The organism is Achromobacter sp. GD03932, from assembly GCF_029839485.1.
GTDB lineage: Bacteria > Pseudomonadota > Gammaproteobacteria > Burkholderiales > Burkholderiaceae_B > Achromobacter > Achromobacter bronchisepticus_A.
The window spans coordinates 54730-219415 of sequence record NZ_JAOCAT010000007.1 but is presented as its reverse complement, the minus strand read 5'-3'; the positions used below and the strand labels follow the sequence as shown (position 1 = coordinate 219415).

At 65.8% G+C, this 164686-nt stretch carries 155 protein-coding genes, 1 tRNA gene and 1 pseudogene (1 of these 157 cut by a window edge); 75 read left to right on the top strand and 82 right to left on the bottom strand.

From position 1 onward, the window contains the following. A partial coding sequence (locus tag N5C88_RS09330) for an HU family DNA-binding protein (RefSeq protein ID WP_280015218.1) occupies positions 1–462 on the bottom strand: 462 nt, incomplete at its 3' end. A 304-nt stretch (positions 463–766) separates the two neighbouring features. Here N5C88_RS09330 and N5C88_RS09325 point away from each other — a divergent pair. The 4 genes from N5C88_RS09325 (at position 767) to N5C88_RS09310 (ending at position 5328) form a co-directional block, all read left to right on the top strand. Next, a complete protein-coding gene (locus tag N5C88_RS09325) occupies positions 767–1927 on the top strand; it encodes a D-alanyl-D-alanine carboxypeptidase family protein (RefSeq protein ID WP_118934668.1) in 1161 nt (386 codons plus the stop codon). A gap of 12 nt (positions 1928–1939) precedes the next feature. Further along, the gene (locus N5C88_RS09320) at positions 1940–2488 is read left to right on the top strand and encodes a hemerythrin domain-containing protein (RefSeq protein ID WP_118934666.1); all 549 of its coding nucleotides are present in this window, start codon (positions 1940–1942) and stop codon (positions 2486–2488) included. Positions 2489–2569: 81 nt separating this feature from the next. Next, on the top strand, positions 2570–3442 hold the full coding sequence (locus N5C88_RS09315) for a phosphonopyruvate hydrolase (RefSeq protein WP_118934664.1): 873 nt from the start codon (positions 2570–2572) through the stop codon (positions 3440–3442). Positions 3443–3570: 128 nt separating this feature from the next. After that, a complete protein-coding gene (locus N5C88_RS09310) occupies positions 3571–5328 on the top strand; it encodes a SulP family inorganic anion transporter (RefSeq protein WP_059371751.1) in 1758 nt (585 codons plus the stop codon). A gap of 19 nt (positions 5329–5347) precedes the next feature. On the opposite strand, the gene N5C88_RS09305 is transcribed toward N5C88_RS09310, so the two are convergent. The 6 genes from N5C88_RS09305 to N5C88_RS09280 form a co-directional block, all read right to left on the bottom strand. Further along, positions 5348–6112: an ABC transporter ATP-binding protein gene (locus tag N5C88_RS09305; protein ID WP_059371752.1), complete on the bottom strand. Its 765-nt coding sequence runs from the start codon at positions 6110–6112 to the stop codon at positions 5348–5350. Further along, the gene (locus N5C88_RS09300; protein WP_280015217.1) at positions 6109–7998 is read right to left on the bottom strand and encodes an ABC transporter permease; all 1890 of its coding nucleotides are present in this window, start codon (positions 7996–7998) and stop codon (positions 6109–6111) included. The genes N5C88_RS09305 and N5C88_RS09300 overlap by 4 nt, the downstream gene beginning before the upstream one ends. Next, positions 7998–9221, bottom strand: a complete 1224-nt coding sequence (locus N5C88_RS09295; protein WP_059371754.1) for an ABC transporter substrate-binding protein — start codon at positions 9219–9221, stop codon at positions 7998–8000. Before N5C88_RS09295 ends, N5C88_RS09300 begins: the two co-directional genes overlap by 1 nt. 180 nt (positions 9222–9401) lie before the next feature. Continuing rightward, on the bottom strand, positions 9402–9569 hold the full coding sequence (gene rpmG, locus N5C88_RS09290; RefSeq protein WP_003810296.1) for a 50S ribosomal protein L33: 168 nt from the start codon (positions 9567–9569) through the stop codon (positions 9402–9404). 37 nt (positions 9570–9606) lie between these two features. Then, positions 9607–9843 carry a 50S ribosomal protein L28 gene (rpmB, locus tag N5C88_RS09285; RefSeq protein ID WP_006385639.1) on the bottom strand — a complete coding sequence of 79 codons (237 nt, stop codon included), beginning with the start codon at positions 9841–9843 and terminating at the stop codon, positions 9607–9609. Between the two features lie 368 nt (positions 9844–10211). Continuing rightward, complete coding sequence (locus tag N5C88_RS09280; protein ID WP_262480430.1) at positions 10212–11411, bottom strand: Bcr/CflA family multidrug efflux MFS transporter; 1200 nt, start codon at positions 11409–11411, stop codon at positions 10212–10214. A 155-nt stretch (positions 11412–11566) separates the two neighbouring features. Here N5C88_RS09280 and N5C88_RS09275 point away from each other — a divergent pair, with 155 nt between their 5' ends. The 5 genes from N5C88_RS09275 (at position 11567) to N5C88_RS09255 (ending at position 17191) form a co-directional block, all read left to right on the top strand. Further along, on the top strand, positions 11567–12829 hold the full coding sequence (locus tag N5C88_RS09275) for a class I SAM-dependent methyltransferase (RefSeq protein ID WP_280015216.1): 1263 nt from the start codon (positions 11567–11569) through the stop codon (positions 12827–12829). A 516-nt stretch (positions 12830–13345) separates the two neighbouring features. Beyond that, on the top strand, positions 13346–14347 hold the full coding sequence (locus N5C88_RS09270; protein WP_054451214.1) for an ABC transporter substrate-binding protein: 1002 nt from the start codon (positions 13346–13348) through the stop codon (positions 14345–14347). A 235-nt stretch (positions 14348–14582) separates the two neighbouring features. After that, the gene (locus N5C88_RS09265; protein WP_054451215.1) at positions 14583–15440 is read left to right on the top strand and encodes a proline/glycine betaine ABC transporter permease; all 858 of its coding nucleotides are present in this window, start codon (positions 14583–14585) and stop codon (positions 15438–15440) included. Next, positions 15437–16696, top strand: a complete 1260-nt coding sequence (locus N5C88_RS09260; protein ID WP_251881273.1) for a glycine betaine/L-proline ABC transporter ATP-binding protein — start codon at positions 15437–15439, stop codon at positions 16694–16696. Before N5C88_RS09265 ends, N5C88_RS09260 begins: the two co-directional genes overlap by 4 nt. Positions 16697–16816: 120 nt before the next feature. Continuing rightward, positions 16817–17191, top strand: a complete 375-nt coding sequence (locus N5C88_RS09255; protein ID WP_054451217.1) for a tautomerase family protein — start codon at positions 16817–16819, stop codon at positions 17189–17191. A 57-nt stretch (positions 17192–17248) separates the two neighbouring features. Here the strand turns inward: N5C88_RS09255 and N5C88_RS09250 are convergent, their stop codons facing one another. The 5 genes from N5C88_RS09250 to N5C88_RS09230 all read right to left on the bottom strand — a co-directional run bounded on the left by N5C88_RS09250 (position 17249) and on the right by N5C88_RS09230 (position 21062). Beyond that, positions 17249–17374, bottom strand: a complete 126-nt coding sequence (locus N5C88_RS09250; protein WP_262422097.1) for a hypothetical protein — start codon at positions 17372–17374, stop codon at positions 17249–17251. Positions 17375–17392: 18 nt separating this feature from the next. Then, positions 17393–17848, bottom strand: a complete 456-nt coding sequence (locus N5C88_RS09245) for a hypothetical protein (RefSeq protein WP_124260409.1) — start codon at positions 17846–17848, stop codon at positions 17393–17395. A gap of 440 nt (positions 17849–18288) precedes the next feature. Beyond that, positions 18289–19254, bottom strand: coding sequence for a tripartite tricarboxylate transporter substrate binding protein (locus N5C88_RS09240; protein ID WP_059371757.1), 966 nt, complete (start codon positions 19252–19254; stop codon positions 18289–18291). 87 nt (positions 19255–19341) lie between these two features. Then, positions 19342–19818 (bottom strand): MaoC family dehydratase, encoded by a 477-nt coding sequence (locus tag N5C88_RS09235; protein ID WP_192355211.1) that lies wholly within the window; start codon positions 19816–19818, stop codon positions 19342–19344. Continuing rightward, positions 19815–21062: a CoA transferase gene (locus tag N5C88_RS09230; protein WP_280015215.1), complete on the bottom strand. Its 1248-nt coding sequence runs from the start codon at positions 21060–21062 to the stop codon at positions 19815–19817. Before N5C88_RS09230 ends, N5C88_RS09235 begins: the two co-directional genes overlap by 4 nt. 71 nt (positions 21063–21133) lie before the next feature. On the opposite strand from N5C88_RS09230, the gene N5C88_RS09225 reads away from it, so the two are divergent. Then, a complete protein-coding gene (locus N5C88_RS09225) occupies positions 21134–22030 on the top strand; it encodes a LysR family transcriptional regulator (RefSeq protein ID WP_280015214.1) in 897 nt (298 codons plus the stop codon). Between the two features lie 8 nt (positions 22031–22038). Here the strand turns inward: N5C88_RS09225 and N5C88_RS09220 are convergent, their stop codons facing one another. Then, the gene (locus N5C88_RS09220) at positions 22039–23031 is read right to left on the bottom strand and encodes a tripartite tricarboxylate transporter substrate binding protein (protein WP_280015213.1); all 993 of its coding nucleotides are present in this window, start codon (positions 23029–23031) and stop codon (positions 22039–22041) included. 58 nt (positions 23032–23089) lie between these two features. After that, a complete protein-coding gene (locus tag N5C88_RS09215) occupies positions 23090–24259 on the bottom strand; it encodes a CaiB/BaiF CoA-transferase family protein (protein WP_187524035.1) in 1170 nt (389 codons plus the stop codon). A 190-nt stretch (positions 24260–24449) separates the two neighbouring features. Between N5C88_RS09215 and N5C88_RS09210 the strand changes: the two genes are divergently transcribed. The 8 genes from N5C88_RS09210 (at position 24450) to N5C88_RS09175 (ending at position 32918) form a co-directional block, all read left to right on the top strand. Next, positions 24450–25499: an AraC family transcriptional regulator gene (locus N5C88_RS09210; protein ID WP_280015212.1), complete on the top strand. Its 1050-nt coding sequence runs from the start codon at positions 24450–24452 to the stop codon at positions 25497–25499. A gap of 107 nt (positions 25500–25606) precedes the next feature. Further along, the gene (locus tag N5C88_RS09205) at positions 25607–27139 is read left to right on the top strand and encodes an AMP-binding protein (protein ID WP_280015211.1); all 1533 of its coding nucleotides are present in this window, start codon (positions 25607–25609) and stop codon (positions 27137–27139) included. Continuing rightward, a complete protein-coding gene (locus N5C88_RS09200) occupies positions 27136–28320 on the top strand; it encodes a lipid-transfer protein (protein ID WP_280015210.1) in 1185 nt (394 codons plus the stop codon). The genes N5C88_RS09205 and N5C88_RS09200 overlap by 4 nt, the downstream gene beginning before the upstream one ends. A 10-nt stretch (positions 28321–28330) precedes the next feature. Beyond that, positions 28331–28774 (top strand): MaoC family dehydratase N-terminal domain-containing protein, encoded by a 444-nt coding sequence (locus tag N5C88_RS09195; RefSeq protein ID WP_059371764.1) that lies wholly within the window; start codon positions 28331–28333, stop codon positions 28772–28774. A 9-nt stretch (positions 28775–28783) separates the two neighbouring features. Next, complete coding sequence (locus N5C88_RS09190) at positions 28784–29203, top strand: MaoC family dehydratase (RefSeq protein WP_059371765.1); 420 nt, start codon at positions 28784–28786, stop codon at positions 29201–29203. Positions 29204–29222: 19 nt separating this feature from the next. Further along, a complete protein-coding gene (locus N5C88_RS09185) occupies positions 29223–30047 on the top strand; it encodes an SDR family oxidoreductase (RefSeq protein ID WP_059372763.1) in 825 nt (274 codons plus the stop codon). Positions 30048–30061: 14 nt separating this feature from the next. Next, on the top strand, positions 30062–31216 hold the full coding sequence (locus N5C88_RS09180; protein WP_280015209.1) for an acyl-CoA dehydrogenase family protein: 1155 nt from the start codon (positions 30062–30064) through the stop codon (positions 31214–31216). Between the two features lie 40 nt (positions 31217–31256). Beyond that, positions 31257–32918 (top strand): long-chain fatty acid--CoA ligase, encoded by a 1662-nt coding sequence (locus N5C88_RS09175; RefSeq protein WP_280015208.1) that lies wholly within the window; start codon positions 31257–31259, stop codon positions 32916–32918. Here N5C88_RS09175 and N5C88_RS09170 read toward each other — a convergent pair. Together N5C88_RS09170 and N5C88_RS09165 are read right to left on the bottom strand one after the other, a co-directional pair. After that, on the bottom strand, positions 32915–33724 hold the full coding sequence (locus N5C88_RS09170) for a slipin family protein (protein ID WP_059371768.1): 810 nt from the start codon (positions 33722–33724) through the stop codon (positions 32915–32917). The two genes, N5C88_RS09175 and N5C88_RS09170, sit on opposite strands and share 4 nt — an antisense overlap. Positions 33725–33770: 46 nt before the next feature. Continuing rightward, positions 33771–35195, bottom strand: a complete 1425-nt coding sequence (locus N5C88_RS09165; RefSeq protein WP_280015207.1) for a nodulation protein NfeD — start codon at positions 35193–35195, stop codon at positions 33771–33773. Between the two features lie 198 nt (positions 35196–35393). Here N5C88_RS09165 and N5C88_RS09160 point away from each other — a divergent pair, with 198 nt between their 5' ends. From N5C88_RS09160 to N5C88_RS09140, 5 genes are all read left to right on the top strand, one after another. Continuing rightward, positions 35394–36314, top strand: a complete 921-nt coding sequence (locus N5C88_RS09160) for a LysR family transcriptional regulator (RefSeq protein ID WP_118934982.1) — start codon at positions 35394–35396, stop codon at positions 36312–36314. Positions 36315–36410: 96 nt separating this feature from the next. Then, on the top strand, positions 36411–38699 hold the full coding sequence (locus N5C88_RS09155) for an FdhF/YdeP family oxidoreductase (protein ID WP_280015206.1): 2289 nt from the start codon (positions 36411–36413) through the stop codon (positions 38697–38699). A 6-nt stretch (positions 38700–38705) separates the two neighbouring features. After that, a complete protein-coding gene (locus tag N5C88_RS09150) occupies positions 38706–39626 on the top strand; it encodes a bestrophin family protein (protein WP_280015205.1) in 921 nt (306 codons plus the stop codon). 458 nt (positions 39627–40084) lie between these two features. Next, the gene (locus N5C88_RS09145; RefSeq protein ID WP_280015204.1) at positions 40085–42568 is read left to right on the top strand and encodes a hypothetical protein; all 2484 of its coding nucleotides are present in this window, start codon (positions 40085–40087) and stop codon (positions 42566–42568) included. A gap of 119 nt (positions 42569–42687) precedes the next feature. Then, a complete protein-coding gene (locus tag N5C88_RS09140) occupies positions 42688–45459 on the top strand; it encodes an autotransporter outer membrane beta-barrel domain-containing protein (protein WP_280015203.1) in 2772 nt (923 codons plus the stop codon). A gap of 64 nt (positions 45460–45523) precedes the next feature. Here the strand turns inward: N5C88_RS09140 and N5C88_RS09135 are convergent, their stop codons facing one another. From N5C88_RS09135 to N5C88_RS09090, 10 genes are all read right to left on the bottom strand, one after another. After that, positions 45524–45937 (bottom strand): hypothetical protein, encoded by a 414-nt coding sequence (locus N5C88_RS09135; protein ID WP_124260416.1) that lies wholly within the window; start codon positions 45935–45937, stop codon positions 45524–45526. Further along, a complete protein-coding gene (locus N5C88_RS09130) occupies positions 45937–47550 on the bottom strand; it encodes a GMC family oxidoreductase N-terminal domain-containing protein (RefSeq protein ID WP_280015202.1) in 1614 nt (537 codons plus the stop codon). The genes N5C88_RS09135 and N5C88_RS09130 overlap by 1 nt, the downstream gene beginning before the upstream one ends. Further along, positions 47547–49043, bottom strand: coding sequence for an aldehyde dehydrogenase family protein (locus N5C88_RS09125; protein ID WP_280015201.1), 1497 nt, complete (start codon positions 49041–49043; stop codon positions 47547–47549). The genes N5C88_RS09130 and N5C88_RS09125 overlap by 4 nt, the downstream gene beginning before the upstream one ends. A gap of 9 nt (positions 49044–49052) precedes the next feature. Next, positions 49053–50066 carry an ABC transporter substrate-binding protein gene (locus N5C88_RS09120; RefSeq protein ID WP_059371777.1) on the bottom strand — a complete coding sequence of 338 codons (1014 nt, stop codon included), beginning with the start codon at positions 50064–50066 and terminating at the stop codon, positions 49053–49055. A gap of 23 nt (positions 50067–50089) precedes the next feature. Beyond that, complete coding sequence (locus N5C88_RS09115; RefSeq protein ID WP_280015200.1) at positions 50090–50818, bottom strand: ABC transporter permease; 729 nt, start codon at positions 50816–50818, stop codon at positions 50090–50092. Positions 50819–50910: 92 nt separating this feature from the next. Beyond that, entirely contained in the window at positions 50911–51714 is an 804-nt protein-coding gene (locus N5C88_RS09110; RefSeq protein ID WP_280015199.1) for an ABC transporter ATP-binding protein, read from the bottom strand. A 20-nt stretch (positions 51715–51734) separates the two neighbouring features. After that, positions 51735–52337 (bottom strand): glutathione S-transferase family protein, encoded by a 603-nt coding sequence (locus N5C88_RS09105; RefSeq protein WP_280015198.1) that lies wholly within the window; start codon positions 52335–52337, stop codon positions 51735–51737. Between the two features lie 39 nt (positions 52338–52376). Beyond that, positions 52377–52754 (bottom strand): RidA family protein, encoded by a 378-nt coding sequence (locus N5C88_RS09100; protein ID WP_059371780.1) that lies wholly within the window; start codon positions 52752–52754, stop codon positions 52377–52379. Between the two features lies 1 nt (position 52755). Beyond that, positions 52756–53892 (bottom strand): hypothetical protein, encoded by a 1137-nt coding sequence (locus N5C88_RS09095; protein ID WP_280015197.1) that lies wholly within the window; start codon positions 53890–53892, stop codon positions 52756–52758. Positions 53893–53903: 11 nt separating this feature from the next. Beyond that, positions 53904–55031, bottom strand: coding sequence for a cupin domain-containing protein (locus tag N5C88_RS09090; protein ID WP_280015196.1), 1128 nt, complete (start codon positions 55029–55031; stop codon positions 53904–53906). A 269-nt stretch (positions 55032–55300) separates the two neighbouring features. Here N5C88_RS09090 and N5C88_RS09085 point away from each other — a divergent pair, with 269 nt between their 5' ends. After that, complete coding sequence (locus N5C88_RS09085) at positions 55301–55996, top strand: FCD domain-containing protein (RefSeq protein WP_059371783.1); 696 nt, start codon at positions 55301–55303, stop codon at positions 55994–55996. Here the strand turns inward: N5C88_RS09085 and N5C88_RS09080 are convergent. Continuing rightward, a complete protein-coding gene (locus tag N5C88_RS09080) occupies positions 55993–56886 on the bottom strand; it encodes a LysR family transcriptional regulator (RefSeq protein WP_280015195.1) in 894 nt (297 codons plus the stop codon). The genes N5C88_RS09085 and N5C88_RS09080 overlap by 4 nt on opposite strands. A gap of 110 nt (positions 56887–56996) precedes the next feature. Here N5C88_RS09080 and N5C88_RS09075 point away from each other — a divergent pair, with 110 nt between their 5' ends. The 5 genes from N5C88_RS09075 to N5C88_RS09055 are packed head-to-tail and all read left to right on the top strand — an operon-like array spanning position 56997 to position 61744. Then, complete coding sequence (locus N5C88_RS09075; protein ID WP_118933802.1) at positions 56997–58355, top strand: acyclic terpene utilization AtuA family protein; 1359 nt, start codon at positions 56997–56999, stop codon at positions 58353–58355. 2 nt (positions 58356–58357) lie between these two features. Continuing rightward, the gene (locus N5C88_RS09070) at positions 58358–58684 is read left to right on the top strand and encodes a hypothetical protein (RefSeq protein WP_059371786.1); all 327 of its coding nucleotides are present in this window, start codon (positions 58358–58360) and stop codon (positions 58682–58684) included. An 11-nt stretch (positions 58685–58695) separates the two neighbouring features. Further along, positions 58696–59613, top strand: coding sequence for an SMP-30/gluconolactonase/LRE family protein (locus N5C88_RS09065; RefSeq protein ID WP_280015194.1), 918 nt, complete (start codon positions 58696–58698; stop codon positions 59611–59613). Between the two features lie 57 nt (positions 59614–59670). Beyond that, positions 59671–60642 (top strand): tripartite tricarboxylate transporter substrate binding protein, encoded by a 972-nt coding sequence (locus tag N5C88_RS09060; RefSeq protein WP_118933829.1) that lies wholly within the window; start codon positions 59671–59673, stop codon positions 60640–60642. Positions 60643–60649: 7 nt separating this feature from the next. Then, entirely contained in the window at positions 60650–61744 is a 1095-nt protein-coding gene (locus tag N5C88_RS09055) for an SDR family oxidoreductase (RefSeq protein ID WP_280015193.1), read from the top strand. Between the two features lie 122 nt (positions 61745–61866). On the opposite strand, the gene N5C88_RS09050 is transcribed toward N5C88_RS09055, so the two are convergent. Together N5C88_RS09050 and N5C88_RS09045 are read right to left on the bottom strand one after the other, a co-directional pair. Beyond that, positions 61867–63663, bottom strand: a complete 1797-nt coding sequence (locus N5C88_RS09050; RefSeq protein ID WP_347881389.1) for an adenosylcobalamin-dependent ribonucleoside-diphosphate reductase — start codon at positions 63661–63663, stop codon at positions 61867–61869. Between the two features lie 15 nt (positions 63664–63678). After that, positions 63679–64137 (bottom strand): universal stress protein, encoded by a 459-nt coding sequence (locus tag N5C88_RS09045; protein WP_118933806.1) that lies wholly within the window; start codon positions 64135–64137, stop codon positions 63679–63681. A gap of 293 nt (positions 64138–64430) precedes the next feature. Between N5C88_RS09045 and N5C88_RS09040 the strand changes: the two genes are divergently transcribed. The 4 genes from N5C88_RS09040 to N5C88_RS09025 all read left to right on the top strand — a co-directional run bounded on the left by N5C88_RS09040 (position 64431) and on the right by N5C88_RS09025 (position 67211). After that, complete coding sequence (locus N5C88_RS09040; protein WP_125471106.1) at positions 64431–65078, top strand: BON domain-containing protein; 648 nt, start codon at positions 64431–64433, stop codon at positions 65076–65078. 31 nt (positions 65079–65109) lie between these two features. Next, entirely contained in the window at positions 65110–66093 is a 984-nt protein-coding gene (locus tag N5C88_RS09035; protein WP_280015191.1) for a zinc-dependent alcohol dehydrogenase family protein, read from the top strand. 120 nt (positions 66094–66213) lie between these two features. Then, positions 66214–66528 carry a hypothetical protein gene (locus N5C88_RS09030; protein WP_124260386.1) on the top strand — a complete coding sequence of 105 codons (315 nt, stop codon included), beginning with the start codon at positions 66214–66216 and terminating at the stop codon, positions 66526–66528. Between the two features lie 68 nt (positions 66529–66596). Next, positions 66597–67211: a hypothetical protein gene (locus N5C88_RS09025; protein ID WP_125471108.1), complete on the top strand. Its 615-nt coding sequence runs from the start codon at positions 66597–66599 to the stop codon at positions 67209–67211. Positions 67212–67248: 37 nt separating this feature from the next. Here the strand turns inward: N5C88_RS09025 and N5C88_RS09020 are convergent, their stop codons facing one another. From N5C88_RS09020 to N5C88_RS08965, 12 genes are all read right to left on the bottom strand, one after another. After that, positions 67249–68994 (bottom strand): alpha/beta fold hydrolase, encoded by a 1746-nt coding sequence (locus N5C88_RS09020; RefSeq protein ID WP_280015190.1) that lies wholly within the window; start codon positions 68992–68994, stop codon positions 67249–67251. After that, a complete protein-coding gene (locus N5C88_RS09015; protein WP_059371795.1) occupies positions 68987–69400 on the bottom strand; it encodes a hypothetical protein in 414 nt (137 codons plus the stop codon). Before N5C88_RS09015 ends, N5C88_RS09020 begins: the two co-directional genes overlap by 8 nt. Positions 69401–69547: 147 nt before the next feature. Continuing rightward, a complete protein-coding gene (locus tag N5C88_RS09010) occupies positions 69548–70282 on the bottom strand; it encodes a helix-turn-helix domain-containing protein (RefSeq protein ID WP_223283457.1) in 735 nt (244 codons plus the stop codon). Between the two features lie 194 nt (positions 70283–70476). After that, a complete protein-coding gene (locus N5C88_RS09005) occupies positions 70477–71130 on the bottom strand; it encodes a response regulator transcription factor (RefSeq protein ID WP_059371796.1) in 654 nt (217 codons plus the stop codon). Beyond that, a complete protein-coding gene (locus N5C88_RS09000; RefSeq protein ID WP_251881314.1) occupies positions 71127–72215 on the bottom strand; it encodes a PAS domain-containing sensor histidine kinase in 1089 nt (362 codons plus the stop codon). Before N5C88_RS09000 ends, N5C88_RS09005 begins: the two co-directional genes overlap by 4 nt. A 125-nt stretch (positions 72216–72340) precedes the next feature. Beyond that, positions 72341–72859 carry a hypothetical protein gene (locus N5C88_RS08995; protein WP_280015189.1) on the bottom strand — a complete coding sequence of 173 codons (519 nt, stop codon included), beginning with the start codon at positions 72857–72859 and terminating at the stop codon, positions 72341–72343. Between the two features lie 19 nt (positions 72860–72878). Next, positions 72879–73316 carry a CBS domain-containing protein gene (locus tag N5C88_RS08990; RefSeq protein WP_240633388.1) on the bottom strand — a complete coding sequence of 146 codons (438 nt, stop codon included), beginning with the start codon at positions 73314–73316 and terminating at the stop codon, positions 72879–72881. A gap of 132 nt (positions 73317–73448) precedes the next feature. After that, on the bottom strand, positions 73449–75995 hold the full coding sequence (gene mgtA, locus N5C88_RS08985) for a magnesium-translocating P-type ATPase (protein ID WP_280015188.1): 2547 nt from the start codon (positions 75993–75995) through the stop codon (positions 73449–73451). A gap of 15 nt (positions 75996–76010) precedes the next feature. Then, positions 76011–76469, bottom strand: coding sequence for a universal stress protein (locus N5C88_RS08980; RefSeq protein ID WP_059371800.1), 459 nt, complete (start codon positions 76467–76469; stop codon positions 76011–76013). A gap of 70 nt (positions 76470–76539) precedes the next feature. Further along, a complete protein-coding gene (locus N5C88_RS08975; RefSeq protein WP_223283458.1) occupies positions 76540–77388 on the bottom strand; it encodes a L,D-transpeptidase in 849 nt (282 codons plus the stop codon). Then, entirely contained in the window at positions 77361–79826 is a 2466-nt protein-coding gene (locus tag N5C88_RS08970; RefSeq protein ID WP_280015187.1) for a cation-translocating P-type ATPase, read from the bottom strand. The genes N5C88_RS08975 and N5C88_RS08970 overlap by 28 nt, the downstream gene beginning before the upstream one ends. Positions 79827–79837: 11 nt before the next feature. Further along, positions 79838–80263 carry a universal stress protein gene (locus N5C88_RS08965; protein ID WP_166738309.1) on the bottom strand — a complete coding sequence of 142 codons (426 nt, stop codon included), beginning with the start codon at positions 80261–80263 and terminating at the stop codon, positions 79838–79840. A 261-nt stretch (positions 80264–80524) separates the two neighbouring features. Between N5C88_RS08965 and N5C88_RS08960 the strand changes: the two genes are divergently transcribed. Both N5C88_RS08960 and N5C88_RS08955 read left to right on the top strand, forming a co-directional pair. Then, a complete protein-coding gene (locus N5C88_RS08960; protein WP_059371804.1) occupies positions 80525–80950 on the top strand; it encodes an Hsp20/alpha crystallin family protein in 426 nt (141 codons plus the stop codon). Positions 80951–80996: 46 nt separating this feature from the next. Beyond that, on the top strand, positions 80997–81830 hold the full coding sequence (locus tag N5C88_RS08955; RefSeq protein ID WP_118933816.1) for a universal stress protein: 834 nt from the start codon (positions 80997–80999) through the stop codon (positions 81828–81830). 59 nt (positions 81831–81889) lie between these two features. Here the strand turns inward: N5C88_RS08955 and N5C88_RS08950 are convergent, their stop codons facing one another. Then, positions 81890–82135: a hypothetical protein gene (locus tag N5C88_RS08950; protein ID WP_059371806.1), complete on the bottom strand. Its 246-nt coding sequence runs from the start codon at positions 82133–82135 to the stop codon at positions 81890–81892. A gap of 307 nt (positions 82136–82442) precedes the next feature. On the opposite strand from N5C88_RS08950, the gene N5C88_RS08945 reads away from it, so the two are divergent. The 3 genes from N5C88_RS08945 (at position 82443) to N5C88_RS08935 (ending at position 85047) form a co-directional block, all read left to right on the top strand. Then, a complete protein-coding gene (locus N5C88_RS08945) occupies positions 82443–83543 on the top strand; it encodes an NAD(P)-dependent alcohol dehydrogenase (RefSeq protein ID WP_280015186.1) in 1101 nt (366 codons plus the stop codon). An 88-nt stretch (positions 83544–83631) separates the two neighbouring features. After that, positions 83632–84321 (top strand): phosphoribosyltransferase family protein, encoded by a 690-nt coding sequence (locus N5C88_RS08940; protein ID WP_280015185.1) that lies wholly within the window; start codon positions 83632–83634, stop codon positions 84319–84321. A gap of 213 nt (positions 84322–84534) precedes the next feature. Next, entirely contained in the window at positions 84535–85047 is a 513-nt protein-coding gene (locus N5C88_RS08935; RefSeq protein WP_059371809.1) for a hypothetical protein, read from the top strand. Between the two features lie 54 nt (positions 85048–85101). Here the strand turns inward: N5C88_RS08935 and N5C88_RS08930 are convergent, their stop codons facing one another. Continuing rightward, on the bottom strand, positions 85102–85518 hold the full coding sequence (locus N5C88_RS08930) for a hypothetical protein (protein WP_125471118.1): 417 nt from the start codon (positions 85516–85518) through the stop codon (positions 85102–85104). Positions 85519–85912: 394 nt separating this feature from the next. Here N5C88_RS08930 and N5C88_RS08925 point away from each other — a divergent pair, with 394 nt between their 5' ends. The 3 genes from N5C88_RS08925 (at position 85913) to N5C88_RS08915 (ending at position 88899) form a co-directional block, all read left to right on the top strand. Further along, on the top strand, positions 85913–87346 hold the full coding sequence (locus N5C88_RS08925; RefSeq protein WP_125471119.1) for a PLP-dependent aminotransferase family protein: 1434 nt from the start codon (positions 85913–85915) through the stop codon (positions 87344–87346). A gap of 71 nt (positions 87347–87417) precedes the next feature. Continuing rightward, on the top strand, positions 87418–88425 hold the full coding sequence (locus tag N5C88_RS08920; RefSeq protein ID WP_280015184.1) for an NADPH:quinone reductase: 1008 nt from the start codon (positions 87418–87420) through the stop codon (positions 88423–88425). Positions 88426–88746: 321 nt separating this feature from the next. Beyond that, positions 88747–88899 (top strand): hypothetical protein, encoded by a 153-nt coding sequence (locus N5C88_RS08915; protein ID WP_280015183.1) that lies wholly within the window; start codon positions 88747–88749, stop codon positions 88897–88899. Positions 88900–89064: 165 nt separating this feature from the next. On the opposite strand, the gene N5C88_RS08910 is transcribed toward N5C88_RS08915, so the two are convergent. The 7 genes from N5C88_RS08910 to N5C88_RS08880 all read right to left on the bottom strand — a co-directional run bounded on the left by N5C88_RS08910 (position 89065) and on the right by N5C88_RS08880 (position 97824). Beyond that, on the bottom strand, positions 89065–89238 hold the full coding sequence (locus N5C88_RS08910) for a hypothetical protein (RefSeq protein WP_165867916.1): 174 nt from the start codon (positions 89236–89238) through the stop codon (positions 89065–89067). Between the two features lie 1116 nt (positions 89239–90354). Further along, positions 90355–92691, bottom strand: coding sequence for a molybdopterin guanine dinucleotide-containing S/N-oxide reductase (locus tag N5C88_RS08905; protein WP_280015182.1), 2337 nt, complete (start codon positions 92689–92691; stop codon positions 90355–90357). A gap of 7 nt (positions 92692–92698) precedes the next feature. Continuing rightward, positions 92699–93562: a sulfurtransferase gene (locus N5C88_RS08900; protein WP_280015181.1), complete on the bottom strand. Its 864-nt coding sequence runs from the start codon at positions 93560–93562 to the stop codon at positions 92699–92701. Between the two features lie 13 nt (positions 93563–93575). After that, complete coding sequence (locus tag N5C88_RS08895) at positions 93576–93917, bottom strand: carboxymuconolactone decarboxylase family protein (RefSeq protein WP_006391254.1); 342 nt, start codon at positions 93915–93917, stop codon at positions 93576–93578. A gap of 37 nt (positions 93918–93954) precedes the next feature. Beyond that, complete coding sequence (locus N5C88_RS08890; protein WP_280015180.1) at positions 93955–94959, bottom strand: tripartite tricarboxylate transporter substrate binding protein; 1005 nt, start codon at positions 94957–94959, stop codon at positions 93955–93957. 39 nt (positions 94960–94998) lie between these two features. Continuing rightward, positions 94999–96363 (bottom strand): adenylosuccinate lyase, encoded by a 1365-nt coding sequence (gene purB / locus N5C88_RS08885; protein ID WP_118933826.1) that lies wholly within the window; start codon positions 96361–96363, stop codon positions 94999–95001. A gap of 18 nt (positions 96364–96381) precedes the next feature. Continuing rightward, positions 96382–97824 (bottom strand): FAD-binding oxidoreductase, encoded by a 1443-nt coding sequence (locus tag N5C88_RS08880; protein ID WP_118933827.1) that lies wholly within the window; start codon positions 97822–97824, stop codon positions 96382–96384. Positions 97825–97985: 161 nt separating this feature from the next. Here N5C88_RS08880 and N5C88_RS08875 point away from each other — a divergent pair, with 161 nt between their 5' ends. After that, positions 97986–98714, top strand: coding sequence for an IclR family transcriptional regulator (locus N5C88_RS08875; RefSeq protein WP_280015179.1), 729 nt, complete (start codon positions 97986–97988; stop codon positions 98712–98714). 30 nt (positions 98715–98744) lie between these two features. Here N5C88_RS08875 and N5C88_RS08870 read toward each other — a convergent pair whose 3' ends face one another. Together N5C88_RS08870 and N5C88_RS08865 are read right to left on the bottom strand one after the other, a co-directional pair. Continuing rightward, positions 98745–100127, bottom strand: a complete 1383-nt coding sequence (locus N5C88_RS08870) for an MmgE/PrpD family protein (RefSeq protein WP_280015178.1) — start codon at positions 100125–100127, stop codon at positions 98745–98747. Between the two features lie 328 nt (positions 100128–100455). Then, positions 100456–100737: a hypothetical protein gene (locus N5C88_RS08865; RefSeq protein ID WP_280015177.1), complete on the bottom strand. Its 282-nt coding sequence runs from the start codon at positions 100735–100737 to the stop codon at positions 100456–100458. Between N5C88_RS08865 and N5C88_RS08860 the strand changes: the two are divergent. Next, positions 100737–100871, top strand: a pseudogene (locus N5C88_RS08860) (IS5/IS1182 family transposase); the annotation flags it as partial. The gene N5C88_RS08865 and the pseudogene N5C88_RS08860 overlap by 1 nt on opposite strands. A gap of 48 nt (positions 100872–100919) precedes the next feature. Here the strand turns inward: N5C88_RS08860 and N5C88_RS08855 are convergent. Both N5C88_RS08855 and N5C88_RS08850 read right to left on the bottom strand, forming a co-directional pair. Further along, positions 100920–101666 carry a lysozyme inhibitor LprI family protein gene (locus tag N5C88_RS08855; RefSeq protein ID WP_280015176.1) on the bottom strand — a complete coding sequence of 249 codons (747 nt, stop codon included), beginning with the start codon at positions 101664–101666 and terminating at the stop codon, positions 100920–100922. 216 nt (positions 101667–101882) lie between these two features. Then, complete coding sequence (locus N5C88_RS08850) at positions 101883–102113, bottom strand: hypothetical protein (RefSeq protein ID WP_280015175.1); 231 nt, start codon at positions 102111–102113, stop codon at positions 101883–101885. Positions 102114–102255: 142 nt separating this feature from the next. Between N5C88_RS08850 and N5C88_RS08845 the strand changes: the two genes are divergently transcribed. The 6 genes from N5C88_RS08845 (at position 102256) to pdxK (ending at position 106603) form a co-directional block, all read left to right on the top strand. Then, the gene (locus N5C88_RS08845; RefSeq protein WP_118933999.1) at positions 102256–103224 is read left to right on the top strand and encodes a tripartite tricarboxylate transporter substrate binding protein; all 969 of its coding nucleotides are present in this window, start codon (positions 102256–102258) and stop codon (positions 103222–103224) included. 2 nt (positions 103225–103226) lie between these two features. Continuing rightward, a complete protein-coding gene (locus tag N5C88_RS08840) occupies positions 103227–103868 on the top strand; it encodes a glutathione S-transferase family protein (protein ID WP_251881352.1) in 642 nt (213 codons plus the stop codon). Between the two features lie 28 nt (positions 103869–103896). Continuing rightward, positions 103897–104679, top strand: a complete 783-nt coding sequence (locus tag N5C88_RS08835) for an aldolase (protein ID WP_059371823.1) — start codon at positions 103897–103899, stop codon at positions 104677–104679. A gap of 93 nt (positions 104680–104772) precedes the next feature. Next, positions 104773–105327 carry an XRE family transcriptional regulator gene (locus tag N5C88_RS08830; protein WP_059371824.1) on the top strand — a complete coding sequence of 185 codons (555 nt, stop codon included), beginning with the start codon at positions 104773–104775 and terminating at the stop codon, positions 105325–105327. Positions 105328–105371: 44 nt separating this feature from the next. Next, entirely contained in the window at positions 105372–105734 is a 363-nt protein-coding gene (locus N5C88_RS08825; RefSeq protein WP_059371825.1) for a cupin domain-containing protein, read from the top strand. A gap of 35 nt (positions 105735–105769) precedes the next feature. Further along, a complete protein-coding gene (pdxK, locus tag N5C88_RS08820; RefSeq protein ID WP_059371826.1) occupies positions 105770–106603 on the top strand; it encodes a pyridoxine/pyridoxal/pyridoxamine kinase in 834 nt (277 codons plus the stop codon). 34 nt (positions 106604–106637) lie between these two features. Here the strand turns inward: pdxK and N5C88_RS08815 are convergent, their stop codons facing one another. Together N5C88_RS08815 and N5C88_RS08810 are read right to left on the bottom strand one after the other, a co-directional pair. Then, a complete protein-coding gene (locus tag N5C88_RS08815) occupies positions 106638–107930 on the bottom strand; it encodes a phospholipase A (protein WP_059371827.1) in 1293 nt (430 codons plus the stop codon). A 137-nt stretch (positions 107931–108067) separates the two neighbouring features. Further along, positions 108068–109570: an aldehyde dehydrogenase family protein gene (locus N5C88_RS08810; protein WP_059371828.1), complete on the bottom strand. Its 1503-nt coding sequence runs from the start codon at positions 109568–109570 to the stop codon at positions 108068–108070. A 149-nt stretch (positions 109571–109719) separates the two neighbouring features. Here N5C88_RS08810 and N5C88_RS08805 point away from each other — a divergent pair, with 149 nt between their 5' ends. The 7 genes from N5C88_RS08805 (at position 109720) to N5C88_RS08775 (ending at position 114865) form a co-directional block, all read left to right on the top strand. After that, positions 109720–110469, top strand: a complete 750-nt coding sequence (locus N5C88_RS08805) for an amino acid ABC transporter ATP-binding protein (RefSeq protein ID WP_059371829.1) — start codon at positions 109720–109722, stop codon at positions 110467–110469. A 142-nt stretch (positions 110470–110611) separates the two neighbouring features. Next, positions 110612–111403 carry an ABC transporter substrate-binding protein gene (locus N5C88_RS08800; RefSeq protein ID WP_059371830.1) on the top strand — a complete coding sequence of 264 codons (792 nt, stop codon included), beginning with the start codon at positions 110612–110614 and terminating at the stop codon, positions 111401–111403. Positions 111404–111407: 4 nt separating this feature from the next. Continuing rightward, positions 111408–112100 (top strand): amino acid ABC transporter permease, encoded by a 693-nt coding sequence (locus N5C88_RS08795; RefSeq protein WP_059371831.1) that lies wholly within the window; start codon positions 111408–111410, stop codon positions 112098–112100. A gap of 2 nt (positions 112101–112102) precedes the next feature. Then, positions 112103–112792, top strand: coding sequence for an amino acid ABC transporter permease (locus N5C88_RS08790; protein ID WP_059371832.1), 690 nt, complete (start codon positions 112103–112105; stop codon positions 112790–112792). An 11-nt stretch (positions 112793–112803) separates the two neighbouring features. After that, positions 112804–114096 carry an FAD-binding oxidoreductase gene (locus N5C88_RS08785; protein WP_280015223.1) on the top strand — a complete coding sequence of 431 codons (1293 nt, stop codon included), beginning with the start codon at positions 112804–112806 and terminating at the stop codon, positions 114094–114096. 12 nt (positions 114097–114108) lie between these two features. Next, entirely contained in the window at positions 114109–114693 is a 585-nt protein-coding gene (locus N5C88_RS08780; RefSeq protein ID WP_042794587.1) for an XRE family transcriptional regulator, read from the top strand. Positions 114694–114788: 95 nt separating this feature from the next. After that, positions 114789–114865: transfer RNA gene (locus tag N5C88_RS08775), tRNA-Arg, on the top strand. A gap of 208 nt (positions 114866–115073) precedes the next feature. Here N5C88_RS08775 and N5C88_RS08770 read toward each other — a convergent pair. The 4 genes from N5C88_RS08770 to N5C88_RS08755 all read right to left on the bottom strand — a co-directional run bounded on the left by N5C88_RS08770 (position 115074) and on the right by N5C88_RS08755 (position 119988). Then, positions 115074–115649 carry an acyloxyacyl hydrolase gene (locus N5C88_RS08770; protein WP_251881358.1) on the bottom strand — a complete coding sequence of 192 codons (576 nt, stop codon included), beginning with the start codon at positions 115647–115649 and terminating at the stop codon, positions 115074–115076. A 373-nt stretch (positions 115650–116022) separates the two neighbouring features. Beyond that, complete coding sequence (locus N5C88_RS08765) at positions 116023–117549, bottom strand: FAD-binding oxidoreductase (protein WP_280015174.1); 1527 nt, start codon at positions 117547–117549, stop codon at positions 116023–116025. A gap of 7 nt (positions 117550–117556) precedes the next feature. Then, the gene (gene glcF / locus N5C88_RS08760; protein WP_280015173.1) at positions 117557–118924 is read right to left on the bottom strand and encodes a glycolate oxidase subunit GlcF; all 1368 of its coding nucleotides are present in this window, start codon (positions 118922–118924) and stop codon (positions 117557–117559) included. A gap of 107 nt (positions 118925–119031) precedes the next feature. Continuing rightward, complete coding sequence (locus N5C88_RS08755; protein ID WP_280015172.1) at positions 119032–119988, bottom strand: helix-turn-helix domain-containing protein; 957 nt, start codon at positions 119986–119988, stop codon at positions 119032–119034. Positions 119989–120135: 147 nt separating this feature from the next. Between N5C88_RS08755 and N5C88_RS08750 the strand changes: the two genes are divergently transcribed. Beyond that, on the top strand, positions 120136–121101 hold the full coding sequence (locus N5C88_RS08750) for a tripartite tricarboxylate transporter substrate binding protein (protein WP_059371836.1): 966 nt from the start codon (positions 120136–120138) through the stop codon (positions 121099–121101). 16 nt (positions 121102–121117) lie between these two features. Here the strand turns inward: N5C88_RS08750 and N5C88_RS08745 are convergent, their stop codons facing one another. Then, positions 121118–121906, bottom strand: coding sequence for an IclR family transcriptional regulator (locus N5C88_RS08745; protein ID WP_280015171.1), 789 nt, complete (start codon positions 121904–121906; stop codon positions 121118–121120). Positions 121907–122067: 161 nt separating this feature from the next. Between N5C88_RS08745 and N5C88_RS08740 the strand changes: the two genes are divergently transcribed. The 5 genes from N5C88_RS08740 (at position 122068) to N5C88_RS08720 (ending at position 127232) form a co-directional block, all read left to right on the top strand. After that, positions 122068–123006, top strand: a complete 939-nt coding sequence (locus tag N5C88_RS08740; RefSeq protein ID WP_280015222.1) for a tripartite tricarboxylate transporter substrate binding protein — start codon at positions 122068–122070, stop codon at positions 123004–123006. A 20-nt stretch (positions 123007–123026) separates the two neighbouring features. Beyond that, on the top strand, positions 123027–124247 hold the full coding sequence (locus tag N5C88_RS08735; RefSeq protein ID WP_280015170.1) for a CoA transferase: 1221 nt from the start codon (positions 123027–123029) through the stop codon (positions 124245–124247). Beyond that, entirely contained in the window at positions 124244–124996 is a 753-nt protein-coding gene (locus N5C88_RS08730) for an enoyl-CoA hydratase/isomerase family protein (RefSeq protein WP_280015169.1), read from the top strand. The genes N5C88_RS08735 and N5C88_RS08730 overlap by 4 nt, the downstream gene beginning before the upstream one ends. An 11-nt stretch (positions 124997–125007) precedes the next feature. Further along, entirely contained in the window at positions 125008–125985 is a 978-nt protein-coding gene (locus N5C88_RS08725; protein ID WP_280015168.1) for a tripartite tricarboxylate transporter substrate binding protein, read from the top strand. 323 nt (positions 125986–126308) lie between these two features. Next, on the top strand, positions 126309–127232 hold the full coding sequence (locus tag N5C88_RS08720; protein WP_280015167.1) for a class I SAM-dependent methyltransferase: 924 nt from the start codon (positions 126309–126311) through the stop codon (positions 127230–127232). Positions 127233–127529: 297 nt separating this feature from the next. On the opposite strand, the gene N5C88_RS08715 is transcribed toward N5C88_RS08720, so the two are convergent. The 4 genes from N5C88_RS08715 to N5C88_RS08700 form a co-directional block, all read right to left on the bottom strand. Continuing rightward, positions 127530–128135 (bottom strand): hypothetical protein, encoded by a 606-nt coding sequence (locus N5C88_RS08715; protein WP_118934887.1) that lies wholly within the window; start codon positions 128133–128135, stop codon positions 127530–127532. Positions 128136–128199: 64 nt separating this feature from the next. Then, on the bottom strand, positions 128200–129318 hold the full coding sequence (locus tag N5C88_RS08710) for a glycosyltransferase family 4 protein (protein WP_280015166.1): 1119 nt from the start codon (positions 129316–129318) through the stop codon (positions 128200–128202). Next, complete coding sequence (locus tag N5C88_RS08705; RefSeq protein ID WP_280015165.1) at positions 129293–130249, bottom strand: glycosyltransferase family 9 protein; 957 nt, start codon at positions 130247–130249, stop codon at positions 129293–129295. Before N5C88_RS08705 ends, N5C88_RS08710 begins: the two co-directional genes overlap by 26 nt. A 183-nt stretch (positions 130250–130432) precedes the next feature. After that, complete coding sequence (locus N5C88_RS08700; protein WP_118934893.1) at positions 130433–130783, bottom strand: hypothetical protein; 351 nt, start codon at positions 130781–130783, stop codon at positions 130433–130435. A gap of 261 nt (positions 130784–131044) precedes the next feature. Here N5C88_RS08700 and N5C88_RS08695 point away from each other — a divergent pair, with 261 nt between their 5' ends. The 5 genes from N5C88_RS08695 (at position 131045) to N5C88_RS08675 (ending at position 133804) form a co-directional block, all read left to right on the top strand. After that, a complete protein-coding gene (locus tag N5C88_RS08695) occupies positions 131045–131443 on the top strand; it encodes a PRC-barrel domain-containing protein (RefSeq protein WP_059371844.1) in 399 nt (132 codons plus the stop codon). An 80-nt stretch (positions 131444–131523) separates the two neighbouring features. Further along, positions 131524–132849, top strand: a complete 1326-nt coding sequence (locus tag N5C88_RS08690; protein ID WP_280015164.1) for a hypothetical protein — start codon at positions 131524–131526, stop codon at positions 132847–132849. Beyond that, positions 132837–133334 carry a hypothetical protein gene (locus N5C88_RS08685; protein WP_280015163.1) on the top strand — a complete coding sequence of 166 codons (498 nt, stop codon included), beginning with the start codon at positions 132837–132839 and terminating at the stop codon, positions 133332–133334. Before N5C88_RS08690 ends, N5C88_RS08685 begins: the two co-directional genes overlap by 13 nt. A 5-nt stretch (positions 133335–133339) precedes the next feature. Further along, positions 133340–133555 (top strand): hypothetical protein, encoded by a 216-nt coding sequence (locus N5C88_RS08680; RefSeq protein WP_251881400.1) that lies wholly within the window; start codon positions 133340–133342, stop codon positions 133553–133555. A gap of 42 nt (positions 133556–133597) precedes the next feature. Next, complete coding sequence (locus N5C88_RS08675) at positions 133598–133804, top strand: hypothetical protein (RefSeq protein WP_059371847.1); 207 nt, start codon at positions 133598–133600, stop codon at positions 133802–133804. A gap of 3 nt (positions 133805–133807) precedes the next feature. Here N5C88_RS08675 and N5C88_RS08670 read toward each other — a convergent pair whose 3' ends face one another. From N5C88_RS08670 to N5C88_RS08625, 10 genes are all read right to left on the bottom strand, one after another. Further along, positions 133808–134041: a hypothetical protein gene (locus tag N5C88_RS08670; protein WP_059371848.1), complete on the bottom strand. Its 234-nt coding sequence runs from the start codon at positions 134039–134041 to the stop codon at positions 133808–133810. Positions 134042–134135: 94 nt separating this feature from the next. Beyond that, a complete protein-coding gene (locus tag N5C88_RS08665; RefSeq protein ID WP_251881407.1) occupies positions 134136–134696 on the bottom strand; it encodes a DUF4142 domain-containing protein in 561 nt (186 codons plus the stop codon). Positions 134697–134782: 86 nt separating this feature from the next. Further along, a complete protein-coding gene (locus N5C88_RS08660) occupies positions 134783–134929 on the bottom strand; it encodes a hypothetical protein (RefSeq protein ID WP_280015161.1) in 147 nt (48 codons plus the stop codon). Between the two features lie 102 nt (positions 134930–135031). Continuing rightward, positions 135032–136150: an FAD-binding oxidoreductase gene (locus N5C88_RS08655; protein ID WP_280015160.1), complete on the bottom strand. Its 1119-nt coding sequence runs from the start codon at positions 136148–136150 to the stop codon at positions 135032–135034. Continuing rightward, the gene (locus N5C88_RS08650; RefSeq protein WP_280015159.1) at positions 136147–137535 is read right to left on the bottom strand and encodes an FAD/NAD(P)-binding oxidoreductase; all 1389 of its coding nucleotides are present in this window, start codon (positions 137533–137535) and stop codon (positions 136147–136149) included. Before N5C88_RS08650 ends, N5C88_RS08655 begins: the two co-directional genes overlap by 4 nt. Continuing rightward, positions 137526–137828 (bottom strand): (2Fe-2S)-binding protein, encoded by a 303-nt coding sequence (locus N5C88_RS08645; protein ID WP_059371851.1) that lies wholly within the window; start codon positions 137826–137828, stop codon positions 137526–137528. The genes N5C88_RS08650 and N5C88_RS08645 overlap by 10 nt, the downstream gene beginning before the upstream one ends. Continuing rightward, on the bottom strand, positions 137825–139510 hold the full coding sequence (locus N5C88_RS08640; RefSeq protein WP_059371852.1) for a thiamine pyrophosphate-dependent enzyme: 1686 nt from the start codon (positions 139508–139510) through the stop codon (positions 137825–137827). Before N5C88_RS08640 ends, N5C88_RS08645 begins: the two co-directional genes overlap by 4 nt. After that, positions 139507–141243, bottom strand: a complete 1737-nt coding sequence (locus tag N5C88_RS08635) for a hydantoinase B/oxoprolinase family protein (protein WP_280015158.1) — start codon at positions 141241–141243, stop codon at positions 139507–139509. Before N5C88_RS08635 ends, N5C88_RS08640 begins: the two co-directional genes overlap by 4 nt. 10 nt (positions 141244–141253) lie before the next feature. After that, positions 141254–143329: a hydantoinase/oxoprolinase family protein gene (locus N5C88_RS08630; protein WP_280015157.1), complete on the bottom strand. Its 2076-nt coding sequence runs from the start codon at positions 143327–143329 to the stop codon at positions 141254–141256. A 124-nt stretch (positions 143330–143453) separates the two neighbouring features. Continuing rightward, positions 143454–144398: a LysR family transcriptional regulator gene (locus N5C88_RS08625; RefSeq protein ID WP_251881419.1), complete on the bottom strand. Its 945-nt coding sequence runs from the start codon at positions 144396–144398 to the stop codon at positions 143454–143456. Between the two features lie 130 nt (positions 144399–144528). On the opposite strand from N5C88_RS08625, the gene N5C88_RS08620 reads away from it, so the two are divergent. Then, the gene (locus N5C88_RS08620; protein ID WP_054453494.1) at positions 144529–145500 is read left to right on the top strand and encodes a tripartite tricarboxylate transporter substrate binding protein; all 972 of its coding nucleotides are present in this window, start codon (positions 144529–144531) and stop codon (positions 145498–145500) included. Positions 145501–145539: 39 nt separating this feature from the next. On the opposite strand, the gene N5C88_RS08615 is transcribed toward N5C88_RS08620, so the two are convergent. From N5C88_RS08615 to N5C88_RS08600, 4 genes are all read right to left on the bottom strand, one after another. After that, entirely contained in the window at positions 145540–145905 is a 366-nt protein-coding gene (locus N5C88_RS08615) for a DUF4148 domain-containing protein (RefSeq protein ID WP_118933225.1), read from the bottom strand. A 71-nt stretch (positions 145906–145976) separates the two neighbouring features. Further along, a complete protein-coding gene (locus N5C88_RS08610; RefSeq protein WP_059371857.1) occupies positions 145977–147326 on the bottom strand; it encodes a heavy metal sensor histidine kinase in 1350 nt (449 codons plus the stop codon). Then, positions 147326–148015: a heavy metal response regulator transcription factor gene (locus tag N5C88_RS08605; RefSeq protein WP_054453490.1), complete on the bottom strand. Its 690-nt coding sequence runs from the start codon at positions 148013–148015 to the stop codon at positions 147326–147328. Before N5C88_RS08605 ends, N5C88_RS08610 begins: the two co-directional genes overlap by 1 nt. A gap of 153 nt (positions 148016–148168) precedes the next feature. Next, a complete protein-coding gene (locus tag N5C88_RS08600) occupies positions 148169–148510 on the bottom strand; it encodes a DUF4148 domain-containing protein (RefSeq protein WP_118933224.1) in 342 nt (113 codons plus the stop codon). A 227-nt stretch (positions 148511–148737) separates the two neighbouring features. Here N5C88_RS08600 and N5C88_RS08595 point away from each other — a divergent pair, with 227 nt between their 5' ends. Genes N5C88_RS08595 through N5C88_RS08575 form a run of 5 tightly spaced genes read left to right on the top strand, consistent with a single transcriptional unit; the run spans position 148738 to position 156911 of the window. Next, positions 148738–150000 (top strand): TolC family protein, encoded by a 1263-nt coding sequence (locus N5C88_RS08595; RefSeq protein ID WP_280015155.1) that lies wholly within the window; start codon positions 148738–148740, stop codon positions 149998–150000. Positions 150001–150014: 14 nt separating this feature from the next. Continuing rightward, entirely contained in the window at positions 150015–151199 is a 1185-nt protein-coding gene (locus N5C88_RS08590; protein WP_251881427.1) for an efflux RND transporter periplasmic adaptor subunit, read from the top strand. A 13-nt stretch (positions 151200–151212) separates the two neighbouring features. Then, positions 151213–154389, top strand: coding sequence for a CusA/CzcA family heavy metal efflux RND transporter (locus tag N5C88_RS08585; RefSeq protein WP_118933221.1), 3177 nt, complete (start codon positions 151213–151215; stop codon positions 154387–154389). Positions 154390–154404: 15 nt separating this feature from the next. Further along, positions 154405–155430 carry a glycosyltransferase family 2 protein gene (locus N5C88_RS08580; protein WP_280015154.1) on the top strand — a complete coding sequence of 342 codons (1026 nt, stop codon included), beginning with the start codon at positions 154405–154407 and terminating at the stop codon, positions 155428–155430. After that, on the top strand, positions 155421–156911 hold the full coding sequence (locus N5C88_RS08575) for a glycosyltransferase family 39 protein (protein ID WP_280015153.1): 1491 nt from the start codon (positions 155421–155423) through the stop codon (positions 156909–156911). The genes N5C88_RS08580 and N5C88_RS08575 overlap by 10 nt, the downstream gene beginning before the upstream one ends. Here N5C88_RS08575 and N5C88_RS08570 read toward each other — a convergent pair. The 3 genes from N5C88_RS08570 to N5C88_RS08560 all read right to left on the bottom strand — a co-directional run bounded on the left by N5C88_RS08570 (position 156899) and on the right by N5C88_RS08560 (position 163327). Further along, entirely contained in the window at positions 156899–160294 is a 3396-nt protein-coding gene (locus tag N5C88_RS08570; protein WP_280015152.1) for an autotransporter outer membrane beta-barrel domain-containing protein, read from the bottom strand. The two genes, N5C88_RS08575 and N5C88_RS08570, sit on opposite strands and share 13 nt — an antisense overlap. A 437-nt stretch (positions 160295–160731) precedes the next feature. Further along, positions 160732–162327 (bottom strand): gamma-glutamyltransferase, encoded by a 1596-nt coding sequence (gene ggt, locus N5C88_RS08565; protein WP_280015151.1) that lies wholly within the window; start codon positions 162325–162327, stop codon positions 160732–160734. A gap of 25 nt (positions 162328–162352) precedes the next feature. After that, positions 162353–163327, bottom strand: coding sequence for a tripartite tricarboxylate transporter substrate binding protein (locus tag N5C88_RS08560; protein WP_059371866.1), 975 nt, complete (start codon positions 163325–163327; stop codon positions 162353–162355). 176 nt (positions 163328–163503) lie between these two features. Between N5C88_RS08560 and N5C88_RS08555 the strand changes: the two genes are divergently transcribed. Beyond that, entirely contained in the window at positions 163504–164160 is a 657-nt protein-coding gene (locus N5C88_RS08555) for a GntR family transcriptional regulator (protein ID WP_059371867.1), read from the top strand. Between the two features lie 52 nt (positions 164161–164212). After that, positions 164213–164686: the 5' portion of a cupin domain-containing protein gene (locus N5C88_RS08550; RefSeq protein ID WP_118933216.1), read on the top strand. It continues 15 nt past the right edge of the window; 474 of the gene's 489 nt are visible here — the first part of the coding sequence; it begins with the start codon at positions 164213–164215; the stop codon falls past the right edge of the window.

The following is a 164686-nucleotide window of genomic DNA, read 5'->3' as shown; positions in this document are numbered from 1 at the left end:
GGCGTCCTTCAGCTTCTTGAGCGGGCGAACCTTCACCTTGACCGAAGCCGGCTTGGCGGGGAACCAGCGCTCTTCACCGGTGAACGGATCCTTGCCGAAGCGCTTGGCCTTGGCGGGAACCTTCTGCACGGCAACCTTGAACAGGCCGGGCAGCGTGAATTCGCCGGCGCCCTTCTTGTCCACGGAACCCAGCACCGAGGTTTCCAGGCTGGCCAGGACGGCCTTGACCGACTTGGCTTCAACGCCGGATTGCTCAACGATGTAGGCGATGAGCTGGGTCTTGTTCAGAGCAGCCTTGATGGCCTTGGGGGCAGCAGCGACCTTCTTGGCGGCGACGACCTTCTTGACGGCCGGCTTTGCAGCGGGCTTCACAGCGGGTTTGGCAGCAGTTGCCTTCTTTGCGGGCGCCTTGGCGGCGGGCTTGGTGACTTTCTTGGCAGGAGCTTTTGCTTTCGTGGCCATGGTCAAAATCCGTATGTTGAGGTCATGGAGCAGCGCGTGCCGGGTATCGGCGTTTGACGCTACGCGGCCGATGATAGCGGAAGAGTGGCGATTAATGCGGTTTTCTAGCGGGTTTTTGGCCCTTGTTTGTTGTTTTCGACACAGAAAGTGCTTTGTAGAAGGGCTCCAGCAAGATGTCGTGACATTCATCGCGCATCTTTTCAAATGCCTGCGGCACTGAACCAACTGCGTCGAGCGTGTTCCAATTGCGTGCCCTGCGCGAGACCCGCGCGGGAAAAACCAAGCATGGAAGCGAAGCAGTTATATGTTGATGAAGAAGTTGGCGGCGAGCCTGATCGTCGCGGCCGCGTGCATGTCGGGCGCCGTGGCGCAAACGGTGCCCGCGCCGGCCTTGTCGGCCAAGGCCTGGCTCTTGCTGGACGAGACCAGCGGACAGGTGATCGCGTCGCATGCGGCGACGACCCGCATCGAGCCAGCGTCCCTGACCAAGATCATGACGGCCTACGTGGTGTTCGAGGCGCTCAGCAAGAAAGAGCTGTCCGCGGCGCAAATGGTCACGGTGTCGACCCGCGCCTGGAAGGTGCCGGCGGGCAGCTCGAAGATGTTCCTGGAGCCTGGCTCGAAAGTGTCGGTGGACGATCTGTTGCGCGGCCTGATGATCCAATCGGGCAACGACGCGGCCATCGCGCTGGCCGAGGCCGTGTCGGGCAGCGTCGAGGCCTTCGTGGCGCGGATGAACGAAACCGCCGCCAGGCTCGGCCTGCATGCCACGCATTTCGCCAGCCCGCACGGCCTGCCGGATCCCGGGACCTACTCCACCGCCAGCGACCTGTCCGTGCTGGCCACGCGCTACATCCGCGACTTTCCCCAGCTCTACAAGACCTACGATTCGGCCAAGCATTTCACGTACAACAAGATCACGCAGCCGAACCGCAACCGCTTGCTGTGGCTGGATCCCAGCGTGGACGGCCTGAAGACCGGGCACACTGAATCGGCCGGCTTTTGCATTGTCGCCACCGCGCAGCGGCCCAACGGCGCTGACCAGCGCCGCCTCATCACGGTGGTGGTGGGCACGGCGTCGGACAAGCTGCGCACGCAGGAAAGCCGCGAGTTGCTGGAGTGGGGCTTTCAGGGGTTCAATACCATCAAGCTGTACGCGCGCGGCCAGGCGGTCGCCACGCCCGAGGTCTGGAAGGGCGAGCAGGACAGCCTGAAGGCCGGATTCGCGCGCGATGCGTACGTGACGGTACCCGCGGGCGCCAAGGTCGAACCGGTCTGGACGCCGCAAGATCCGCTGATTGCGCCGATCGCGGCCCAGTCCGCAGTCGGCGCGGTGCGTGTGCTGGTGGACGGCAAGCCCGCCATGCAGTTTCCGGTGGTGGCGCTGGAACCGGTGGCCGAGGCCGGATTCGCGGGACGCGCGTGGGATTCCATCCGCTTGTGGTGGCGTGGCCACGCCGGATAACGGAGGTGTGCGATGGCGGTGAGCTTTCCTGGAGGTCCGGCCCCGGCGCCGGGCGCGGATGATCCCTTGGCATTGCTGTCGGCCTGCCACGGCCGCATTTCCCGCCAGTGCGCGACCTTGGGACGCCTTGCCGCGCACCTGCCGGTGCATGGCAGCGACGCCGCGGCGCAAACCGCGGCGGCCAGCGTCATGCGCTACTTCGATACCGCGGCTGCGCACCACCACGAGGACGAGGAAGAGGACCTCTTCCCGGCCCTGATCGAGTCCATGGCCGGCTCCGACGCCGTCTGTCTGCACGCGCTGGTGGACGGTCTGGTGGCCGAGCACCGGCAGCTGGCACAGCGTTGGGAGCCCTTGCGCCGGGTGCTCGCCGAGATCGCGGCGGGCCGCCAGGCCGATCTGCCCCCGGGGCAGGTGCAGGACTTCACCGATGCCTACGCCGCGCATATCCAGCGTGAAGAAAGCGAACTGCTGCCGATGGCGGCGCGGCTGATCCCGGACGATGCGCTGGCAGGCATCGGGCAGGCCATGAAGGCGCGACGCGGCGGCGAGGCCGGCTGAAGTTTCGGGCAACGCGGGAATTGGCGCTACGATGGCCGCAGCCGGCGCGCGGCGCGCCGGGTTTTCGCCTACCTGCCCGCCATGAACAGAAACGCCCGTTTCCGCCAGAAATTGCAGGATCCCAGCCTGATGCACGCCATGTCGGCGCACAACCCGCTGTCCGCCAGGCTGGCGGCGGAAGCCGGGTTCGATGCCATCTGGGGCAGCGGCTTCGAGCTGTCGGCCAGCTATGCCGTGCCCGACGCCAACATACTCTCGCCCTCGCAGCATCTGGACATGATGCGGGCGATCGCCGCCGCGGTGGACGTGCCCGTCATCGCCGACATCGACACCGGATTCGGCAACGCGATCAATGTCGCGTACATGGTGCCGCAGTATGAAGCCGCGGGTGTGTCGGCGGTGGTGATGGAGGACAAGACCTTTCCCAAGGACACCAGCCTGCGCGCGGCCGGCAGGCAGGAACTGGTGCGGGTCGAGGAATTCCAGGGCAAGATCGAAGCCGCCTGCGGCGCCCGCCGCGATGCGGATTTCTGCGTGATCGCCCGGACCGAGGCCCTGATCGCGGGCGCTGGCGAGCAGGAGGCGCTGGCCCGCGCCCGCGCGTATGAGGCCGCCGGCGCGGATGCCATCCTGATCCATTCCAAGCAGAACACGCCCGACGAGATCCTGTCGTTCGTGGCCGCATGGCAAGGGCGCGCGCCGCTGGTGCTGGTGCCTACCGCCTATCCCCAATTGCGCGAAGCCGATATCCAGGCGCTGGGCAAGGTGGGCCTGGTCATCTATGGCAACCACGCCATCCGCGCCGCGGTGGGGGCGATGCGGGATGTGTTCGCCCGCATCCGCCGCGATGGCGGCATCCACCAGGTGGACGCGGCGCTGCCGGCGGTCAAGGAGATCATTGCGCTGCAGGGCGACGCCCATATGCGGGAGCTGGAACGCCGTTACCTGAAGTAAGCGGGACGCGTTGCGCGCAAGGGGCGCTAGCGATTACGCTAGGCGACCCGCCGCCAGCCCTGTGCGCCGCAGGCGGAATCAATCAGAAAGCAGATGCCGAGGGACAAGAAAGAATGATGCAGGGGGGGATGAGCGTCGCGCGCCGGTTGTTCGGCTCGTGGGTGGACGAGGTCAATGCGCGGACCTTGCGCGCGGATGCGACGGCGGGCCTGCTGGGCGCGCTGCTGGTGCTGCCGCAAGGCGTGGCGTTCGCCATGCTGGCGGGCCTGCCGCCCGAGTACGGCCTGTATTCCGCCATCGTGCCCTGTATCGTCGCGGCGCTCTTCGGGTCCAGCCGCCATGTCATGTCGGGCCCGACCAATGCCAACTCGCTGGCGCTCTATGCGGTGTTGACGCCGCTGGCGGTCGCCGGCAGCCAGGGCTACATCCAGCTGGCGCTGGCCGTGACCGTGCTGGTCGGGCTGATGCAATGGCTGGTGGGTACGCTCAGGCTGGGCTCGCTGGCGCATTTCATCTCGCCATCGGCGCTGTTCGGCTTCACCAGCGGCGCGGCCCTGCTGATCGCCGTGCATGCGCTGAAGGACGCGCTGGGCATGCCGGCGCCGGACGCGCACGGCGCGGGCGCCTTGCTGGCCAGCCTGGCCGCGAATCTGGCGCAGGTGCACTGGGGCGCCTTGCTGGTGACGCTGACCACCCTGGCCGTGGCGCTGCTGGTGCGGCGGCTGGACAAGCGCAAGCCCTACATGCTCGCGGGCCTGGCGGCGGGGGCGCTGGCGGCCGCCGCCTTCAACGCGCTGACCGATGGCGCGCCGGTGTCCGTGCTGGGCGCGCTGGCCCAGCCCTGGCCGCCTTTCCATATTCCCAGCGTCGATTGGCGCGCCTTGCCCGAATTGCTGAGCGTGGCCTTCGCGCTGACCATCGTGGCGTTGGCGCAATCCATCTCCATCGCCAAGGCCGTGGCGACGCGTTCGGGCCAGCGCATCGACGCCAACCGCGAGTTCGTGGGGCAGGGGCTGTCCAATATCGTGGGCGGATTCTTCTCCTGCTACCTGTCCTGCGGGTCGCTCAACCGGTCCATTCCCAACTACGAGGCTGGCGCCAAGACGCCGCTGGCGTCCGTGTTCTCGGCCCTGCTGCTGGTGGCGCTGGTGGCCTTGTCGGCGCCGCTTCTGGCCATGATCCCGCACGCCGCGATTTCCGGGCTGCTGCTGCTGGTGGCCTGGACCCTGTTCGATATCCCGCGCTGGCGGCAACTGATCCGGACCCAGCGCGGCGAAGCGGTCATCGCCGCCGCCACGCTGACCGCCACCATCACCATACGCATGGAAGTGGCGATCCTGCTGGGCACGGTGTTGTCGCTGATGGTCTATCTGCACCGCACTTCGCGGCCCGCAATGCGCACCATGGGCTTCGATACGCGCGGACTGGAGCGGCGCTTCGTGGTGCTGGAGCATGCGCAGGACGCCTTGCCAGAATGCCCGCAGTTGAAGCTGCTGCGCATGGAGGGCTCGGTCTATTTCGGCGCCGCCACGCACGTGGCGCAGCGCCTGCACGAGCTGCGCGCGGCCCCGGGGGCGCCGCGCCATCTGCTGGTAATGGCCAAGAGCATGAACTTCATCGACATGGCCGGCGCGCAGGTCTGGGAAGACGAGCTCGCCGCCAGGCGGGCCATGGGTGGGGACTTGTATTTCCACCGCCCGCGGCCGGAAGTGCTGGACATGTGGCGCCGCACGGGCTTTCTGCAGCGCCTGGGCGAGGACCATGTCTTTCCCGACAAGGCGACGGCGCTGCATACGATCTACGCCAAGCTGGACCGAGGCATCTGCGAGGGATGCCAGGCCAAGATCTTCTGGGAATGCCAGCCCAACGGGCTGAGGAACGACTGAGGCCGCGTGCGCGGCCGGCTCAGGCCGGCTGCGGCGCTTCCGTGCCCAGATAGGCCGCGCGGACCCGCTCGTCGGCCGCAATCTGCGCGGGCTCGCCCTCGGCCAGCAGGCTGCCGCGCACCAGCACCGCGATGCGGTCGGCATGCTTGAAGACCACGTCCAGGCTGTGCTCGGTGAACAGGACCGCAATGCGCTGGGTGTCCGCCAGCGTGCGCGTCAGCCGCATCAGCGCATGGCGTTCATTGGTGGCCATGCCCGCCGTGGGTTCGTCCATCAGCAAGAGGCGCGGCTGGTGCGCCAGGGCCATCGCCAGTTCCACCCGCTTGACGTCACCGTAGGCCAGCGTGCCGCAGTGCTCCTGCGCCTTGTCCGCCATCTGCACCTGCGACAGCAGCGTCATGGCCTCCTCGGCCGCGTGCCGGGTGGCCCGGCGCCAGGGGTTCAGCAGCAGCCGGTCGCGCGACAGCAGCGCCGTCTGCACGTTTTCGCGCACCGTCATGGAGCGGAAGGTGGCGGCGGTCTGGAAGGTGCGCCCCACGCCCAGCCGGCAGATCTTGCCCGCCGACAAGCCCACCAGTTCGCGGCCGTCCAGCAGCACCGAGCCCGAGTCGGGCCGCAGTTGCCCGCCCAGCGCGTTGAAGCAGGTGGACTTGCCGGCGCCGTTGGGGCCGATCAGGGCGAGCATCCGGCCGGCTTCCAGCGTGAATGACACGCCAGCCAACGCGTCGATGCCGCCGAACGATTTGCGCAGTTCGCGGACTTGCAGCAAGGGGGCGGTATTCATGCGCGCCCCCTGTTCCAGCGCGCGGCCAGGCGCGCGGCGGCGCCGGCCAGCCCCTCGGGAAAGGCCATGACCAGGGCCAGGATGGCCAGCCCCAGCACCGCGTGCCAGTACTCGGTGCTGCGCGCGGCGGCATCCTGCAGCCAGGTGTAGGACGCCGCGCCTACGAGCGGGCCGGCCAGCGTCTGCAACCCGCCCAGCAGCACCATGACCAGTCCGTCCACGGAGCGGCTCACGGCCAGCGTGTCGGGCGCTATGCTGCCCTTGGAAAACGCGTAGAGCGAGCCCGCGAGGCCGGCGGCAAAGGACGCGGCCACGAAGCCCGCCCATTGCACGCGCCGGGTATCCATGCCCAGCGCCTCGGCGCGCAGCGCCGAATCGCGCACGCCCCGCAGCGCATAGCCCAGCGGCGAGAACGCCAGGCGGCGCAGCCAGGCGATGCCGGCCACGCACAGCGCCAGCGTCAGGTAATAGAACCATGGGCCCTGGGCGAGCCAGGCCGACGGCCACAGCCCGATCAGGCCGTTGCTGCCGCCCGTCACGTCATCCCATTGATAGGCCAGCGCCCAGAGGATCTGCGCCACCGCCAGGGTCAGCATCGCCAGGTACACGCCGGACAGGCGCACGCAGAACCAGCCGAACAGCAGGGCGCCGAATGCGGCGGCGAAGGGGCCCAGCAGCAGCGCCGCTTCCATCGGCACGGCCGCCAGCTTCAGGAGCAGCGCGGCGCCATAGGCGCCCAGGCCGAACCAGGCAGCATGGCCGAACGAGGTCATGCCGGCCAGTCCGGTGAGGAAATGCAGGCTGGCGGCAAACAGCGCGGCGATCAGGATTTCGGTCAGCAGGATGCCCAGATAGGGGCTGTGCGCGGCCGCCACCGGCGCCAGCAGCAGGAGCGCCAGCAGCGCGCCATAGGCCAGCCGCAGCCCGCGGCCGGCCGGGGCGATCGGGCGCTCGGGCGCGGCGGCGTGCGCCGCAGGCTCGGGCGGCTTGCCCAGCAGGCCCCAGGGGCGCACGACCAGCACCACGGCCATCACGGCGAATTCCGCCAGCAGCGTGAGTTTGGACAGATTGAAGAGCCAGGGGCCGATCTGCACCTGCCCCAGGAACACGAACAATGCCTTGATCGAGCAGATCAGCAGGGCGGCGAGGAAGGCGCCGGGAATCGAACCCAGGCCGCCCACCACCACCACCACGAAGGCGCTGGCGATGATTTCCAGGTCCAGGCCCAGGGTGGCGGGCACGCGCGGCGCCGCCAGCGCCCCGCCCAGGCCGGCCAGGAACGCGCCCAGGGTGAATGCCGAGGTGAACAGCCAGGCCTGGTTCACGCCCAGCGCGGCCAGCATCTTGCGGTTCTCCGCCGCGGCCCGCAGCAGCCGGCCCCAGCGGGTGCGCATCAGCAGCAGCCACAGCAGGCCCAGCACCACGGGGCCGGCGGCGATCAGTAGCAGGTCGTACTCGGGATAGCGCCGGCCCAGGATCTGGACTGCGCAGGACAGGCCGGGGGCGCGCGCCGCGAACAGGTCTTCCGGCCCCCAGATGGCCAGCGCGGCGTCGCCGATGATGAGCACCAGCGCAAAAGTCGCCAGCAGCTGGAACAGTTCGGGCGCCTGGTACAGGCGCCGCAGCACCAGCCATTCGGCGGCCGCGCCGATGAGGCCCGTGGCCAGCGCCGCCAGCAGCAGCCCGGCCCAATAGCCCGCGCCGTCGCCGAAGTAGTTGGTGAAGGTCCACGCCAGGTAGACCCCTAGCATGTAGAAAGAGCCGTGCGCGAAGTTCACCACGCGCGTGACGCCGAAGATCAGCGACAGGCCGGCGGCGACCAGGAACAGCGCGCTGGCGTCCGCCAGCCCATTGAGCAGCTGCAGCAGCAGCCCGGACAGGCTCATCAGTGCGCCGGACGCATCTTGCGCACTTGTTCGTCAGGCGGCTGCAGGCGGGCGCCGTCGATGTAGGCGAAATCCTTCATGATGCCCTTGCCGTCTTCCACCGCGGTCACGCCCACGTACACGCCCATGGTCGACTGGTGGTCGATCTTGCGGTACTGGATGGGGCCGTAGGGCGTGTCCACCTTCAGGCCCGCAAACGCGTCGACCAGTTTTTCCGTGTCCACTTCGCCCGCCGCCTTCAGGCCCTGGGCGATCGACATGAGGGACGCGTAGCCCACGACCGAGCCGACCTTGGGCGTTTCGTTGTAGCGCTTCTTGTAGGCTTCGACGAAGGCGTTATTGGCCGGGGTGTCGATGGCGTACCAGGGGTAGCCGGTGACGATCCAGCCGGTGGGCGTGTCGGCGCCCAGCGGCTCCAGGTATTCGGGTTCGCCGGACAGCACCGACACCACGGCGCGGTTCTCGAACAGGCCGCGGGTATTGCCTTCGCGCACGAAGCGCGTCAGGTCGGCGGCGAACAGCACGTTGAAGATCGCGTCGGGCTTGGCGTCGGCCAGGGCCTGCACCACGGCGCCGGCATCGACCTTGCCCAGCGGCACGGCCTGCTCGGCGACGAATTCCACGTCGGACTGGAACGAAGTCATCATGGCCTTGAAGGTGGCCACGGCGGACTGACCATATTCATAGTTGGGATAGACGATGGCCCAGCGCTTCTTGCGCAAGGCCAGCGCCTTGGGGGCCAGCGCCGCCACGTGCATCCAGGTGGAGGGGCGCAGGCGGTAGGTGTAGCGGTTGCCGTCCTGCCAGGTGATCTTGTCGGTGAGGGGTTCGGCCGCCAGGAAGAACACCTGCTGCTGCTTGGCGAAATCCGTCAGCGCCAGGCCGGTATTTGAAAGAAAGCCGCCGAACAGCAGCTCGACCTTTTCGCGGGCCAGCAATTCCTGGGCCGCGCGCACCGAATCGCCGGGGTTGCCGTTGTCGTCGCGCGAGATCACTTCCAGCTTTCGGCCCAGCACGCCGCCGCTTGCATTGACCTCTTCCAGCGCCAGCTGCCAACCCTTCTTGTAGGGGCCGAGGAAGGCGGGGATGGCCTTGTAGCTGTTGATCTCGCCGATGCGGATGGGCGGCTCCTTGTCCTTGGCCGAGGCGGCGGAAGTCAGCGCCAGGGCCAGGAGTGCCGGCGCCACGGCGCGGCGCAACAGAGTGAGGCAGGGACGGAACATGTCAGGTATCGCGTGGAGAAGGAATCTGGCGCCAGCAGGCGCGGCGGATGACAGCGGCCCAATTGGAACATGGGCCTTCGCCCCGGGGCAATAGACAGGCGCGGCGCGCAGCGCCCGCCCGGAAACGAAAAAAGGCCCTGCGGTGCAGGGCCTTTTCGTCTTGCGGGAAAACCGGCTGAATTACTTCAGCTTGGTTTCCTTGTAGTCAACGTGCTTGCGAGCGACCGGATCAAATTTCTTGATCAGCATCTTCTCGGGCATGTTGCGCTTGTTCTTGGTGGTCGTGTAGAAATGACCCGTGCCGGCAGTCGACTCGAGCTTGATCTTTTCGCGGATACCTTTGGCCATGTCGTGCTCCTAGTATGTAGATTGGCGGGGAGGCTGATTAAGCCAGTTCGCCGCGGGCACGCATTTCGGCCAGCACGGCGTCGATGCCGTTCTTGTCGATCGTGCGGATGGCCTTGGCCGAAACACGCAGGCGGACCCAGCGGTTTTCGCTTTCAACCCAGAACCGGCGCGATTGCAGGTTGGGCAGGAAGCGACGCTTGGTCTTGTTGTTCGCGTGCGAAACATTGTTGCCCACCATCGGGCCTTTGCCGGTCACTTGGCATACGCGTGCCATGGATGCACCTCTTTAGGTCGTTCTTTTGCGCGCATCGCTTGGGGGGTAGACAGGGTTTTAGCCGCCGGGCTGTAGAGGCTTCGTACGCTGCTGCTGTACCTTGCCTAAGCCGGCCACCCAGTCTTAGTGGATGAGGGGGGATCGGAATGGCCATCAAAGCCCAGTCTGGTCCGCCCCAGTGCTTATACCCGCTGCCTGCCACCCGCTGAATTCTTGTAAGAACTTCTGGAAATCCCGGAAGGAATCGCCAGACATCGCGCGGTTGGGGTCAGAGTGCTGAACTACAAAGCATAGTAGTTCGGCACGGGAAACTTCATGTGAAGACTTAGATTCTAATATGAAAAGCCTAATTAAATCAAGCGGCGACGCTATGTGGTGTGCGATTGCGCCACGCGGCCCGAGATCCAGGACAGGCAGGCGCAGGCCGCCAGCGTGGTCGTCAGGGGCAGGGCGCTGTCGGTCTGCCAGGCGCTGACGGCAAAACCGGCCAGCGCGCCGCAGGACAATTGCAGCGTCCCCAATAGTGCGGAAGCCGCGCCCAGCCGCTTGCCCTGGTCCGCCAGCGCCAGCGCCGCCGAGTTGGGATTGACGAAGCCCTGGCTGCCCATGTAGCAGATGAGGCACAGCATCAGCAGGGGCAGGCTCATCCAGCCGGCCAGCGTCAGCGCGACCGCCGCCAGGCTGGCGCAGGCCAGCGAGGTCAGCGCGCGGCGCTGCAATTGGCGCGGCGTGTAGGCGCGCAGCAGGCGCGCGCTGATCTGCGAGCAGATGATGAGCGACAGCGCGTTGGTGCCGAACAGCAGGCCGTAGTACTGGGGCGGCACGCCGTAGAGTTCGATGAAGACGCGCGGCGAGCCGATGATGTAGGCGAACATGCCAGCCTGGCCGAAGCCGCCGGCCAGGCTGTGCGCCATGAAGCCACGGTGCGCGAACAGGTCGCGGTAGTTGCGCAGTATGGTGTGCCAGCGCAGCGGCACCACGCGTTCAGGCGCCAGCGATTCCTTCATGATCAGGATGACGGCGGCCATCAGCATCGCACCGCCGGCCAGCATGACCCAGAACAGGCTGCGCCACGAGGTGATTGCCAGCAACTGGCCGCCGGCCAAGGGCGCGAGGATGGGGGCGAGGCCCATGATGAGCATCAGCAGCGACATCGCGCGGGCGGCTTCATGGGTTTCGTAATGGTCGCGGATGACCGCACGCGGGATCACGATGCCGGCGGCGCCGCCCATGGCCTGCACCACGCGCCAGCCGGTCAACGCTTCCACCGATCCGGACAGTGCGCACCCCAGCGAACCGATCATGAACAGCGTCAGGCCGACGAGCAACGGCGGCTTGCGGCCGTAGCGGTCGGCCATGGGGCCATAGAACACTTGCACCATCGCCAGGCCGATCAGGTAGGCGGCCAGCGTGCGTTCGACGTCGCCGCGGGACACGCCCAGGTTTGCCGCGATCGTGGGGAAGGCGGGCAGGTACATGTCGATGGCGAACGGACCGATCGCGGTCAGCGCGCCCATGAGTATCAGCCAGCCAGGCAGGCTGCTGCGGAAAGACTGTGAAGGGGGCATGTCGATTGCGGGGTAGCGCAGTGGCAGGGCCCGGATGCGGTTTGTTGCACGGTTTGGGCCAAGTAAACGACTGTATCACGGGCAACCTTACAAGCAAATTGCAAGTTTTTTCCGATAAAGTCATTGCGGTCCGTACGTATTCCAGAGGAGAAGTCGTGAATCCTTTGTTGTCTGTTGTGGAACGCAAACTCCAGGCCCTGCCGGTCCCGGTCCAGCTGGTTCTGCCCGACGGCGCCGTGCTGGGGCCGCCCGAACCCCGTGTTCGTTTCGTCACGCACGACAAGACTGCCCTGGCGCATCTGGCCGAAGGCGCGGTGGGCGTGCTGGGGCAGGATTATGTGGAAGGCCGCATCGACATCGAGGGCAATATGCGCGATGTGATGGCCGCGGCTTCGGCGCTGCTGCCGGGGTCGCCGGTGGACGCGGCTCGCGGCGGCTGGCTGACCGAGCTGGTGCGCAAGGTGGTGTCGGTCTGGCGCCATTCGGTCGAGCGCGACGCCAAGCAGATCGAATTTCACTACGACCTGTCGGATGACTTCTACGCCCTCTGGCTGGACCCGCGCCGGGTCTATTCCTGCGCCTACTACCGCGAACCGGGCATGACGCTGGCCCAGGCCCAGGAGGCCAAGCTGGACCACATCTGCCGCAAGCTGCGCCTGCGTGCGGGCGAACGGTTCCTGGACGTGGGGGCGGGCTGGGGCGGCCTGCTGCTGTGGGCCGCCGAGCATTATGGCGTGGACGCCACCGGCATCACCCTGTCGCGCAATCAGCATGCCCATGTCAGCAAACTGATCCAGGAGAAGGGGCTTGCAGGCCGGGTCCGCATGGAGCTGCTGGACTACCGCAAGCAGGACGAATCCGCGCCCTACGACAAGATCGCGTCGGTCGGCATGTTCGAGCACGTGGGCCGGGCCCAGCTCGAAGGCTATTTCGCCAAGCTGCGCCGCCTGCTCAAGCCTGGCGGACTGATCATGAACCATGGCATTACCGCGGCCGGCGTCTACAACGCCGAGCTGGGCAACGGCATGGGCGAATTCATCGAGAAATACATCTTCCCGGGCGGCGAGCTGACCCATGTCAGCGTGGTGATGGAAACCCTGACCAACGGCGGCCTGGAAGAGGTGGACGTGGAAAACCTGCGGCCGCATTACGCGCGCACCCTGTGGGCCTGGAGCGATGCGCTGGAGGCGCGCCTGCCTGAAGCGGCGCGCATCCTGGGCGGCGAGCAGGGCGAGCGTTCGCTGCGCGCCTACCGGCTGTACCTGGCTGGCTGCGCCATGGCGTTCGAGCACGGCTGGATTGCGCTGCACCAGATCCTGGGACAGCACCCGGCGACAGGACGCTCCGACGAGCTGGACAATCCGCCGGACCTTGCCTACCCCTGGCGCCGGGATTACATGTACGCCAAGAACGAGTAGCGGCCGGCAGATGTCCGCAGGATGGTCGATTTCAATGGAATTGGCGACGGAAAACTGTCCGAAACGCGTCCATCCGCTGGCCGGAACCGCGATTTCCGGCCCGTTTGAAGCGGCTAAAGCGTATGGATATGAATTTATTATTTACTGAATGTATCTCTTCGTCTGAATCAAAATCCCCTAGGTAAAGTCGCTGTTTCACTCCTTGCGCTTGCGGGTAATCCCGGACCATTTTTTCGGGAAATGTATCTGATTCATTCCGGGGTGGGGTTGGGTTGAGCATCAATTTCGTTTAAGATGCTGGCTTCTTCGTTCAGTTTGTTCACTTTCTGTGGGTTTTCAAAAACTGCGTTTTTGAAGCTCCTGTCTTGCAAGATGCCGCACCCTCGCGGACCGTCTTGTTGCTAGTGTCGGTTTGTATTGGCGGTTCTGCCCGTCTTCCGCACAACCCCCTTAGCTCCATGGCACCTCCGGGCCCAAGCCTGGCGTGTGTCCCTGAACCTATGGAGGCAAAAGCCAATGCGTTTTACCCCTGTCAAGACCCTGGCCGCCGCGGCTGTGTTCTTCGCCTTCGCCGGCGCGGCCCAAGCCGCCGATGCCGTCCAGTGCGAAATCAAGCGCCCGGTCAATTTCGGCGCGATGAACTGGGAATCCAATCTGGTCCTGGTTGACGTCGAACGTTTCATCATGGAAAAGGGCTACGGTTGCAAAACCGAGACCCTGCCGACCGAAACCCTGCCCGCCCTGGCTGCGCTGGAACGCGGCGACCTGGATATCAATACCGAGATCTGGCTGAACAGCGTTGCCGATCCCTGGGACCGCGCCGAGAAGACCGGCAAGGTCAAGCGCATCGGCGATCTCTACATGGGCGCCGAGGGCTGGTACATCCCGCGTTACACGGCGGAACGCCTGCCCGAATTGAAGTCCGCGGCCGACCTGCCGAAGTTCAAGGACAAGTTCAAGGATCCGGAAGAGCCCGGCAAAGGCCGCTTCTACGGCTGCCCGGCGGGCTGGGGCTGCGAGATCACCAGCAATAACCTGTTCCACGCCCTGAAGCTGGACGACAGCTACACCCTGTATTCGCCCGGCACGGGCGCGGCGCAGAAGGCGGCCCTGATGTCGGCCTACAAGCGCAAGCAGAACGTGGTCTTCTACTACTGGTCGCCCACGCCGCTGGTGGGTTCGATGGACCTGGTCAAGCTGGACATGCCGCCCTACGACGCCGAAAAGCACAAGTGCCTGACGTCGCCCAAGTGCGCCAAGCCCGAGCCCAGCGCCTATCCCGACAACCCCGTCTTCACGGCGGTGAACACCAAGTTCTCCGAGGAAGCGCCCAAGCTCACCGAATTCCTGTCCAAGGTCTCGGTGCCGCTGCCGGTGATCAACGAAACCCTGGCCCACATGGAAGAGTCCGGCGACGAAGCCAACGCCGTGGCCAAGTGGTTCCTGAAGAACAAACCCGACGTCTGGACCAAGTGGGTCCCCGCCGACGTCGCCGGGCGCGTCCAAAGCGCGCTGTAACCCGCCATGTGCCTGGCTGCGCGCCGTCGCGGCGCGCTCCGGCCCTTCATGGGGCCGGTTTCCTTTGCCAGGATGGCCGCCGGCCGGGCGCTCGCGCCCGGACCGAGATGCGCTGGCGCTGCCGGGATGGCCGGCCGTTTTCTAGCTGGAAGCCGCAAGCTTGCGCCGCATCGCCCGATTCCTGGGCATGCGGGCGCGGTCCGGGCGGTGAGTGCGCCAGAATGGAGTAGAACGAATGTTTCCTGAAATTATTCCCGCCCGGCAGGTCCGGGGGGCGATCGACGGCTTTGTCGATCACTTGGTCACCAACTATGCCGACACGCTGGAGACCCTGTCCCAGCCCGTCCTGCATGCCTTGGTGTGGCTGGAGCAGCTGCTGCGCAATTCGCCCTGGTGGGCGGTGGTCGCGGTGACGATCGCGATCGCCTGGGGCGTCAGCCGCCGTATCGGCCTGAGCCTGGCGATGGGCGCGCTGCTGTGCGTGATCGGCGTGCTGGGCCTGTGGGACGCCGGCATGCAGACGCTGGCGCTCATGATCATGGCGGCCGGCCTGTCGGTGATCATCGGCATCCCGCTGGGCGTACTGATGGCGCGGGTCAACTGGCTGCGCTCCATCATGCTGCCGGTGCTGGACGTGATGCAGACCATGCCCAGCTTCGTGTACCTGATTCCCGTGGTCATGCTGTTCGGCCTGGGCAAGATCCCGGCCATCATCGCCACCGTGATCTACGCCGTGCCGCCGCTGATCCGCCTGACCGACCTGGGCATCCGCCTGGTCGACCGCGAAGTGCTGGAAGCCTCGCGCGCCTTCGGCGCCAATCCGCGCCAGCAGCTGTTCGGCGTGCAACTGCCGCTGGCGCTGCCCAACATCATGGCCGGCATCAACCAGACCACGATGATGGCCCTGTCGATGGTGGTGATCGCCTCGATGATCGGCGCGCGCGGCCTGGGTTATGAAGTGTTGCTCGGCATCAACCGTCTTGAAGTAGGCCGCGGCCTGCTGGCGGGCTTGGGTATCGTGGTGCTGGCCGTGCTGTTCGACCGGATCACGCAATCGTATGGACAGCGCATGCGCATGGGAGGCCAGCGATGAGCAAGATCGAGGTCAAGAACATCTACAAGGTCTTCGGCCCGCATCCGAAGAAATGGCTGGAAGCCGCCCAGGGCGGCATGAGCAAGGAACAACTGCTGGCCGAGAGCGGCCACACGCTGGGCCTGCGCGACATCAGCCTGTCGATCGAAGAAGGCAGCATCTACGTCATCATGGGCCTGTCGGGTTCCGGCAAGTCCACGCTGATCCGCCACTTCAACCGCCTGATCGAACCCAGCGCCGGCCACATCCTGGTCGATGGCGTGGATGTGGTCAGCCTGAATAAGCGCGACCTGGAGGTCTTCCGCCAAAAGAAGATGAGCATGGTGTTCCAGCGCTTTGGCCTGTTCCCGCACCGCACCGTGCTGGACAACGCCGCCTACGGCCTGACCGTGCAGGGCGTGGGCCGCGCCGAACGCGAAAAGCGCGCCCGCGAATGGCTGGACCAGGTGGGCCTGTCGGGCTTTGAAAACCAGTACCCGCACCAGTTGTCGGGCGGCATGCAACAGCGTGTCGGCCTGGCCCGGGCGCTGGCCACCGATGCCGAAATCCTGTTGATGGACGAAGCCTTCTCGGCGCTGGATCCGCTCATCCGCCGCGAGATGCAGGACCAGTTGCTGCAGCTGCAGGCCAAGCTCAACAAGACCATCGTCTTCATCACCCATGACCTGGACGAAGCCCTGCGCCTGGGCAACCGCATCGCCATCCTCAAGGACGGCGAACTGGTGCAGGAAGGCACGCCGGAGGACATCCTGCTGAACCCGGCCAACGACTACGTGCAGTCGTTCCTGCAGGACGTGAACCGCACCAAGGTGCTCAACGCCACGCACGCCGTGAACCCGGCGCGCCTGACCCTGACCATGCGTTCGCGTCCCGCCCATGCCATGGACCGCATGCGCGCCCTGAGCTACGAATATGCGCCGGTGCTGGACGGCAAGCGGCTGGCCGGCGTGCTGACCGCCGAGGCCGCCACGCGCGCCATCGAGGAAGGCGCGCGCGATATCTCGCGCTACGTCGAGGATCTGGCTTCCGTGCCGGCCACGGCCGGCCTGGGCGAAGTGCTGGCCCAGCTGGTGCACAGCGACCAGCCGGTCGCGGTGACCGGCGAAGACGATGAGTTTATCGGCATGCTGTCGCGCAAGAAGGTCGTGGAGCTGGTGACGCCGGCCCTGGCCGAAACGGCGCCCGCGGCGGAAGCCGCCGCTGCCACCGACGCGCAGGAGCAGTCCGAACCCGAGCGCCGCGACCAGGCGGCCTGACAGGGAGAAACCCTAATCCGGATTGGGGCCGCGCGGCCGTCCGCGGCGCTCCGATCCGGATATGATGGTTTGCCGGCCGCCTGGGCCGGTTTCTCCTTTTTCGGAACATCGGAATCAGTCATGCCAATTTTGAATGTCCAGATCATGGAAGGCCACACGGCCGCCCAGAAGGCTGCGTTGCTGCAGGCCGCATCCAACGCGGTGGTTGAAAGCATCGCTGCGCCGCTGCCCAGCGTGCGCATCGTGCTGCAGGAAGTGCCGGCGGCGCATGTGATCGTGGGCGGTGAAATCGGCAAGGCCATGGCGCGTGTCGACGTCGCGCTGATCTCGGGCCGCGACGAAGCCAAGAAGGCCGCGCTGATCGCGGCGCTGAACCAGGCGGTGTGCGCCAGCATCGGCATCTCCGGCCAGGACGTGCGCGTGCTGCTGCGCGACGTGCCCAATACCGACATGGGCGCGGCCAACGGCATCACGGCCAAGGCCAACGGCCGCTGAGTTTTGCTGCCAGTTCGGCAGCCCTGGAAATACAGCCTCCGACAGCAAGTCGGAGGTTCATGGCAGCCCGATCACTGACATCGCCGCTACCCAAAGAAAGCCAAACGACTCGCCGCGATTTCCTCTCGATAAATCCATTCCGTCGGCGATGAAGAGCAGGTCTTTCGCCGAGATTTCTCTCATTCTATTTTTCTGAAGAAATCAGCAACGACCATTTTTTACTTGCACCGCAAGATCTCCCGCGCTCTCTTTTTTCATAACATCCCCATGCATGACAGATACACTCGAGTTCATGGCCTGAATTTTCTCGAATGCATATCCAAAGGCTGTGCTCTTGCCTTTCTTCAAACCGCATAGCGCATAGAGTTTTGCCACCGTGCTCCGGTTGTCATCATTGATGACCGACAAGAAGAAATCATCCGCATCCGGTCTTTCGAGAATTTTCGCCATTTCCTTTTCGGCTCCGGATATGCCGCCAGCAAATCCGACCATTCCCAGACTGAATTGATCCGCATCAAGTGCAGACGCATCAAAATTCCGAGCCGTTGCGACGATCGGCGCCAACGACAAGGGCAATACCTGCATAGCCACCGTGATGCATAACGGCGCAAATCGGGATAAATGTGCGGAAGTTGGGTTGTAAAGTTTGTCCTTCATGGGTAGGTCCTTTCAATATGAATGAAAAGGATGGACCCGCGCCTCTCAATCATGGTGGCATAGCGCGCGTCGACATCTGAAAATTCACTCAACGGCCTCCAGCATATCCTGCTCTCTTCATCTCACTGCTTTCTGGCGCGGGGAGCTATTTTCCCAAATTCGTGCGAGGACAAAACTCCTCAAACTCATAGCTTGGAAATCCACGAGATGAGATATCGGTGTGAGCTCCGGGTGCAGTGCGCAAGCACAGGAGTTTTCGAAATAAAAGAAGGTCCCCCAGCGTGGAAGGCTTGACACGGGTGCTTACGCAGGCATCATCGCCCCCACTGTTCGCTCAGCCGACTGACGCCGCGTGAGTTCGTTCAAAGGTGGTTAGTGCAACTAGAAAACCTGGGGGCGGTTCAGTTCGCGAGCGTTTTTGCGTTTGTCTTCAGCAACCATTAGTCCAGCTTCACGTTGGCCGCCTTAACCACTTCTCCCCAGCGCGCGATTTCGCTCTTGATGTAGGCAGCGTATTCCTGCGGCGTGGAACCCAGCGCCTGCGCGCCTTGTGCCTTGAGCTGCCTGGTCATTTCAGGCGATTGCAGCGCGCGGCGGATTTCGGCGTTCAGTTTGTCGATGACCGGCGCTGGCGTGCCTGCCGGTACCACCACGCCTTGCCAGGCGCCCATCTCGAATCCGGGCGCCACCGTTTCCGCCACCGTCGGCACGTCGGGCAATTGCTCGCTGCGCGTGCCGCTGGTCACGGCCAGCGCGCGCAGCTTGCCTTCGCGGATGAAGCCCAGCGAATCGTTCAGCGTATTGGTCATGAGCTGCACCTGCCCGCCGACCAGATCCGTCATGGCCGGGGCGCTGCCGCGATAGGGGACGTGCACCGCGTCGATCTCGAGCGAGCGCAACAGCAGCAGGGCGCCCAGGTGCGTGACGTTGCCGGCGCCGGCCGACCCATACGACAGCTTGCCGGGATGCTCGCGCGCATACTGCACGAAGGTCCGCGTGTCCGGCGCCGGCACGGAAGGATGCACCAGCAGCACCAGCGGGATCACCGCCGTGGAGGACACCGGCGCGAAGTCCTTGACCGGGTCGAAGGCCAGCGACCGGTACAGATTGGGGCTGAGCGCGATGGAGGAGGTGTTGTACAGCACGGTGTAGCCATCGGGCTTGGCGGCAGCCGCGTACTGCATGCCGATGTTGCCGTTGGCGCCGCCCTTGTTTTCGACCACGACGGTCTGGCCCAACTGGTCGGTCAGCTGCTTGGCCAGCACCCGGGCGACCAGATCGGTCGGCCCTCCAGGCGGGAAGGGCACCACCATGGTGATGGGGCGTTCGGGCCAGGCGGCGTGGGCGCTTGCGGCGGCGCCCAGCGCGAGAATGGCGAGGCTGCCCGCCAGCAGTGCTTTCTTCATTGCTTGTCTCCTTGTGCTGTTCTTGTGACGCGGATGGCGTCCCGGCGCCAGCGCCCTCTATGGGGCGCTTGATCGCCTGATGAAAGTTCAGGGCCTGCCGGCCAGCATGCGCGTGGCCGTGTAGGCCATTACCGGCTTGCCGTGCTGGTTGCGTACTTCGATCACCGAGGCGACCACTGCCCGGTTGTGCTGCGAGGTGGGGCGTATGCTCGTGACTTCGATCTCCGCCCAGATGGTGTCGCCCGCGACCACGGGCGCCAGCATTTTCTTGTGGACTTCCAGTAGCGCCAGCCCGGTGCCTTGCACCATGCCCTGCATGATCAGCCCCTCGATCAGGCCGTAGGTCAGGCCGCCGGGGGCGGGGCGTCCCTGGATCGCGCCATGGGCATAGGTGGCGTCGATGAAGATCGTCTCCAGCATGCCGGTCACGCTGATGAAGTTGACGATGTCGGTTTCGGTCACCGTGCGGCGGAACGTCTGAAAGCGCTGGCCCACGGCCAGGTCCTGCCAGTAATAGCCCTGGCCAAGCTGCTTGATGTCGGCGGCGTTGCGGTCGGCGGTCATGCGGGGTCCTTGCGGTTGTTCGGGGTTGAGGGATGCGCGTCGCGAGCTGCGCCCGATTCCAGAAGCCCGGCGATTTGCGCGTCGTCCAGGCCGGCCTGGCGCAGCACGTCCAGCGTGTGCTCGCCCAGGCGCGGCGGCATCGCGGCCGGCACATGGGAATGCTGCAGACGTACCGGGTTGCGGGGAAAGCGGTAGCGGCTGCCGGAAGCGCTTGCTAGCGGCGCGAAGAAATCCACGCTTTGCAGGTGCGGGTCGGCCTCCAGGTCCTGCAGGCGGTTGATGGGCGCGGCGGGGATTTCCAGGCGCGCGCACAGCGCCAGCCAGTAGGCGGTATCGCGCCCGGCCACGATGCCTGCTTGCAGTTCGTAGAGCGTTTCGATGTGCCGCGTGCGCGATGCGATGTCGGCAAAGCGCGCGTCCTGCGCCAGATCGGGGCGGTCCGCGGCGATGAAGAAGTCGCGCCAGTGGGCGTCGGTATACGGCATCAGGCAGACATGGCCGTCGGCGGTTTTGCACGGTTTGCGCCAGGGCGTGAGCACGCGCGGATAACCGGCCTCGCCGGGCTCGTCGGCCAGGTGCCTGCCGTAGTAATGCTCGACCAGCGCGTAGGACGCCATGCTTTCGAACATGGGCACTTCCAGCTGTTGGCCCGCGCCGGTGCGCTCGCGCTGGAACAGCGCGGCCAGGATGGCGTGCGCCGCGATCAGCCCGCAAGTCTTGTCGGCGGCCACGGTGGGCAGGTAGCGCGGCGCGCCGGTCTGGCGGTCCACCAGGTCGGCCAGGCCCGAGAGGCCCTGGATGATGTCGTCGTACGCCGGCAGGCCGTCATAGGCGCCGCCCGCGCCGAAGCCGTACAGGCCGGCGTAGACCAGCCGCGGGTTGCGCGCGCACAGCGTGTCCGGATCCAGTCCCAGCGCGGCCATCTTGGCCGGGCGCATGCTGTGCATCAGCACGTCGGCCTGGTCCACCATCGTCAACAGCGTCTGGCGCGCCGCCGCCTGCTTCAGATCCAGCACGATGCTGCGCTTGTTGCGGTTCAGGCCCAGGAAGATGGCGGCCAGCCCGGGTTCCTGGGCGGGGCCGGTATGCCGCGTCGAATCGCCCGCGGGCGATTCCACCTTGATCACGTCGGCGCCGTAGTCGGCGAGTATCTGCGAGGCGTAGGGGCCGAACACCACGGACGTCAGGTCCAGGATGCGCACGCCGCCCAATGCGCTGGCTTGGGATAGGGGAGTGGCTGTCATGGCGGAAATCCTATCGGCCGTCGGCATACACGTCTAATATGGCATCGGTATTGGGCGATATGGAATTTATTATGGCTATCGATTTGCGGCAGCTCCGGCAGTTCGTCACCATCGCGGAGCTGGGCAGCTATCGGCGCGCCGCGGACACGCTGCATATTGCGCAGCCGGCGCTGTCGGTCTCGATCCAGAAACTGGAACACGCGGTGGGCGCGCCGCTGCTGGTGCGCGGCCCCAAGGGCGTGACGCCGACGCCTGCGGGCCAGGCGCTGATGGCGGACGTGCGCCGAGCGCTGTTCCACGCCGACCAGGCGCGCCAGGCTGCCCGCCGCGTGGCGCTGGGCGAGTGGGGTACGCTGCGGCTGGGATTCGTGGGCTCGGCTACCTACATGCTGCTGCCGCGCTGCCTGCCGGTCTTTCGCGCGCAGTATCCGGGCGTGCAACTGGACCTGCGCGAGGACAGCACGGTCGGCCTGGTCGCGATGCTGCGCGCCAACGATATCGATGCAGGCCTGATGCGCGGTCCGTTGGCGGAAGACGCGGCGCTGGACTCCTGGGTGGTGGAGCGCGACGACCTCATCCTGGCCGTGCCGGCGGGGCATCCGCTGGCCGCGGGCGGGCCGGTCAGCCTGGAGCGCGCCCGCGCCGAGAACTTCGTGCTGTATTCGCCCCTGAAAGTGCCGGGCCTGCACGGCGTGGCGCAGGCGCTATGCCTCAAGGCCGGGTTTTCGCCGCGCATCAGCCAGGAGGCGATACAGGTGCAGACGCTGATCAGCCTGGTCGCCAGCGGCATGGGCCTGGCACTGGTGCCGGGCGTGACGCGCGCGTATTCCACCCCGCACGTGGCCTTCGTGCCGCTGACCGACGCCGACGCGCACGATGCGCTGTCCCTGTCGCTGGTGACGCATCGCGACACGTCTTGCGCGTCGGTGCTGCGCCTGCGCGACTCCATGCTGAGTCCCGCAGGCTGAAGGCGCGGCTAGTTCTTCAGGCCCAGCTCGGCAACGAATTTCCTTTCTTCCGCGACTTGGCGGACTGCGAAGTCGGTGTAGGCGGCGCTGTCCATCAGCATGTGGGGCTGGTCGGCGGTTTCCAGCGCGCGGTTGTACTCCGGATCGCGGGACGCGCGGTGGAAGGCTTGCTGCAGGATGCGTGTGACCTCGGGATCCATGCCCTTCGGTCCGGCGATGCCGACCGGATTGGCCGCGACGATGGGATAGCCCAGTTCCGTCAGCGTGGGCGCGTCCGGCACGCGCTTGGCGCGGGCTTCGCCCAGCACCGCCAGCAAGCGGGCTTTGCCGGTGTCTATCATCGGCCCCCAACCCGCGTCCGAGATCATCTGGATATGGCCGCCCAGCAGCGCGGTGGTCTCTTCGGCCGCGCCCTTGTAGGGGATGAAATTGAAGCGCGTGTTCGTCAGCCGCGACAGGCGTTCGATCGCGATGCGCCCGGAGCCGCCGGTGCCGGTGCCGCCGTAGCTGATCTTGTCGGGATGGGCGCGCGCGTCCGCGATCAGCTCGTCCAGCGTGCGCCAGGGCGCGTCCTCGCGCACCACGATGGCGTAGGAATAGGCGGTCATGCAGGCGACGTAGGTGAAGTCCTTGAGCGGGTCGTAATTGACCTGCTGCAGAAAGGGGTAGCGGAACAAGGTGCCGACCACCACCGACACCGTATAGCCGTCGGGTGCGGCGGTCTGCGCCATGGCTGCCGGGCCCAGTGTGCCGCCCGCGCCCGGCCGGTTGGCGATGACGACCGTCTGGCCCAGTTCGCGCGTGGCCGCGATCGCCAGCGCGCGCATCTGCGTATCGGTCGCGCCGCCAGCCGGAAATGGCACGATGAGCGTGACAGGGCGGGCCGGAAAGCCCGTGGCGCTGGCCGGACGCGGCAAGGCCAGCGTGGCGGGCAGGGCCGCGCCCAGCTTGAGCAGGCTGCGGCGCAGGGGCGAGGGAAGGCTGCGATGAGGATCGTTCATGATTGTCTCCGTCCTGGTTATGGTCGCTTGGGGGGCGGGCGAGGCTGGCCGTATGTGCCTACAGCGCAATGCCGCGCCCGATCAGGCTGGCGACGTCCGGCTCGCTGTAGCCGGCCTCGCGCAGGATCTGATCGGTGTGTTCGCCGGGCAGCGGGGCCTGGCGATGTATGGCGAACTGGAAGCCCGACATCTTCACCGGGCTGGCCACATGGGTGTTGCGGCCGTAGACCGGGTGCTCGGTCTGCAGCGACATGCCGCGGGCGACGAACTGCGGATGCGTCAGGCCTTCCGCCAGTTTGAGCACGGGCGACACGCAGCAGTCGGCGCCTTCAAACAGTTCCAGCCAATGCGCCAGCGGGCGCGATCCGAAGATCTGCTGCAATTCGCGGCGCACGCGCGCCTGCTGCGCCGCGTCGCCGTTGCGGTGCAGCGGAGCCAGATCGGGACGATCCAGCCGCCGGCACAGCGTTTCCCAGAATTTCAATTCCAGCGCGGCGACCGCCAAATAGCGTCCGTCCGCGGCGCGGTACTGGCCATAGCAGGCCAGTCCGCCGGACAGGGTATCGGCGCCCGCCGGCCGCGTGTCGCCGCGGGCATTGAGCGTGGCCAGCGGCACGACGGCGCCAGCCAGCAGGCCGTCGGCAATGGCGATATCGATGTACCGTCCGCGTCCGCTGCGCTGGGCGTCGTACAGCGCGGCCAGGATGCCCATTACCGCCGTAAGCGAGCCTCCAAGGATGTCGGCCACGGGCAGGTTCGACAGCGCCGGCAGATCGGGCCCGCAGCCCATCTGATCGGCGACTCCGGCGCAGGCCGCGTAGTTCAGATCGTGGCCCGCGGCGTCGCGCTGCGGGCCATCCTGGCCGTAGCCGGTGATGCTGCAGTAGACCAGCCGGGGATTGTGGCGCGCCAGGGTGGCGTAGTCGGCCTGCAGCCGCGCGGCCACGCCCGGACGGAAACTCTCGATCACCACGTCCGCGCCGCGCGCCAGCGCCGCCAGCGCTGCCTGTCCCTCGGGATGTTTGAGATCCAGCCGCAGCCCGCGCTTGTTGCGGTTGCAGATGGCGCGCAGGGGCGGCGGCGCATAATCGCCCGCCTGCGTATCCTCGATCTTGATGACGTCGGCTCCCAGGTCGGCCAGGTATTGCGCGCCCAGCGGACCGGGCAGCAGCCGCGAAAGGTCCAGGATCCTGACGCCCGCGAGCGGAGCGGTGTTCGGTGTATCCAAAGAGGGACTCCCGTAAATACGAAGTGGCATGCCCGCCTGGGGCTCGCGCCAGTCTAGGCGCGGCTTTCCGGCCGACCAATGGCGGATTCGCTGATTGCGCTTGGCGAGAATGCTCACGCCAGCCATTCCTGCGCGCGCAGGCTTTGGCTACCATCGATCCATCGGCGTACGCCAGCCGCTGGATATCCTCATGACCCATCACACCATTGCCGTGGGACATATCGCCCAAATCCTGCAAGGCGCGCGCAGCCGGGGGGTGGACGTGGACCGGGTCCTGACGCGCGCCGGCGTGCCGCCGTCCCTGTTGCAGGCGCCGATGGCGCGGGTATCGCAGGCGCAGCTCGCACAGATAATGCGGACGTTGCGCCGGGCCACCCGCGATGACTTCCTGGGCATGGGCCAGCATCCGGTTCCCATGGGGGCGTTCGACCATGCCTGCCGGCTTGCCTTGCAGGAAGACAAGGTCGGGCAGGCGCTGCGCGCGGCGTTCCGCTACTACCACGGCGTGCTGCGGGATTTCACCGCCCGCCTGTGCGTGAGCGGCGAGCGCGCGCGCATCGTGCTCGACTCGCGCGCGCCCAGCAGCTGTGCGCGCTGGTATGGTGAACGCTCCTTTCTGTTCTTCACGCTTGGCGTGGCCAATTGGCTGGCGGCGCGGCGCATTCCCATTCTGGGCGTGGACTACAGCAGCGGCGCGCGCAGCGCCGATGCGCACAGGCTGTTCTATGCACCGGTGCGCTATGGCCAGCCGGTGACGGGCCTGTGGCTGGAGTCGCGTTGGCTGGCCTTGCCGGTGGTGCAGAACGAACAGACGCTAAAGCCGTTTCTGGCCAATGCGCCGTTCGACCTGTTGGTGAAGTACCAGCACCGCACCACCCTGACTGATCGCATCCGCCGCCTGTTGCGCAACGATCTGTCCAAGGAGTTGCCGTCGCTTATTCAGGTCAGCGCGCAATTGGCAATGACGCCGCAGACGCTGCGGCGGCACTTGCGTGAAGAGGGGCAGGGCTTCCAGGCCCTGAAGGATGATTTGCGGCGCGATGCCGCGGTCGAATACCTGGGCCGCCACGAGCTATCCCTGATGGACATCGCCGAGCGCCTGGGTTTTTCCGAACCCAGCACCTTCCACCGCGCCTTCAAGAAATGGACCGGCGTGTCGCCGGGAGAATACCGCCGCAACCGCCTGGTCTGCGGCCCCGAAGGCCGGCAAGCCGCTGACACTTTTGGCCTATCGGTTTGACGCCTGCGGCCATTGCCGCGATCCTGCCCCAAGGGGGAAGCTAGGGGCTCAAGGACGAACGCACGCTGCTCCGCGCAAGGAGCGCGGCGCCGCAGGAGACGAGCACCATGTATCTGACACAAGGCCTGCATCGCGCAGGCCGGCTGCACCCCGGCAAGATCGCGCTATGCGAAGACGTACGGCGCTGGACTTACGCGGCGCTGATCGATTGGACCGCACGCAAGGCCGCCGTGCTGCGCGGCCATGGCGTACTGCAGGGCGATCGCGTGGCGTTCTGGGGCGCCAACGGCGCAGACTATGTGTCGTGGATCCTGGCGTGCTGGTGGCTGGGAGCGGCCGTGCTGCCTTTGAACACACGCTGGAGCAGCCCAGAGCTTGCGCAGGCACTGGCCGACTGCAGTCCGCGCCTGCTGTTGGTGGACGAGACCATGGCGCCACGCATGGCCGATGTGGACGTTCCCGCCAGCACGGCGCCGCTGTCCGCCGACGTGCTGGAAGCGCACGCCGCCGCGGCTGCGCCGCTGGAGGATGTCCGTGCGGGCGGCGACGCGCTGGCCGCGATTCTCTTTACCGGCGGCACGACCGGCGCGCCCAAGGGCGCCATGCTGACACACGCGAATCTCTGGAGCGCCGCGGTGGCCAGGATGGCTACGGTCCCCACGCCGCCCGACAGCCGCACCCTGCTGGTCGCACCGCTGTTTCATGTTGCCGGCTTGGGACGTTTGATCGGACAGTTTGTCGCGGGCGCATCGGTGGCGGTCCAGCGCGGCTTCCAGCCCCGCGCGGTATTGCAGGCCCTGCAGGACGACGGCGTAACCGAAGTACTGCTGGTGCCCAGCATGATCCAGATGCTGCTGGACGAACCCGGGTTCGCGCAGTACAGGCTGGACGGCGTGAGGCGCGTGATCTGGGGCGCCTCGCCGATTTCCCGGGCTTTGCTCGACCGGGCGCTGGCGGCCTTTCCGCAAGCGGAGTTCGTCCATGCCTACGGCATGACCGAAACCGCCGCCACGGTCGCCATCAATGCAGACGTGCGCCAGGGCGGCGCGCGCACCGAATCGGCGGGACCGCCTGCGGTAGGCGTGGAGACGCGCATTCTCGCGCCCGACGGCAGCGAGGCGGCGCCCGGCGCGGTCGGCGAGTTGTTGGTGCGCGGACCCATGGTGATGCAGGGTTACTGGAACCGGCCCGAAGAAACGCGCCGTGCATTCGACCGGGGCTGGCTGCTGACAGGCGACGCGGCCCGCCAGGACGAGGACGGATACCTGTATATCGTTGACCGCCTCAAGGACATGATCGTCAGCGGTGGCGAAAACGTTTACGGCGCTGAAGTGGAAGGCGTGTTGGCCCGCCACGCGCTAGTGGCGCGCTGCGCGGTCATCGGCGTGACGCATGCGCGTTGGGGCGAGGCGGTGCACGCGGTAATCGTGCCGCGTCCGGGCATGGCGGCCGACGCCGACGCTCTGGACAGGCATTGCCGCCTGCAGCTTGCCGCCTACAAGTGCCCCAAGACCTACGAGTTCCTCAGCGAATTGCCCATGTCCGCCGCCGGCAAGGTGCTGAAGTCCGTGCTGAGGCAAGACCATGAATCCAGGCGCGCGGCTGTCGCCGCGCCCGCTCATCAGGAGAGTCAGACATGAATCGGAAAGTATGGGTGGCAGGAGTCGGCATGATTCCCTTCAGCAAGCCCGGCGCCAGCGAGGCATATACCGTGATGGGCGCCAGCGCCGTGCGCCAGGCTCTGCGGGACGCCGGACTGCAATACGACGCGGTCCAGCAGGCCTACGCGGGCTATGTCTACGGCGATTCGACCGCTGGCCAGGCGGTGGTCTACGGCGTGGGGCTCAGCGGCATTCCGGTGTTCAACGTCAACAACAATTGCGCAAGCGGTTCGTCGGCCCTGTTCCTGGCGCGGCAGGCGGTGGAAAGCGGGGCCGTGGAGTGCGCGCTGGCGGTGGGCTTCGAACAGATGGTGCCTGGCGCGCTGAAAGGCGTGTACGAAGACCGCCCGTCGCCTCTGCAGGATTTCGTCTCGGCGATGAGCGAAATGCAGGGCTATGACACGGCCAAGCCGCGCGCCGCCCAGTTCTTCGGCGGCGCGGGCCGCGACTACATGAAGGAGCACGGCGTCGGCGCCGACGTCTTCGCCCGCATCGCGGTCAAGGCGCGCCAGCATGCCGCGCGCAATCCTTACGCGGTGTTCCGCCAGCCGGTCACGCTGGACGAGGTGCTGGCCGCGCCCATGATCTTCGATCCGCTGACGCGCCTGCAATGCTGCCCGCCGACCTGCGGCGCGGCGGCCGCCATTCTGTGCTCGGACGAGTTTGCGCGCCGCCACCGTCTGGCGCCCGCCGTCAGCATTGCCGCGCAGGCCATGACGACGGACACGCCGTCCACCTTCGGCGCTGGCGACATGCGCAAAGTAGTGGGCTTTGACATGACGCGAGCCGCGGCCGACCAAGTCTATGAGGCCGCCGGTATCGGCCCTGACGACGTGGACGTGGTCGAACTGCACGACTGCTTCACCGCCAACGAGCTGATCACCTACGAAGGCCTGCGCCTGACGCCCGAGGGCAGCGCCGAGAAGTTCATCCTGGAAGGCGACAACACCTACGGCGGCAAGGTCGTGACCAATCCGTCCGGCGGGCTGCTGTCCAAGGGCCACCCTCTGGGCGCGACCGGCTTGGCGCAATGCACCGAGCTGGTGTGGCAGCTGCGAGGCCAGGCGGACTTGCGCCAGGTCGAAGGCGCCAGGCTGGCGCTGCAGCACAACCTGGGACTGGGCGGCGCCTGCGTGGTGACGCTGTACCAGGCCGCCTGAGGGGAACGCAATGCTCGACACCAGCCATATCGGCGCCGCCCTGCCGGCGTTCAGCGCTAGCGTGGAGGCGGGCCGCCTGCGCTTCTTTGCCAAGGCCACCGGCCAGGACGACCCGGTCTATACCGACGAGGCCGCCGCGCTGGCGGCCGGCTACCCGGGACTGCCGGTGCCGCCGACCTTCTTCTTCTGCCTGGAAATGGACAGTCCACGGCCCGCCGCCATGCGTGAACTGCTGGGCATAGACATCGCGCGGGTGCTGCACGGCGAACAGGGCTTCGTCTACCACGCCATGGCGTACGCAGGCGACGAATTGCGCTTCGAGCCGCGCATCGCCGACATCTACGCCAAGAAAGGCGGCGCGCTGGAGTTCGTCGTCCGTGAAACCCGGGTGACCGACGCCGCCGGGCGCCTGGTCGCCGAACTGCGCGCGACGACCGTCGTGCGCAACGCCTAGGAGACGGGAATGACTGCGGCCATGAACCATGACGCCAAGGCCGGCGACCAGCTGCCCGGCTTTACCGCGGGGCCGGTCAGCCGATTGGGGCTGGCGCTGTATTGCGGCGCTTCGGGTGACCACAACCCGATACACGTGGACCTGGATTTCGCGCGAGCCGCGGGCATGGACGACGTCTTCGCCCACGGCATGCTGTCGGCCGCCTATCTGGCCCGGCTGCTGACGAACTGGGCGCCGCAATCGGCGCTGCGCGAGTATGCCGTGCGCTTCGTGGCGATCACGCACGTGGGCGATGAGGTCCGCTGCTCCGGCAGCGTCGTGGAACGCTTTGAAGCGCAGGGAGAAACCCGCTTGCGGGTGGAACTGCATGCGCGCAGCCAGACCGGCGAACTGCGCCTGAGCGGCGTGGCGGTGCTGGCAATTCAGTAACCCAGGAAAGGAGATGACGATGGGCACATTGGAAGGCAAGGTCGCGCTGGTCTCGGGCGCGGGGCGCGGCATCGGGCAGGAGATCGCGCTGAAGCTTGCGCGCGAAGGCGCCAGCGTGGTGGTGAACGATCTGGACGCGGGGCCGGCGGAAGAAACCGTGGCGCTGATCCGCAGGGCGGGAGGCCAGGCGCAGGCCTGCGCGGGCAGCGTGATCGAAGCGGGCTTCGCCGAACGTTTCGTCGGCACCGCCGTGAATACCTATGGCGGCCTGGACATCATCGTCAACAATGCCGGCTACACCTGGGACAACGTGATCCAGAAGATGACGGACGAACAATGGGACGCGATCCTGGCGGTGCACCTGTCCGCGCCGTTCCGCATCCTGCGGGCGGCCTCCGGTTTCATCCGGGTGGCGGCCAAGGCCGAGGCGGAGCAAGGCAGGGAAGTGTTTCGCAAGGTCGTGAACATCTCGTCGACTTCCGGCGTCATGGGCAACGCCGGGCAGGCCAACTATTCGGCGGCCAAGGCGGGCATCAACGGCCTGACGCGCGCATTGGCCAAGGAATGGGGCCGCTACAAGGTAAACGTCAACAGCGTGGCCTTCGGGCTGATCAAGACGCGCCTGACCGAAGCGCCGGCCGACGGCGATGCCACGCTGGACATCGAAGGCCGGCAGATCAAGGTGGGCGTCAATCCGCAAGTGCTGAAGAACGCCGAAAGCCTGATCCCCATCGGCCGAGCCGGCACGCCGGCGGAAGCCGCAGGTGCGGTGTACCTTTTCTGCCTGCCCGAGTCCAACTACGTCAGCGGCCAGGTCCTGGTCGTCGGCGGCGGCCGTCCTTGAAAGGGGGGAGCGCAATGGACACGCCACGGCAAGGCTGGATGGACGCAGACCTGACGCTGTTCCAGGATTCGACGCGGCGTCTTTTCGAAAAGGAGTTTGTGCCCGACGAAGAACGCTGGCGCAAGCAGCAGCACGCGGACCGCGAGGTCTGGAACAAGGCCGGCCGTCTGGGCCTGTTATGCGTGAGCATGCCCGAAGCCTATGGCGGAGGCGGAGGCAGCTTCGCCCACGAGGCCATCGTGGCGGCGGAACAGGCACGCGCCATGGTGCATGGCTTCAGCAACAACGTGCACAGCGCCATCCTGGCGCATTACATCCTGAACTACGGCACGGAAGAGCAGAAGCGTCGCTGGCTGCCGCGCATGGCCACGGGTGAACTGGTGGGCGCCATCGCCATGAGTGAACCGGGAGCGGGGTCCGACCTGAAGAGCGTGCGCACCACCGCCGCCAAGGACGGTGGTGAATACGTGCTCAACGGATCCAAGACCTTCATCACCAACGGCTTGCACGCGGACCTGGTCTGCGTGGTCGCCAAGACCGATACCCAGGCCGGAGCCAGGGGCGTGTCGCTGATCATGGTGGAAACGCAAGGCCTGCCAGGCTTCAGGCGCGGGCGGCTGCTGGAGAAGCTGGGTCAGAAAAGCCTGGACACGGCGGAGCTGTTCTTCGACGGTGCGCGCGTGGGCGAGGACTGCCTCCTGGGCGGCGTCGAGGGCCGCGGCTTTGCACAGCTCATGCAGCAACTGCCGCGCGAACGGCTGCTGATCGCGGTGGGCGCCGTGGCCACCATGCGTCGCGCCATCGAGGAAACCGTGGCCTACGCCAGCGCCCGGCAGGTCTTCGGCCAGGCGCTCATCGAACTCCAGAACACGCGCTTCACGCTGGCCGAGTGCGAGACGGTCGCCACCATTGCGGCGCGTTTCGTCGACGATTGCATCGAACGCCAGCTGGCCGGCACGCTGGATCTGTCCACCGCAGCCATGGCCAAGTGGTGGACCACGCAGATGAACTGCCAGGTGATCGACGAGTGCCTGCAATTGCACGGCGGCTACGGCTACATGCTTGAATACCCGATAGCCAGGATGTACGCGGATGCGCGGGTCGGCAAGATCTACGGCGGCTCCAACGAGATCATGAAGGAAATCATCGCGCGCGCCATGACCGCCTGAAGCGCATGGCAGACAGTCAGAACAACGATGAGGAGACAAGATGCACCAAGCGCATTATCGGTACTGGCCCAATGGGTTGCCGAAGGAGATCAGCCCGCCGCAGTCCAGCCTGTACTTCAACCTGGAGGCGTCCGCCGCGCGCTATCCGGGCAAGGCCGCCGTCGTGTTCTACGACACCGTGCTCGACTACGCGCGCTTAAAGCGCGAGGTCGATGCCATGGCCGGCTACCTGCAGCACAGCGCCGGCGTGAAGGCGGGCGACCGCGTCCTGTTGCTGAGCCAGAACTGTCCGCAGTTCGTCATCGCGTACTACGCGATCCTGCGCGCCGATGCGGTAGTGGTGCCGGTCAACGCGATGAGCACGCCGGACGAGCTGGCGCATTACCTGGCGGACAGCGGCGCGCGAGTGGCCTTCGCGGCCCAGGAATTGTGCGCGCGGCTGGACGGCTTCGCCGCTGACGGACGCCTGGAGCGCGTCATCGTCCACACCTATTCGGACTATTTGCAGGCCCCGGCTCCTGACGCGCCCGACTGGGTCGCCGCGCCCCGGCGCGCACCTGATGTGCGCGGCGGCGTGCCTTGGTACGGCGCGCTGGCGGTCAACGCCCAGCCGTCGCCGCCCCGGGCGGGGGCGAAGGACCTCTGTCTGTTGCCCTACACCTCGGGCACCACCGGCCGGCCCAAGGGCTGCCGCCACACTCACGGCACCATGAACGCATCCCTGGCCGGCTCGCAGCTATGGCGCGGCCTGACCTCCGAGGCGGTCATCATGGGCGTGGCGCCGATGTTCCATCTGCTGGGCATGCAGAGCGGCATGAACACGCCCATCTTGCTGGGCGCCACGGTGGTGGTGCTGCCGCGCTGGGACCGCGAAGCGGCCGGGCGGCTGATGGCGCGTCATCGCGTCAGCGTCTGGGCCGCGCCGCCGGCGATGGTCGTGGATTTCTTCGCGCAACCCGGCATCGAAAAGCTGGACCTCTCCAGCCTGGCGCAGCTGTGCGGCGGCGGAGCTCCCATGCCCGAGGCGGTCGCGGGCATGCTAGCCAGCCGCTACGGCATTACCTACAACGAGGCATACGGCCTGACGGAAACCGCATCGTTCCTGCACTGCAATCCGCTGGACCGCAACAAGCGCCAATGCATAGGCGTCCCCACCTTCGGCGTGGACACGCGGATCGTGGACCCGGCCACGCTGGCTGAACTGCCCCAAGGCGAAACCGGCGAACTCGTGACGCGCGGCGCGCAGGTCATGCTGGGGTACTGGAACAATCCGCAGGCCGACGACGAAGCCTTCTTCATGCTGGACGGGCAGCGCTACTTCCGTACCGGCGACCTGGGCCGGGTGGACGACGAAGGCTACTTCTACGTGACCGACCGCTTGAAGCGCATGATCAATGTGTCCGGCTACAAGGTCTGGCCGGCGGAGGTGGAGAACACGCTGTACGGGCACCCCGCGGTGCACGAGGCTTGCGTGATCGGCGTGCCGGACGCCAGCCGCGGTGAAACGGTGAAGGCCCTGCTGGTCTTGCGCGACGAGGCGCGCGGCAGCGTGCGCGAAGAAGACGTGATCGCCTGGGCGCGGACGCGCATGGCCGCCTACAAGGCGCCGCGCATCGTCGAGTTCGTGAACGCCTTGCCCAAATCCAGCACCGGCAAAATCTTGTGGCGGCAGTTGCAGGAAGAGGGCAAGGCGGCGGCCTAGCGCGTCCCCGGGTCCGCTTGGCTGGCGGCGGCCGCGGGCGGTTCCTGGCCCTTGCCCGCCAGGCCCTGGAGCAGGCGGCCCAGTTCCACGGGGAAGGGGAAGACGATGGTCGAGCTGTTCTGCGCGCCTATCATGGCCAGCGTGCTCAGGTAGCGCAGCTGCATCGCCTCGGGCTGCTCCGACAGGGTGCGCGCCGCGTTCAGCAGCATCTGCGCGGCCTGCTGTTCGCCTTCGGCATGGATGATCTTGGCGCGCCGCTCGCGTTCCGCCTCGGCCTGCCGCGCGATGACGCGCACCATGCCTTCATTCAGATCGATGTGCTTGATCTCGACGTTCGCCACCTTGATGCCCCAGGCGTCGGTCTGCGCGTCAAGGATTTCCTGCACCGCGCTGTTCACCTTGTCGCGTTCCGAGAGCAGTTCATCCAGGTCGTGTTTGCCCAGCACGGAACGCAGCGTCGTCTGTGCCAGTTCGCTGGTTGCCTGGCGGAAGTTTTCGACCTGGATCACGGAACGCTCGGGATCGATCACGCGGAAGTAGATGACCGCGTTTACCTTGACGGACACGTTGTCCCGGGAGATGGCATCCTGGCTGGGAACATCGAAGACCTCGGTGCGCTGGTCCACTCTTACCATCTGCTGGACCAGCGGGATCAGCAGGATCAATCCGGGACCCTTGACGCCGGTAAAACGTCCCAATGTAAAGATCACGCCGCGCTCATACTCGCGCAGGATTCGGACCGACAGGGCGAACAGCGCGACGGCCAGCGCCAGGATGGGGGCGTAAAAGGCGAGGTTCATCAACATGGCAGGCTCCGCATGGAGGGTTCGAGGGCTCAGGTTGCGGACGCCGTCATCCCGACGGCGGCGGGCCGGCGTCCGCCCGTACCTGCAAGGTCACGCCGCGGACGGCGGTGATGACGACGGCATCGCCGGCAGCCAGGCCCGCCGGACCCGTCGCTCGCCAGCGTTCACCAGCGGCCGCCACGTAGCCCTGCCGGTCCGCCCAGCTCAACACCTTGATGCGCTGGCCGATCAGCGACTCGGCGCCGCTGACGATGGGAGCCTGGCGCGAACGCAGGGCCAGCCGGCCGACCAGGAAGGTCATTCCCAGGCTGGCCGCGGCGATGCCAGCCATCAGCGGAATGGAAACGCCAAAGGCGGGCGTATCGGTGTCGATGAGCAGGAGGGCGCCCAAGATGAAGGACACCGCGCCTCCAATGCCCAGGACGCCCAGCGTTGGCGCGAATATCTCCGCCACCATTAGCGAGATCCCCAGCAGGACCAGCGCGATCCCGGAATAGGTCAGCGGCAGCGCCGACAAGGCGTAGAGTCCGACCAACAGGCAGATGGCGCCGAAGATGCCCGGAAACAGGGCGCCGGGAGTCATGAATTCGAAGATCAGTCCATAGATGCCGGCCATCAGCAGCAGCAGCGCCAGATTGGGATTCGTGATGACGCTGAGCACCTGGGTGCGCCAGTCGGGGTCTCTGGCCAGCACTCGCAGGTCTTTGGTGTGCAGGGTTAGCATGCCGTTGCCGACACGGACGCTGCGTCCTTCCGCCTTGGCCATCAGGTCCGGCAGGTCATCGGCGATCAGGTCGATCACATTACGCGCGTGCGCTTCGCCGGCCGTGAGGCTGGCCGCGCCGCGCACCGCCTGTTCCGCCCAGTCGGCATTGCGTCCGCGCAGCGCGGCCAGCGCGCGGATGTAGGCCACGGCGTCGTTGATCGCCTTGGCTTCGGCCGGATCTTGCCCGGTTCGTCCAGGACTGCCCTCGTGCCCTGGGGGCGGCTGCTTGTCTGGCGGCTCTGCCGGCTTGGAGGAGCCGCCCAGCGAAATCGGGGTCGCCGCGCCCAGGTTCGTCGCGGGCGCCATGGCCGCGACATGGCTGGCGTAAAGAATATAGGTGCCGGCGCTGGCGGCGCGCGCACCGTTGGGCGCCACATAGGAAATCACGGGAATGGGCGAGGCCAGGATCGCGCGGATGATGTCGCGCATGGAAGCGTCGAGTCCGCCCGGCGTATCGATGCGCAGCACCACCGCCGCGGCATTCTGTTCACGCGCGGCGGCCAGGCCGCGGATCACGTAGTCCGCCGTGGCGGGGCCGACGATGCCGTCCAGGGTCAGCAAGAGGGCGGCCGGCTGGCCCCCGGCCGGCTGCGCGCCTGCGCCGCCCGCGACGAGCGTCGCTGCCGCCAACAGCGCCGCCGCGCGGCGCAGCTTGCGCAGCATTGAACAGGTTCCGGACATCAGGCTCAGGATCGGGGCGGTCATGAGCTGCTTTCCTCCGACACGCAACGCGTGGCGGCGGGCCGCCGGCGCTGCTGAATCCAGCGTACTACTTTTGCCGCGGCATTCGGAGACCTGCCGGCGCGGTAGCGCGGGCGTCAAGGCGGCGGCGTGCGCGATGTCTTTGAGATGGCCCGGATTTTCTGCAAAATAGATCGTTACCGTGGACGATGAAATGCAGGAATGTCTATGTTTATCCGTCAGCTCTCCTATCTCCTGGCCCTGGACAAGTACCGGCATTTCGGACGGGCGGCGGAAAGCTGCCATGTCTCGCAACCGGCGTTGTCCAATGGCATCCGCGAACTGGAGCGCGAACTCGGAATCACCATCGTCAAGCGCAACCGGACCTTCGAAGGCATTACCCCTGAAGGCGAACGGGTGATCCAGTGGGTGCGGCAGGTGATGGCTTCGCTGGAGGGGCTGCGGCAGGAGGCCAACCTGGTGCGCAGCGTGCCGCAAGGCCACCTGGCGATAGGCGCGATTCCCACTGCCAACCATGCGGCGACGCTGCTCAGCGCCCAGTACCGGGAGATCCTTCCGCAGCTGACGCTGGAAGTCACCTCGCTCAGCACGCCGGAAATCCTGCGCCGGCTGAAGGCCCAGGAAATCCAGTTGGGCATCCTCTATGAGCGGTCCGTGCTCGATAGCGCCGATTTCGACGTGATGCCGCTGTACGCAGAGCGCTACGTGCTGGTGGCGAACGAGCAGGCCTCCTTGCCGCGCCAGCTGGATTGGTCGGAAGTGGGCGAGCTTCCGCTCTGCCTGCTCAGCCCGGACATGCAGAACCGCCAGACCTTGAACAAATGTTTCGAGAGCGTGGAAGCCAAGCCGCGCGTGGTGCTGCAAAGCAACGACATCCGCGTGCTGCTGGCGGAATGCCAGAGCGGGCGGGCGTTCTCCATCATGCCCCTGAGCGCCTTGCCCGCCCAGTACGAAGGGGCCGGGCTGCTGGCGCACCCCATCACTCCGGAGCACGCCGAGGACGTCTGCCTGGTCAGGCTGCGGCGCGACAAGCCGCCTGCCTTGTCGAACGCCGCCTGGCAGATCGCCGGCCAGCTGGACCTGGAAGCCGTCCTCAACCAATCGCTGGCGACGAAGCCTTGATAACCATGGATTATCAAAAGGTTCACAGGAAAAATTAGATCAATTCTTGTCGTTGCCGCATGCTGGCGGGAATTGGGCGCTTGAAGGAGACCAGCCATGAAACAACGACGTGAAGTACCTGGCATCCGTCCCTATGACGGGCCGGCGGGCGGCTGGGGGGCATTGAAGGCGACGGCCCAGGCCGTGCGGCAACAGATGGAAGTGGTGGAGGCGCCCGTCGTCCTGCTGCGCACCAACCAGCCCGCGGGTTTCGATTGTCCAGGCTGTGCGTGGCCGGACAAGGAACACCGCTCCACGTTCCAGTTCTGCGAGAACGGCGCCAAGGCGGTCACCTGGGAGGCGACCAGCAAGCGCGTGACGCCGGATTTCTTCGCCCAGCGCACGGTGTCTTCATTGCTGGCGCTGTCGGACTATGAACTGGAGGACTTCGGCCGCCTGACTCACCCGATGACCTACGACGCGGCCACCGACAAATTCGTTCCCGTGTCGTGGGATGCCGCGTTCGAACGCATCGGCGAGGCGCTGCGCAGCCTGGACGCGCCTGACCAGGCCGAGTTCTATACCTCGGGACGGGCCTCCAACGAGGCGGCCTATCTGTTTCAGCTGTTTGCGCGCGAGTTCGGCACCAATAATTTCCCGGACTGTTCCAACATGTGCCACGAGGCGACCAGCGTGGGCTTGCCGCAGTCCATCGGCATCGGCAAGGGCACGGTCTCGCTGGAGGACTTCGACCATGCGGAGCTCATTCTCTCCATTGGCCACAATCCCGGCACCAATCACCCGCGCATGATGGGCACGCTGCACGAACTGGCGCGCCGCAAGGTTCCCATCATCGTCTTCAATCCCTTGCGCGAACGCGCGCTGGAACGCTTCGCCGATCCGCAGAGCATCGTGGAAATGGCGACCTTCAGCTCGACCAATATCGCCTCGACCTATTATCAGGTCCGGGCGGGCGGCGACGCGGCCGCGCTCAAGGGCATCATGAAGGCGTTGCTGGCGCTCGAAGCGCAGCGGGGGAGCGTCCTGGATCGCCAATTCATCGCGCAACACACGCTGGGCTTTGACGCGCTGGCCGCGGACCTGGAGGCAACCTCTTGGGCCGACATCGAAACCGAAAGCGGGCTGCACCGCGCGGACCTGGAGCACGTGGCCGAGGCCTACGCCAAGTCCAACGCCACCATCGTCACCTACGGCATGGGGATCACCCAGCACAACACGGGCACGGCCAACGTCAAGCTGATCGCCGACCTGCTGCTCATGCGCGGCAACTTCGGCAAGCCCGGCGCCGGCATCTGCCCGCTGCGCGGTCACTCCAATGTGCAGGGCAACCGCACGGTCGGCATCACGGAAAAGCCCAGCCCGGAGTTCCTGGCAAAGCTGGAAGCGGAGTTCGGCTTCACGCCGCCGCAGGGCCACGGCCATGACGCGGTGCAGGCCATGGAAGCGATGGTCGACGGCTCGGCCCGGGCGCTCATCTGCCTGGGCGGAAACTTCGCCGTGGCCTTGCCCGATCCCGAACTCTGTTTCGCGGCCATGAAGGAACTGACGCTGAGCGTGCATCTGGGCACCAAGCTCAACCGCTCGCACCTGCTGGTGGGGCGCGAGACCTTCCTGTTGCCGGTGCTGGGGCGCACCGAGCTGGACGTCCAGGCCGACGGCCCGCAATCAGTGACGGTGGAGGACTCGATGTCCATGGTCCACGCCTCGGCGGGCAAGCTGAAGCCGGCATCCGCCGAGCTGCGCTCGGAACCGGCCATCGTCGCCGCCATGGCCCGGGCGACCTTGCCCCACAGCAAGGTGGACTGGTTGGGGCTGGTGCAAAACTACGATCGCATCCGCGACCTGATCGAGCGCACGATTCCGGGCTTCGACGATTACAACGCGCGCATCCGCGTGCCCGGCGGCTTTCGCATGCCCTTGCCGCCGACCGAGCGCAAGTGGAACACGCCCACCGGCAAGGCCATGTTCTCGGTGTTCCCCGGCGTGCGCGAGCGCTATGAGCCCTGGCCGGACGAGGTGTTGCGGCTGGTGACCATACGCAGCCACGACCAGTACAACACCACGATCTACGGCTTGGACGACCGCTACCGCGGCGTCTTCGGCCGCCGCGACGTGCTCTTCATGCATCCGGAAGACCTGGCCGCGCAGGGCTTGGAACACGGTGATCTGGTGGACATAGAAACCGTGTCGCGGAACCGGACGCTGCGGCTGGCAGGCATTACCGCGATTGAATACAGCATCGCGCGAGGTTCGGTCGCGGCCTACTATCCCGAGGCCAATGTCCTGGTTCCGCTGGACTATATCGACAAGGAATGCGGCACGCCTTCCTACAAGTCGATACCGGTGCGCATCCGCAAAGCCGCGCAGGGGGGCGCCCAAGCGTAAGCCGTTATGATCGTCCGCCCCGCCTCGCGCTCTCCCTGGCTGCTGCTGTTCACGCTGAAGGGGTCCATTGTCTCCATCATCTGGAAGCGTGTCGTCGCCATGATGCTGCTGGCAACCGCCGTGGTGCTGGCGGAGCACCGGCTGCCCTTGAGCGGGGTCGGGTTGGGCGCCGTGCCCTTGACGCTGGTCGGGCTGACCCTGGCCATCTTCCTGGGGTTCCGCAACAGCGTGGCCTACGAGCGCTGGTGGGAGGCGCGCAAGCTCTGGGGCGAGCTGCTCATCGTCATCCGCAACCTGACGCGGCAGACGCTGAGTTTTCCCGACGGCCTGCCCGCCGCGCGCCAGCGTGAATTGGCGCATGGCCTCATCGCCTATGCCCATGCCTTGCGGCACATGCTGAGGCAGAGCGATCCCAAGGAAGACCTGCAGCGCTGGCTGCCCGCCGCTACTGCGGCCCGCATCATGCATGCGGCGAATCCGCCCAGCGTGCTTCTGGGCGACTTGAGCCAGGCCTATGCCCAGTTGCGGCGGGAAGGGCGGCTGGACAGCATCCTGCTCGCGGACATCGATGGCCAGATCACGCGGCTGTCATACATAGGCGGCGGCTGCGAGCGGATACACAGCACGCCGATTCCCTTTGCCTACATCCTGCTGCTGCACCGGACCGTCTACATCTATTGCCTGCTGCTGCCGTTCTGCCTGGTCGGCAGCATAGGCTGGGTGACGCCCTTCATGGTAGGCGTGCTGTCCTACACGTTCTTCGGGCTGGACGCCCTGGGCGAACAGATCGAGGAACCCTTCGACCGCCTGCCCAACAACCTGCCCCTGGATGCCCTGTGCCGCGGCATCGAAATCAACGTCGGGGAGTTGCTGGGCGACAAGAATCTGCCGCCGCCGTTGTCGCCGCAGGATGGCGTGCTGTTCTAGCTGTCATCTTTTCCGATCTGGTACGGGGTGCGGCGCTGGCCGCGCAACAGCTGAACAGGCATGAAAAGAATCCGTCGTGGCCAGCTGACAGTCCCCTTGCCCAAGGCCCTCCGTGGATGCCACGCCGCGGTCAACGGTGCTTGCGCGCGACTAGCGATAATTGCAGCTGCGAGGCTGGCGTGGTTTCCCGTATCCCTATAATTTCCCGCGGGCAACCGCGCCGCCTGGCGGCGTATCAGCAGCTCCAACAGTCATGCATTCGTTCAGCACCGAAAGCACTTTCGACAGTCCCTTTGCCGCGAAAAAAAATGCCGGAAAGTATCGAGCGCACGAGATGTACATCGAAAAAGCCGCGCCTGCTTCGTTCAGGCCCCGCCAACTGGGATGCTTGGCGAGACGCTAGAAACCGGGTCCTCGCCGCACTCGATGGCAAGCCAGGCAGATCCGGACGACTTCGCTTGCATGACCGTGAACCTGCGGAACGCGGATCGAAGCGCAGGTTGTCGGTAGAGTGCTTGGATTGCGGAGCGGGCCAGGACGGTAGCTGGATTACTTATTACGACAACGTGCGCCTGTCGCCGCAAGGCTGCCCAGTCTGCAAAAGCGTCGGCCGTCTGATCGACCAATTCAAATCGGCGTTCTCCGACCACACGCTGACGTTGTGCACGCCTGAAAGCGGTCCTCCCAACCCCGCTGGATTGAGGTTCAACGTGCGGCCCTTGATATGGGCCTTGCCTGAAGATTTCGAATGGACCATGCCCTCAATCGGTATCGCGGCCGTCAGGAGCGCGCTGCGGCGACATCGTCTGCCGAATGAGGCGGTGCAGGGTCGTTATCAGGACTTCGTGGAACTGCAGTCAGAATTCACGCGTGCCTTCCCTTTGGGGACACTTCGGTTCGCCCATCGTCAACATCCAGAGAACACGTCGCCAGGTCCATTCTTCAGCATGAAGACCGGGCCGCGGCTACTGCGTGCACCTCTTGAGGATAGCTGCATGTCGCGTGCAGCAGTACGCAAGGCAGTGCTTCAAGAGGACAAGGATTCGATACTCCGCACCCACCTCCTCGAACGAGCAAAGCAGCACATGGCAACAGAGGTCTCGTTCGAATGGAGTCCAGGAAAAGGTGGCGGATTTTTGATTTTCTACCGTAGCCGCACGGGTTTCTATCATCTCGACACGCGATGGCGCGCCGAGGAGAAGGCATGGGGGCAATCTGGGTTTCGGCGCGGCGAGTCACTCGCTCTCATCGTCATTTCCCACTTGTTCCCCGCCCATGATTGGCGACGCACCTCTCGCCCGGCTTTCCTCCTGAGAGATAACGGGCATCGGCTTGAACTTGACGCCTACAGCCCCAGTCAGCAGCTGGCACTCGAATATCACGGCATGCATCATTACAAGCCGCGCTCTCAGAGCGCAGAGGACCTGGCAGCCCACGTCGCGCAGGTTCAGCGGGACGCCGAGAAGCGGACGCGGTGCGTAAAGGCAGGCGTAACGCTGATCGAGATGAAAGATAGACCGTTGGCTCCAGCAGCCTTCCTTTCCTGCATCCAGGAGCTCGTCGGCCAGGCAGGACTCGTGCCCACGGTCCCCAATCCAAGCCTGGAGCTGATCACTAGCCGTTGGAATGAGATTTGCGCGAATCCTCTCGAAGAATTTCAGCAGGCGTTGCTAAGGAATCTTGGCCATCACAAGCTGGTTTCGCACGAAATTGCAAAGGTGAACAAGGACTGCATGGTCGTATATCAATGCGGCCATTGCAACGAACTGAACACTGCTCAGGCGAAGGGCCTGGTTGCGGGAAGGGTGCGCAAGTACTGTCCCCTATGCAAGGACGCGGTCACTTCCCAACAACGCCGGGCTGAGGCGCTCAGCGCGTGGGTTGCTCAAGGCCTGCCCCCTTCGGTGATTGACCGGATGGAGTTCGATGATTCAAACCGCTACCTGTATCGCTGCGAGGCCGATCACTTGACCATCCTGCATAGTTGCACGTCCGCCCTGCGGCATGTCAGCGCCGGCGTCTTCAATTGCCCGGCATGCATCAGTGCCCGTTCTGGCGTCGCAGTCAACCATGCGACGTTGTTTCCTGAGTATGTCAAGGATTTTTCCGACGCGCTCGCGGGGTTCAAGTTTGCCGTGCTCGGTTCACCCAGGTACGAAGCGGGCCAGCTCACAGCTCAAGTGCGCTGTCCCGCTGGCCACGAGCGATTGATTGACCGTTCCTTGTTGCACCGGATACGCAAGAACACGAGCTTGACGGATATGAGCGTAGTACCCTCGGCTTGCCCGGACTGCGCATATCCCGGCGTCGATGTCACCGAAGCGCTCAAGCTCATGGGAACCCTGCACCATCGTCTGTACGTACTGGAGGGCATGTACCCGGAGATCTCCTACCTCGCAGGCTTCGACGCAACGGGCTGGAACAGGGAAACATTCTCTTGTGGACGAAACGGTCCTGATGGAACGCCCCACTCGCCCTTCTCTATCTCTTTTCGCAATCTCCTCAGGTACGCGAAAAAACTGGGCGATCGGCACCTCTGCCTGTCTTGCAAACTGGAGGCTGGTACAACCAACCATCGCGGGAAAACCTTGGCAGATACGGTTTCGCGGATGGAAATCCTGCGCGCGACGGTATTGGCGATCACTCCGCCACACCTGAAGCCGGCCGCCATGAAGCCGCCAACCGCAACACTCGTCACCGAAGGCTTTGGAGGGCGTGGCGAATTCTCGACCACGAAGGCGCGCATTCGCTTTACTTGCGGCATACCCGGCCATGCACCGATGGAAGCGTCCTACAGCAACTATTTTCATCGTTCCGAGTCGCGAAGCTACGGGTTCTGCCCCGTGTGTGTCCGCAATGCCGGACTGACTCAAGCGCCGATGCCGGAGCCAGTCCGCACCGCGGCCGGCAAGCTGAGAGCCATCACTTTGCGGATCGACTGAAGATGGACGTTCGCGAACGACCGCCGGAACCCCATGGATAGGTGAAATAACCTATTAAGAAATCCAGGTAGCATGCCGTACCGAAAGTAGGTCGCGTCTACTCAAAAAAAGGATTCTTCATGGTCGCCAGGAGTTGCCCACGCCCAGGATGGCTGAAATCGGCTGCCCTCGTTTTCTACGCGGCAAACGTCGCCAATCCCGCCAATGCCCAATCGGTTTCCGTCACTGGCCAGGTCCTACCGGGTTCCGTCCAGACGCCGCATTGGACGGTGGGGGGCGATCTGACGGTCGGAGATACCCTTGCCGGGGAGTTGGTCATCGATGCGGGCGGTTCGGTAAACAACGACTGGGCCTACATTGGAAGTTTCAATGGCGCTCCAGGCGCCGTGACGGTGAAGGGCCGTGACGGCACTGGCACGGCGTCCACCTGGACCAGCGCCGGCCCGGTGCTGATCGGGGGCGAGTCCGGCAGCAGCGGCACGCTAAGCATCCTGGACGGCGGCGTGGCGAATAGCGATTCGGCCAGAATCGGCGTCGACAATGGCAGCGTCGGGAACGTTCTTGTTTCCGGGGTGGGGTCGACCTGGAATCTCAACACCGTCGGCGCGTTCGAGATCGGCACGGGCGGCAAGGGCACGCTGCGGATCGACAACGGCGTCGTGCACAGCGGCCAGGCGATCATCGGCTGGGTCGCCGGCGCCGAGGGGAGCGTCACGGTATCAGGCCCGAAGGCGGTCTGGGATCCGCTGAACAACATATACGTGGGTTTTGAAGGAACCGGCGAATTGCACGTCCTGGATGGCGCCAGCGTGAGCACGGTCGGATCGACCGGGCCTGGCGCCGCGGCAGCGGTTTACATCGGGAAGAGCGTGGGCAGCGTCGGCACGGTGACCGTATCGAGCGCGACGGCCGATATCTCGACGCTCACCGCGAGCGACCGCATCGAAATCGGTTCGGAAGGCACGGGCACGCTGACCATAACCAAGGGCGGGGTTGCGGTCGCCGTCCGCGACACGTGGCTTGCCCCTGCCGGCACTTCCACCGGCACGCTGAACCTGACCGGCGATGCCAGCGGCCGCGGCGTGCTGGAGACCGGCTCGGTCATCAAGGGCGCGGGCAACGGCACCTTCAACCTGGACGGCGGCATCCTGCGGGCCAATCGTGACGAGAACAATTTCCTGAATGGCTTCGTCACGCAGGCCGTGGGCAGCGGCGGCGCCTGGTTCGACACGAACGGCCACGACGTGGGCGTGTCCACCGCGTTCTCGGGGACGTCGCGCTTGAACAAACAGGGCGCGGGCACGCTGACCTTGTCAGGCAACAGCGCGGCGTTCACGGGAACCACCGATATCCAGGCAGGAACGCTGCAGGTGGATGGCATCCTCGGCGGGCCGGTGAATGTGCTTGCGGCGGCACGGCTGAGCGGCACGGGACGCGTCGGCGCGACGGTCAACCAGGGCGCCATCGCACCGGGGCCGCGCAGCGGCTTCGGCACCCTCACGATCGCCGGCAACTATGCGGCGCAGGGCGGCAGCCTGGAGATCCGCACGCAGCTTGGCGCCGATGACTCGCCGACGGACAAGCTGGTGATCACGGGCGACAGCGCTGGCACGACACCGGTCACGGTGAAGAACATGGGAGGCGCCGGCGCGCAGACCCAACGGGGCATACAGGTCGTGCAGGTCCAAGGCCTGTCGGCGGGAAGATTCGATTTGGCCAATGGCGACTACGTCATCGGGGGGCGTCCGGCCTTGGTGGCTGGCGCCTATGGCTATGTGCTGCAACAGGACTCGGCCGATGGCGGCTGGTACTTGCGATCCTCCTTGACCAATCCCGGCACCACTCCAACCGACCCAGGCACGACTCCAACCGATCCAGGCACGACTCCGACCGATCCCGGCACACCCTCGCCCGGCGGCGGTACGCCGGGCGCCGAACCCCCCTTGCTCTATCAACCCGGCGTGCCTGTCTATGAAGCCTATGCCAATACGCTGCTGCACCTGAGCCAGCTGCCTACCCTGCGCCAGCGAGTCGGCAATCGCCTCTATGATCCGGCGGACGCCGGCCGCAACGGCGTATGGAGCCGCGTGGAGGGCTCGACGGCCCGGCTCGACCCTGCGTCGTCCACCACGGGCGTGAGCCAGAAAGTCGATAGCTGGAAGGCGCAATTCGGCGTTGACCGCGTCCTGGCGGGCCAGGAAGAGGGCTCCCGTCTGGTGGGCGGCCTGGCCTTTCACTATGGCAAGGCCGACACGCGTCTGTCGTCGGTGTATGGCGACGGCACCATCGACACCACTGCCTATGGCCTGACGCCGACTTTGACCTGGTACGGCAAGAATGGCGTCTATATCGATGCCCAGGCCCAGGCGACCTGGTTCGACAGCGACCTGAACTCAAGGTTGGCCGGCAAGTTGAAGGGCGGCCAGAAGGCCCAGAGCTATGGGCTGGGTATCGAAGCGGGCAAGGCTTTCGGGTTGACCGAGGGGTTGGCCCTGATCCCGCAGGCGCAGCTGACATACGTATCGACCCGCTTCGACAGCTTCAACGACAAATTCGGCGCGCGCGTCGCCAGCGACAAGGGCGACAGCCTGCTGGGCCGTTTGGGTATCGCGCTGGACTACAAAAGCAATTGGCAAACGGCCGGCGTGAAGCGGGAATCGAGCGTCTATGGCGTCGTCAACGTGAAACATGAATTCCTGGACGGAACGCGTGTACGCGTGGCTGACACGCAGGTCGCCAGCCGCATGGCTCGAACCTGGGGCAGCGTGGGGGCGGGCGTGAATTACGGCTGGGGCGAGCGCTATGCGATCTACGGTCAGGTCGACGCGGACACGGATTTTTCCGGCAGCCATATCGTCACCGCGACCGCGGGTTTCAGGATGTCTTTCTAGGGGGATGATGGCGGCCGGCAGACCCCCCTTCTGCCGGCGCCAGGGCCGTCACGCGGATACTCAGTCAACAGCAATCGCAAAGCAAGACATCGTTGACGACGTTGCGCGGCCGCGACCCCATGCGGCCGAATCCGAATGCCGCCATCACGTCGTGACATATCTCCATCGCTTCCCGCTCGTCTTCGGCGCCGGCGACCCGCGGCCAGGTCACCAGCACGCGCTTGGCTTTCATCTGTTCCACGAATTGCGGCGGCACTGCATCGCTGCCCACCACGGTCACGGACTGAATCCGAGCCGGCAGCCCCACTTGCAGGGATGCCAGGCTTGCCCCGCCGACGATCAGCGCGGCCGTGTCGGGGGGGAGCTCGTCGGCAGGGTTGCAGTACTCGACGGAAAAGAAATCGTCCAGCCGCTGGTGGGCGGTGTGTGCCAGCGGCAGCAGGCTGACGCAGCGATGACGCTGCAATGAAAGTCGCATCAACGCGCCTCCTCCAGTATCCAGTTCGAGGCGCGCTCCGCGAGCATGAGCACGGGCGCGTTGATGTTGCCCGAGGTCAGGTCCGGCATGACCGAGGCATCGACGATGCGCAGGCCTGGCACGCCGATGCAGCGCATCCGGCTGTCGACGACTGCCATCGGGTCGTTTTCGCCTCCCATCCTGCAGGTGCCGCCGGGGTGGTGAACCGTGATGGCCGTCTTGCGGACGAATGCGTCGATCGCGGCGTCATCGATTACACCGCCGCCCGGCGCAAGCTCGGTGGCGACATAATCGCCAAGCGCGGGCTGGTCCAGCAAGGTCCGCGCGATACGCACCGACTCGCGTACCCTGATCCGGTCTGCGTCGTTCGCCAGAAAGTTCTGGTTGATCCGGGGCGGTGCCAACGGGTCCGCGCTGGCGACGGTGATCTTGCCGCGGCTATGGGGGTGCAGCAGCACCGTTCGGACGGCAAACCCGTCGGCGAAAGGCTTGCGTACTGGATTGAACCAGGGATGGGCGTTGAAGGGCGCCGCAGTCAGGAGAAATTGCAGGTCCGGCGTATCCGCGCCATCCGGCTGCACGAATCCCACAATGCCGCCAGGAACGTCGCCGGCAAAGCCCTCTGCGCCGAGATAGGCGCGCGCCATGGACACTCCGATGCGGTCCAGGCGCATGCCATGCACGAATGGGCCCGGTTCGCGGCGGCGTGCGGTGACGATGACGGAGATATGGTCCTGCAGGTTTTCACCTACCCCAACGCGCTCCTGCCTGATGCGTATGCCGGCATCGCGCAATGTCTGAGCGGGGCCGATCCCGGAGTGCATCAGGATCGCGGGCGTGTTGATGGCGCCTGCGGCAAGAATCACCTCATGGCGGGCCCTGACGGCCGTGGTGCGGCCTTGTCTGGTAAAACGCAAGCCGACTGCGCGGCTGCCGTCGAAGTCCAGGCCAAGAACATGCGCCAACGTGACCACGGTCAGGTTGGGGCGCCGCAGCGCGGGGCGCAAGTAGGCCGTGGCGGCGCTGCATCGGCGTCCGCGCCGGATCGACATCTGCAGGCGCGAGAAGCCGCCTGCCGGCGAGGCGTTGTAATCGTCGAGCCAGGGGTGCCCGGCCTGGCGGGCGGCCGTGGAGAAGGCGTCGAGCAACGGATCCTGGTAGCGGCAGCGCTGCACCCGCAGGGGGCCGTCAGCGCCGCGGTCACCGGTCTGTCCGTCCTCCCAGTCCTCCAGGCGGCGGAAATAGGGCAGGACTTCCTCGAAACTCCACTCGGGCAGATCGTAATGCCGCGCCCAGCGTGCGTAATCCTTGGGATGGCCGCGCACGAACGCCATCGCATTGGTCGATGAACTTCCGCCTACAACCTTGCCGCGCGCGCATTCGATGGCGCGGCCATCGGCATGCGGGGCAGGCTCGGCGTCGTAGCCCCAGTCATGCAAACGTTGCTGCAGGATCTTGCCCCATCCCAGGGGAATGTGGATGAGCGGGTCTCGGTCCCAGGGGCCCGCTTCGATGACCAGCACCGAGACTGCCGGGTCCTTGCTCAAACGATTGGCCAGCACGCAGCCCGCGGAGCCTGCGCCGACGATGATGTAGTCGTATTCCGCCTTCATGTCGGGCTCACTGGCCTGAAGTTGATGTGGACATTCTTTTCCCGGGTAAACGAGATCATCTCGCCGATGCACTCATCGCGACCGATGCCTGATTGCTTGACCCCGCCATACGGCGCGCCAAGAAAGTGCTTGCCGACTTCATTGATCCAGACGAATCCCGCATCGATTTCACGGGCGAGCCGGTGGGCGCGCGCCAGGTCCGCCGTCCAGATTGCGGCGGTCAGACCAACGTCCAGGCTGTGAACTGCTGAAAGCATCTCTTGCTCGTCATCCCACGGAATGAGCGCCAGTACGGGGCCGAAGAATTCCTCGGTGGCCAATGGCGAGGCGACGGCCACGTCCGCAAAGACGGTCGGTTCCAGATAGAAGCCGCCTGCGGGGACGCCGTTCCGGGGGATGCCTCCGCCCGCGATCAGGCGGGCGCCTTGCGCCACGGCAGCGTCGATCGCCTGCTTGACGCGGTCGCGGTGCTCGCGGCTGATCATCGCGCCCATGGTCGTGGCGGGATCGGTCGGGTCTCCCGGCACGAACGCGGCGCAAGCCAGCGCCACCTTGGCGCAGACTTCCTCATAGATGGACCGGTGCACGAAGGCCCGGCTGGTGGACCCGCAGGACTGTCCGCACCACGTAAAGTTCATGCCGTCGACGATCGCGCGCGCCGCCAGCTCGGGGTCGACATCCGGGCAGGCGATAAACGGGTTCTTGCCACCCAGTTCCAGCGCCACGGGTTTGAGCCGCGTCGCCGCGGCTTGCATCACCCTGCGCCCGGTGGGAATGCTGCCCACCAGGCCGATCATGTCGACGTCCGGACTGGCGGCCAGTGCAGCCCCGGCGTCGGCGCCGCCGGGGATCAGCGAAAATACGCCTGGAGGCAAGAGGTCTCCGATCAGCTCCGCGCAACGCAGGGCAGACAGAGGCGCCTGCACCGGCGGTTTGATGATCACGGCATTTCCCGCCGCCAGCGGGGCGGCCAGCTTGCCCATGGCGAACAGCAGCGGATGGTTGTACGCAACGATGCGCGCCACGACGCCGACGGGCTCCCGCTCGGTGTAATCCAGCGCGTCGTGTCCCATCGGGATGGTGTCGCCCTTGAGTTCCGTCACGAGGCCAGCGAAGAAATCCAGCAGCGCCGCGGCGACCATGACGTCGGACCCCATCTCCGATACCGGATTGCCGCAGTCCAGCGCGTCCAGGAGCGCCAGCTCCCTTGCGTTGTCCCGCAAGCGCTGAGCCATTTTGCGCAAGGTGGCGGCCCGGGCCAGCGGGGCCGTGCGGCGCCATGCGCGGGCTCCGGCGCGCGCCGCCCGGGCCGCGCGCGCCACGTCTTCGGCGCCCGCATCGGCCACGGCCATCAGCCGTTCGCCGGTTCCTGGCGCCGTGATGTCGGTCCAGCGTTCGTTGACGGGAGCGTGCCAGCCGCCGTCATAGTAGACGCCGTTGTTGGCGGGCAGCTGGACATCGCCCGAGGCGGTCTTATGAGTTTTTCCTGCCATGATCTCGCCTCACTGCTTCAGAGCTTGCGCTTTTTCGAGGAAGCGCGTGTCGAAGCCCTGGGTTTCGTCGAAGGAAGGCGACAGCGCGCCTTGCTCCTTGAAGAGCGTAGCGGATGAGCGCCACAGGGCTGGATCGATCCAGCCGATGCCATGCGTCCGGGTGTGCTCGCTGAAGAACGTGAAGTCCAGATCTGCGCGCAACTGCGCCACCAGCATTTCCTTCTTGCCCTTGTACTCGGGGTTGTTCTTGATCAGCGTGTCGGCGGCCGCTTCCGGGTTCTGGATCACGTCGGCGAAGGCCTTGGCATAGGCCGTCACGAACCTCTGGACGAGATCCGGGCGCTGAGCAATGTTCTTGTCCGACGTGAATACGCCCGAGCCATAGCTCTGGATGCCCAGGTCCTCGCCGTGCAGGATGGACAGGGAACCCGGCCCTCCCGCCTTGTGTTCGAGCTCGGGAACCTCGGCGTCGATGTAGCCCGGCACCACGTTTACTCGGTTCAGCAGCAACAGGTTTTCGTAGGGCGGCGATACGGTCGACTGTTTGATGTCCGCCAGCGCCAGGCCGTTCTTGGCCAGTGCGGCCTTCAGGAAGATGTAGGTCGAACCGCTGGGATGCACGCCAATGTTGGCGTCCTTCAGCTGCTTGGCGTTCTGCAGATCGAAGTTCTTCTTCAGCGAAATGATCGCCAGCGGCGTTTTCTGGTTTACCGCCAGCAGCGCCGAATTGGCCACGCCCTGCGATCTTCCGACCATCAGGGTCGGCAGGTCGGAGAAGCCGAAATCGGCGTTCCCGTTGGCCACCAGCCGCAAGGCGTCGGTGGACCCCGTTCCCTTGCGGATCGCCGTCACATCGATGCCTTGGTCCGCGAAGTAGCCTTTCTCCTTGGCGACGAAGAAGGGCGCGTGATTGCCGCGCACGACCCAGTCCAGTTGCACGGTGACTGCGTCCTTGGCGTGGACGGCGCCGCTGAACAGTGCCAGCACTCCGAAGAGCGCGCTGAATCTCCAACTCGATCTCATGTTTTTCCCCTTGTTGATTCGACTTAGTGAGTGGCCCAACCCAGAAACCTGTGTTCGATCAATTCGATGACGTAGTAGAAAAAGACGCCGAGCACCGAAATCTGGACCAGGGCGGCAAATACCAACGCTGTTTCCATCTGGCTGGATGCGAACTGGATCATGTAGCCCAGCCCGGCCGAAGCGCCCACGAATTCGCCCACGATCGCTCCGATGACGCTCAGCGTGATGGCCACCTTCATTCCCGCCATCAGGGCGGGAAGCGAAGCTGGGATCTTCACCTGGCGCAGTATCTGGTTCGGCGTCGCGCCGATGGACCTGAGCAGCGCGACCAGGTTGGCATCGGCCGACCGCAGGCCGACCAGCATGTTGAGCGTGACCGGGAAGAAGGCCATGATCACGATCAGGGCGATCTTCGGAAGCAGGTCGTACCCGAACCACAGAATCAGCAGCGGCGCCAGGGCGATCTTCGGCACGTTCTGGAACAGCACGATCAGCGGGTAGCTTGCGCGGCCAAACCAGGCGTAGCGGTCGACCAGCAGCGCAATCGCGATGCCCACCAGGCACGAGTACAGGAAGCCGTACAGGATCTCCGCGCCCGTGACGAGCGAGGCCTGGAAGAGCTCCGCCTGCCGTTCCACCAGGACGGCCGCGATGTCCGTCGGCGCGGGCACGACGAACGCGGGCACCTGCAGAATGCGGACACTGGCCTCCCAGGCCGCCAGGACGATCAGCACGAGCACGATGCTGGGCATGGCCGCGCCGAGCGCTTGGCGGATCTTTCCCGGCAACCGGGGAACGGCTGGGACTTGCGGCTGTGTTTTGGCTTTCATGGTGCTACCCGCCGTCATGATGCGCTCCCCTGGGCGTGGCCCGTCTTGAGCAGCTGGCGAAGCTGATAGGACTTCTCATGGAATTCGGGCTTGGCGAACGTGGCCTCGCTGCGCGGGCCCGGCAGCGCGACCGGCAGACAGTCGACGATGCGAGCGGGATTGGTGGCCATGACATAGACCCGATCCGAGAGGTAAACGGCTTCATCGATGGAATGGGTGACGAAGACGATGGTCTTGCCGGTGCGCTGCCAGATTTCCAGCAGGAAGTCGCTCATGGTTTCGCGGGTGATGGCGTCCAGTGCGCCGAACGGCTCGTCCATCATCAGTACCTCGGGATCCAGGGCCAAGGCCCGCGCGATGGAAACCCGCTGGCGCATGCCGCCGGACAGCTGCTTGGGATAGCGGTCGGCCGCATACTCCAGCCCGACGAGTCGCAGCATTTCGCGCCCGCGCTGGAGAATTTCCTGCCTGGGCCGGGCATGCACCAGGTGCATCAGCGAGCAGACGTTCTCCAGCGCCGTGCGCCAGGGCATGAGCGCGGCCTCCTGGAAGACCATGCCCACGCGGCGCTGGCGCACCGCTTCCGTGGGCGCGACGCCGGCCACGCGGACGTCGCCGCCGGTGGGCGGCACCAATCCGGCAAAGACCTTCAACAGGGTGCTCTTGCCGCAGCCGGATGGGCCGATGATGGAGGTGAAGGATCCCTTCGCGATGTCGACGTCAATGTCGTTGAGCACCCGCACACGTCCGGCGCGGGTGTCGAAGTCGACAGTCAGTCCGCGCGCGCGGATCTGAGAGGCGTCTGGCGGTTTGTGCATGCCGGTCTCCATGGCCGACCTCAACCGGCCGCGACGGCCGTGGCAAAGGCCGGTCTGTCCTCGACCCGTTTCATCCATGCCTTCAGGTTGGGCAATTCGGGTTTGGCGTGCGGGAACTTCAGGCAGCGCCGGACCAGCGGGGCCAGGCAGATATCGGCCAGGGAGATCGCGTCGCCCGCCACCCAGGTCTTGCCCGCCAGGTGGCCATCGAGCAGGGTTAGTTCCGCGCTCAACAGTTTCGCCGCGGCCTCGGTCAGCTCTTCGGGAGGCAGCTTGGCTTCCTTGAAACCCGCCAGGTACGCGACGTTCAGCGATGCCAAAGTCCAGTCCATCCAGCGCTCGACCTGGCTGCGGGCCGCCGGGTTGGCGGGGTACAGGGTTTCGCCCTCGTGCGTGTTGGCGATGTAGCGCAGGATCGTGTGCGATTCCCAGATGTGGAGGTCACCGTCGCGCAGCGTTGGCACTTTCTGCGTGGGATTGATGGCCTTGTATTCCCCAGTGAGCGTCGTGCCTTCGAATGTCTTGCCGTAGTCTTTGCGCACGTAGGGAACCTTCAGCTCCTCGAGCAGGAACAGTACTTTCTGAACATTGCCGGACGTGGCGCGGCCGAGAACTTCCAACATGATGCAACTCCCTTGAGTGTGTTTGTTGTCCGATTGCGGTCAAAGCGGCTTGTAGGCCATGCATTCGATCTCTATCTTGGTGTCGATGACGGCGCGCGCTTCCACCGTGGTGCGCGCCAGCATGCCGTCTGGGAAGTACTCCTTGAAGACGCCGTTGTAGCGGCCGAAGTCGCGGGCATCCTCCAGGTAGGTCGTGACCTTGACGACGTCCGCCAGGTCGCAGCCGGCGCTCTGCAAGGCGCGGCGCATTGCTTCGATCGTGCTGCGAGTCAGCTGTTCGATGGTCCCTTCCTGCATGACTCCGTTCTCATCCTTGGCGACCTGGCCGGACACGAAGACGAAGTCACCCGCACGCACGGCTGGATGGAAGGGGAGGTTGGGATTCTTCTTGCCGAAGGCTTGCTGTAGATATGTCATGTCAGTTTCCGTAGACGGAGCTTTCGATGATGTCCAGCCCGCGCTGCCTGTCCAGCAGATAGAGCAGGCCGCGCGAGTCGGTCGTAACGTCGTTCGACGAGACCCGCTCGAACCCGGCGGGCGTGTCAGGCTCGTAATAGCCGACCTCCCTGGGCCTGAAGGGATCGCTGATGTCGACCAGCCGCAAGCCGCGCGCGAACCACGCAAAGGGCAGGACGCTGCCCGTGAAGCGTTCGGCGGGCTGGTGACAGCCCGACATGGGCTCTTTGGGTGTGCCGTCCGGATCGACGCCATCGACCTGGAACGTCGAGACCGGAATGGGCTGGCGTTCGTCGGTGATGTCGAACAGCCAGGTGAAGGCTGGCGGAGACGGGCGCAGCTTGGCGACGTCTTCATCGGCGACGACCAGGATCTGCCGGCCTTTCAACAACATGGGAATCGGCAGGGCCGTGTGCGTCGGATGAGGATGCGCCGGGCCGGTGTTGAATTGCGATATCAGCTTGGGGCGCGACAAGTCCTCGATATCCAGGATGAACATGCCGTGGTGCCAATAGGACACGTACAGCCGGTTCCCCATGCGCAGCGGGTGGTGGCAGCGGGGCGGAACATAGTTGTCCCACGGATAGTCCTCGCCGGCCTGCATGTTCTGGCCAGGGATCCACCAGCTTCCCACTTCTTCGGGACGCGATGGTTCCTGCAGGTCCAGTATCTTCACGATATTGCCGACGAAGCCGGGAGCCGTGGGCGAAATGTACGCATAGCGGCCATCGAAGTCGTAGCGATGCACGCCTCCGCCCTCCGTTCCCGTCTTCCAGTGCTTGATGAGGCGGGGGCGGTCCGGACGGCTGACGTCGTAGATGCCCAGTCCGCCGCCAAAATCGTCCGCGCCGGCGCGGAACTTTTCATAGTTGACGATCATCAGGCCGTCCTTGGCCCGGACCTTGTGCGAATGCCATCCCATCGGCACCTCGAGCGAGGCCAGCAGCCGGGGCCGCCGCGGATCCGCCACGTCATAGATGGAGGTGCCATAGGGTGGCCGCATATGGGACACGAACATCGTGTTCCCTTCCACCCAGACCTGCCCGCCGCCCTCGCAGTCCACATGGGCCACCAACGAGGTATTCCAAGCTTTAGCCAAGACGGGTCTCCTCAGACCAACTCAATGAGGTCGCCCTGCGCGGTGCGGCCCCACTGATGGAAAAGCCCCATTGCGCGCAGCGCCGGCTCGTCGCTGGCGATGAAGAGGATCAATGGTTCGGTGTGGTCGTTGCGGTACTGGACCCAGGTGTCGCTGGGGACGGCCACGGTATCGAAGGGCTCGAGCGGGAAACTCTCTTCGCCGATGGTCATCGTGCCTAGTCCGGAAAACGGGGCGACCAGGAGATTGGCCGTTTGCTTCAGCGGCAAGGTCGTCTCTCCGGGGCGGACCATCTGCATGAAAAAGGTCATCGTGCGGTACACCGGCCCACCCCGCAACGGATGCGTGTATTCAACCAGCAAGCCTTCGTGCGGAGATTCGTCCCAGTCCCGGAAGCGGTAGAGCAGCTCTCGCATGGCGTCGTAGCGATACACGAACATGGGCGATGAGTCGCCGCCGCCGCGCCGATGGTCGACAAAGCGGGGCGTCAGGCCTCCCACGCCATAGAGCGTGCGCGAATACTCGGTCTGGAAGCGGGCGCTCTGCTTGCGCACGACTTCGCCGTTCTCCTGGTAGTCGTGCTTGAAGCTCAGCGCGTTGAGGTTTTCGACCAGCGGGTAGTCAAGCACCGATAGGTTGATGGCGGGCTCGTTGCCGAGATTGCCATGGTTGTGCCACGTGTCGCGCGGCGTGAGCACCATGTCGCCAGGCAGGAAAGTGATGTCTTCACCCTCTACGCCAGTAAAGTTCTGCTGGCCCGTCAGCCCAAAGCGGATGGCGCTCGCGGTGTGCGAGTGCGGAGGCATGATCTCGTTGGGATCGTTCTGACGGTACGCGGTGTAGAGGGTCGATACCGTTGCGCGGCGCGGGGCCAGGCCCGGATTGACCAGGATCAGCGAGCGCCGGTCGGTGTTTTCGGTCGAGATCAGCCGCGCCGATTCGGCTAGCAGGGGCTGGATGTCCTCTTTGTACGACCAGCGGAAGGGCACGGCCTTGGGGCCGCTGACGAGCTGTTTGATGTCATCGTGCGCCTCGTTCTCGCGCGCCCAGAACGGAAACATGGATCTCCGCTCGATCTGCTCATACATGGCCGACAAATCCGCTTCGCGAGTGCTGCTGGCGGGATGGGTTCCGTGCATACATGTTCCCCTTGAAAGTTATTGATTAACCACATGGCGGAACAAATCTAATAACAACCAATGGTTGTGTAAACGGTATTTGTGGTTCGATATGGAAAACCCCTAAGGTCTCCGCTTGTCGTGCTTTTTATTTATAAAAAGACGATATAAAACAATTGGTTATGCGGAAAAATTCGATTTATCAAAATTATCAACCGGTTGTTTATTTTTATTGCGATTCAACCGTTTTCGAATCTAAGATGGTTGCGAAAACATGACGCGAGGGAACAATGGCACGCACCCGCCAACCCGAGGTTTCCAATGACATACGCAGGTTGATCACGCAGATTCGAGCGCTGTTGGGCAAGGGGGAGGAACTGCCTTCCGAGCGGGTTCTCGCGGGGCAACTGGACGTCAATCGTCATCGTTTGCGCCTTGCCCTGGACAAGATGCGCGAGGCGTCCGAACTGCCGCGGCCGGCCATTCGTCGCAACGATCCGCCCATCCTCAAAGGCGATGTCGTGGTCCAGGAGACGAATGCGCTTGAGGTGATCGAACTGCGCATGGTGCTGGAGCCGGCGATCGCGCGATTGGCCGCAATCCGGGCCTCGCCGGTACAGATCGCCAAAATCCTGGAAGCCGCCACAACGCCGTCAGGGGTTGCGCGCTCGACCGGGGATATCGCGTTCCACAAATTGCTGGCGGACAGCTCCGGGAACCAACTGGCGGCAAGCCTTTATGCGTTCTTGCGCCACGTCGGCGCGGACCAGCGCCTGCATATTCCCGCCACGACGCAAACCACGCGGGAGCGCATACAGATGCGTGACCAGGAACACCGCGCAATCGCGGAAGCCATTGCGAGTCGATCGCCGGATGCGGCCGAGCAGAGCATGCGTGTCCATCTGTGGCGTGTGCAGCGCGAGATCGCGGATCGTTTGAATCCGGTCGGAACGGGTGTGCAGACCCAGCTGGCGCCGCGCTCCTAGCTCGGATCCGTCCGCCGCAAAGTGTCCAGGAAGCGCAGCGCCGCCGCCGACAGGGACCGTTGGCTCTTGAGCAATATGCCGATGTTGCGTGACGCGGTGGGCGAGTGCAGCGCCACGCTGCACAGCCGCGAGGTGTCCATCAGGCGCAGGGCCAGCTGCGGCACCGCCGCTATGCCCACGCCGGCCGCCACCATTGCGCCCACGACAGAAATATTGTCGGACACGTAGTTCATTTCCGGCAGCCGGCCGGAGGCGGCCAGAATCTGGTCGGTGACTTGGCGGATGCTGCTGGCGGGGCCGCTCGCCACATAAGGCCTGTCGGCGAAAACGCTCCAATCCACGCGCTTGCGTTGCGCCAGCGGGTCGTCTATCGGGCAGATCAGCACGAAGTTCTCTTTCAGTAGTTGCGTGAATTGCACGCTGGCCGGCTGGTCGGGAACCTCGATGGAGATGCCGATGTCGGCATTGCCTTCCGATACGGCCTGCGTGATCTGGCGCGCGGAAACCGCGTGGATGTTCAGGCGCACCTGAGGGTGCGACTTCTGGAAGGCGCGCGTCGCCGCGGGCAGCAGGGCGGAGGCGACTGAGGGGAGCGCCCAGATGTTGATGCTGCCCCGGCGGCCCGCGATGAATTCGGACAGATCGCTAAGCGAATCGCGGAACTCCGACAGCATCCGCATCGCAATTGGTACCAGTTCCGCACCGGCGGAGGTCAGCGCCACGCCATGCTTGTCGCGGTCGAACAGCTTGGCGCCGAGCTTCTGTTCCGCCGCCTGCACGCGCCGGCTGAGCGCCGGCTGGGAAATAGGCACGCGTTCGGCGGCCATGCGGAAGTTGAGCGTTTCCGCCACCAACAGCACCGCCTCCAGTTCGGAAATGGTCAGGGTCATGGCCGGCGTGATGCGTTTGAGTTATTACGAAGATATAAATATATCAATTTTCAGATCAGGCTGGCCGCAGCATACTAAGCCGCAAAGTAGCAATACGGATGGAGATAGACATGAATGAACCGCGCAAGCGGCTGCGCATCGGCGTAGGGGCCGGCATGGCGGACGACCGCATCGGTCCGGCCATGCCGCTGCTGGAAGACTGCGATATCGACTACCTGGTGTGCGAATGCCTGGCCGAACGGACCATCGCGCGCGAAACACTGTCGCGCAAGCATGACGGCGCTCACGGCTACAACCCGATGCTGGAGGAGCGCATGCGCGCCTTCCTGCCGGCGTGCCGGGAGAAAGGCGTCCGGCTGGTGTCCAATATGGGCGCGGCCAACCCGGCCGGCGCCGCGCAGGCCGCGCTGGACATCGGTCAGGCCTTGGGATGGCAGGATCTCAAGTGTGCCGCCGTAGTCGGCGACGACGTGGCCGACCGCGTGCGCCTGCATCCCGAACTGCGCCTGCTGGATCGCGATCTGCCGCTGGAGGCGATCCTGCCGCAACTGGCGTCGGCGAATGCCTACCTGGGCGCCGACGTGGTCCGCGATGCGCTCGCCACCGGCGCGCACGTGGTGTTGACGGGCAGGGTCGCAGATCCCTCGCTGTTTCTGGGTGTGGCCTTGCATCATCACGGCTGGAGCTACCAGGACCTGCCCAAGCTGGCGGCGGGCACCATCATGGGCCATCTGCTGGAGTGCTCGGCGCAGATCACCGGCGGCTACTTCGCCGACCCAGGCAAGAAAGACGTTCCCCGCCTGGCCGAACTGGCTTATCCCTATGCCGATCTTTACGGCGACGGCGAGTTGTACATAGGCAAGCCGGCTGGCTCGGGCGGCCGCCTCGACCGCATGACCTGCACCGAGCAGGCGCTGTACGAAATCCATGATCCCGCGGCCTACGTGACGCCAGATTGCGTACTGAGCCTGGAAGGCCTGCATTTTGAGGAGCAGCACGCGGACCGGGTGGCCGTGCGCGGCATACGCGCCGCGCCGCGGACCGATCGCTACAAGGTCGTGGTCGGCTACTTCGATGGGTGGATAGGCACCGGCGAGGTGGCCTATGCGGGCGTGAACGCGATTGCGCGGGCGCGGTTGGCGGCCGACACGGTGAAGGAGCGGTTCCGGCTTGACGGCGGCGCGGCCAGCGAGATCCAGGTAGACCTGATCGGCATCAGCAGCCTGCATGGCGATCATCCGGAGGCCGTCGCCGGCCACCCCTACGAAGTCCGGTTGCGCGTGTCGGCGCGCTGTCCAGACAAAAAGAGCGCCCACCTGTTGGGGGACCACGTGCGGCAGTTGAACATGCAAGGGCCTTATGGCGCGGGCGGTCCCGTCAACCTGGGCGCCAAGGAGGTCATAGCCGTGGATGCCCTGCTGATTCCGCGCGACTGGGTCACGCCCGAAGTCATTACGGTGGGAGCTTGAACATGGGCATTCTGGTTCATGACCTGGCGCATGCGCGCGCCGGCGACAAGGGCAATACCTCGAGCATCGCCGTCATTGCCTACGACGAGGACGCCTGGCGCCTGCTGCGCCAGGCGCTCACTGCCGAACGCGTAGAGCAGGCCTTTGCCCATTTGGGAGCAGGGAAGGTGAGGCGCTATGAGGTCGAAAGCCTGAGGGCGCTGAACTTCGTCATTCCGAACGTACTGTCGGGCGGCGTCACGCGCTCGCTGCGCCTGGATCCCCATGGCAAGTCGCTTAGTTCGTTGATGCTGGGGATCGAACTTCCGGCCTGCCCACCGCAATCCTGAAAGGAACCGCAATGTACCCTCCCGCTGAACCCATGGGCACCGAGGTCTACGCCCGGCTGCCCGAATCCCTGCACCTGACCGATCAGGCCTCCACCTGGCTCGCCGCGCGCCACGTGAAGATGCACTCTTTTCTGGAGGGGCCTTCTTTCGATCGCTCGGGCAATCTCTGGTGCGTCGATCTGGCGCATGGGCGCATCCTGCGCGTGGATCCGGCAGGCAATTTCGAGGTCGTCGTCACCTACGAAGGCGAACCCAATGGTCTGAAGATCCATCGCGACGGCCGCATCTTCGTCGCTGACCATCTGCATGGCCTGATGCTTCTGGATCCCGAGACCCGCAGCATCCGGCCCTACCTGCAGCATGTGCAGCGGGAAGGCTTGAAGGGCCTGAACGATCTGTTCTTCGCCTCCAACGGCGACCTGTACTTCACCGATCAAGGTGAAAGCGCCTTGGAAAACCCCACCGGCCGCGTGTTCCGCCTGCGCGCCGACGGCAAGACGGTGGACCTCATCATGGAAGGTCTGGCGGGCCCCAACGGTCTGGTCATGAACAAGGCCGAGAACGTGCTCTACGTGGCCATCACGCACGACAACGCCATCTACGCGCTGCGGCTGGAACCGGACGGCCAGATGAAGAAGGCCAGCCGTTTCATCCAGCTATCGGGCAGCACGGCCGGGCCGGACGGCATGGCCCTGGATGAGGCCGGCAACCTGGCCATCGTCCACGCACAGGCGGGCACCGTGTGGCTGTTCAGCCCGCTGGGCGAACCCCTTTACCGCATCCATTCCTGCGCGGGCCTGCGCACCACCAACGTTGCTTTCGGCGGCGAGGACGGGCGTTCCCTGTTCATCACCGAAGCGGAGCAGGGCGTCATTCTGCGCGCCCGGCTGCCGCATCCCGGCAAGCGGATGTACTCGCACAGAGACTGAGCCGCGCGCCACGAATTCGATCCACATAAGAAACCACCATCCATGGGAGACAACATCATGATTCCTTTCCGATTGATCGCCGGCCTGGCCCTGAGCCTGGCCGCCGTCACGGGCGCGCAGGCCGCCGATGCCTACCCCGCGCGCCCCATACGCCTGATCGCCACCTTCGGCCCCGGCAGTTCCATCGACATCATCGCGCGCCTGGTGGCCAAACCCCTGGCCGAGCAGCTGGGCCAGCCGGTGATCGTCGAGAACAAGCCGGGCGCCGGCGGCGACCTGGCCACCGACATCGTCGCCAAGTCCGGCAAGGACGGCTACACCATCGGCTTCGCTTCCGCGGGGCCGATCACGGTCAATCCCAATGCCCGCAGCAAAATGCCCTATGACCCGCTCAAGGATCTGGCGCCGGTAGCCCTGGTGGCCACGGGACCGAACGTCATCCTGGTCAACCCGTCGATTCCGGTGACGAACCTGCAGGAGCTGATTGCCTACATCAAGGCCAATCCGAACAAGGTCAACTACGCCTCGGCTGGCGTCGGGACCAGCGGTCATATCGCCGGCGAGCTGTTCCAGCACCTGTCCAAGACCGAAATCCTGCACGTGCCATACAAGGGCAACAGCGATGCGATCACCGACACCCTGGGCGGGCGCACCCAGATGGTCATCAGCGGCGTGCCGCCCATCCTGTCGTTCGTGAAGTCCGGCCAGTTGCGCGCCCTGGCCGTGGCCGATGCCAAGCGTTCGCCCTTGCTGCCGGACGTCCCCACTGTCGCCGAAGCCGGACTGCCAGGCGCGGAAAGCGTCGCCTGGTACGGCATCGTCGCGCCCGCCGGCACGCCGCAAGCGATCCTGGACCGTCTCCACGATGAGATCGTCAAGGCCGTGAACAACCCGGAAACGCAGGAGAAATTCGCCGGCCTGGGTATCGTTCCTTCAGCGGACAGCCGGGCGGACTTCGGCAAGCGCATGGCGGACGAGTACGTCCGTTTCAAGGAATTGTTCAAGCAGATCAACCTGGTCATGGATTGACGGAATCATGTCACGCACCGTTATCGTTACTGGCGCCAGCGGGCTGGTCGGCTCCGCTGCCGTCGACTCATTCCTGAACGCGGGCTGGGACGTCGCGGTTTCCCGCCGGCGTCCGGAGATCATCAGCCAACGGCCGTACACCCATCTGCCGGTCGATCTGCAGGACGCGCAGGCGTGCCGTCGCGCCTTTGGGGACATGCCAGAAGCCACGCACGTGTTCTATGCGGCGGTCTATGAGAAGCCTGGCCTCATCGCCGGCTGGCGGGACCCGGAGCAGATGGCCACCAACCTGAGCATGATCAGGAATGTCATCGAGCCGCTGGCCGCCAGCGGCAGGCTGCGGCATGTCAGCGTGCTGCAGGGCACCAAGGCCTATGGCGTGCACCTGCATCCCATCCGCACGCCGGCGCGTGAACGCCAGCCCCGCGACGATCATCCGAACTCATACTGGTTCCAGGAAGACTACATCCGGGAAAAGGCCGCACAGGGCGGCTTTGGCTGGACGATCTTCCGACCCACCATCGTGCTGGGCCCCAATGTGGGCGTGGCGATGAATACCGTGCCGGTCATCGGCGTCTACGCGGCGGTGTGCCGCGCCGAAGGAAAGCCGTTCTGCTATCCCGGCCACATTTCCTATCCGCGTGAAGCCGTGGATGCGCGTCTGATCGGCGATGCGGGCGTCTGGGCGGCGGAGCATCCGACGTCCTGGAACGAGCACTACAACCTTACCAACGGCGAAGTGTTCAGCTGGCACGACCTGTGGCCGTCCCTGGCGGAGTTCCTGGGCGTCGAAGCCGGCCCGGACCAGCCTGTCCGCCTGGCCGAATACCTGCCCAGCCGGGCAACCCTGTGGGACGAGATCGTCAAGCAGCATGGCTTGCGGCCCCTGAGCATGGCGCAGATCCTTGGCGAATCCCATTACTCGGCCGACGCCCGTTTCGGCTATGGCCTGAAGACCCCACCCGCGCCCGCATTTGTCAGTACGGTCAAGATCAAGCAGGCGGGCTTCACGCAGACCTATGACACCGAGGCATGCGTGAAGCACTGGCTGGGGGTGCTGATGGAACGCAAGATCATTCCATCCTCCCTGGCGGGAGCGTAGCGAAAAGGGCGGGTTGCGCGGGGGAGGGCGCGCGCGCCCTCCTGTTGCATGCGCCGATCAATACCGCCAGTGCACGGTTCGAGCTTGACCGAGCTCGTGGTCTACGGAGCCATGTGGCTGCGCTAGCCGCAGGTATCGGGACTACGCGTTGGACATTCAGATGCTGATACGTTGACCGAGGAGGTCATTACCTCGGCCAAATGCGCATCTGGCCGGAACACTGTCAGGCCTTTCAACCCCATTCTCCAAGCCAGCATGAACAATTCTTGCGCGTCCTCCGTACGATAATTGCCGGGTACTGGGACGGTCTTTGAGATGGCGGCATCTACGAATGGTTGCATGCCCGCCAACATGAGCAGGTGGTCTGCCGGCGCGATATCCGCGCTTTTTCGGAAGTACTCGGGAATCGGCGAGCCGGGAGGCTGGGAGTGTTTCCAAAGCCGCCATGCATGGTTCTCCACGACCATTTCCGCTGTGTTGTCGTCTCGCAATTGAAGGCGCCGCCGATATGCCCAGTCGAAGGCGGGTTCGATGCCGCTGGAGCAGCCATCCGCGAAGGCAAGGCTGACGCTGCCGGCAGGTGCGAATGAAACCAGGTGGCTGTTGCGCAAGCCATGCGCGGCAATCGCTTGCCGGACCGCCACAGGGAGTGCGCTGCCGATCGCGTCCGCGGCCAGGTAATCGTTGGGGCGATACAGGGGGAATGGTCCTCGCTGCGCGGCCAGCGCAGCAGATGCCGCGTAGGCATGGTCACGAATACAGCGTGCGACGGCTCTCGCTGCCGATCGTCCGGGTTCGCTGTCGTAACGCAGTTTCATCATGGCGAGCATATCCGCCAGGCCGGTCACTCCTATCCCAATCCGACGCTTGGAATGCGCTTGCGCCGCCTGAGCGGGAAGCGGCCATTCGGTCAAATCAATCACATTGTCCAGCATGCGTACCTGTGTCCGAACCATCTGACCCAATCGTTTCAGGTCGACCGTCGGCTGCCCGCCCAGGCCGAACGGATGCCTGACCAGGCGGGTGAGATTGATCGGACCCAGCACGCAGCCGCCATAGTCCGGCAGAGGCTGTTCACCACAGGGGTTGGTGGCCCGTAGGGTTTCGACTGCACGCAGATTGTTGGCGCGGTTGATGGTGTCGATGTACAGGATGCCGGGCTCCGAACTGTGCACGGCCTGACCGGCGATGGCGCGCCAGAGCGTGCGGGCGGGTACCTGGCCATACCGCCATAGCCCGCAGGCCAGCTTGGCTGCACCCAAGGAAATGCTGCGCGCATCGGGTAGCGCAGGGTGCAGCAAGGACCATGCCTCGTCTTGCTGGACGGCGGTCATGAACGCATCGGTCACCGCGACTGAAATATTGAATGTCGACCATCGTGTGCGGCCATGCTTGGCGCGCACGAATTCGAGAATATCGGGGTGATTGCAGGCCAGCACCGCCATTTGCGCGCCCCGCCTGCTGCCTTGAAACGTCAGGCCAGCGCAGGCCGCGTCGTACCTGTCGATCGCGGCGCAGACGCCGGGCATGGAGTCCCGGGCCTTTGGATCGGCCGATGCTGGCGGCAACGCCGAAAAGTCATAGCCGACTCCGCCGCCCATGGCGAGTGTCTTGCAGGCCTCATCCAGACCCGCCTCGAAGGACAGGCCGGGTGCGCCGACGCCGACCGGTTGCACAAAACAGTTGACCATGGTCGCGTGGATGTCCCGGCCGGCGTTGGCCATGATGCGGCCGGCGCCGATCGCGCCCAGCGTCATGTTCCGCAGAAAGACTTGCGCGATGGCGGCGCGTTGCTCCGCAGGCTCGGCCTTGGACAATGCGCGAGCCACCCGCCGGTAGATCTGCCGCGCCGAGACCTCGTTCGGCCCGGCATAACGGTCGGCCATCACTCGCGCACAGATTTCCTGCGGCAAGCGCACAGGAGCCCCTGGGACCTACGCGCCGCCTTCGGGGGCGCGCACCAGCAGCACAGGTACGGCGGCGCCGCGCATGATGCCCTCGGCGCTGCTTCCCAGCACCAGGCGGCTCGGTCCCCGGCGTCCATGCGTGCCGATGACGATCAAGTCCGCCTTCCACGCCAAGGCTTCGTCCAGCACCCTTTGCTTAACGGTCCTGTCGAGGTTTTCATATAGCACCGTGTCTGCTTCCACCTCCGCTGCCTTGGCTTTCTCCAGCGCCGCTTCGAGCACCTTTGCGCCGTTCTTTCGGACCAGGTCCAACAGCTCGCCCGCGCGATAGCTGTACGCGTCGGCGGTAAAGGCGAACGAGAGTTCATCGATGACATGAATCAAGCGTAGGCTGGCGCCCGTGGCGCGCGCGATTCGTATGGCTTCCTTCAGGCCCAGTTCGGACGTCGGACTGCCGTCTATGGGCACAAGAATTTTCTGATACATGCTGGAGCTCCGCGTAGTGGGGGAACGGATACTCAGTATCGGAGGGTGCGCGTCCGGAATATTGACCGTTGTCAAGAATGGCGCGAGGCGAGGCGTCTTGACCCGGGACGGGCAGCCGCCGCGGTTTTGCCCCCATATTTGCATGACAAAAATCAACGAGAGCCCGCGGGCATGGATCAATATGTCTGGGAGGCCCAGGCCAAGAATGGGGAATCATCATATGGCCGCAACCGGGCTCGGCGATTCCGAATTGGGCTGGACTTGGTTCAACCGCGAGCATTCAGGAGAGCATCATGATCGATGCGGAACTGCGGGACAGGGTGCAGAGGGCGCTGGAATTCGAGCCCAGCGTCAATAATCTGCACATAGGCGTGGTGGCGGAGAACGGCGTAGTGACGTTGACGGGGCATGTCAGCACTTTCGCGCAGAAACTGGCCGCCGAGGAAACGGTTCAACGCGTCAAGGGAGTCCGCGGAATCGCTCAGGAGATCGAGGTGCGGATGGCTGCGGACAAGCAGCTTGCGGACGACCAGATCGCCTCGCGGGCGCTCAGCATCATTGCCTGGGATTCGACGATTCCCGATGGCAAGGTCCAGGTGTCCGTGCACAAGGGCTGGGTGACGTTGAATGGCTCCGTCGAGTGGTTCTATCAACGCGAAGCGGCGGCGCACGCCGTCCACAAGCTTTCAGGCGTGACTGGCATATCGAACCTGATCGAAGTGACGCCCTCCGTGCACGCGGGCGACGTCAAGCGGAAGATCGAGGAAGCGCTGCTGAACAGTGCGCTGGTCGAGGCCAACCGCGTGGAAGTCAGCGTGCATGACCATAAAGTCGTACTGAGTGGCCGGGTCAATAGCTGGGTCGAACGTGGCGCCGCGGAGCGGGCGGCCTGGGCGGTGCCCGGCGTGGTCGAAGTGCAGGACAAGCTGGCGGTCGGCTAGGCCGACGCCGCGGCCGACCAGGGCGCCCGCCATGAAAAGCATGGTGCAACGGGTCGCGGGCGAGCCTCTGACCCTGGAGCACGGCGCCACGCCCGAGCCGGGCGGCGGCGAGGTGAGGCTGAGGGTCGAGGCGTGCGCCGTCTGCCGCACCGATCTGCACGTGGTGGATGGCGAGCTGCCGGGCCTGCGCTATCCGGTCACGCCCGGGCACGAGGTGATAGGCGTCATAGAGCAGGCAGGCGCAGGCGTCGACCCGGGCATGGTGGGGCTGCGCGTAGGCGCGGCGTGGCTGGGGAAGACTTGCGGCCAATGCGGCTATTGCCTGTCGGGGCGAGAAAACCTCTGCGATTTCGCGGAATTCACCGGCTATACGCGGGCTGGCGGCTTCGCCTCGCACCTGATCGCAGACGCACGATACATATTTCCGGTGCCTCGGGACCGGAGTGCGGCCTCAATGGCACCTTGGATGTGCGCGGGGCTGATCGGCTGGCGAGCGTTGCGGGCAGCGGGGCCAGCGCAGAGGCTTGGCATCTATGGATTCGGGTCCGCGGGCCAGATAGTGGCGAAAGTCTGCGCCTGGCAGCGCCGGCACGTCTACGCCTTTACGCGGGCAGGGGATTTTCCTGCCCAACAGCAGGCCAGCGCGCTCGGCGCCGTATGGGCGGGAGACAGCATGAGTGACCCGCCGGAGCAACTGGATGCCGCCATCATCTTCGCGCCAGTGGGGGATCTCGTCCCTGCGGCGCTGAAAGCGGTACGCAAGGGAGGTTGCGTAGTGTGCGGCGGCATTCATATGTCGGATATTCCGTCCTTTCCGTACCGACTGCTATGGGAGGAGCGCCAGCTTGTATCCGTGGCCAACCTGACCCGTGCCGATGGGCGGGAGTTCATGGATGTTGCCATCGCCTCCGACGTGCAGTGCGACGTGCGCATATATCCTCTTGAACAGGCGAACGCGGCGTTGGACGATGTCCGCATGGGTCGTATCCAAGCAACGGCAGTCTTGATTCCTTGAAAGGCCTCGACGCCTATCACGCTGGGCGAGCTCCAGGCCGCCTGTTCAGCGGCGTGCCGATCCGACCCGCTCCGTACCCTGCGCGGTCCGGCCGGTCGCCGCCGCGTCGGCATCGAGTTTGTGATTTTGGTCAACAAGAACGCCGGTGGAAGGCTCAAGATGGGATACATGCCCGCGGCCTGCCGGCGGGGGATGCCTAGCGGCGATGTCCGCAGTTTTCATCTACGCCTTTATCAATGTGCCGCCCAGTCGGCGCGCCCCGATGTCCAGGAGACCAACATGCAACAGCCTGCCAAAACCCCGCCCGCCAAACAGGAAAAGGCGCGTTCGGATGCCAAGGAAAACGCCGAGCAACAGCGGCAGAAGGCCGAAACGGCCGAGTTGTTGGGGCGGCACAAGAATACCGGCCAGAAGGACCACAAGGGCGCACGCTGAAACGCCGGCGGGCGTCGTGATGAACCGCGCAGCCGCGAGCCGGAATGCGCCGCAACCCTGGAGGACTCATGAAGACCCGCGTCCTTGCCATATGGCTTCAACTCCTCCTGGCCATCGTGCCTGTTGAAATCGCCTTTGGACAGCCGGCGGATTCGCTCTCGTCGGTGTCTCCCGCCGTACTCAAGCGGGTGGACCAGGAGGCGGAGGCGGCGCTATCGCGTCTCTATCTTCAATCGCGCAAAGCGCAGGCGCTGGTTGCGCGTTCCTTTGGCGTGCTGGTCGTGCCTGCACTGCATGCGGATGGCGGCATCCTGGGAATGGCCTATGGCCGTGGCGTGCTGATCGACGCGGTGGGAGGGCGCAGCTATTACAACGCCATGGCCAGCCCCCCGGGTTCGGTGCTTGGGCTGGACGGAAAGGCGCTGATCCTGTTTTTCTCCAACTACGAGGCGTTGCGGGCGTTCCAGGCTGCCCCCGGATGGGTGGAGGGCGCGAGCGGAACCATCCAGGTCCTGGACGAGACCGCCATGGCGGGACGCAATCTGGTCATCGAGCCGATTGCGGGTTTTATCCTGTCGGACGCCGGGTTGGTGCGGGGGCTCGCGCTGAAAGGCATTCTTTTCATCAAGGTGCCTGTCTTCATGTGCGCACAGGAGAACGGGGCTTGCGACGCCGCGCCCTGAAGATCTTGATCGTGCGCCGCCGCGGCAACCCTGCTGGTCAATTCTGAAGCACGAAGCGCCCCGGGGCAGGCGTCAAGGAGGCGCCGATGGCCCCGGGCTCGCCCAGGGGCCGCAGGCCCGGCTGCGCGGGACCGGAGTGGGCATCGAGCCAGGCATGCCAATCGGGCCACCAAGATCCGGGGCGCAGGGTGCTGGCGGCCGCCCATTCGTCCGGGCCGAGGCGCAGCCTGTCCATTTCGCCTTCCCTTACGCGGTGCCAGCGCCCGGGATGCCCGGGCTCGCTGACGACGCCTGCGTTATGCCCGCCGCTGGCGAGAACGAAGCGGATGTCGGCGTCGGTCTGGTAGTGGATCTTGTAGATGGACCGCCACGGCGCGATCCGGTCGTTTTCGGTGCCCAGGGCGTAGATGGGCACGCGGATGTTGCGCAGGGCGATGATGCGGCCGTCGACCTGGTAGCGGCCCTCCGCCAGCTCGTTGTTCAGGAAGAGCTTGCGCAGATACTCGGCATGCATGCGGTAAGGCATGCGGGTGGAGTCCGCGTTCCATGCCATCAGGTCATTGGGCGCCGTATGCTCGCCCAGCAGATACCTGCGCACGGCGCGCGCGGCCGTATCGCTGACGGGCCGCAGCGCCTGGAACGCGGCGGACATCTGGCCGGCTGAAAGGTAGCCCTGCGCCCACATCAGGCTTTCCAGCAAGTACACCTCGCTGGCATCGATGTACAGTCCCAGTCCGCCCGGTTCGGTGAAGTCGGTTTGCGCCGCCAGAAGCGTGAGCGTGGCCAGGCGGTCGTCCTTTTTTCCCGCCATCGCGGCGGCGGCGATGCACAGCAGGGTACCGCCCAGGCAGTAGCCCACGGCGTGCACGCGGCGGCCTGGCACGATGCGGCAGACGGCGTCCAGCGCAGCCATGAAGCCCATGTGGAGGTAATCGTCCAGGGACAGGTTCCGGTCCCGCGAATCCACATTGCGCCAGGAGATGCAGAACACCGTGTAACCCTGCGCGACCAGATGCCGGATCAGGGAGTTTCCCGGCGACAGGTCCAGCACGTAGTACTTCATGATCCACGCAGGGGTGATGAGTATCGGCTCGGGGTGCGCCGTGGCGGTCGACGGCTCGTACTGGATCAATTCGATGAGATGATTCCTGAAGACGACCGCGCCGGGCGTGACCGCCACGTCCTTGCCTACCTGAAAGCGCTCCGTCCCCTCCTCGGGGGCGTGGCTCAGCCTGCGCTGCAGATCGGCAAGAAGGTTCATCTGGCCGGCAATCAGGTTGCGGCCGCCTTCGGCCAGGGAGCGTTCCAGCACGACGGGATTGGACCACGCGAAGTTGGCTGGCGAGAACATATCGCACCACTGGGCCGCGCAAAACGACACCAGATCCGCGTGGTGGGCGGCGACGCCGGGTACATCCCTGGTGGCGTCCATCCACCATAGCCGCGCCGATTGGAACGCGTGCAACCACAGGCTGAAGGGTTCGCGCTGCCAGGCCGGCGGCGCTTGCGCGCTGTCGGCCGCGGGCGTGGAAGCGCTTCGGTTCACGCCGGTCCAGGGCAGGGCGGCGTGCCGGCACAGCGCCGCGGCTTCAGTGCCGCATTTCAACCCCAGTTCGAGCTGCTTGCCGGGCGCGGTGCAAAGGTGCATCCACCAATCGGCGAGCGCGAGCGTGAACGCGGCCGGCGAGCCTCCGCCCGTAGCCTGCGCGATCAGCGCTTCTTTCCAATGGTTCAGCGCCTGGAACGGACCTTCTTCAGTTTGCCAATTCCTGACGCTACGCATTCTTGCCGCCGGCGGAACTCATCGCGTTGCCGTTGGCGAGAAACTGGCCGACGTCGAACGCGACCTCCGAGACCCGCTCCTGCCACGGATTCTTGCTGTCCCTCAAGGTGGCGGACGCAGAGGCGGACGCCGCGCGGGCGATCTTCTCGATCTCGCGCAGGTAGTCCAGTTCACGCCCCAGCAGATCGGCGGCCAGCTTCTGCTGATAGGAGCAAATTGCGGCTACCGTGGACATGGATTCCATTTCGGCGTGCGCCTGCTGCGCGAAGGCGAGCATTTCCTTGTCGGTCTTCAGCTGCAGGGCGCGTAGCTGCCGGGCGCTGTCGAAATAGTTCTCGGCCATGGCCAGCGCAGTATTCAGGCCATACTTGTACAGTGCCACATAGGGCTCGTAATCCGGTTGCATGACGAGTTCCTCCGCGAGGGTAGAGGGAGCGCCGCAACGGCGTCCGCCGGGCGCGACCTGTTCAGAATAGGATCTCCTGCCCGGACCGGCTTGACGAAACTCAATTCGCGGCCAACTTTACGGGGATGGCGGCGCGTCCGCCTGCGGTCACCCGCAACTGATCTTGCGGAGCGCTTCGATGTTGCGGATTTCCAGTTGCCTTCTGCGCACGCTGACCAGGGCTGCATCCTGCATGCGCGCGAAGACCCGGCACACCGTTTCCACCTTCATGCCCAGATGATTGGCGATGTCCTGGCGTGTCATCTTCAGAATGAACTCGCGGGGCGAGTACCCGTTTGCCACCATTCTCTCGGATATGCCTATCAGGAAGTGCGCGACGCGTTCCTCGGTGGTCATGCACCCCAGGGCCATGAGCAGTTCGCGGCCTTCATTGATGTCATGGGAGATCAGCCGGTTGAACTGCTGGGCGGCGATGAAGTCCTGCCGGCAGTTTCCCATCAGTTCGCAGAAGGGCAGGATGCAGACGAGGGAATCCTCCAGGGCGATCGCATCGCTGGTGTGCGTACCGGTCTCGATCGCGTCCAGTCCCAGCACGGCGCCAGCGACGGGAAAGGCGGTGATCTGTTCCAGCCCGGACGGATTGGTGGCCCGGATTTTCACCGACCCGGAGCGCAGCCGGTACAGATTCTGCAAAGGGTCGCCTGCGCGATAGATGGCCTCGCCCTGATGGACCAGCCGGCGGGCGTGGGGCGTGGCCGCAGGCGCCAGGCCTGCGTCTGTGCCGGCGTGGCAGATACGGGCGAGAGGGCAGACTTCGCAATCGCCCATCACCTCGGCGCGTAATGGCAATCGGGTTGCGGAAAACGGCGAGAGGGTATCCATGATGGCGCCTCACTGAGTCGGACTGCCGGAAATCCGCGTGGGGCAGGCGGGCGCATGCCCCGCGGATGTACGGACCCAGTATGCGTGGCCGTGGCGCTTCGCGCTATCGGCGCATCCCGCCAGATTGGCGTGGTGTTTACCTACGGCTGTAGGAATATTCCTACCTGGGTTGACTGCCGCGCCCCAGCGGGGGTTCAGGCGTCCGGGCTGTCCTTGTCGTCGATCAACCGGTGCCGGATTGCATAGCGCACCAGGTCGGCCTGGTTGCGCAGCTGCATCTTGACCAGGATGCGGCATTTATAGGTGCTGATGGTCTTGACGCTCAGGAACAGCAGCCGGGCGATGTCCGAGTTGTTCAGGCCCGAGGCCAGATGCCGGAATACCGACAGTTCACGGTCGGACAGCAACAGGTGGGGCAGGGCGCCTGTATCGCCGTGCCGTTCGAAAGCGATGCTCTCGGCCAGGGACTGGCTCAGGTACCGGCCTCCGCCCGCAACCTTGCGCACCGCTTCCACCAGCTCCTCGGCGGCGCTGTCCTTGGTCAGATATCCCGCTGCTCCCGCCTTGATCGCGCGCACGGCGTACTGCTGTTCCCCATGCATGGTCAGCACCAGTATCGGGATTTTCGGGTACTCATGCCGGATCTGGCGGATCAGGTCCACGCCGTCACGGCCGGGCATGGACATGTCCAGCACCAGCAGGTCCCACGGGCGCTGGGCCATCAACTTCAAGGCTTCTGATCCGTTGCCGGCCTCGCCTTCCACCGAGATGTCGCCGGCATGTTCCAGCAGGCGTCGTAGTCCCGCGCGCAGCAGCGTGTGGTCATCGGCCAGAATGACGGTGATCACGCGGCCTCCCAGCTGGATTCCGGGGGTTGCGCGGGCATCTGCGCATGCAGGCGGAAGCCCCCTTTTTTCCGCGTGTGTATCGTGACCTCGCCGTTGAGCAGCCGGACCCGTTCGCGTATGCCTTGCAGGCCCAGCGACAAGGGCAGTTTCTTGGCCAGGCTTTCCGGGGCGGCGCCCACGCCGTTGTCCTGGACGGTCAGCTCGCACGTCGATTCCGTGCAGCGCAGCCGCAGTTGCACCTTGGTGGCCTGGGCATGCTTGGCGATATTGGTCAGTGCCTCCTGGACCACGCGAAACAGCGTGGTGGCTACAGGCTTGCCGGGCTCGGCCGGCCCGATGTCGATTTGCGCTTCCACGTCGATACCGTATCGGGAAACGAAATTCGCCACCAGCCATTCGACCGCGGCGGCAAGCCCCAGATCGTCCAGCATGACCGGGCGCAGGTCGGAAGCGATGCGCCGCAACGAAGCGAAGGTTTTCTTGATCAGGCGCCGCATGGCGCGCACGCGGGCGCGCATGTCGTTGTCGTCGGGGGCGAAGCCGGCTTCCAGCTGGGACAGTTCCATGGTCAGCGCGGTCAGGGTCTGCCCCAGATCGTCGTGCAACTCCCGGGCAATGTGCTTTTTCTCCTGCTCGCGCACATGCAGCAAGGCGTTCGAAAGACGGGTCAGTTCGTCGCGGGACGCGCGCAGCGCCTGATCGACGCGCTGGCGCTCGGTGATGTCCCGCAGGAAGATGGAGAGGAATACGCCTGCCTCCGTCCTGGTCTGGGAAATGGAGGCTTCCATGGGGAATTCTTCGCCGTTGGACCGCAGGCCCCATAGCGGTCCGCCCAGACCCATCTGGCGTTCGGAAATTCCAGTGAGCTTGAATCGGTCGACGTGCCGGGCATGGGCGGTGCGAAACCGCACGGGAATCAGGGTGTCGAGGTTCGCCCCTATGGTGTCGTCCGCAAGGCAAAGGAAGACGCGCTCGGCGGCCGGGTTGAACATCACGATGCGCTGGCGCTCGTCTATCGTGATAATCGGCTCGGTAGCGGATTGGATGATGTCGAGCAGTGGCGGCGCGCTGAACGTGTGCTTCATTGCGGGAACGTGCGAGGAGCCAGCCCTGAGGCGGATAGAAAATTATTGCAGCACACATTCCCGCGCCGCGCTACTGGTGAGAGCGAGGTAATACGAACGCACTAGCCCTTGTAAAAGGGGAGCGATCAATCGACGGCGGGCAATACCGGGTCGTCCCATGCCGCCGGCGCCGCCGCCCGGATTTGCTCCCGGAAGCGGCAAAGGGACGCGTCGCACTCTTCGGCCAGCACGTCGTATTGTTTCAGGAGCAGGATCGAGCGCGGCTTGGACCCGACCAGGGTGGCAATGTCGTCCACGGCGCGAAAGCCGCCGAATCCGGACATGACGCAGATGACGGAGTAGGCCTTGATCAAGCGTCCCTGCATTTTCAGGAAGGCCCGTATGGGCGCCGCCAGCGACCGCAGCCAGACCGGCGCAATCAGGATGACGTGGTCGAAGCTATCCAGGGCCGGGCCTTCATAGCGCACGTCCGGGCAGCGTTTGAGCAGGCTGTCGACGATGCAGCGCCAGTCGCCGCTCAGGCCGAATCTGGGGACGGCATCGCGGATCTCATAGGCCGGCCAACCGCTCAGGGAGGCCAGGCGCTCGGCCGTCGCGCGGGCGGTGCCGGTGCGCGAATAAAAGAAGATTCCGATGCGCTCCATGATGCCTCCCTTCGGGTGCTCAGCCTTCCTGGTCCAGCAGCGCGCGCAGGATGTCCCTGCGGCTGACCACGCCGACCAGCTTGCCGCTGCGGGTAACCGGGACGCGTTTGATGCCGCGCTTGAGGATCAGGTCGGCGATCTGGGCCAGTTCCGTGTCTTCTTCCACCGTGATGACCGGGCTGCTCATGACAGAGGCGGCCGTCTGCTCGCCCAGTTGCAGGCTGTGCAGGAACTCCAGGTTCAAGGCCTCGCCTTCGGCGAGCAGGGCCAGCCAGTGGTCCACCTTTTTCTGATGCGTGCTGTCCTGGCGCCTGACCAGGTCGCCTTCGCTGACCAGCCCGATCAATTTTCCATCGTCGCCCAGCACCATCACCGCGCTGATGTTCTTGTCCAGCATCGCGCGCATGATCTGGGAAACCGGCGTTCTCGCCGTGACGCAATAGGGGTCTGGGGTCATAAGATTCCGCGCGCGCATGTTGCTCTCCAGGACGTCAAAGGCGCAACTCGTAGGTCGAGTCCGACGTTTCCATATTGAGCCTGCCGAGCCGGCGCTCCTTGACATTGATCAAGCATGCGCTGCGTCGCGGCGCTATTCCCGGCGCGCGAACCGCGCAAGAAAGAACCGACGCTTGATCTCATGGACGGCGGCCAGGTAGCAGACGACCAGGGGGGCGAGCATGAGGTAGAAGAGCGGCGGAGGGGATACGAAGGAAAAGAAGCCGGCCAGCGGCCCCAGTGGCAGCCACAGCGCCGCGGCCACGACCAGGAAGCAGGCTGCCGCCAGCGCGCCCTGCGGCCGGCTGCGCAGCGGGTTGTGCCGGGTCCGGATGACAAAGATGACCAGCACCTGCGTGCAAAGCGATTCCACGAACCAGCAGGTCTGGAACTCGGCTTCCGTGGCCTTGAGCACATGCAGCAGCAGATAGAAGGTGATGAAGTCGAAAGCGGAACTTACCGGCCCGATGACGAACATGAACTGGCGGATCAGGCCGATATCCAGGCGGCGCGGGGAGGAGATGTCCTCCGCGTCCACGTTGTCCAGGGGAATGGGCAATTCCGACAGGTCGTACAGCATATTGTTCAGCAGGATCTGCACCGGAAGCATGGGAAGAAAGGGCAGGAACAGCGCCGCGCCGGCCATGCTGAACATATTTCCGAAGTTTGAGCTGGTACCCATCATGATGTACTTGAACACGTTCATGTAGGTGCGGCGGCCCTCCATGACGCCGTCATGCACCACTCCCAGGCTGCGCCTGAGCAGGATGACGCGGGCCGCTTCCCGCGCCACGTCCGTCGCCGACTCCACGGATATCCCGACGTCCGCGGCGTGCAGGGCCGGGGCGTCATTGATTCCATCGCCCATGTAGCCGACCGTGTGGCCGAGCTGCTTGCAGGCCAGCACCACGCGCTCCTTCTGTGCCGGCGTCATGCGGCAGAAGAGCGTGGTCTTCTCTACCAGGCCGCGCAGGGTCGCCGTGTCCATGGCGGCAAGTTCCGTCCCGGTCAGGACGCCCTCGACGGGCAGTTGCAGTTGCGCGCAGACATGGCGGGTCACGAGTTCGCTGTCGCCCGAAATGACCTTGACCTGCACGCCGCGCGCGCGCAGCGCCTTCAGCGCGGACGCGGCGCCGCGTTTCGGCGGATCCGCGAACGCGGCATAGCCGTGCAGCACCATGTCCGAGGCATCGTCGTTGTCCACCGAGGTCCCGGCGGCCGGCATCGTTTTTGACGCGATCGCGAGCACGCGGAATCCATTGCTTTCCATGTCGTGCAGGGTCTGTCCGGCCGTTTGCCGGACGGCCTCGGTCAAGGGCGCGGGCGCGGCGTCGCCGCCGGGCGCATAGGCCGAGCAAAGGCGCAGCACGTCCTGCGGAGCGCCCTTGACGATCAGGCGGACGCCGGGCGGCCCTTGCACCAGCGTTCCCGCCCAGCGCCGGTCAAAGTCGAACGGCAGCTGGGCCAGCAGGGTCCAAGCGTCCAGGGGCGCGCCGCTGGCGGACAGCACCGCCTCGTCCAGGGCGTTCTTGGCGCCCGCCAGGTAACGGCTGTTCACCTGCAACAGGGCAGCCGCGCTTGCGCTGGGCCTGCCCTCCACATCCACGGTCCGGTCCAGGCGTATCCGCGCTTCGGTGAGCGTCCCGGTCTTGTCCGTGCAGAACACATCCATGGTGCCCAGGTTCTGAATGACCGGAAGCTGCTTGACGATGACGTGCTTGCGCGCCAGTCTGATCGCCCCTCTGGCCAGGGTCACCGACACCACCATGGGCAGCAGTTCCGGCGTCAGTCCCACGGCCAGGGCGATGGCGAAAAGAAAGGACTCCAGCCATGGCCGATGGAAGAGAGCGTTGATCAGCAGGACGAACAGGACCAGGAACACCGTCAGGCGCAGGATCAGGTAGCCGAAGCGCTGTATGTCCAGGTCGAACGTCGTCGGCTTTGCGCGCCTGGAGATATCGGCGCCGATCCTGCCCAGTTCGCTTTGCGCGCCGGTGAGCACCGCGATGGCTGTCGCGCTGCCGCTGTGGATGGCCGTGCCGGCCAGGACAGCGCGCGGCGCATCGATAGCCTGATCCGTCTCGATATCGGTGGCGGCGGCGCTTTTCTCCACGGGGAAGGACTCGCCGGTCAGCAAGGCCTGATTGACCTGCAGATGGCGGCTGGAAACCAGCCAGGCATCCGCAGCGATGATGTCCCCGGCCTCGAGCGCGAGCAGATCGCCCGGAACCACCGCCGTGGCGGGGATGCGAATGCTGCGGCCGTCCCGCAGCACGGTGGCCTTTTGCGCGACGGATTGCTGGAGCTTCAACTCGGCCTGGGCGCTGCGCCTTTCCTGGTAGGCGTCGAGCGTGACGCTCACCAGCACGATGCCCGCGATTATCAGGGCGTTGCCGAGTTCTCCCAGGGACGCCGAGACGGCGCCGGCGATCAGGAGGATGAGAACCAGCGGGCTTGCGAATCGGCGCAGAAGAAATACGGCGCCCTCCCGCAGGCGGGCAAGCCGCGGCTTGGGCGCCGCCAATGCCTGCCGGCGGGATGCCTCCTGGGAGTCGAGGCCTTGGCTGGTGCAGCCCAGGCGCGCGTAGAGCGCCTGCTCGTCCTCGTTCCACCAGGGATAGACGTCAGGCCGTTCATCCATCGGACCTCCGCGCGGTCACGCGGTGCCGGCGGGGGCTCGCACCAGCAGGACGGGCACGGGGGCTCCCCGCAGGATTCCTTCCGCGCTGCTGCCCAGAACCATGCGGCGCACGCCCCGGCGGCCGTGCGTGCCGATGACGATCAGATCGGCCTTCCAGCTTTCCGCCTCCGCGATGACGCGCTGCTGCACGGTCTTGTCCAGGTTTTCATAGAGCACGCCTTCCACGATGATGCCTTGCTCCCGGACCGCAGCCATGCCTTTTTCAAGGATCTCGGCGCCGCTTTTTCGGAGCAGATCCAGCAACTCGCCAGCATAGTAGCCATAGGAGTCCACAGCCAGGGCGAACGACAGCTCATCGATTACATGAATCAGGCGCAGGCTGCCATGAGTGAGCTGGGCCAGGCGTATCGCTTCGTTCAGACCCAGGTCCGAGGTGGCGCTGCCATCGATGGGTACCAATATGCGTTGATACATGACTGTCTCCGGAAGAGGGGATGCGCAAAGTATCGGCCTTTGGAAGCGGCGGATCTTGACCGGAGTCAAGTCACTTTGCGACAGCGCGCCCAGGGGCGGACCAGTCCGGCCGGTCCTCGCGTTTGGTGTCCACGATGATCAGGTAGCGCCCGGCGCCAGGGACCGGGGTTCTGTCGCGCAGCAGTACCCAGGGACGAGAGATCAGGTCCGCCGCAAGCTCATAGTCGGCGTCCAGCAGGCCGTAGCTGTCCAGCAGGCGGTTGAGGGTGGCCGGTATGCGGATGCAACCTTTGGACTGCGGCGTTCCCAGCTTGGGTTCGAGCAGGACCGGGTCCGTCGCGTGCATTTGCAGGCGCATCGTGCTGGCGCCGCTATTGCCCCATCCCCGGTTTGCCTGCTGCCAGCCGAAATCATAGATCCGCATGCCTTTCGCGCCGTAGCCCAGTATCCCGTTCGCGTTCTTCGTGCCCAGGGCGCGGAAGTCGGGGTTCGCCAAGGAGTGCGCGAACACGCCGGTGGGCGTCTCGAAATGGTCGAACTGGCCGACTTTTCCGGTCGAGACGGAGGAGGCGCCCACATAGACGGGCGGACCGGCGGCGGGCAGCCAATAGAGCAGCACGGCCTGGACCCTGGCGTTCCTGTCGACCAGCAGGACATACTGCGAGCCAAGCAGACCGACGCCGGCATCGGCCAGGGCCTGCAGCGCCAGGCCGCCATAGCGCGCCTGGTCGCTGGCGGACACCTGGAGCGCGGGCATGACTTCCAGGCGAAAGGCGCGGGCCACGTCCTCGGGCGTGGGCTGGGCCGACACCTGGGATGCCGCGGCCGCGCACAGGAGCGTGGCCGCGGCGGTGCGTACCGCGCGGGCGGCAAGTCCGGATGCGCCGGGAATCATCGTGCAGTCTTGCAGTGCAGCCATTTTTGCGTCCTTAGCGGCTGGCCCAGCGGGCGTAGTCCCCGGGCGACCAGCCACACCGTTGCCGCCACGAGCCAGGCGGCGGCCCAGCCTCTGACGTCCAACGGGCCGAATTCGAACAGACGGCGCAGGGCTGGCCATTCCAAAGTCAACACAAGCAGGGCCAGCGTTGACGCTATCGCCAGTCGGGTCGCTCCGTCCCACATGCCAGTATGGTGCCGGTGGGGCGCGCGGTTGTTGATCATCAAGGCCAGATTGCCCAGCACCAGGGCGCAGAAGGCGGTGGCTCGGGCGCTATCCGCAGGCGATTGCATTTGTTGCAGCCCGCCATAGAGCATCCCCACCGCTGCCAGCAGCGCCAGCCCTTGGGCAAAGCCGAGCAGGAACGTCCTCAATGAAAAGAGCGGCTTCGCCACGGGCAGAGGAGGGCGGCGCATGAGGTCCGGCTCTCCCGCGACCGATTCGAACGCCAACCCGCACAGGGGACCGATCACTATCTCCAGGAATGCCACGTGGGCTGGTCGCAGCAGTTCCGGCCAGCCGAACAGCAGGGGCAGAATCACCAGTCCCGCTATCGGGACATGCGCCGCGACGATATAGACGATCGCTTTGGACAGGTTGTCGAACAATCGCCGGCTTTGCCGGATCGCGTTCAAGATGTCGGAGAAATCATCGCGGGTAAGGATCAGGTCTGCGGCCTCCCGCGCGACATCGGTGCCGCGCCCGCCCATGGCGATGCCGACATGCGCCGCGCGCAAGGCGGGCGCGTCGTTGACGCCGTCGCCGGTCATTGCGACGATGGCCCCCTGCTGTTTCAGGAGCTGGACCAGGCGCAGCTTTTGCTCAGGCTTCACACGCGCGTAAACGCATACGCGCTTGACCAGTTCGGACAGGCGTTCGTCGCTTTCCCGCTCCAGGACATCGCCTTCGGCCACGAGATCGGCCGGTATGCCTGCCTGGCGGGCGATGGCCCTGGCGGTCGCCGGGTGGTCGCCCGTCAGCATGAGCACGCGCACGCCCGCGTCATCGCAAGCGGCGACCGAACGGCTCACGCCTTCCTTCAGCGGGTTTTCCAGCCCGACCAGACCGGCAAACTGCAGAGGTATATCTTCCGGATTATCGGGTAGCGGCGAATCCGGCCAGCGTGCGCTGGCTGCCGCCAGGACCCGCAGGCCTTCCCCGGCCATGCGCCGGACCTCGGCCTCCAGTTCCGCCTGGCGGTCCGGCGTCAGCCGGCAAAGCTTGAACACCGCTTCCGGCGCGCCTTTGCACGCAATCCGGATGAAGTTCTCCGGCGCGGCCGTCCAGGCGTGGACGACTGCCAGTCGCGCGGAAGAGAATGGATAGGCTTTTGTCAGCTTGAGGGAGCTTGGCGCGGGCGGACGGACGGCAAGTTCCGCAGCGAAGCTGCGGAAGGCGTCCTCCATCGCGTCCCCGGAATCGGGCACGCTCGCCAACGCCAGCGTTTCAGCCAGATTCCAGACCTCGGGTGCTGGGTTGGCGCCGGTTGCGCCCACGAGATCGGATGTGTCCAGGCTCGTGGATCCGACATGCAGCTGGCGCACGGCCATCGTGGTCGTTGTCATGGTGCCCGTCTTGTCGGCGCACAACACAGTCGTCTTGCCCAGGGTTTCGACCACGCTCAGCTTCCGGACGAGTACGCCATCGCCCGCTATGCGCTTGGCTTCCATCGCGGAGAAGATCGTCACGATGACCGGGAAATCCTGCGGGAGCAGGCTCATCGCCAGCGCGATGCCTGCCAACAGCCCTTCGAACCATCCTCCCCGCATATGGACATACAAGGCCCACGTGGCCAGGGAAAGGATGAAGCCCACCCACATGAACCGCAGGATGAAATGGCGGGTCTGCGATTCCAGGGGCGCGCGTTCAGGCGTCAGCTGCCGCATGGCCTGACCCAACGCTCCCAGTCTGGTGTCGTCCCCGACGGCATCCACGCGCATGACGCCCGTTCCCGACAGCACCAACGCCCCGCAGAGCATTTCGGCGCCGCTTCCGGGCGTGGCCTGTATGCGCTTGAATACCGGCTGGAACTCTCCGGTGAGTGCGGACTCGTCGACCAGCAGGCCTTCGCCGTCGATGAGCTGACCATCCGCCGGGACGCGGTTCCCTTCCGCCAGCAGCACAGAGTCGCCGCGTGCAAGTTCCGCCGATGCGACCCAGTACCGCTTGCCGTTGCGCAGCGCAAGGGCGCGAGGCGCCGCCAGGCGTCCCAACGCTTCCAATGCGTGTGCCGTACGCAGGGACTGCCCGACCGTCAACGCGAAAATGACCAGCACGAAGAGGAGCAACAAGGCGGCTTCATGCCAGGCTCCCAGAATCGCATAAAGCCCTCCCCCCGCAAGCAGCAGGGCGAACATTGGATCCTTGACCAGGTCCAGGCTGATCGAGATCAGCGTGCGCTGATGATCCGGCGGGGCCATGGCTCATTGGCCTAATTGACCAGCACCACCGGGATGTGAACCGTGTGCAGCACCTTCAAGGTGGTCGAACCCAGCAACAGGCTGCCGGCGGCGCCCAGTCCGCGCGAACCCATGACGATATGGTCGCATCCCTGCTCGGTGGCATAGGCCTTGATGGACTCGGCGACGTTGCCGATCCGTGTCGCCCTTTGATAGAGGATTCCTGACCGGTCCAGCAGGACCTCCGACTCCGCCAGGGCCATCTTCGATTCGTCGTCGTAGTACTCCTGGATCGCCTCCGGCTCAAAAAAGGCCAATACCGTTCCCGAAACAATGGGCATTTGCACGTTCAGCAGGTGTATGGAGCAAGGGCCGTGTTCGCGCACATGGTCGACCATATAGCGCACGGCGCGCAGGGAGTTGCCCGATCCATCCACGGGAATAAGTACGTTTTTCACGGCGCCTCCGATAGAAGTGGATGCCCGGGCCGCATGGCCCCGCATCTATTGCCATCATCGCGCGCATCCCGCAGTTGAAATTGACGCCGGTCAAGTTGTCGCCCGATTGTTTCAATGCAGCCGGCGAGGCTTGCGCATGGGCGGAACTCTTGTCCCCGTTTTCTGGATGACAAAGGTCAACTTGGGCGCCGCACGCTGGAGCAACATGGAAAGGCGGGTCTACCTGAGCCCGCCTCTCATCATCATGGAAAGGAGATAACCATGTCGCGATTGACGCAATACAGCCCATTCATGAGTGAACCGTTGTCGGACGTATTCCAGGCGTTCCTGCGGCCGATTCGACAGAACCTGGATGAACAGACTCCACGGATGGATATCGACGTCACCGAGGCGGGCGACAAGTATGTCCTGAAGGCGGAGGTTCCCGGGATAGACAAGAAGGACATTTCGGTGGAGATCGATGGAAACACCGTGATGATCTCGGCCAACAAGGAAAAGAGCAGCGAAACGAAAGAGGCGGGGAACGTCGTCCGCCAGGAGCGCTTCTGGGGGCGGATCCAACGCTCGGTATCGCTGGCCAGCCCCATAGACCAGGCGGCGGCCAAGGCGGTCTGCGAGAACGGCGTGCTGATCCTGACCCTGCCCAAGGCGGCTGGAAGCCGGAACAAGACGCTGCAGATCGAATGAAGCGCATTTCGCCCGGCAAGTCCTTTCGCTTTCCGTAGAGGTAATCATGTATCGCCGAATTGCCGTTCATCTAGACCATGGATTCGATTGTTCTCGCCGGGTCGAATTCTCCCTGCAACTCGCCCGCGCCAATGACGCTCATCTGACCGGGATATTTGCCAGCTACATCTCGCCCGGCTATTTCTACGATGAGGCAGGCCTGTGGGTCCGTTCCATGGACATGGCCAAGCAGATAAACGAGAAAGGGCGCACGGCTGTCGAGCTGACGTTCAGTCAGGCCGCACGCGAGAGCGGCGTGGCGGCTTCATGGCGGCAGGGCGAGGACGCGCCTGCGGAATGTGTCGTCACCCATGCCCGCTGTTCCGATGTCCTGGTCATCAGTCAGGAGAATCGAAACGACGTGGACGCGGCTGTCGGCAATTACTTCGTGGAGCAGGTCTTGATGTCCGCGGGGCGGCCCGTCATCGTGTTGCCCTCGGCCGGCAAGTTCAATGGGGCGGGCGCCCGGGTGCTGTATTGCTGGAACCGTAGCCGGGAGGCCGCTCGTGCGATCGCCGACGCGGCTCCGCTTCTGCGCAATGCGAACGCCCTGGCGGTCCTGACGACGGACGACCTGGATGCCAGCGGGGGCGCGCAAGTGCCGTTCGAAGACCTGGCGGCGTACTGCGCCTGCCATGGCTTTCCTTTGCCGGAACACCAATCCCGCAGCACGAACGAGATAGACGTGGGTGACGTCATCCTGAGCACAGCCGCCGATTTCAACGCGGATCTGATCGTCATGGGCGCGTATGGACACAGCCGCATGCGCCAATGGGTGATGGGTGGCGCCACGCGTTCGCTGCTCGCCGCCATGACGGTTCCGGTCCTGTTCTCCCACTGAGGCTTGCGGGGAACGCATATGCGCTCCCCGGCCGCGGCCAGGAAGCGAGCGGCGCCGGGCTAGATTCCGTTCTCCTGGAGATCGCGGCGCCGGCGCGTTCTGACGATCGTTCCGTCGGGAAGCTGGTAGGTTCCGGATCCGATCTGGTCGACCAATTGCCCGTCGGGCAGGCAGCAGTAAAAGAACGTGTTCGCAGGCGCTTCCTGCGGCCGCAGCTGACTGCGCCGTTCGATTCTGTAGGTGGTTCCGTCCGCGGCAACGGCGATGACGGCGATGGCGTTTCGGGAGCGGGTTGGCGTGATCACGGGTTCTCCTTGGAACGAGTGGGGCTTCCTGGCAGAGGCGATGATGGGAAGGCCAGGATCGCGTTGCCGTGAGTGCTGCAGGCCGCCAATGACGGGGCGGGGATATGAGTGCCGCCCTGCAGGGGCCATGGCCAGTGGCACAGCGTCAAGATACATGCCCCATGCGCGGGAAAATTGACCTCGGTCAAGTTTCCCCCGGTTCCGTCTTTTAAGCTGAAAGCACGTCTCGCGGTCCGATGGCGACAGGGGCGTACCCTCGCGCGCGCCGAAAATTGAACCATCGTCGTTTCAGAGCAGGAGATAAGCCATGACCTCCATGATGAAAGCAGTCGTGTTTGCCGGGAAAGATCACATCGAGATACGGGAAAAGCGCATTCCAGACGTCGGTCCGAACGACGCGCTGCTGAAGATCACGACCACGACCATTTGCGGCACCGATATCCATATCGTCAAGGGCGAGTATCCCGTAAAGCCCGGCCTGACCATCGGCCACGAACCGGTAGGCGTCATCGAGAAACTGGGAAGCGCCGTGACGGGCTACGCCGAGGGCCAGCGCGTGATCGCCGGCGCAATCTGTCCGAACTTCAATTCATACGCCGCCCAGGACGGCGCCCCTTCCCAGGACGGCAGCTATCTGGTGGCCAGCGGCATGTGCGGATGCCACGGATACCGCGCCACCGCGGGATGGCGGTTCGGCAACATGATCGATGGCGCCCAGGCCGAGTACCTGCTGGTTCCCGACGCGCAGGCCAACCTGGCGCCGGTGCCGGACAGCTTGAGCGACGAGCAGGTGCTGATGTGCCCGGACATCATGTCCACCGGATTCAAAGGCGCCGAGAACGCCAACATCCGCATAGGCGACACGGTGGCCGTGTTCGCGCAAGGCCCGATAGGACTTTGCGCGGCCGCAGGCGCCCGGCTGCTGGGGGCGACCACCGTCATCGGCGTGGACGGCAATGCGCAGCGCCTGGAAATATCGCGCTCATGGGGCGCGGACATCGTCCTGAACTTCCATGACTGCGACGTCGTGGAGGAAATCTTGCGGCTGACGGGCGGCAAAGGGGTGGATTCCGCCATTGAAGCGTTGGGACAGCAGAGCACCTTTGAATCCGCCTTGCGCGTATTGAAGCCGGGAGGAACGCTGTCCAGCCTGGGCGTTTATTCCAGCGACCTGAAGATTCCGGTGTCCACGTTCGCGGCTGGACTGGGCGACCACAGGATCAACACCGCGCTCTGCCCCGGCGGAAAGGAGCGTATGCGCCGCCTCATGAGCGTTCTGGAATCAGGCCGCCTGGACCTCGCAAAAATGGTCACGCACCGCTATACCCTCGACCAGATTGCGGACGCCTACGATCTCTTCGCAAACCAGCGCGATAACGTGTTGAAGGTCGCCATCCGGCCTTCTTGAATGCTCTTCGTTCCCGGCCCGGGCGCGGACGCCGCGGGATAACGGCATGCCGACCCGGAATGCAGCAGTCTGCGGCGTAGGTGCTCTGATGAATATTTCCTTCAAGAACCGGCGGGAGGCCGGGGTGTTGCTGGCGCGCCTGCTGATGCGGTACGCAGGCCGTCCAGACGTGATCGTGCTGGCGTTGCCACGGGGCGGCGTGCCGGTGGGGTTCCAGGTCGCCGCGGCGCTGGACGCGCCGCTTGATGTCGTGATGGTGCGCAAGATCGGAATGCCCGGGTATCCCGAGTATGCGATCGGCGCGATAAGCGGCGATCAGACTCTGTTTCAATCCGAGGCCATCGAGGCTTACGGCATCTCGCCGGGCGCGATAGAGCCTATCGTTCTGCGCGAGCGCAAGGAAATCGAGCGCCGTGAAGCCTTGTATCGCGCGGGGAGGCCGCCGCCGCAGTTGCAGGGCAAGATCGCCATACTGGTCGATGACGGCCTTGCGACCGGCTCGACCATGCGCGTGGCCCTGCGGTCCATACGCAAGGCGGGACCGGCAAGAATCGTGGTCGCGGTGCCGGTCGCCGCTGCCGAGACCCGGCAGCAGCTTGCGGACGAGGCGGATGAAATGATCTGCATCGGCACGCCGGTTCCGTTCTATGGCGTGGGGCAATGGTACGAGGACTTCGAGCAGACCGGGGATGAAGAGGTCATACGTCTGCTGCGGGAAGCGGAGCGTAGCCACCCGCTTTCCGCATGGACCGCGGTTTCTGCGCCGCATCGCGGCTGATGCCCGTTCGGGTCCAAGGCAGACAGACCATGGAAACGACAAGCGATGCTTGCTCGAGAAGATCGGCGACGCACGTGCCGCGGCGCGTCGCCGACAGGTTCGGCCAGTACTTTGACGATTGTCAATGTTCATCATACAGACCGATATACGCTGGCTCTGATCATCCTTTCAGCGCCGAAGCCGTTGGGGATACCAACCACATGGAGACCGATCATGAAGATGCGCGAGCTGGCCTTATACGCATTGTTTGCCTCATTGCTTCCCGCCTTGGCGGGCGCCGCGGCCCCGAAGGAGCAACCCGCTGCTGCGCCGCAGGCTGCGCAATCGACCGAGAACATCGAACAATTTGACAAGAAGGCGGCCGAAGCCAGGGAAAATCTGGAGAAGATGCAGCAGCAAATGAACCAGATCCAAAAGACCAGCGACCCGGCCGAGCGTCAGAAGCTGCTTCGAGAGCATCAGGCGTTGATGCAGCAGACCATGGGCATGATGGGTCAGATGTGGAACGGCGGCGCGATGGGGTGCTGCGCGGCGGATGGCGGCGGGCGCCACCATCAGGGAGGTCCAATGATGGGATGGGGCGCCATGCGGGGGAATTACTCGAATCAGAGTCCCGAACAGATTAGGGAACGCCAGTACATGAGGGACCAGTACATGGGTATGCAGCAGCGGATGATGGAACAGATGATGCAGCAGCAACTCAACGGCGGCGCCCCGAACCGGTGACCGTGGATCGCCGCCGGCAACATGGCTGCCCGCGGCCTTTCACAAGGAAGCCAACTACTTTCCGTTGAACTGCGGTCCCAGCGCAATCCGCTCCTCGCACCCTTGCTCATGGCACTCTTGCACGTATTGCGCGATCGTCCGGATGATCATCATCAGATCCTTCAGATTGGCTTGCGCGGTAGACAGCCCGATGTTGAGGTTCTGATACTCGCGCGGGTTCAAGAAATCGGCTTCACACCCTGCCGTCAGAGCATCGGCCGCGTCGGCGATCGCCTGGAAATCTTCAAAGCTCGATAGTTCGCCATTGCTGTAATCCGCCAGGAGGTAGCCAAATTCACTGACGACCAGTCCGCCGATGACCAGGCGTCTGCCGCGGTCCAGTCCCATCCTGTGCTGCCGGCGCCATTCCCCCATATGGCGATTGACCTTCGCTTCCGAGATTTTCACAACTGCTTGGGAGATGCATTCCATTCCTGTGCTTCCTGAATCATTTGATGAAGCCCCTGCGTCATTCGCGCATGCGTGATGGGGATGCCGCAAAGGCCGGCTTCTTTGGGTGAACTGGCGTGTTTTGCCGGCGCGCACGCAGGTGTGCGGGCCATGGCGGCTGGCCTAAGTGCATACCCTTGGGCATGCAGGCCCTACTTGGCTAGGCGATATACTGGAGCCGCGATTGCTGCGGCATCTGTCGGACGTGGACGCAATTCGCGCGTGACGGCGAAGGCGGCCTGAAAAATCATGGTCGTTTTCGAGAAGGATGAATCGAAGAGGGACACGTGCTTTCCTTTGTCGGTCCATCCGAATGTAGGACACCCATGCCCTAGCAAGAAGGTGCAAGAGTTTTTTAAATTAGTGGGACATGGCTATGGTGGCTCAATACCTGACGCCCAGCCGAGGGAAAGGCGACTCGGTTTATTTACAGCTGTATCGGCGTTATCGCGAGGCGATCGCCAGCGGCAAGCTCAAGCCGGGAGATCGTGTCCCGTCGGTGCGCAGCCTGGCCAGTGAATTGAACCTGGCGCGAGGCACTGTCGAATCTGCATATGGAATGTTGACCAGCGAAGGCTACTTCGTTGCGCGCGGTGCGGCAGGCACTATCGTGTCTCCCAGGCTGAGGAATTTGCGGGATCCGGGCAAGGCGAAAGTCGTGGCAAACCCTGAGCGCGAGTCCTTGCGTTCGCCGCACGCGTCGCTCGGCGTGGCCTTGCCATTTCAACTAGGTCTTCCCGCATTGGATGCCTTTCCGCGCAAGGTGTGGGCGCGCTTGGCGGGGCGCAACGTGCGTACCTTGGAGACGGCGGCGATGACCGCCCCCGATCCAGCTGGGTACATGCCTTTGCGGGATGCCATTGCCACTTATCTGGGTATCTCGCGCGGCATCACCTGTTCACCCCAGCAGGTATTCGTGACTACGGGGTACCGCGGGGCGCTGGAACTGGTGTGCCGCACGTTGTTGCGCGCAGGGGACCAGGGCTGGTTTGAGGATCCGGGTTACATCAACGCTCGTTGGTGCCTGGAGTGCGCCGGCATGCGTCTGACACCGGTTCCGGTCGACGAAGAAGGTCTGGATGTCGGCGCAGGCGAGCGGCGAGCGCCGCTGGCGCGTTTTGCGGTGGTCACGCCCACCCATCAAAGTCCGACCAGCGTAGCGCTGTCGCTGCCGCGGCGGCTGGAACTGTTGGATTGGGCCAGGCGCAACCGGGCGTGGGTCATTGAAGACGACTACGACAGCGAATTCCGCTACCACGGCCGGCCGTTGCCAGCGTTGAAATGCCTCGATCGCGACGAACGGGTACTCTACAGCGGCACGTTCAGCAAGGTCCTGTTTCCAGGCTTGCGCCTCGCGTATCTTGTCGTGCCACCCTCCCAGGTCGGCAAGTTTCAGGACATGGCATACAACCTGTCGGGTTCGGGCTCCATCTTGCGTCAAGCCATGGTCGCGGACTTCATCGAGCAAGGCCATTTTGCCCGGCATCTGCGCAAGATGCGCACCTTATACGGCAAAAGGCACGGTTATTTGGTCGATGCGCTGGTCCAGACATACGGCGACCGCGTGCAGGTACAGCCGCAAGTGGGCGGCATGCACGTTCTCGCTCGTCTCAAACACCCGCAAGACGACAAGGCGCTGGCCGCCGCCGCGCATGCTCAGGGGTTTCCTGTTCACGCATTGAGCAACTGGCGGATGCGCAAGGGAAAAGACAGTGGCCTGTTGATGGGGTTTGCCAATTTCGCCACGCCCGAAGAGGCGTTGGCATCGGTGCGGCGGCTGAAGGCCGCGCTGCAGGATCTGGATGATTGATCTGCGGCTGGCGAGCATGTCCCATTGATTTCGCCAGTTCTTGCACCTTTCTTCCCTCCGGCGAATGGTCCATGATCGCAAGCATGTCTTCTATTCGTAGCACAATGCGCGCCGCGTGGATCGATCAACGTGGCCCTGCGGAGCAAATTCGCATTGAGCCGATCCGTGTGCCAGAACCTGGTCCCACGGACGTACTCGTACAAGTGAAGTACGCGGCGGTAAACCCGATCGACACATTCGTGAGATCTGGCCAATACATGACGCCGCTGCCGTTCCCGTTCGTGGTCGGCAGGGATCTGGTGGGAACCGTCGCGGCGGTGGGCTCCAGCGCAAGTCTCTTCAAGATTGGCGACGCCGTCTGGTCCAACAGTCTGGGGCATGCCGGCCGGCAAGGCTGTACATCCGAGTATGCGGTAGTGGCGGCCGACCGTCTCTACCCTCTGCCGGACGACGTGAAGCCTGAAGTTGCCGTCGGGGCGTTCCACCCCGCGGCCTCAGCCTATTTGGCGATCATCAAGCATGGGCAGGCCCAGGCAGGCGAGACCGTCTACATCGCGGGCGGCGCTGGCCATGTGGGAAGCGCAGCGATCGTCACCGCCGCGCGTGCCGGCGCGCGAGTCATCACCTCCGCGGCGGCGGCCGATCAGGCCTATTGCCGCAGGTTGGGCGCGGACGTGGTGCTCGACTATAGCGATGAGCATCTTGTGGACGAAATCCGTGCCGCGGCGCCTGAGGGCATCCATGTCCATCTCGACACATCGGGCCGCCATGACCTCCACAAGGCGGTTGGCCTGATCGCCCATGGTGGACGAGTGGTCCTGATGGCCGGGTTGAAGGCTCGTCCGGAACTCCCGGTCGGGGCGCTGTACACCCGTGATGCGCGCCTGGTCGGATTTGCGATCAGCAACGCCAGTAGCGCAGACCTGCAAATGGCGGCCAACCATGTCAATCAACTGCTGACAGAAGGCACGCTGAAACCGCGCAACCTGGAAATACTGCAACTGTCCGAAGTTGCAGAGGCGCATCGCCGCCTCGAGAGCGGGGCGGCAAGAGGGGTGCGCCTGATCATAAAACCGTAGCCCTGCCCATGTCCGACGGGGATTGGGTGGGCAACGCGATGACATGCGGCGCCGTTCGTCTCATTTCCTGACGCGAGTAATCCTCGCCAGCCTCTTTCCGTCGTTGCTCGCCTGAATCGCCTCTGGCGCTCCGCATTGAGGCGGCAGCGGGAGGCCGTCGCCTTTGGAGCAGGCGAAATCAGTGGAATATATGGAGTGGATTTTTGCAGGGCGGAATGTTTGGCGGAATCGGAATCTGGCTTTTGTTTGGCGTCACGGTCCATGCGTAGCCGCGGATTTTCGCTGAGTGCAGCATGGCGAGCGATACGAACCCAGTGGCGCTTGTTCTTGTTGGTTTCATCGATCGCGCTCATCGCGGTGACGTGCCTGCTGTTGTATGTGCACGGCTCCGAGCTGGCGGAAAGCGTCGCGCTCATAGTCGGCGGCACGGTAATGGGAATGCTCGGCATTGCCTACATGGTCTATAGGCGCTGACTGCTCCCTGCGGCCCCGCAATCCTTCGCTTCGCCGGACCGCGTTCCGTATAGCGGTCCTTCACGAGCGGTGCAGCTCGACGATCTGGACGAGAACATCTGGCATCGCGATCCCGCTGCATCGAGCGCCGCGATCAGGATGCCCCCAATAGCAACGAGGTCCCTGTTACGTTGCGTTCATCTCCTTCTCCTTTTCCTTCTTCTCCTTTTTTTCTCCATCGTAATGGGACTTGATGGCGAGAAACATGCCTGTTCCCAACACGAGGAGCTTGAACGTACCGAAGATTACAGGGACCCAAAAATTCATCATTTCCTCAAAACGCTGCTTCAGCAGCTTCATTTACTACTCGTGGGCCGGGCAAAGACAAACGAGCGATAGCCGCGAGGGCCACGAAGCGCATCAGCCCGATTCCGACGAGTGTGAGATCGGGCTGCCGGATTTCACCTTGCGCTGTGGGGTTGGGGAACACGGACTCTCCGCGTCCCGGCAAGCTCAGCGCGGCGGGCGCCATGTTCCCGATGCACGGCCGGATTCTACCGCCAGGCCTCATGCAAATCGTTGAACTGTTCGATTTGTACTGCGATTCTGGCTTGCGCAAGCTGCAAACATGTCTTGGGTGCGACCTCTTGTCGCAGGCTAAGGCTCTCGGTGTTGTCAAATCTCCACGCCGATACGTGAACTTCAACGAAAAGGGAGAACCCCGTTTCCGCAGCTCAGGGTTTGAGTGGCAGGAATAACGTTCGCCTTTTTGACGGCGCCGTCCGATCCATGCGGCATGTCGGCCGGCGACTTGCTAGCCCTAGACTATGGCCGTTCTCGGCCATGATCGGTCATCAATAGAATTCAACCAAGCGGCCGCTTCAGGCTGATAACAGTCATCAGCACTCACCCCGTAGAGCTATTGGTCGCCAGTTGGGCCGCTCAGCATCGACGATCTCGAGAGAGGTCGGCCGCAATGGTGGACCAGGGAAGTACCGAGCGTACGGTGCTGAAAAGCAGTTCCTCAAGCGTGGTCTGCGACCGAAGCCTTACCTGCTGTCCCGTGAACCGCAGCTGCGCAGTACCGTGATACGCCTGTTGGAGGCTGACTGGTCACCAGAACAAATTTCAGGATGGCTGAAGCGTCATTCTCCTGACGGAAAGATCATGTGTGTTTCGCGCGAAGCAGTCTATCGATCGCTGTTTGTTCAAGCCCGCGGCGTACTACGTGAAGAACTAGATTCCGCCGACCCCCGCCAAGCGCTGGCGAGCCGGGGTGTGCCGGCTTGACCCCAGGTGGCTACCCAAAGCCGCTATCGGGCATCCTCGGGGGAGGGGCGCCGGCCTTGGGAAGGTGCCGCGCTGGGCGCCCTGGACATGGGGATATAGCCCGGCCGAGCAGATGACTTCGCATAGTTCGCGCATGGCGTCGAAGTGGAAGGCGTGGTGCCGCCCGCCAGCCCGGGGGGCGCGGCATCAGCGCGCGGACGCTGCCGTGGGAGGGGGCTCGAAGGCCCGGATCGGCGGCAACGGCCCGTCATGGAGCTCGATCTGCACCGTCGTCAATTGGCCGCTGCAACCTTGCGCCAGCGACGAGGTGCCGGCGTCGCGCGTCAGGATGTTGGGATTGCCGTGGCCGCATAGCGTCACCTCGCCGCGCTCGTCCCGCACCGGGTCGTACCAGGCGCCGGTGGGCAGTTGCGCCACGCCGGGCATGATGCGGTCGCTGAGCGTGGCGCTGGCCAGGCAGGCGCCGCGGTCGTTGAACAGCCGCACGATGTCGCCTTCGCCGATGCCGCGGGCCGCGGCGTCGCGGGGATGCAGCGTGCACACTTCTCGCCCCTGACGCTTTTGCGACGCGCTGTGAGCGCCGAAATCCAGCTGGCTGTGCAGGCGGGTGGCGGGCTGGTTGGCGACCAGGAACAGCGGATGCGCCGGCGTCGGCGCGTCCTGTGGCGTCAGCCAGGCAGGATGGCCGGGGCAATCGGGGTAGCCGAAGCCGGCCACGGTCGGCGAGCTGATCTGGACTTTGCCGCTGGGCGTGGGCAGCGGCTTGCCGGCGGGATCGTCGCGGAACGCGCGCAGGATGCCGCCGTCGTCGTCCTGCTGCGGCAGGGTCAATTCGCCGCGCGTCCAGAACTGGTCGAAGTCCGGCGCCTCCAGGCCTTTTTCCTCGAGGGCCGCGCGGGTTCTTTCATACAGGTGGCGCAGCCATTCGCCGCTGCTGCGGCCTTCGGTGAAGGCCTCGCGCGTGCCCAGCCGTTCGGCCAGGTCGGCGAAGATGTCGTAGTCGTCGCGCGCCAGGCCGTTGGGGGCGGCGATGCGGTGCATGGCCACCAGCAGCGGATCGGTGGGCGCGCCGCCGATGTCCTCGCGTTCCAGCGTCATCGTGCAGGGCAGCACGATGTCGGCGTGACGCGCGGTGGCGGTCCAGCCGATCTCGTGGACCACGAAGGTGTCGAGCGTGGCGAAGGCGCGCGACAGGCGCTTGAGGTCCTGGTGATGGTGGAACGGGTTGCCGCCCGCCCAATAGGCCAGGCGGATGTGCGGGTAGTCCATGCGCTTGCCGTTGTAGTCGAACGGCTTGCCAGGATGCAGCAGCATGTCGGCGATGCGCGCCACGGGAATGAACGCCTTGACGCCGTTCACGCCCTGCGGCAACGACGCCACCGGCACCGCGTTGCTACGCTTGCCGTAGTGCGCCAGCGTGCCGAGCGCGTAGGCGTAGCCGCCGCCCGGCAATCCCAGCTGCCCCAGCGCCGCGGCCAGCACCGCGCCCATCCAGACCGGCTGTTCGCCATGTTCGGCGCGTTGCAGCGAATGCGCCACGGTCACCAGCACGCGCTTGCCCGGCAGCAACCGCGCGATCCGCGCGATGTCCGCGGCCGGCACGCCGCAGATCGGCGCGGCCCAGGCCGGATCCTTGGCCTGGCCGTCCGCGCGGCCCATCAGGTAGTCCTCGAAGCCATCCCAGCCTTCGCAGAAGTCGCGCAGGAATGGCTGGTCATGCCAGCCATTGGCCACCAGCTCATGCACCAGCGCCAGCATCAGCGCCACGTCGGTGCCGGGCACGGCGCGCACCCACTGCGCCGCCGCGTCCGCCGGCAGGTCGGAGGCCAGCGGACTGATGTTCAGGAAGCGGCAGCCGCGTCGCGCGGCCTGGCGCATCGAGTCGCGCTCGATGTGCCGGCTGATGCCGCCGCTGGCCACGCGCGAGTTCTTCAGCGCCATGCCGCCGAAGGCCAGCACCACGTCGGTGTGCGCCACGATCTGTTCCCAGGTGACGTTGCGGCGCGCCACGTCGTCCATGCTGCCCAGGATGTGCGGCAGGATCACGGCCGAGGCGCCCGCGCTGTAGCTGTTGACCGAGCGCACGTAGCCGCCCAGCGCCGTGTTCAGGAAGCGGTGCACCTGGCTCTGCGCGTGATGGAAGCGGCCGGCGCTGGACCAGCCATACGAACCGCCGAACACCGCTTGCGGGCCGTGCTGGTCGCGCACCCGGCGCAGTTCGGCGGCCAGCAGGTCCAGCGCGTCGTCCCAGCCGAGCGGCACGTAATCGTCGCTTCCCCGGCGCGCGTCCGGACCCGGCCCGCGTTCCAGCCAGCCGCGCCGCACCATCGGCGTGGTGACGCGCGCCGGATGGTCGAGCGCGTTGGTGAAGTTCTGGATCAGCGGGTTGGGGTCGGGATCGCCCGGATGCGGCCGGACGTCGAGCGCGCCGTCTTTCCAGGCGGCCGAGAACACGCCCCAGTGCGCGCTATGGGACAGGCGGCCGCTGTCGGGACGGGGAGGGTGGGAAGAGGCGTCGATCATGGGCGGATCAGGGGTTGGCGCCCGTGGCGACGGGCGCGTCGGGTTGCGCGCTCCATTCGCTCCACGAGCCGGGGTAGAGGGCCGCGCCGGACAGGCCCGCGATTTCCATGGCCAATAGATTGTGGCACGCGGTGACGCCGGAACCGCATTGGCACACCACAGCGTCGGGCGCCAGGCCATCGAGCTGCGCCAGGAAGGCCTGGCGCAGCTCGGCGGGGGGCAGGAAGCGCCCGTCGGCGCCGAGGTTGTCGCGAAAGAACCGGTTGCGGGCGCCGGGGATGTGTCCGCCCACCGCGTCCAGGGTCTCGTTCTCGCCCCGGTAGCGGTCGGGGGCGCGCGCGTCCAGCACCCGGCGCGCGTCGGCGGCCAGCGCCTGGCGCAGCTGGGGGTAGTCCAGCGTGGCTTGGCGGCCCTCGCCGACGGCCAGGGCTCCCGCCGGGCGCGGCGCCGGCGCATCGGTCGTGAACGGCTGGCCTGCGGCCTTCCAGGCGCCTTCGCCGCCATCGAGCACCGCCACGGCCTCGTGGCCGATCCAGCGCAGCAGCCACCACAGGCGCGCCGCGTACATGCCGCCGGCATTGTCGTAGGCGACCACCTGGGTGTCCGCGTTCACGCCCAGCGCCGCCAGGGCTCGCGCCAGCGCGGCGCGGTCGGGCAGCGGGTGGCGGCCGTTGCGGCCGGTCTTGGGGCCGCTGAGGGTGTCTTCCAGATGCACGTGGAACGCGCCCGGCAGGTGGCCGGCATCGTAGTGGCGGCGGCCCGCCTGCGGATCCGTCAGCTCGAAGCCGCAGTCCAGCACCACGATGTCGCGGTGTTGCGGGTCTTGCAGGGCGCGGGCCAGTTCGTCCGCGCTGATCAGGGTGGTGTACATGCGTGGCTCCCGCTCAACCCTGACCCGCCGTCAGCGCGTCCATCGCACGCAACGAATACACATAGGCGGCGCCCGCGTTCAGGGCAATGGCGGTGCTCAAGGCCTCGCTCAGCTCCAGTTCCGTCACGCCGGCCTTGCGGGCGGCGTCGGCGTGCGCGGCGATGCAGCCGTCGCAGCGCGTGGTGACGGCCACCGCCAGCGCGATCAGCTCGCGCGTCTTGGCGTCCAGCGTGCCGGTGGCGCCCTGCGCCTGGTTCAGGGCGCGGAACGCGGTCAGCAGCTGCGGGTTGTGCTTGCCCAGGGCCTCGCCGGCCTTGCGGTTGTTGGCGAGGGTGTCGGTCCAGTTCTGCAACATGGTGGGGTCTCCTGAAAATCGGTTCGGTCGGATTGGGTCATTGGCCGATCTGCTTGAGCAGGTCGGGGGTGGCGGCTTTGCGGTAGTTGGCGATGTCGTCGAGGATGTACTGCTTGAACTGGTCCATCGGCAGGTCGCGCTCCATCGCGGCGTCCTTGCGGATCGTGTTCTGCACCGTGGGGTCCGCCAGCGCGCGCGACAGGTGCTCGGACAGCACCTTGAGCACCGCGGGCGGCGTACCGGCCGGCGCCGCCAGGCCGTACCACTGCGTCATGGTCATGTCGATGCCGAGCTCCTTGAAGGTCGGCACGTCGGGCAGGATCGGGCTGCGCTGGCGGCCGGTCAGGGCCAGCACTCGCAACTGGCCCTGCTGCACCTGCGGCACCAGCGGCGATGCGGTGGCGAAGAACATGTCGATCTGCCCGCCCAGCATGTCGGTGATGGCGGGGCCGGAGCCCTTGTACGGCACGTGCAGGAGCTTCAGGTGGCCCAGTTCCTTGATGGTCTCCATGCCGATGTGGGCGGCGCCGCCGGTGCCGGTGGAGGCAAAGGTCAGTTCCTTCTGCTTGGCGGCGTCGATCACTTCGCGCGCCGTCTTGAAATGCGACGGCGTGGCCACGAACAGGCCGTGCGGCGCCTCCAGGATCAGGCCGATCAGGGCAAAGTCCTCCGGCACCTTGTACGGCAGGCTCTGCGGCTTGAGCGCCGGCGAGACCGCCAGGTTGCCGCTCATGGCCAGCAGGATGGTGTAGCCATCGGGGGCGGCCTTGGCAACCAGGCCGGCGGCGATGTTGCCGCCCGCGCCCGGCCGGTTCTCGACGATCACGGTCTGCCCCAGGGTCTTGCCCATGGCGGTGGCGATCAGGCGGCCATAGAGGTCGCCGCCGCCGCCCGGCGGAAAGCCGACCACCAGGGTGATGGGACGCTCGGGAAATGCCGCCTGCGCCTGGCCGCCGGCCAGTGCCGCCAGCCCCAGCGCCGCGACGAGGGCGGCGCGCCGGCCCAGCCGGCGCATGGCGCCGCTTGCGAAGGAAATGCCCATGGTGTTTGTCTCCTGTGTATTTTTTATCAAGGGGAACCGTCAGGCTTGCAGCCAGCCGGCTTGATGTCGCTGCACGACCCTGTCCACCGAGGCGGCACACTGTCCCAGGTAACCCGCGGGATCGGTCAGGCGCAGGATTTCTTCCTCGCCCAGCAGGTTGGCCAGATCCTTGTGCTGGCGCAGCGCCTGGGCGAAATCGAGCTTGTGCGTGATGCCGTGCATCGAGGCTTCGTAGATCCATTCGTGCGCGGTCTGTTTGCCGACGCGCTCGGACAGGTCCAGCATCACGTGTTCGGACAGCAGGTAGCCGCGCATGCGGTCCAGGTTCAGCGCCATGGCGTCGGCGTCCACGCGCAGCCCGGCCAGCAGGTTCTTGGCCTGGAACAGCATGGCGCCGGCGATCAGGCAGCATTCGGGGAGCGCCTTCCATTCGATCTTCCAGGCAATGCCGTCGCGCTCGCCTTCCTGCACCATGCCTTCGAGCATCAGCGTCGCATTGGCGCGCAGCGGCCGGCACAGGCCGGCGAGGTTCTCGGCCGAGGTCGGGTTGCGCTTGTGCGGCATGGTCGACGAGCCCAGCTTGCCTTCCGAGAAGGCTTCCTCGACTTCGGCGAATTCGTTGCGTTGCAGGTTGAACAGTTCATTGCCGATCTTCGACAGCGTCGCGCCGATCATGGCCAGCACCAGCGCGTATTCGGTGAAGCGGTCGCGTGCCGGCGCCCAGCTGATCGGCGCGGTCTCCAACCCCAGCTTGGCCAGCGTGCGGCGCTCGACCTCGGCGGCCTGTTCGCCCAGCGAGGCCTGGCTGCCGACCGCGCCGACCACCATGCCCACTAGCACCCGCGCCTCGCATTCCTTCAGGCGCTCGTGATGGCGCGACAGTTCGTCCAGCCACACCGCGCACTTGTGCCCGAAGGTGATGGGCAGCGCCTGCACGCCATGGGTGCGGCCGGCCATGGGCGTGTCGCGATGGCTTTGCGCCAGGCGCGCCAGCTCGCGGCCGATGGCGGCGAGGTCGCGCATGAAGACGGCATGGGCCTGCTTGAGCTGCAGCGCCACGCCGGTGTCGACCACGTCCTGGGTGGTGGCGCCGTAATGCAGCCACTCACCATGGTCGGGGCCGCAGCCCGCCTGCAATTGCTTGAGCGCCGGCACCAGCGAGTGCTTGATGCGGCGGATCTCGGCCGACATCGCGGCGATGTCGATATTGGCCACCGTCGCCTGGGCGCGGATCCGCGCGGCGGCGGCGGCCGGGATGATGCCCAGCTCGGCCTGGGCCTCGGCCAGCGCGGCCTCGAAATCCAGCCATTGCTGGACGCGGTTCTCTTCCGAGAAGATGGCGCGCAGTTCATCGGTGCTCCACAGGTGCTGGAGCGATTGCATGTCGAAGACGGAAACGGGCATGGTGCGGGTCCTGGAGGCTTAGGAGTGATGGGCCGGGCGGGGCAGCAGCCGGCCCGGATTGAACGTGCCGCGCGGGTCGAGCGCGTGCTTGATGCGTTGCATGACGTCCACCGAGACGGCGGGTTTGTATTGCAGGAAGGCGTGTTGCTTGAGGCGGCCGATGCCGTGCTCGGCCGAGATCGAGCCGTCCAGCCGCGCGGCGACGTCGTGCACGATGTCGTGCACCGCGTCCTCTTGGGCCCGGAAGGCGGCGTCGTCCATCGCCAGCGGCTTGCTCTGGTTGTAGTGCAGGTTGCCGTCGCCGACGTGGCCGAAGCAGACGATGCGGATGCCCGGCATCAGGGCCTGCAGGCGGGCGCCGGCGGTGGCGATGAATTCGGGAATGCGCGACACCGCGACCGAGATGTCGTGCTTGATGGAGGGGCCGTCCAGCCGCTGCGCCTCCGGCACGTGCTCACGCAGCGCCCACAGTTCATGCGCCTGGCGGCCGGAGGCGGCGATCACCGCATCGGTCACGCCGCCGTGTTCCATCGCGGCCTCGAGCACGCCCTCGACGGCCGGTTCCGGGTCCATCAAGGCCGACGTCTCGGACACATCGAACAGCACGGTCCAGGGCGAGGGCTGCGCCAGCGGATCGCGCATGCCGTCCAGCGGGTGCGCCAGCACCTGTTCCAGCGTCTGGCGACCGATGAGTTCGAAGGCCGTGACGCGCTCGCCGACCGCGTCGGTCAGGCGTGCCAACAGGTCCACCGCCGCCTGCGGCGTCGGCACCGCGGCCCAGGCCGTCACCACCTTGCGGGGCAGGGCGTAGAGCCGGAAGGCCGCCGCGGTGACCACGCCCAGCGTGCCCTCGCCGCCGATGAAGAGCTGCTTGAGGTCGTAGCCGGTGTTGTCCTTGCGCAGCGTGCCCAGTTGCGGCAGCACGCTGCCGTCGGCCAGCACCACTTCCAACCCCAGCGTCAGTTCGCGCGTATTGCCATAGCGCAGCACCTGTTCGCCGCCGGCGTTGGTGGAGACCACGCCGCCGATGGTGGCGCTGCCTTCCGATGCCAGCGACAACGCGAACAGCCGGCCAGCCTCGGCGGCCGCCTGCTGGGCGGCCAGCACCGTGCAGCCGGCTTCCAGCGTGATGCTGTTGTCCAGCGCGTCGACCCGGCGCACCGCCGTCATGCGGTCCAGGCTCAGCACCACTTCGCGGCCGGAGGCGTCGGGGGTCGAGCCGCCCACCAGGCCGGTGTTGCCGCCTTGCGGCACCACCGCCACGCCCTGCGCCGCGCACAGCGCCACCACCCGCGAGACTTCGGCCGTATCGGCCGGGCGCGCCACGGCGCGCGCGGCGCCGGGAAAATTGCGGCGCCAGTCCGCCGTGTAGCGGGCCGTGTCGGCCGCATGGGTCAGGACGTGGGACGGCCCGACGATGGCGCCCAGCGCGGCGGCGAGTGCATCGATCTGATTCGGCATAATGCTACGGTGCGCGGCGGCGGGCGTAAGGCTCGCGGGTCGCGCGACGCTTGTCTCCTGGGTTGAAACCCGGACGGCGGTTCCCTGGTCCGGTAGCCGTCTTTCGTTTCATTGATTAAAATACGTTTTATTGAACAAAACTATAGGAAGCATCCGAAACCGTGTCAAGCGAGAATTCCCCTAAGCCGCCCGTCGGCGTGCTCGAACGCGGCATCTCCGTGCTGGAGTGCTTTGGCGAAGACCATCTGCGCCTTTCGCTGCGTGACCTAGCCGACCGCACCGGCCTGGACAAGGCCACGCTGCTGCGCCTGTTGGGCGTGTTCATCAAGGCGCGCATGATCTATCGCTACGACAGCAGCACCTACGCGCTGGGACCGGCGTTGCTGCACATGGGCATGCTGTATCGCGATACCTTCGACCTGGGCTCGCGCCTGCAGCCGGCGCTGCGCAACATCGTCGCGCAGACCGGCGAGACCGTGGCCGTGTACGTGCGCAGTGGCGACGACCGCATCTGCCTGTACCGCGAGAACACCACCAAGGAAGTGCGCCACCACGTCGAGGTCGGCACGCGCATCAGCCTGAAGGACGGCGGTTCGTCGGCGCACGTGCTGCGCGCCTTCACCGGCGGCGCCACACCGCTGGCGCGCGACATCCATGAAAAGGGCTATGCCATGACCCGCTCCGAGCGGGTCGCGGAAATGGCGTCGGTGGCCGTGCCGGTGTTCGATGCCGACGATGCCTTCGTCGGCGCGCTGGTGGTGCTGGGGCTGGCGTCGCGCCACAACGAGGCGGCGCAGCGCAAGGCGGTCGAGATCGCGCGCCACGAACTGGCGCAGCAGGGCTTTCGCACCGCGCCGCCCGCGTCCTGGACGCCGCCCGCATCCGAATGAGGCGCCCGGGCGGGCGCCTCGCGGCGTCGCCTAGCGCGGCGCCGCGCAGCCGAACAGCGCGGGCTCCGGCAGGCACGCCCGCGCGTCATTGCCCTCGTCCGTGAAGCGTTCGCACCAGGCCACGATGGCGCGGGCGGCGGCGTCATCCATGGCCGGCGCAAAGGCGCGCATGCGCGCCTGCAGCGCGGGCCAGTCGTAAGGGTCTTCGGGATCGCCGCGCCGCAACTGGCGCAACGCGCTCAGCCGGCGCCCATCCTTCAGTATCAGGGTCACCCGGCATGGCCGCAGGCGCGGAAATTCGCGTTGGAAGGCGTCGCTGGTGCGCACCGTGATGCGGCGCGCCAGCGCCACCAGGTCGGGCGCCTGCAGATCCGTGGACTCCATGTCTTCGATGCCCAGTCTGCCGGTGAGCAGCAGCCGCGCCACCACGTAGCGCAGCGAGAAGCAGGTCTGCGCGGGCGTGGCGGGCCAGTCGACGCCGGCGATCTTCAGCGCGTGCGTGAATATCTCGATGTCGACCGATTCGATTTCGTCGGGCGTCGGCGCGTGCGCGTCCAACAGCTCGTGGGTGGCATCCAGCGGCGTGAAGAGCTGGGCGCAACAGGGCCAGGCCTTGATGGTGGCGGTGTTCAACCGCTCGCTGGCGTCGAGGCCGCCCGCCAGCGCGTCCAGCGGACCGTCGCCCGCCAGCAGCGCGTACAGCCCGCGCGCGCCGGTGGCGAAGCGTTGCGCGCCCGGCAGGCCGGCGCGCGCGGCATAGGCCGCGGTCAGGCCGTTGCGCACCGCGAAGGCCGGATGCAGCGACTTGGCTTCGTGCGCGTTGTCGTCCACCAGTTGCCACAGCCCCGCCGCCTGGGTGGCGCCGATGCCGAGCGCGTGGTGCAGGGGCGCCGGCGCCAGCCCCAGGGCCACCCCGGCAGCGGCGGCCGCGCCCACCGCGCCCGCCGTCGCGGTGGCATGAAACCCCGCCGCGTGGCGCGTGCCCAGGGCCTCGCCCAGGCGCAATGAAACTTCGTAGCCGGCGATGATGGCATCCGCGACCTGCCGCTGCGTCATGCCGCCATCCGCCGCGAGCGCCAGCGCTGGCGTGACCGACACCACGCCCGGGTGCAGCATGGCGGCACGGTGGGCGTCGTCGATTTCGCGGATATGGGCGATGGCGGCATTGGCGAAGGCCGCGCCATTGGCGTTGACGACCGGGCCGCCGAAGACGGGCGCCGGTCCCGCGCCCGGCTGGCAGTCCAGCGCCACGCGCCGATAGCCGGCCGCGGCCGGCGTGCCCGCGGCGGACCAGCCCGCCGTGAACCAGTCCAGCAGCGCCTGCGCCAGCCGCGCGCGCGTGGTCGGGGAGATCTGGCGCCGTTGCAAATCGGCCAGGTGGGTCACCAGGGTGTGCTCAGCGGAGGAAGTCATTGTCGTTTCGTTGAATGGAATATATTTCATTCAACGAAACTGATGTGGGTTTGTCAAGTGGTGCGGGTGATCCCTCGCTGCGGTTCCAGCGTCCGCGCCTGCCAGGTCGGAGGTGCCGCCCAGGCGCAGCGGGACCTATCGCCACCAAGCGTCACAGCACTCGGCCACCAGGCACGGCGCAGCGTCGCCAGCCCGTGAACGCGCTCTTCGCTGGCAACCGCGATAGCCTCGAGCCACCTCGGGCGTGATGAGCATCGTGGCCGGCAGGTCGTGTCCGGCCGGGGGCGCGCCGATGGGCAGGAGCAAGGCCGCATCTCGCGACGCTTGATCATGCCTTCGGAAATGCCAACCGCTTGCGCCGTGCGACTACACCTCTTTTATTCCAAGGGAGCTGGCCGATGTATCTGGAATTCGCCTGCAGCAATTCCTCTTCCACCGCAAGGCGCAGTGACTCAGGCTTAACCAAGATGAGCGTTACGCCGACCTGTGCGCCCGCGCGCACAATATTGCGGACCTCTTCAAGTTTAGATTTCGTGCCCGAAGATACCTGGAAAAGGTGATCGCGCAGGCGGCTCAAGCCTGCGGAACTATGACGCGTACCGATATACATGCACACCTGGCGCGTATCGGCGCATCGGTAGATGGGAACATGAGGCCGTGCTTGAGGCGGCGCGGCGCCGTCCAGACCGAATGCCAGAAGCGATGAAGGTGCGGCGGCGCACGGTGGAACATGTGTTCGGCACCAAATCCCGCCTCGCACACAAAATCACGGATAGGCCCGGGCGCTTACCATCAACCGCCATAGCATTGCGCGTAAGTAAAGTCGACCAAGCGCTTGTCTGAGGCATCCTGTGGCGTGGACGGCTCTACTTGGAAATGCCCGAACATATCGTCGTTGCAGATCCTCACGTTCTTGCGCTGCGTACCTTCCTGCAATACGCAGGAGCCGCCAAAACTGTGATTACTCCCGGCGACGCCAACCGGTAGATCAATCAGCCGGCTACAACCGATGATTCGGCCGTTTTGCTTCTGATGCGCCAACGATTGGTTGAACGATTCAACACGGGAGTTGGGATCACGAATCGGCACAACATTAACGCATTCGCCACTAACGGTTTGGTTGCCCGGCAGCTTGCAGTCCGAGTACACCTCGCCATTGGCAATACGTTTCTCATTGCGCGCCAGCATGGCGATGCGGGTTGTGTATGCTTGCTGCAGGCAGGCGCTGTCTTGACAGATGTCACGAGCGTATTTAATCCAGTTGCGCTGTTCTTTAGCCAACTCTTTCTTGCCATAGGCATCGGTTGCGGCTAGTGCTGTTTTATAGGCCCCTTGCAATTTTCCATCCAGCGCGGATGTCTCGGCATCGCTACAGATCAACCTTTCCGTAGCGCTCACGGCCTTGTTGCAATCAAAACTTGCGGCTTGGGCGCCAGCCCATAGAGTTGCAAGGCCCAACGTAAAGAGAAGCTTCATCGCAGGTGCATACCGCATCTTCCGTGCGTAAGCGGGTGGGCGTGTTGAATGCGGCTGGGTCATGATCCTATCTTCTCAAGTTGTATGTCGATGATGTCTTGCGTACAGCACAACACATCTCCCTCGTGACACGTCAAATCAGCTTAACCGAGCTAATGCACGCCTCTGGTCTTGTAATCTTGTCGCTGGAGCATCAGAGGCATTCTTATTCCAATAGCCGGCTCAGTTTTTACCAGATCTAAGCTGACGCCCGTGCCTTTACCAACTGAAGCGGCGGCTTCATCGCAATCTTCTCGGATGAGCCATCGCTACTTTAAGCTGGGCCAGTTCGGTGGTTGAAAGTACCGGCCCCATGCTGGCCAGCACCTCGACAGGCCACGGCGCCGGGCGCTTGCAGCAATACGAAAGCCAGCGCAGAAAGCCACCTGCCATGGTGAGCAGCAGGCGGATCAAGGCGACCAGCCCGAAGGGGATGGTCAGAAACCAATATGGGCCCGCCCAGAACTGCATAGCGCGGCCGGTTCGGCGCCGCCGTCGTAGACGCTGCTGCTCAGGGTTTTACCTAATCTGGTTTTCCTTGCGGAAAATCAATCTCCTATAGGACACTTCGTGTCATGATGGTGCCGATAGGCGGCGCCCGTAGGGGGATGACATGAAGATTTCGGGAATTGCCGGCGCGCTGGCATTGGTAGCGGCAATGGCGGCCGGTAGCGCCCAGGCGGCGGCCTATCCAGACCGGCCGATCCGGCTGGTGGTGCCGTTCGGCGCGGGCGGTATCACGGACATCGTGGCGCGTCAGGTCGGCAAGGGCATGGGCGACGCCTTGGGACAGAGCATCGTGATCGAGAACCGGCCGGGCGCGGGCGGGGTGATCGCCGCGCAGGTGGCCGCCACCGCGCCGGCCGATGGCTATACGATCTTCATGGGCACGGTAGGCACGCAGGTGGTCAACCCGCTGATCTACAGCAAGCTCAGTTATGACGCCGACAAGTTCGCGCCGGTGGGCATGGTGTCGGGATCGCCGTATCTGCTGGCCGTGCGTGCGGGCGTGCCGGCCAAGACCTTCGGCGAGTTCGTGGCCTATGCCAAGGCCAACCCGGCCAAGCTGAACTTCGGTTCGGCGGGCAATGCCAGTTCGCCGCACCTGGGCCTGGAGCTGTTGAAGCTGACGGCGGGCGTGGACATCGTGCATGTGCCGTTCAAGAGCGGCAGCGAAGCCGTGAACGCCGCCATCGGCGAGCAGGTCGACGTGGTGATGGACGCCAGCCCGGTGATCATGCCGCATGCGGCGTCCGGCAAGCTGCGCGCGCTGGCGGTGGCCGCCGACAAGCGCCTGCCTTCCGCGCCCGACGTGCCTGCCAGCAGCGAGGTGGGCGACGCGGCCCTGCAGATCAGCTCGTGGAACGCGTTCTTCGCGCCCGCCGGCACGCCGCCCGACGTGATGGAAAAGCTGAACGCGGCGCTGCAGAAGACCCTGGCGTCGCCGGAACTGAAGGACCGGCTGGCGTCGCAGGGTACGCAGTTGTATACGGGCAAGCCGGACGAGTATCAGCGCTTCATCGCCGGTGAGAAAGCCAAGTGGACCGAGATCGTGAAACGCGCCAACATCAAGATGGACTGACGATGAACCAGACACCGCATCCGCTGGCGGGCAAGCCGCTGGAACTGGCCGATACCCTGCGTTCGGGCAACGCCTGGAAGATCCGGCTGGCCTGCGGCTACATGGGCCTGCCGATCAAGCGGCGCACCTTCGACATCGTGCAGGGCGACCTGGAGACGAACGCGTTCGCGCGCATCAATCCGTGGCGCCAGGTGCCGGCCTTGCTGACGCCGGAAGGCGAGTGGCTGGCCGAGTCGCAGGCCATCCTCTGGTATCTGGGGCTGGGCACGTCCTGGCTGCCTGGCGGCCGCCTGGAGCAGTCGCAGGTCAGCAGCTGGCTCAGCTTCGAGCAGACCCAGCACATGCATGCCTTTGCGCAGCCGCGCCTGCTGATCCATCTGCGCAATACCGCGCAGGTGGATGACCCGGCGATGCGGGCATGGCGCGAGATCGGCATGAAGGCTGCCGCACTGATGGATGCGCATCTGGCGGGTCGCGACTATCTGGTGGGAAGCGCGCCGACCATTGCCGACATCGCGCTGTTTCCCTACACGAGCATGGCGGCCGAGGGCGGCTACGACCTGTCCGGCTTCGCCCATATCGACGCCTGGGTGGCGCGCATGCGCGCCTTGCCGGGTTTTACGCCGCTGATCGAAGCGGCATGACAGAGACACTATCTTAGGAGTGACGACGATGGCCGATACGATGCATCTGGGCAAGGACGAACTGATCGCGCGGGCGAAAGCCGAAATGCAGCGCCAGTTCGAGACGCCCGAATGGAGCCTGCGCGAACGCCTGGCGCTGACCTGCCGCATTCTGTTCGACGGCGGGCATGATTCCGGCCTGGCCGGGCAGATCACGGCGCGCGCGCCGGAGCCGAACCGGTACTACACGCAACGCCTGGGCCTGGGCTTTGACGAGATCAGCGCCAGCAACCTGCTGCTGGTGGACGAGGATCTGCGGGTGCAGGAAGGCGGCGGCATGCCCAATCCGGCCAATCGCTTCCATTCCTGGGTCTACCGCGCGCGTCCGGACGTGAACTGCATCATCCACACGCATCCGCTGCACGCGGCCTCGCTGTCGATGCTGGAGGTGCCGCTGGAAATCTCGCACATGGACAACTGCCCGCTGTACGACGACGTGGCCTTCCTGAAGGATTGGCCCGGCGTGCCGGTGGGCAACGAGGAAGGCGAGATCATCTCGGCCGCGCTGGGTTCCAAGCGCGCCATCCTGCTGTCGCACCACGGCATGCTGATCGCGGCGGGTTCGGTGGAAGAGGCCTGCGTGCTGGCGCTGCAGTTCGAGCGCGCCGCCCGCATGCAGCTGCTGGCCATGGCCGCCGGCAAGATCCAGCCCATTCCGCCGGCGCTGGGCCGCGAGGCGCATGACTGGATCCTGACGCCCAAGCGGTCGCAGGTCGGCTTCTCTTACTATGCGCGGCGTGCGCTGCGGGCGCATCCCGACGTGTTGGCCTGATGGCGGCCGCGGGCGGGGCCGGCTCGACGGCGGGGCCGGATTAGGGCATGCTTACCGGTCGTATTCCGCGACTGTATTTCCGCAACCCCGCCCATGATAGACCTGCCGCACCGTCTGCGCGCCCTGCGCCGCCAGCAAACCCTGTCCCTGGAACAGCTGGCGCAGCGCACCGGATTGACCAAGAGCTACCTCTCCAAGCTGGAGCGGGGCCTGAGCGAACCCTCCATTTCCACCGTGCTGCGGCTGGCGGAAGCCTATGGCCTGGGCGTATCGGAACTGGTGGGCACGGACGATGCCGCGCAGGAAGAAGTGGTCAGCGTGGTGCGGGTGGCGGACCGCGAGGCCTTGCAGCGCCGGGGGCTGGGCAGCGAGTATCACTACGAGTCGCTGGCCGGCCGCCGCAAGGTCAAGGCGATGGAGCCTTTCGTGGTGCATCCGCCCCGCGACTTTCCCGATGCGACCGCGGTGTTTCCGCACCCCGGCGAGGAATTCCTGCTGGTGCTCAAGGGCGCCATCGAGGTCCATGTGGGCGAACGCCAGTTCCGCCTGGAGACCGGGGATTCCGTCTATTTCGACTCCGAACTGCCGCACCGCATGCGCACCGTCAGCCGGGCCATGGCCGAAGTGCTGGTGGTGGCCGCCCACTGAGCGGGCCGCCGGACTCATTACCTTATCCGCATACAGGAACTTCCATGAAGAACGATCAATCGCGGCTCGTCCGCATCGATGCAGGCCCCATGAAGAATCCGGTGCCTGGAAAGCCCCGCCGCCCGATCTCGGGCGACGCGGCGTTCCGCACCGTGACCGCGTTCGAGGGCAATGGTGGCAAGGCAGAGGCCGGCGTCTGGGAAAGCAGCGCGGGCGTGTTCCAGTCCAACACCACGGGCTACATCGAGTTCGGCTACATCGTGGAAGGTTCGGCGCGCCTGGTCGATCCGGACGGCACCGTGCATGAACTGACCGTGGGCGAAGCCTTCGTCATGCCCGAAGGCTATACCGGCCGCTGGGAAGTGGACCAGTTCGTCAAGAAGATCTATTTCATCACCCGCATGTAGCGCCGCGTAGACCGCGGCAGCCCAGGAGCAGCCCCATGAGCGCAATCCCCGCCGTTACCGCGCAGGTGGATATCGTTTCCGTCCAATCCCAGGTCGTGTACGGCTGCGTCGGCAACAACGCCGCCATGCCCGTCTTCCGCAAGGCGGGCCTGCACGCGATCGCGGTGCCTACCGTGATCCTGAGCAACACGCCGCACTATCCGACCTTGCATGGCGGCGCGGTGCCGCTGGACTGGTTTGAAGGACTGCTGCAGGGCCTGGACGAGCGCGGCGTCACCCGGACGGCGCGCGCGGTGGTCTGCGGATACCTGGGCCAACCCGGGCAGGCCGGGCTGCTGGCCGCTTGGCTGCCTGCGCTGCGCGCATCGCGGCCCGATCTGAAGGTGCACATCGACCCCGTCATGGGCGACCGCAACGACGGGCTGTACGTGAACGAGGGGCTGGTCGAGCAATACCGGGACTTGCTGGTGCCGCTGGCTGACGGCATGACGCCGAACCATTTCGAACTGGAACTGCTGGTGGGGCGCGCCTTGTCGTCGATCGACGAGGTGGTGGCGGCGGCGCGTGAACTGATCGCGCGCGGTCCGGACTGGATCGTCGTGACCAGCGCGGCGCCCATGGCCGCCGCGGCCGGCACCTTGCAGCTGGCGGTGGTGACGCGGGATCAGGCCACCGTCGTGACGCATCCGGAGATTGCGATACCGCCCTCGGTGCACGGCACCGGCGACGTGTTCATGGCCGGCGTCACGGCGCGGCTGCTGAATGGACAGGCGTTGGTCGAGGCGGTGCGTTCTGCCGCCGCCCAGGTTACGGTGGCGCTGGAGCGCACCCGTGAACTGGGCTGGGAAGAGCTGGCGGTGGAAGGCTAGGGCGCCTACGCGCGCGCCTGGCGGCGCGCCTCGTTCAAGGCACCAGCGACAGGCCGACGCGGAACTGCGATTCGTTGCGCTGGTTGTAGCCCAGCAGGGTTTCGCCGTAGCCGTTGAAGTACTGCAGATGCAGGTAGCCGTTCATGTTCAGCCAGGTGCGCTGCAGCGGCCAGGCGAAATCCAGCTGGGTGGTGCGGCGCTTCTGATCACCCTGGCGGTACATGGCGGACACCACCGCGCCGTTGTCCTGGGCCCAGCGCAATTGCCAGTCGACGTGTCCGGCGTAGTCGGCGTAGTCGCTGTTTTCGCTGGCGACGCCGAAGTAGGCCTTGACCCGCGGCGCAAAGGTGAGCGTGCTGCCGCCGTCGAAGCGGTAATGGAAGCGCGGCTCGATATAGCCGTCGTTGACCGAGCGCGAATCCGCGCCGTCCTTGCCGTTGGAGTTATGCTCGACGCCGGTGTTCATGCCGAAGCGCCAGTTCTGGCTGGCGGACTGCCAGATATTGTCGGACAGCCAGAACGCGCTGGGATTGAAGGTGGTGTCGATGAAGGGCATGGAATCGCCTTCCAGGTCCCACAGCGAGGTCTGCGTGTACGCCAGGTAGAAATTCTCGTCCCAGGTCGCGGGGCGGTCGCCCGCGGGGCTGAAGAGGCGGTACTTGGCGCTGATCTGAAAGCGCGCGGTGGTCTGCCCGCGGGTGCCGACGTCGAAGTACACCGGCTTGTACTCCGAGATGGAGCTGCGGAAGCGGTCGAACGCGGTTTGCTGTTGCACGGTCGGCACGACGGACGCGTCGGGCGAGGGACCGCCTTCGGGCGATGCGCCGACCGCGGCCACTGCCGCGGCGGGCACGGGTTCACCGCTGCTGGCGTCCACCACCGGGCCGCGCGCGGGCGTGCTGGCCAGGGTGCCGCTGTCGCGGCCGGTGGCGTCCAGCGCCATCATCGCGGGCTGGCCTTCGATGGACACGGCCTGCAGGCCCTGGGCCGTGGCGGGTACCACGGCGGTCCACGCCATGCGCGCGAAATTGTTGACCGGCACGCTGAAGCTGGCCGGGCCGCCGCGCAGCTTGGCCAGGCTGCGCACGATCTGGCCGTCCTGGCCGCGCCACTGCAGCACCAGTTCCGGCGGCGCTTCCCAGGTGGAGCGGGAAGTGCCTTCGTTGAAGTACACCGCCTCGATGGTGACGGTTTCGCCGGGGGCGGCCGAGGGGCGATCCAGCCGGTACGACACACCCGCGGTGGCTGCGCCCGCCAAGCCCATGGCCAGGGCGGCGACCAGGGTGCGCAGGGGGAGGGCGGATCGTGCAGGACGGCTGATGGTCATCGGGTCATAACGTAGTTTTGTGACCAGGAAATGTAGCATCGACCCCCGCTACAGTTTGTAAGGCAGGCTAATCGTATGTAGAAAGCGTAAGCCCCCGCGCAGGGCGGGGGCTTGCGTGGACAGCGTGGCGTGCGGGCTTATTCGCCGAACTTGATGCCCTGGGCCAACGGCAGCTGGCGCGAATAGTTGATCGTGTTGGTGGCGCGGCGCATGTAGTTGCGCCAGGCGTCCGAGCCCGATTCGCGGCCGCCGCCGGTTTCCTTTTCACCGCCGAAGGCGCCGCCGATCTCGGCGCCGGAGGTGCCGATGTTGACGTTGGCAATGCCGCAGTCCGAGCCCGCCGCCGACAGGAAGGTCTCGGCTTCGCGCAGGTCATTGGTGAAGATGGCCGACGACAGGCCTTGCGGCACGCCATTCTGCAAGGCCAGCGCCTGATTGAAGTCGGCGTAGCGCATCACGTAGAGGATGGGCGCGAAGGTCTCGTGGCAGACCACGTCGGTCTGGCCCGGCATTTCAGCGATGGCGGGGCGCACGTACCAGGCATCGGGATACTGCTCGGCCAGCACGCGTTCACCGCCCGTGACCTTGCCGCCTTGTTCGCGCGCCGCCGTCAGCGCCGCCTGCATGGCGTCATAGGACACGCGGTCGATCAGCGGACCGACCAGCGTGGCGCTGTCCAGCGGGTTGCCGATGGTGGCGCTGGCATAGGCCTTGTGCAGGCGCTGCACCAGGTCGTCGGCCACGCTCTCGTGCACGATCAGGCGGCGCGTGGTGGTGCAACGCTGGCCGGCCGTGCCGATGGCGCCGAACACGATGCCGCGCGCGGCCATGTCCAGATCGGCCGTGGGGCCGACGATGATGGCGTTGTTGCCGCCCAGCTCCAGCAGCACGCGGCCGAAGCGCTGCGCCACGCGCGGGCCGACCTGGCGGCCCATGCGGGTCGAGCCGGTGGCCGACACCAGGGCCACGGCGTGCGAATCCACCAGCGCCTCGCCGATGTCGCGGCCGCCGATCAACACTTCGGACAGGCCGGCGGGCGCGTCGCCGAAGCGCTGTGCGGCCTGGGCGAAGAGCGCCTGGCAGGCCAGCGCGGTCAGCGGGGTTTTTTCCGACGGCTTCCAGACCACGGCATTGCCGCAGACCAACGCCAGCGCGGCGTTCCAGGACCACACGGCCACCGGGAAGTTGAACGCGCTGATCACGCCGACCACGCCCAGCGGGTGCCAGGTTTCCATCATGCGGTGGCCGGGACGCTCGGAAGCGATGGTCAAACCGTAGAGCTGGCGCGACAGGCCCACGGCGAAGTCGCAGATGTCGATCATTTCCTGCACTTCGCCTTCGCCTTCGGCGACGATCTTGCCGGCTTCCAGGCTGACCAGGCGACCCAGTTCGCGCTTGTGCTGGCGCAGCGTTTCGCCGAACAGGCGCAGCAACTCGCCACGGCGCGGCGCCGGCACGTCGCGCCACGCCAGGCTGGCCTGGCGCGCGCGGGTGATGGCGGAATGGGCCTGGGCCACCGTGTGCTCATGCACCTGAGCCAGTTCGGCGCCGTCTATCGGGCTGCGCGCGCGCAGCGTGCCGCCCGCGAGCGATTCCGGGTTCAGCCCGAGCGCGCGCAGGATGTCTTGGGGAGTGTCCATGCCGGTTCCTTGGGTTGCCTGCGAAGAACCTGTCTTCGCTTAAGGGTTATGCCTAAGTGGCGATTCTGGAAAAAAATTTACTATACGAAACTCCAGCGTGAATTGCGAAACCTTTTTAACCAAGGCAGCACTCATACGAAGGTGGATCCGTGGCGGAACCTCTGCTGGTAGTCCAGGCAGTCACCAAGACCTATCAACGCGACGGGCAGGCCCCGCATCTGGCGTTGGACGGCATCGACTGCGAGCTCGGCCGCGGCGAGGTCATGGTGGTGGTCGGTCCGTCCGGATCCGGCAAGAGCACCTTGCTGCGCACGCTCAACGGCCTGGAGAGCATCGACAGCGGCGCCATCCGCGTGGACGGCGTGTCGCTCACCGACCCGGCCACCGATGTCAACCGCTGGCGCACCGAAGTCGGCATGGTGTTCCAGCACTTCAACCTGTTCCAACACCGTACTGCGCTGGACAATGTCGCGCTACCCCAGCGGGTGGTGCGCGGGCGCTCCCGCGCCGACGCGGAACGCTATGCCCGCGAATTGCTGGGCCGCGTCGGCATGGGCGAATACGGCGCGCGCTATCCCAGCCAGCTCTCCGGCGGCCAGCAGCAGCGTGTGGCGATCGCGCGCGCACTGGCCATGGACCCCAAACTGATGCTGTTCGACGAGGCCACGTCGGCGCTCGACCCCGAAACCGTGGGCGGCATACTCGAACTGATGCGCGCATTGGCGCGCGACGGCATGACCATGGCGGTGGTGACCCATGAGATGGGCTTTGCGCGCGATGTGGGCGACCGCGCACTCTTCATGGACGCCGGCCGCATCGTGGAAATGGGCACGCCGGACGAGGTGTTCGGCCACCCCAGGGAAGCGCGCACCCGCGCCTTCCTGGAAAAGATTCTGTAGTTCCTAGCAGCAAGGAAGCAACGGGTCGTCCGCATGTGCGGCGCCCGGCGGTAACCAGGGCCGGTCCGGCTGATCCGGGCGCTGCCGGCGCACTGTGCTTTGCCCGGAATGACGTGAGTCCATTCACCACAAGGGGTAGGAAATGCTGAAAATCAAACAATGGCTGGGCGTGGCCGGCATCGCCCTGGCGGCCGCCACCGTCGCCTTGCCCGCGCAGGCCGACGAACTGGCCGACATCCTCAAGCGCGGCGAGCTGCGCGTCGCGGTGCAGACCTCGGGGCCGCTGATGAGCTTCATGGACAAGAGCGGCAAGCGCACCGGCCTGGCCGTGGAAGTGGCCAAGCGCATGGCCGACGACCTGGGCGTGAAGCTGGTGCTGCAGGATTACGAGTGGAAGGGCCTGATCCCGGCGCTCTTGTCCGGCAAGGCCGACATGGTCGCCGCCGACATGACGCCGACCCCGCAGCGCGCCGCGCAGGTGCTGTTCTCCACTCCCATGTTCTACGCCGACACCGTGGCCGTGGTGCCCAAGGATTCACCCTACAAGTCGTACGAGGAACTCAACAAGGACGGCGTGACCGTGGGCGTGCTGGGCGCCAGCACCTATGCGGAAGTGGGCAAGAAGATGCTGCCCAAGGCCACCATGAAGGAATTCTCCGGCGGCAGCGCGCCGGTCGGGCAGGCCCTGTCCAGCGGCCGCCTGGACGCCGGCATCATGTCGCTGTCCACGGCCAACCAGTTCCTGGTCGACTTCGGCAACCTGCGCGTGCTGGACGGCATCATGGTGCGCGAACCGCTGGCCTTCGCCGTCGGTCCCAACGCCTTCCGCCTGAAGTTCTGGCTGGACAACTGGCAGACGCTGAAGACGGCCGACAACACGCTGCCAGAACAGGTGAAGTACTGGTACTCCACCGACTGGAAGAAAGACCACTGAGCCCATGGACTGGCTGCTCGACTTCTATAACTGGCGCATCGTCAGCCAGTACACCGGCCAGTTCGCCACCGGCCTGGCCAACACCCTGATCGCGGCGGGCGCAAGCCTGGTGCTGTCGGTGCTGGCCGGCATCCCGTTGGCGCTTGCCCATATGTCGCCCCGCGCCGCCGTCTGGCGGCCGGTGGCGGCCTATGTGCAATTCATCCGTTCCACGCCCTTGCTGGTGCAGATCTACCTGGTCTACTACGCGGTGCCCATGCTGGTGCCGGGCGCCAAGGGCTGGAGCGAGATGTTGCTGGGCATCCTCGCCATGACGCTGCACCATGCGGCCTACATGAGCGAAATCATCCGCGTGGGCATCGAATCCGTGCCGCGCGGCCAGATCGAAGGCGCCAAGGCCTGCGGCATGAACTACCGCCAGCGGCTGCGCTACGTGGTGCTGCCGCAAGCCTTCGCCAATACCTTGCCGCCGCTCTTGGGCCAGACCGCCGTGCTGATCAAGGACACCTCGCTGCTGTCGCTGATCACGGTATTCGAACTGGTCGCGGCCGGCGTGCAGATGAACAGCGACCGCATCGTGCCCAACGAAAGCTTCCTGACCATCGCGGCCGGCTATCTGCTGATCTATGCCTGCATGCTGCTGCTGTCGCGCGGCGTGAGCATCTGGCTGGCGGGTCCCGCCTGGAACGCGAGGTAAGCATGCTGGATTCCTATATTTCCACTGCCGGCGTGGTGCTGCCGTTCCTGCTGAAGGGCTTCTGGGAGACCTTGAAGATCTCCTTCGTGGCCATCATCGCGGGGTCCCTGCTGGGCTTCGTGATCGGCGTGATCCGCAGCTACCGCATCCGCGGCGTGCACCAGCTGCTGGGCCTGTACATCCATATCCTGCGCGGCACGCCGTTCCTGGTGCAGCTCTATATCTTCTATTTCGTGCTGCCCAGCTCCGGCATCGAGATGCTGCATTGGGATTCCGGCACCGCCGCCTTCGTGTCGCTGTCGGTCTACACGTCCTGCTATGTCGCCGAAATCGTCATGGGCGCGATCCAGGCCGTGCCGCGCGGCCAGACCGAAGGCGCGATGACGCTGGGTCTGCGGCCGTTCCAGATCCTGCGCCTGGTCATCCTGCCGCAGGCCATGCGCCTGATCGTGCAGCCCATGAGCGGCGTCTACGTCATGCTGATCAAAAGCACGGCCATCCTGTCCGTGGTGGGCATCACCGAGCTGACGCGGCAGGGCGAGGTCTTCATCATCACCTTTCCGGCCAAGTCGCTATTCATCTACGGCATGATCGCCGCCATTTACTTCATCTATTGCTACCCGCTGCTGCGACTGGCCAACTGGCTGGAAAAGCGCTTGACCGGCGGCTTGCAAGGCGCGGGCCTGAACTGATGCCGACCACCATGGCTTCCGAGTACATCGACACCTACTACAAGCGCACGCTGGCCGACGGCGACACCCGTTATGTGCCGCTGTCCGGCGCGGCCAGCACCGACGTCTGCGTGGTCGGGGCTGGAATGGCGGGCTTGTCCGCCGCGTTGGAACTGGCCCGCCGCGGCCGCGACGTCATCTTGCTGGAGGGGCGGCGCATCGCCTGGGGCGCGTCCGGTCGCAACGGCGGCTCCGTCTCGCCGGCATACTCCGCCGGGGCCGACGCCATCAGAAAGCACGTCGACGAAGACCACTACCGCAAGCTCTACCGCCTGTCGATGGAAGGCGTGGAGATCATCCGCAACAACATCCGCGACCTGGACATCACCGAAGCCCGCAAGGTCGACGGCCGGCTGCGCGTGGTGCGCTACGAGGCGACCGACGCCCTGCGGCAGTGGTGCGACAGCCAGCAACGTGACTTCGGCCGCGACGTGCGTCTGCTGAGCCGCGGCCAGGTCCGCGAACGCCTGCTGTCCGACGTTTACTTCCAGGGCGTGGAGGACCCCACGTCCTTCCACTTCCACCCGCTGAACTACGCCCGCGCGCTGGCCCGCGAATGCGCGCGCCTGGGTGTGCGCATCCACGAAGACTCGCCTGTTGTGCAGGCGTCGCTGGACGGCGCGGTCAAGCGCCTGAAAACGGAGCGCGGCCAGATCGACGCCCGCACCGTGGTACTGGCCACCGGCGGCTACACCGAGGACGTGGTGCCTGCGCTGCGCCGCGCGATGCTGCCCATCGCCACCTACATCATGCTGACCGAGCCGCTGGGCGACCGGGTGCAGGAAGCCATACGCACCACCGCCGCCATCGGCGACGACCGGCGCGCCGGCAACTATTACCGCGTGCTCGATGGCGGGCGCATCGGCTGGGGCAGTAGAATCACCACCCGTGTCGACGACCCGCCCGATCTGGCGGAGTCGCTGCGCCGCGAACTCCTCTCCGTCTATCCCCAATTGCAGGGACTGCGCGTGGAAACGGCGTGGTCGGGACGCATGGCCTACGCGCGGCATCTGATGCCGCAGATCGGTCAGCTCTCGCCGGATGTCTGGTACTGCACGGCGTTCGGCGGACACGGCATGAACACCGCGTCGATCGGCGGCCGGGTCGTCGCCGAAGGGATCGCGGGCGACACCCAGCGCTACAAGCTGTACGCGCCGTTCGGGCTGGCCTGGAACGGCGGCGGTCTCGGCACGGCAGCGGTGCAACTTACTTATTGGTCTTACCAGGCGCGCGACTGGTGGCGGGAGCGGCGGTCGCGGGCATGACAGGGTGCATAGATGGAAGGCAACAAACAAAGCGTGTTGGCACAGCGGCTGCGAGCCTTGCGCCAGGCGCGGGCGTGGACCTTGAAGCAGGCGGCCGCGGCCACCGGCGTGTCCGCGTCCACGTTGTCCAAGATCGAAAACAGCCTGCTGTCTCCCACCTATGACAACCTGATCAAGATCGCGGCGGGCCTGGAGCTGGACGTGGCCGAGCTCTTCACCGCGTCCGACGCCCACATGGGCACCGGCCGCCGCAGCCTCAGCCGCCAGGGAGAAGGGCGCCAGTACGAAACCCCGTACTACGACCACCGCCTGCTGTGCACCGCGCTGTCGCATAAGCGCATGATGCCCTTCCACACCCGCGTCAAGGCCCGCTCCTTCGACGAATTCCACGACTGGAGCCGCCACCGCGGCGAGGAATTCGTCTATGTGCTGGAAGGCGAGGTCGAGCTCTACACCGAGTTCTACGAGCCCGCCCGCCTGAAGGCTGGGGAAAGCTTCTACATAGACAGCCGCATGGGCCATCGCGTGATCAGCCTGAGTCCGGACGACGCCCTGGTGCTGTGGGTGTCGACCCATGCGGACATAGGCGAAGAGTAGGGTTTATAGGCCTGTGTTGCGGGCCGGCCGCCCAAGCCGCCCGCAACAAGGTAAAATGCGGCGCCCGGATCCTTTCCGGGCCATCACCACACCGCGCGGCAGTAGCTCAGCTGGATAGAGCACGGGCCTTCTAAGCCTGAGGTCGGGGGTTCGAGCCCCTCCTGCCGCGCCAGAATAGCTAAGTAAATCAAGCTATTGTGTAATGCCAAAAGCCGTTAATAAGGCAATTATCAGAATAAAAATGCCTGCGTTGGAACTTTACTCTGGCGCGATGGCCTTCTTCACCACCCGTCTGTCGTAGTGTTCGTGCGTCGTCGCCGGGTTCGCATGCGCGGCGAAATCATACGCATCGTGGTCACGGTTTGGGATCTTCGTTGTGATCAAAACTGATACGTATATGTCAATTGCAAGGTGTCCAGACCAGGGTTCGGTCGCTTGATGCCGGCATTGGAAAAGTGTGAAAGACGCAGACCAATGCGGTCATGGCGCGTGAGTAGAAAACCCGCACCGATATGATCACCAAACTGGAAGGCAGATCCGATGTTCTTGTCTGCAAACCGAGTGCGAGTAAGCGCTGTGACCCCAATGCCCGCTTCGATGTAGAAGCGTTCGGTAGTCCACCAGCGGAACATGGGGATCGCGCTAAATTGCCAGGCTTGACTGGGCGAGCGAGAGCCATCGGCTGTCCAGTAGGAAACGCCGATTTCGGGCGTTAAATCCAGGCGCCCCCAGTTCCCACTGAACTTGGTAGTCCAGACCGACGCTGCTTCATAGTTCAGTGTGTAGCGCTTGTATTGCTTACCTATGCCGTAGTGAACACTAATACCGCCCTGCGTTCCACTGGTATCTGCCAGTGCTGAGTCGGCCATGCCTGCGAGCATTAGACTGAGCACCGCCGGCAAGAGCCGTTGCAGGTGAAACTGTGCCTTAATGGTTTTTTTGCTGTTGGTGTTCATGCGTTGAGATAGGGAGGGTGAGGAGGAGCAGAGTTTGTCCGTCGGAATGAATGCCCTAGAAGCGGCGTGAAAGTCGCCCTCAATTCCGATTTTCAAGTGGTACTGCCCAATTACCCTTTCACTGTATAGATCGTTCAAATAAGAAATATAAAGTTCTGTGAAGTTTTGAGTATTGTTGAGTGAGTTGTCTCGGAAGGGTATGAAGTGCGTACTCCTGGTGCGGATCTGTGTCCCCAGGGTCGGGGGTTCGAGCCCCTCCTGCCGCGCCAACATCCCACGAAAATTCAACGTCTTACAGATAGCCGCCGCCCAAGCCCGCGCGGCCGGCGGCTCACGGGCGTCCGGAGCGCAGCCGCCCCGGACACGCCCCTCCTCATTCGATCCCGTACTTCCCTGGCGCGATCACGCCATTCGGGTCCAGGGCGGCCTTGATCGATGCGCAAGCACGCACCAACTCCGGCATGCGCTGGGCCTGGTGGAACTCGTGATACATGGTCGGCGCGCGTCCCACGAAAATGCCGCGATCGGCGAACAGCCTGGCCAGCGCCCGGTAGCAGGCGTCGGCGCGCGCGGCTTCGTCGGCGTCTTCCCGGTTGTAGATGATCGCGTGGATGGCGCGGGCGAATCGGGCGCCGCAAACGTTCGACAGCAGGTATTCCAGCCCGTGCTCGTGGCAAATGCGGCGCGCCTGTGTTTGCAGGGCGTTGACGATGTCGCCGGCGACGGGGGAGCCCGCCGACAGCCAGATCGCGCCGCCGCCCGGGCGCCAGCCCAGCATCTTCAATTCGCTGTCGGTCGGCACGCCGGTGTTGGAGTTGATGGCGATGTGCAGGGGGCCGATGTCCTCGGCTTCCTCCATGGGAATCTGGCGTCCCTTGCCCGAGGCCAGGAAGTGCTGGGCGATGCGGTCGATGTGGGGTTGCACGGCGGCACGGCTGGCGCCGTACACGGCGCCTGATACCGTCCAGGATCCCAGGTCATACTGCCTGCGCAGCGCGGCGCGTCCCTCGTCGGACATCGAGCGTTTGCCGCCGCTGGCCGCGTATTCCGGGTTGGTGGCGGCCGAGGACAGCAGATACAGGTCATTGGTGGCGCGGATCAGCGTCGGCACGAAATTGCTGAGCTTCAGCGGACGGATGCGTTCGACGATCTCCCCCAGATCTTCGTCGTCGGGGAAGGTGAAAAAGAAGGGTTCGATATGCGGCGGCCGGGGCATGAGCCACATGCCTACGCGGGTGACGATGCCGAAGTTGGATTGGGAGAACAGGCCGTCCAGCGTAGGGCCGAAGCTGTATTTGGAAACGTGCCAGTTGGGATGCGAGGACCCGGCCAGGCTGCCGTCGCCGGTGCGGATCACGTCGCCATTGCCGAGCACGATCTCCATGCCGCAACTCATGCCGAAATGATCGGCGTAGGCGCCGCTGCCGCCGCCCTTGTCCAGCGCGTTCGCGAGGATGCTGCCCTGCGACGGGCCTGCGGTCGGCGAGATCATCAGCTTGCTTTCCCGGCGCTGCAGCTCGTCGTGCATGGCGCGAAAGCTCACGCCGGGCTCGAGCACGCAATAGCCCAGCGTCTCGTTCACTTCCAGGATGCGGTTCATGCGCCGCCCCAGGTCCACCACCACCTGGCCAGGGCGGATGGGCGAGCGGGTGCCCAGGCCGATGTTCTGGCCATTGCTGATGGGATAGAGCTGAACGCGGAAGCGGTTGGCCAGGCGCACCAGCGTCTGCACTGCCTCGGTCGAGTCCGGATAGGCGACCGCGCCGGGGCGCACATCGGCGCAGGGCAGGGTATGTTCGCCGTAGCGTCCGAGGACGTCGTCACCCAGCGCGATGGCGTCCGCGCCAAGCTCGGCTGCCGCCGCATGGGCGAAATCTACGATAGGGTCATTGGAAGGCATACGTCTTTCACCACAGAAGATCGCCGCTGCCGGCGGTTGTCGGAACCGGCGTGGCCGCCGGCGTTGGAGCGTCGGCCGCCGCCTGCGGCGGCTTGGGCCGGTAGTTTTCGAGACCGCGGGGGGGCGGGCCGCCGGTGGCCCAGTCCAGCAGCTGCACCGTGTGCGCCACTGGCACGGGCGTGAAGCGCGAGATCTGCACCAGGCATCCCATGTTGCCGGCGGCGATCACGTCAGGCCGGCCGGCCGAGGCGTGGGCCGCCTTGCGTTGTCCCAGGCGGTCCGAGATGGCCGGCTCCAGGATGTTGTAGGTCCCGGCCGAGCCGCAGCACAGATGCGATTCCGCGATATCGCGCACCTCCATGTCCAGCTTGCCCAGCGCGCGGCGCGGCGGCCGTTCGATCTTCAGGCCATGCTTGAGTGAACAGGAGTCGTGATAGGAAACGGCCAGGCCTGACGCCGAGCCGGTGGATGTCAACGGCAGGCCGGCGGCGATCTGCGAGATGTCCTGGGTGGCCTCGACCACGAGGCGCGCCTGCGCCGACAGTTCGGGGCGGTCGGAAAGCAGTTCCTCATAGCGTTTGATAACGGAACCGCAGCCCGAGGTGGTGCTGATGATGGCGTCGATATGCCCGGCCTGCAGCACGGCCGACCAGCTGCGGACGGCTTGTTCCATGTGCCGGGTGGCGGCCTCGCGCCGTCCCATGTGCAGTTCGAGCGCGCCACAGCATTGCACGCCGGGCACGTCGACGACGGCGATGCCGGCGCGTATGAGCAGGCGCTTGGCCGAGGCGTTGATCTCGGCGCCGAGCACCGACTGGGCGCAGCCGTCCAGCAGCGCCACGCGGCGCGTGGGGTTGGCGGGCGGCTGTGGAGCGGCTTCGGCGCGCGGCGCAAACGCCGCGAGTGCGGGGGCGCTGGATAGGGAGGCCAACGCGCCCAACGGCCCGCCCAGGCGGCCGGCGGCGCCGCGCAGCAACCGGCCCGCGGCCGCGGCGGGGCGCAGCAGCGTGGGGGTCGTCAGTACCCGGGCCAGCGCCGAGCGCAGCAGGCGCTGCGTCAGCGGGCGGACCTTGCTCTTCTCGATATGCTCGCGCGCGCCGTCGATGATGGCGTGATACGAGACGCCGGCCGCGCAAGTGGTTTCGCACGAGAGGCACGACAGGCAGCGGTCCAGGTGGCGCACGGCGGCCGGGCTGGGCGCAGCGCCGCTGTCCAGCATCTCGCGCGCCAGGGCGATCCGGCCGCGCGGTGAATCCAGCTCTTCGCCATCGAGCACGTAGGTAGGACAGACCGCGGTGCAGAAGCCGAAATGCACGCAGCTCTCGGCGGCGGCGCGGACCGCATCGGGGCGGTGAATGGTGATGGTCTTGGGCATGGTGCGACGTAAGCTTGCCGGCCAGGGCCGGGATGAAGCTCATTCTGCCGCCAGGCGCTGCGCGGGGCTGTGCCCAGCGCGTCAGCGGACGCCGCCCACGGCGTCAGTCAGCCGCGGGTCTGCCCCTGCTTGAGCAGATTTACGGGCAACTCGCCGTATCGCTCGGAGAAGCGCCGCGTGAAGTGGGAGAGATTATTGAAGCCGCAGGCGAAGGCCGCCTCGCTGACCGTGCGGGTCTTGCCAGCCGCCAGCAGCTCATGCGCGAGCGTCAGGCGGGCCTGCACCACGTAGGCTTCGAACGACGAGGCGGCATGCCGCGCGAACAGGCGGTGCAGGGTGCGGACCGATATGCGGCAGGCTGCGGCCACCATCGCGGGCGACAGGTCCGGGTTGGCGATCGCCGTATCGATGTGGCGCTTCACGCCGACGAAGCTCAGTTCGGTGGACGGGGGCGCCGCGGCGTCCGCCAGGGATGCGCAATGCAACGAGACGATCTCGATGACGGCATCCAGCAGCGTGTCGACGGTGCGGTCCTGCAGTTTGACCGTCGTATCGGTCAGCAGGCGCATGGCTTCGGTGAGCACGGGCGCGAACGGCATGTCGGCCGGCAGGCTGGCCGGCGCGCGCAGCCGCCGCATGCCCGGGGCGCGCGCGCTCAAGGCGTGGCGCGGCAGCAGGACCAGCCGGCGCGAGGTCGTTTCCGGAAACGTGATGTCGAACGCGGATCCGGTGTCGAGCAGCCCGAATTCTCCGGGCCGCAGGCACAACTGCTCGTCGCCCTGGGACATCAAGGCGCTGCCCTGCAATTGCAGGCTGAGCATGATGTGATCGCCATTGAGACGGCTGACTTGCCGCTGGGAACGCCGGATCATGTGCGGGGAACTCGCGAAGTTCACGAGCCGGACTCCCGCGCGGTTCTGGCTGGACATGGTGCCTGCGAATCCGGCGTCGGGTTCGGCGCGGAATTCGGAGTCGAGCACACCGGCGCAGACCGCATCCTGCCAGAACGCCAGGGCGTGCTGGCCGTGATCGTGGGTGCTCCAGTTGTGCCATTCAGGCGCCATTTCGGCTCCGGGGTCCGTTGCGTGCTGTCGCTGCCAGCGGCATCGGCTGGCACGTTGGGTCGTGCCCAATGTAGCGAGGCAGGGGAGAATGGGCCATCCGTGCATTCCCCAGTAACGGCGCACTGAGTTCAACGTATGGAGCGTGGCATGAAACGGTTTCTATCTTTGTGGGCAGGTGCAGTGCTCGCGTTGTCGGCTTTCAGTGTCGCGGCGCAAGAGTATCCGGCGCGGCCCGTGCGCATGATCGTGGGCTTCGCGCCTGGCGGCGGCAACGATATCCTGGCCCGCCTGATGGCCGAGCAGTTGCAGCGCCGGCTGGGCCAGCCCTTCATCGTGGAGAACCGGCCGGGCGCCAGCGGCGCCATTGCCATCGGCGCCGTCAAGCGGGCCGAGGCCGACGGCTACACCTTGCTGGTGGGACCGAGCAGCGGCATGACCGTCAATCCGGCCATCTACAACAACCTGGACTACGACCCGGTCGCCGATTTCGCGCCGATCTCCCTTGTCGGGGACATTCCCATGATCCTGACCGTCAAGGCTGAAAGCTCGGCGCGCTCGGTGGCCGATCTGGTTGCTCAGGGCAAGAATAGCGGCAAGCCGCTGTTCGCAGGCTCGGGCGCCAACTCCTTCCAGCTCGCCACCGGACTCTTCGCCAAGCGCGTCGGCCTGGAGGCGGAGGTGGTCAACTACAAAGGGAATTCCGCCGTGGTTGCGGCCTTGTTGGCCAATGAGATCGACTTTGCGCTGATCGACACCGCGGCCGTGCTGCCCCAGATCCGCAGCGGCCGGTTGAAAGCGCTGGCCGTCACGGGGGCGAAGCGTTTTACCTTGTTGCCCGACGTGCCCACCGTCGCGGAGTCCGGCGCACCGGATTTCGCAATGTCGTTCTGGTCGTCCCTGTACGCGCCGGCGGGCACGCCGCAGGCCGTCATCGACAAGTTGCAGAACACCGTATCCGCCGCCGTGAGAGAGCCCGCCGTGGCCGACCGCTTGCTGGAGCTGGGCATCGATCCCGTAGGCAGCGCGCCGCAAGTCCTGGCCGACACCATGGCCAGGGAGATTCCGATGTATGCCGCGGCCGCCAAGGAGGCGAACCTGTCGCCAGTGCAGTAGCGGGGCCAGCTACGCCTCAATTTCCGTCCAGAAAGCCCTTCAGGCTGTCGAGTTCGCGCCGCAGCAGACGCGCAGTTTCGGCCTGGCGCGCGATGGGCATGCGATCCGTGATGGCGCTTACGCTCATGGCCAGTACCGGCGCGCCGTCGGCGCGGGTCAGCGCGCAGCCCACCCCCAGGGCGCCGCTGACCGCGTAATTCTGCATGACCGAGTAGCCGCGCTGGCGCGTATTGATGCGCAGGCGGTCGATCATTTCGGCGCTTATGCCGCCGTATTCCTCGAGCCGTGACGAATTGGCCTTCACCACCCTGCGGGCTTCGGCATCCGGCAGAGCGGCCAGCAACGCCATCCCCGCTGACCCGACACCCAGTGGGTGCCGCTTGCCGGCATGGCTGGCGAGGATCTGCATCGGGTAGTCGCCTATCTCGCGGTGTATGCCGACGGAGTCGGTGCCATCCCGGCCGATAAGGAATACCGCATCGCCCAGCTGGCGGGCCAGCCTGCGCATTCCTTCGACAGCCGCAACGATGAGGTCCTGGCTGACGTCGGGCGGAGTCCACTGTCTTGCCTGGAGCCGGTCGGCATCCTCGCCCGCGAAGAAGCGTTTGCCGGCTTTGTTCCGACGCACCCAGCCGCTGGCCTCCAGCGCCAGAAACAGACGTTGCACATTGACCCGGTCCAGGCCCGTGCGGGTCGCGACTTCGGTCGCCCCGAGCCCGGCGGGCGCGACGGTCCGCAACAGGCTGAGCACGTTCAAACCCTTGAGCAAGCTACGGGGGCCGGAGGTGGTGGAGTCTGTTTGCATATTTCTGGCTACGTCTATGTGTGCTGTATGTGTACACATTCTATATAGAAGTTGTGCATTTTACGTACTATCCGATTCCACCAAATCAAACCAAGGAGACAACGATGCAGAAGTCCTGGAGCCGTTTGCTGCGGCGGCCGGTGGTGGTCAGCAGTCTGGCCATGGCATTGGGTGTGTGCGGATTCATGAGCCAGGCCCGGGCGGCCTATCCGGATCGCGCGATCACGCTGCAAGTGGGTTTCGCCGCGGGCGGCCCCACCGATGCCATGGCGCGGACGATTGCGTCGGAGATCGGCGCGGAGCTGAAGCAGACGGTTGTGGTGGAGAACAAGCCGGGGGCCGGCAGCAATATCGCCGCCGCGCAGGTCGCCCGCGCCAAGCCGGACGGCTATACGCTGCTGATGGTGGCCGTCACCAGCGCCATCAACCAGACGCTTTACGACAAGCCCGGCTTCAATCTCGTAACGGATTTCGAGCCAGTGGGGCTGGTAGGAAAAATCCCGAGCGTGCTGGTGGTGAATCCGAAGCTGCCGGTGCACAGCGTGCAGGAGCTGGTGGCTTACGCGAAAGCCCATCCCGATACGCTGACGTTCGGCTCCTCGGGCAACGGCACTTCGATCCATATCGCGGGCGAGATGTTCAAGCGCGCCGCCGGTATCGAAGTCACCCATGTGCCGTACCGCGGCAGCGCCCCGGCGGGCGTGGCAGTCATGGCCGGGCAGGTTTCCTACATGTTCGACAACGTGCCGACCGTGTGGCCCTTCGTCTCGACGGACCGCATGCGTGCGTTGGCGGTGACGACCAAGGAGCGCATCGCCTCGGCTCCCCAGTTGCCCACCATGGCCGAATCCGGCTTTCCGGACTTCGACGTGTCGTCCTGGTACGGATTGATTGCCCCTGCGCATACGCCGCCGGAAGTCATACGCGTGCTGGACCAGGCGTTGCAGAAGGTGTTGGCCCGGGCGGACTTCCAGGAGCGCATGAAAGGTCTGGGCGTCATCCTCCAGCCGGGCACGCCCGGATCGTTTGGCACGTTCATGAAAGCGGAAGTCGAGCGCTGGGCGCCCATCGTCAAGGCTTCCGGCGCGAGCAACGAATGAAGCGCGAGGTTCAGAACAATATGTCTTGCACAATCGGCAAGTCGGCCCTGGACGGGGTCGTGGTCCTGGATGTGTCGCGCGTGCTGGCCGGCCCCTTTGCCGCGCAGATGCTGGGCGATCATGGCGCCGACGTCATCAAGCTGGAGTCGTACGACGGCGATGACACGCGGGGCTATGGACCGCCGTTCGTCGATGGCGACGCGCCTTACTATGTGGGCCTGAACCGCAACAAGCAGGACCTGGCCGTGGATCTGTCCAGCCCGGCCGGCCGCGACGTCCTGTTCAAGTTGCTGGAGCAGGTGGATGTGTTGGTGGAGAACTTCAAGCTCAGCACCTGGCGCAAGTGGGGCATAGACGATCCGGCGTCCCTGGCGCGCCGTTTTCCCAGGTTGATTCATTGCCGGATATCCGGATTTGGGGAAGCGGGAGAGCTGGGCGGCCTGCCGGGCTACGACGCCGCGGTGCAGGCTATGTCGGGCCTGATGTCGATCAATGGCGATCCGGCCCTGGATCCCGTGCGTATCGGCATCCCGCTGGTAGATACCTCCACCGGCATGAATGCGGTCATCGGGGTGTTGCTGGCCCTGTACGAGCGGGAAAAATCCGGGCTGGGGCAGTCGATGGAGGTGACGCTGTTCGACACCGCGCTCGGCATGTTGCATCCGCATACCTCCAATGCGCTCAACGGCGGCAGGTCGGCGCGCACAGGAAATGGACATCCCAATATCGTGCCCTATGACCTGTATCCGACGCGCGGGGGAAAACTGTTCGTGGCCGTCGGCAACGACCGGCAGTTTGCACGCTTGTGCGAAGTGATAGGCAGACCGGAGCTGGCGGCCGACGAGCGCTTTCGCCGCAACAGCGACCGCGTGATCAACCGGGACGCGTTGCGCGATGCCTTGTCCGAGCGGCTGGCCGGTTTCGACAGCCAGGAGCTATTCCATCAATTGATGGACCTGGGCGTGCCTTGCGCGCCCATGTTGAGCGTGGAGCAGGCGCTGGCGTTGGAGCATACCGCCACCCGGCAGATGTCCGCTGCCCTGGGTAAGTACCGCGTCACGGGCATCCCGATCAAGCTGGAACGAACGCCTGGCGCATTGCGCCTGCCGCCGCCAGGTATCGGCGAACACAGCGAGGAAATCATGCAGCGCTTCGGCTTCAGCGATGCGCAGATCCGCGCCGCGCAAGCGGCCGGCGCGGTGCGTCAGGCACAAGCACTACAACCCGGGGAACCACAATGATCAAGATAGAAGAATCGGACCGCCTGGCGGTGGTCACCTACGACCGCGGCGAGCGCCGCAATGCGCTGTCGCTGCAGGCCATGGATGCGCTCATCGACGTGGCGCATCGCTACCAGTCGCGCGTCGACATAACGGCCATTGTGCTGGCGGGAAGCGCGCAGGGATTTTCGGCGGGCGTGGATCTGAAGGACCCGCAGCGTTGGGCGATCGAGGAGAAGTCGCTGGACGAGCGCCGCTACCTGGCCGCGACCGGCGCCCGCATGTGCAAGGCGTGGGAGAGCCTGCCGCAGCTCACCATTGCTGCTATCGAAGGCTTCAATGTGGGCGGCGGCATTGCGCTGACCCTGGCGTGCGATTGGCGCGTCATGGCGGACAACGCCTTTCTCTTTGTGCCGGAAGTCCAGATCGGCATTCCGCTGGTATGGCATACCGTGCCGCGGCTTGTAAACATGGTGGGCGCGTCGCGCGCCAAGCAGATCATGATGCTGGGTGAGCGCATGCCCGCTGCCACGGCGCTGGAATGGGGCTTGGCGGATTGGCTGGCGCCAGCGGGCACGACGCTGGAACGCGCCACCGCGCTGGCTCGCCAGGTGGCGAAGTCGCCGTCGCACGTGATCAAGATGAGCAAGGAAAGCGTTAATGCCCACGCCCATGCCCTGAACTTCGTCAGCACCTATATGGACGTGGACCAGGCGCTGGTATGCGGGCAGAGCGCCGAAGCGCGCTTGGCGCGCGAGAAATTCATATAGAGGGGGTAATCATGCACAAGAAAAAACTAATGATGCTGCTGCCGCTCATGTTGTTCGGCGCGGCGGGCGCGGCGCGCGCGCAATGGCCGGAACGGCCGCTCACCTGGATCGTGCCTTTCTCCGCAGGCGGTCCGATGGACATCGTTTCCCGGCCCGTCGCCAAGAAAATGGGCGATATCCTGGGGCAGCCTGTCGTCGTCGAGAACCGCACGGGCGCGGGGGGAGCCTTGGGGGCGGACTACATCGCGCGCGCCAGGCCTGACGGCTACGTCATCGGGATTGGCAGCGTAGGCACCCAGACCATCGTGCCGAACGTCGCCAAGTCGGCCAAGTACGACCCCGTTGATTCCTTTTCCAACATCGGCTTGCTGGGGCGCTACACCAATGTGCTGCTGGTCAGCGCCCAGGCGCCGGTTGCCTCGGTGGCCGATCTGGTCACGCAGGCGCGGCAGCCCGGCGCCAATGTCACCTTCGGTTCGGCCGGCTACGGCTCGTCCAACCATCTTTCCGGCGAACTGTTGCGCGCGCTGACTGGCGCGGCCATGACGCACATCCCCTATCGCGGCAGCGCGCCTGCCTTGACGGACCTGCTGGCGGGCAACACCACTTTCATGTTCGACACCTTCAACACCGCGATGTCGCGTATCCAGGCCGGAAATCTGCGTCCGTTGGCCGTCACCAGTCCGAAGCGCTCGCCGTTTCTGCCTGACGTGCCGACCATGGACGAGGCCGGCGTCGGCGGCTATTCGGCAGCGGGCGGCGAGCTATGGTGGGGAGTGGTGGGGCCGGCGGGCATACCCCCGCCGGTCATGGATCGCTTGAACGCCGCGTTGCGGGAGGCGCTGGCGTCGCCGGACGTGCAGAAGCAGCTGAAAGACCAGTATGTCGAGATCTGGAGCAGCACGCCCGAAGAATTCACTGCGGTGGTGCGCGCCAGCTATCAAAACTGGAGCAAGTTGGTGAAGGACGCAAAGATCGAGGCGGAATAGGTCGGGGAGGGTTGCCGTGTCCATCGAGAGGGCGGGCGGCAGCCCGTTCGAGGAGAGCCTCGACTGCTTGGCTGCGCTTAGCGTGACGGCCATGGATCGTACACCGCAGCTTGTGGCTTGCACGAAGTATGGGTGGGGTGACCAGACACGCTTTCTCACAGAATTAGGCCTTATCGAGGCCCACTAGTGACAGATGCCGACACGACGGCCTATATAATCCCGCAAGATAGACAGGGCATCTACTAGGATTGCTGGTGCGAGGTGCCGCATGACGGTTCTCCTACAGGGTGCAGCCAACGGTACCATTAGATCGGGGATTTCAAGTGGACGGCCAACAACTTTCGCAGTTCATCTCGGACGCACAGCAGGCCGTATGGGCGTCCAGAGAAGTCCGGGAGCAACTACAGAAGAATCAAGTCGCCGTGATTCCGGCCAACTTCTATTCGAATATTCCGTCTTTGGAAGAGATTTCCGAATCGTTCGAATACGGAGACGAGAGCGCCCCTCCTTATTTGGATTCGGGGATTTTTAACTCTCTGAGCTTGCGAGATGAGTTGATCAGTCTGGCTGATCACTCCGTCGACTTCGACCCGCCCAAGGATGGTGACGTCGAGAATCCCAGGGCTTTCTTCTGGGGCAATGACCAGTTCCCATTCATTGACGGAATGGCATACCATGCCGTTCTGCGCAAACTCAAGCCGCGGAATGTGGTTGAAATCGGCAGCGGCTTTTCTTCCTTGGTGGCCATCGAAGCGCTTCGGCTGAATGGCTCCGGCAAGCTTACCTGCATTGAACCGTTTCCTAGGCGCTTCCTGGAAGATCGTGCGAAGAAGGGCGAGATCAACCTTGTTCAGCAGAAGGCCCAGAAGTTCGGGGATCTGAACGATCTTCTGGAAGATGGCGACGTGCTGTTCATCGACTCCACCCATACGGTGAAGATCGGTAGCGATTGCTTGCATCTGTATCTGCGCCTCTTGCCCAAGATCAAGCGCAGGATCTGGGTGCATGTGCATGACATCTTCCTGCCTTTCGGCATGCCGGCAGACTGGGCGCGCGATCTGCACATCTATTGGACCGAGCAATACTTGTTGCTGGCATTCCTGCTGGATAATCCCAAGGCGACGGTGAAGTTTGGCGCGAAGTATCACGAGCATGTTGATAGGGAACTTCTGGAGCGAACTTTCATGCATGGGCGCTCCCCTTCGAACGGCGGTAGTCTCTGGTTCGAGTACGACGGCACCAAATAGCGCACTAACCATAAAATGAGAGCGGGCGCGACGGCCTTAGGGCTATCTCACCTGGGCCTTCCAGGCGTGAGGTCGGGCGGCGGGCCTCTCCTGCAGCACCAGATCTATCACCATGATGCTGAGGCAGCCTTCGCGCGACGTTGGAGATATTTCGACCCCCAACTGTGGGGTGTATATGTCGCCTCTTTTCTTGCCGAACTGAAACCAGCTCTAAACAGCTAGGTTTCGGCCACGCTATGCGCGGTTCGGGCGTCTGAGCGGAATCAGTCGTCAAAATCCGCCACGCCCGCGCCTTACCTACTGGCTGAACTCAAACACATAACTATTCGCCGACCCCGCCGCGCGGTTGTACAGCGGACACCAGCCATTGACCGGGGTCACTTCGCAATAGCGGTTGCGGCCATACACCTGGGCGATCTTCCAGTCCTGGGTCTTGTCGGCGCGTTCCAGCAGGTACTGCATGCGCACGCCTCGCTCCTTGCGGTCGCGCTCGTCGTTGTCCACCGGAAAGCCGGGCGTGGAGGGCGTGGTGTTGCGGATCTGGGCGACTACGAAGGCGCGCGTGTCGGATTGGACGTCGACGTTGACGACGCTGCGCTCGTAGGTGTCGACGCTGCATTTCTGGTCGGCGTTCTGCCAGGTTTGCAACGGCGCGGTGCTCAGGGAGTCTTCGGCGGCGTTGAACGGGCGGTACAGCTCGACCAGTTCCTTGCAGGCGGTGGCGGTGTAGCGGCCATGCGCGTCGCGCACCTGCCACCAGGATTTCACCGCCGCTTCCGGGGTGTTGGCGGCCAGCTGCAGTTGCGGCGTGGCGGCTTGAAGCCGTTCCCAGGGTGTTTCTTCCTGCTTGGAGCAACCCGTCAAGGCGATTGCCAGAACGAGCAATAGGGCGGGCTTGGTCACGGTACTGAATCGGGTAAACAAATCGGGGGCACCATGATACCCCTTCCGCCGCGGCGCTCCTGCGTCAAGCGGGACGCAACGCCCGCTTGTACGCTTCCAAGGTGCTGAACATCTTGCCCGCGAGCCGGAAATTGGCGTCGGCGTAGGTCCGGGCGTTGTCGATCACGGCTGCGGTTTGCGCGGGATCGCCGCGGATCTGCATGATGCGGTCTGTGTAGCCTGCGACGTCGCCCGGCGCGGCCAGCCAACCGGTCTGGCCCGGCGTGACGATTTCCGGCAATCCGCCGACATCGCTGGCGACCACCGGGCGGCGCGCGGCAAACGACTCGGGCACGACGCGTGACCAGGCTTCGGTGGCCGAAGGCACCAGCACCACGTCGGCGGCGCGGATCATCTCCGCAACATTGTTGCGATGACCAGCGAACACCACATGCTCGGAGATGCCCAGGTCGACGGTCAATTGGTGCAGCGCATAGGCATAGGGCTTGGTGCTGGCCGTGGGCATGCCGACCACCAGCGCGATGGCGGGCAGGCCCAGGCCGCGCAGCCGCTGCACCACGCGCAACAGGTCGGCCTGGCCTTTCTCGGGACGCAGCATGCCTATGGTGGCGATGACCCAGGCGTTGTCGGGGGCTCGGATGCCCAAGGCCTGCCGGGTGCGCAGGCGTGACTGCGGCGTGTCGGCGGATTGGAAGAATTCGTCGGCGGCCCATTCTCCCACCACGCTGATCCGCTGCGCGCGGGCCAGGCGCGCCGCGACGATTTCCTGCTTGCCCAGCAGGCTGGTCGCGATGACGTGGTCGCAGCCGATTTTCCATTCCAGCCGCCGCCGTGGAGAGGAGGGCATGGGCTTGGCGAAGTGGCGCGTCCTGACGACGGCGCACAGGTCGCGGCACAGCGCAGCGGTCTTGCCGTCCGCGCGACTGTGGCTGTCGATCAGGTCGATGCGCAGCGTCTTGACCGCGCGCCGCAGCTTCAGGACCGTGGCCGGCGAGTAGGCGGCGTCGAAGTCCATGTCCACCGCGCGCAGGCCGCGCTGCCGCGCCTCGCGCCCGATTTCGCTGTCCGCCGGAGCGGCGATCGCCACTTCGTAGCCATGGCGCTGCAGCCATGCCGATTGCTCGAGGACGCGGAATTCCAGCCCGCCCAGGCTGCGCTCAGCCAGCGTATGCAGGATGCGCATGATGCTCCAGGACTTTGCGGCAGGCGCCCAGCACGTCGTCGGGCGTGACGGAATTGATGCCGTCGCGGGGATGGCGGGGCACGACCGCGGCGGAGTAGGGGCGGTCCCAGAACCATTCCGGATTGGACTCGTTGAAGACGCCCACGTAGGGCACGCAGGCGCCCTGGGCGATATGCGACGGGCCGCAATCGTTGGCCACGATCAGGCGCGCACGCAGCATGAGGGCGCTGAGCTCCGGCACCGAGCGGCAGTAGGCGATGGAAAACTCAGGACGCCGCATGGCTTCGAGCTGGTCGCGTTCGATGACTTCCTGTTCTCCCAGCACGAACAGGAAGCGGGTGTCCTGGCCCAGCAGCAGCTTTAGCCTTTCGGCCAGGCGCAGATAGTTCAGCAGGCTCCAGCGTTTGAACGCGCCGGAGCCGCCGCCAGGGATCAGGACCACGTCGGCCCCTGGTCCCTCGTGCCGATGCGGGTGGGCTAGTGTCTGGAAGCAACGGCGCGCCGCGGCCTCGGCGTCGAACTGCCGGTACGACGCCAGCAGCCGGAGATTCGCCAAGCCGATGTACTCGGCAAGGCTCTTGCGATGGGAGTGCGTCCAGGCCAGGTCGCTCATTCGCGCGTTGTGAAAGCCGAACCGCAAGGCGGGCCGGCGCAGCAGGTTGATCAGGCCGAAGCGTTCGCTGCTGTGGTGCAGGCTGACGCAAACGGGGGTGTGCTTCTTGAGCGTGCGCAGATAGTCGCCGAACGTGGCGGCCCGGACAAACTCGTCGACCCAGGGCAGGCCCCGGTAGAAGCCGGCGAGGTCGTCGCGGGCGACCACCCGGATCCGCCTCGAGGCCCACCAGGTTTTCAGTTGATAGAGCGCCGGCAGGGCGACGATCTGGTCGCCCAGCTGGGGCTGGCTTCTGACATATACGACGACTTCCGACATGGGCAACCTCGTTTGCACGGCAGTTTTCTTGGAGTCCGCAGACTGCTGCCGCGCAATGTATCGATCCTGTCGAATGAATCTTTCCGAGGTCTTTTAAGGAATGTGAAGAAGCTGCCGGACGTGGTTAACACAACTAAACAACTACATCCTTCTGCGGTTTCGGTTCACGTCGTCGTTGCGCGGCTACTTGGAGCCGCCGGAGTTCGGATAGCCCGGAGGCGGCGTAGCGCCGCCGCCCTTGGTGCTGGGCACGTTGTCATTGGCCTCGCGGTGGCGGCCCTGCTTGTCGGTCTTGTGCATGTCGGACCGGGCGTGATCGCCCTTGTTCAGGTTGGGCGGGGTGGTCGGCGTGTTCGGCGTCGCATTCGGCGCGGGCGGCTTCTGTCCGGGCGGCACGGGCTGGTTGGGGGGCACGGCGGTGCCGTCGTTCGGCGTGTTGGACGGCGAGGTGGGCATGGCGGACTGCGCCAGCGCACCGGCCGAAGCCAGTCCGGCGGACAAGGCCAGTGCGTAGGTGAAGGCTCGGAATTTCATGAGTACGCTCCTATGTGAGATAGCGGGATGCGATCCGCAAGCGCCATGCCCGGGCTGAGCCGCCGGGGAGAGCGTCACAAGAGCCGGAAAAAAATGCCGATCGGTGGAATATCTGCGCGCAAGCGCTGCAGTTGGCTTCGCGCCAGATGTTCAGGGGGCGGTGGGCACGACGCTTGCTGGATGGGGCAGTCCGGATCGGCGCACGAGACGCCGCCGTTGCCGGAGTTCAACGTGGGGATAGGCCCCGCACAGGAGAAACGCATGGAGCATCAAACCAATATTGTTGGCGGACCCAAAAGTTCGGCGACGGGCCCGGGCCCTGAAGTCATGGCCGCGGACACCCTGGAGGGCAACGACGTCGTCAACGCCGCGGGAGAAGGGCTGGGATCCATCAAGGACATCATGATCGACGTGCCGCGCGGACGAGTCGCGTATGCGGTGCTGTCGCGCGGCGGCATCCTGGGGATGGGCGACAAGCTCTTTGCCATTCCCTGGGCGGCATTGACCCTGGACACGGACCGCAAGTGCTTCATTCTGAACGTGGACAAGGAGGTGTTGAAGAACGCGCCGGGGTTCGACAAGGACGACTGGCCCAGGATGGCGGACGAAAGCTGGGCGCTCAGCGTGCACAAGTACTACAACCAGGATCCGTACTGGTAACGCGCAGCTTTGAAGGGCGGCCCCGAGCCGCCCTTTTTCAGTCATCCCGTTCTTTCCCTGCCGGTCGGCCGGCTTTTCCTATGCACACCCCTCTTAGCCACGATGCCGGCCTGGCGCTACGCTCGGTCAAGTTTTCGGGAAAACACGCAGGCCGGCGGACTCCCGTTGCCCTGCGCCGCGAGGCGGCGGGGCTCAACGGATTCAGCTTCCAGGCGGCGGCCGAGTTGGTAGCGCGGGTCCGGCATCGTATCGACCAGGCGGAAAGCGAAAACTGGATGGCGCGCCTGTGGCAACGCGACGCCACGCTGTGGACGGGGACCGATGAGGATCGCTGGCTGGGCTGGCTGCAGCCGGGCATGGCGCCCCGGGCGCTCGGCCGCATGACGGCAATCTGCCGCAGGTTGTGCGTGGCCGGGTTCTCGGATGCGGTGTTGCTGGGCATGGGTGGCGCCAGCCTCGGCGCCGAGGCGCTGGCCCGCACGCTGGGCGTGGCCAGCGGAGGCTTGCGCCTGCACGTGCTGGACTCGACCGACGTAGCCCAGGTGCGCGCGGTGCAGTCCGCGGTGGATATCACGCGTTGCCTGTTTGTCGTCTGCAGCAAGTCCGGATCGACCCTGGAATCGCGCATGCTCGCTGCCTACTTCCATGAACAGGTGGCGCGGCGGCTTGGACGGCAGGAAGCGGGGCAGCGCTTTGTCGCCATTACCGATCCTGGGTCTCCGATGCTGGACCGCGCACGGGCGGACGGTTATGCCGCCGTCTTCGAGGGCGAGCCGTCCGTGGGCGGGCGCTACTCCGTGCTGTCGCCCTTCGGACTGGTCGCGCTGGCGCTGCTGGGGCACGATCCCGCGGCATTCCTGCGCAGCGCCCGCCCCATGGTGCGGGCATGCGCGGCGCAGGCCCAGGCGAGCGCCAATCCGGGGTTGCTTCTGGGTGCGCTGCTGGGCGAGGCCGCATTGGACGGCCGCAACAAGTCACCATCCTGGCCGCGCCCGGGCTGGAATACGTGGGGTGTTGGCTCGAGCAATTGCTGGCCGAATCCACCGGCAAGAATGGGCGGGGCATCATCCCTGTCGCCCACGAGCCGGCCGGGGATGCGTGCGATTATGGCCGCGACCGCATGTTCGTCCACCTTGCGCACAGCGATACGCCTGGCGCGGACCTGGACACGCGTATGCGGCGGCTGGCGGCTGTGGGATTCCCGGTGGTGCGTTGCGAGCTGCCGTCAGCCCAGTCGCTGGGCCAGGAGTTCTTTCGTTGGGAAATGGCCACCGCCGTGGCCGCCGCCGTGCTGCGCGTCAACCCGTTCGATCAGCCGGACGTCGAAGCCAGCAAGGCGCGCACGCAGGCGCTGGCGGCGCGTCACGAAGCCGGCATCGGGGGAGCCGATCCTATGCCCCGGCTAGTCGAAGGCGCGCTGGCCTTCCATGGCGAGGCCCAGGGGGCGACCGCGATCGAGCTGCTGGCGTCGTACTTTGCGGGAATGGACCAGGGCGACTACGTGTCGCTGCTGGCCTATGTCGCACGGAATCCGGTCCACGAGGCGCGCCTCGCCGCGATGCGCTGCCGGCTGCGCCAGGCGACTGGGGTTGCAACCATGGGCGGGTTCGGTCCGCGCTACCTGCATTCCATAGGCCAGTTGCACAAAGGCGGCCCCGCGGGCGGACGATTCCTGTTCATTACCGCGGACGCCGGGGAGGAGCTGCAAGCGCCCGGCCACGCCCTGGGCTTCGCCGCCATGCAGCGCGCGCAGGCCTTGGGCGACATGGAGGAGTTGGCCTCGCGGGGCCGGCCGTGCTTGCGCGTACACATCGCGGGGCCGGTGGAGGCAGGACTCTCCCGCCTTGCTGCGCTGCTGGACCGCGCGTTGGTCTCAATGGTCGTCAGCTAGCCGCCTTGCTCGTCGCCGCCCTGTCGGGCGGGCGCGGCCAGGGCATGATGGAGGTCGACCTCGACTGCCCGGTCGAGCCGCAGGACCGGTTGAAGCGTCGGCAGCACGAACTCAAGATGCTGGGCGTTGCTTACGCTGCAGGACAGTGGGGCGCCGATCCAGAGGAAAGCCGCAACGCAGCAATTGCCGTGCCGCACGCATGCGGGCACGTGGTTTGCTGATGGCGATGTGGCGGCATTCCGTCCGCCTTCAGGAGCAGCGTCATGGACAAGTTCGACCGCGATACGACGGCGGCACCCGCCGAGATCTTGAGTGAAGGTGAACAGAGGGCGCGGCGCACGCTCGAAGCTGCGCGGCGCTTGCTGGACCCGCAGGCGGAACCTGCCGCCGCCGTCTCTTCAGTTGAGGCGGAACTCCAGCGCTACGTCAGGCAGGCGTACCACAGGCGCTCATACGGCGCCTATGGTTGAGCGTTACGGCTGCGGGTCGTCCCAGACTGACGTGTGCCGATACTGTTCGGCGCGCGCCAGCGTGCGGTAAAAATCCGCGCCGACCCGTATCAGCCTTTCCAGTTCCTCCGGCCGCAGCATGGGCTGCAGCGCGATCAGGCATTCGGCATAGTTGGCCAATACTTCCGGCCATTCATGGAAGTCCCGGTCGACCGCTGGCGTGGCGATCATTTGTGCCAATAGTTCCTCGCGATCCATAAGCGTATTCCGCAGCAAGCGTACTGGTTGCAGATGCACCTGCAGGTATGCGCATCTGTTCCTACGCGGGTATCGAAAACCCGGGGAATGGCTCCTACTTCTTGGCGGCGTCCATGCGTTGCTGCATGCTTGTCGCCATTTCCAGGTGCTGCTGTAGCACCGGCAGGGTCTCGATTGCGAATTGCTTGACGTCGGGATCCTTCACATCGTTCGAGGCTTTCTCGAAGAGCTTCACCGCGTCCTGGTGCGCGGATACGCCGATCTCGTCCACATAGGCCTTGTCGAAGCTGTCGTCGCGCAAGCCCAGCGCCTTCAGTTTGGCCTGCTGGACCAGCGATGGCTCGGTCGGCGCCTGGTAGCCCTTGCCTTGCGCGAGCGTGGCCAGCTGTTGGCCGGCCTTGCCGTGGTCATCGATCATTTTCTGGGCAAATGCCTTCACGTCGGGGTCGCGGGCTTTCTCCAGGGCGAGCTTGCTGCCGGCGACTTCGAGATTGCCGGCCTGGGCTGCGTTCTCCAGGAAGTCGCGGTCGGCGCTGTCCAATTTCGCTTCCGCGGCCGAGGGGCGCGCGGCGGGCGCCGTCTGCGCCTGCGCTGCAGGAGCCGCAGCCCATGTCAGCGAGGCGAGGACCGTGGCGGTCAGATAGCGGATTTTCATGGAAACCTCCAGATAGGGGCGCAGGGCGCCATTTGAGTGGGAAGCCAGCATCCAGCAGCAATCGCTGTTCCCGCCCGTCGGCGGCTTCAGAGGGGCTTGGGCTTGCCCGTCAGTTCGGCGTAGGTCGCCGGCGCGGCGTCGGCCTGGCCAGTCTTGAAGACCCGGGCATAGCACTGCGTGCCGGCAGGAATCTCATCGTCGACCGCGTCGGTGACGCCCGTAGTTGTCGGCAAAGCTGCTGTGCTGGATCACGCCCAGGCAGGTTTCAGCCTGTATGGTGTTGGACCGCAGTCGGGCGTCTTCAGCAACGCCTCCCGCCTGCGCGGCGGTGGCGATCACGCCTGCGCTGCCTCCCAGCGGCTGGCCGAGAACTTCTCCGCCATCATCAAACTGCCGTACCCCATTGCCATTTCGGCGATGACTTCGCCCACCGCGGGCGCGATCTGAAAGCCCCCGCCCGAGAAGCCGAAAGCATGCAGCAGCCGCGGCACCCTGGGGCTGAAGCCGATGACCGGGTTCTTGTCGCTGAAATAGCCTTCGATGCCGGACCAGCAGCGGATCACGCTGGCGCAGGCCAGCGCGGGCAAGACGGATGGAGCCGTACGGCCGAGTTCGGCGAGCGCGGCGCGACCCGGCCGGCTGCGGTCTCCCGGCAGCGCGCTGCCGTAGCCGCCGCCCATGACCACATTGCCGCGCGCGACCTGGCGGGCGTAGAAGCCGCCGCCTTCCACGCCCAACGACACGCCGATCTGGGGTGTGAGCGGCTCGGTGACCAGCATGGTCGGATACTTGACCTGCAGGGGCAGGTCGTCGCCGAACCAACGGGCTACCGCCGCGCCCCAGGCGCCAGCCGCATTGATGACGGTGTCGGCGTGTACGCGCCGGCCGTCGGCGGCAGTCAGCAGGAAGCCGCTACCCTGGGTGTCCGCCTGCGTGATGGCGCAATGTTCGAGCAAGCTGGCGCCGGCGCGCGCGGCGGCATGGGCGAAGGCGGGCGCGACCAGGCGCGGATTGGCCTGGCCGTCTTCCGGACATAGCGAGCCACCGGCAATGCCCGGACCCAGCGCGGGAAAGCGGCGGCGCAGCTCGGCGGCGTCGATGATCTCCAGGCCCAGGTCGAAGTCGCCGACCTTGTCGCGGTAGGCACAAAGCTTGTCCAGGTCGGCCTCGGAGCGCGCCAGCTTCAGGTGGCCGCTGCGCACGTATTCCGCATCGGTGCCGATGAGGTCCGGCAGGCGGGACCAGATGCCGTGCGCGCGCTGCGCCAGGTACAGCTGTTCGATCGAACGTCCCTGCCTGCGCACGCCGCCGAAGTTGACGCCGCTGGCGCGTGCGCCGCTTGCGCCGCTGTCGATCAGCGCGGTGGCGATGCCCATGCGGCGCAGCGCCAGGGCGGCGCTGGTGCCCACCAGGCCGGCGCCGATGATGGCGACTTCCGTATGCAGCGGGTTCATGGTTCCACCTTGCCGAGCATGGACAGGTTCAGCGGCTTGACCGGCGCCTGGCCGCGCAAGCGGCCTATGTCCGCCAAGGCCAGTCCACGGCAGTTGGCCAGCAGTTCGGCCGCCCCCGACTGGCACATGCGCCCCTGGCACAGGCCCATGCCGATGCGCGTCAGCGCCTTCAAGCGGTTGAGATCGTCGATGGCGTATTGCGCGGCCGCGGTGCGCAATGTGCCGGCGCGCACTTCCTCGCAGCGGCAGACCATGACGGAGTCGTCGCAGGCGGCATCCGCGCCGGGCAGGGGAAAGGCCCGATCCAGGCCGCGCCGGAATTGCGCCCAGCGCGCCTGGCGGCGGGCCAGCCACTGCACCCTGGCGGCGCTGACGGCGATGCCGCTGTCTGCCAGCATGGCCAGCGCGGCGCGTTCCCCCGCAAGCTCGGCCAGGATGGCGCCGCCTATGCCTGCGCCGTCGCCGGCCAAGTAGACGCCGGCCTCCGAGCTGCGGCCTTCGGGATCGCGGCGCGGCAGCCAGGCGCGCTGGGCCGTGTCGAATTCAAAGGCGCAGTCCAGCAGGTCGGCAAGCTGCGTTTCCGCGCGCAGTCCGTGGCCGATTGCCAGTGCGTCGCAAGCAATGGCGCGCTGCTTGCCGCCCAGGGTCGCGAGCGCGCGCTCGACGCGGCCTGCGCCCTCGGCCGCATCCAGCCTTGCGCCGTGGTGCACCGGCACGCCGCGGGCGCGCAGCCAGCCCAGGTAGTACATGCCCTTGGCCAGCATGCCGGGCTGGCTCAGCAGTGCCGGCGCGGCGCGGACCTGGCTGCCTGGCGGCGCGCAGTCCAGCACCGCCTGCACCTGGGCGCCGGCGCGCGCATATTGGTAGGCGACCAGGTAGAGCAGGGGGCCGGTGCCGGCGAACACGATGCGTGGCCCAAACGTACAGCCCTGGCTCTTCAGCGCGATCTGCGCGCCGCCCAGCGTATAGACGCCGGGCAGTGTCCAGCCCGGGAAGGGCAGGACGCGGTCGGTGGCGCCGGTGGCAAGCAGCAGCCGTGAGTAGGGCAGGGTTTCCAGTTCGCCGTGGCGGACCAGGTCCAGGCTGCCCGGGGCGGCATTCCACACCGCGGTGGCGGCGCGGTAGTCTGCTCGGGCAGCTAGGTCCGCGCCCGCCGCGTGGATGGCTTGCGCGCGCTTCCATTCGAAGCCATAGCGCTGGCGCGCGGAGCCGCGAGGAGCCGCGCCTTGGCGATAGATCTGGCCGCCAGGCAAGGCGGCTTCGTCCACGATCACCGGGCGCACGCCGTGGCGCAGCAGCGTCTGCGCGGCGCGCACGCCCGCAGGACCGGCGCCCACCACCACCATGCGCGGCGCGCCATCGGCGCCGGGAGGGTTCACTTGCATGCGAGTTCTCCGGGCTGGGCGCTGACCAGTTCCATGCCGTCTGCGACCGCGGTGGAGCAGGCGCGCAGGCGTGCTCCGTCCGCCGTCTGCACCCAGCAATCCTGGCAGGCGCCCATCAGGCAGAAGCCGGCGCGCGGCGCGCCTTCGCCCAAGGTGACGCGCAATTGCTGCGCGGCAAGCAGCAACGCCGTCAGCACGGTGTCGCCCTCATGGGCTTGCAGCGCCAACCCGTTCCAGGTCAGGCGCAACGGCGCCGAGGCAGGTAGCGAGACGCGGCGCAGCAGCGGTTTCATGCGGCGGTCTCCGCGCGGCGCAGCTGGGACAGAGTGCGGTCTGGCAGGATGATGTCTGCGTCGTAGCGCAGCTCCACGATGGCCGGCATGCGATGCTCCCGGGCATATGCCAGCGCGGCGTCATAGGCCGGCGCGAAATCCTCCGTGCGCTCGACCGCGGCGCCGTAGCCGCCATAACTTTGCGCCAGCCGCGCGAAATCGGGGTTGACCAGTTCCGTCGCCAGGGCGCGTCCGGGATAGGCGCGTTCCTGATGCAGGCGGATGGTACCGAACAGGCCGTTGTTGAAGACCAGCACCACAATGCCCAACCGATACTGGGCCGCGGTGGCCAGCTCCTGCATGGTCATCTGGAAACAGCCGTCGCCGGCGAAGCAGACCACGGCTGCGTTGCGGTCGCGCAGCTTGGCCGCGATGGCCGCAGGCAGGCCGTAGCCCATCGCGCCGACGGCGGGCGCAAGTTGGCTGCCCGGTCCTTTGAAGGCGATGTGCCGGTGCGCGTAGAGCGCGTAGTTGCCCGCGCCCACTGTGACGCAGGAATGCCGCGGCAGCGTGGCCGCGACGTGGCGCGCCGCCGCGTTCAGGTCCAGCGGGCCGGGCGTGGGCGGCAGCGCAGGCGCCGCGGCGGCCGCTACAGCGCCGCGGCGGCGCGGCTGCCAGCCCGGCGTCGGCTCCAGTCCCGCGGCGGCCCGGGCGAAACCGTCCACACTGGCGACCATGCCCAGCGCCGGCGTGCACAGCCGCCCGATCTCGTTGGCGTCCGGGTGGATATGGATCAACGTCTGGCGCGGCGTGGGCGAAGCCAGCCACTCATAGTTGATGGTTGTCGGCTCGCACAGGCGGGTGCCCAGCGCGATGACGAGGTCGCTGTCCATGACGGCGCGTTTCTGGTGCGCGGGCATGCTGGCGCTGACCTGGCCGACGAAATTGGGATGGTCGTTGTCGAACAGCTCCAGGCGGCGCCAGGCGGTGGCTACTGGCAGGTCGAAGCGCAGGGCGAAGTCGCGCATGGCCTCGCGCGCGGCTTGCGGCCAGCGCGAGCCGCCCAGCAGCAGCAAGGGCCGCTCTGCCGCTTCCAGCAATTCACGCAGGCGCAGCATGTCGGCGTCGGCCGGACGGGCGCAGGGCGGCTGTGGCGCGGCGGCCAGGGCCACGTCGGCGACGCCGGACAGCATGTCTTCGGGCAGGGAGAGGACCACCGGTCCTGGGCGTCCGCCCGTGGCGATCGCCCAGGCGCGCGCCAGGTATTCGGGAATGCGGTCGGCCCGCTCGATCTGCGCGACCCATTTCGCCAGCGGCGCGTACATGGCGCGGTAGTCCACCTCCTGGAAACACTGGCGGTCGGCGGTGTCGCCGCCGACCTGGCCGATGAACAGGATCATGGGCGTGGAGTCTTCCCTTGCCGTGTGCACGCCGATCGCCGCATTGGTGGCGCCCGGGCCGCGCGAGACGAAGCAGATGCCCGGCTGGCCGGTCAGCTTGCCATGCGCTTCGGCCATGTAGGCGGCGCCGCCTTCCTGGCGGCAGACCACCGCTTCGATCGCGTCGCGCCGGGCATAGAGCGCGTCGATGCAAGGCAGGAAGCTCTCGCCCGGCACCATGAACACGCGTTCCACGCCATAGGCCTGCAGCTGCGCGACCAGCAGTTCGCCGCCGCTGCGGGAGGCAGGGGCCGGCGCGCTCATGCCGCGTCTCCTTGCAGCGCCAGCGCCACGCGTTCCGCGCCATAGTCGCGTTCGGCCGCGGTCCGGCTGACCTTGCCGCCCAGCACGTCGTTGCGGATGGCGGCCGCGCTACGGTCAGCGGGCGCGCCGTAGCCGCCGCCGCCGGGCGTTTCCAGGCGCACGGACTGGCCGCTGGCCAAGCCGTGGCCGGCGATCTTGTTGGGCAGGCGCTGCTCGTCGGCGCGGCCGGGGTTCTGGATCACGCGCGAGGTGCCTCCCGTCAGGCCGCCGTTCAGGCCGGCCGCGCCGAACAACGCGGCGTCGCAGCGGATGGTGCAGACCAGCTGGTCATGCAGCGAACGGATCTGGCGCGCGATGCCCATGCCGCCGCGATGGCGGCCCGCGCCGCCGCTGTCGTTGACCAGCGCGTACTCCTCGACCAGCAGCGGGTACTCGATCTCCAGCGCCTCGGCGGGCAGGTTGGAGGTATTGGTCACGTGTACCTGGATGCCGTCCATGCCGTCGCCCTGCGCGCGTCCACCCGCGCCGCCGCCCAGTGTTTCCAGGTAGACGAAGGTGCCCTTGCCGTCCTGCATGGGCACGGAGAACAGCATGGAAGGCATGACATCGTTGCACGAGGCCATGGCGCGGTCTGGCGGCAACAGCTGGCCCAGTGCGCCGATCACCGTGCCGGCCACGCGCTGCGCGGTGGTGACGCGCGCGCCCACCGCCGCCGGAAAGCGCGGGTTGGTAATGGTGCCCTCGGGGGCGGTGATGGTGATGGGCTGGAACAGGCCGTTGTTGGGCATGAGCTCGGGATCGAGCATGGCCTTCACCGCGAAGTAGACGCTGGCGTTCAGGGCGCTGGCGGGCAGGTTGAAGGCGCCGCGCGCCTGCTTGCTGGTTCCGGTGAAATCGACATGGAGCTGGCCGTCGCGCGCCTCGACGTTGGCCTGGATGGTGACGGGATCGCCGCCCATGCCGTCGTCGTCCATGCGCTCGGTGAAGGTATAGGTGCCAGCCGGCAGTTGCGCGATGCGGTTGCGCAGGCGTCTCTCGGTATACAGCATGATGCTGTCGATGGCGGACAGCAGGATCTCCAGACCGGACTGCTGCACCAGTTCCAGCATCAGCCTGGCGCCCTTGTCGTTGGTGGCGATCTGGGCGCGGATATCGTGCATCCGGTTGTCCGGTTCGCGCGTGTTGTGCGCGATCATCTCCAGCAGGTCCATGTCCAGCTCGCCCTCGCGCACGATGCGCATGGCCGGCAGGCGGATGCCTTCCTCCCACACCGTCTTCAGGTGGTGCGAGGTCGAGCCGGGAACGGCGCCGCCGACGTCGGTGTGGTGGCCGATGTTGGCCGCGAAGAAGCGCAGCACGCCCTCGTGGAAGATGGGGGTGATGACGGTGATGTCGGGCGCATGCGTACCGCCCGCCAGATAGGCGTCGTTGCACAGGAACGCATCACCCGGGCGCACGCCGGCCGCGCCGTAGCGCCGCAGCACGGCGTCTATGCCGCCGGACAGCGATCCCAGATGCACCGGCACGTGGGCCGCCTGCGCCACCAGGCGGCCGGCGGCGTCGAATAGCGCCACGGAGCAGTCCTTGCGTTCCTTGATGTTGGTGGAAAAGGACGAGCGGATCAGCGTATTGCCCATTTCCTCGGTGATGGACAGCAGGCGGTTGCTGAAGACCTCCATTTCGATGGGGTCGAAGGTGTCCGTGCCGACGGCGGAAGTCGATCGATTGGTCATGGCGTACGCCTTAGCTGTTGAGGTTGACGACGAGGTTGCCGTATTCGTCGGCGCGCGCCTGCTGGCCCGGCAGCACGACGGTGGTCGAGCTCATTTCCTCGATCACGGCCGGCCCGTCCAGGGGCACGCCCACCGGCAGGAGGGCGCGGCGCAGGATGGGCGTGTCCACCCATCCCTCCCCTTCGAAGTACACGTTGCGGCGTTCCTTCAAGGCGCCGGCCACGCTTTCGCCGCCTTGCACGCGGGCCACGGGCGCGCGCGGCACCAGGCCGGTGGCGCGCACGCGGCAATTGACGATCTCCACCGGACGGCCGGCGGCGTCATAGCCATACTCGCGCACGTGCGCCGCGCTGAATGCCGCCACGAACGCATCCAGCGGCATCAGTTGCATGCCGTCCAGCGGCACGGCGATCTCGAAGTTCTGGCCCTGGTAGCGTGCGTCGATCACGGCGGACAGGCGCTGCTCCGAGTCGCCCACGCCTTCGCTGGACAGCCAGGCGCGCGCCTTGCCGGCCAGGGCTTCCAGCGCCTGCCGCACGGCGGTCCAGCCGTTCGCGGTGGCGTGCGCCATCAGCGTCTGCACGAAGTCCATGGAAATGTCGGACAGCAGGATGCCGCGCGCGCACATGGTGCCGGGTTCTTGCGGGATCAGCAGGGTGCCGATGCCGCAATCGCGCGCCAGTTCGGCGGCATGCAGGCCGCCCGCGCCGCCAAAGGCGCAGAGGGCAAACTTGCGGATGTCGTGACCCCGTTCGGTGGAGACCGCGCGCACCGCACGCGCCATGTTGGAGTTGGCGATGCGCAGAATGCCGTAGGCGGCTTCCTCCACGCTCAGCCCCAGCGGGCGGGCGATCTGCGCCTCCAGCGCCTCGCGCGCCTGGCGCGCATGCACGGCCATGCGGCCTTCCAACAGCGCGACCGGGTTCAGTCGGCCCAGCACGACGTGGGCGTCGGTGATGGTCACGACCTGGCCGCCGCGGTTGTAGGCGATGGGACCAGGGACCGCGCCCGCGCTCTGCGGGCCGACCTTCAGCGCGCCCGCGTCGTCGATGCGCGCGATGCTGCCTCCGCCCGCGCCGATGACGTGCACGTCCACCATCTGGGTCTTGACCGGATAGTCGGCCACCAGGCGGCTGGAGGTGAACAGCGGCCGCAGCTCGGCCACCAGCGACACGTCGGTGCTGGTGCCGCCCACGTCGAAGGTGATCAGGTTGGGCAGGCCCGCCACGCGGCCGAGTTCGGTGGCGCCGATCACGCCAGCGGCCGGGCCCGACACGCAGGTGCGCACCGGCGCCGTCAGCACCGATTCCACGGACATCAGGCCGCCGTTGGAATGCACCGTGGTCGGCTCGGCCGCCACGCCCATGGCGCGTACCGAACTGACCAGGCTGCGCATGTAGCCGGCCATGCGCGGGCCGACATAGGCGTTGAGCGCAGTGGTGGACATGCGCTCGTACTCGCGGAACTCCGGCAGAATTTCGCTGGAAACGCTCAGGTAGACGCCCGGCAGGTGCTCGGCCAGGATGTCGCGGGTGCGGCGTTCGTGCGCATCGTTGCGGTAGCTGTGCATGAAGCAGATGGCGACCGATTCGACGCGGGCTGCGGCCAGCTCGCGCGCCACTGCCACCACCTCGTCTTCGTCCAGCGCCTGCAGCACCGAACCATCCGCGCCGACGCGTTCAGTCACTTCGAAGCGCCACTCGCGCGGCGCCAGCGGCTGCGGCTTGGTGACGTTGTAGTCGTAGAGATGGGGGCGTGTCTGCCGGCCGATCTCCAGCACGTCGCGAAAGCCGCGCGTGGTGACCAGCGCGCAGCGCGAACCCCTGCGCTCGATGACCATGTTGGTGGCCACCGTGGTGCCGTGGCCCACGTGCGCGAGTTCGGAGCCGGCGATCTCGTGTTCGCGGATCAGATGGGCCAGGCCCGTCTGGATGGCCTCGGCCGGATCGTGCGGCGTGGAGGGCACCTTGAAATAGTGCAGTTCACCGGAGTGCTCGGCAAGCAGGGTGAAATCGGTGAACGTGCCGCCTACGTCGAAGCCGACGCGAAAACGGCGGGCGCCCGGGGCGGATGCGGTCTGGGTCACGCTGGTCTCCAGGATGCTGGCGCACAAGGCGCCGGGAGTGGGATGACCAGAATGCTATTGATGCACCATCATTCGGTCCAATCAAAGATTGGTATCAGTGATTATCACTGGCATGAATGATTTATCAGTACGGATGGGACTCCGCCGGCTGCGCCTGGTCGAACACCATCCCCTGCGCCTGGCAAACCTTCAGGATTTCCTCGCGCAGCCAGCGATGCGCCGGAATGTTGTCCGAGCGTTCGTGCCAGATCAGGTTGACGGTTCGCTGGGCGAAGGGAAAGGGCGCCTCGACGGCTTCCAGTAGATGGCTGTAGGGACTGTTGCGCACGGTGTTCAGGGGCACCACGCAGATCAGGTCGGTTTCGGCCAGCAAGCGCGGCGCCAGCGCGAACTGGTTGATGGTGAGCACCACATTGCGCTTGTAGCCGTGGGGCGCGAGCTCATGGTCGATCAGGGTCGGCGTGCCCAGCAGGCTGACCATCAGGTGCCGCGCGCGCAGGAAGCTGTCCAGCGTGAAGCGCGGCTGCGCCAGCAGCGGATGCCCTTTGCGCATGGCGCAGACGTAGGTCAGCGTTTCCAGCGGCAGGGTGCGCAGGGACGAGCCGAAGTTCGAATACACGCCCGCCGCCATGTCGACTTCGCCTTTTTCCAGCAGCACGCCGGCGTTGTCCAGCGAGTAGGGATGCAGATGGATGCGGACATTGGGCGCCACCGTCTGCTGCTCCACGAACAGCGGCCGGATGACCTGATCCGCCACGTAGTCGGACATGGCCATGCGGAACACGGCCTCGGAGCGCGCCGGATCGAAATCGTTGCGTTCCAGTGTGTCGGCGATGCGGGCCAGCGCGTCGCGGATCGGGGGCCACAGGAGTTCGGCGCGCTGCGTGGGCAGCACGCCGCCCTGTATCTTCACGAACAGCGGGTCCTTCAAAGTCAGGCGCAGCCGGTTGATGGCATTGCTGACTGCGGGCTGCGTCATGTGCAGCGCAGAGGCCGCACGCGTGACGTTGCGTTCGGTCATGACCGCATCAAAGATGCGTAGCAGGTTCAAGTCCATCGAGGTCAGCATCGCAGTCTCAGATGATTATCAAAATTGGTGATAGAGATCTATTTTAATTGTTGATTAGCCATATAACGCGGGACCGCTTAATCTTCCCCCGGTGCAAGCGCAGTCGATACACCACGAGGGGAAATCATTGATGGTCAAGCATCTGAAAACTCTGGCCGCTGCCTGTCTGGCGGCCGGGATCGCCGCGCCCGCGATGGCCGCGGACGCCTATCCCAGCAAGCCGATCACGATCGTCCTGCCCTACGCAACGGGCGGGTCGGCCGACATGCTGGCGCGCTTCGCCGCGCAAGCCCTGCAGACCGAGCTGGGCAAGCCCGCCATCGTCGAGGCCAAGCCGGGCGCGGGCGGCGTGCTGGGTACCGAGTTCGTCTCGCGCGCCGAGCCGGACGGCTACACGCTGGCGCTGACCGCCAGCGGCACCATGGCCGTCAATCCCTACGTCTACAAGCTGCGCTACAAGCCGCTGGAAGACTTCAAGCAGATCACTGTGCTGGTCGACCTGCCTTTCGTGGTGGTCACGAACAATGAATTCCCCGCCAAGAATCTCAAGGAATTCATCGACTACGGCCGCAAGAACCCGAACAAGATCACCTTCGGCAATGCCGGCCTGGGCACCCAGCAGCACCTGACCCAGCTCATGTTCGCGCGTGCCGCCGGCATGCAGGTCAACATCGTGCCCTACAAGGGCAGCAGCCCGGCCATGAACGATTTGCTGGGCGGCCATATCGATGCCGTGCTGGACAACACGGGTGTACAAACGCCCTTCATCAAGGCCGGCAAGGTGCGGCCCTTGTTCGTCACCAATCCGGAACGCGTGGCGGCCTTGCCCGATGTGCCCACCGCGCCAGAAGCCGGCTTGCCCGGGTTCTCCGCGGTCGCCTGGTTCGGTCTGGCCGCGCCCAAGGGCACGCCGGACGAGATCGTCGACAAGATCCAGCAGGCCCTGGCGCGCGAGTTCGCCAAGCCGGAAATGAAGCAACGCCTGCTGGACCTGGCGATGATCCCGCGCGTGTCGACGCCGGCTGAAACCACGGCGCGCGTAAAGAGCGATTTGGAAACCTTCGGCAAGATCGCCAAAGAGGTCGATCTCAAGCCGATGTGACCTCCGGGCGCGCGGCATTGTGCCGCGCGTTTGCAGGGCCTATTGCCTGCGGTTCTCGATCTCCAGCTGCCGCAGGTATTCCGCGCCCGTGCGCATCCTCACATATTCGGCGTGGCGCTGGCGGTACTTGAGGCTGAAGACATCGGGTTTCTGCGACCCGCGGTAGAGATCTGCCATGCCCGAGCGCTTCCACAGCGCCAGATCGGCGCGCACTTGCGCGCGGGTCTTGGACGCGGCGGCGGGCGGGGACGGCGGGTAATCCAGGTCGCCATAGGTGACGAGGCCGGCGTTCTTTGCCTGCGCCAACTCGAGCTTGACCTGTTCACGGGTCATCGGCTCGGCCTGGACGGCCGGGGCCGCGACGGCGACGGAAACGGCGAGGATCAACAGGGTCAGACGGTTCATATTTTCTCCATGCTTCGAGGGGCGTGGAGAAATTCTAGGCAAGGGGCGCCGACAGAATCCGGGCAGGCGGATTAGGTTTCTGTAATGTCGGCCGCCGCGATGCTGAAGCCTATGGTGGTGGTCCGGTTGGCCGACCTGGCGTAGCTGCGGCCGCCGTGCATGCGCGCGATCGCGGCGACGATAGCCAATCCCAGCCCATGATGGTTGGCATCGAACTCACGCGCGCTGTCGCTGCGGTAGAAGCGGTAGAAAAGCCGCGGCAGATGTTCTTCCGGTATCGGTTCGCCCGCGTTGCGCACCGAGATCAGGATTTCGCCAGCGCTGCCGGGCTTGATCTCGACCTCGATCACGCTGTCCGGAGCGGCATAGCGTACGGCGTTCGAGACCAGGTTCGACACGGCGCGCTGAAACAGGGTGCGATCGACCTGCGCCGACGCATCGCCTACCACCGCGATATCGACCCCCGCGTCCAGGGCCTCGGCCTCGTGGTACTGCGTCACCTCCTGGACGATGGCGGCCAGGCTGGCTTGCCAGCTGCCTCGCGCCTGCGCGCCGCGGTCGGCCTGCGACAGGAACAGCATGTCGTTGACGATGCTGGAGAGGCGCTGCAGTTCTTCCAGGTTGGAACCCAATGTTTCGCGCAAGGCCTGCGGCGACGGGCGCGTGCTCAGCGCCAGCTCGGTCTCGCCGATCAGCGTTGCCAGCGGCGTGCGCATCTCGTGGGCTACGTCGGCGTTGAATCCCTCCATCTGCACGTAGGCGCGCTCCAGCCGCTGCAGCACCGCGTTGAACTGGCGCACCAGGGGCCGGATCTCGCAGGGTTGGCCGCTTTCGTCCAGCCGTTCGCCGATGCGGTCAGGAGACAGTTGCGCGGCCTGCTTGCCCAGCGCATCCAGTGGCGCCAGCCCTCTGCGCACCAGCAGGGTTCCGACCGCCGCCACGACGATGGCGCCGGCCAGGGCGCAGGCGAACAGGGTCCAGGCCAGCGCCTTGCGCAGGAGGATATCGCTGGAGATGTCCAGCACCAGCTCGGCGTTCATGGCGTCGCCGGGCCCGCCGGGGAAGGGCAGCGTGAAGGCGATGCGCCGCTCATGCGTGAAGTCGTTGTCGCCGGCGATGGGGCTGCCGTAATAGACCTTTTCGCCGTCGATCTCCAGCACCAGCGAGAAGTCGGGGCGGCCATAGAAGAAGTCGCTGAGCTTGTGGCGCAGGCGGGTGGAGTCCTGGCTGGCGGCGTTTTCCTCGACCAGGTGCCGTACGACTTCGACCTTCTGCTGCAGCAGCGCTTCCTGGCGGCTGGCCAGGTTGAGGTTGGTCGCGTAATAGACCGCCACGCATACCAGGCCGAGCGCAATGAAGGTCTGGATCGCCAGCCAGCGCGACAGCCAGCGATGCAGCGATTTGGGGCGCTGCCCGGGCATCAGTCGCTCCGCGGTTCGAGCACGTAGCCCATGCCGCGCACGGTGTGCAGCAGTTTCTTGTCGAAGGGTTCGTCGACCTTTCCGCGCAGGCGGCGGATCGCGACTTCGACCACGTTGGTGTTGCTGTTGAAGTTGATGTCCCACACCTGTTCGGCCAGTTCCAGTCGCGACAGGACTTCGCCCTGCTTGCGCATCAGCAGGGCCAGCAGGGTGAATTCCTTGGCGGTCAGGTCCAGCCGTACCCCGTCGCGGCTGGCGCGCCGGCGCAGCAGGTCCAGTTCCAGCCCGTCGATGCGCAGCACGTTCTGGGCAATGGTCTCGGTCTGGCCGTGGCCGCTGCGTCGGCCCAGCGCCAGCACGCGAGCCAGCAGTTCCGACAGGGCGAAAGGCTTGGCCAGGTAGTCGTCGGCGCCGTCGCGCAGGCCCTTGACCCGGTCTTCGAGCTTATCGCGCGCGGTCAGCATCAGGACCGGGACGCGGCTGGTCTTGCGGATCTCGGCCAGCACCGAAAAGCCGTCCATGGCGGGCAGCATCACGTCCAGCAGGACTAGGTCGTACTGGCTTTCACGCACCAGATGCAGTCCGGTGACGCCGTCCTGGGCCACATCGACCACGTAGTTGTGTTCGGTCAGCGCTCGCCGCAAGTACTCGGCGAGTTTTTTTTCGTCTTCGATTACGAGTACTTTCATGTCAGCGGAAATAAAAAGAGTGCGCGGAAGTCCTCGGATGCTGCGTCTATTCTAGGCGGAATCGTTCTGCGGGAATAAACGCAAACAGGGCGGCCCAGCCGCCCTGTGCAGCGCTGGCGGGCACGCGGAGCGCGTGCGCCACGGGCCCGGCGCTCAGCCCGGGGTGTAGATCTCGTCCAGGCGGGCGCGTTCGGCCGGCGTCATGGCTTCCAGCTCCGCCATGGCATCGGCGCGGGTGCGGGAGGTGCCTTGCTTGGCCCAGCCCGGCTTGGCGGCGTTCAGATTGGTCAGGAACCACTGCTTAGGGTCGGACTTGGCCACGGCCAGTTCGGTCTTTACTTCGTCGCGCGTCTTGCCGCTGGCGGCGTGATCCGGCGCGATGGCGTAGCCGATCTCGGTGTTGGTCTGGTGCCAGGTGCTGGATGCGCTGGCGGCAAAGGGAAGGGCCAGGGCGGAACCCAGGGCGAGGACAGCGGAAATGGTTTTGATCTTCATGGATATCTCCCAGGTTGAGCGCGGCGCCGGTCGCGGTGTTGCGTCAGGCGCATACACGCTGTTTGTGTAGCGACGGTGACACTCTACGGACCCATGCCCGTCAATTCGCCGACGCCCTGATTACGTTTTCGTAAGGCCGCGAACCTTACGGAAATGTCATTTTTCTGTCGCTCGATTGACGAACCCGCCTGGATACATTGCCGGCTCGCCCTTTTCTTGGTTGAACCATGCATGTATCCGTCCTGCCGCTGACCCTGGCGGCCCTGATGATTGCCGCGTCTGCTTCTGCGTCCGCCCAGGACGCGGCCGCGGCCCGAATGCCTGCGCCGGCGCAGCAGAGCCAGAATGGCGGCGTGCTGACGCTGGAGCGCGCCCTGGCCGCGGCGCTCGAGCGCAATCCCGGATTTTCCGCGGCGAAGAATGAGGCCGCGGCGAGCGAGGGCCTGCTCAAGCAGGCGGGCGTGCTGCCCAACCCTTCCATCGACGTGAGCGTGGACGACACGCAATCGGCCACGCGCACCACTACCGCCATGTTGAACGTCCCGCTGGAAACCGGCGGTAAGCGCGCCGCGCGGGTCAAGGCGGCGGGGCTGTCCAGGGACCTGGCGCGCCAGGGCGTGGCGGACACTCGGGCCGGCCTGCGGGCGGCGGTCATTGCGGCCTACTTCGACGTGGCGGTGGCGCAGGAGTCCGTGCGCGTGACGCGCGGCACCGTGGATATCGCCAGCGGCGCCATGCGGCTGGCGGAGAGGCGCGTGGCCGCCGGCAAGGCGCCGCCGCTGGAGGGCAGCAAGGCCCAGGTCGCCCTGGCCAATGCGCGCATCGAGGCGCGCGCGGCCGAGGCTGCGCTGCTGGGCGCGCGCCGCAAGCTCGGCTTGCTCTGGGGCGAACCGGAGCCGGCCTTTGCCAGCGTGGGCGCGGATCTGAACGCACTGCCGGAACGGGCGTCGATAGACGAGCTGCGGGCAGGCCTGGCCGCATCGCCCAGGATGCGGGGCGGCAAGCTTGCCGTCGACCTGGGGCAGGCGCAGCTGGAGGTCGAGAAGAGCAAGCGCTATCCCGACATTACGCTGAGCGCTGGCGTGGCCCGCGACAACGAAGCGGGCCGCGACAAGGCCCAGCTCGGCGTGTCCATTCCGCTGCCGATCTTCGACCGCAACCAGGGCAATGTCTACGCCGCCACCATGCAGGCCTACAAGGCACAGGACCAGTACCGCGAGCTGGAGTCCGGCCTGATGGGAGAGCTGCTGCAGGCCGTGACCCGTTTCGATCTGGCGGCGGGCTCCGCGCGCGAGTACCGCAGCGCGGTCCTGCCTGGCGCCACCCAGGCCTATGAAGCTGCGCGCAAAGGCTTCGAGGCGGGGAAGTTCGGCTTTCTGGAAGTGCTGGACGCGCAGCGCACCCTCTCCGACGGAAACATTGCCTACCTGACGGTGCTGGCATCCGTGTACCAGGCTTCCGCGGATATCGACCGCATTCTTGGACGTTGAAACGAGCATAAGAAATGGCAAAGCACAAGAACAAGCAACCCCCCAAGATGTGGACCGCGGCCGGCCTGTGCGCGGCGCTGCTGTTGGCGCCCCTGTATCCGGCGCAGGCGGCGGGCGAAGCCGACCACGGTCATGCCGAGACGGAACAAGGCGCGGAGGCGCCGCAGGAACAGGAAAAAATCGCGCTCACGCCCGAGCAGGTCGCGGTGGCCGGCATCAAGTCCGAGGTTGCCGCGCCTGCCGCGCTGGCGACATCAGTGCAGTTCCCCGGCGAGATCAAGTTCAATGCGGACCGGACCGCGCACGTGGTGCCGCGCATGGCCGGCGTGGTGCAAAGCGTATCGGCGGACCTGGGCCAGCAGGTCAAGAAGGGTGAGCTGCTCGCCGTCCTGTCCAGCTCCGCGCTGTCCGAGCTGCGCAGCGAATGGCTGGCGGCGGCCAAGCGGCGCGACCTGGCCGCCCAGACCCACAGGCGCGAACGGCGCCTGTGGCAGGAAAAGGTGTCCGCCGAACAGGACTACCAGGCGGCGCGCACCGCGCTGCAGGAGGCGGAAATCGCCGTGCAGAACGCGGAGCAGAAGCTGCGCACCGTGGGCGCCGAGCCGCGCTCCAAGGACCTGGGCAGCCTGGAGATCCGCGCGCCCTTTGACGGCGTGGTGGTGGAGAAGCACATCGCGCTGGGCGAGGCCTTGCCCGACAACGCCAGCATCTTCACCTTGTCGGACCTGCGCACCGTCTGGGCCGAATTCGTGATCGCGCCCAAGGATCTGCAGGATGTACGCGTAGGCGAAGCGGCCAGCGTGAGCTCCGCCGCCTTCGCCGGCAAGGCCGAGGGCACGGTGTCGTACATCGGCTCGCTGCTGGGGCAGCAGACGCGTACGGCCACCGCGCGCGTCACGTTGGAGAATCCGGACATGGCCTGGCGTCCAGGGCTTTTCGTTTCCGTCGACGTGGTCACGCGGATGTCGGACGCCGCGGTGACGGTGGCATCCGACGCGGTCCAGACCATCGACAACGAGCCTGCCGTGTTCGTGGAGGTGCCTGGCGGCTTTGTGGTGCAGCCGGTGAAGCTGGGCAAGGCTTCGAACGACCGGGTCGAGGTGCTGTCGGGGCTTGCCCCCGGCACGCGTTATGCGGTCGAGAACACCTTCGTCCTCAAGTCGGAGCTGGGCAAGGCCGGCGCCGAGCACGCACACTGAGGCGGAGCGGAACATGTTTGAACGTTTGATCCGTTTCGCCATCGAGCAGCGCTGGCTGGTGCTGTTCGTCACCCTGGGCATGGCCGCCATCGGCGTCTACAACTATTCCCGGCTCGCCATCGATGCGGTGCCGGACATCACCAACGTCCAGGTCCAGATCAATGCCGGCGCGCCGGGGTATTCGCCGCTGGAAACCGAACAGCGCGTCACCTATCCGATAGAGACGGTGATGGCCGGCCTGCCGGGGCTGCAGCAGACGCGTTCGGTGTCGCGCTACGGCCTGTCGCAGGTGACGGTCATCTTCAAGGACGGCACCGACATCTATTTCGCCCGCCAACTGGTGAACCAGCGCCTGCAGGAAGCGAAGGAGAACCTGCCCGAGGGCGTGACGCCCATGATGGGGCCGATATCCTCGGGCCTGGGCGAGATCTACCTGTGGACGGTGGAGGCGCAGGACGACGCGAGGAAGCCGGATGGCTCGCCCTACACCCCCACGGACCTGCGCGAGATCCAGGACTGGATCATCAAGCCGCAGCTGCGCAACATTCCAGGCGTCACGGAGATCAATGCCATCGGCGGCTACGCCAAGGAATACCAGGTGGCGCCCAGCACCGAGAAGCTGGCCTCCTACGGACTGGCGCTGACCGACATCATGGCCGCGCTGGACAGGAACAACGCCAACATCGGCGCAGGCTACATCGAACGCAAGGGCGAGCAGTACCTGATCCGGGCGCCCGGGCAGGTCCGGTCCATGGACGACATCCGCGACGTGGTGCTGGCATCCGTGGAGGGCCAGGCGATCCGGATACGCGACGTGGCCGAGGTGTCCATCGGGCGCGAGCTGCGCACGGGGGCTGCCACCAGCAACGGCGAGGAAGTGGTGCTGGGCACCGTGTTCATGCTGTTGGGCGAGAACAGCCGCTCGGTGTCCCAAGCGGTGTCCGTCAAGCTGGAGGCCATCAACAAGTCCTTGCCGGCTGGCGTGCAGGCAGTGACGGTCTACGACCGCACCACCCTGATCGACAAGGCCATCGCCACCGTCAAGAAGAACCTGCTGGAAGGCGCGGCGCTGGTCATTGTCATCCTGTTCGTGTTCCTGGGGAACATCCGCGCGGCGTTGATCACGGCGATGATCATCCCGCTGTCCATGCTGTTCACCTTTACCGGCATGGTGACCTACAAGGTCAGCGCCAATCTGATGAGCCTGGGCGCGCTGGACTTCGGCATCATCGTCGACGGCGCAGTGGTCATCGTGGAGAACTGCGTGCGGCGCCTGAGCCACGCGCGGGCGCACCATGGCAGGCCGCTCACGCGCAGCGAACGCTTCCACGAGGTGTTCGCGGCCGCACGCGAGGCCCGCAGGCCGTTGCTGTTCGGCCAGTTGATCATCATGGTCGTGTACCTGCCGATCTTCGCCCTGACCGGGGTGGAGGGGCGCATGTTCCATCCCATGGCGCTGACCGTGGTGCTGGCGCTGCTGGGGGCGATGATCCTGTCCGTGACCTTCGTGCCCGCCGCCGTGGCGCTGTTCATGGGGAACAACGTCTCTGAAAAGGAGAATCGCCTGATGGCCTGGGCCAAGCGCCGCTACGAGCCCCTGCTCGACGTGGCGCTGCGCCGTACGCCGCTGATCCTGGCGGGAGCAACCGTCTTCGTAGTGTTGAGCGGGGTGCTGGCGGCGCGCATGGGCAGCGAGTTCATTCCCAACCTGAACGAAGGCGACATGGCGATCCAGGCATTGCGGATCCCCGGCACCAGCCTGACGCAGTCCGTCGAGATGCAGAAGCAGCTGGAGACCCGGTTGAAGCAGAAGTTCCCGGAGATCGAGCGCGTGTTCGCCCGCACCGGCACAGCCGAGATCGCGTCCGATGCCATGCCGCCCAGCATTTCCGATGGCTACATCATGCTCAAGCCGATGGACCAGTGGCCCAGCCCCAGGAAGACCCGCGCCGAGCTGTTGGCGGCGATCCAGAAGGAAGCTGACCAGGTTCCCGGCAACAACTACGAGTTCTCTCAGCCCATCCAGCTACGCTTCAATGAGCTGATCTCGGGCGTGCGCAGCGACGTAGCGGTCAAGGTGTTCGGCGATGACAACGACGTGCTGAACCGTACGGCGGCGGAGATCGCCGAGGTCTTGCAGACGATACCGGGCGCCTCGGAAGTGAAGGTCGAGCAGACCACTGGGCTGCCGATGTTGACCGTCAACATCGACCGCGCCCGGGCCGCGCGCTACGGGCTGAGCATGGCGGATGTCCAGGACACCCTGGCCATCGCCGTGGGCGGCCGCGAGGCGGGAACCTTCTTCCAGGGCGACCGGCGCTTCGACATCGTGGTGCGCCTGCCCGAGGCCGTGCGCGAGAACCTGTCCGCATTGAAGAAGCTGCCCATAGCCCTGCCCAAACAGGACGGGCAGGCGCAGGCCGCCTACATCCCTCTGAGCGAGGTCGCCACCTTCGACCTGGCGCCGGGCCCCAACCAGATCTCGCGCGAGGACGGCAAGCGCCGCATCGTGGTCAGCGCCAACGTGCGCGGCCGCGACCTGGGCTCGTTCGTGTCGGAGGCCACTGCCGCCATCGGGCAAAAGGTGCAGGTGCCCGCGGGCTACTGGACCTCCTGGGGCGGCACCTTCGAGCAACTGCAGTCCGCGGCCAAGCGCCTGCAGATCGTGGTGCCGGCGGCGCTGGTGCTGGTGTTCGCGCTGTTGTTCGCGATGTTCGGCAACGTCAAGGACGGGCTGCTGGTGTTCACCGGCATTCCCTTCGCGCTGACGGGCGGCGTGATCGCCTTGTGGATGCGCGGCATCCCCCTGTCCATCACCGCGGCGGTGGGCTTCATCGCGCTGTGCGGGGTGGCGGTGCTGAACGGCCTGGTGATGCTGTCGTTCATCAGCGGCCTGCGCGTAGAGGGCAAGTCCGTGGCCGAGGCCGTGCGCATCGGGGCGCTGACGCGGCTGCGTCCGGTGCTGATGACGGCGCTGGTGGCCTCGCTGGGCTTCGTGCCGATGGCGATCGCCACCGGCACGGGTGCCGAGGTCCAGCGCCCGCTGGCCACCGTGGTGATCGGCGGCATCATTTCTTCCACCATTCTCACGCTGCTGGTCCTGCCGGCCCTTTACCGCCTGGCGCACAGGAACGACGACGCCGACGAACTCGAGCTATCGAAGCCGTCGCTTGCGCGGGAGCAGGCCTGATAGAGAGGCGATCCGATGAATGCCAGACCCGATATCGATATCGCTGTGTTGGGCGCGGTCAGCCCCATACAGTTGTCCGTCATCATTCCGTTCCTCAACGAGAGGGAGGTGTTGCCCGCCTGCCACGAGCGCCTGCGGCGGGTATTGAATACGCTGGGGCTGTCCTACGAGATCGTGTTCGTGGATGACGGCAGCAGCGACGGCAGCGCCGAATACCTGCAGACGCTGCTGCGCGAGGAACGCGGCATCAAGCTGGTCAGGCTGAGCCGGAACTTCGGCAAGGAGGCCGCGATGACGGCGGGGATCGAACATGCGTCCGGGGCCGCCGTCATCCTGCTGGACGCGGATCTGCAGGATCCGCCCGAGGCCATCCCCGCCATGGTCCGCGCCTGGAAAGAGGGCGCCGACGTCGTCAGCATGCGGCGCCGCAGCCGCGCGGGGGAAAGCGTGCTGAAGCGGCTTTCCGCCTACGCCTATTACCGCTTGTTGAGCCGGCTGAGCAAGGCCGCGATCCCGCCCGATACCGGCGACTTCCGGCTGATGAGCCGGCGCGCGGTGACGGCGCTGATGCAGCTGCCCGAACGTTGCCGCTACATGAAGGGCCTGTACGCCTGGGTGGGCATGCCGACGCGCATCATCGACTACGACCGCGAGCCCCGCGCCGCCGGCACCACCAAATGGAGCTACCTGGCGCTGTTCCGCCTGGCCATGGAAGGCATCACCTCGTTTTCCACCGCGCCCCTGCGTTGGGCGACGGGGCTTGGCGCGGTCGCCGCCTTGGGCGGCGCAGTGTTCGGCGCCGCCATCATCTTCAAGACCTTGATGTTCGGCGATGACGTCGCAGGCTATCCCTCGCTGATGGCGATGATGACCTTCATGGGCGGCGTGCAGCTCATCACCATCGGCCTGTTGGGTGAATACGTGGGCAAGACCTATATGGAAAGCAAGCAGCGGCCGGTCTATCTGGTGCGCGACGTGCTGCACAGCGGACCCGCGGATAGCGCGGCATCCGGCCATGGGGGGGGTGCCGCGTGCAACTGAGCGCCCGGACCATGGCCGCCACCCTGGCGGCGATACTGGGCGTGCGCCTCTTGGCGATGGTCCTGGTGCCATTCGCCGACACGTCCGAGCCGCGCTATGCGGAGATCGCCAGGCTGATGGCGGAAACGGGCGACTGGATCACGCCCTGGTTCGCGCCGGGCGTGCCGTTCTGGGGCAAGCCCCCGCTGGGATTCTGGGCCGAGGCGCTGTCGATCCGGCTGCTGGGGCTGAGCGAATTCAGCATCAGATTCCCGTCGCTGCTGGCCACGGCGGCGACGCTCGCCATTCTTTATGCGCTGGGCCGCCGCCTATACTCGGTGCAGGCGGCCCGCTGGGCCGTGCTGGCCTATGCTTCCATGTTCCTGCCCCTGGTCGCGGCCGGGGCGGTGCTGACCGATCCGTTCCTGGCCCTGGGCGTCACGCTGAGCATGGCGTCATTCATCCTGTCGCGCGGGCCAGCGGCGGGGCGATGGCGCTACGGCTTCTTTTTGGGGCTGGCGATCGGCCTGTTGTCCAAAGGACCACTGGCCGTAGTGCTGGTGGCGGGCGCCATCGTGCCCTGGATGCTGTGGCACGGGAACGTCCGGGCCAGCCTGCGGCGCCTGCCATGGGCGGCGGGAAGCGTGGTGTTGGCGGCGCTGGTGCTGCCTTGGTACGTGGCGGCGGAGCTCAAGACGCCGGGCTTCATCCAGTACTTCATCGTTGGCGAGCATTTCTTGCGCTTCGTGGATCCGGGCTGGAGCGGAGACCTCTACGGCTCGGCGCACAGCAGGCGCTACGGCGCCATCTGGCTGGACGGCATCGTGGCATCGCTGCCCTGGGGCGTGTTCGGCGTCTGGCTGCTTGCGCGCCGCTGGCGCGGGCCGGCGCGGCGGGCAGGGAGATGGCTGCGCCGGCCGCGCTGGACCTACCTGTTGGCCTGGGGCGCGGCTACGCCGCTCTTCTTCACCCTGTCGGGCAATATCTTGTGGACCTACGCGCTGCCGGCCTTGCCGCCGCTGGCCTTGGCGATAGGCGCGTGCCTGAGCCGCGCCCGCACCGCGGCGCCAGCCCGCGTTGCGACGGCCTGCATGGCGTTGGGGCCGATTGCGGTGATCGTCTTCTGTGGCTTACAGCTGGCCAATCCGGAACGGCTAAAAACGGAAAAAACCCTGATTGCCCGGGCCGATGCGCTGATGACTGCCGGCGAAACGCTCTATTTCGTCGACAGCCTGCCGTTCTCGGCGCGCTTTTACTCGCAGGGCGCGGCTGGGCGGGTGTCTCTGGACGGCGTAACCGCGTTGCTGCCGCCGCGCGGCGGCAGAGTGTTGCTGGCGGTGGAGAAAGCGGACGTGCGGCGGCTGCGCGAGCAGACGGGGGTAGCGCTGGCGCCCGTCTATTCGAGCCGGCGCTACACCTTGTTGATGGCCGGCTCCGCCGCTCAGCCCCAGGCTGGATCGGCGCAGGGTGAGGCAGGCAGGGCAGGAGGCTACCAGCGATAGCCCGCCCTCAGCGTGCCGCCGTAGCCGCGCTGATCGCCGCTGCCGAGCTTGCCAAAGATGTGCCCGGACAGCCGCAAGGCATTGCCGAGCCGGCCCTCCGCGCCCAGCTTCAATTCGAACGCATTGCGCGCGGATGCTGTATCCAGCGTGCTGTCTCCCATACGCACGGATGCACTACCGCCATCGCGCCGCCAGTTTGCTTCGAGAAACGGGTGCAACGCCGCTGTTGCCGCGCCGGCCGCGGTGCGCGGATACAGGCGCACGCCCACGCGGCTGTTCCAGGTCTTGTCTTTGTCGTTTTGCATCAGAGTGCCTTGCAGCGTGGCGTCGCGGGCCTGATAACGGCCATAGACCAGCTGCGCGGCCGGCTCCACCACCAGCCCGCCTAGCGGCGAGCCGGCAGGGAAGGGCATCAGCGCGTAACTCGACTCCAGGGAGGCCGACCACAGGTCCGAGCGATACCGTGCCGTGCCGAGCTCGCTGCTGATCTGGTTGGAATAGCGTCCATATTGCATCCAGACGTCGGCGTAGGCTCCCAGGCGTGTGGCATCGTTTGAGTAGTAGGTGAGGTATGCGCCGGCAGCATGGCCGGAAACCTTGCCGCGGGCCCGTACCTGCATCGATGAGAGAGCGCCAGGCAGTCTCAGCGACGAGGTGGAGCGGGTGCGCGCGTCGCCATAGCCGCCCATCAGCCCAGCGTACATGGCTGCGGCCTGGCCCGCCGGCATGCGCAGCAGGTCTGCTCCAAGTTGCAGGACCGCGGCGTCGGTGTCGATGTCGACTCGGCCTTCAGCCATGCGCAGGCCGCTGTCGTGGCGGCCGCTGATCCGGGTCCACAACCGGCGCTCCCCCGTGTCCTGCTGTTCGCCGGCTTCGTCGGAAGCCCGGTCGTGCAGGCCGTGGACGAACAATCGCATGCTGGCGAGCAGATTTCCGGCATAGGCGCCGCTTTCCGGCGACACGTTCCTGGCGTCGGGCGGGGGAGGCGGCAATACGACCTCGGGCGGGGGAGGCGGCAACACGACCTCGGGCGGCGTGACCGGCGGCTTGGGAGGAGGATCAGGCGGGACCACGGGCGGAATCACTGGTGGGACCACAGGCGGAATCACAGGCGGCTGGGGCCCGCCGTCCGATTTCAAGTACCAGTCGGAGGCTGCGCCGCCGTTACCGCCACGGACCAGGCTGTAGTCATAGCCGTTCAGCGCAAGGGTGGCCGAGCTGGCGCGATAGCCGCTGGAGCCGGCATCCAGGCGGAAGGCGTCCTGGGTCGTGACGGCGCCATTGATGGTCGCCACGACGCGTATGCCCCGTTGCGTCTGGCCGCCCGCGCCGCCCGCGTTGAGGATACGCAGCGCCGTGCCGCCCGATGCGGCGCCGCCGTCGATCACGAGACGGTCGGTCGGAGAGGCGTCGTCGCCCAGCCGGGTCTTGAGCACCAACGTTCCGCCGCCCGAGTAGTTGTTGACCGTCAGGGTCTTGAATTCTCCGCTCTGCGCTGGCGTTGCGAACAGCACTGTCCCGTCGTTGTTCAGTTCGCGCAGCATGGAGTCGTTGCGCACATGCCAGGCGCTGGATTTGTCCAGCGTCAGGCTGTTGACGCGGCCTTTGTCGCGCTGGATGACCGCGCCGGTCAGGACGGACCCGTCTCGCAGGGAGACGTCTGCGGCGCCGCTATTGATCATGATGTCGCCCGTCAGCACCGAGCGGGCTGCGGAGAGCCGAATCTGTCGGGCTTCCACCATAGTCGGGCTCCCTCCGCCCAGGTCGATGACGGGGAGCGCACTTGAATGCAGCAGGATTCCCGTGTTTTCCTGACCGCCCGCGCTTGCAGTGACCGTGGCGTTCTCCAGCGTCAACATATGATTGCCGCCGGCTATCCGCAGGGCGGCGCCGTTCCGTGTGGTGATGCGTGAGCCGTTCTTCAGAATCACGCTGTTGGTCATGCCGGGATCGGAGCCCGTGCTCCGCATACCAGATGCTCCGAGTCCCGTGATGTCGAACTGCGTGTTGTCCAGCAGGGCATCGCCTCCGTTGCGCAGAAGCAGTCCGTCGGCGCTGGCGCCCGTGGTGGTTATCGTGGAGTTCCGCGCGGACAGCCTGCCGCCGCCTTCCATGGCGGCCAAGCCCTGGGCGCCTGCGCCATGGGTGATCACCGATGAATCTTGCAAATGGATTTGCGCGCCGGCCCGTTGGGCCAGCGCGCCTATGGCCCCGGCGCCCGATGTTTCGATCCGGACTGCGTTTGCCTCCAGGGTGGCGGAGTCGCCGAGTTCGCGCGAGACATACAAGGCATGGCCGTGGGCTATGCGGGTTGCGACCGTTCCTTGGTTCAGCGTGACTTTGCCGGCCCGGCTGTCAATGCCGACGTGGCTGGCGGCGATGGCAAAGCGATTGGCGGAAAAGGCCGTGTTCTTACCGACGAGCTGTATGCCGCGGCCCTCCGAACCGGTAGCCAAGACAGTCGTGTCTTCGAGATCTATCGCGGTGCCGGGGGCTCTGAGGTCGATTGCATATTGAAAGTCGCCCGTGGTAGTCAGCCTGGCGTTGCGGATGCTGGCGGTCGCTGCCTGTCCCTGGTATGTCGACGTCAGTCGAACGGCCGGCTTGGCCGAGGTCAGCGTGCCGCCGTGCATCTCGAGTCTTCCTCCTTCGAGATAGGCGCCCGAGCCGTTCGCCGCACTGATGTCGGTGTCGCGCACCGAAACAAACCCGTCGCGTTCCCGCGTTTGCACACCGTGGGCGGTATCCCCCGTGGCCTTGATCTGGGTGTTCACCAGCGTGATGGAGCCGCCTCGTTCCGCCACGGCTCCGGAAGCGAGATCGCCGCTGGTGGCGATTGTCAGCCTGCCTGCCTCGATCGTGCTGCCCGGCCCGTTGGCATGCAGGGCAGAGGCGTTGCCGCCCCCGGTCGAAACGGCCCCGACCCTCAGCACGATCTTGCCGCCATCCTGCGCGTAGGCGCCATGAGAGTAGCTGGCGTTCAAGGACAGGTTGGTGTCGCTGGCATCGATGATGCTGCCCGTTCCCTGGGCATGCAGTGCGTGGGAGCCTTGCCCCTGTGGGTTGTTCCTGGCCGTGACCGTGCTGTTTGTGAGCGTCACGCGACCGCCCGCGCTGGCCCGCACGCTGGCGGATTGTGAGGCCGGCTCGGCGCTGATCGTGACCTGGTCGCCTTCGACGATGTTGCCCGCGCCGGAGACATCGATGGCGGGATCGTTGCCGGTATGGGGGATGAGACTGCCGGGCGCCAGAATGATATGGCCCTTGCCGTCCGGATCATGCAGCCTGATCTGGCTGTGCTCCGCGGCCCGGCTGATTCCGGGGAGGGCGGGCAGCGTAGCGGCGAGCAGGCTTGCCACGAGTGGGGTAACGCGGAATTTCATGGGGATCTCGCGTGCTTGCAGCCGAGGCGTCCGATACATGCCGCCTTCGCGGGCTTGGCGTTGTACCGGCGTTTGCCGAGGAGGCTGGCGCGTTGCTGTGGATCCCGCAATCTTGGTTGGTGGGGAGGTGCAAAAGAATGAGAATTTTCTCGAAAGGCCTAGGGCGTGCAAGCCTCGGCGATCACGCTGGCGTTTTCGGCACAGTGCTGGATCATGGCTGAAGAAGCCGCGTTGGTGCGTCAGGTGCGATTTGCAGCAGCGGCTGCGTCTGTTCCGCCGTAGGGCAGTATGCGTTGATGCTGCCGCAACGCGCCTAGCGGGCCTGAACATGGCGTCGTCCGACGTGTTCCAGGCGGCCAAAAGCGCATCGCCGCCCGAAGCGGCGGCGATGCTTGAAGCGTCGAACCCGGCCAGGCGTGGCGCCTGGCCGGAGCGGGTCAGAAGCCCACGGCCTGGCCGTCGCGGCGCGAATCCGACGCGGCTACGTAGCCGCCTTGCGGCAGGCGGCAGATCAGTTGCGCCGAACCAAATTCCAGGCTGTCGGGAGGCGCCACCGCGACATTGTGGCCGCGCGCGCGCAGCGCGTCGACCACGTCCGCCGGCAGGTGCGATTCCACGTTGACCACCGGGCCTTTTTCCACGCGGAAGCGCGGCGCGTCGCTCATGGCCTGCGGGTTCTGGCCGAACGCCGCCAGGCGCGTGACCATCTGCAGATGGCCCTGGGCCTGCATCGATCCGCCCATCACGCCGAAGGACATCAGCGGCTGGCCGCCGCGCGTGACGAATGCCGGAATGATGGTGTGCATCGGCTTCTTGCGCGGCGCGACCTGATTGGCGTGGCCGGGCGTCAACACGAAGTTCAGGCCGCGGTTGTGCAGGCTGATGCCGGTGTCGGGCACCACCACGCCGGAACCGAAGCCGTGGTAGTTGGACTGGATGAAGGACACCATGGTGCCGCTGGCGTCGGCCGCCGTCAGGTAAACGGTGCCGCCGGTGGCGGGCGTGCCCGCGACCGGCACGCTGGCGCGGGCCATGGAAATCTGGCGCGCGCGCTCGGCCAGGTAGCTGCGGTCCAGCAGGGCGGCGGCGCTGGTGCGCATGTGGCGCGGATCGGCGACGTGGTGGTGCAGGTCCGCGAACGCCAGCTTCATCGCTTCGATGCTGACGTGGTAATAGTCCGCGCTGTCGCGGCCCATGCTTTCCAGGTCGAACTGTTCCAGCATGCCCAGCGCCATCAGCGCCGAGATGCCCTGGCCGCTGGGCGGGATCTCGTGCAGTTCGTAGCCGCGGAACGATTGCGAGATCGGCGTGACCCATTCGGGGCGGTGCTCGGCAAGATCCTCGGCGCTGAGCGCGCCGCCGGTCTGACGGGCGAAGTCGGCGATCCTGCGGGCGAGCTCGCCACGGTAGAAGCTATCGCCGCCGCTTTCGGCGATGGCGCGCAGCGTCTTGCCTTGCGCGGGAAAGCGCCACCATTCGCCGGCCTGGGGTGCACGGCCCTCTGGCAGGAAGGCGGCGGCAAAGCCTGGCTCCTGCGCCAGCTTGGGCGCCTGCGTGGCCCATTGGCGGGCGATGGTGGGCGATACCGCGAACCCTTCCTCGGCATAGGCGATGGCGGGTTCGAACAGCTGCGCGAAGGGCAGCTTGCCGAACCGTTCCGACAGCGCCTTCCAGCCCGCGACCTGGCCCGGCACGGTCACCGTGCCCCAGCCGGTGCCGGGCATGGCGTCGCGGCCGGCGAAGTACTCCGGCGTCCACGCGGCGGGCGCGCAGCCGCTGGAGTTCAGGCCGTGCAGCTGGCCGTCATGCCAGACCAGCGCGAACATGTCGCCGCCGATGCCGTTCATGACGGGTTCGACCACCGTCAGCGCGATGGCGGTGGCGATGGCGCTGTCCACGGCGTTGCCGCCGGCCAGCAGCATGCGCAGCCCGGCTTGGGCCGCCAGCGGCTGGCTGGTGGCGACCGCGTTGGCGGCCAGGACCGGCATCTTCCGGGAGGCGTAGGGGAAAGACCAATCGAAGGGTAAGGACATGGAAACGGGAAACTCGTAGTGAAAATTACTGCGGCGTGATGCCGGCCTGATCGATCAGCTGCTTGGTGCGCGGGATTTCGGCCTTGATGAAGGCGGCGAATTCCTCGCGGCTGCCGCCGCGGGGCTCTGCGCCGGCTTCCGCGAGCTTACTGCGCAGCGCCGGATCGGCAAGTACTTTGTTGACGGCGCGGTTGAGCTTGTCGAGCACCGGGGCGGGCGTGCCTTCGGGGGCGACCAGACCGTACCACGGCGCGATGTCGTAGCCGGCGTAGCCCTGTTCCGCAATCGTGGGGATCTCGGGCGCCAGCGCCGAGCGCTTGGCATTGGACATGCCCAGCGCCAGCAGCGCGCCGCTCTTGGCCTGGGGCAGGCCCGTCATGATGGTGTCGAAGTACATCGAGACCTGGCCGCTGAGCAGGGCGGGAATGGCTTCGCCCGCGCCCTTGTACGGCACGTGCAGGATGTCGATGCCGGCCACGGACTTGAGCATTTCGCCCGCCATGTGGGAGGTCGTGCCGGTGCCGAACGAGGCGTAGGTCAGCTTGCCCGGGTTGGCACGGGCGTAGGCCACCATTTCCGGCAGGGTCTTGAACGGCTGCGACGGGTTGGCCAGGAGGATGTTGGGGGTGTACGCCACCATCGACACCAGCGCGAAGGCGTCGGGGTCGTAGGCCAGGCGTTTTTGCAGAAAGCGGTTGGTGACGATGGCGGCAGGGCCGCCCATCAGCAGCGTGTAGCCGTCGGGGGCCGAGCGTGCCACCGAGGCGCTGCCGATGGCCGCGGCGGCGCCCGGACGGGCCTCGACGACAAAGGGCTGGCCCAGTTCCGTCGACAGCGCGGCGCCCAGCTGGCGCGAAATCAGATCGGTGGCGGAACCGGCCTGGAACGGCACGACGATGCGCACCGGATGCTGCGGCCAGTCGGTTGCCTGGGCGCCCGCTTGGGCGGCAAAGGCCACGGCGGCGGCGCCTGCCAGCGCCCGGATGAAACGAAACTTCATGAATTCCCCTTGATCGCGTTATGGAGTGCGTGCAGGGATTAGACGCAAGCGGGCGGTGCAGGACTATTAGGATTTGCATCCATGGATCACTGGATCCAATTTGTGTTATTTTTGCGGTTATCTATCATGGCGGCTTTCGTGGGCCTATCCATCGGCCCTAGCCCCCCGGGACTCCAATGCTGCAATTCCAGAAGACAGCCATCAGCGCCGAAGACGAGGCCTACCTGCACCTGCAGCGCGAAATCCGCCTGGGCCGCTATGCGCCCGGCCAGCGCCTGGTGCCCGAGGTGGTCGCGGCCGAAATCGGCACCAGCCGCATGCCGGTACGCGGCGCGCTGCGCCGGCTGGCTTCCGAGGGGTTGGTCGAGATCCGCGCCAACCGCGGCGCGGTGGTGCGCGGCTTGAACCAGCAGGAAATGCTGGAAGTGTTCGAAATGCGTTCCGTACTGGAAGGCCTGGCCATGCGCAACGCGGTGCAGCACATGGGCGCCGAACACATCCGCCGCCTGTCGCTGCTGCTGGAACAGCTGGAGCAGGGGCCGGGCGAACATCTGGACTGGATCACCGCGCATCGCGAATTCCACGAGTACCTGTGCAGCTTCTGCCAGCAGCCGCGCCTGCTGCGCCAGATCTCGGAGCTGCATTCCGTCGTCGAACCCTACATGCGCCTGTGGGTAGCCCAGCCCGGCCGCGTCCTGCGCGTGCGCGAATCGCACCAGGAACTGATCGCCGCGCTGCAGACGCGCGACCCGGCGCGCTGCGAAGCGGCCATGCGCCAGCACGTGCTGAATACCGTGCCGGCCCTGCAGGCGTTTCTGGAACAGGCGGCCTAGGACGCGCGGCTTTGCTCTAGACTGGCGCCATCCTCCACGCGCCCGTCCCGCCATGACCGCATCCGCCGACCTCATCCGCCGCCTGGACCTGTTGCCGCACCCCGAAGGCGGCTACTACCGCGAAACCTATCGCGCCGCCGATGCCGTGACGCGCGGCGACGGCGCGCGCCGCTCGGCCAGCACCGCCATTTACTACCTGTTGTGCGACGGCGCCTGGTCGACCTGGCATCGCATCCGATCCGACGAACTCTGGCATTTCCATGCGGGCGACGCGCTGCTTGTCCATGTGCTGACGCCGGATGGCGCCTACCGCTGCTTGCGGCTGGGCGACGCGCTGAAGGATCCTGATGCCGCATTCCAGGCGGTCGTGCCGGCTGGCAGTTGGTTCGCGGCAGAGCTCGCCGACCAGGCCAGCTATGCGCTGGCCGGCTGCACGGTGGCGCCGGGCTTCGAGTTCAGCGAGTTCGAGCTGGCCGACGCCGCCGAACTGCAACGGCTGCACCCCGCGCAGGCAGGCCTGATCGCG

Coding starts and splice junctions, on each gene's coding strand:
- N5C88_RS09310 (WP_059371751.1), top strand. CDS start 3,571: ATGAGCGTCGCGCGCCGGTTGTTCGGCTCGTGGGTGGACGAGGTCAAT.
- N5C88_RS08740 (WP_280015222.1), top strand. CDS start 122,068: ATGGCATTGGGTGTGTGCGGATTCATGAGCCAGGCCCGGGCGGCCTAT.
- N5C88_RS08615 (WP_118933225.1), bottom strand. CDS start 145,905: ATGAACCGTCTGACCCTGTTGATCCTCGCCGTTTCCGTCGCCGTCGCG.
- N5C88_RS09000 (WP_251881314.1), bottom strand. CDS start 72,215: ATGAAGCACACGTTCAGCGCGCCGCCACTGCTCGACATCATCCAATCC.
- N5C88_RS08850 (WP_280015175.1), bottom strand. CDS start 102,113: ATGCAGTTCTGGGCGGGCCCATATTGGTTTCTGACCATCCCCTTCGGG.
- N5C88_RS09160 (WP_118934982.1), top strand. CDS start 35,394: ATGTCTATGTTTATCCGTCAGCTCTCCTATCTCCTGGCCCTGGACAAG.
- N5C88_RS09060 (WP_118933829.1), top strand. CDS start 59,671: ATGATTCCTTTCCGATTGATCGCCGGCCTGGCCCTGAGCCTGGCCGCC.
- N5C88_RS09320 (WP_118934666.1), top strand. CDS start 1,940: ATGGCGGTGAGCTTTCCTGGAGGTCCGGCCCCGGCGCCGGGCGCGGAT.
- N5C88_RS08610 (WP_059371857.1), bottom strand. CDS start 147,326: ATGCCCGGGCAGCGCCCCAAATCGCTGCATCGCTGGCTGTCGCGCTGG.
- N5C88_RS08595 (WP_280015155.1), top strand. CDS start 148,738: ATGCATGTATCCGTCCTGCCGCTGACCCTGGCGGCCCTGATGATTGCC.
- N5C88_RS09250 (WP_262422097.1), bottom strand. CDS start 17,374: ATGAGAGAAATCTCGGCGAAAGACCTGCTCTTCATCGCCGACGGAATG.
- N5C88_RS08945 (WP_280015186.1), top strand. CDS start 82,443: ATGACCTCCATGATGAAAGCAGTCGTGTTTGCCGGGAAAGATCACATC.
- pdxK (WP_059371826.1), top strand. CDS start 105,770: ATGAGCGCAATCCCCGCCGTTACCGCGCAGGTGGATATCGTTTCCGTC.
- N5C88_RS09185 (WP_059372763.1), top strand. CDS start 29,223: ATGGGCACATTGGAAGGCAAGGTCGCGCTGGTCTCGGGCGCGGGGCGC.
- N5C88_RS09025 (WP_125471108.1), top strand. CDS start 66,597: ATGAAGACCCGCGTCCTTGCCATATGGCTTCAACTCCTCCTGGCCATC.
- N5C88_RS09325 (WP_118934668.1), top strand. CDS start 767: ATGTTGATGAAGAAGTTGGCGGCGAGCCTGATCGTCGCGGCCGCGTGC.
- N5C88_RS09150 (WP_280015205.1), top strand. CDS start 38,706: ATGATCGTCCGCCCCGCCTCGCGCTCTCCCTGGCTGCTGCTGTTCACG.
- N5C88_RS09240 (WP_059371757.1), bottom strand. CDS start 19,254: ATGAAGAAAGCACTGCTGGCGGGCAGCCTCGCCATTCTCGCGCTGGGC.
- N5C88_RS08975 (WP_223283458.1), bottom strand. CDS start 77,388: ATGGCTGCACTGCAAGACTGCACGATGATTCCCGGCGCATCCGGACTT.
- N5C88_RS08930 (WP_125471118.1), bottom strand. CDS start 85,518: ATGGAATGCATCTCCCAAGCAGTTGTGAAAATCTCGGAAGCGAAGGTC.
- N5C88_RS09110 (WP_280015199.1), bottom strand. CDS start 51,714: ATGCACAAACCGCCAGACGCCTCTCAGATCCGCGCGCGCGGACTGACT.
- N5C88_RS08845 (WP_118933999.1), top strand. CDS start 102,256: ATGAAGATTTCGGGAATTGCCGGCGCGCTGGCATTGGTAGCGGCAATG.
- N5C88_RS09130 (WP_280015202.1), bottom strand. CDS start 47,550: ATGAAGGCGGAATACGACTACATCATCGTCGGCGCAGGCTCCGCGGGC.
- ggt (WP_280015151.1), bottom strand. CDS start 162,327: ATGTCCTTACCCTTCGATTGGTCTTTCCCCTACGCCTCCCGGAAGATG.
- N5C88_RS09140 (WP_280015203.1), top strand. CDS start 42,688: ATGGTCGCCAGGAGTTGCCCACGCCCAGGATGGCTGAAATCGGCTGCC.
- N5C88_RS08620 (WP_054453494.1), top strand. CDS start 144,529: ATGGTCAAGCATCTGAAAACTCTGGCCGCTGCCTGTCTGGCGGCCGGG.
- N5C88_RS09295 (WP_059371754.1), bottom strand. CDS start 9,221: ATGTTCCGTCCCTGCCTCACTCTGTTGCGCCGCGCCGTGGCGCCGGCA.
- N5C88_RS08685 (WP_280015163.1), top strand. CDS start 132,837: ATGCCCCGGCTAGTCGAAGGCGCGCTGGCCTTCCATGGCGAGGCCCAG.
- N5C88_RS08790 (WP_059371832.1), top strand. CDS start 112,103: ATGCTGGATTCCTATATTTCCACTGCCGGCGTGGTGCTGCCGTTCCTG.
- N5C88_RS09300 (WP_280015217.1), bottom strand. CDS start 7,998: ATGAGCCTGTCCGGGCTGCTGCTGCAGCTGCTCAATGGGCTGGCGGAC.
- N5C88_RS09100 (WP_059371780.1), bottom strand. CDS start 52,754: ATGACATATCTACAGCAAGCCTTCGGCAAGAAGAATCCCAACCTCCCC.
- N5C88_RS09105 (WP_280015198.1), bottom strand. CDS start 52,337: ATGTTGGAAGTTCTCGGCCGCGCCACGTCCGGCAATGTTCAGAAAGTA.
- N5C88_RS09135 (WP_124260416.1), bottom strand. CDS start 45,937: ATGCGACTTTCATTGCAGCGTCATCGCTGCGTCAGCCTGCTGCCGCTG.
- N5C88_RS08810 (WP_059371828.1), bottom strand. CDS start 109,570: ATGGACACTCCCCAAGACATCCTGCGCGCGCTCGGGCTGAACCCGGAA.
- N5C88_RS09260 (WP_251881273.1), top strand. CDS start 15,437: ATGAGCAAGATCGAGGTCAAGAACATCTACAAGGTCTTCGGCCCGCAT.
- N5C88_RS09115 (WP_280015200.1), bottom strand. CDS start 50,818: ATGCCCAGCATCGTGCTCGTGCTGATCGTCCTGGCGGCCTGGGAGGCC.
- N5C88_RS09200 (WP_280015210.1), top strand. CDS start 27,136: ATGAATCGGAAAGTATGGGTGGCAGGAGTCGGCATGATTCCCTTCAGC.
- N5C88_RS08555 (WP_059371867.1), top strand. CDS start 163,504: ATGCTGCAATTCCAGAAGACAGCCATCAGCGCCGAAGACGAGGCCTAC.
- N5C88_RS09315 (WP_118934664.1), top strand. CDS start 2,570: ATGAACAGAAACGCCCGTTTCCGCCAGAAATTGCAGGATCCCAGCCTG.
- N5C88_RS08815 (WP_059371827.1), bottom strand. CDS start 107,930: ATGACCATCAGCCGTCCTGCACGATCCGCCCTCCCCCTGCGCACCCTG.
- N5C88_RS09055 (WP_280015193.1), top strand. CDS start 60,650: ATGTCACGCACCGTTATCGTTACTGGCGCCAGCGGGCTGGTCGGCTCC.
- N5C88_RS09220 (WP_280015213.1), bottom strand. CDS start 23,031: ATGAACGATCCTCATCGCAGCCTTCCCTCGCCCCTGCGCCGCAGCCTG.
- N5C88_RS09080 (WP_280015195.1), bottom strand. CDS start 56,886: ATGACCCTGACCATTTCCGAACTGGAGGCGGTGCTGTTGGTGGCGGAA.
- N5C88_RS09125 (WP_280015201.1), bottom strand. CDS start 49,043: ATGGCAGGAAAAACTCATAAGACCGCCTCGGGCGATGTCCAGCTGCCC.
- N5C88_RS08730 (WP_280015169.1), top strand. CDS start 124,244: ATGATCAAGATAGAAGAATCGGACCGCCTGGCGGTGGTCACCTACGAC.
- N5C88_RS09045 (WP_118933806.1), bottom strand. CDS start 64,137: ATGTATCAGAAAATTCTTGTGCCCATAGACGGCAGTCCGACGTCCGAA.
- N5C88_RS08870 (WP_280015178.1), bottom strand. CDS start 100,127: ATGACTTCCTCCGCTGAGCACACCCTGGTGACCCACCTGGCCGATTTG.
- rpmG (WP_003810296.1), bottom strand. CDS start 9,569: ATGGCCAAAGGTATCCGCGAAAAGATCAAGCTCGAGTCGACTGCCGGC.
- N5C88_RS08625 (WP_251881419.1), bottom strand. CDS start 144,398: ATGCTGACCTCGATGGACTTGAACCTGCTACGCATCTTTGATGCGGTC.
- N5C88_RS09305 (WP_059371752.1), bottom strand. CDS start 6,112: ATGAATACCGCCCCCTTGCTGCAAGTCCGCGAACTGCGCAAATCGTTC.
- N5C88_RS09205 (WP_280015211.1), top strand. CDS start 25,607: ATGTATCTGACACAAGGCCTGCATCGCGCAGGCCGGCTGCACCCCGGC.
- N5C88_RS08960 (WP_059371804.1), top strand. CDS start 80,525: ATGTCGCGATTGACGCAATACAGCCCATTCATGAGTGAACCGTTGTCG.
- N5C88_RS08935 (WP_059371809.1), top strand. CDS start 84,535: ATGAAGATGCGCGAGCTGGCCTTATACGCATTGTTTGCCTCATTGCTT.
- N5C88_RS09170 (WP_059371768.1), bottom strand. CDS start 33,724: ATGTTGATGAACCTCGCCTTTTACGCCCCCATCCTGGCGCTGGCCGTC.
- N5C88_RS09190 (WP_059371765.1), top strand. CDS start 28,784: ATGACTGCGGCCATGAACCATGACGCCAAGGCCGGCGACCAGCTGCCC.
- N5C88_RS09085 (WP_059371783.1), top strand. CDS start 55,301: ATGGCACGCACCCGCCAACCCGAGGTTTCCAATGACATACGCAGGTTG.
- N5C88_RS08705 (WP_280015165.1), bottom strand. CDS start 130,249: ATGTCGGAAGTCGTCGTATATGTCAGAAGCCAGCCCCAGCTGGGCGAC.
- N5C88_RS09120 (WP_059371777.1), bottom strand. CDS start 50,066: ATGAGATCGAGTTGGAGATTCAGCGCGCTCTTCGGAGTGCTGGCACTG.
- rpmB (WP_006385639.1), bottom strand. CDS start 9,843: ATGGCACGCGTATGCCAAGTGACCGGCAAAGGCCCGATGGTGGGCAAC.
- N5C88_RS08840 (WP_251881352.1), top strand. CDS start 103,227: ATGAACCAGACACCGCATCCGCTGGCGGGCAAGCCGCTGGAACTGGCC.
- N5C88_RS08785 (WP_280015223.1), top strand. CDS start 112,804: ATGGCTTCCGAGTACATCGACACCTACTACAAGCGCACGCTGGCCGAC.
- N5C88_RS08570 (WP_280015152.1), bottom strand. CDS start 160,294: ATGAAATTCCGCGTTACCCCACTCGTGGCAAGCCTGCTCGCCGCTACG.
- N5C88_RS09010 (WP_223283457.1), bottom strand. CDS start 70,282: ATGGATACCCTCTCGCCGTTTTCCGCAACCCGATTGCCATTACGCGCC.
- N5C88_RS09245 (WP_124260409.1), bottom strand. CDS start 17,848: ATGAAGGACAAACTTTACAACCCAACTTCCGCACATTTATCCCGATTT.
- N5C88_RS08835 (WP_059371823.1), top strand. CDS start 103,897: ATGGCCGATACGATGCATCTGGGCAAGGACGAACTGATCGCGCGGGCG.
- N5C88_RS08655 (WP_280015160.1), bottom strand. CDS start 136,150: ATGAACCCGCTGCATACGGAAGTCGCCATCATCGGCGCCGGCCTGGTG.
- N5C88_RS09175 (WP_280015208.1), top strand. CDS start 31,257: ATGCACCAAGCGCATTATCGGTACTGGCCCAATGGGTTGCCGAAGGAG.
- N5C88_RS09090 (WP_280015196.1), bottom strand. CDS start 55,031: ATGCACGGAACCCATCCCGCCAGCAGCACTCGCGAAGCGGATTTGTCG.
- N5C88_RS08585 (WP_118933221.1), top strand. CDS start 151,213: ATGTTTGAACGTTTGATCCGTTTCGCCATCGAGCAGCGCTGGCTGGTG.
- N5C88_RS08880 (WP_118933827.1), bottom strand. CDS start 97,824: ATGCCGAATCAGATCGATGCACTCGCCGCCGCGCTGGGCGCCATCGTC.
- N5C88_RS08750 (WP_059371836.1), top strand. CDS start 120,136: ATGAAACGGTTTCTATCTTTGTGGGCAGGTGCAGTGCTCGCGTTGTCG.
- N5C88_RS08900 (WP_280015181.1), bottom strand. CDS start 93,562: ATGTACACCACCCTGATCAGCGCGGACGAACTGGCCCGCGCCCTGCAA.
- N5C88_RS08825 (WP_059371825.1), top strand. CDS start 105,372: ATGAAGAACGATCAATCGCGGCTCGTCCGCATCGATGCAGGCCCCATG.
- N5C88_RS09180 (WP_280015209.1), top strand. CDS start 30,062: ATGGACACGCCACGGCAAGGCTGGATGGACGCAGACCTGACGCTGTTC.
- N5C88_RS08955 (WP_118933816.1), top strand. CDS start 80,997: ATGTATCGCCGAATTGCCGTTCATCTAGACCATGGATTCGATTGTTCT.
- N5C88_RS08690 (WP_280015164.1), top strand. CDS start 131,524: ATGCACACCCCTCTTAGCCACGATGCCGGCCTGGCGCTACGCTCGGTC.
- N5C88_RS08800 (WP_059371830.1), top strand. CDS start 110,612: ATGCTGAAAATCAAACAATGGCTGGGCGTGGCCGGCATCGCCCTGGCG.
- N5C88_RS08735 (WP_280015170.1), top strand. CDS start 123,027: ATGTCTTGCACAATCGGCAAGTCGGCCCTGGACGGGGTCGTGGTCCTG.
- N5C88_RS08920 (WP_280015184.1), top strand. CDS start 87,418: ATGATCGCAAGCATGTCTTCTATTCGTAGCACAATGCGCGCCGCGTGG.
- N5C88_RS08700 (WP_118934893.1), bottom strand. CDS start 130,783: ATGAAATTCCGAGCCTTCACCTACGCACTGGCCTTGTCCGCCGGACTG.
- N5C88_RS08640 (WP_059371852.1), bottom strand. CDS start 139,510: ATGAGCGCGCCGGCCCCTGCCTCCCGCAGCGGCGGCGAACTGCTGGTC.
- N5C88_RS08635 (WP_280015158.1), bottom strand. CDS start 141,243: ATGACCAATCGATCGACTTCCGCCGTCGGCACGGACACCTTCGACCCC.
- N5C88_RS08855 (WP_280015176.1), bottom strand. CDS start 101,666: ATGACCCAGCCGCATTCAACACGCCCACCCGCTTACGCACGGAAGATG.
- N5C88_RS08780 (WP_042794587.1), top strand. CDS start 114,109: ATGGAAGGCAACAAACAAAGCGTGTTGGCACAGCGGCTGCGAGCCTTG.
- N5C88_RS08560 (WP_059371866.1), bottom strand. CDS start 163,327: ATGAAGTTTCGTTTCATCCGGGCGCTGGCAGGCGCCGCCGCCGTGGCC.
- mgtA (WP_280015188.1), bottom strand. CDS start 75,995: ATGGATGAACGGCCTGACGTCTATCCCTGGTGGAACGAGGACGAGCAG.
- N5C88_RS09040 (WP_125471106.1), top strand. CDS start 64,431: ATGATCGATGCGGAACTGCGGGACAGGGTGCAGAGGGCGCTGGAATTC.
- N5C88_RS08940 (WP_280015185.1), top strand. CDS start 83,632: ATGAATATTTCCTTCAAGAACCGGCGGGAGGCCGGGGTGTTGCTGGCG.
- N5C88_RS08605 (WP_054453490.1), bottom strand. CDS start 148,015: ATGAAAGTACTCGTAATCGAAGACGAAAAAAAACTCGCCGAGTACTTG.
- N5C88_RS08795 (WP_059371831.1), top strand. CDS start 111,408: ATGGACTGGCTGCTCGACTTCTATAACTGGCGCATCGTCAGCCAGTAC.
- N5C88_RS09165 (WP_280015207.1), bottom strand. CDS start 35,195: ATGACCGCCCCGATCCTGAGCCTGATGTCCGGAACCTGTTCAATGCTG.
- N5C88_RS08695 (WP_059371844.1), top strand. CDS start 131,045: ATGGAGCATCAAACCAATATTGTTGGCGGACCCAAAAGTTCGGCGACG.
- N5C88_RS08770 (WP_251881358.1), bottom strand. CDS start 115,649: ATGAACACCAACAGCAAAAAAACCATTAAGGCACAGTTTCACCTGCAA.
- N5C88_RS08865 (WP_280015177.1), bottom strand. CDS start 100,737: ATGTATATCGGTACGCGTCATAGTTCCGCAGGCTTGAGCCGCCTGCGC.
- N5C88_RS09070 (WP_059371786.1), top strand. CDS start 58,358: ATGGGCATTCTGGTTCATGACCTGGCGCATGCGCGCGCCGGCGACAAG.
- N5C88_RS08675 (WP_059371847.1), top strand. CDS start 133,598: ATGGACAAGTTCGACCGCGATACGACGGCGGCACCCGCCGAGATCTTG.
- N5C88_RS08980 (WP_059371800.1), bottom strand. CDS start 76,469: ATGTATCAACGCATATTGGTACCCATCGATGGCAGCGCCACCTCGGAC.
- N5C88_RS09075 (WP_118933802.1), top strand. CDS start 56,997: ATGAATGAACCGCGCAAGCGGCTGCGCATCGGCGTAGGGGCCGGCATG.
- N5C88_RS09035 (WP_280015191.1), top strand. CDS start 65,110: ATGAAAAGCATGGTGCAACGGGTCGCGGGCGAGCCTCTGACCCTGGAG.
- N5C88_RS08670 (WP_059371848.1), bottom strand. CDS start 134,041: ATGGATCGCGAGGAACTATTGGCACAAATGATCGCCACGCCAGCGGTC.
- N5C88_RS08910 (WP_165867916.1), bottom strand. CDS start 89,238: ATGAAGCTGCTGAAGCAGCGTTTTGAGGAAATGATGAATTTTTGGGTC.
- N5C88_RS09155 (WP_280015206.1), top strand. CDS start 36,411: ATGAAACAACGACGTGAAGTACCTGGCATCCGTCCCTATGACGGGCCG.
- N5C88_RS08725 (WP_280015168.1), top strand. CDS start 125,008: ATGCACAAGAAAAAACTAATGATGCTGCTGCCGCTCATGTTGTTCGGC.
- N5C88_RS08895 (WP_006391254.1), bottom strand. CDS start 93,917: ATGTTGCAGAACTGGACCGACACCCTCGCCAACAACCGCAAGGCCGGC.
- N5C88_RS08745 (WP_280015171.1), bottom strand. CDS start 121,906: ATGCAAACAGACTCCACCACCTCCGGCCCCCGTAGCTTGCTCAAGGGT.
- N5C88_RS08590 (WP_251881427.1), top strand. CDS start 150,015: ATGGCAAAGCACAAGAACAAGCAACCCCCCAAGATGTGGACCGCGGCC.
- N5C88_RS09280 (WP_262480430.1), bottom strand. CDS start 11,411: ATGCCCCCTTCACAGTCTTTCCGCAGCAGCCTGCCTGGCTGGCTGATA.
- N5C88_RS09270 (WP_054451214.1), top strand. CDS start 13,346: ATGCGTTTTACCCCTGTCAAGACCCTGGCCGCCGCGGCTGTGTTCTTC.
- N5C88_RS08905 (WP_280015182.1), bottom strand. CDS start 92,691: ATGATCGACGCCTCTTCCCACCCTCCCCGTCCCGACAGCGGCCGCCTG.
- purB (WP_118933826.1), bottom strand. CDS start 96,363: ATGCCCGTTTCCGTCTTCGACATGCAATCGCTCCAGCACCTGTGGAGC.
- N5C88_RS08600 (WP_118933224.1), bottom strand. CDS start 148,510: ATGAAGATCAAAACCATTTCCGCTGTCCTCGCCCTGGGTTCCGCCCTG.
- N5C88_RS08995 (WP_280015189.1), bottom strand. CDS start 72,859: ATGGAGCGCATCGGAATCTTCTTTTATTCGCGCACCGGCACCGCCCGC.
- N5C88_RS09065 (WP_280015194.1), top strand. CDS start 58,696: ATGTACCCTCCCGCTGAACCCATGGGCACCGAGGTCTACGCCCGGCTG.
- N5C88_RS09195 (WP_059371764.1), top strand. CDS start 28,331: ATGCTCGACACCAGCCATATCGGCGCCGCCCTGCCGGCGTTCAGCGCT.
- N5C88_RS08890 (WP_280015180.1), bottom strand. CDS start 94,959: ATGGGCATTTCCTTCGCAAGCGGCGCCATGCGCCGGCTGGGCCGGCGC.
- N5C88_RS08580 (WP_280015154.1), top strand. CDS start 154,405: ATGAATGCCAGACCCGATATCGATATCGCTGTGTTGGGCGCGGTCAGC.
- N5C88_RS08650 (WP_280015159.1), bottom strand. CDS start 137,535: ATGCAAGTGAACCCTCCCGGCGCCGATGGCGCGCCGCGCATGGTGGTG.
- N5C88_RS09230 (WP_280015215.1), bottom strand. CDS start 21,062: ATGACAGCCACTCCCCTATCCCAAGCCAGCGCATTGGGCGGCGTGCGC.
- N5C88_RS09015 (WP_059371795.1), bottom strand. CDS start 69,400: ATGCAACCGGATTACGAGCCCTATGTGGCACTGTACAAGTATGGCCTG.
- N5C88_RS08665 (WP_251881407.1), bottom strand. CDS start 134,696: ATGAAAATCCGCTATCTGACCGCCACGGTCCTCGCCTCGCTGACATGG.
- N5C88_RS08925 (WP_125471119.1), top strand. CDS start 85,913: ATGGTGGCTCAATACCTGACGCCCAGCCGAGGGAAAGGCGACTCGGTT.
- N5C88_RS08970 (WP_280015187.1), bottom strand. CDS start 79,826: ATGGCCCCGCCGGATCATCAGCGCACGCTGATCTCGATCAGCCTGGAC.
- N5C88_RS09210 (WP_280015212.1), top strand. CDS start 24,450: ATGACCCATCACACCATTGCCGTGGGACATATCGCCCAAATCCTGCAA.
- N5C88_RS09255 (WP_054451217.1), top strand. CDS start 16,817: ATGCCAATTTTGAATGTCCAGATCATGGAAGGCCACACGGCCGCCCAG.
- N5C88_RS09265 (WP_054451215.1), top strand. CDS start 14,583: ATGTTTCCTGAAATTATTCCCGCCCGGCAGGTCCGGGGGGCGATCGAC.
- N5C88_RS08830 (WP_059371824.1), top strand. CDS start 104,773: ATGATAGACCTGCCGCACCGTCTGCGCGCCCTGCGCCGCCAGCAAACC.
- N5C88_RS08990 (WP_240633388.1), bottom strand. CDS start 73,316: ATGACCCCAGACCCCTATTGCGTCACGGCGAGAACGCCGGTTTCCCAG.
- N5C88_RS08710 (WP_280015166.1), bottom strand. CDS start 129,318: ATGCGCATCCTGCATACGCTGGCTGAGCGCAGCCTGGGCGGGCTGGAA.
- glcF (WP_280015173.1), bottom strand. CDS start 118,924: ATGCCCAAGACCATCACCATTCACCGCCCCGATGCGGTCCGCGCCGCC.
- N5C88_RS08645 (WP_059371851.1), bottom strand. CDS start 137,828: ATGAAACCGCTGCTGCGCCGCGTCTCGCTACCTGCCTCGGCGCCGTTG.
- N5C88_RS08765 (WP_280015174.1), bottom strand. CDS start 117,549: ATGCCTTCCAATGACCCTATCGTAGATTTCGCCCATGCGGCGGCAGCC.
- N5C88_RS09020 (WP_280015190.1), bottom strand. CDS start 68,994: ATGCGTAGCGTCAGGAATTGGCAAACTGAAGAAGGTCCGTTCCAGGCG.
- N5C88_RS09235 (WP_192355211.1), bottom strand. CDS start 19,818: ATGACCGCCGACCGCAACGCCGCCGACATCAAGCAGCTTGGCCAGGGC.
- N5C88_RS08755 (WP_280015172.1), bottom strand. CDS start 119,988: ATGGCGCCTGAATGGCACAACTGGAGCACCCACGATCACGGCCAGCAC.
- N5C88_RS09225 (WP_280015214.1), top strand. CDS start 21,134: ATGGCTATCGATTTGCGGCAGCTCCGGCAGTTCGTCACCATCGCGGAG.